Origin of the sequence: Flexithrix dorotheae DSM 6795 (assembly GCF_000379765.1) — a bacterium.
Taxonomy (GTDB): Bacteria; Bacteroidota; Bacteroidia; order Cytophagales; family Flammeovirgaceae; genus Flexithrix; species Flexithrix dorotheae.
The window spans coordinates 576,715-801,766 of record NZ_KB903431.1; the positions used below are offsets into that span (position 1 = coordinate 576,715).

Annotated in this window: 180 protein-coding genes (1 of these 180 cut by a window edge); 90 read left to right on the top strand and 90 right to left on the bottom strand. The window is 35.4% G+C overall.

All coding sequences use genetic code 11. The features are described 5' to 3' along the window. Positions 1–1,303: the 3' end of a ligand-binding sensor domain-containing protein gene (locus tag A3EM_RS0106400; RefSeq protein ID WP_083925184.1), read on the top strand. The gene continues 2,261 nt to the left of window position 1, outside the view; only the last 1,303 of its 3,564 coding nucleotides appear in the window; the start codon falls outside the window, past its left edge; it ends in the stop codon at positions 1,301–1,303. On the opposite strand, the gene A3EM_RS0106405 is transcribed toward A3EM_RS0106400, so the two are convergent. The 4 genes from A3EM_RS0106405 to A3EM_RS0106420 all read right to left on the bottom strand — a co-directional run bounded on the left by A3EM_RS0106405 (position 1,284) and on the right by A3EM_RS0106420 (position 4,536). After that, entirely contained in the window at positions 1,284–1,979 is a 696-nt protein-coding gene (locus A3EM_RS0106405) for an energy transducer TonB (protein ID WP_157637756.1), read from the bottom strand. The genes A3EM_RS0106400 and A3EM_RS0106405 overlap by 20 nt on opposite strands. Before the next feature lie 70 nt (positions 1,980–2,049). Next, positions 2,050–2,664 carry an RNA polymerase sigma factor gene (locus A3EM_RS0106410; RefSeq protein ID WP_020527354.1) on the bottom strand — a complete coding sequence of 205 codons (615 nt, stop codon included), beginning with the start codon at positions 2,662–2,664 and terminating at the stop codon, positions 2,050–2,052. Between the two features lie 170 nt (positions 2,665–2,834). Beyond that, positions 2,835–3,839 (bottom strand): beta galactosidase jelly roll domain-containing protein, encoded by a 1,005-nt coding sequence (locus tag A3EM_RS41680; protein ID WP_052323343.1) that lies wholly within the window; start codon positions 3,837–3,839, stop codon positions 2,835–2,837. Between the two features lie 205 nt (positions 3,840–4,044). Further along, positions 4,045–4,536, bottom strand: coding sequence for a retropepsin-like aspartic protease (locus tag A3EM_RS0106420; protein ID WP_157637757.1), 492 nt, complete (start codon positions 4,534–4,536; stop codon positions 4,045–4,047). A gap of 414 nt (positions 4,537–4,950) precedes the next feature. Between A3EM_RS0106420 and A3EM_RS0106430 the strand changes: the two genes are divergently transcribed. From A3EM_RS0106430 to A3EM_RS0106445, 4 genes are all read left to right on the top strand, one after another. Then, positions 4,951–6,207, top strand: a complete 1,257-nt coding sequence (locus tag A3EM_RS0106430; RefSeq protein WP_020527358.1) for a DUF819 family protein — start codon at positions 4,951–4,953, stop codon at positions 6,205–6,207. An 82-nt stretch (positions 6,208–6,289) separates the two neighbouring features. Further along, positions 6,290–6,583: an Rdx family protein gene (locus A3EM_RS0106435; protein WP_044237499.1), complete on the top strand. Its 294-nt coding sequence runs from the start codon at positions 6,290–6,292 to the stop codon at positions 6,581–6,583. A gap of 26 nt (positions 6,584–6,609) precedes the next feature. Further along, positions 6,610–7,074, top strand: a complete 465-nt coding sequence (locus A3EM_RS0106440; RefSeq protein ID WP_020527360.1) for a RidA family protein — start codon at positions 6,610–6,612, stop codon at positions 7,072–7,074. Positions 7,075–7,090: 16 nt separating this feature from the next. Next, on the top strand, positions 7,091–7,285 hold the full coding sequence (locus A3EM_RS0106445) for a hypothetical protein (RefSeq protein WP_020527361.1): 195 nt from the start codon (positions 7,091–7,093) through the stop codon (positions 7,283–7,285). Positions 7,286–7,338: 53 nt separating this feature from the next. Here the strand turns inward: A3EM_RS0106445 and A3EM_RS0106450 are convergent, their stop codons facing one another. From A3EM_RS0106450 to A3EM_RS0106460, 3 genes are all read right to left on the bottom strand, one after another. Beyond that, positions 7,339–7,944, bottom strand: a complete 606-nt coding sequence (locus A3EM_RS0106450; protein ID WP_020527362.1) for a hypothetical protein — start codon at positions 7,942–7,944, stop codon at positions 7,339–7,341. A 66-nt stretch (positions 7,945–8,010) separates the two neighbouring features. After that, on the bottom strand, positions 8,011–8,601 hold the full coding sequence (locus tag A3EM_RS0106455; protein ID WP_169513331.1) for an HdeD family acid-resistance protein: 591 nt from the start codon (positions 8,599–8,601) through the stop codon (positions 8,011–8,013). A gap of 132 nt (positions 8,602–8,733) precedes the next feature. Next, positions 8,734–10,062, bottom strand: a complete 1,329-nt coding sequence (locus tag A3EM_RS0106460) for a hypothetical protein (protein WP_020527364.1) — start codon at positions 10,060–10,062, stop codon at positions 8,734–8,736. A gap of 246 nt (positions 10,063–10,308) precedes the next feature. Between A3EM_RS0106460 and A3EM_RS0106465 the strand changes: the two genes are divergently transcribed. From A3EM_RS0106465 to pheA, 3 genes are all read left to right on the top strand, one after another. Then, complete coding sequence (locus A3EM_RS0106465; RefSeq protein ID WP_020527365.1) at positions 10,309–11,406, top strand: hypothetical protein; 1,098 nt, start codon at positions 10,309–10,311, stop codon at positions 11,404–11,406. Between the two features lie 230 nt (positions 11,407–11,636). After that, entirely contained in the window at positions 11,637–13,391 is a 1,755-nt protein-coding gene (locus A3EM_RS0106470; protein ID WP_020527366.1) for a sodium:solute symporter family protein, read from the top strand. A 350-nt stretch (positions 13,392–13,741) separates the two neighbouring features. Continuing rightward, complete coding sequence (gene pheA / locus A3EM_RS0106480; protein ID WP_020527368.1) at positions 13,742–14,806, top strand: prephenate dehydratase; 1,065 nt, start codon at positions 13,742–13,744, stop codon at positions 14,804–14,806. A 34-nt stretch (positions 14,807–14,840) separates the two neighbouring features. Here pheA and pdeM read toward each other — a convergent pair whose 3' ends face one another. Next, positions 14,841–15,527 carry a ligase-associated DNA damage response endonuclease PdeM gene (gene pdeM / locus A3EM_RS0106485; RefSeq protein WP_020527369.1) on the bottom strand — a complete coding sequence of 229 codons (687 nt, stop codon included), beginning with the start codon at positions 15,525–15,527 and terminating at the stop codon, positions 14,841–14,843. Between the two features lie 120 nt (positions 15,528–15,647). On the opposite strand from pdeM, the gene A3EM_RS0106490 reads away from it, so the two are divergent. Next, positions 15,648–17,156, top strand: a complete 1,509-nt coding sequence (locus tag A3EM_RS0106490; RefSeq protein ID WP_157637758.1) for a hypothetical protein — start codon at positions 15,648–15,650, stop codon at positions 17,154–17,156. A gap of 75 nt (positions 17,157–17,231) precedes the next feature. On the opposite strand, the gene A3EM_RS0106495 is transcribed toward A3EM_RS0106490, so the two are convergent. The 3 genes from A3EM_RS0106495 to A3EM_RS0106505 form a co-directional block, all read right to left on the bottom strand. After that, entirely contained in the window at positions 17,232–17,501 is a 270-nt protein-coding gene (locus A3EM_RS0106495) for a hypothetical protein (protein ID WP_020527371.1), read from the bottom strand. A gap of 251 nt (positions 17,502–17,752) precedes the next feature. Then, positions 17,753–20,329, bottom strand: coding sequence for a DUF2339 domain-containing protein (locus A3EM_RS0106500; protein WP_020527372.1), 2,577 nt, complete (start codon positions 20,327–20,329; stop codon positions 17,753–17,755). Positions 20,330–20,368: 39 nt separating this feature from the next. Beyond that, positions 20,369–20,791, bottom strand: coding sequence for a hypothetical protein (locus A3EM_RS0106505; RefSeq protein WP_020527373.1), 423 nt, complete (start codon positions 20,789–20,791; stop codon positions 20,369–20,371). A 181-nt stretch (positions 20,792–20,972) separates the two neighbouring features. Between A3EM_RS0106505 and argS the strand changes: the two genes are divergently transcribed. Then, positions 20,973–22,841: an arginine--tRNA ligase gene (gene argS, locus A3EM_RS0106515; protein ID WP_020527375.1), complete on the top strand. Its 1,869-nt coding sequence runs from the start codon at positions 20,973–20,975 to the stop codon at positions 22,839–22,841. A 140-nt stretch (positions 22,842–22,981) separates the two neighbouring features. After that, positions 22,982–23,569, top strand: a complete 588-nt coding sequence (locus A3EM_RS0106520; protein ID WP_020527376.1) for an HAD family hydrolase — start codon at positions 22,982–22,984, stop codon at positions 23,567–23,569. A gap of 11 nt (positions 23,570–23,580) precedes the next feature. Here the strand turns inward: A3EM_RS0106520 and A3EM_RS0106525 are convergent, their stop codons facing one another. From A3EM_RS0106525 to A3EM_RS0106540, 4 genes are all read right to left on the bottom strand, one after another. Continuing rightward, positions 23,581–26,043: a ligase-associated DNA damage response DEXH box helicase gene (locus A3EM_RS0106525; RefSeq protein ID WP_020527377.1), complete on the bottom strand. Its 2,463-nt coding sequence runs from the start codon at positions 26,041–26,043 to the stop codon at positions 23,581–23,583. Positions 26,044–26,054: 11 nt separating this feature from the next. Next, a complete protein-coding gene (locus A3EM_RS0106530; RefSeq protein ID WP_020527378.1) occupies positions 26,055–26,843 on the bottom strand; it encodes an amidohydrolase in 789 nt (262 codons plus the stop codon). After that, positions 26,831–27,979 (bottom strand): methionine aminotransferase, encoded by a 1,149-nt coding sequence (locus tag A3EM_RS0106535; protein WP_020527379.1) that lies wholly within the window; start codon positions 27,977–27,979, stop codon positions 26,831–26,833. Before A3EM_RS0106535 ends, A3EM_RS0106530 begins: the two co-directional genes overlap by 13 nt. 227 nt (positions 27,980–28,206) lie before the next feature. Beyond that, positions 28,207–28,680 (bottom strand): hypothetical protein, encoded by a 474-nt coding sequence (locus A3EM_RS0106540; protein WP_157637759.1) that lies wholly within the window; start codon positions 28,678–28,680, stop codon positions 28,207–28,209. A 331-nt stretch (positions 28,681–29,011) separates the two neighbouring features. Between A3EM_RS0106540 and ccoS the strand changes: the two genes are divergently transcribed. From ccoS to A3EM_RS0106580, 7 genes are all read left to right on the top strand, one after another. Further along, positions 29,012–29,176 (top strand): cbb3-type cytochrome oxidase assembly protein CcoS, encoded by a 165-nt coding sequence (gene ccoS, locus A3EM_RS0106545; protein WP_020527381.1) that lies wholly within the window; start codon positions 29,012–29,014, stop codon positions 29,174–29,176. Next, entirely contained in the window at positions 29,154–31,298 is a 2,145-nt protein-coding gene (ccoN, locus tag A3EM_RS0106550; RefSeq protein ID WP_020527382.1) for a cytochrome-c oxidase, cbb3-type subunit I, read from the top strand. Before ccoS ends, ccoN begins: the two co-directional genes overlap by 23 nt. A gap of 30 nt (positions 31,299–31,328) precedes the next feature. Then, positions 31,329–31,514, top strand: coding sequence for a CcoQ/FixQ family Cbb3-type cytochrome c oxidase assembly chaperone (locus A3EM_RS0106555; protein ID WP_020527383.1), 186 nt, complete (start codon positions 31,329–31,331; stop codon positions 31,512–31,514). 20 nt (positions 31,515–31,534) lie between these two features. After that, positions 31,535–32,461, top strand: a complete 927-nt coding sequence (locus A3EM_RS0106560) for a cbb3-type cytochrome c oxidase N-terminal domain-containing protein (protein WP_020527384.1) — start codon at positions 31,535–31,537, stop codon at positions 32,459–32,461. Positions 32,462–32,653: 192 nt separating this feature from the next. Further along, positions 32,654–34,084: a cytochrome c oxidase accessory protein CcoG gene (gene ccoG / locus A3EM_RS0106570; RefSeq protein WP_020527386.1), complete on the top strand. Its 1,431-nt coding sequence runs from the start codon at positions 32,654–32,656 to the stop codon at positions 34,082–34,084. Positions 34,085–34,116: 32 nt separating this feature from the next. Next, on the top strand, positions 34,117–34,563 hold the full coding sequence (locus A3EM_RS0106575; RefSeq protein WP_020527387.1) for a FixH family protein: 447 nt from the start codon (positions 34,117–34,119) through the stop codon (positions 34,561–34,563). 13 nt (positions 34,564–34,576) lie between these two features. Continuing rightward, positions 34,577–35,278: a sulfite exporter TauE/SafE family protein gene (locus tag A3EM_RS0106580; RefSeq protein ID WP_020527388.1), complete on the top strand. Its 702-nt coding sequence runs from the start codon at positions 34,577–34,579 to the stop codon at positions 35,276–35,278. 132 nt (positions 35,279–35,410) lie between these two features. Here the strand turns inward: A3EM_RS0106580 and A3EM_RS41685 are convergent, their stop codons facing one another. Together A3EM_RS41685 and A3EM_RS0106590 are read right to left on the bottom strand one after the other, a co-directional pair. Beyond that, positions 35,411–36,529, bottom strand: a complete 1,119-nt coding sequence (locus A3EM_RS41685) for a PorP/SprF family type IX secretion system membrane protein (protein ID WP_157637760.1) — start codon at positions 36,527–36,529, stop codon at positions 35,411–35,413. 238 nt (positions 36,530–36,767) lie between these two features. Beyond that, positions 36,768–40,469 (bottom strand): PKD domain-containing protein, encoded by a 3,702-nt coding sequence (locus A3EM_RS0106590; RefSeq protein WP_020527390.1) that lies wholly within the window; start codon positions 40,467–40,469, stop codon positions 36,768–36,770. A gap of 205 nt (positions 40,470–40,674) precedes the next feature. Between A3EM_RS0106590 and A3EM_RS0106600 the strand changes: the two genes are divergently transcribed. Beyond that, positions 40,675–46,881 carry a T9SS C-terminal target domain-containing protein gene (locus A3EM_RS0106600; RefSeq protein ID WP_020527392.1) on the top strand — a complete coding sequence of 2,069 codons (6,207 nt, stop codon included), beginning with the start codon at positions 40,675–40,677 and terminating at the stop codon, positions 46,879–46,881. 145 nt (positions 46,882–47,026) lie between these two features. Here A3EM_RS0106600 and A3EM_RS0106605 read toward each other — a convergent pair whose 3' ends face one another. Continuing rightward, the gene (locus tag A3EM_RS0106605) at positions 47,027–48,301 is read right to left on the bottom strand and encodes a citrate synthase (protein WP_020527393.1); all 1,275 of its coding nucleotides are present in this window, start codon (positions 48,299–48,301) and stop codon (positions 47,027–47,029) included. A gap of 827 nt (positions 48,302–49,128) precedes the next feature. Between A3EM_RS0106605 and topA the strand changes: the two genes are divergently transcribed. The 5 genes from topA (at position 49,129) to A3EM_RS45570 (ending at position 59,445) form a co-directional block, all read left to right on the top strand. Then, positions 49,129–51,513, top strand: coding sequence for a type I DNA topoisomerase (gene topA, locus A3EM_RS0106615; protein ID WP_020527395.1), 2,385 nt, complete (start codon positions 49,129–49,131; stop codon positions 51,511–51,513). Between the two features lie 474 nt (positions 51,514–51,987). Further along, positions 51,988–54,150 carry a carboxy terminal-processing peptidase gene (locus A3EM_RS0106620; protein WP_063745008.1) on the top strand — a complete coding sequence of 721 codons (2,163 nt, stop codon included), beginning with the start codon at positions 51,988–51,990 and terminating at the stop codon, positions 54,148–54,150. 199 nt (positions 54,151–54,349) lie between these two features. Next, a complete protein-coding gene (locus tag A3EM_RS0106625) occupies positions 54,350–56,638 on the top strand; it encodes a tetratricopeptide repeat protein (RefSeq protein WP_020527397.1) in 2,289 nt (762 codons plus the stop codon). A 145-nt stretch (positions 56,639–56,783) separates the two neighbouring features. Further along, positions 56,784–57,329 carry a YfiR family protein gene (locus A3EM_RS0106630; protein ID WP_157637761.1) on the top strand — a complete coding sequence of 182 codons (546 nt, stop codon included), beginning with the start codon at positions 56,784–56,786 and terminating at the stop codon, positions 57,327–57,329. After that, a complete protein-coding gene (locus tag A3EM_RS45570) occupies positions 57,319–59,445 on the top strand; it encodes a response regulator (protein WP_020527399.1) in 2,127 nt (708 codons plus the stop codon). The genes A3EM_RS0106630 and A3EM_RS45570 overlap by 11 nt, the downstream gene beginning before the upstream one ends. 25 nt (positions 59,446–59,470) lie before the next feature. Here A3EM_RS45570 and A3EM_RS0106640 read toward each other — a convergent pair whose 3' ends face one another. Continuing rightward, complete coding sequence (locus A3EM_RS0106640; RefSeq protein WP_020527400.1) at positions 59,471–61,057, bottom strand: peptide chain release factor 3; 1,587 nt, start codon at positions 61,055–61,057, stop codon at positions 59,471–59,473. A 285-nt stretch (positions 61,058–61,342) separates the two neighbouring features. Here A3EM_RS0106640 and A3EM_RS0106645 point away from each other — a divergent pair, with 285 nt between their 5' ends. From A3EM_RS0106645 to A3EM_RS41700, 3 genes are all read left to right on the top strand, one after another. Beyond that, a complete protein-coding gene (locus A3EM_RS0106645; RefSeq protein WP_020527401.1) occupies positions 61,343–62,263 on the top strand; it encodes a DUF4340 domain-containing protein in 921 nt (306 codons plus the stop codon). 183 nt (positions 62,264–62,446) lie between these two features. Next, positions 62,447–63,148 carry a C40 family peptidase gene (locus tag A3EM_RS41695; RefSeq protein ID WP_020527402.1) on the top strand — a complete coding sequence of 234 codons (702 nt, stop codon included), beginning with the start codon at positions 62,447–62,449 and terminating at the stop codon, positions 63,146–63,148. Between the two features lie 215 nt (positions 63,149–63,363). Beyond that, positions 63,364–64,413 carry an AAA family ATPase gene (locus A3EM_RS41700; RefSeq protein WP_020527403.1) on the top strand — a complete coding sequence of 350 codons (1,050 nt, stop codon included), beginning with the start codon at positions 63,364–63,366 and terminating at the stop codon, positions 64,411–64,413. Positions 64,414–64,530: 117 nt separating this feature from the next. On the opposite strand, the gene A3EM_RS0106660 is transcribed toward A3EM_RS41700, so the two are convergent. Next, complete coding sequence (locus tag A3EM_RS0106660) at positions 64,531–65,445, bottom strand: N-acetylmuramoyl-L-alanine amidase-like domain-containing protein (RefSeq protein ID WP_020527404.1); 915 nt, start codon at positions 65,443–65,445, stop codon at positions 64,531–64,533. A gap of 206 nt (positions 65,446–65,651) precedes the next feature. Between A3EM_RS0106660 and A3EM_RS0106665 the strand changes: the two genes are divergently transcribed. After that, positions 65,652–66,296, top strand: a complete 645-nt coding sequence (locus tag A3EM_RS0106665; protein WP_020527405.1) for a thymidine kinase — start codon at positions 65,652–65,654, stop codon at positions 66,294–66,296. A 49-nt stretch (positions 66,297–66,345) separates the two neighbouring features. On the opposite strand, the gene A3EM_RS0106670 is transcribed toward A3EM_RS0106665, so the two are convergent. Beyond that, on the bottom strand, positions 66,346–66,981 hold the full coding sequence (locus A3EM_RS0106670) for a peptidylprolyl isomerase (RefSeq protein ID WP_020527406.1): 636 nt from the start codon (positions 66,979–66,981) through the stop codon (positions 66,346–66,348). A gap of 158 nt (positions 66,982–67,139) precedes the next feature. Between A3EM_RS0106670 and A3EM_RS0106675 the strand changes: the two genes are divergently transcribed. Beyond that, positions 67,140–67,565 (top strand): VanZ family protein, encoded by a 426-nt coding sequence (locus A3EM_RS0106675; protein ID WP_281169805.1) that lies wholly within the window; start codon positions 67,140–67,142, stop codon positions 67,563–67,565. A 6-nt stretch (positions 67,566–67,571) separates the two neighbouring features. Here A3EM_RS0106675 and A3EM_RS0106680 read toward each other — a convergent pair whose 3' ends face one another. Both A3EM_RS0106680 and bcp read right to left on the bottom strand, forming a co-directional pair. Then, positions 67,572–68,072, bottom strand: a complete 501-nt coding sequence (locus tag A3EM_RS0106680; RefSeq protein ID WP_157637762.1) for a hypothetical protein — start codon at positions 68,070–68,072, stop codon at positions 67,572–67,574. Between the two features lie 72 nt (positions 68,073–68,144). Continuing rightward, positions 68,145–68,594, bottom strand: a complete 450-nt coding sequence (gene bcp, locus A3EM_RS0106685; RefSeq protein ID WP_020527409.1) for a thioredoxin-dependent thiol peroxidase — start codon at positions 68,592–68,594, stop codon at positions 68,145–68,147. Positions 68,595–68,831: 237 nt separating this feature from the next. Here bcp and A3EM_RS41705 point away from each other — a divergent pair, with 237 nt between their 5' ends. Continuing rightward, a complete protein-coding gene (locus tag A3EM_RS41705) occupies positions 68,832–69,323 on the top strand; it encodes an NfeD family protein (RefSeq protein ID WP_020527411.1) in 492 nt (163 codons plus the stop codon). Positions 69,324–69,387: 64 nt separating this feature from the next. On the opposite strand, the gene A3EM_RS0106700 is transcribed toward A3EM_RS41705, so the two are convergent. Then, the gene (locus tag A3EM_RS0106700; protein WP_020527412.1) at positions 69,388–70,173 is read right to left on the bottom strand and encodes an NIPSNAP family protein; all 786 of its coding nucleotides are present in this window, start codon (positions 70,171–70,173) and stop codon (positions 69,388–69,390) included. Between the two features lie 253 nt (positions 70,174–70,426). Here A3EM_RS0106700 and A3EM_RS0106705 point away from each other — a divergent pair, with 253 nt between their 5' ends. The 4 genes from A3EM_RS0106705 to A3EM_RS0106720 all read left to right on the top strand — a co-directional run bounded on the left by A3EM_RS0106705 (position 70,427) and on the right by A3EM_RS0106720 (position 73,316). After that, entirely contained in the window at positions 70,427–70,786 is a 360-nt protein-coding gene (locus tag A3EM_RS0106705; protein ID WP_020527413.1) for a CoA-binding protein, read from the top strand. Between the two features lie 176 nt (positions 70,787–70,962). Next, the gene (locus tag A3EM_RS0106710; RefSeq protein ID WP_020527414.1) at positions 70,963–71,898 is read left to right on the top strand and encodes a phosphoribosylaminoimidazolesuccinocarboxamide synthase; all 936 of its coding nucleotides are present in this window, start codon (positions 70,963–70,965) and stop codon (positions 71,896–71,898) included. A gap of 33 nt (positions 71,899–71,931) precedes the next feature. Next, positions 71,932–72,306: an STAS domain-containing protein gene (locus A3EM_RS0106715; protein ID WP_020527415.1), complete on the top strand. Its 375-nt coding sequence runs from the start codon at positions 71,932–71,934 to the stop codon at positions 72,304–72,306. Between the two features lie 95 nt (positions 72,307–72,401). Continuing rightward, the gene (locus tag A3EM_RS0106720) at positions 72,402–73,316 is read left to right on the top strand and encodes a ribonuclease Z (protein ID WP_020527416.1); all 915 of its coding nucleotides are present in this window, start codon (positions 72,402–72,404) and stop codon (positions 73,314–73,316) included. 16 nt (positions 73,317–73,332) lie between these two features. On the opposite strand, the gene A3EM_RS48300 is transcribed toward A3EM_RS0106720, so the two are convergent. Then, positions 73,333–73,467, bottom strand: coding sequence for a hypothetical protein (locus A3EM_RS48300; RefSeq protein ID WP_020527417.1), 135 nt, complete (start codon positions 73,465–73,467; stop codon positions 73,333–73,335). Between the two features lie 184 nt (positions 73,468–73,651). Beyond that, entirely contained in the window at positions 73,652–74,413 is a 762-nt protein-coding gene (locus A3EM_RS0106735; RefSeq protein WP_020527419.1) for a hypothetical protein, read from the bottom strand. A gap of 345 nt (positions 74,414–74,758) precedes the next feature. Here A3EM_RS0106735 and A3EM_RS0106740 point away from each other — a divergent pair, with 345 nt between their 5' ends. After that, positions 74,759–76,558, top strand: a complete 1,800-nt coding sequence (locus A3EM_RS0106740) for an HSP90 family protein (protein ID WP_020527420.1) — start codon at positions 74,759–74,761, stop codon at positions 76,556–76,558. 126 nt (positions 76,559–76,684) lie between these two features. Next, a complete protein-coding gene (locus A3EM_RS0106745; RefSeq protein ID WP_157637763.1) occupies positions 76,685–77,962 on the top strand; it encodes an outer membrane beta-barrel protein in 1,278 nt (425 codons plus the stop codon). On the opposite strand, the gene A3EM_RS0106750 is transcribed toward A3EM_RS0106745, so the two are convergent. Further along, on the bottom strand, positions 77,956–79,530 hold the full coding sequence (locus A3EM_RS0106750) for a Kelch repeat-containing protein (RefSeq protein ID WP_020527422.1): 1,575 nt from the start codon (positions 79,528–79,530) through the stop codon (positions 77,956–77,958). The two genes, A3EM_RS0106745 and A3EM_RS0106750, sit on opposite strands and share 7 nt — an antisense overlap. Before the next feature lie 620 nt (positions 79,531–80,150). Here A3EM_RS0106750 and A3EM_RS0106755 point away from each other — a divergent pair. Both A3EM_RS0106755 and A3EM_RS0106760 read left to right on the top strand, forming a co-directional pair. Beyond that, on the top strand, positions 80,151–82,193 hold the full coding sequence (locus tag A3EM_RS0106755; RefSeq protein WP_169513333.1) for a sensor histidine kinase: 2,043 nt from the start codon (positions 80,151–80,153) through the stop codon (positions 82,191–82,193). Positions 82,194–82,416: 223 nt separating this feature from the next. Continuing rightward, positions 82,417–83,187: a type III pantothenate kinase gene (locus A3EM_RS0106760; protein ID WP_020527424.1), complete on the top strand. Its 771-nt coding sequence runs from the start codon at positions 82,417–82,419 to the stop codon at positions 83,185–83,187. Here the strand turns inward: A3EM_RS0106760 and A3EM_RS0106765 are convergent. The 5 genes from A3EM_RS0106765 to A3EM_RS0106785 all read right to left on the bottom strand — a co-directional run bounded on the left by A3EM_RS0106765 (position 83,184) and on the right by A3EM_RS0106785 (position 88,131). Further along, entirely contained in the window at positions 83,184–83,720 is a 537-nt protein-coding gene (locus A3EM_RS0106765; RefSeq protein WP_157637764.1) for a hypothetical protein, read from the bottom strand. The two genes, A3EM_RS0106760 and A3EM_RS0106765, sit on opposite strands and share 4 nt — an antisense overlap. Positions 83,721–83,827: 107 nt before the next feature. Continuing rightward, on the bottom strand, positions 83,828–84,922 hold the full coding sequence (locus A3EM_RS0106770) for a DUF6807 domain-containing protein (protein WP_245576488.1): 1,095 nt from the start codon (positions 84,920–84,922) through the stop codon (positions 83,828–83,830). Positions 84,923–85,091: 169 nt separating this feature from the next. Then, positions 85,092–86,444: a Gfo/Idh/MocA family protein gene (locus tag A3EM_RS0106775; protein WP_020527427.1), complete on the bottom strand. Its 1,353-nt coding sequence runs from the start codon at positions 86,442–86,444 to the stop codon at positions 85,092–85,094. A gap of 125 nt (positions 86,445–86,569) precedes the next feature. Next, positions 86,570–87,319, bottom strand: coding sequence for a 3-keto-disaccharide hydrolase (locus A3EM_RS0106780; RefSeq protein ID WP_020527428.1), 750 nt, complete (start codon positions 87,317–87,319; stop codon positions 86,570–86,572). A 125-nt stretch (positions 87,320–87,444) separates the two neighbouring features. After that, positions 87,445–88,131, bottom strand: a complete 687-nt coding sequence (locus tag A3EM_RS0106785; RefSeq protein ID WP_020527429.1) for a lipid-binding SYLF domain-containing protein — start codon at positions 88,129–88,131, stop codon at positions 87,445–87,447. A 199-nt stretch (positions 88,132–88,330) separates the two neighbouring features. Here A3EM_RS0106785 and A3EM_RS0106790 point away from each other — a divergent pair, with 199 nt between their 5' ends. Both A3EM_RS0106790 and A3EM_RS0106795 read left to right on the top strand, forming a co-directional pair. Continuing rightward, on the top strand, positions 88,331–89,509 hold the full coding sequence (locus A3EM_RS0106790; protein WP_020527430.1) for an acetyl-CoA C-acyltransferase: 1,179 nt from the start codon (positions 88,331–88,333) through the stop codon (positions 89,507–89,509). Between the two features lie 288 nt (positions 89,510–89,797). Beyond that, complete coding sequence (locus A3EM_RS0106795) at positions 89,798–91,216, top strand: efflux RND transporter periplasmic adaptor subunit (protein WP_020527431.1); 1,419 nt, start codon at positions 89,798–89,800, stop codon at positions 91,214–91,216. A gap of 191 nt (positions 91,217–91,407) precedes the next feature. Here the strand turns inward: A3EM_RS0106795 and A3EM_RS0106800 are convergent, their stop codons facing one another. Beyond that, complete coding sequence (locus A3EM_RS0106800; protein WP_020527432.1) at positions 91,408–91,800, bottom strand: DUF1573 domain-containing protein; 393 nt, start codon at positions 91,798–91,800, stop codon at positions 91,408–91,410. 434 nt (positions 91,801–92,234) lie between these two features. Between A3EM_RS0106800 and A3EM_RS45575 the strand changes: the two genes are divergently transcribed. From A3EM_RS45575 to A3EM_RS0106815, 3 genes are all read left to right on the top strand, one after another. Further along, on the top strand, positions 92,235–94,361 hold the full coding sequence (locus A3EM_RS45575) for a T9SS type A sorting domain-containing protein (RefSeq protein ID WP_020527433.1): 2,127 nt from the start codon (positions 92,235–92,237) through the stop codon (positions 94,359–94,361). A 14-nt stretch (positions 94,362–94,375) separates the two neighbouring features. Continuing rightward, on the top strand, positions 94,376–94,768 hold the full coding sequence (locus A3EM_RS0106810; protein WP_020527434.1) for a hypothetical protein: 393 nt from the start codon (positions 94,376–94,378) through the stop codon (positions 94,766–94,768). Between the two features lie 280 nt (positions 94,769–95,048). Further along, positions 95,049–97,457 (top strand): alpha-ketoacid dehydrogenase subunit alpha/beta, encoded by a 2,409-nt coding sequence (locus A3EM_RS0106815; protein WP_020527435.1) that lies wholly within the window; start codon positions 95,049–95,051, stop codon positions 97,455–97,457. 102 nt (positions 97,458–97,559) lie between these two features. Here A3EM_RS0106815 and A3EM_RS0106820 read toward each other — a convergent pair whose 3' ends face one another. Next, positions 97,560–98,627, bottom strand: a complete 1,068-nt coding sequence (locus tag A3EM_RS0106820; RefSeq protein WP_020527436.1) for an aldose epimerase family protein — start codon at positions 98,625–98,627, stop codon at positions 97,560–97,562. Positions 98,628–98,756: 129 nt separating this feature from the next. Beyond that, positions 98,757–100,097 carry a PhoPQ-activated pathogenicity-related family protein gene (locus tag A3EM_RS0106825; RefSeq protein WP_020527437.1) on the bottom strand — a complete coding sequence of 447 codons (1,341 nt, stop codon included), beginning with the start codon at positions 100,095–100,097 and terminating at the stop codon, positions 98,757–98,759. A 730-nt stretch (positions 100,098–100,827) separates the two neighbouring features. Here A3EM_RS0106825 and A3EM_RS0106830 point away from each other — a divergent pair. Together A3EM_RS0106830 and A3EM_RS45580 are read left to right on the top strand one after the other, a co-directional pair. Further along, positions 100,828–101,352, top strand: coding sequence for a YfiR family protein (locus A3EM_RS0106830; protein ID WP_157637765.1), 525 nt, complete (start codon positions 100,828–100,830; stop codon positions 101,350–101,352). Positions 101,353–101,466: 114 nt separating this feature from the next. Continuing rightward, the gene (locus A3EM_RS45580) at positions 101,467–103,239 is read left to right on the top strand and encodes an ATP-binding protein (protein ID WP_083925188.1); all 1,773 of its coding nucleotides are present in this window, start codon (positions 101,467–101,469) and stop codon (positions 103,237–103,239) included. A gap of 9 nt (positions 103,240–103,248) precedes the next feature. Here A3EM_RS45580 and A3EM_RS0106840 read toward each other — a convergent pair whose 3' ends face one another. The 11 genes from A3EM_RS0106840 to A3EM_RS0106885 form a co-directional block, all read right to left on the bottom strand. After that, positions 103,249–103,491 (bottom strand): hypothetical protein, encoded by a 243-nt coding sequence (locus A3EM_RS0106840; protein ID WP_020527440.1) that lies wholly within the window; start codon positions 103,489–103,491, stop codon positions 103,249–103,251. A gap of 261 nt (positions 103,492–103,752) precedes the next feature. After that, on the bottom strand, positions 103,753–104,067 hold the full coding sequence (locus A3EM_RS47020; protein ID WP_020527441.1) for a hypothetical protein: 315 nt from the start codon (positions 104,065–104,067) through the stop codon (positions 103,753–103,755). Positions 104,068–104,076: 9 nt separating this feature from the next. Beyond that, positions 104,077–106,206, bottom strand: coding sequence for a DUF5686 and carboxypeptidase-like regulatory domain-containing protein (locus A3EM_RS41720; RefSeq protein WP_020527442.1), 2,130 nt, complete (start codon positions 106,204–106,206; stop codon positions 104,077–104,079). 354 nt (positions 106,207–106,560) lie between these two features. After that, positions 106,561–107,376 carry an aminotransferase class IV gene (locus tag A3EM_RS41725; RefSeq protein WP_020527444.1) on the bottom strand — a complete coding sequence of 272 codons (816 nt, stop codon included), beginning with the start codon at positions 107,374–107,376 and terminating at the stop codon, positions 106,561–106,563. 79 nt (positions 107,377–107,455) lie between these two features. Continuing rightward, positions 107,456–107,917 (bottom strand): SsrA-binding protein SmpB, encoded by a 462-nt coding sequence (gene smpB / locus A3EM_RS0106855; RefSeq protein WP_026210145.1) that lies wholly within the window; start codon positions 107,915–107,917, stop codon positions 107,456–107,458. A gap of 35 nt (positions 107,918–107,952) precedes the next feature. Next, positions 107,953–108,654, bottom strand: coding sequence for a 2-phosphosulfolactate phosphatase (locus tag A3EM_RS0106860; RefSeq protein WP_020527446.1), 702 nt, complete (start codon positions 108,652–108,654; stop codon positions 107,953–107,955). 4 nt (positions 108,655–108,658) lie between these two features. Further along, positions 108,659–109,174, bottom strand: a complete 516-nt coding sequence (locus tag A3EM_RS0106865; RefSeq protein ID WP_020527447.1) for a SixA phosphatase family protein — start codon at positions 109,172–109,174, stop codon at positions 108,659–108,661. Positions 109,175–109,308: 134 nt separating this feature from the next. Continuing rightward, complete coding sequence (locus tag A3EM_RS0106870) at positions 109,309–111,642, bottom strand: FdhF/YdeP family oxidoreductase (protein WP_020527448.1); 2,334 nt, start codon at positions 111,640–111,642, stop codon at positions 109,309–109,311. Positions 111,643–111,726: 84 nt separating this feature from the next. After that, the gene (gene folK, locus A3EM_RS0106875) at positions 111,727–112,209 is read right to left on the bottom strand and encodes a 2-amino-4-hydroxy-6-hydroxymethyldihydropteridine diphosphokinase (protein ID WP_020527449.1); all 483 of its coding nucleotides are present in this window, start codon (positions 112,207–112,209) and stop codon (positions 111,727–111,729) included. 2 nt (positions 112,210–112,211) lie between these two features. Then, a complete protein-coding gene (locus A3EM_RS0106880) occupies positions 112,212–113,312 on the bottom strand; it encodes an AI-2E family transporter (RefSeq protein WP_020527450.1) in 1,101 nt (366 codons plus the stop codon). Between the two features lie 190 nt (positions 113,313–113,502). Beyond that, complete coding sequence (locus A3EM_RS0106885) at positions 113,503–113,823, bottom strand: DUF3276 family protein (RefSeq protein WP_020527451.1); 321 nt, start codon at positions 113,821–113,823, stop codon at positions 113,503–113,505. A 443-nt stretch (positions 113,824–114,266) separates the two neighbouring features. Here A3EM_RS0106885 and A3EM_RS45590 point away from each other — a divergent pair, with 443 nt between their 5' ends. The 4 genes from A3EM_RS45590 (at position 114,267) to A3EM_RS0106905 (ending at position 118,608) form a co-directional block, all read left to right on the top strand. Continuing rightward, a complete protein-coding gene (locus A3EM_RS45590; protein ID WP_020527452.1) occupies positions 114,267–115,127 on the top strand; it encodes an SPOR domain-containing protein in 861 nt (286 codons plus the stop codon). A 150-nt stretch (positions 115,128–115,277) separates the two neighbouring features. Continuing rightward, positions 115,278–116,483, top strand: coding sequence for a septal ring lytic transglycosylase RlpA family protein (locus tag A3EM_RS46880; RefSeq protein ID WP_020527453.1), 1,206 nt, complete (start codon positions 115,278–115,280; stop codon positions 116,481–116,483). A gap of 263 nt (positions 116,484–116,746) precedes the next feature. Then, positions 116,747–117,583, top strand: a complete 837-nt coding sequence (locus A3EM_RS45595; RefSeq protein ID WP_157637766.1) for a septal ring lytic transglycosylase RlpA family protein — start codon at positions 116,747–116,749, stop codon at positions 117,581–117,583. Positions 117,584–117,708: 125 nt separating this feature from the next. Then, entirely contained in the window at positions 117,709–118,608 is a 900-nt protein-coding gene (locus A3EM_RS0106905; protein WP_020527455.1) for a DUF58 domain-containing protein, read from the top strand. On the opposite strand, the gene A3EM_RS0106910 is transcribed toward A3EM_RS0106905, so the two are convergent. Further along, positions 118,605–119,939, bottom strand: coding sequence for a hypothetical protein (locus A3EM_RS0106910; RefSeq protein WP_020527456.1), 1,335 nt, complete (start codon positions 119,937–119,939; stop codon positions 118,605–118,607). The two genes, A3EM_RS0106905 and A3EM_RS0106910, sit on opposite strands and share 4 nt — an antisense overlap. 233 nt (positions 119,940–120,172) lie before the next feature. Here A3EM_RS0106910 and A3EM_RS0106915 point away from each other — a divergent pair, with 233 nt between their 5' ends. The 5 genes from A3EM_RS0106915 (at position 120,173) to A3EM_RS0106940 (ending at position 124,767) form a co-directional block, all read left to right on the top strand. Further along, positions 120,173–121,186, top strand: coding sequence for an isoaspartyl peptidase/L-asparaginase family protein (locus A3EM_RS0106915; protein ID WP_020527457.1), 1,014 nt, complete (start codon positions 120,173–120,175; stop codon positions 121,184–121,186). A gap of 143 nt (positions 121,187–121,329) precedes the next feature. Next, a complete protein-coding gene (locus A3EM_RS0106920; RefSeq protein ID WP_020527458.1) occupies positions 121,330–122,253 on the top strand; it encodes a glucosaminidase domain-containing protein in 924 nt (307 codons plus the stop codon). A 180-nt stretch (positions 122,254–122,433) separates the two neighbouring features. Beyond that, on the top strand, positions 122,434–123,075 hold the full coding sequence (locus tag A3EM_RS0106930; protein WP_020527460.1) for a YdeI/OmpD-associated family protein: 642 nt from the start codon (positions 122,434–122,436) through the stop codon (positions 123,073–123,075). A 169-nt stretch (positions 123,076–123,244) separates the two neighbouring features. Beyond that, the gene (pyrR, locus tag A3EM_RS0106935; RefSeq protein WP_020527461.1) at positions 123,245–123,790 is read left to right on the top strand and encodes a bifunctional pyr operon transcriptional regulator/uracil phosphoribosyltransferase PyrR; all 546 of its coding nucleotides are present in this window, start codon (positions 123,245–123,247) and stop codon (positions 123,788–123,790) included. A gap of 53 nt (positions 123,791–123,843) precedes the next feature. Then, positions 123,844–124,767 carry an aspartate carbamoyltransferase catalytic subunit gene (locus A3EM_RS0106940; RefSeq protein ID WP_020527462.1) on the top strand — a complete coding sequence of 308 codons (924 nt, stop codon included), beginning with the start codon at positions 123,844–123,846 and terminating at the stop codon, positions 124,765–124,767. 18 nt (positions 124,768–124,785) lie between these two features. On the opposite strand, the gene A3EM_RS0106945 is transcribed toward A3EM_RS0106940, so the two are convergent. The 8 genes from A3EM_RS0106945 to A3EM_RS0106985 all read right to left on the bottom strand — a co-directional run bounded on the left by A3EM_RS0106945 (position 124,786) and on the right by A3EM_RS0106985 (position 133,859). Beyond that, positions 124,786–125,235 (bottom strand): lipocalin family protein, encoded by a 450-nt coding sequence (locus A3EM_RS0106945; RefSeq protein WP_020527463.1) that lies wholly within the window; start codon positions 125,233–125,235, stop codon positions 124,786–124,788. Positions 125,236–125,307: 72 nt separating this feature from the next. Next, entirely contained in the window at positions 125,308–125,925 is a 618-nt protein-coding gene (locus A3EM_RS0106950; RefSeq protein WP_020527464.1) for an ABC transporter ATP-binding protein, read from the bottom strand. Positions 125,926–126,208: 283 nt separating this feature from the next. Beyond that, positions 126,209–126,985: an acyl-ACP--UDP-N-acetylglucosamine O-acyltransferase gene (lpxA, locus tag A3EM_RS0106960; protein WP_020527466.1), complete on the bottom strand. Its 777-nt coding sequence runs from the start codon at positions 126,983–126,985 to the stop codon at positions 126,209–126,211. Between the two features lie 103 nt (positions 126,986–127,088). After that, positions 127,089–128,486, bottom strand: a complete 1,398-nt coding sequence (locus A3EM_RS0106965; protein WP_020527467.1) for a bifunctional UDP-3-O-[3-hydroxymyristoyl] N-acetylglucosamine deacetylase/3-hydroxyacyl-ACP dehydratase — start codon at positions 128,484–128,486, stop codon at positions 127,089–127,091. A gap of 126 nt (positions 128,487–128,612) precedes the next feature. Further along, the gene (gene lpxD, locus A3EM_RS0106970; protein WP_020527468.1) at positions 128,613–129,647 is read right to left on the bottom strand and encodes a UDP-3-O-(3-hydroxymyristoyl)glucosamine N-acyltransferase; all 1,035 of its coding nucleotides are present in this window, start codon (positions 129,645–129,647) and stop codon (positions 128,613–128,615) included. Positions 129,648–129,709: 62 nt separating this feature from the next. Continuing rightward, on the bottom strand, positions 129,710–130,942 hold the full coding sequence (locus A3EM_RS0106975; RefSeq protein WP_020527469.1) for an HD domain-containing protein: 1,233 nt from the start codon (positions 130,940–130,942) through the stop codon (positions 129,710–129,712). A gap of 40 nt (positions 130,943–130,982) precedes the next feature. Continuing rightward, positions 130,983–132,560 (bottom strand): hypothetical protein, encoded by a 1,578-nt coding sequence (locus A3EM_RS0106980; protein WP_020527470.1) that lies wholly within the window; start codon positions 132,558–132,560, stop codon positions 130,983–130,985. Positions 132,561–132,782: 222 nt separating this feature from the next. Then, positions 132,783–133,859, bottom strand: coding sequence for a hypothetical protein (locus A3EM_RS0106985; RefSeq protein ID WP_020527471.1), 1,077 nt, complete (start codon positions 133,857–133,859; stop codon positions 132,783–132,785). A 228-nt stretch (positions 133,860–134,087) separates the two neighbouring features. Between A3EM_RS0106985 and proS the strand changes: the two genes are divergently transcribed. Then, complete coding sequence (proS, locus tag A3EM_RS0106990) at positions 134,088–135,563, top strand: proline--tRNA ligase (protein WP_020527472.1); 1,476 nt, start codon at positions 134,088–134,090, stop codon at positions 135,561–135,563. Between the two features lie 59 nt (positions 135,564–135,622). Here the strand turns inward: proS and A3EM_RS0106995 are convergent, their stop codons facing one another. Beyond that, a complete protein-coding gene (locus A3EM_RS0106995; protein WP_020527473.1) occupies positions 135,623–136,342 on the bottom strand; it encodes a 16S rRNA (uracil(1498)-N(3))-methyltransferase in 720 nt (239 codons plus the stop codon). A 271-nt stretch (positions 136,343–136,613) separates the two neighbouring features. Between A3EM_RS0106995 and A3EM_RS0107000 the strand changes: the two genes are divergently transcribed. Next, complete coding sequence (locus tag A3EM_RS0107000) at positions 136,614–137,171, top strand: outer membrane beta-barrel protein (protein ID WP_020527474.1); 558 nt, start codon at positions 136,614–136,616, stop codon at positions 137,169–137,171. A gap of 45 nt (positions 137,172–137,216) precedes the next feature. Here A3EM_RS0107000 and A3EM_RS0107005 read toward each other — a convergent pair whose 3' ends face one another. Further along, on the bottom strand, positions 137,217–138,431 hold the full coding sequence (locus A3EM_RS0107005) for a DUF1501 domain-containing protein (RefSeq protein ID WP_020527475.1): 1,215 nt from the start codon (positions 138,429–138,431) through the stop codon (positions 137,217–137,219). 18 nt (positions 138,432–138,449) lie between these two features. Beyond that, positions 138,450–139,835: a DUF1800 domain-containing protein gene (locus A3EM_RS0107010; RefSeq protein WP_020527476.1), complete on the bottom strand. Its 1,386-nt coding sequence runs from the start codon at positions 139,833–139,835 to the stop codon at positions 138,450–138,452. A gap of 222 nt (positions 139,836–140,057) precedes the next feature. Between A3EM_RS0107010 and A3EM_RS41750 the strand changes: the two genes are divergently transcribed. Next, on the top strand, positions 140,058–141,338 hold the full coding sequence (locus tag A3EM_RS41750; protein WP_020527477.1) for a permease: 1,281 nt from the start codon (positions 140,058–140,060) through the stop codon (positions 141,336–141,338). Between the two features lie 145 nt (positions 141,339–141,483). Further along, positions 141,484–142,254, top strand: a complete 771-nt coding sequence (locus A3EM_RS0107025; protein ID WP_020527479.1) for an outer membrane beta-barrel protein — start codon at positions 141,484–141,486, stop codon at positions 142,252–142,254. Between the two features lie 13 nt (positions 142,255–142,267). On the opposite strand, the gene A3EM_RS41755 is transcribed toward A3EM_RS0107025, so the two are convergent. Continuing rightward, a complete protein-coding gene (locus tag A3EM_RS41755) occupies positions 142,268–142,828 on the bottom strand; it encodes an RNA polymerase sigma-70 factor (protein ID WP_020527480.1) in 561 nt (186 codons plus the stop codon). Between the two features lie 392 nt (positions 142,829–143,220). Between A3EM_RS41755 and A3EM_RS0107035 the strand changes: the two genes are divergently transcribed. Together A3EM_RS0107035 and A3EM_RS0107040 are read left to right on the top strand one after the other, a co-directional pair. Beyond that, on the top strand, positions 143,221–143,682 hold the full coding sequence (locus A3EM_RS0107035) for a CYTH domain-containing protein (protein WP_020527481.1): 462 nt from the start codon (positions 143,221–143,223) through the stop codon (positions 143,680–143,682). Positions 143,683–143,858: 176 nt separating this feature from the next. Further along, positions 143,859–145,037: a trans-sulfuration enzyme family protein gene (locus A3EM_RS0107040; RefSeq protein ID WP_020527482.1), complete on the top strand. Its 1,179-nt coding sequence runs from the start codon at positions 143,859–143,861 to the stop codon at positions 145,035–145,037. A 91-nt stretch (positions 145,038–145,128) separates the two neighbouring features. Here the strand turns inward: A3EM_RS0107040 and A3EM_RS0107045 are convergent, their stop codons facing one another. Next, the gene (locus A3EM_RS0107045) at positions 145,129–145,773 is read right to left on the bottom strand and encodes an MBL fold metallo-hydrolase (RefSeq protein WP_020527483.1); all 645 of its coding nucleotides are present in this window, start codon (positions 145,771–145,773) and stop codon (positions 145,129–145,131) included. A gap of 148 nt (positions 145,774–145,921) precedes the next feature. Here A3EM_RS0107045 and A3EM_RS0107050 point away from each other — a divergent pair, with 148 nt between their 5' ends. From A3EM_RS0107050 to A3EM_RS0107060, 3 genes are all read left to right on the top strand, one after another. Continuing rightward, positions 145,922–146,989: an NAD(P)/FAD-dependent oxidoreductase gene (locus tag A3EM_RS0107050; protein ID WP_020527484.1), complete on the top strand. Its 1,068-nt coding sequence runs from the start codon at positions 145,922–145,924 to the stop codon at positions 146,987–146,989. Between the two features lie 380 nt (positions 146,990–147,369). Next, on the top strand, positions 147,370–150,891 hold the full coding sequence (locus tag A3EM_RS41760) for a hypothetical protein (protein WP_020527485.1): 3,522 nt from the start codon (positions 147,370–147,372) through the stop codon (positions 150,889–150,891). 3 nt (positions 150,892–150,894) lie between these two features. Further along, the gene (locus tag A3EM_RS0107060; RefSeq protein ID WP_020527486.1) at positions 150,895–151,545 is read left to right on the top strand and encodes an alpha/beta fold hydrolase; all 651 of its coding nucleotides are present in this window, start codon (positions 150,895–150,897) and stop codon (positions 151,543–151,545) included. Here the strand turns inward: A3EM_RS0107060 and A3EM_RS0107065 are convergent. From A3EM_RS0107065 to A3EM_RS0107075, 3 genes are all read right to left on the bottom strand, one after another. Next, the gene (locus A3EM_RS0107065; protein WP_020527487.1) at positions 151,542–152,018 is read right to left on the bottom strand and encodes a hypothetical protein; all 477 of its coding nucleotides are present in this window, start codon (positions 152,016–152,018) and stop codon (positions 151,542–151,544) included. The two genes, A3EM_RS0107060 and A3EM_RS0107065, sit on opposite strands and share 4 nt — an antisense overlap. 468 nt (positions 152,019–152,486) lie before the next feature. After that, the gene (locus A3EM_RS0107070; protein WP_020527488.1) at positions 152,487–153,224 is read right to left on the bottom strand and encodes a DUF3307 domain-containing protein; all 738 of its coding nucleotides are present in this window, start codon (positions 153,222–153,224) and stop codon (positions 152,487–152,489) included. Then, positions 153,202–153,882, bottom strand: a complete 681-nt coding sequence (locus tag A3EM_RS0107075; protein WP_020527489.1) for a SatD family protein — start codon at positions 153,880–153,882, stop codon at positions 153,202–153,204. The genes A3EM_RS0107070 and A3EM_RS0107075 overlap by 23 nt, the downstream gene beginning before the upstream one ends. A gap of 259 nt (positions 153,883–154,141) precedes the next feature. Between A3EM_RS0107075 and A3EM_RS0107080 the strand changes: the two genes are divergently transcribed. Beyond that, entirely contained in the window at positions 154,142–154,795 is a 654-nt protein-coding gene (locus A3EM_RS0107080) for a SanA/YdcF family protein (protein ID WP_020527490.1), read from the top strand. 12 nt (positions 154,796–154,807) lie between these two features. Here the strand turns inward: A3EM_RS0107080 and A3EM_RS0107085 are convergent, their stop codons facing one another. Then, positions 154,808–156,184: a LysM peptidoglycan-binding domain-containing protein gene (locus A3EM_RS0107085; protein ID WP_020527491.1), complete on the bottom strand. Its 1,377-nt coding sequence runs from the start codon at positions 156,182–156,184 to the stop codon at positions 154,808–154,810. Between the two features lie 115 nt (positions 156,185–156,299). Next, entirely contained in the window at positions 156,300–157,505 is a 1,206-nt protein-coding gene (locus A3EM_RS0107090) for a C40 family peptidase (protein WP_020527492.1), read from the bottom strand. A 254-nt stretch (positions 157,506–157,759) separates the two neighbouring features. Between A3EM_RS0107090 and A3EM_RS0107100 the strand changes: the two genes are divergently transcribed. From A3EM_RS0107100 to A3EM_RS0107115, 4 genes are all read left to right on the top strand, one after another. Next, positions 157,760–158,659 carry a prephenate dehydrogenase/arogenate dehydrogenase family protein gene (locus A3EM_RS0107100; protein ID WP_020527493.1) on the top strand — a complete coding sequence of 300 codons (900 nt, stop codon included), beginning with the start codon at positions 157,760–157,762 and terminating at the stop codon, positions 158,657–158,659. A gap of 235 nt (positions 158,660–158,894) precedes the next feature. Beyond that, complete coding sequence (locus A3EM_RS0107105) at positions 158,895–161,177, top strand: GH92 family glycosyl hydrolase (RefSeq protein ID WP_020527494.1); 2,283 nt, start codon at positions 158,895–158,897, stop codon at positions 161,175–161,177. A gap of 60 nt (positions 161,178–161,237) precedes the next feature. Then, complete coding sequence (locus A3EM_RS0107110; protein ID WP_020527495.1) at positions 161,238–161,840, top strand: YigZ family protein; 603 nt, start codon at positions 161,238–161,240, stop codon at positions 161,838–161,840. A gap of 94 nt (positions 161,841–161,934) precedes the next feature. Next, a complete protein-coding gene (locus A3EM_RS0107115) occupies positions 161,935–162,315 on the top strand; it encodes a diacylglycerol kinase family protein (RefSeq protein ID WP_020527496.1) in 381 nt (126 codons plus the stop codon). An 8-nt stretch (positions 162,316–162,323) separates the two neighbouring features. Here the strand turns inward: A3EM_RS0107115 and A3EM_RS0107120 are convergent, their stop codons facing one another. After that, positions 162,324–162,752, bottom strand: coding sequence for a DUF2141 domain-containing protein (locus A3EM_RS0107120; protein WP_020527497.1), 429 nt, complete (start codon positions 162,750–162,752; stop codon positions 162,324–162,326). A 231-nt stretch (positions 162,753–162,983) separates the two neighbouring features. Between A3EM_RS0107120 and A3EM_RS0107125 the strand changes: the two genes are divergently transcribed. Next, complete coding sequence (locus A3EM_RS0107125; RefSeq protein WP_020527498.1) at positions 162,984–166,316, top strand: cyclic nucleotide-binding domain-containing protein; 3,333 nt, start codon at positions 162,984–162,986, stop codon at positions 166,314–166,316. A 29-nt stretch (positions 166,317–166,345) separates the two neighbouring features. Here the strand turns inward: A3EM_RS0107125 and A3EM_RS0107130 are convergent, their stop codons facing one another. Continuing rightward, the gene (locus A3EM_RS0107130; RefSeq protein WP_020527499.1) at positions 166,346–166,894 is read right to left on the bottom strand and encodes a pyridoxamine 5'-phosphate oxidase family protein; all 549 of its coding nucleotides are present in this window, start codon (positions 166,892–166,894) and stop codon (positions 166,346–166,348) included. Positions 166,895–166,974: 80 nt separating this feature from the next. Beyond that, positions 166,975–169,410 carry an ABC transporter permease gene (locus A3EM_RS0107135; RefSeq protein ID WP_020527500.1) on the bottom strand — a complete coding sequence of 812 codons (2,436 nt, stop codon included), beginning with the start codon at positions 169,408–169,410 and terminating at the stop codon, positions 166,975–166,977. A gap of 590 nt (positions 169,411–170,000) precedes the next feature. Between A3EM_RS0107135 and A3EM_RS0107140 the strand changes: the two genes are divergently transcribed. The 4 genes from A3EM_RS0107140 (at position 170,001) to A3EM_RS0107155 (ending at position 174,678) form a co-directional block, all read left to right on the top strand. Continuing rightward, positions 170,001–171,857 (top strand): AAA family ATPase, encoded by a 1,857-nt coding sequence (locus A3EM_RS0107140; RefSeq protein ID WP_020527501.1) that lies wholly within the window; start codon positions 170,001–170,003, stop codon positions 171,855–171,857. A 479-nt stretch (positions 171,858–172,336) separates the two neighbouring features. Continuing rightward, positions 172,337–172,774, top strand: coding sequence for an ATP-dependent zinc protease family protein (locus tag A3EM_RS0107145; RefSeq protein WP_020527502.1), 438 nt, complete (start codon positions 172,337–172,339; stop codon positions 172,772–172,774). Next, a complete protein-coding gene (gene rimK, locus A3EM_RS0107150; protein ID WP_020527503.1) occupies positions 172,774–173,682 on the top strand; it encodes a 30S ribosomal protein S6--L-glutamate ligase in 909 nt (302 codons plus the stop codon). Before A3EM_RS0107145 ends, rimK begins: the two co-directional genes overlap by 1 nt. A gap of 3 nt (positions 173,683–173,685) precedes the next feature. Beyond that, the gene (locus A3EM_RS0107155; protein WP_020527504.1) at positions 173,686–174,678 is read left to right on the top strand and encodes a succinylglutamate desuccinylase/aspartoacylase family protein; all 993 of its coding nucleotides are present in this window, start codon (positions 173,686–173,688) and stop codon (positions 174,676–174,678) included. Between the two features lie 31 nt (positions 174,679–174,709). On the opposite strand, the gene A3EM_RS0107160 is transcribed toward A3EM_RS0107155, so the two are convergent. Together A3EM_RS0107160 and A3EM_RS41765 are read right to left on the bottom strand one after the other, a co-directional pair. Further along, positions 174,710–175,714: a DUF6588 family protein gene (locus tag A3EM_RS0107160; RefSeq protein ID WP_020527505.1), complete on the bottom strand. Its 1,005-nt coding sequence runs from the start codon at positions 175,712–175,714 to the stop codon at positions 174,710–174,712. A gap of 97 nt (positions 175,715–175,811) precedes the next feature. Beyond that, entirely contained in the window at positions 175,812–176,420 is a 609-nt protein-coding gene (locus A3EM_RS41765; RefSeq protein ID WP_044237513.1) for a hypothetical protein, read from the bottom strand. Between the two features lie 784 nt (positions 176,421–177,204). Between A3EM_RS41765 and A3EM_RS0107175 the strand changes: the two genes are divergently transcribed. Next, positions 177,205–178,218: an RluA family pseudouridine synthase gene (locus A3EM_RS0107175; protein WP_020527508.1), complete on the top strand. Its 1,014-nt coding sequence runs from the start codon at positions 177,205–177,207 to the stop codon at positions 178,216–178,218. A 41-nt stretch (positions 178,219–178,259) separates the two neighbouring features. Further along, on the top strand, positions 178,260–182,456 hold the full coding sequence (gene dnaE / locus A3EM_RS0107180) for a DNA polymerase III subunit alpha (protein WP_020527509.1): 4,197 nt from the start codon (positions 178,260–178,262) through the stop codon (positions 182,454–182,456). A gap of 4 nt (positions 182,457–182,460) precedes the next feature. On the opposite strand, the gene A3EM_RS0107185 is transcribed toward dnaE, so the two are convergent. Then, positions 182,461–183,324, bottom strand: coding sequence for an AraC family transcriptional regulator (locus A3EM_RS0107185; RefSeq protein ID WP_020527510.1), 864 nt, complete (start codon positions 183,322–183,324; stop codon positions 182,461–182,463). 184 nt (positions 183,325–183,508) lie between these two features. Between A3EM_RS0107185 and A3EM_RS0107190 the strand changes: the two genes are divergently transcribed. The 3 genes from A3EM_RS0107190 to A3EM_RS0107200 are packed head-to-tail and all read left to right on the top strand — an operon-like array spanning position 183,509 to position 186,720. Continuing rightward, the gene (locus A3EM_RS0107190; protein ID WP_020527511.1) at positions 183,509–184,423 is read left to right on the top strand and encodes a dihydrodipicolinate synthase family protein; all 915 of its coding nucleotides are present in this window, start codon (positions 183,509–183,511) and stop codon (positions 184,421–184,423) included. 4 nt (positions 184,424–184,427) lie between these two features. Continuing rightward, positions 184,428–185,429: a 4-hydroxyproline epimerase gene (locus tag A3EM_RS0107195; protein WP_020527512.1), complete on the top strand. Its 1,002-nt coding sequence runs from the start codon at positions 184,428–184,430 to the stop codon at positions 185,427–185,429. A gap of 34 nt (positions 185,430–185,463) precedes the next feature. Beyond that, positions 185,464–186,720 (top strand): NAD(P)/FAD-dependent oxidoreductase, encoded by a 1,257-nt coding sequence (locus tag A3EM_RS0107200; protein ID WP_020527513.1) that lies wholly within the window; start codon positions 185,464–185,466, stop codon positions 186,718–186,720. 4 nt (positions 186,721–186,724) lie between these two features. Here A3EM_RS0107200 and A3EM_RS0107205 read toward each other — a convergent pair whose 3' ends face one another. From A3EM_RS0107205 to A3EM_RS0107230, 5 genes are all read right to left on the bottom strand, one after another. Beyond that, positions 186,725–187,360, bottom strand: a complete 636-nt coding sequence (locus A3EM_RS0107205) for a LysE family translocator (RefSeq protein ID WP_044237517.1) — start codon at positions 187,358–187,360, stop codon at positions 186,725–186,727. A 53-nt stretch (positions 187,361–187,413) separates the two neighbouring features. Continuing rightward, positions 187,414–188,571 carry a GNAT family N-acetyltransferase gene (locus A3EM_RS0107210; protein WP_020527515.1) on the bottom strand — a complete coding sequence of 386 codons (1,158 nt, stop codon included), beginning with the start codon at positions 188,569–188,571 and terminating at the stop codon, positions 187,414–187,416. A 147-nt stretch (positions 188,572–188,718) separates the two neighbouring features. Then, entirely contained in the window at positions 188,719–189,186 is a 468-nt protein-coding gene (locus A3EM_RS0107215; RefSeq protein ID WP_020527516.1) for a hypothetical protein, read from the bottom strand. 614 nt (positions 189,187–189,800) lie between these two features. Next, positions 189,801–190,364 carry an RNA polymerase sigma factor gene (locus A3EM_RS0107225; RefSeq protein WP_020527518.1) on the bottom strand — a complete coding sequence of 188 codons (564 nt, stop codon included), beginning with the start codon at positions 190,362–190,364 and terminating at the stop codon, positions 189,801–189,803. A 174-nt stretch (positions 190,365–190,538) separates the two neighbouring features. Next, positions 190,539–191,570, bottom strand: a complete 1,032-nt coding sequence (locus tag A3EM_RS0107230) for a hypothetical protein (protein ID WP_020527519.1) — start codon at positions 191,568–191,570, stop codon at positions 190,539–190,541. 217 nt (positions 191,571–191,787) lie between these two features. On the opposite strand from A3EM_RS0107230, the gene A3EM_RS0107235 reads away from it, so the two are divergent. Further along, the gene (locus tag A3EM_RS0107235) at positions 191,788–192,237 is read left to right on the top strand and encodes a heme-binding domain-containing protein (RefSeq protein WP_020527520.1); all 450 of its coding nucleotides are present in this window, start codon (positions 191,788–191,790) and stop codon (positions 192,235–192,237) included. On the opposite strand, the gene A3EM_RS0107240 is transcribed toward A3EM_RS0107235, so the two are convergent. Continuing rightward, positions 192,230–193,618: an MATE family efflux transporter gene (locus A3EM_RS0107240; RefSeq protein WP_020527521.1), complete on the bottom strand. Its 1,389-nt coding sequence runs from the start codon at positions 193,616–193,618 to the stop codon at positions 192,230–192,232. The genes A3EM_RS0107235 and A3EM_RS0107240 overlap by 8 nt on opposite strands. 128 nt (positions 193,619–193,746) lie before the next feature. Further along, positions 193,747–193,923 carry a hypothetical protein gene (locus tag A3EM_RS47950; protein ID WP_020527522.1) on the bottom strand — a complete coding sequence of 59 codons (177 nt, stop codon included), beginning with the start codon at positions 193,921–193,923 and terminating at the stop codon, positions 193,747–193,749. Positions 193,924–194,034: 111 nt separating this feature from the next. On the opposite strand from A3EM_RS47950, the gene A3EM_RS0107250 reads away from it, so the two are divergent. Together A3EM_RS0107250 and tgt are read left to right on the top strand one after the other, a co-directional pair. After that, positions 194,035–194,373, top strand: a complete 339-nt coding sequence (locus A3EM_RS0107250) for a hypothetical protein (RefSeq protein WP_157637768.1) — start codon at positions 194,035–194,037, stop codon at positions 194,371–194,373. Between the two features lie 128 nt (positions 194,374–194,501). Next, the gene (tgt, locus tag A3EM_RS0107260) at positions 194,502–195,632 is read left to right on the top strand and encodes a tRNA guanosine(34) transglycosylase Tgt (protein ID WP_026210150.1); all 1,131 of its coding nucleotides are present in this window, start codon (positions 194,502–194,504) and stop codon (positions 195,630–195,632) included. A 2-nt stretch (positions 195,633–195,634) separates the two neighbouring features. On the opposite strand, the gene A3EM_RS0107265 is transcribed toward tgt, so the two are convergent. The 4 genes from A3EM_RS0107265 to A3EM_RS0107285 form a co-directional block, all read right to left on the bottom strand. Then, on the bottom strand, positions 195,635–196,480 hold the full coding sequence (locus tag A3EM_RS0107265; protein WP_020527527.1) for a transglutaminase-like domain-containing protein: 846 nt from the start codon (positions 196,478–196,480) through the stop codon (positions 195,635–195,637). A 66-nt stretch (positions 196,481–196,546) separates the two neighbouring features. Further along, positions 196,547–197,035: a hypothetical protein gene (locus A3EM_RS0107270; protein WP_020527528.1), complete on the bottom strand. Its 489-nt coding sequence runs from the start codon at positions 197,033–197,035 to the stop codon at positions 196,547–196,549. A gap of 39 nt (positions 197,036–197,074) precedes the next feature. After that, positions 197,075–197,446 (bottom strand): DUF1987 domain-containing protein, encoded by a 372-nt coding sequence (locus A3EM_RS0107275; protein WP_020527529.1) that lies wholly within the window; start codon positions 197,444–197,446, stop codon positions 197,075–197,077. Between the two features lie 314 nt (positions 197,447–197,760). Continuing rightward, on the bottom strand, positions 197,761–198,594 hold the full coding sequence (locus A3EM_RS0107285; RefSeq protein WP_020527531.1) for a CvfB family protein: 834 nt from the start codon (positions 198,592–198,594) through the stop codon (positions 197,761–197,763). Positions 198,595–198,670: 76 nt separating this feature from the next. Between A3EM_RS0107285 and A3EM_RS0107290 the strand changes: the two genes are divergently transcribed. Then, entirely contained in the window at positions 198,671–199,681 is a 1,011-nt protein-coding gene (locus tag A3EM_RS0107290) for a M42 family metallopeptidase (RefSeq protein WP_020527532.1), read from the top strand. 16 nt (positions 199,682–199,697) lie between these two features. On the opposite strand, the gene A3EM_RS0107295 is transcribed toward A3EM_RS0107290, so the two are convergent. Further along, positions 199,698–200,267 (bottom strand): ExbD/TolR family protein, encoded by a 570-nt coding sequence (locus tag A3EM_RS0107295; RefSeq protein ID WP_157637769.1) that lies wholly within the window; start codon positions 200,265–200,267, stop codon positions 199,698–199,700. 139 nt (positions 200,268–200,406) lie between these two features. Further along, on the bottom strand, positions 200,407–201,987 hold the full coding sequence (locus A3EM_RS0107305) for a toxin-antitoxin system YwqK family antitoxin (RefSeq protein ID WP_020527535.1): 1,581 nt from the start codon (positions 201,985–201,987) through the stop codon (positions 200,407–200,409). A 247-nt stretch (positions 201,988–202,234) separates the two neighbouring features. Between A3EM_RS0107305 and A3EM_RS0107310 the strand changes: the two genes are divergently transcribed. After that, positions 202,235–203,332, top strand: coding sequence for an AMP-binding protein (locus tag A3EM_RS0107310; RefSeq protein ID WP_020527536.1), 1,098 nt, complete (start codon positions 202,235–202,237; stop codon positions 203,330–203,332). A gap of 163 nt (positions 203,333–203,495) precedes the next feature. Continuing rightward, a complete protein-coding gene (locus tag A3EM_RS0107315; RefSeq protein WP_211211945.1) occupies positions 203,496–204,263 on the top strand; it encodes an NRDE family protein in 768 nt (255 codons plus the stop codon). On the opposite strand, the gene arsC is transcribed toward A3EM_RS0107315, so the two are convergent. Together arsC and A3EM_RS0107325 are read right to left on the bottom strand one after the other, a co-directional pair. Continuing rightward, entirely contained in the window at positions 204,255–204,593 is a 339-nt protein-coding gene (gene arsC / locus A3EM_RS0107320) for an arsenate reductase (glutaredoxin) (protein WP_020527538.1), read from the bottom strand. The two genes, A3EM_RS0107315 and arsC, sit on opposite strands and share 9 nt — an antisense overlap. Positions 204,594–204,608: 15 nt before the next feature. Then, a complete protein-coding gene (locus tag A3EM_RS0107325) occupies positions 204,609–206,771 on the bottom strand; it encodes a glutamine synthetase III family protein (RefSeq protein ID WP_020527539.1) in 2,163 nt (720 codons plus the stop codon). 490 nt (positions 206,772–207,261) lie between these two features. On the opposite strand from A3EM_RS0107325, the gene A3EM_RS0107335 reads away from it, so the two are divergent. The 4 genes from A3EM_RS0107335 to A3EM_RS0107350 all read left to right on the top strand — a co-directional run bounded on the left by A3EM_RS0107335 (position 207,262) and on the right by A3EM_RS0107350 (position 213,859). Continuing rightward, complete coding sequence (locus A3EM_RS0107335; protein WP_157637770.1) at positions 207,262–207,852, top strand: hypothetical protein; 591 nt, start codon at positions 207,262–207,264, stop codon at positions 207,850–207,852. A 60-nt stretch (positions 207,853–207,912) separates the two neighbouring features. Next, positions 207,913–212,457: an Ig-like domain-containing protein gene (locus A3EM_RS0107340; RefSeq protein ID WP_020527542.1), complete on the top strand. Its 4,545-nt coding sequence runs from the start codon at positions 207,913–207,915 to the stop codon at positions 212,455–212,457. 3 nt (positions 212,458–212,460) lie between these two features. After that, the gene (locus tag A3EM_RS0107345; RefSeq protein ID WP_020527543.1) at positions 212,461–213,186 is read left to right on the top strand and encodes a hypothetical protein; all 726 of its coding nucleotides are present in this window, start codon (positions 212,461–212,463) and stop codon (positions 213,184–213,186) included. A 190-nt stretch (positions 213,187–213,376) separates the two neighbouring features. Beyond that, complete coding sequence (locus tag A3EM_RS0107350; RefSeq protein ID WP_020527544.1) at positions 213,377–213,859, top strand: hypothetical protein; 483 nt, start codon at positions 213,377–213,379, stop codon at positions 213,857–213,859. A gap of 1 nt (position 213,860) precedes the next feature. On the opposite strand, the gene A3EM_RS0107355 is transcribed toward A3EM_RS0107350, so the two are convergent. Continuing rightward, positions 213,861–215,984 (bottom strand): L,D-transpeptidase, encoded by a 2,124-nt coding sequence (locus tag A3EM_RS0107355; protein WP_020527545.1) that lies wholly within the window; start codon positions 215,982–215,984, stop codon positions 213,861–213,863. 532 nt (positions 215,985–216,516) lie between these two features. Between A3EM_RS0107355 and A3EM_RS41775 the strand changes: the two genes are divergently transcribed. After that, positions 216,517–217,161, top strand: a complete 645-nt coding sequence (locus tag A3EM_RS41775) for a DsbA family protein (protein ID WP_020527546.1) — start codon at positions 216,517–216,519, stop codon at positions 217,159–217,161. 63 nt (positions 217,162–217,224) lie between these two features. On the opposite strand, the gene A3EM_RS0107365 is transcribed toward A3EM_RS41775, so the two are convergent. Then, positions 217,225–219,603, bottom strand: a complete 2,379-nt coding sequence (locus A3EM_RS0107365) for an ABC transporter permease (RefSeq protein WP_020527547.1) — start codon at positions 219,601–219,603, stop codon at positions 217,225–217,227. Between the two features lie 327 nt (positions 219,604–219,930). Between A3EM_RS0107365 and A3EM_RS0107375 the strand changes: the two genes are divergently transcribed. Continuing rightward, positions 219,931–222,486, top strand: coding sequence for an adenosylcobalamin-dependent ribonucleoside-diphosphate reductase (locus A3EM_RS0107375; protein ID WP_020527549.1), 2,556 nt, complete (start codon positions 219,931–219,933; stop codon positions 222,484–222,486). A gap of 60 nt (positions 222,487–222,546) precedes the next feature. Here A3EM_RS0107375 and A3EM_RS0107380 read toward each other — a convergent pair whose 3' ends face one another. Next, entirely contained in the window at positions 222,547–222,954 is a 408-nt protein-coding gene (locus tag A3EM_RS0107380) for a hypothetical protein (protein WP_020527550.1), read from the bottom strand. 267 nt (positions 222,955–223,221) lie between these two features. Then, the gene (locus A3EM_RS41780; protein ID WP_020527551.1) at positions 223,222–224,724 is read right to left on the bottom strand and encodes a sensor histidine kinase; all 1,503 of its coding nucleotides are present in this window, start codon (positions 224,722–224,724) and stop codon (positions 223,222–223,224) included. Positions 224,725–225,052 lie beyond the last annotated feature (328 nt).

A 225,052-nucleotide genomic window follows, 5' to 3' on the forward strand; every position in this document is an offset into this window, starting at 1 on the left:
TCCGGATAATAATAATTATGCTTTCAAATTAGAGAATTTTGATCAGAGCTGGCATCAGGTTAAGGGACAAAATAAGGCTTTTTATACCAATCTGGATCCCGGGATCTATGAGTTTAAAGTGAAAGGATCTAATAACGATAATGTCTGGAATGAGGAACCTGTTAGTCTAAAACTAAATATTACCACTCCATGGTGGCGCTCCAAATTGTTTTATGGATTTTTGGCTATTTTTCCCATTTTGTCCGGAGCTGTTTTTTATTTCTTAAGAGTTCGTTTTCTGAGAGACAGGAGCAGGAGACTGGATGAGATGGTAATACAAAGAACCAGAGAATTAGAACAAAAGTCGGTGGAAATTGAAAGTAAAAATCAACTTTTATTCAGTCAAAAAAATGAAATTTCGGTTCAAAATGAAAAACTCATAGCCCAACAAACTGAATTAGAAAGAAGTAATAATGAACTAAAGAAAACGCTGGAAAAACTGAAGAAAGCCCAAGCCAATCTGGTGGAATCCGAAAAGCTGGTTTCCCTGGGTATGATTTCAGCAGGGATTGCTCACGAAATTAATAATCCCATAAATTATATCAATTCTGGGATTGTCGGATTGAAAAAAGCTATTGGGAAAATTACCATTCTTTTAGCTGAATATGATAAAATAACTCCTGAAAATTGTGAAGAAAAATTGGTGGTAATCCAGAATTTGAAGAATAGTGTGAAATATAAGGAAATGATTTCCACTACCCTTAAAGTAGCCAATAATATTATTTCTGGAGCTCAAAGGACTAGCGAAATTGTAAAGAGCCTGAAGGGTTACTCCAGGCAGGATGCTGGTGATTTAAAGGATATTGATATTCATGAGGAATTAGAAGCCACTTTATTGCTTTTACAACATCAGTTAAAAGGTAAGATTGAAATCCAAAAGGAATTTCAAAAAATACCAAGAGTAAAGGGTTTTCCAGGAAGAATAAACCAGGTGTTTATGAATCTGATTTCCAATTCAATTCAGTCCATTTCTAATAAGGGAAAAGTATCAATTAAAACAGAGGCAAATTCAAAATATGTAATGGTTTCTATTAGCGATACTGGCAAAGGCATGTCTCCTGATACCATGAAAAAGATTTTTGAACCCTTTTATACCACCAAGGAGGTAGGCCAGGGGACCGGCTTAGGATTATCTATTACCCTTAATATTATTAAACAACACCATGGTAAGATAGAAGTGGAAAGTGAACCGGGCATGGGTACAACTTTTAAAATATTCTTACCACTGAACCAACTGCCTCCAGCTACCGAATTTCAAAATTGACAGTCATAATAATTCTTGATTTATAAGGCTGCCCATTTACTGTAGCGGGATTCCATCTTGGCATTACACTGATCGCCCGAATTGCCTCAGCATCCAATTTTGGTGTCAGGCCTTTAATTACTTTCATTCTTTCTGGTTTTCCAGCTTCGTTTATCCAGACTTCCACCTTTACCACATCTTTTTTAACATCTTTTAGTTCTTCTTCAGAAAATTTAATGGATTTTTCAAAATAATTGAACAGGCTTTCCCAACCACCTACTGGTCTGGCCTGTGTTTTAGTGTCTTTGATTATTTCCACTTCTTCCATGTTGGGAATCTCCTTTTGGGTAGTGGGCACCTTGTTTTCAACAGTTTTGGGTGGGATAGAAATTTTTGAAGAAATGCTGTCCTCTTCCTCTTTTATTGGTTCCTTGGGGACGGCATTTGTCTGAATCTCTTCTTTCACAGGTTCTATTTCCGTCTGTTTGAAAAAGGGAAAAATTGTAGGGTTAAAGTATCCGACAGCAATAAACACTGGAAGTAGAAAAATGATGAATGACATGATCACCTTATACTTCATCCTTTTTTGGGATAATAGTTTATTCTGCTTCATTATGATATCCTCAAAATCCCGAAATTTTTCCAGGTTTTGATCAGAAACTTTATTTTCTGAAAATGTAATATTATACTTTTTCATAATTGTGTGCACCTGAGCATGGTGTTCAGGCACATTCAGTGCTTAAATTATTTTTAAAAAGAGATAAAAATCAATCCCATAAATCTTTAATTTTTTTAATCAATCTGTGCACTCTTACCTTAGCTGCAGATTCTGAAATATTAAGGATTTGGCTGATGTCCTTAAAAGAGGCATCGGTAAAATACCTCAATTCAATAATCTGGATTTCTTTTGGTGATAGTTTTTGTAAAATATTAGAAAGCTTTTCTTTAAAATATTCGAGGTTTTCATCTGGTTTGGCTACTTTTAATTGCTGGATCAAAGTTTCATCCAATACCACTTTTCTTTGTTTTTTATTTTTCCTGTAAAACTGGTTTACTTCATTAATGGCAATCCTGAACAGCCAGGCAGAAAAAGGTAGTTTTTGATGTCTGTATTTCGATAAATTGGTCAGGGCCTTAAGAAAAACCTGTGAACTTAAATCGGAGGTAAGTTCGTATTCACCCACTCTGTTGAAAATGAACTGAAAGATTTGCTTAAAATATCTTTGATATAAAACCCTGAACTTTTTGGTGTCCTTTTTAGCCGCCTCCACCAGTAAAGCTTCCTGCGTAAGTTCGTCTTCGGATATTTCCCGATAGCCGATGCTTTTTCCAAAAGTTAAAGGTGGGGAATGGGTCATTTTAATCCATAAATTATCTTTCATATTTTGTTTACTTTAACCATAATACCCAAATACTAAATTGGTTACATTTTCTTAAAAATAATAATATCTGAGAAAAATCAGGAGAGGGGAGTTTGGGTGAAATTTTCGGTATGGTGCTGAAAATTCGAGAAAGGATTTATTCATCCCGAGGAATTCACCGTATTAAAAAATCAATAATTATTTCGCCAAAACTTATTGTAATCTTCTCGAGTGAAAATACCAACCGGGCCTTCATAAATTCCTCCATTATGTCCAATATCTTTTACCCTTACTGCAATCACATTCCACTCTTCTTCTTTGAGAAATTCGGTTTTTATGGCATAAGCCCTCAATTTTGAATATGAAGTACTTTTTCCAAAACTCCGAAAATCGTTTGTAGACCCTATGAAATTTCCGTTTACGTAAGTCTGGTCAAAATCATCAATTTTTCCTAAAACCAGAATCAGTTCCTTATCTTTTAGCCCTTTAGGCAGATAGAATTTTTTTCTATACCAGCCATACCCATCGTAATGCCTCCCTATCTGGAATTCCCAAAGCAGAGGCACCATTACATTATCCCAGTCGTGGTCATCATAAATATAATTTTTGTATTCGTGATTATCCCCTTTTTTAAAGGACCAGATGCCTTCCAGTTTTATGGAAAATTCTACCATATTGGGGTTTGTATAAATTCCAATTTTTCCACGGATAATTCCTCCATCAAGCAGCCTGTCATACACCCGAACAGCAATTACATTATTTCCTTCGAAATTGATGAATTCTTCCGGGATTCTGTATACCCTTAGGGCGTGGAAGGCGGTTTTGGAATGTGGGGGAAAAGAACCTGAAAATCCAATTAAATGGCCATTTATATAAATTTCATCGGCATCATCAATGTAGCCCATCATAAGCAGGTAATTTTCAGCTCTCTTTAAGTTGAGACCATCAAAGTGCTTGCGGTACCAGGCAAAACCATCATAGCCGTGATAGCCCTGAGATTCCCAGGAGGAAGGCACGCTTATTCCCTCCCAACTGAGATCATTATAATTTGGTTTGGACCAGTTTTCACTGTCACCAATTGAAAATTTCCATACCCCTTCAAGGGCAAGAAGTTCTTTATAATTTTGGGCTGATACCTTTCCTGCATTTGATATGAAAAGTAATAATACCATTACAAACTGAAATGGTATTATCATTTTAAACGTGTTTGCTCCTTTCCTAATCATCTACACAATTTAAGTTATACCTTTAATATTTAAGTATAAACCCGGTGTTTATTGGGTAATCATCCTTTTCAAAACTGAAAATTAAGGTTACAAACCCATTAAAACAAAAAAAGAAATGGCTTCTAAAAGAAGGCACCTCTATTTAAAAGTACGAATGTGTATAATTACCTAATCTTTATTTTTTATCTCTTTTTACCAAGGCGACTACACGACTTTCATAATCAATTTTAAATCGATAGCCAATCATTATATCTGAGCCAATGATTCCTGAAATCTTTATTCCGGTAGTTTTTTGCATGGAATAAATCACATTGGATAAATCGTAGCTCATAAATCTGGCAAAAATTCTCTGAGAACCAAGCTGGAAATCAACATCTTTAGCTAATAAAATATCAGTAGAGGTGCCACCAAATCCGGATACTCTCAGCACTTGTCGTTTCTCCACTTTGGTGTTAAATTTATACTTTTTGGCATCTTTTAAATTCAGAATGGTCATATCTGAGCCTGTGTCTAAGAGAAAGTAGGCCTTTTTCCCATTCAGTACTCCTTCAATTACGGGTTTTCTTTGTAAGTCAATAATTTTTAAAATTTCGTATTCATCGTCTGTAGAGGTTGTATTTGAACACAATAATAGTACAGTTGCGACTAAAGTAAGTATGGATTTCACGGCAGTAGATTTTTGGTTTATAATTTTTAACCAGTTAGTGAAATAATGGTAGTGGTTGCCAATGTTTTCTTTGATTGTTGTCGCAAGAAAAAGCAAGGTGATCAGTCTACAACTACTAAGGCAATGTTTTCATAACTGGTCTTAAAAGACCTTCACCTTTGCTTTATCCTATGATACAAATGTAGAGTGGAAGGTAAAGTTAATTGTCATGTTTAAGTAAAGAGTTGTCATAAATTGTCATCAAAAGTGGAATAATGCAATTTTGTAGAATTAACCAGGGGAAAGGCAGTTCTGAACCACTTATTTGTTTCTTCAACTTTAAAATTTGCCATTGGAGATGCGGTTAAAATGCGTAAATTTCACTTTCTTTGGCACTGCAACACATTTTATTAAACTAAACACTACATTTCTCCAATGGAAGAAAAAGCATTCTTTACTAATGATGCAATTGTGCTGGGAATCCTGATGATTATTCTGGCCTTTGTATTCATAACCTCTACCAGCGAAAAAAGAGGATGGCAAATTTTTTACAGGTATTTCCCACCAGTTCTGGCCTGTTACTTTTTTCCAGCTATTTTCAATTCATTTGGCATTATTTCAGGTGAAGCTTCCAACCTGTATTTTGTGTCCACCAGATATTTATTGCCTGCCTGTTTAGTCCTGCTTTGTATCAGTATTGATCTTAAAGGAATAATAAATCTTGGCCCCAAATCACTGATTATGTTTTTTGCTGCCACAGGTGGAATTGTGGTTGGCGGCCCAATAGCTATAATTATAGTTTCTACCTTTGCTCCGGATTTAGTGGGTGGGGAAGGATCTGATGCCGTTTGGAGAGGTTTAGCTACAGTGGCAGGAAGCTGGATTGGAGGAGGAGCCAATCAGGCAGCCATGAAGGAAATTTATGGTGCAAGTGAAGATTTATTTGCCTCTATGTTGTTGGTTGATATTATCGTAGGAAATATTTGGCTGGGGTTTTTGCTCTATGGAGCTACAATTTCAGGGAAAATTGACAATTGGCTTAAGGCAGATTCTTCTGCCATTGATGATTTAAAAAATAAGGTAGAAAATTACAGGGCCAGCATTTCCAAAATGCCTACTTTGAAAGATACAATGCTGGTTCTGGCTGCCGGATTTGGAGCTACAGCCCTAGCACACTGGGGATCAGACCTGATTACTCCTTTTATGGAACAATATGAAGATACTTTAAGGGAATTAAAATTAACATCACTGGCTTCCGGGTTTTTCTGGCTGGTGGTATTAGCCACTACTATTGGGCTGTTTTTCTCTTTTACTCCGGTTAAAAAACTGGAAGGAGTGGGAGCTTCCAGAATTGGAAGTGTGTTTATTTATGTATTGGTGGCTTCCATTGGAATGAAAATGAACATCTTTGAAATATTTGATAATCTTGGATTATTTGCTATTGGCATTATCTGGATGTTGATTCATGTAAGTGTTTTGTTAATTACAGCAAAACTGGTGAAAGCGCCCTTCTTTTTTGTGGCAGTGGGAAGTCAGGCCAACGTAGGTGGAGCGGCTTCGGCCCCTGTAGTGGCAGCCGCTTTTAGTCCGGCCCTTGCTCCTGTAGGTATTTTAATGGCAGTAATGGGATATGCCTTGGGAACTTATGGTGCCATTGTTTGCGCCACACTCATGCAGACTGTAGCCCCATAAATGCTTCCAATTTGTTTTTTGATAATTTTTCCCGAATTTAAATCCTTTCATTTCTATTAATCAAATCCGGATAAATCATAGCATGGAAGCTGACTCGAAACCTGTTATAAAAATTATTTATTGTACTCAGTGTCGATGGATGTTGAGAGCTACCTGGATGGCCCAGGAAATTCTAACCACTTTTGTGGAGGAAGTTGGAGAAGTGGCATTAAAACCGGGAAAGGGAGGAATTTTCGAAATCTGGGTTGATGGCAATTGTTTGTTCTCCTTTAAAGAAAAAAAGAGGTTTCCCGAAATTAAAGAGTTGAAACAATTGGTGAGGGACAAAATAGCTCCGGAAAAAAGCCTTGGTCATAGTGATAAGAAAAATAAATAAATTCAAAACTTTTAGCATAAAATTTAATGAAATCACCAGAAGAAATATTAACTGAATTAAATCTTGAGCTTCCTCCTGCTCCAAAACCACTTGGGGTTTACAGACCATTTCTTATTGATGGGAAACACGCTTATGTTTCGGGGCATGGAACTGTACAATCGGATGGGAGTTTAATCATGGGTAGAATTGGGGAAGATATGGATATGGAGGCTGGAAAACTGGCAGCCAGGCAGGTTGGTTTGGCTATTTTGGCTACTCTAAAGGAAAACCTTGGCTCTTTGGATAAGATTAAAAGAGTTATTAAAGTGCTGGGCATGGTGAACTGTACCTCCGATTTTGAAAAGCATCCTTATATCATCAATGGATGTAGTGAATTGTTTGCCGAAGTTTTTGGAAAAGAAAATGGAATTGGAGTGAGAAGTGCCGTAGGCATGGGTTCCCTGCCAGATAATATCCCCGTGGAAATTGAGGCAATGTTCGAACTTAAGTAATAACCAGGTTAGCCCATTGAAAATCTTAATCAAATTTCTATTATATTTCCTTGGAATAAGCCTGGTAGGGGCGGTAGGGCTTTTTATTTATGGCTCTATCACCAGACAGGACCCGGTAATGGAAATGGCTATTTTTATTTTTGCCCCATTTACCTTTTTGTTTGCAGCGATGCATAAAATTCAAAAGGAGAGGGAAGAAGAAGGGCAATAAAAAACGGGATTCTTTTCTATTGAAGGGAATCCCGTTTCCTTTTTTCTCTTAAATTAACTAAGGTTTTTAAATGCCTTTTTGAAGTGTTCTACGGCAAGTTTCATTTCCTTTCCAAATAAATCAAGTTTATCTTCTGCTACATGGATATTGTTATTTAACTTTCCTTTTAATTCTTGAGTTTCTTTTAAAATATCCTCTTTCCAGGATTCAAACTTTTCACCATTATCTTCCAATCTGCGTTTTTGAATGGCCATTTCCAATTCAAACCTCTGCATGGCATCCTTATATTCTTTCTCAAATTTACTTTTTGCTTTTTCAGTACCTTCACCCATTTCCTCAAAAATGCCTTCCAGTTTTTCTTTAAAGGCATCAAGTTTTTTGGGTGTTTCGTTAAATTCTGAGTAAGAGAAATCAAAATCGGCTTCCAGAAGTTCCAACAGACTATTCGCTTCTTCCTCCATTTTCTTTACTTTTTCAGAGCCTTCCTCTGCGGCCTCTTTTCCAAGGGTTTCCAGTTCTTTTACCGTTTTGCTAAATTCTTTCCTTTTTTTCTTAAATGTTTGTTTGGCATCCATTACGCCAAGGTTTAATTGGACCTCCAGATTATCCAGGTCACCTTTTAATTTCTCCAGGAGAGATTTCAGTTTTTTATTCTCCATTTTTATGATTTTTAAATGATAGTACTTAATTCGTACCTAATGATAGTTTTAAATTTATAAGTAAGATTAATTATAGATTTTATTTTCTTCTTTAATCACATCCGATCTCCTAATATTTTTAATGAGAAGAGAAAGTGCAAAAATCAATAACCCAAAGGCACAGGCAAAAAGTCCGGTTACTACGGTCAGGAACGAAATTCCTTCAAAAGGGTTACTCATGATCAATCCTCCAAACAGGCATGTGAAAACTCCACCAACCAGAAGTAACCACCAAAAGGAGAATTCCTTTTTAAGCAAAAAAGAAGTAACTACCTGCAGAATACCAATAAAAATGAACCAGAAGGATAATAAATAGGTGAAAAGCAAGACTGTGGCTATAGGAAAACTAAAAAGCACAACACCTAAAATGATATCCGCCAATCCTTCCATAGCCCATAGACTCCAGTTTTTGTTTACCGATTTCTGGGAAAAAGCTCCTGCCAATAATAAAATTCCTGCAATAATTGAAAAGGCTCCAATTACCTGGACAAATGCCAATAATGTATTTCCCGGATTAAAGATAAATAAGATACCCAGGATAAATACCAGGACTCCTTTTAAAGTTAAAAAATACCAGTTTTTGAAAATTTTTGGTGAGGTCAGGTCGGATTCTGTCATTTTTATTTTGTTTTTTAGCTGCATACAATATAAACAAAATAGAAATGAACTGCTATAATTCAGTGGTGAATTTCAATTGTTTAGAAAATCTTAAAGTTAAGGTAATCTACTTAAGGATAAGGTAGCGGACCATCAATTTAGAAAAGTATCTTCAAATATTATTTTCCCTTCAGGTTCGGTCAGTTTTACTGAGTTGATAGCCCCACAGCCTAAAAATTGATACCTGAAACCAATAATGTCTCCAGCTGATTCTTTGTATTGAAACTCATCAATTTTTTGCCCGTTGAGGTAAACCCTTACATTAAAGTTATTCACTACTAGTTTTAATTTTTGCCATTCATTTAAATTACTACTGTAAGCCGATAAATCGTGATCTTTTCCATGTTTAAAGTATTCACTAAATCTGAGATTGTTATTACTGATACAGCCCTTGGCCGAAATTGGAATATTAATTCGCCCATTTTTACACATGATCCCGATTACAGTTGACTGGCAGGTTTTTGCTCCTTCTTGTAAAGAATTTTTTATTTCAGTTTCAAATTCAAATTGATCGCTGGATATTTTCTCCAATTCTTTCACATAATAATAATTGACCCGGTAATCTTTATCTGTTTCAATCTTGTGACTGGCTAAAGTTTCTGGATTTACATACAAATATTGATTTTGTCTCACCTTATTTTTAGGAATATAGGTGGGAATGGTTTCAAAAGGTTCTTTTTCAATTAATGTTTGCCAACCATCGGTGGTGACATACACATCATGTGTTTTAATGACTGAATCATCCAGTATTAACTTGGCATTGAAATAACCCGGATAATAATATATACAGGTATGGAATTCATTTTTGGCCAATAGGGTTTGGGTAAGTCTTTTATCCCAGGATTGCTGGATTTTGGCAGTTTTGAAATCGGTTTCTGAAATATTATATTTAAAGACTACTGAATTGGGAACTTCAGTACTCATACTTTTACTTTCGAAAACCACTTTATCCAGGTTTGAAAAATCTTTTTCAAGAGGGTTTTTCCCTGTATTGGGGAAATAGCTCAAAAGATAACTTCCGATAATTATAATTGGAATAGTAATTAAAAAAACTGCTTTAAATGCGTTTCTTCTGTCTTTCTTACTGGGAATTTTATTCGGGTTTGAGTTTTTAAAAGTAGTAAAGCTTTGAATATCCTGGCCTTTAACATAATCTTTGAACACCATCCAATCTTCGAACCCTGCAAAAATGGCCAGGGCATTGAGGGTATTAACCTGAGGCACACTTTTGTATTGCTGATTCCATAATCTCTTCAAAGTAGAAAGGCTGAGGGTGGTGTGGGTTTCCTGAAATATCAATAAACTCAAATATTCAAAATCTCTTTGTTTCCAGTGTTCGCTTGGAATCCATCCCAGTTTTCCCTCAATTTTTTTAAGACAAATTTTAAGAATTTGTAAATCTTCTGATTGATGATGATCCATAGTAAAATCTTTCTGTTGTATTGTGCTCCAGGTATTGAATTCAGTTGGTTTTAAGGATTACCAACTCCAATTGGCTATTTGAATGCTATTTGAACGCAAAATGAACGTGATTCGGATAGGGATAGAAAATGATTTTCCCTCAATTTTACAATTCATAATTATTCAAAATAAAAATACCTTAAGTAATTATTCAGGTACTTGCTTCTTCAAAAGATAAACTTTTTAAACTTTAAAAAATCTAAGATCATGGTGTCAAAAAAAATATTAACGCTTGCCATTTTTTTCCTGTCTGTTTCAACCGTTTTTGCGCAGGATTATTCTTTCAATGATGCAAACTGGGAATTTTCCGGGGATTATGCAATAGAAAATTACAAAGGAAAAACCAGTTTGAATTTAACGAAGGGTTTTGCCCGATTAAAAAACACCTCCTTTGAAAATGGAATTATTGAATTCGATATAGCTGTACCCCAAAAAAGGTCATTCCCAGGAATTGGTTTTAGAGGACAGGATGATAATAATTATGAAGAATTTTATATCAGGCCTCATCAATCGGGAAACCCCGATGCTACTCAATATACACCTGTATTTAATGGCTTGGCCGGTTGGCAATTGTACCATGGTGAGGGGTATAGTGGCCAAATAGCCTTCAATTTCGATGAATGGATGCATGTAAAAATCGTAATAAACGGAGTAAAAGGGGAAGTTTATCTGGACAATATGGATGAACCTTTTCTTTTGATTCATGAATTAAAAAGGGACCAGCTGGCCGGTTGGATCGGGCTTAAAGCTCCTGCCATATTTGCTAATTTAAAAGTATCGTCAGAAGATTCGCCTAAACTAAAAGGGGATTTTAAATCTGATTCTTCCCCACAACCTGGGACTATTATGGAGTGGTCCGTTTCGAATGAATTTGATGAAAAACTTTTGGATAATGTCACTGAGATTACCCAGGGATTTTATAGTAATATGGAATGGAAGGTGCTCAATTGTGAGAATTCCGGACTGGCCAATCTGGCTAAAATTTCCCAATTGGGAGAAGGGGCAAATACGGTTTTAGTAAAGCAAAATATTACTTCATCCACCGATCAACTGAAGGCTTTAAAACTGGGTTTCAGTGATAGAATTAAAGTGTTTTGTAATGGAAAGATTTTATTTTCTGGTCAAAATGAATTCAAATCACGTGATTATAGATATTTAGGGACCATTGGGTATTTTAATACAGTTTATCTCCCACTAAAGAAAGGGGAAAATGAAATAATCATTGCTGTTTCGGAAAATTTTGGAGGATGGGGAATTAAAGCCATATTTAGTGATATGGAAGGTATAAAGCCTCTGGATAATTAATGTCTAATAAGTTGATTGAAGTGAGGGAGTCTGACTCCCTTTCTTTATTTATCAAGGAAAATTCCCAATTAAGAAGTTTTAAGTAAAATTAAATTACCTTTTACATAAAAATACTTGTAATTATTTCCCAATATTGATGATATTGGTAGGCTCAATTACTACCAGTAGAAAAAAAATTCTACCACTACCATTAAAAATTTCAACCTTATTATAAAACAACAGTTTTTTCTATGGGATATATCGATTGGGCGGTTTTGGTTTTATCCCAGTTAGTCATTATTATCTATGGTGTTTGGAAGAATAAAGGAAATGAAAACTTAAAAAGTTATTTGCTTAATAACAGAAATACTAAATGGTTTACCGTTGGTATTTCAATTATGGCTACTCAGGCAAGCGCAATCACCTTTCTTTCGGCTCCTGGTCTGGCCTATACCGAAGGCATGCAATTTATCCAATTGTACCTGGGACTTCCAATTGCTGTGGTTATTCTGTGCCTTACCATTGTGCCCATCTATCATAAACTGGGAGTTTATACTGCATATGAATTTTTAGAGAAAAGATTTAATGCCAGTATCAGAACTCTTGCCGCTTTCTTATTTCTCACCCAAAGAGGAGTTGCAGCAGGGTTAACTATTTTTGCCCCGTCTTTAATTCTGTCTTCCATATTAGGTTGGAATATCTATTTTACCACAATTGGTATAGGTATAGTAGTGATTATTTATACAGTTATTGGTGGAGCAAAGGCTGTCAACAGGACCCAGCGTATCCAATTGGGAATCATTTGGGTTGGGATACTGATTACGGGATATGTAGCCTATGACAAGGTTACTTTTGAAATGCCTTTGGACAGTGCCCTTCACGTAGCAGGGAAAATGGGAAAATTAAATGTGTTGAATTTTAATTTTGACTGGAATGAAAATTATAATATCTGGTCGGGAACAATCGGGGGGCTCTTTTTAATGCTTTCTTATTTCGGTACAGATCAGTCTCAGGTTCAACGCTATCTGATGGCCAGGTCTGTTGGGCAAAGCAGATTGGGCCTGCTATTTAATGGAATGGCTAAAATTCCCATGCAATTTATAATATTATTTATCGGGGTGTTGATTTACATCTTTTATATATTTCATTCCCCACCTTTATTTTTTAATGCTGGTAATCAACAAACGGTAATTGAAAATGGATTTGCTCAGGAATTGGAAGTCCTGGAGTCTCAATTCAATACTCAGAATGAAAACCGAAGAAAAGAGGCCCTAAACTTAGTGGATGCTTTGGATGCAGGGGATCAAAACCAGGTAGTGCTTATTCAGGATAAATTGAATCTTGCGGATAAGGAAATTACCCAAACCAGGAACTTGGCCAATGATCTGGTTAAAAAAGCAAACCCGGAATCGGACATTAATGAAAGTAATTATGTCTTTCTTTATTTCATTTTAGAGTTTTTACCAATTGGATTTATTGGTTTACTTATTTCAGTGGTAATTTCCGCCTCTATGTCCTCCACCTCTGCAGTGTTGAGTGCACTGGCTTCTACTACAGTAATTGATATATACAAAAAGCCTGTAGCCGATAAAGAAAATGACAAGCAATATTTGTTGATGTCTAAATGGTTTACAGTAATTTGGGGAGTATATGCCATTTTATTTGCCCTATTTGCTAACCGCCTGGGGACACTGGTAGAAGCAATAAATGTAATAGGGTCTCTGGTTTACGGAACAATTCTAGGAATATTTTTAGTTGCATTTTTTCTGAAAAGTGTGCAGGCCAAAGCTACCATGACCGCTGCTTTAGTGGCTGAACTGGCCGTTTTAATCTGTTATTTTCATCCTGAAATAGAGATTTCCTATTTATGGTATAATCTGATTGGCTGTATACCTGTAATCCTGATTGCTTATATTTTACAAAAGACAGTGTTTAATTCCTCCAGGGAAGTGTCTGTTGACTCAGTACCTGAAAATAAAGAAAAATTACAATCTATTGAAGATTAAACCTTGATTTTCAGGTAAATCTACCCCTGTATGTGGTATTGATATTTTTAATTTATAATGGTTAATTGCAACCTCAATTTAAATGACCATTTGCCCTTGTGAAAAGATTACGATTGATAGTACAAATGGGGTAACCCAGGAGAGAACCTTTTTTCTTTTAGGAAGAGGTTCTTTTATTTTTTATCATCCCTTTTTAAAAAATATTACTTTCCAAATCAGGGTTTCCTCCAATTTGAAATTTAGTAATAAACATCATTAATCATTAAGATGATTTCAACATTGCCTTTGTTGGTTTAAAAATTACAGCCTACCTTTGAATTTTACTTAAGGAATTTCAAATATTAAATTGGATGAAACTAGAAGATCTTCGGAATAAGATTGATAATTTAGATAATCAGATTCTTGATTTGTTAAATCAAAGAATGGAGGTGGTAAAGCAGGTTGGGGAGCTGAAAAGATCTACAAATTCCATTATTTATCGACCAGAGAGGGAAAAATCTATTATTGATCGATTGGACGGCCAAAATAATGGACTTTTGACAAACGCTGCAATCGAAGCAATATTCCTGGAGATTTTTGCCGTAAGTAGAAACCTGGAATTACCTGAAAGAATTGCCTTTTTGGGACCTGAAGGGAGCTTCACTCATCAGGCTGCTGAAAGCCGGTTTGGTGCAATGAGCGATTATATTCCATTGAATACAATTAAGTCTGTATTTGATAGTGTAGAAACAGAGAGGGCAAGGTTTGGGGTAGTTCCAATTGAAAACAATCAGGAAGGCTCTGTGCACGAAACCATTGATTTATTGGGAATCAGGGATGTGAAAATTGTAGCTGAAATTCCACTTTTTATCCATTTTTCTTTTGGTTCCAAAGAAGATAGCCTTTCTAAAATTAAAAAGGTTTATTCTAAAGATATAGCCTTTAGGCAATGCCGAAATTTTATTGAAGAATATCTTCCTAAAGATGTTACATTGGTGGAAGTAGCTTCTACCTCAAAGGCTGCAAAGCTTGCCCTTGAAAATGAAAATTCTGCAGCCATTTGTTCCCATATTGCTACAAAGTTGTACGATCTGCCTGTGTTGTTCGAAAATATTGAAGATAGCAAAAGTAACCGGACCAGATTTTTAATTATCAGTAAAAATATTGTGAACCAAAAGGGCGTAAATGACAAAACTTCCATTTTGCTAAAAACATCTGATAATCCTGGTGCGCTGGCTAATTTCCTTAAGGAATTTCAATTGGCAGGAATCAATTTGACAAAACTGGAAAGTCGTCCTGCCAGGGATGGGGAAACTTTCAAATATTGGTTTCTGATTGATTTTGATGGGCACTTTAAGGACGAAAATGTGCAAAAGATTTTCAATGCACACGAGGAAAATATTCGGTTTTTGGGAAGCTATGTAAAGCTCTGCTAAGAATCAGATAAACATCCGGAAAGCCTGTAATATTTCAGGCTTTTAATACTTTTCCTCCAGCAATCACAAAAACATCATCTTTATAAGTAGGTCTGATGGAATGTCTTCCTGTAAAGAATCCATAAGCAGGCAGAATTCCCATTCTTTCTCCAAAAAAGAAACAGGGTAAATTCACCGATTGTTTACCATTCCCCTGAAGTTTTGCAGAGGGATGAATGTGACCACAAAGGTTGTATAATCCTGCGGTTAGCTGATCTGTTTTCAGGGGAATGTGCGAAAAAATAAATTTCCCCATGACCAGGTTTTCCATGAAGATTCTAACTTTTTTAGGTATAAAATCGATTGCATAAGTATCGTGATTACCTAAAACAAGGTTAACTTCAAGAGTGGGAAATTTCTGAAGAAATGCATCGAAATAATTCCATTCATTATTCACTTCGCTATGAAATAGATCTCCCAAAATAAGGAGTTTTTTGGGTTTTAAAATTCTGATGAGCCTGGCTAGTTTTTCCAACTCCTCTAAATGAATGTAGGAGGGAATAGGTATTCCCGACTTCCTAAAATGGCCAGCCTTCCCCAGGTGCAAATCCGCCAGAATTAAAACTTTTTCCTCCACCCAAAAAATACACTTTTCGGGAAAAAGAATAAGTTGTTGATTATGAATGTTATAGCATTCGTAATTTTCAGGAAATCTATATTTTGATTCCTCGTGGTTTTTCAAATTTAAGTTGGTTTATGCAAAAGAATAATTACAGGGGGACCACGTTATAGTTGTGATTTTTTAAATATGGAAAAAAAATTAATTAAAAAAATTGATTCCAGCAATAAAATACATTTAATAATGAGGATAATATTCTTACTTTTTTTTACCGTTTCCATTCAATTTTCGGCATTTTCCCAGTCACCAAAGCAGTTGTATAAGAAATTCAAAGCGGAAGGTGAAAATTATTTTTCCCAGGGGGATTATGTTAGTGCAATTGCTTCATTTGAGCAAGCGCTTAAAAACAAAACCGGAGACAAATTTTCCACTCAAAGATTAGCGGAGTGTAATAAAATTGTAAAGGAAAAATATGCTGAATTGATTGTTGCGGCAGACAGACTTTATAAAAGCGGTGATTTGCAGGCAGCTTCAGGAAAGTATAAGGAAGCCCTAAATTTTAAACCTGAAGATAGTTATGCCAAAAATCAGGTTGATGCCTGTAGTATTGCTCCGGGAAGTACTTATTTCAAAGCTTTTGGGAACAAAAGTTATGATGAGGCGCAAACTGTGCTTGCCCTTGACGATGGAAGCATAATAATGGCTGGTAGGGCCTCTCCAAGTAGTTCTACTAATACGGATATTTCTCTGGTTAAACTGGATAGAGATGGTAACCAGGAGTGGGAAAAGAAGTTTGGAGATGATGAAACAGAGGAGGCTAATGATTTGATCAAAACAAGAGATGGTAATTTTATGGTAGTTGGCTTTTCAGACTCCTATAGTGGAAGCCCTGGCATTAAGGATATGTGGGTAATTAAATTTGATGCTGCTGGAAATGAAATCTGGAATAAGACTTATGGAACTGATGTTACTATTGACGAGGGGAATTCAATTGTTGAGGCTCATGATGATGGTTATCTAATCGTTGGGAATTCCTTTGTAAACGGTTCGCTAAATATCATGGCCATTAAAATTGCTGAAAATGGAGAGAAGGTTTGGGAGAAAATATATGGTGGCCAAAATAGTGAGGAAGGAACCAAAGTGGTGAAAACTGGTGATGGATATACAATAGTGGGTAATACTGAATCAAAAGGAAAAGGGAAATGGGATATCTGGTTATTGCACCTTGATAAAGAAGGAAATGAGCTATGGGATCAGACCTATGGTGGTGGAGATAATGAGACTGCAAATGCTATTGTAAAGACTTCTGATGGAGGCTACCTGATTGCAGGATCTACTTATTCTTTTGCCTTTGCCAGTCAGGATTTCTGGATTATAAAAACTGATGCTCAAGGCAAGGAGATATGGAATAAGGCTATAGGAAGCTATGCTGCTGAAGAAGCCTTTGGTCTAATCGAAACTAAAGATGGAAAATTCGTGGCGGTTGGTTTTCAGGAAGTTTGGGATGAGGCTGAACAGGCAGTAAGTTTGGATGGATATGATGTCTATATTGTTAAAATTGATGAAAAAGGAGAAGTTATTTGGGATAGAGCAGTAGGTGGTGAAAAAGATCAGAGAGGCTTTGACCTGGCTGAGCTGGAGGATGGCAGCTTAATGGTAGTTGGATTTACCAAAGCTGATATGAAAAAGGGTGTGGATTATCTGGTAATGAAAATGAACAAATTAGGCTTAGTTTCAAAACCAACGGAATAAGCCCAAAATAAGGCAAAATAAAAACCCATCTGAATTTAATTTGGATGGGTTTTTATTTTTGGGTTAAATTAAGAGTTACCCCTTGTAAATTTCCGTTTCACTTTCCTTTTCTGGTAACATACTCATGGCGAGATCTAATATGGTGGTGTCTTCAATATTAACAATGCCACCATGTGGGCCTGGTTGAATATGAATATCCGCAACATTACCGTGTGAATAGTCCGTAGCTCCAAAATAATTTCTAACAGTTTGTTCGTCCATCTCAAGTTCTTCCGCTATTTTGTGGATGCTGCCTGAAGGTAATTTGTGCTTAATCTCTCTAAGCTTTTCGAATGTAATATTCATAGTTTAAAAGGGTTAAGTTAAATAATTAAATTTTAACAATAGTTTAATTAGGCGAGAAATTATTATCATAATTCGAAGTGTGAAGAATAATGTGTTGAATTAATAAGCTTATGCCTAGTAATTAAGATGCTTCAATTTATAAAAAAAAACACAAATTTCAAAAGAACAAACAGGTTTTATTTTTAGGGAATTTTGGTTTTCCAAAAAGGTAAAAACCTAGTGTTTTCTTCAACCTTGTTCACTATATTATTTCATTCGCCTTCCCCTTCTTCTTGCTGTTTCTTTAAAGCCTTCATCAACTCTGCAGTTTGCTCCTGCGTGATTTGTTGATCCTTATCGAAAAGTTGCCCTACGTTTACAAGATTCCTTAATTTGGTATACATTTTTGACACTCCCAGCAAGATTAATCCAATTAAAACCGCAGAGGCGATTTGGGTGATTGGTTCCAGTTTTCGGAAATCAAATAAAAAGAATTTTACTATGGTGACCGCAATTAAAACCAGAGAAATTACCCTCAATTCTTTCAGTTTATATCTTATTCCGAAATACATCAATAATACAGAAACGACAGTCCATAATACTGATAATCCAGTAAGTCTGATTTGCTCGAGAATACTATCAATTTTGGTGTCAAAAAATGAAGCGATTACCAGTACAAAAGTATGTTCAAGCTCATAGGATAAATAAAAAATACCTACTATACATAAAAACCATAAAATGTAAGAATACATCCCGGAGGCATAACCTTCCGATTTGGCAATATCGGAAATCAATAAATAGATCAGAATTATAGAAAGTATTAAATTGATATAGTGGAATCCAAAAGGATAAAAGGGTAATTCTCCGTTAAGAAATTGCTGACGAAGGTCCAGTGTTCCCGAATGACAAAAAACAATATAGAAAAGAATGCTAAATCCAACTATTCTTCCTGCGGTTAGCATTAAAGCCCTTATATCCAGATAATGCACAATACCTCTCACCACTAAGGCGTAGGCCATTACATAGGCATCTATCATTAACCACCTTAAAGCTGATCCTCCCTCCAGATCTGGTGTATGCCATAATAATTCGAAAAAGCCAATTAGCAGACCTATTGTCATTAAAACCGTTCCCAAAATTTTAGCATAATATTCCCTTGAAAAATAAAAAATGTCAAATTTGTCTTCTTCAGTAGTTAGCAATAAAATGGAACAACTTAATGCTATTATACCAGATAATCCGGAAGCAAAACCTGAGTTAAAAACAATTTCCTGAGTTTGTGGTGACCAATAGGTATTGGTCCAGTTTTTTAACATGTAAATCAAAGAAAGTCCTAATACTAGAGAAGAGGCACCTCGAAGAATGTAACTTTTGGTCTGGTTTCCTATCCATAGCAAAATTACCGCCTGAGCTGCCCACCAGATATTTACGTAAAGTTTGTCGAAAGCCAGGTAAACCGCTACCGCAATGAATAGGATAAACCCCCACTGTAATAGCTTGTAAAGGCTGTTTTCATTTTCATTTCGTCCGTAAAGGATTAGCGAATAATAAAAGTTAAGTACCCCAAGTACAGCCAAAAGAATAGGAACATATTGCGTATCCCCAAAATAATTGAGTGCCTTAACAGATAAAACCAGAAATATTCCGGTATTTAAAATATGGAGAAATGTATCAGTCTTTTTACCCTTCCAGTGCTCCATGGTATTAAAGGCCATGATGAAAGCCAGAAATAAAATATAAAACAGAGTGGAAAAGGAAAAAAGACCAATATTTAAAAAGGTGGTCGTAAAATCTTCCTTAAAGTACCAGGCCATTAAAACAGCATAGCTTAAAACAAAGGATATTATAAATGAAAGCTGCCAATTATTGATGTAGGCAATCACCAGAACGATGATATTCAGGACCAAAAGGTAACTCAAAAGCACTATAAAATTGCCATCTCCCGTACTAACCAAAACAGGAGTTAAAAATCCTCCAAAAATTCCCAAAATGGATAATTCACTTTTCTTATAGGTGGCAGACAACCCGAGAATAATTAAAGTGACTATACTTCCTCCAACAAATGCCTGAGTTTGGGAAAGTAAAAAGTAATCTGTGAAGGATAGCTTTATGGTATAGTAGAAAACGGCAGCTCCCAACGTAACCAGGATAGAAGTAAATTTATTTGCCCGACTTACCATAAAGTGGGCTAATGTAAGAAAACCTCCGCCAAGGAGAATACCAACAATTGTCCTTACGGTTTCATTAATGTATCCTTTATTGATGCCTAATTTGAAAAGTACGGAAACTGCCACAAGTATGATCAAGATGCCCACCTGGGTAAGTAAATCCTCCCCAATATACCGCTCAATATCCTTTTTGATGATAGGAAGTTCTGATTGAATTTCTTTGAAATTTTCACCTATCTTGTTAGAAAGCTCATGAGGAACAAGGCTCTTTTTGTCCTTTTCCTTTTTCATTTGGGCAAGTTGCGCTTTTATGACTTCATCATCCTCCTGAAATTCCTTAATGTACACCTCATTGCGCAACATTTTCCATCTTGTGGGATCATTATCCGGATCTCTTACTACTGGAGGGCGCTTCTTGAAAATTTCTGAAGCATTGGGATAGAACCGTTCAATTGGGATGTCATTTTTGGTGAAATCCCCGGCATAATATATTTTTTTATAATCTATGTCATTTTCAATGCGATCATATCCAGGTGGGGAAAATCTGTGGGAATCTCGGTATTTTTCCAATTCCTCACGAAATTCATCCATTTCCTTATCGAAACCTTTGTCTTTCTCCTTTTCTTCAGGAGTATCCTTCTTTTTGTTTTCTTCTTCCTCGTTTTTTTCAGGATGATCCATTAATGTTCTTGCAAATATTCCTATAGTCAATATTACAAATTACATATTTACCGACCAAACTTCTTCTCTAGTGTGACCATCAATATTCAGAATAACCCGCAATGGGTTTGGAACAATTACCAGTTTGGTAGGTTTTTTCTGGTAAGAATCTACTTCTACATATACGCCCTGATCATGCTTGATATCGTAGATTGGACCGGTTTCATTTTCACCCACTTTTTTGTATTCATGGGCAATATAACTCAATGGGGATAGCAAATCCACATCAGGACAGATGGCTACATGCACCTTTTTGAGAATCCTTTCCAGTTCAAAACCATGTTTTTCAAGGAAATTGTCCTCTATCTCATGCAAATGGTCTTCAATTTCATCGTACTTTTGATCATGGTATACGATACCGTTCAATTGGTTTTTGATCTCGATAATTTCGATTAGTCCCTTGTCTATTTCCCTGGTTTTCATTTTAAGGCTGTTTAAGTAATTAATCCTTTGAGAACATGTAATTGTTTTGTGTCCAATAAAAAGTAAGTTTCAGGACTATGTGGTTTGTAGGTTTTGAGTTAAACCAAAAAGCACAAATGTTTATTCTAATTCAAAATATTAAAATTATTAAAGCAAAGCAACAATAAAAAAATCCTACTGAATGGCAAGTTTAAAAATTCAATTAAATTTGCGGGAAAAATTCACAAAAGCAATGAGCATAGAGGAACAAATTGAGGCAGGAATTGCAAAAGCCTTTAAAACTGTATTTGATGTAGAACTTCCACAGGAAAAAATTAGTTTACAGCCTACCAGGAAAGATTTTGAAGGTGCTTATACTTTTGTAACATTCCCTTATGGAAAACTTACCCGCAAAAAACCGGAGGAAACCGGGCAATTACTTGGTGAAGAATTGGTGAAAAGTCTGGATATAGTTTCCGACTTTAATGTGGTGAAAGGATTTTTAAATCTGGTCATTCCAAATACCGTTTGGGTCAAAACTTTAGTTGAAATTGCGGAGGAAGAAAATTTTGGGTTTGCTAAAGATAATGGGAAAAAGGTTATGGTGGAATATTCTTCTCCAAATACCAATAAACCATTGCATCTTGGGCATTTAAGAAATAATTTTCTTGGCCATTCGGTTGCCATGATTATGGAAGCAAATGGTTATAATGTATTGAAAACCAACCTGGTAAATGATCGTGGTATTCATATTTGTAAATCTATGTTGGCTTACCAAAAGTTTGGGCAGGGGGAAGAACTCGGACCAAGTTTAAAAGGAGATAAGCTTGTAGGAAATTATTATGTGAAATTCGACCAGGAATATAAAAAAGAGGTAAATCTTCTATTAGAGAAGCTAAAAGCTGTACAGCCTAATGGAAAGGATGAGGATTTAAAAAAGGAAGCAGAGCAAAATGCTCCTTTATTGGTTGAAGCTAAAGAAATGTTGCTGAAGTGGGAAAATAAGGATCCGGAAGTGACAGCACTTTGGGAAAAAATGAATGGCTGGGTTTATAATGGTTTCGACCAGACTTATAAGTTGATGGGGGTGGAGTTTGATAAAATTTATTATGAATCAGAAACTTATTTGTTGGGGAAAGATATTGTGAATGAAGGGCTTGAGAAAAATCTTTTCTTTAAAAAAGATGATGGCTCTGTTTGGGTAGATTTATCTGCAGATGGATTGGATGAAAAATTGTTGTTAAGAGGGGATGGCACTTCTGTTTATATGACACAGGATATGGGAACTGCAGATTTGAAGTATAAGGATTTCCCCATGGAAAAATCTGTATATGTGGTTGGAAATGAGCAGGATTATCACTTTAAAGTCCTTCAGTTGATTATGAAAAAACTTGGTAGAAGCTATGCAGAAGGCATTTTCCATTTATCTTATGGCATGGTGGATTTACCAAGTGGAAAAATGAAGTCGAGGGAAGGAACTGTGGTAGATGCGGATGATCTGATCAATGATATGATTGCCACTGCCAAGGAAAGAACTGAAGCATTGGGGAAAATTGACGGATTTACAGAAGAAGAAGCAAAAGTACTTTACCACAATCTGGCTTTAGGGGCTTTAAAATACTATTTATTAAAAGTAGATCCTAAAAAAAGAATGTTATTTAATCCTGAGGAATCGATTGATTTCCAGGGTGATACAGGTGTTTATATTCAGTATAATTTTGCTAAAATGAATTCAATTTTAAGAAAAGCCAAAGCGGATAATATTGAATTTAATGGCAGAGACTTTTCTGGAATTACTGATTTGGCAGCAAGCGAGCAGGATATAATCACCCTGATTTATAATTTCCCAACTAAGGTAAAAGAAGCCGGAGATACATTTTCTCCTTCGGTAATTGCCAATTACAGTTATGATTTGGCAAAAGCATATAGTAAGCTTTGGAGTGAAGTTCCCATTCTGGCCGAACAAAATGAAGAATTGAAAGCTTTCCGTGTTTTCCTGACTGCACAATTAGCAAACGTATTGAAAAAATCAATGGCATTAATTGGAGTTCAGGTTCCGGAAAGAATGTAAATTTCTTCTATTAAAATTTTATGTTTAGGAACAACTAATAATATTAAGTTGTTCCTTTTCTTTTTGTTGACAATTAATTCATTTCGAATAGAATTTTCACTGTCATTTTACAATTAAATTTGCAAAAATCAACCTAAAAAATGGATAAACTTCAGATTAGCCCAAAGGCTAAGGCGCTCATATTTGATTTGGATGGCACTTTGGCGGATACAATGCCTACTCATTATTTGTCATGGCAGAAAGTGGCTGAAAAGTACGGCTTTGAGTTTGATGAAAACTGGTTTTATGAATTAGGTGGAGTGCCCACAAAGCAAATTACAGTCCTTATAAATGAAAGGTATAACCTAACCTTGGATCCAATTAAGATTGAGGAAGAAAAAGAAGGATATTATCTTGAATTGGAAAAAGATGTGCAACCTATCTTACCGGTAGTTGGCATTTTAAATGAGTATAAAGATAAAATGCCCATTTCCTGTGGAACCGGAAATATTCGGGAAATTGCTTTGCCTACACTCGAAAATATTGGTTTGGGAGGTGTATTTAAGATTTTAGTTACAGCTGAAGATGTGAAACATCCTAAGCCTTCACCAGAAACATTCCTGAAATGTGCAGAACAAATGGGAGTAGAACCCGAATTTTGTCAGGTTTTTGAGGATGGGAACCCAGGACTTCAGGCGGCTAGAGAGGCAGGAATGATTCCAACAGATGTCCGTCCATTTTTGAAATGAGGGTGAATTGTTCAATCCAGCTCCAGGGATCGTTCCAGTTTTAATTGCATTTTTTTGATTTGAGATTCAATATTTTCAGAACTTAATTTTTCCCTTCTACGATCCACTAAAATGGGAAAACCAAAGGGAGTTATTTTGTGGGGCTTTTTGAGAATTAGTTTTTGATACTTAATTTTTTCCAATGCTTTTAACAAACGATCCTGCTCGAGTTGTACATCAATTACCTCATCAAATGCCTGTTGGATAAGCAGATTTTCATGATCGTATTCTGTAAAGACTTTAAATAATAATTCAGTAGAAGATTGCAGATGCCGGCTCGAAACGGCTTTTCCGGGATAACCCTGAAAAACTAAACCGGAAATGGCAGAAATTTCCCTAAATCTTCGTCTGGCCATTTCTGTTTTATTCAGGCTTTGTTCAATGTCAAAAACCAGGTTATTGATGGTAAATAAATCCAACTCCAGGGCATGTTTAAGTGGGATTTCAGTGTCGGCCAAAATTTCGAAACCGTAATCATTCATGGCAAATGAGAAGGTAATGGGTGTGAGTTGGGAAATGCGATAACAAACTACTGCCGCAAGGACTTCATGGACTAAACGCCCTTCAAACGGATAGAAAAACACATGATAGCCTTCTTCGCTTTTTACCTGTTCGATTAGAAATTCATCCGTTTTGGGAATATGCGATAACCTGTTTTGAAGATCGAGTATTGGCCTTATTTTTTTAATCTCAATATCTTTTGGGGCTAAATGTGTATCCAGTTTTTCCCTAATTAATTGGGCCAATTCTGAAGAGAGCGGCATTCTTGCTCCTGTCCATCTGGGAACCTGTCCCGTTTTTTTATTACTCCTCTTTACAAAGGCAGTAATGCGATCCATTTTAATAAATTCCAGATTTTTTCCTGCAAAGAAAAATACATCACCAGGATTTAGTTTTGATACAAAATACTCCTCAACCGTCCCCACATACCCTCCCGATTTAAACTTTATTTTAATCATTGGTTCGCTTACAATTGTACCCATTGAAAGTCGGTGTTGGAGGGCCACTTTTTTAGAATTCACAAAGTAAAAATCACCTTCTCTTTCTACTTTTTTATATTCATCATAGGCATGCAAACTGCTTCCTCCTGTGGTAATTAATTGTAAACACCAATTCCAGTCATCCTCGGTAATTGTTTGATAGGCATAAGTTTTCTTGATTTCCCTGAAAATTTCCTTTTCATAAAACCCATCAGATAGGGCAAGGGTCACCAGATATTGAATTAAAACATCAAGTGGCTTTATTATTGGTGTCCGGGCTTCCATATGATCCAGCACATCCTCTTCAGTGACTTCCTTTACAGCCTGTCTTAATGCTGCCGATTCCATTAATTCCAGGGAATGGGTGGGCAAAAAATAAATCTGACTCAGAGCATCCGGGCGATGTCCACTTCTTCCGGCCCTTTGCAAAAAACGCCCAACTCCTTTGGGGCCTCCAACCTGGATAACCGTTTCCACTGGCCTGAAATCGACACCAAGGTCCAAAGAGGAAGTACAAACCACTACCTTTAATTTACCCAAATGAAGATTATCCTCTACCCAGTTTCTGATTTTGGTATCCAGTGAACCATGATGCATAGCGGCCAAACCGGCAAATTGAGGAGCGATATCCATTAATTTCTGATACCAAATCTCAGTTTGAGCTCTGGTATTGGTAAAAATTAAGGTGGATTGACTTTTTTCCAGAATTGGAATTATTTTGGAAATTAGGTTAGTGCCCAGATGACCTGCCCAGGGAAACTTTTCCACTTCATCCGGTAAAATAGCTTCAACAGATATCCTTTTATTAATACCAGCACGAACTATTTCATATTTGTCACCGCATAAAACTCTTCCTGCTTCTTCCAGATTTCCAATAGTTGCAGAAATACCCCAGGTTTGCATTTTTGGTTGAATGGTTCTCAATCGGGAAAGACCCAATTCCACCTGAATTCCCCGTTTACTCCCAATCAATTCGTGCCATTCATCTACAATTACTGCTTTCAGGTTTTTGAATATTTGACCATAATTTTTCTGGGTTAATAAGATATGTAAACTTTCCGGAGTGGTAATCAGACATTCGGGCATTTTTCTTTTTTGCCTTTGCTTTTCTTTTGTGGAGGTGTCTCCAGTTCTGAAGCCCACTTCCCAGGGAATACCAATTTCCTGACAGGCTTCTTCCATTGCCCTGTGAATATCCTTGGTTAAAGCCCGCAATGGAGTTATCCACAGAATTTGTAATCCGTTTTTTTTAGCCTTCTTCCAATTTGGATTTTCCCGGATATATTCCAGCAGGCAAGCCATCCAGAGGGCATAGGTTTTCCCACTACCAGTAGGGGCATTCAACAATCCATTATTCCCCTCCAGGTATTTTTTCCAGGTTTTCTGTTGGAAGGAAAATGGCTTCCAGCCTTTTTCCTTAAACCAGGATTCAATAATTTCTTGTTGGTTATTCAATGAGGGATGAGTTACTGAATTGAAAATTGATCCTGATCTAAATGAGCGGGAAATTTTTCCCTGTAAGTGATAAGTTTTTCTTTATTTAAAGAAAACACTTCCACGGTTTCATTCGATTTTAGGTCCAAAAGTGTATGGCCCAGATAATCACAAACTTTGGAATCACCAGCATAATCGATTTCGTTTCCATCTTTTCCAATTCTATTTACACCAACTGTGTAACACAAATTCTCAATTGCCCTTGCAGGAAGAAGTCCATTCCAGGCACTTGCTCTTCTTGCTGGCCAGTTGGCGATGTAAATCAGGCAATCATAAGTGTTATCACTAGTGTTTCTGCTCCAAACCGGAAATCTTAGATCATAGCAAACCATTGGGCAAATTTTCCAACCATTCAATTCGAAAATTAGTTTTTGTGTTCCTCCTGCAAAATGATGGTGTTCATTTGCCATTCGGAATAAATGTCTTTTATCGTATTGTTCAAAGTTTCCATCAGGTCTCATTAAGACAAGTCGGTTATAATAAGCTCCATTTTCCTGCACAATATAACTTCCCATTACACTTGCTTTTTGCTGGGCCGCCATTTGCCTTAACCATCGAAATGTGGTAAAATTCATGGGCTCGGCCAATTTGGCTGTATTCATAGAAAAACCACTATTGAACATTTCAGGGAGGATAATCAGGTCACTTTTCTGTAGTTTTTTCTGGTTTTCCCAAAGTATTTCTTCAAGATGATTGAGGTTGGCCTCTATATTTTCCCAATAGAGTTCCGTTTGAATAAGTGCTATATTTAGATTTTGCATAATTTTTCAGCTGCTGTTTTTAAGGTCTCTTCATCTTTGGCGAAACAAAATCTTAGAATTTTATAGTCATTTTGCTTGCTGTAAAAAACAGAAACAGGAATGGAAGCCACTCCAATTTCTTTAGTCCACCTTTTGGCAAGGTCTTGATCAAATTCATCAGTGATTTTACCATAATAAACATTTTGAAAAAAGCTTCCGGAAGAAGGTGCAAATTCAAATCTTGAGGCTTTAATGGCTTCATTGAAAATGTCTCTTTTTCTCTGATAAAAGTCGGGAATGTGAATATAGTTTTCCGGATCTTTTAAATAATCTGCCAAAGCATATTGTACGGGAGTAATGGTGGTAAATGTCAACCATTGGTGGACTTTCCTGAATTCTTCTGTCAGTTCTTTAGGAGCAAGGCAATAACCAATTTTCCAGCCGGTTACATGGAAAGTTTTTCCAAAAGAACCTGTTACAAAAGCTCGTTCTTTTAAAGTAGGATGGAGCATCAATGATTGATGTTTCTTTCCATCAAAAATGATATGTTCATAGACTTCATCACTTAATAAAAAGATGTCTTTATCTTTTACAATTCGAGCCAGGCTTTCCAGATCTTCAGGACTCAAAACTGTTCCCGTAGGATTATGAGGTGTATTGATGATAATCAATTTGGTTTTGGAAGTGATGGTATTTTTCACCTTTTCCCAGTCAATTTGGTAAGCGGGCGGTTCAAGGGTAATAAATACAGGCTTTCCTCCATTAAGTTCCACCGTTGGGGCATAACAATCATAGGCTGGCTCAAAAATAATCACTTCATCTCCGGGACAAACCACCGCAGTAATTGCAGCATAAATAGCTTCTGTGGCTCCGGAGGTAATTGTTACTTCAGTTTCGGGATGATAATCTATCTGATAATGCCGACTTACTTTTTCCGCAAGGGAGTCCCTAAAAGCCATCACCCCGGCCATCGGAGGATACTGGTTATAACCGCTTTTGGTGTAGTGGCATACTAGTTCTTTTAGTTTTTCATCACAATCAAAGTTGGGATAGCCCTGGGAAAGATTAATGGCATTGTAATCATGAGCCATTTTTGACATTACGGTGAAAATGGTAGTTCCTACATTTGGTTGTTTACTATTTAGGACTGGTTGCATGGATTTTTATACTTCAATTAGATTTGATGAAAAAATTTGACCCATCATTAATTTATAAATGTTCAAAAAGGGTTATTGTAAAGTTAATCATTCGCTATTAAACTACACTGTTGCTTCTTCACAATATCCGATATTAGAAATAGATAGATTTTAAAAGAAGGCATAAAAAAAGCCCGAAAAATTAATTTCGGGCTCTAAAGTAAGGATAGGATATTTAAGGAAAACTTTTATCTTTTTGCAAAGGAAATATCTTCAACAGTAATGAACTGACTACCTTCCGAACCATACTTAAAAACTGGATAACTTACCGCAATTTCTTTTCCTTCCCACACAAAGGAATACATTTCACCAAGGGCCTCATTTTCGGTATGTGCATACCTGGGTTTTCCGAAAGTCTCTTCTAAAGTTGGAAAAGCATCTGCATTTTTATATTCAAAGCTTATAGAACATAGCTTTCCTTTATAAAAAGCATATCCTACCTGGGATTCCAGTTTCACTCCAAACAGTTCTTCAGCCTCTCCAATATCTACCATTCCCAGCTCTACATTTCCATAGCTAAATTCTTTTTTGAAATTTGGATGGTCTTTAATGTCTGTTCCAATAAGGTGACCAAAGATATCCTCAGGGGTTTGGGTGACTGTTTTTTGCCCAAACAGGCTTAAACTCAATAATATTAGTGTTAAGGTAAAAATTGTTTTCATTCGGTTGAATTTGTTTGTTGTTTAGTGCCTTCATAGATTCAAAGAAGTTACCAGTTTTTAGTCAACCGCATTTAAAATAGTGGCTTATCTTACATAAAAGGTTTTTGGGAATTCTAAGGAGAAAATTCAAAGAATTCCAGATAAAAACCATATTAAATTGAATGGTATTTCTGCACCACCTTAGAATTGTTCTAAATAAAATGGAATTTCCCAACCTCAATCCATTTTATATGATAAAAGTCATAAATTGGATTGATAATCCTCATTAGGAAAAATACCAGCTTGGAGTTGATTTGTACCTAATATTTTATTGACCTTCATTTTACTTTTTATGAGTGTGCTTTTTATTCTAATTGCTGTTAGCTTAGTTGTTGCCATTGGTTTTCTGATGGCATTTTTGTGGGCGACAAAAACAGGGCAGTTTGATGATGATTACACTCCGGCTATAAGAATCTTATTTGAAGAAGAAAAACATGAAAAATCCGGAACTGAGTAAACTAGACGTTGAATTCGAACAGTTTTCCTATGACAATGCCACCGTTAGGAAATTTATTATTGCAACAACAATTTTTGGTATCATCGGTATGCTGGTAGGGCTCACTGCCGCCTTTCAGCTTGTATTTCCAAGTTTAAATTTTGGTTTGGAATATACCACCTTCGGCAGGATCAGGCCGCTGCATACGAATGCTATTATTTTTGCCTTTGTGGGAAATAGTATCTATGCAGGGATTTATTATTCTCTCCAGAGGTTATGTAAAACAAGAATGTTCTCCGACCTTTTAAGTTCAATCCATTTCTGGGGTTGGCAGTCAATCATTCTTGCTGCGGCTATAACTTTACCTTTAGGTTTTACAACCGGTAAGGAATATGCAGAATTAGAATGGCCCATCGATATTGCCATTGCCTTAATTTGGGTAGTATTTGGTATCAACATGATTGGTACAATAATTAAAAGGCGGGAAAGACATTTATATGTAGCCATTTGGTTTTATATTGCCACATTTGTTACGGTTGCAGTTTTGCATATCGTGAATTCTTTTGAGTTACCAGTTAGTCTTTTTAAAAGTTACTCGGTATATGCCGGTGTCCAGGATGCTTTGGTTCAATGGTGGTACGGACATAATGCTGTTGCGTTTTTCCTGACCACACCAGTATTGGGTCTGATGTATTATTTTGTACCTAAAGCCGCCAACAGGCCTGTTTATTCTTACAGGCTTTCAATCATCCACTTTTGGGCACTAATCTTTTTGTATATATGGGCGGGTCCCCACCACCTTTTATATAATTCCCTTCCGGATTGGGCTCAATCCTTAGGAACCGTTTTCTCAGTGATGTTAATAGCTCCTTCATGGGGTGGTATGCTCAATGGTTTATTAACCTTAAGAGGGGTTTGGGATAAAGTAAGGGAAGATGCAGTACTTAAATTTATGGTGGTTGCCCTTACCTGTTATGGTATGGCAACATTTGAAGGGCCAATGCTTTCCCTGAAAAACTTTAATGCAATTACTCACTTTACCGACTGGACAATTGCTCACGTTCACGTTGGAGGATTAGGTTGGAATGGATTTATGGCATTTGGCATGATGTATTACCTCATTCCCAAGCTTTATGGAAATAAATTGTTTTCAATGAAGCTTGCAAATTTCCACTTCTGGATTGGAACACTTGGAATTATTTTCTATGCCATCCCCATGTGGTGGGCAGGTTTTACCCAAAGTTCAATGTGGAAAGAATTTACTCCAGACGGAAGATTAACTTACGGATTTTTGGAAACGGTAACCCAGTTGGAACCATTATATGCCTTAAGAGCTTTTGGAGGAGTATTGTACTTAATTGGAGTATTTGTTATGGTTTATAACCTTATCAAAACAGCCAATCAGGGTACCTTCATACCGGAAGAATCAGCTTCAGCACCAGCATTAAGTAATGACTTTCAAAAACCCAAAGGAGAGCACTGGCACAGATGGATTGAAAGAAAACCTGTTCAAATGTTGGTATGGAGTTTTATCGCCATCATTATTGGTACAATCATCGAGTTTGTTCCAACATTTGTAGTGGATTCCAACATTCCTACCATTGCAAGTGTGAGGCCATACACACCATTGGAACTTCAGGGAAGGGATATTTATATAAAAGAAGGTTGTTACAATTGCCACTCTCAAATGATCCGGCCATTCAGATCAGAAACAGAACGTTATGGAGAATATTCCAAAGCAGGAGAATTTGTTTATGATCACCCATTCCAGTGGGGATCGAAAAGAACAGGTCCGGATTTGCACAGAATAGGAGGGAAGTATCAAAATTCCTGGCATTATAACCACATGCTGGATCCTACCTCTACCTCCGCAGGTTCAATTATGCCACCATATCCATGGCTATATGAAAGGGTAATTGATTATGAATCTACACCGGCTAAAATTAGTGCTATGCGAACCCTGGGAGTTCCTTATCCTGAAGGTTATGAAGACCAGGCAATTAATGACCTGAAACTACAGGCACTGGAAGTAGTGGATAAATTGAAGGAGGAAAGTAATACGGTTACCAGTCCTGAACTGGAAATAGTTGCCCTGATCGCTTATTTGCAAAGAATGGGAACAGATATTAAGGGGACAAATTAAAAATATTCAAAAACCTGAACTTGTTTGAACATGCTAAAATTTGTAAAACATCATATGGAATCAATTCTTGGGATAGAAATTTATCCTATGATTTCATTATTAATATTCTTTATTTTTTTCGTGGTGGTGAGTATTTATGTTTTTGGGCTTACCAAAAAAGATGTGGAGGATATGGGAAATATTCCTTTAAATGATGGATTGCCTGAAAAAGAATAATCGCTTAAAATATTAAAAAAATGAAAGACTTTAATCGAAAAAAATTAACCACTACTTCAAAAAAAACAGGCTTAATATTGGGGCTTTTATTAATTTCTTCAGGAGGAGCATTTGCCCAAAGTACTTTAAGCGAGACGGCTTCCAGTGATTTTTTCTTATGGTTAATTCTTTGCCTAGAGATTTTATTAATTAGTATTGGGCTGGTTTTGATCTTTGTAGTTCTCAGGGTAAATACAATCCTATTTCAGGAAGAAACACCTGAAGGAGAACCTGTTGAAGAGAAAAGTATTTTCGAAATTTTATCGGAAAAACTTACAGGAGCTGTTCCTATTGAAAAGGAGGATGATGTATTGACTGATCATGAATATGACGGCATTCGCGAATTAGATAATAATCTTCCACCATGGTGGGTTGGGATGTTTTATGTTACTATTGTTTTCTCCTTTTTGTATGTTGGATACTATCATTTCTTTGGAGGGACATTACAAGAGGAAGCTTACGAAAATGAAATGGCGGAAGCTAAGGTAGAAGTAGAGGCTTATTTAGCTCAAATGTCTGATTTAGTGGATGAGACGAATGTGGAAACACTTACTGATGCTTCTGCTATATCTTCAGGAAAAACGATCTTTCAGGAAAAATGTATAGCCTGCCATGGAGCCGAAGGACAAGGGGGGATTGGGCCAAATCTTACGGATAATTACTGGATTCATGGTGGAGGTATAAAAGACGTATTTAAAACTGTGAAATATGGGGTGGCAGAAAAGGGGATGATTCCCTGGGAAGCGCAACTTTCACCAGCCCAAATTCAGGAAGTATCCAGTTACATACTGAGCATTGTGGGCACTAACCCTCCAAATGCAAAGGAACCACAAGGAGATTTATATCAACCCGAAGGGGAAGAATCGGCTGATGCTGCTACAGGAGATACTGGGAATTCCAGTATTTAATGTTAAAAATAAAACATCTGGTAATTGCCGCCAGATGTTTTATTATATTCTTTCGACTAACCTATGCTGATAAAAGTAGCTGGCTGGATAGAAATAACAAACTTTTTTATTTGCCACAAATAATTGATTCTTTAGGTGAAGTTGTTCAATATTAAAAAGTACTAATACTTAAACCAATAATATAAACCTATCATGGAAACACTTGAAGGCGTATATGAAGACGAATCCGAAAGTTTCCGGGACTCTATTGCCACTGTTGATAAAGATGGTAAACGGATTTGGCTTTATCCCAAAAAGCCAAAAGGGAAATTCTATAATGCCAGAACCTGGTTGAGTATTTTGTTATTGGGGATTTTATTCGGCACGCCTTTTATTAAAATTGGAGGGGAGCCCCTTTTACTCCTGGATGTGATTAACAGAAGATTTGTCATTTTTGGCCAAATTTTCTGGCCTCAGGATTCATTCCTTTTTGCACTTGGGTTAATTACAATAATCCTTTTTGTTGTGCTGTTTACCGTAGTTTATGGTCGGGTATTTTGTGGTTGGATTTGTCCACAAACCATTTTCATGGAGATGGTATTCCGAAAAATTGAATACTGGATTGAAGGAGACTGGAAGAAGCAGCAAAAATTGGATAAAATGCCCTGGAATAATGAAAAGGTTATCAAAAAGACTTCTAAGCAATTAATCTTTTTTTTGATTTCATTTTTGATTGCAAATACATTTTTGGCTTATTTCATTGGAATCGAAGAGTTAATTACCATTGTTACTGATCCTCCAAGTGAGCACCTTGCTGGTCTTTTTTCTATCATACTTTTTAGTGGAGCTTTCTATTTTGTGTTTTCAAGGTTGCGGGAACAGGTTTGTACCACCATTTGTCCTTACGGAAGACTTCAGGGAGTTTTATTAGATAAATCATCAATTGTGGTGGCTTATGATTATGTAAGAGGGGAAAAAAGAAGTAAATGGAGAAAACAAGAAGACCGGGAGGCAGAAGGAAAGGGGGACTGTATTGATTGTAAACAATGTGTTCACGTTTGTCCAACCGGGATTGATATTCGAAATGGAACTCAATTGGAATGTGTTAACTGTACGGCCTGCATTGATGCCTGTGATGATATCATGCTCAGAATTAATAAACCTACAGGGTTGATAAAATATGCATCTGAAGAGGGTATTGCCAATAATAAACCATTCAGACTTACTGCCAGAATTAAAGGATATACAGGGGTATTGGTGATTCTGGTTGGGGTTTTAGTTACGCTGCTATTGAGTAGAAGTGATGTAGAAACCTCTATTTTAAGGACACCAGGAATGTTGTACCAGGAACAGGAAGATAATAAAATAAGTAATCTTTACAATATCAAAATGATTAACAAGACGAATCGGGATATCCCGGTGGAGTTAAAGTTAATTGAAAGTAAAGGAGAAATAAAGCTGATTGGGAATAATATAACCCTTGAAAAACAGGGCAAGGCAGAACAGGCCCTTTTCCTTATATTCAACAAGGATGACATTACAAAAACCAAGACACAAGTAGAAATTGGGGTCTATTCGAATGGTGAATTAATTGAAACCGTGAGTACAAATTTTTTAGGCCCTGTTGTCATTGGAAATAATTAGTTAGGAGTTTTTACAGATTAGAACTTAAGCTTATGAAAAAATTTAATTGGGGACATGGAATCACAGTGTTTTTTATATTTTTTGTGATTTCTATTCTTTGGGCAATTTTTAGCAGCACACGTGAAAATATTCACCTGGTGTCGGAAAATTATTATGCCGAGGAATTGGTTTATGAAGAAAGGATTCAAAGAATAAAAAACACTTCTTCACTTTCTGAGCATATTGAAATCAATACAGAAAAAGGGTCTCTGGCTTTGAAGTTTCCTCCTGAATTAATACGGCAGGATCTTTCCGGTACAATTACCCTATTCCGGCCTTCAAATTCAAATTATGATAAAAACTATAGTATTGCCCTGGATAGCTCGGGTAAACAGGTTATTTCAGTTTCGAATATGGTCAAAGGCATGTATAAGGTGAAAATTGATTTTTCCACTGGAGTAAAGGCTTATTATTTTGAGGAAAAAGTCTATTTGAATTAAAAAAAAGTGTGATATGATTGAGTTCTGGACAGCATTAACTATTGGTGCATTGGGAAGCTTTCACTGCGTTGGAATGTGTGGACCCATTGCACTTGCTCTGCCCATCCAGCCTAAATCCGGTTCTTCCAGGTTTTTAGGAGGATTAACCTACAATGCTGGTAGGATTTTAACTTATGCTTTAATGGGAGGAATTTTCGGTACCATTGGAAAAGGATTTACCCTTTTTGGTACCCAACAAAATCTTTCCATAGCCTTAGGCATACTCATTTTATTATCTGTAATTATTCCTTTTGGAGTATTAAACAAGTTTAACCCTAATTCTTTTATTTCAAGAGGAATAAGCCAATTGAAGGGAGGAATGCGGAAGTTTTTATTACAACGATCTTATAAGTCTCTTTTAACTATCGGGTTACTAAACGGGCTGTTACCCTGTGGTTTGGTATATATAGGTATTGCTGGTGCGGTTGGAACTGGTAATCCGGTGAATGGAGCCATTTTTATGGCCTTATTTGGACTGGGGACTCTTCCAATAATGTTTGGAGTTACTTTATTGGGTAATTTAATTAGTATAAAAATAAGAACCTTGGTAAGGAAATCATTTCCTGTAATTGTGGCTTGTATTGGGATATTATTTATAGTTAGAGGGTTGAATTTCGGCATTCCTTATTTAAGTCCAAAGGCAGAGAATGATCAGGTAATAGAATGTTGTCATTGAAATTATATTTTTAGGGCGTGTTTAAAATTTAGGTTTTCAGCGAAACAATTAAAAATTAAACATGCTCTTAGATAAAAAAAACGGGAGAATTTCAATTTTGAAATTCTCTCGTTTTTTTTCTTTCAACAATTATCAGTGATTGACATGTTGATAATTAAGTTTTTCATATTTTTTCCATGGGTTTGGACAAATTACTCTTGGATACCCAAATCCTTTACTTCGACCTCTGGTCTTTTGTTTAAAATGATAGGTAATGGAAATTTCATGTGAACCTAATGAGTTTAGGTTATTTAGCTTAGATACAGTATAGTCGTAACTATAACCAATATTAAAATTATCCAGTTTGAAACCTACCAGAAAAGCCACAGCATCCTGGTTGATACCTGTATCCTCAAACCTTTTTACTGGAATTCCTCTATACCAAAAACCCACTACAAGCGGATCATAATTCACATATGCTCCCATACTCAACTGGTCAGATTTTCCCTGGCTGATATACATAATGGTAGGGGTAATACTTTGATCTTTAGCCACTGGATTTCCTCTTAAAAATCCTCCAAATGGTAATTTATATCCGGCATGTAAAGAGAATTTCATAGGCAAAGGATCTTTATCTCCCAAAAAAGACATATTTGGAGTATTCAAATGTTGCGCTGAAAATCCTAACCACATTTGGTTAGTGAATAGTAAAGCACCTGTTGATACGTCAAGGTAACCTATTTTATCATTACCAAAATTTTCGGCTGTTGGATTACCAGTGGGGCCTCTGTCATCGAGTTGGTCCCCAAAAATTAAGCTGTTAAAATTTAAATCCCTGAATCCATATCCTACTTGTAATCCCGCCTGTACTGCAACTTGTTTGTTTATTGGTATCAGGTAAGAATATGAGAGGTTGGCGTCTGTAGAAACCAGGGGGGCAGTTGCCCCACCTCCCTGTTCATCTCTTTTAAGTAATAAACCAAATCCACTTTTATATTTTGGAAAGAATGTATCAAATGAAGCAGCATAGGTCACAAAATTAGCTTCCAGCCCTGGCCACTGGTTTCTGTAATTGGCTACAGCCCTTGAATTTCCAGCTGATCCTGTAAAAGCTGGATTCAGGTATAATGGAGCTGCATAAAATTGAGTGAATTGAGGATCTTGTGCTTTTGAATCGAAACTCAAAAATGAAAAAGCCAATATAAAGCAGCCAAAAAGTTTTTTTGCTTTTATCAGTATATTTCCTTCATAGCTGGTTCGGACCTCTCTCATACCTCTTTTTTTAAATTCTTGGCCAAGAAATTTGATATCTGTGATCATTAATTATTTTAATATCCTTTTAAATGACTTTGCAAAGAACTATTTGGTTGAAATTTAGTAGTGAATATTTTGTGTATTTTCTCTTTGCAACTTGCATGCTAAGTCAAAAATTTCAGTTTTGTCACGCATGTATGTTTTTTTGATTTTTAAACTAATTTAGGTGATCACGAATTATTTATCTTATCATTTATTAAGGAATTTCTGCTGTTACTGTTTTAGTGTTCCCATCCTGGTCTGTAACAGTTAAACTGACTGTTACAGGTCTGCTTCCTCCAGCAATTGTAACTTCATGCGGGCCTGGCCCACTGGCACTGGCAGGATTCGATCCCGCTCCAAAATTCCACTGCCAGTCTGTGTAAGTTCCGGTAGAAGCACTTTCAAAAATATACCTCTGGTCGGCACAATCCAGTCTGGCTGGTCTGGCAATTATCCCCGCAGTAATATCCTGAGGGACTGAACAATCACCTATATTGATCTGCCTGGATACCACTGATGTACAACCGTTATTAACAACTGTTAAGGTAACCGTATATTGCCCATCAGAAGGATAGGTATGACTTACAGCAGAGCCTATTGTAGGTGAAGCTGTAGCGTCATCTCCAAAGTCCCAACTGTAATAGTTTCCAGTACCGCTTTGGGCTGAAAATGAAACGGTTAAGTCATCACAATCTGCTGTGGAATAGTTGAAATATGCATTGGGGTAGGGGAAAACTTCAAAAGTTTGTGAAGCTACTTTTGTGGAAGCATCATCCTGCCCGCTGGTGACCAGGGTAATTCTTTTGGTTCCGGGTGTGGTCCAATAAACATTTACCGGTCCGGGAACTTCCACAAATCCTTGTTCTAATGTATCACCATCAATTACGGCATCTTCTTCAAAATACCAGGTCCAACCCTGTAAGTTTTTATTATCATCATACCCTCTGGACATGTCTGTTATTGTCACGGTATTGAACACGCAAGTCTGGGTTGAGGGAATAATGGTAAAATCAGCAAAAATGGTATCTGTTCCCAAACCCATAATGTTGAGGGAATCTATAAAAGTTGAAGTACAACCATTTGGATTTGTAGCCTCAAGGGAAACTATATAGCTGCCATCATAGGCATAAGTATATGAAGGGTTTTGAACAGTAGAAGTATTTCCCGTAGTATCCAGAGGATTTCCAAAGTTCCATTCATAGTCCACACCAGCAGGGCCTGTGGTTTGGAAATCAACTACACCACCTGCTCCAATGGTGATATTAAAATCGGAAATAGGCAGTGGAGTTACCTCAAAATTCAATACATGGCTTCTTTCAACTACTCCATTTCCCACTACAAGAATGGCAGTTTTAGGACCAGGAGTAGTATAAGTAACGGAATGTGGTCCTTTTGATTCAGAAAAGGCCGGTGTGGCTCCTTCTCCAAATGACCATTTCCAACTCACCGCATTGGAATCAAGCACTTGTTCAAAAATGACAGGAGAATTGACACAAGGCGGATCTGGAGAAACTGTAAATTCCGGATCAATTGGGCCAGGTCCACCAGTCACATTTAATATTGTTGAATCTTCCACAGTACAGCCATCCTTGCTTACGGTTAATTTTACAGCATAATCACCCGCCATTAAAAATTCATGATTGGCAATATCAGTGGTATAAAAAGTATTTCCTTTAACCAAATCCTGTATTTCCCACAAGTAAGTAGCATCAGGATCTGCTGGTCCACCGGAAGACAACTCCACAGAAATCGGAGCAGGGTCAATGGCGCCATTTGCGGGGTCGGTGGTAATGTTGGCGGTTGGTGCATCTGAAACCGTGTAAGAAATTGTGGTATTATCCGTCAAATTACTTTGATTGGTTACCGTAAGGGAGATGGTTTTTTCTCCAGGAGTAGACCAGGTTACACTATGAGGACCTTTTGTAGAGGCTGTTGCAGGAGTGGCTCCAACTCCAAAATTCCATTGCCAGGAAATGATATCATCAGGAATGCTATAACTACTATCAGTAAATACAGTAGTTTCCCCAACACAATTACCACTGGCGGGATCTGCCAGGAATAAAGCTTCCACTTGAGAAAACTGTAATTTACCAAAGATTGCACTCTCATTTTCAGGAGTGGATGTACCCCATGGTGGGACATTAGCCACAGGAATATTTGTACCCAAAGCACCACCTGAACCACTGCCTGGTTGATATCCGACTACCACTACACCATTATGAATGGGAAAGGCTCCATTCAACACCGTATTCCCACCTCCACTGCCTGATCCCGGACTACTACCTGTAAGTGCGGAACTGTAAATCAGGGTTTGCATATCCGGAGTGAATACCCTGATGTTTTCTGCGGTAACAGCCCTGTATGCTCCTGCTCCGTTGGGATTCATGTGTTTTTGATAGGCATTGGCTGTTGTTAAAAAACCACTTGAAGTTGCTATGACATAAATATTTCCAAAACCGTCCGTTTGAAGCGTAATCTTTCCAATGGTGTTGGTTAAATTGGCATTTCCACCATTATGATCAGGCCAGCCATCCAGAATTGGTTCACTGCTGGAAGGAATTCCCTGATCGTTGGCAAACCCACTGAAAAAAGTACTGTTCATAAAATCACCTGAGCCTAATCCCAATCTTCCCAGCCAGCCAATTTCCCTTCCATCCCCTCCGGTATAATTGGAATGAAAAGTACCAGTTCCACTCCAAAGGTTGGCATTTGTATTACCTTTTTGTCTGGCTAAAACCAATATAGAATTTCCCTGAGCATAATCAATAGCCAGGGCATCCAGCTGAACAGCCGGTGAAGCCTGAAAAATATCTTCTGTATGCAACCTGCTCCACCATTTTTTCGAACCATTTTCTGTGTAGGCAATAACAAAAGATTCGAAAGTGGGAACTCCCACTCTGTTGACTGCATCCACAGTAGCACCTATATATATATGATATGATCTTTTATCCACAGCGATTGCTCCAACTTGATGCGAAAAATTTTCTCCCAGTGAATAATTAGTATAGCCCCCCTGCGCCATAGTGCTTTGGGGGACATTGGTATTACAGGAGGAAGCGTAAAACATATCTAATGGCCAGGCGCCTCTTTTCGTACCTCCATTTCCATCTGGGGTAAATGTTTCAAAATCAGTTTGGTTCCATGACCTTAAGGCACACCTGGTATCGCTAGTCAATAAAACTCCACTGTAAATAGGAACAATTTCCGGATTGGAAAAAGCTGGAGTCCAGGTATCCGAAACGGTGGCTCCTGTGGTGATATGATTGCCAACATGGTAGCGCCAGTCGGGAACTATATCCAATCCTGAACCGTCTGCCCTAAGCCTATAAACTGCCGAAAAACCTTTAGCATTGGGGGCTCCCATGGCAAAAACAATTTTTCCGTCTCCCCCCACATCCCAGGGCTGGCGGGATTGGTGTGCTCCTGAAGCTTCTACATTATAAGCCCAGTCAATGGCTGTGGGAATGCCATTGACAAAGTTGTTATTCAATTTGGCCAGAAAATATCCGCTTGCCGTAGTGCCGGAAATAAAAAAATCACCACTGTTACCCGATGGTGAATTACTTTTAATGTGCTTAATGTCCTGTACTGCTCCTTGTGGGAAATAAACTACATTTAATAATTCCTGCAAATCTTCACTCAGGTGAATAATCATCCCGATTTTGGAATTTCCACCAGCTCCAACATTATTTATGGTTAAGGGGTCTAACTGATTGAGGCCGGGACTGCCAACTACCCAGGATAGGTCTTCTGCACTTCCGCTGGCTATGTATGTACCATCGGGAAGTTGAATAACAGCATTTAATTGTTCAACCCTGTTATTTCCCAAATAGGTTACAATGTTTTGAGCTATAGCCTGGTTGTAAAAAATAAATGTTAAAATGTATAATATAGTAAATTTGTAGTACAGGTTCATTTACATTATAATTAATTATTTTTAAGCGAATGCTATTATAAACAATAGAGTGCAATTTCTTAAAAAAAGTTGGTGAAGAACTAAATAATAACGAATTTTTGTTTTTAGCTTTTGATGGAAATTAAACTCTTTAAGTATGAAAACGGTTCATTTTTTGAGTCGTTCCTTACATCTGAACATGTGCAAATAATATTCCTGTTTTTAAATGGAAAAAAAATATAGATTGAAACTATTTACAATTTTTACTGCGTTTATTGCCTTTACCTTACCAGCTATAGTTTTTGGGCAATCTACATTCACTATGGACCCAAACCCGGCTTCAGATTGTGGTGGGTTAAGAGTTGAGTTTGAAAATACCACAGGATGTGCATTTACAACTGAGACATGGGATTTTGGTGATGGTTCAACTCCATTAACCAGAAACGTTACAAATGCTACAACTACTCCTATTCAAAGAATATTTAATGAAGGTGTTTTTTCTGTAACCTTGACCACTTCATGTGGTGGTGTTTCTACCACTCAAACAGTTACAGTAAGTTCTTCTCCCTCAGCTGTTATCGACCCCTTCACTTTAGTTGGAAATTGTGTGCCTCAATTTGTGTCTCTTAATGGGCGAAACAGTACTCATGGTTCTGCAGGAACATCAATCGTAGATTATTTATGGACTATTGAAAATATAGAAACAGGTACAAGAAGTGCATCTTTTGATGAGGTTTTTAACTTTACTTTTACTGATCCCGGAAGATACCGAATATCACTAAGAGTGACCGATGACAGTGGTTGCGAAAACCTTGGGTTTTATGATGAAGTCATCACCCTAGGAGAAGGTTTCAACGCAGGCTTTTTACCAGACACTAGACAAGTTTCCTGTACTGCTCCTTTTGAAGTTAACTTTCAATATATTCTTGATCCGGGAAATTACACTATAATTTGGGATTTTGGGGATGGCAATACCTTGAGTACAACACTGGATGATACACAAGATCCATCTGCCATTCCCGTAACCCATACATATGATGCATTAGGAAGTTATGATGTAACCATGCAGATCACCAATGAGGCTGGTTGTACCATTGTGGATACCAAACCTGCTCTGGTGGAAATTGTAGATTTTGTTCCCGGATTTATTGTCAATAATGCTGCAGGATGTTCCCCGTTTACTGCTACATTTACCCCTGATTTTACCCAAGGCGACCAGACTTTGACCTGGAATTTTGGAGATGGTACTACATTAACAGGACTTGCTTCTGACCCCGATATTTATTCTCCTGAGCATCTTTATGAAAATGTAGGTTTATATGATGTCACATTAACAGTGTCCGATGATCCAAATGGTTGTGATGGCACTATAACCGAAAATGATTTTATAGAGGTTTATCCAAATGCTATTGCAGATTTTTCTGTAAATAATGCATCAACATTCTGTGACCCCGCTAACGCAAATGTGCAATTTCTTAATTTGAGTTCGGCTGAGACAGAGACGGTAATTTGGGATTTGGGTGATGGTAGCCCTTTGCTTACTATCAATAGAGGAGATGCTGATTTTAACCAGATAGATCACGATTATTCGGGTCCTGATAATACTTCCTATACTGTAAGTCTAACCGCTATTAGTGCAAATGGGTGTGAATCCACGGTTGAATATGAAAACCTTGTTCAGGTGCAATCTACCGTGGTTGATTTTGGGGCAAGCTCAGCAAGTGGTTGTGCAGGAGATTTTTTTGTTACTTTATTTGACAATACTTCCTCTGCTGTGATTGCCTTTAATTATGAATGGGAAATCAGAAATAGTGCTACCAATGTACTTGTAGAATCTGCCAGTGGGCCTGAGTTTTCGGAATTTTCCTTCCCTCTAACCATGTCTGGTGATTATGATGTCTCATTAACCATCACCAATTCCTGTGGGACTCAAACCCTTGAAAAAACTGAATTTTTACAGGTGGGAATAGCACCAGTTAGTGTAGATTTCACTCCAAGTGCTACACAAATTTGTAATCAGACAGAAGTTACTTTTACAAACGATTACCAGGGGGATACTACTGGAGTTACTTTTGGTTGGGATTTTCTGGGTGTGGATTCCGTTTTCAGTACTGATTTTGAAGGGACTTATATTTATGATAACCAGGATCCGGGAATTATTACAGTTGCCCTATATGTGAATAGCAATGGATGTCTGGATACTGTTTATAAGGATATAGAAATACTTGCCCCAAAAGCAGCGCTGGAATTCCATACCGATGAATGTGCTTTGGATACCATTTATTTGGTAGATCGTTCTGTTGGGGCATCTGTAGTCAACTGGACTGTAACTGTTGGAGGAAGTAATATTCCAGTTTCAGGATCACCAAAACAAGTTCCCATATTTGTTCCGGCCGGAGCTACATGGGAGGCAAGAATTGAAGCCGTAAATGCTTCATCTCTTTGTACAGATGAATTTACAATTGGCGGTACTCAACCCAATTTTGGCATACCTAATTTCGATGCCCTTACGGCTATAAAGGGTAATAACTGTTTTCCCACTGCAGTCCGATTTAATGATACAGGGGAATTGGAAGTGCCAGGTTCTACCATCACCAATTACCGTTGGGATTTTGGAAATGGGGAAATCAGCAATGAAGCAAGTCCTCAAATTGTTTATACCGAACCTGGATACTATTCTGTTTCGCTATCCATTACCACTGATTTAGGTTGTACATTCGATACCACCTATTCGGATTTTGTGCAAATTACCGGGCCACAAATAAATTTTGAAGTTTGTGATGCAGGAACCTGTAAGGACAATGAAGTAAGTTTCAGGGATTTAACCACTTCTATCAATCCCATCGCCAGTTGGGAATGGGATTTTGGAGATGGAGGAACTTCCACAGACCAAAATCCTTCTTATACCTATACCGATATTAATGCTCCACAAGATCGCTTTTACTGGGTAAAACTAACCGTAACCGATGATCAGGGCTGTTCAGCGATCGATTCGGTTAAAGTAAGACCTACTAAACCAGAAGGAGAGTTCGACATTGTACAGGAACCTGCTTGTGGAGGGGAAATGGTTTCCTTTCTTCATTTAGATTCCTTGTCTGTTGGGTTGAGACCATTAAATGCCCAATGGGATTTTGATAATGGTACTTCAGCCCAAGGTTTGGAACCTACTTTGTTTTTTGAAGGCTCTTTGGATGGTATAACCTATGAAGTAACAGCTTTAATTTTTGACCTCAATAGTTGTCTAGACACGGTAGTAAAGACATTTACAGTATATAAGGACGAAATTAATCCGGAATTTACAGCTTCTCCTTTAAATGGAGCTTGTCCTCCCTTGGAGGTGACCTTTGAAAAAACACTTCCAGCATTGGTAGGACCAAATGCTGGTCCTGGCAGGGCAAATAGTATTTATGCCTATATATGGGATTTTGGTGATGGTGTTGTTTTGGCAGATAGTGCTGCTGGTGGTCCTCAGGATATGATTACATATACCTATAGAAACCCTGGAGAGTATTACCCATCCCTTACTGTAATTGATGCAACTGGATGTGATTCCACCTATACTCTTCAACCAAATCCAATAGTTGTAGATGGACCAGAAGGAACATTCACAGCAACGGATACCATTGGTTACCCAGATTTGCTGGTAGAAACCCAGGTTGATGACCCTGTAGATGGCTTTACTTACATTTGGGATTTTGGAGAGGGAACACTTACCACAGGAATAGATACGGTAAATACTTATACAATACCTGGTTCTTATACACTGGCCATGCAAATCGATGATGGGAGTTGTCAGTTTACAGCAGATGAAAAACAAATTTTAGTCTTACCCTGCCCATTTATTCAGGATTCCACTATCAACTGGTGTACCTCTCAAGGACCTCTAACAGTTGATGTTTTTGATTCTACTCATATTTTGCAATTGGGTACAATGAATTATGAGTGGAGAGATCTTTCAGACCCGGGAGCAGGAATTATTTCAGATGGTTCTTCCATTCAGGTTACTCCTGCTAACAATTTACCCGAAACAAGAACTTATAGTGTAAGGGTTTATGTAGACGATTTAACGCATGGTTCGAATTTAAATGATGATGTCAAATGCGATCAGACTGTAACCATAACTGTAAATTTTATCCCAAGTCCGGAAGCAGATTTTACTTATACTCCTGCATGTAATTCCTCAGCAGCCCCGCCTTCATTTTTAGTTAATTTTGCAGATATTTCAAATTATCCTGGGGGAAGTCCGGTAGATAGTTTGTTGTGGGATTTTGATAATGATAGTATTTACGCAGAAAGTATTAATAACCCAGGACCAACTGGTATTGATGAGTTTGGCTCAGGAGGGATTTTCCCTGTTGGACTAATCGTTAAAAACCAGGATGGTTGTGCAGATACCATTCGAAAAAATATTTACATCCCAATGGCTGAGTTTACCTTCGAAAATGCCTGTGCCGGACAAGAAGTCGTTTTTAGTGATAGTTCAGCCTATGATCCTGCCAATCCGGGTACTACTTTTTCTTGGGTTTTTGGAGATGGGAATACAGCTGGAGGAACCGAGGCTGATTCAGTTGTAACAAATGTTTTTGATATTCCAGATGATTATAATGTACAGCTTACAGTAGAAACTTTTCTACCAGATGGAACGCCTTGTGAGGTAACTATAACTAAAACAATTACCATTTCCCCATTACCAGAACCATTATTGCAGGTAATGCCAGCTTGTACTGATCAGGCTACCATGCTTATTGGAAATGTTGATCCTTTGATTACCGAATGGCAATGGGATTTTGATAATGATGGAACGGTGGACACTACAACCACCACCAATTCAGTAACTTATAATTACCCTACAATAGGTGGACCCTTCGAATCTGCTTTAACAATAGTAACTGGGGATGGTTGTTCGGCAACAGAAGTATTTGGTCCAATCATCGTTACTTCAAGTCCTGAAGCCGCCTACGAATATGAAAATGCTTGTCTTGGGGAATCCATAAATTTTGAAAATAACTCAACAATTGCCTCTGGTAATATTGTAAGATCAGAATGGTATTTTACGAGTAACGAAGTACCTGATTTTGTTTTTGATGATACCAGAGATGTGAGTTTTGCTTATCAAGTTCCAAATGTTTACAATGTAATGCTTAAGGTTTACAGCGATGGTCTTTGTGAAGACTCTGTGGTTCAAACGGTTGTAGTTTCTGAACCTCCAATAGCCAGGTTTGTGAGTCCAGATTCGGTTTGTGGTGGACAACCGGTTTCATTTTTAGATCAATCCTCTTCACCAGGAAGTGCTATTATTAGTTATTTATGGGATTTTGACAGTGATGGCTTAATCGATGCTGAAGGAAACAATCCTTCTTATACTTTTCCAGTAACTGGTCAGTCCTTTGATGTAACGCTTAATGTGATTACGCTTGCTGGTTGTAGTGGTTCAATAACTCAACCTGTTTTTGTAAAAGACCCTCCGGTTATTGAAACTTCGGAAGATGAATATATTTGTGAAGGTGAGGAAGTTACTTTATCCGTTATAAACCCTCTTCCTGATGGTGTTTATGTGTGGGATAACAATGGTGGAGTTGGCCCAGAGGTTAAGGTAATGCCTTCTGTTTCTACATTATACACAGTCACTTACACAGATTCCCTGGGTTGTACTGCTGAGAGTTTCGTAAATATCAGTGTAGTCTCTTTTCCTGAATCGCTGCCAAATAACGATACCATAGTTTGTGATGTAGATCAATTTGTGCTAGATGCAACTATTCCTGGTGGTTTACCAGCTACCTATACCTGGTTACCAGGGGGAGAAACTTCTCCTACTATAATTGTAGAAGAATCAGGTGTTTACACCGTTACTGCAACTGTTGCCGGATTTGATGGCACGGCAAGGGAATGTACCATCACCAGAGATATTACAGTAGAATTTAATCCTGAACCAGATTTGGTCCCTGATGTTTCTGATGCCTGCTTCCAGAATGATGAGGTGGTTACCCTGGAAGTGCCTGCCTCTTACACTACTGTTGTCTGGACCTCTCCTGATTTACCAAACCCGGTGTTTGCCAGAAGTATTACGGTAGTTCAGGAAGGAATGTATTACGTTACTGCAAGTAATGAAACCTGTATTGTATCTGATTCGGTGGAAGTTCAGGAGCTATGCGAACCAAGACTTTTTGTGCCTACGGCTTTTACCCCAAATGGAGATGGTACCAATGATGTTTTCAATGTGAAAGGTAAAAACTTTGCCCGATACGAACTGACAATATTTAACAGATGGGGAGAAATAATATTTAAAACCGAAGATAAGGATCAGGGTTGGGAAGGATATTACCTTGGAGAACTAATGCCGGCAGGAGTTTACCCATGGATGGTGAGGTATGAAAGCGAATTAACTCCCGGAGATCCTATTGTGAAATACGGAAGTGTAACCTTGATAAGATAGTCCCAGATATGATAAAAATAGATAAAGCAGATAAGTAAAATTGCTGTGGTCTTTTATCAATTTCATTCAAAAGGAAATGAAATAAAAAATCCTCATCATTAATTTGATGAGGATTTTCTTAATAAAAGGAATTAATATGGAAAAATTAGATATTTAATTTTCTCTCGTTTTCTCCTACATAAACCTGTCTTGGACGACCGATAGCTTGTCCTTCTTCTCTCATTTCTTTCCACTGAGCGATCCAGCCTGGAAGCCTTCCTAAAGCAAACATTACAGTAAACATATCAGTTGGAATACCGATTGCTCTGTAGATGATTCCGGAATAGAAATCTACGTTAGGGAATAATTTTCTTGATACGAAGTAATCATCCTTAAGTGCAACTTCTTCAAGTTTCTTGGCGATTTCCAGCGTTTCATCATGGATACCTAAGCTTTCTAAAACATCATCACAAGATTTTTTGATGATTCTGGCTCTTGGATCAAAGTTTTTATAAACCCTGTGACCAAATCCCATTAATCGGAAAGGATCATTTTTATCCTTAGCTTTGGCGATGTATTTTTCTACATCTCCACCATCAGCTTTAATGTTTTCCAGCATTTCAATTACAGCCTGGTTAGCTCCTCCGTGTAATCTTCCCCAAAGTGCATTGATTCCCGCTGAAACCGAAGCGTATAAACTAGCCTGGGAAGAACCAACTACTCTTACGGTAGCTGCTGAACAGTTTTGCTCATGGTCTGCATGGAGAATAAGAAGCTTGTTCATGGCAGCTGCTACTACCGGATTGATTTCGTAATCATCAGTTCTTAAAGCGAACATCATGTGAAGGAAATTCTCCACATAGTTCAATTTGTTTTTTGGGTAATTTAAAGGATGACCCATTTCATTTTTGTACGACCATGCTGCAATTGTTGGCAGCTTAGCCAATAACCTGATGATGGTAGTATTTACACCTTCAGGAGAAGTGGTTGGGTCCAGTGATTCAGGATAAAAAGCTGTTAGTGATGTTACCAGTGAAGACAATACGCCCATAGGGTGAGCGGAAGTTGGGAAACCATCAAAGATTTTCCTCATGTCTTCATGTACAAGCGTGTGTAAAGTTATTTTTTCGGCAAAAGTTTTTGAAACTTCAGGAGTTGGATATTCTCCATAAATTAACAAATAAGCTACATCCAAAAACTGAGCTTTTTCACAAAGCTCTTCTATCGTATAGCCTCTGTGCCTCAATATTCCCTTTTCACCATCTAAAAAGGTAATTGCACTTTTTGTGGAACCTGTGTTTTTAAATCCTACATCTAGTGTAATCAATCCTGACTGGCCTCTTAACTTGGAAATATCCACCGCCTTTTCGCCTTCAGTACCTTCAACTACCGGTAATTCATATACTTTTCCTTCAAAATGTAGTTCCGCTGATTTTGCCATTTAATAAAATTATTTTAACTGTTAAATCTGTTTATGTAGCGAATATAAATATTGTCTTCGAAATAATGATTTAAATACCTGATAAAAGTTTGCCTATCGTGGTAAGAGAGGGCAAAATTTTAGTATTTATAATTATTATTTTCTTAACAAATAATTCATCACTTAGTTTTTCAAAATAAGCTATCAATTCTCTTTAAAACAAAAAAAATCAATCTTCTTTGTAACAATTCTTGTTTGGCGAAAATTCTCTGTTGGCAAAATTGTTTTTAATTTGGCATTCCGGGTTGTTATAAAGTAAAGGAACACCTGAAAAATTGGAGTTTTAGAAGATAATTCCATTGTAATAAATACTTGAGAAAGACATTCAATTCCTAATATAATTTACTTAATTTTCCATCACAAAAAGTTGGTGGAAATAGGGAAAGGGGAAATAAAAAATTGGTAGTGGATTATACTAAACAGACTGTAAAGTTTTTATATATACAATATTTTTTGTTTCAGAAATTGGAGAAATAATTTTGAGTTTAAATTTCAATTTCGGTTTTTTGATTTTTTTAAAACGGAATTTTTTAAAATACAGTTCTAATAAAATCTTTCAAATAAGTTCCGGATTGCCATATAAATATTCATCAATAGTGAAATAATTGAATGTTGATTTTTATTTATAACCCAATTACATCTTAGTTTTAAATGCTGAATTATTTTGATTTGGTTTGAAGGGATTGAACAAATTTCAGTATTTGGATGTAAAAGACAGGAAATTTCTGTCATTGATATTTATATTTTTTTACGCACTTTTGTTGCGAACCACATAATCATTGTAAGTAATGTCAAAGAATTTAGTAATTGTCGAATCCCCAGCCAAAGCCAAAACCATAGAAAAGTATTTGGGTAAGGATTACCTGGTAAAGTCCAGTTATGGACATGTCAGAGATTTATCTAAAGGAGATAAGGCAATTGATAAAGTAAATGGTTTTAAACCTGAATATATAGTTCCTTCTGATAAGAAACAGTTGGTTTCTGAACTTAAGAAATTATCGAAAGATGCGGAAGTCGTTTGGTTAGCCACTGACGATGACCGTGAAGGTGAGGCAATTTCATGGCATTTGAAAGAGGCGCTTAACTTAAAGGATGATCATACCAAAAGGATTGTATTTAGGGAAATTACCAAAAATGCAATTCTGAAGGCTATTGAAAACCCGAGAGGAATTGATATTGACCTGGTAAATGCCCAGCAGGCCAGAAGAATTCTGGATCGTCTGGTGGGATTTGAATTGTCACCAGTTCTCTGGAAGAAAATTAGAACTGGACTTTCTGCGGGTCGGGTACAGTCTGTGGCTGTAAGACTGGTAGTAGAGAGAGAGCGGGAAATTGATAGTTTCAAGGTAACTCCCAATTACAAGGTAAGTGCCATTTTCGATCTGGAAGGCGGAAAAAAACTGACTGCAGATCTTCCACAACGATATAAAACTGAGGCTGAGGCTCAGGCATTTCTTGAAAGATGTCTGACTGCGGAATTTTCTATAGAGAATTTGGTGAAAAAACCAGCCAAAAAATCTCCGACTGCCCCATTTACTACCTCTACATTACAACAGGAGGCAAGTAGAAAGCTTGGTTTTTCAGTAGTTCAAACCATGCGTGTGGCACAGAATTTATATGAAGCGGGTCATATTACATATATGAGAACGGATTCAGTAAATCTTTCCGAAGAGGCCCAAAAAGGAGCTTCTCAGGAAATTCACAATTTCTACGGGCCAGAATTTGTGCATAACCGACAGTTTAAAACTAAATCTTCAGGAGCACAGGAAGCTCACGAAGCGATTAGACCAACGAATTTTGCCCATCACGAAATAAGTGGAGACCGGAATGATAATCGGTTGTATGATTTGATTTGGAAAAGGGCTATTGCTTCTCAGATGGCGGATGCAAAACTGGAAAAAACAACTGCCACTATTGGAATTTCCACTACTTCAGAAAAACTAACCGCAAGTGGTGAAGTAGTAAAATTTGAAGGTTTTCTAAAGGTTTATATTGAATCCACTGATGATGATGATAATGGGAATGAAACACCATCAGGAATGCTTCCTCCGCTGGATATAGGACAAAAACTTGATTTGAACCATATTAAGGCTACAGAAAGATTTACCAGACCTCCAGCCAGATTTACAGAAGCCAGCCTGGTGAAAAAACTGGAAGAAAATGGTATTGGAAGACCTTCCACTTATGCGCCTACAATTTCCACAATCCAAAAGAGAGGTTATGTGATTAAGGAGCCTAGAGATGGAGTGGAAAGAAAGTACCAGGAATTAAAACTGGAAAAGGGGAAAATAACCAGCCAAACCCTGACTGAAATTACTGGTGCAGAAAAAAACAAACTGTTTCCTACTGATACAGGAATCATTGTAAATGATTTTCTGGTTAATCATTTTAATGATGTAGTGGATTATTCCTTTACCGCACAGGTGGAAGAACAATTTGATTCCATTGCCAGCGGGAAAATTGGCTGGAACAATATGATTGAGGATTTTTATGGTGATTTCCATAAAAATGTAGAAAACACTGAGGAAAATGTTGCCCGTTCCGAAATTGGAACAACCCGGAAATTAGGCGTACATCCTGAAAATGGAAAAGATGTATTTGTGAAACTGGGAAAATATGGTCCTTATGCCCAAATTGGAAATGCAGATGATGAAGAAAAACCTCTTTATGCTTCTTTGAGAAAAGGGCAATATATGGAAAAACTATCTATGGAGGAAGCTCTTGAGTTATTTAAGCTTCCAAGACAGGTGGGTACCTTTGAGGATAAAGTGGTAGTGGCAGCAATTGGAAGATTTGGACCATATATTCGACATGATGGAAAGTTTGTTTCCCTCGGCAAAGAATATGATCCGCTTACTGTGGACGAGGAAACTGCCATCGCATTAATTAAAGCCAAGAGAGAGGCTGATGCCAAAAAAATCATCAAATTATTTGATGAAAATCCCGATCTAAAAGTACTAAATGGGAGATGGGGCCCATATATCTCCTTTGAAAAGAAAAATTTTAAAATTCCTAAAGATGAAGTGGCTGAAGATTTAACTTATGAAAGGTGTATTGAAATTATTGAAACCACACCTGATAAGAAGAAGACTGCAGGTAAAAAAACGGCTAAATCAACCAAAGCCACTAAAACTACAAAAACTAAGAAATCTACAAAATCAGCAAAAAAATAATTACTTTTTCTTCCTGAGTTTTTTTAGGTTAGGTAATTGAAAAATTAAGTGGGTATCGGGTTATATTACCCTTTACCCATTTTTTTATGAAGAGGATTTTCCAGCTTTATTGAGAAAGGACCGTATTTTGTTAGTAACCTTTTCAGGTTTTCCAAATGAGTCAAAGTAATTTATAGAAGGAAAAAGGCAAGGAGGAACTTAGTAAATTACTGTCGAGTTAATTAGGAAGAGCACTTAATTCAATTTTTTTAAGACAATGTTGTCTTTTAATAGTTAAATTTTCATAAATTCAAATCATTATTTTTTATTATTCGTTTGCTAGTTAGATATTACTAAGTCTGATTTTTAGTTTTAATAGTCTGAGAAACAGATATTTTATAGCATCAGTTAAACCTAAATTATCAATTCATAAGTATGCCTGCCCATTAGCAGTTCCAGTTCATTTTACTAAAGCAGGCACCTAAACATTATCATATGAGAAAACGCGCGATATATTTTTTAATACCCGCAGTATTGGTTGGGTTATTAAGTTTTTCTGTATTTAAAAATGAAGCAAATCCTGAAAAAGAGAAAGTTCTGAAAGAATTGATTTTTAAAGGTTTAATGGATAAAGCACATTTTAACTCCATAAAAATAAATGACGATTTATCAGAGAAGGCATTTGAACAGTATCTTAAGCGCCTGGATCCTGGTAAAAGGTTTTTAACCCAAAAAGATGTAGAGGAATTAAACCAGTTTAAACTGAGTATTGATGATGATATTTCCGGTAAAGATGTCAATCTTGTTCCGGTTTCTATAAGAATTTGGAACGAAAGGCTGGCTGAGGCTAAATCTTATTGTAATGATATTCTTGAAAAGGAATTTGATTTCACTAAAAATGAAACTGCTGAATTAAATTCAGATGACTGGGATTATGTGAACAATAAATCTCAACTGAAAGAAAGATGGAGGAAATATTTAAAGTATCAGGCAATAGTGAGGTATCACAATAAACTTGAGAATCAGGAAAAGAAAGCCAAAGAAGCTAAAGAAAAAGGTGAGGAATTTAAAATAAAAACCAATAAAGAACTTCAGCAGGAAGTCAGGAAAGATGTTTTGAGGAATTTCAATAACCTTTTTGATCGATTAGAAAAGCAGGATGAAGAAGACAAATTCGCTGATTATGTAAATTCAATTTTGGCAGTTTACGGTCCTCATACGGAATATTACCTGCCTTACGATAAAGAAGAATTTGATATTCAGATGTCTGGTAGGTTGGAAGGAATTGGTGCGCAGTTAACCCAAATGGATGGAGATATTAAAGTGACCAGAATTGTGATTGGAAGTGCTTCATGGAAACAGGGTGAATTAAAAGAGGAAGATGTGATTTTAAAGGTTGCTCAGGGAGAAGAAGAGCCAGTGAGCGTAGAAGGAATGCCTCTGAAAGATGCAGTAAGTATGATTCGTGGAAAAAAGGGAACTGAAGTACGGTTAAGCATTAAGAAACCAGATGGCAGACTTATGGTCGTTCCAATTATCAGGGATGTGGTAATTCTGGAAGAGTCTTATGCTAAATCAGCGGTTATTGAGGATGAAGAAAGTGGGATGAAAGTGGGATACATTTTATTGCCAAGTTTTTATGCAGATTTCCAAAGGTCAGGTGGGCCAAGTTCTGCAAAAGACGTGAAGAAGGAATTGGAAAAGCTGAAAAAAGAAAAAGTTGATGGCATCGTGCTGGATCTTAGATCGAATGGAGGTGGATCCTTAAGAGATGCGGTTGAAATGAGTGGGTTATTTATTGAAAAAGGTCCTATTGTGCAGGTGAGAAGTAAAATTGCAGAGCCAATTGTTTATGAGGATAAAGATCCCTCAATTACCTGGGATGGCCCATTAGTGGTAATGGTAAATAAGATAAGTGCTTCAGCTTCGGAAATTTTGGCTGCAGCTATGCAGGATTACGGAAGGGCCATTATTGTGGGTAGTTCCACCACTTTTGGTAAGGGAACAGTTCAACAGTTCTTTGAAATGGATAATTATCTGCCTCAGGCCTATGCACAGGTTAAACCATTGGGATCGGTAAAATTGACTGTTCAGAAGTTTTACAGAATTACAGGAAAGTCTACACAATGGAAAGGAGTTGAGCCTGATGTAATACTTCCAGATGTTTATAATTACCTGGATATTGGGGAAAGAAGTTTGGAGTATGCGCTTCCTTGGGATGAAATTGGGGCTAAAGACTTCAATCAATGGCAATCTGAAAGTGATCTGAAATTATTAGCGAAGAACAGCCAAATCAGATTAGAGCAGAATGAAATATTCAACCTGATAGAAGAAAATGCTAAGAGAATGAAGGCTCAACAGGATAAAAAGTCACAAACCCTTAATTTTGAAGCCTTCACTATAGAACAAGAAAAACTTGACGCTGAGGCGAAGAAATTTAAAAATCTTAAAAAGGTTCATGAAAACCTGAGTGTTTATGGGGATGTACCAAAGGGAGGAAATTCTGCAGATTCAGTGAAGGTGGCCAGAATGGAAAAATGGCATAAGGAAATTAAGGAAGATGTCTATTTATATGAAGCCATTCAGGTTTTGGAGGATCATGTAAAAAATATCTCTGTGGCTTCCGGAAATAGTAAAGGAAAACACATAAAAGATTAAATATTAAAATTAATTCATAAAATAAATAAGCCTGGGTAAGTTTGTACCCGGGCTTTTTTATTTTCCAATTTTTGAAAAGAAGATTCCCAATAATTTGTATTTTTATAGATCAATAGGGAATTCTTACCGTTATTTTTTGTAGTTTAACCTGAATTTAGATTTTTTTATCTAAGGGAAATACCTTGATTAACCGGCTTTTATGTCAAATTTTTTGATCCGTTATTACCTAATTTGTATTTGTTTTTTTAGTTCATTTAGCCTTTCTGCACAAGATTCTGTATCAGATGCTGATTTACTTTTTGAAAATAATGAATTAGGAAAAGCACTCAATCTGTATACTTCTTTACTTCAGACCAATCCTGAAAATTCTTATCTAAGTTACAAGGTAGGGGTTTGTTATTTATTTTCCCAAAACCACAAAACAGAGGCTTTACCATATATCTACAAGGCGGCTGAAGCCCGGGACAATGGAGATTCCCAGATTCCTGTTGATGTTTATTATTATCTGGGAAAAGTATTGCACTATAATCGAAATTTTGAGCTGGCTTTTAATGTCGGTTTCAACAAATACCGGGAAGAAGCCATATTAAATAGGCTGGATACCCTGTCGGATGCTAAATTTATCGAGGCAACCAGGATGATTAGAGTTTGTAACAACGGGAATGATATTTTAAAAAATTACAGGCTTAAAGATGTAAAGGTGGAAACCTTTCCTTTTCCAATCAATACTTCTTATAACGATGCCTATCCAATAATTCCGGGAAATGGAAAAACGCTTTTATTAAGTTCCAATAGGCCTATTGACGAGTTTAATTTAATTATTGGTGAGGATTATGTTTTTCTTCCCGAAAAATTGGAAAACAAAACTCAATTTGCCTTCCAAAGCCAATGGAATGAATCAGAAAATGAATGGAATTTTCCTTATGTTGAATTTTCTGGGGGTAAAATTGTAAAATCCTACTCCCTTACAAATAATGGAAATGAAATTTTATTGGGGATAGGCAACAGCGAGGATGATATAAAACTATATTCTTCGGTACTCAAAAAAGGGAAATGGAGTATCCCTAAACTGCTTAGCCCAGTGATCAATATACCGGGGAGCACCATAATGGGTGGGTGTTTTGCCTCGGGGGGAAAAGAATTATTTTTTTCAAGTAATAGGCCGGGCGGCTATGGCGGGTTTGATTTGTATCACAGTGTGAAGGCAGAAAATGGGGAATGGTCCTCTCCAGTTAATCTGGGTGATGTGATTAATACTCCATTCGATGAAATTACGCCATTTTTACAACCCGGTTCAAGAGAACTGTATTTTAGTTCGGATGGGCACTATACCATGGGCTATCAGGATATTTTTGTTTCCAAACAATTTGGAAACTCCTGGGAACCGCCTAGAAACATGGGTTTTCCTATAAATAGTGCTTATGATGACATTTGTTATAACAGGTCCGGTGATGGAGAGCAGGAATATTTTTCATCGAATAGAAAAGGAATAGATGGATTGAGAACTTTTGGCGGATTTGAAATATTAAAAATTGAAAGAACCCGGGAAAAGATGCCTTTGGCCATGGTTAGTGGAAAGATTAAAATATTAAACGGGGACAAAACAATGCCTGTTAATCTTAAAGTAAGGGAAAAAGATAAAACCGGGTATCAATATTTTGTGTTCGATCCCAGAGGAAAAGAAGGGGAATATTTTATGATTTTGCCAACCAATAAAAACTATTCCCTCGATATCATTTCACCAATTTATGAAAGTGCCGGGCTCGATATCAATATTCCGAAGGATACTTATCAGTTTGAGTTTAATGTGGAAATCCGGATTGATACCATTAATATATTTGATAAACCGATAGGTGAAGAATTGGTAATTAGTGATTATAAGCATTCTTCGATTAACATAAATGACAATGCTTCCTTGGAAGAAAGAATTAAAGAAATTCGATATGATGCACTGGTGGCCATAATGAGTAAAATGACAGAGTATACCCAAAAATCTGCTCTGGAGGGTTTGGCCGGATTGGAAGAAAAAGTAGAATATGTGATAAAGGAAAAGGAAAAAGAAACTGATGATTACTACAATACACTGGTGGGCGTGTTCGATGAGGCTGTTCGTAAAAAGGAAAAGGAAGTGTATTGGGATTTAAATAAAATCATCAAAAACAGTAACCAAAGCCTTGTACAGTTATTTGAGTATGAGAACTCCCAACCTTTGGTGGAGCAGGTAATTACTTTTAAAAAGAGGGAAAGAGATATTTCAAATAGAATTGGGACTGATTTAATGCACATATGCAAAGTATTAAATAGTAATCCTGAACTAAGGTTACATCTAAGATATTTGGGAGATGGTACGAAAAAGATTGTGGAGGAAAGGAAGGAAAATATTATCAAGTTTTTGGAAGAAAATGGAGCCCTGAAAAGCAGGATTGAATATTTTGTGATTCATCAGGAAAATGACAGGGACGAAAAACTTGAAATAAAACTTTTCTGATTTAAATTAAAATTAACCGGCCTATTCTATTGGCCTAACTAAAACATGGGTATGTGGTGTCTTTGATTAATAGTGCTTTTTGGGAAATTACCATACTTTAATAAACTGATAAGAAACAATTAATCCTATTTTTTAATACGTGAAGGTGTATAGATTTTTTATTGTTATATTTTTTACAACTGTCTTTCTTGGCCAGTCAAAATCAGCAAAGGCGCAATATACTGAATATGAAATCAAAGGGGCGATGGTATATACTTTTGCTAAATTTGTGACCTGGCCCAAAAATATTTTAAACAGAAGTAAAGTTTTGGTTCTTGGAATTTTAGGGGACGATCCATTTGGGCAGCATATAGACAGAATTATTAAAAACCGAAAAGCCAACGGGCTTTATATTGAAATCAAAAGGGGGAAAACCATAAAGGACTTAAAAGGTTCACATATTTTGTTTATTTGTAATTCTGAAGAAACAGGAATTGAATCCATCATCGATGAATATAAATCTAAATATATTCTCACCATTGGGGATGGAATCGATGATTTTTGTAAGTTGGGAGGAATTTTTAATATTGAATATAATGACGGACAACCCGTCTTTTATATTAATCTTGAGGCCGCTTCAAAAGCAGGGCTTATTATCGATACCAGATTATTACAGTTAGCAGAAGGTTTTGTAATTTCAGATGCTGAATAAATTATTTAAAAAATTACCCATTAAATATAAACTGGTTTTTGTTATTCTAACAATAAGCCTGTTATCCTTTTTCGTATCATTTTCCATTTTTATCGTTTACGATTTTTATTCTTTTCATTCAAAACTGCACAAGGAAATTACCCAGTTAGGTGAGCTAATTGGAAATAACAATGCTGTTTTTGCCAATATGAGGGGAATTATCGCGAAAGAATCTGCCCAGCAAAATCTTTATAATGTACTGCCTTCTACCGCTCATATTCAATATGGGAGTATTTTTGATCAGAATAAGGAAATTCAGGCTTATTACGATAGAAATTTTCAGGATAGTTCTCTTTTGAATTCCACTCCTGATAATCGATCTAAAAATCCTCAAACGGAGAAATCTGATAATTTACTTGATTTATTGCAATTGGATGAGTTTGATGGAGAAATAGGAGGAATGTACAGTACCAAACTGGAAATGGTGCTGGATTCCAGTGATTTTAAACCTGTTTATAAAGCGGACATTCAGGAAAATAGCAAAAGAACTGGCCTTTTTTTCGATTATATCCATATGTTTTTTATTGAAGGCCATATGGATGTTTTCCATCCTATTGTGGACCCTGATGATGAAAACAGGATATTGGCTACAGTATTTTTACGGTCTGATTTGTCTCCTTCTTATGAGCGATATTCCCAATATCTCAAAATCGTTTCAATTATATTCCTAATTACATTTGCTGTAATCTATTTACTTACCTTGTTTGTGCAGAAAAGTATTTCCAAGCCAATTTCCGAACTTACAAATGTGACTTTGAAAATTGCTAAAAACAATGATTATTCTTATCGTGTGCAGGAAGAAGGTAAGGATGAAGTTGCTTTGCTGGCCAATAGTTTCAATGAAATGATTGCCAAAATTGAAACTCAAAATGTGGAGTTGGTAAAAGCAAAGGACAGGGCAGAATCTCTGGCGAATGCAAAAGCTCAGTTTTTATCCAACATGACACATGAAATAAGAACGCCTTTAAATGGTGTGATTGGCATGACGGATATTTTATTGGGTACCAAGCTGGATGAAAAGCAGCAGGAATTTTTGGGCATTGTAAAATTTTCTGCAAAAAACCTGATGGTCATTATTAATGATGTATTGGATATTTCAAAAATCAATGCAGGGAAAATGACTTTCGAACAGGAAGTGCTGGATGTAAATCATTTGCTGAAAACCATTATTGCTGGAAATAGGGGTGAAGCTGATAAAAAAGGTTTGAAGGTGACTTTAGATGTTTCGGATGAAATTCCCAAAAATCTTCTTGGTGATTCAGTGAGGTTATCTCAAATTGTACTTAACCTTTTCACAAATGCGATAAAATTTACCATACACGGAGGAATTGTTATTGGTAATAAGTTAATTGAGAAGACGGAAAAAGAAGCTTTAGTGCGGTTCTATGTAAAAGACTCGGGGGTGGGCATTGCCCGAGAAAATTTCGATCTTGTTTTTTCAGAGTTTTCTCAGGAAAGAGGTGATACTACCCGGAAATTTGGAGGAACAGGACTGGGTTTATCTATTTGTAAAAAATTGGTTGAAATGCAGGGAGGAAAAATGTTTTTGGAAAGTCAGCTGGGTAATGGGAGTACTTTCTCATTTGAACTGAAATTTAAAATTAATCAGGAAGAGGAAATAACAAGTTTAAAAACTCCTGAGGAAAGTCTTCATAATGGAATCAGTCAGGAGAATAATCAAAAAGTTGTTCTTTTAGCGGAAGATAATGAAGTAAATCAAATGGTGGTGGAAGAGCTTTTGGGCCAGTGGCAATTTAATGTGGAGATAGCAGAAAATGGACAAGAGGCAGTGGATATGTTAACCGAAAAGCATTACGATCTAATCCTGATGGATGTACATATGCCTGAGCTAGATGGTTATGGAGCCACTAAAATGATCCGCGAAGAAATGTCTTCCCCTAAAAAAGATATTCCCATAATTGCCATGACTGCTGCCGCTATGGATGGAGAATCTGATAAATGCCTGGCTGCCGGGATGAATGACTATATCTCCAAACCTTTCGATAAAAATATACTTTACGAAAAAATCGTACGGCTAATTGTAAATAATGAAAGTACAAAAAAAGCCGAAAATTGAAATTTCCGCTTTTTTTATTACTGCATCAAGAATCGAATTCTGAGGTGAAATGAAATTTGATTTCGGGGAAATTTTGCTGTTCCATTCTTAATTCATAATCCGAACTAGTTAAGAATACTTTTCTTTTTTCTTTATCTTCTGCAATCAATCGGATTTTCGGGTTTGCGAATTCTTCGAATTTATTTTTATCCTCACAGGTAAACCAGCAGGCTTTGTGAATTTGAATAGGTTCCCATCTACAAGAGGCATTGTATTCGTGTTTTAACCTGTGCTGAATTACCTCAAACTGCAGTGCCCCGACCGTTCCAATAATTTTCCTGCCATTTCTTAAGTTGGTGAAAAGTTGAGCGACTCCTTCATCCATCAACTGATCAATGCCTTTTGCCAACTGTTTGGCTTTCATTGGGTCAGTATTTTCTATATATTTAAATTGCTCCGGTGAAAAGCTTGGAATTCCTTTAAATTTGAGTGGTTCATTTTCAGATAAAGAATCACCAATTTTAAAGTTGCCGCTGTCATGCAATCCCACAATATCACCTGGAAAAGCTTCATCTACAATAGATTTTTTCTCGGCCATAAATGCAGTTGGGCTGGAAAATTTTAATTTTCTCCCTAATCTTGAATGCAGGTAGTTTTTATTTCTTTCGAATTTTCCCGAACAAACTTTTACAAAGGCCAGTCTGTTACGGTGGTTTGGGTCCATATTGGCATGGATTTTAAATACAAACCCACTGAATTCATCATCATATGGATTTATCTCTTTGGTTTCAGTTATACTGGGTTGGGGAGATGGGGCGATATCAATGAAGCAGTCCAGTAATTCCCTTACCCCAAAATTATTGATCGCACTTCCAAAAAACACCGGGGAAACCAGTCCTTCAAGGTATTCTTCATGCACAAATTCAGGGTAAACTTCTTCCAGCATTTCCACTTCTTCCCGAAGAGTTTCCGCATCTCTTTCTCCTATTCTTTTATCCAGAATTTTATCCGAAAGATCACTTATTTCTACGGTATCTTCAGTAGATTGCTTGCCGTGTGGACTAAATAATTTTAAACTTTTTTCATAACGGCTATATACTCCTTTAAAATCAGGACCCATTCCAATAGGCCAGGAAAGGGGAATAACATTCAAATTAAGTTTTTCTTCCAATTCGTCCAACAGGTCAAATGCATCCTTACCAACCCTGTCGAGTTTATTGATAAATACGATGATCGGAGTATCTCGCATCTGGCAAACCTTCACCAGTTTTTCTGTTTGGATTTCCACCCCTTTAGCCACATCAATTACCACAATTACACTATCAACAGCAGTAAGTGTTCTAAAGGTATCTTCGGCAAAGTCCTGGTGACCAGGAGTGTCAAGAATATTAATTTTCTTCCCATCATACTCAAAACCCATTACCGAGGTGGCTACGGAAATACCCCTTTGTCTTTCGATTTCCATAAAATCGGAGGTGGCAGTCTTCTTTATTTTATTTGATTTTACAGCTCCTGCTACCTGAATTGCACCACCAAATAACAATAATTTTTCTGTTAGCGTGGTCTTTCCAGCATCAGGGTGACTGATAATTGCAAAAGTTCTCCTTCTTTCTATTTCTGCCTTATTTGCCATTCTATTTATTTATATTTTGTAGATATCTTTGTCTGGATAGGAATAAAATTAATTGCCCTATTGCAAACTATTTCCGATAAGTATAATTTGCCTGCAAATATAGTATTTTGATGATTAATCGTTAGGAGATTAAGGGAATCATTAGCGGGGGAATAAGTTTAATTTTTTTTATATTATTTACTTTTTAATTTCTTTTTTCCCGGAACAAACAAGTTTCTCCGGAATTTTTTTATTAGCGTAAATGCTGCTTTAACATTAAAACACTGCAGTCCTTTATTTTTTAAAATGACTAAGAAAATCAAAATATTAATTGGAGTTAATCTGGTTTTAATCATTGCCTTATTTTTCTCCTTTCAAAGCTTTAATAGTAATTCTTCCACCATTGATGAATCCATAAGTAGTTTTGCATTACGGGATACCAGCGGAGTTGACCGGATTATGTTGGGAAATATTGAATTGGTGAAGGAATCCGAAGATGAATGGCTGATTAATGGTGAATTTGTTGCTCAGCCCGCCCGAATTAAATCCTTGTTGGCCGTTTTGAGTAGAATTGAAGTGAAACGACCTGTGGCGGAATCTTCGAAAGAAGATATAAACAACAGGCTTGAAAATAACGGGATTGAGGTGAAGGCTTTTTCAGGAGATGAATTAATAGTGAATTATCAACTTTCGGGAAAAGATGATGAGTCCTATGCTAAAATTGATGAGAATGACCCATTTATCATTTATATCCCGGGCTATTTCGTAAATATTAGTGAGTTATTTACCATAAAACCTTCTGAATGGCGGGATAACCGAATTCTAAATACATCTTTCAATTCTGTCCAATCTCTTGAACTAGAATATCCACATTCCCCGGAGAATAGTTTTGAAATTAAATATGATGGCTCTTTTAGTACAATCGAAGGGATTGATAGGTTAGACTCTGCCAAAGTTTATGCTTATTTGCAGCAATACCAGGATTTTACCGCCAAGTTTTTTGTAGAAAATGCGAAAACTCTTAAAGACAGTTTGTTAAATGCCCAACCATTTTGCAAAATTTCACTTAAGGATTTATATCAGGGAAGAAACAATAATTTAAGAATTTATATTAATCCTGAAGTGATTTACGGGATTTCCGAAAACCCGGCAGAAGTGGTTGTATTGGATCGCCAGAAACTTAGGAATTTTCTGGTTGGTAAACCAGAATTTGTTAAGCCCAAATAAGGCTTCTGCGATTATTTTTATTGTTTAGTTATTAGTTGCAATGGGTTGATTATTAGAGTTTTGTAGTAAGTGGTTTTTACCTTTCTTACAAAGGAAACCTTCAATAATAATATTTTCAGTTTTTTTATGATGTCATGTTTAGAATTTCTATTTTAGAATTTTTTAACTTATAAATTTTCTTCAATGGACGGTATTCAATTTATTACGGATAAAGAAGGCAACAAAAGACAAGTTGTGGTGGACATGGCTATGTACAGTGATTTACTTAAAAAACTGTACAAAAAACTTGACTTAGACCCCTATAGCCGCATTGAGGTTTCTCCCAGGGTTCTCCATATCTCTGATGGCGGAGGAATCGAGCCTATGGAAGTAGAACAGAAAAATGTGGATTTGATGCGTCATGAAACATTTAAAAAAAGGGAAATGGGAATTCCATCGGTGGTGGAAGAGCAGCCAGATGATATAAAAAAAGTAATGGGAATGCCTGAGTCAGAGAAAAGTCTGAAGATACAGGCCATACTGGAAACGGCTTCTTCGTATATGGGAACACCGCACTTATTGGGTGGAGAATCACATGATGGAATAGATTGCTCGGGATTGACTTGCGTGTCCTATAAATCAGCAGAAATTCAACTACCCAGGGTTTCTTATGAACAGGCTAAAGTGGGAAATCCCAAACAAATAACTGAACTTAAAGAGGGTGATTTAGTCTTCTTTGGAACTGGTCAGCCTGGAAAAATAAACCATGTAGGAGTTGTTTCCAATGCGGATGATATTAATAATATTACCTTTATTCATGCATCTTCAAGCAGAGGAGTAATGGAATCTTCCCTGAGTTCAGGTTATTGGAATGGAGTTTATATAAAGGGCAATCGAATTGTTTAGAAATTTGAAAATTAAAATAATTAGGTCCGGAGGGAAATTTCAATCCTAAAAATTTAATTCTACCTTTGTTAGCACAGGGAAATTTTATTCACTACTTATTCCACAAATTAAAATTGGAGTAAAGTATTTTTCAAACTCTCATAAATTAACACTAACTATTAGATTGGATTACCCTGGAATTTCAACCAGTATTACAACAACTTTTATCCACTAGAATGCAAGATTTAAATAACCCTAAGGATTTTTTTTGGTCGATAAATGAAGCCTATATTCACGACTACAAATTTTTTTACAAGTACTTTGGTCGCCTGCCAAATGTATGCGAAATCAGAGGATTGAAACTACAGAAAGCTATTAAATTTTTTGAAGTAGAATTTGAAAGCGAAATAAAAGATGTATTTTTCAAAAAGGCGTACAATTATAAAAAGAAAAAGCCTGACTTTGAGGAGGTTTTTTATATCCTGAAAAATGATGTCGTAGTGGCTTTTAATGATCATCATATTTGCAGGGTAATGAGTAGTAGTAGCGATAATGAAACCTTTGATGAAATCGCCCAAAAGTTAAAAAAATGCAGGTTGAAAAGTGGGAAAAAACCACACCAGATGAATTTAATTACCATGCACCACGGTAATCTGGATTTAAGTGTCATCAATATCAACAAAACTAAATTAGATATTCCCCAAAATTATAATGAAGATTTTTTGCCGGTTCATGATCTAATTGTAGATCGGCTGAATCAAAAAGACGATAAGGGGATCGTATTGCTGCACGGCTTACCTGGAACAGGTAAAACCACCTATTTACGGCATTTGATGGGGATTATTAAAAAGCGAATGACGTTTGTTCCACCAAATGTGGCGGCCAGTATGGCTAATCCTGATTTTATTAATATTCTTATTGATAATCCAAATTCAGTCCTCATCATTGAGGATGCTGAAAATATTGTGATTAACCGGAATAATGCGCCTCATTCTGCGGTTTCCACTTTACTTAACATAGCGGACGGGCTACTTTCCGACTGCCTTAATATTCAGATTATTTGTACATTCAATGTACCTATTACTTCAATAGATGATGCCTTACTAAGGAAAGGAAGGCTTATTGCCAAATATGAATTTGGAAAGCTTACCGTAGATAAAGCTCAGGAATTGTCTGATTCCCTAAACTTTAATACAAAAATTGAAAAGGAAATGACTTTGAGTGATATTTATAATCAGACTCATCCAACTTTCCATGAGAATAAGCAGAAGAAAATTGGGTTTTAAATTATCCTCTTTGTACAAAAAATGAAGTTAAGTTCTAAGGGATTTCCTTAGAACTTTTTTTTACTTTTCGTTAAGTTTTAGTTTAAAAAAAAACGCTCTTTTTAACAAACAGAGTTTTTATTTCTCTAAATGGACAGGACGAGGGCTTAATATTTCAGCTACCATTATCCCAGTCTGATATTTAGTCGGAGCTAGGTAGTCATGAAGTGGTTTTGTTGAAATCACTACTTTCTTTTGTTTGGAAGAAGCATGCAATAAATGCAGCCTTCCATTTTGGTGAATGGCAAAACCTACATGTACAATATCAAGCCCTTTAATGTTTGTAGTGATGGCAATTAAATCACCATTTTTTATTTCCTTTTCATGGTCTTTTATCACTTCCTTGGGTATATAATAATAATTCCTGGAGGTGAATGTTTTTTCCGTAGATTTCAATTCTTCATAATTTACTTCATTTCCTAATTGCACATATTTATCACGGTTATTAGTCATGAAGTTCAGGTCATTTTTAAAGGGCGTCTGGGCTATTGTTTTACTTTTTTGTTTGATCAGTCCCTTTTGTTCATTTTCATACAACCAATCCGAAAAATAGTGCAGCCTGGAATTATAATTTTCAACTTTTCCATCTCTGTACCTCACTAATTCCAGCTCCCTTACATAATCTTCAAATTCGTATTTGCCCTGTTTGATCAACCTGCTGAAAACCAACACATTTTCCAGAAAAGTTGTGCAATCCAATCCATGCAGATTGATTACTAATTCTTCACCATTTTCATTTATATCCAGTGTTTTGGCCACATATTCAGTCCCTAAAAAACTCTTTCCCACCTTTACTGCTGTTTCATTTATAGTAAGTTCATCAAACTGTTTTAAAGATTTGAAGTAAGTCAGCTTTTCCAGCACAAGGGTTTTATCCTGCGCAGTACATTGAATCTGAGCCTGATTAATTGATGAATTATAAAGGAAAAGCCAGAGAAATACTAGTGAAAAAAAACTGGTTTTGAAAGGTATATTGTATGCTAAATGGGGCATGATCATATTTTGTTTTTTTATATGTTGTTTCTTCAAATTTAAACAGGAATAGTGAGATGAAGAAAATCTGTTGAAAATAAACAAAATTTCCTGAAATAGATTTTGAGTGAAAATTTGAATTAATTTTATATAAGCTTTGGGTTCTTATTGAATCACTTTAATTTCACTATTTCAAAAAAACTACAGCAAGAAAAAATAAAATACACATGTTTTTAGAACCGCAATTGAATAGTTATCCCCACAAACCACAATCCGGTTGGATAGAAGTTGTTTGTGGATCGATGTTCTCCGGAAAAACAGAAGAATTGATCAGACGGGTAAATCGTGCGGTTATCGCCCAACAGAAAATTCAGATTTTTAAACCGGGAATTGATAACCGGTACCATGAAAGTGATGTGGTGAGTCATAATAAAAATAAAGTAGTTTCCATCCCGGTAAATTCGGCAAAGGAAGTTCTAAGCCATTGTCAGGATTGTGATGTAATAGCCATAGATGAAGCTCAGTTTTTTGATGCTGAAATAGTTTCTGTATGCATTAGGTTAGCGAATAGAGGTAAAAGAGTGATTGTGTGTGGGCTTGATATGGATTTTGAGGGAAAACCATTTGGACCAATGCCTGAATTAATGAGCATTGCGGAGTTTGTGACCAAACTGCACGCCATATGTGCCCAATGCGGAGATGTGGCTTCATATTCATACAGACTTGTAGACTCGCAGGATAAGGTGCTTTTGGGGGAAACAAGTTCATATGAAGCCAGGTGCCGAAAGTGCTTTTATGAAAAAAAGATTCAGGAAGAAAAGGACCATGAAGCTTTTATGGTACAATTGGGAAAAAGAAAAACAGAGAATTAAATATTAGCCGACTTGTGGAAGTTGTATTTAATTTCCACAAGTCTTATTTCTACCTGAATTGGTAATTATAAATTTGGGTGATTTTCTTTCTTTTTAAAGTGACTACAGAAACTTTCATCCAAATATCTTCAACTGGCACACCCTTTTTGCCTACCTCCTGATTGGCGATTTCATCCACGATATCAATCCCTTTAATCACTTCTCCGAAAATGGTGTACTTCCCATCTAAATGATGTGCTCCCTCATTGTTTTGCACAATGTAAAACTGACTGCCACTGGATTTTCTTTCCGGATTCATAAAATCTCCTTGTCTTGCAGCTGCCAGCATTCCTTTATCATGAACATATTTATCCAGAATTTCTGCATCTATTAAATAACCAGGTCCTCCTGAACCTACTTTTCCTTCATTTCCAGGCCTGGTATTGGGATCACCACCCTGAATCATAAAATCTACCAAAACCCTGTGAAATTTAGTGCTGTCATAGTATTGTTCTTTGGCCAATGAGGAAAAATTGTCCCGGTGTTTGGGTGTATCATCAAAAAGAATCAAATGAATGCTGCCATAATTCGTTGCGATTTTGGCAATCTGGCTTTTTTTGGGAGGCTTTTTCCTTTTTTGAGCCTTTACCGATCCAGAATAAAACAATACGCTAATAGTGAGTAAAAAAAATAAAATGTTCTTCATAAAATTAAAAAATGGCCGGCTAAAAAATTTACTATAAATAATTGGCAGAATAGTATTTAAGCGTTAAAGTTTTAATGCTTTGCTTTTAAAAATAGTATTTAGGAGAGCAAAGCTATTTATTTTTTTCAAAGAAAAATACTTTAGAAATAATAGTATTTATTTTTGCATTCACTTTCTTTTTATTTGGGTTATATATGAATGTTTACAAGTTTTTGATTCCTGCTATCACATGGCATTTAATTCTTTTTTATCTTTTATTGGGTAGGGTTCCCGCTCCTGAGGTGGAGGGAAATATTCCTTTTATTGATAAGCTTGCCCATTTTTGTGTATTTGCACTTCTGGTATTTTTATACAAATGGGGTTTTCAAAAGTTGAATATGCAGGCCAATAGAAATATAAATTCAGGTTTTTGGAGCATTTTTATCGGGGTAGCTTTCGGTGGAATCTCAGAAATCCTTCAAGGGATGTTTTTTGAATACCGAAGTGGAGATATAGCAGATTTTATGGCCAATGTGGTTGGATGTATGGTTGGGTTATTCTGCTATAACCTGCTTAGGAAAACCTACTTTGTGAAATATTTATAATCCTGATTAATCTCCTTTTAATGCCTCTGGCTTTGAGGCATTCATAATAAAAAAATAGATTAACCAACCTGCCAGTAGCATTCCGATTAAATAAATAGTCCAGGTAAGACTGTATGAATTATCGGAGTTTTTCCCGTAAATAATTCCCAGGAAAATAGAAAGCAACATGTTAAGAATTAAGGCAAGCCCGCGAACCCAGGATTTGTTGTTGGCGAAAAATTCCTTTCTTGTTTTAATATTGGTATACCATTTATTTTTGTTGGGAACAAATACCAGTGCCTCAGGTACATAGGGTAAACTTTTACCAAGGAAATTTAATAAAACATTTAACCCCAGCATTATAAAAAAAGCAGTATAGAAAAAAGTAGACCGATTAACCTGCATTTGGGCCTGCTCTTCCAATCCAAATGGAACTTCTATGGATAATGGGAAATAACTATAAGTTAACAAATCCACCGCCAAAAATCCCAACATCGAAAATATCCATAAAGGCTTTACAAGTACCATAAATAAAATTAAGATGATTAAAATTAATGTGCCCCCAGAAAAAAGTGAGGGCAGCATTTTCAGGCGGCAAAATTAGCCAATTATCTGATTGGTATGGTCTTTTGTTTTTACTTTTTGAATAATTTCCTCAATTATGCCTTCTTCATTGATCACAAAGGTAGTTCTGAACGTACCCATATATTTCCTGCCATACATCGACTTTTCCCCCCAGGTTCCAAATTGATTGTGAATTTCTTTTTCTGTATCCGCAATTAGAGGAAAAGGAAGTTCATGTTTTTCAATGAATTTTTTGTGAGATTTTTCATTATCCGAACTAATTCCAATCACTACATAACCCTTTTCAAGTAAAGCTTCATAGTTGTCTCTCAGGTTACAGGCTTGTGCTGTACAACCAGGAGTATTGTCTTTTGGGTAAAAATATAAGATGACTTTTTTACCTTTAAAATCTGTTAATTGAATCGCATTTCCATCCTGATCGATTCCTGAAAATTCAGGAGCTTTATCTCCAACTTTTAATTCCATAGATATTAATTGTTTCAGTTATACAAGTTTTTTAATTTTATAATAAATCCGGATTTAATAAGAATGAATTAAGTTTCTTTTCGAAATCATTCAACTTCTTTTAATATGGTAAACTTTAGACAAACCATTTTGGTTTTAATAAAACATTCAATCCTTTTTTCAACTTCAAAGTTAATTTTATAATTACACTTTTTAATTTTATTCGGCTCTTTTAAACATTTAAAAACTCCAGACATCATGGCAGAATGGGTAACCGTATTATCATTAGTTTCATTTGGGTTATTATTATTAATTCTTGAATTAATCTTCATTCCGGGAACCACTGTAGTTGGGCTTATCGGATTAATTAGTTTGGGGTTTGGAGTGTATTTTGGATACGATTATTTTGGAAGTGCTGTAGGCTCAGCCATTTTAGGAGGCAGTAGTTTGATCTTTTTTACAGGGGTATACATTAGCTTCAGGACTGGTGTATGGGGCAAGTTTGCACTCAAAAATATTTTATCAAGTAAAGTAAATGAAGATGAAGAGCCTTTGGTAATAGGTGATGTTGGTGTGGCTATTTCTGCCTTAAGGCCCTCAGGAAAAGCAGAGTTTAAAAACATTATCCGAGAGGTGAGTTCGCAGGGTAATTATATTGATGTGGGTCAGAAGATTCGGGTAATTCGTGTAGTAGGGAAAAAGGTTTTGGTGGAAATCGCTACTAAAAAAGTAGAGGCCGGAACTTATTAGAAAATAAATTAAAGAAAAAAGACTATACAATTCTGTTTAGATAATGGTATAGTCTTTTTTGTATTCATAATTGAGAGTAGGGGGCTGGTTTTAGGAAAATACTGGTCACTTTCGAAACCGACTCTGCATATTCAGGCTTGTCTTTCATTACTGCCCACTCAGGACTATCAATAAAGTCTTTCCATTCTTTTTTTCTTTCTTCCATATTTTCATAAACCAGCATATAAGTGAGGTTGGGTTTATTAATTCCGTAAATGGTTTCCCCAAAAAACACTGGTTCGAAACCTATTTTGTAGAATAGATCCAATTCTTCTTTATTGAACATTTCTACTTTCCTTTTCCCAGCATCCTCATTATAACTTTCATAAATTCTGAGCTCGAAGAGTTTATCTCCTTTTTGTTGAGGAATCTTTAATTTTGGAATGGCATCGAAGGCTTCTAATAGTGACGATTGAATTCTTTCAACCACCATATTGTCTTTTCCAATCTGATCATATTTTTTACTGTTTTTTTGATACTCACTATCTTGCTCAACTTTTTTCATTATTGAAATGGCATCCTTAAAATTCTGAAAGGGAATGAGCAGGTAAATACTTAAATTTTCAGCATCTTCCATTGGGTGAAAAACTCCAATGTTTTTCACTCCTTGTTTGTTAAGCGCTGGAATTAGGGCATTTTTTAAGTAATCATCCAAAATAGGAATGTTAGCTTTATTGGTTACCTGAAATTCCCTTAATTCATAGTACTCTTTTGAAGCGTTTGGATTTGAGCTTTTTCCTAAACTCAAACTGGGTAAACCAAGACTTAGAGAGGAGAATGAGGCATATTTAAAAAAGTTTCTTCTTTTCATTTTCTATGGAATAAATAGGTTTGTGAATCTGTTGGTTCAAAGTGAAGTAATCTTAATGTTTTAAATGAGAGTAAAATTAATCCACTTCATTAATTGTAATTTTCCCTGAATTTAATTTGGAATAAAAGGAATACCAATTTTAAGGATAATTTCTTTAATGATTCTGTAAAATCAATTCTTGAAAAGGAATTTTTTCGAATCTTTTTAAAGCAAATTAAGTTTCAACCTTTGACTATCAAATTAATTAAATATTATGAAAAAAACTCTGATACTTGGTGCCAGCGAAAACCCCAGCAGGTATGCCTATAGGGCAGCCCACATGTTAAAGAATAGCGGACATGAAATTGTGCCCATTGGAAGAAGAAATGGCCAGGTGGCCGGGGAACATATTCTAACTGAAAAAGAAGTGAAAAAGGAAATTGATACAATTACACTTTACCTCAATGCTAAAAACCAGGAGGAGTGGTACGATTATATTTTAAGCACCAAACCCAATAGAATCATTTTTAATCCTGGAACTGAAAATCCAAACTTGAAAAAACTTGCGGAGGAACACCAGATAGAAACGATAAATGCCTGTACCCTTGTAATGCTTTCCGTAGGAAACTATTAGTATTAATAGAAAGAAATTCTACTGCTTTTTAATATGTAATTAATGGAATGTTTACTTTTGGAAGATCAAATTTGTGGGAAAATTTTAACTCAAATCTTAATTATTTGCAAGCCTGCTTTTTGGGTTTTCAGGTGATTTAATTTTTCAATAACTTTACTATTTAACAAGCAGAATTAATGGCCATTAAAGAAACAAAATTTCAATTCGAGAACAGCACCGGTTACTATTGTGGAAAAGTAAGAGATGTATATTCATTTGAGGATAAACTGGCAATGGTGACCTCAGATAGAATTTCTGCTTTTGATGTGGTATTACCAAGGGCGATACCTTATAAAGGTCAGGTACTGAACCAGATAGCAAATTTGTTTTTAAAACTGACCAGCGATATCGTACCAAATTGGGTGGAATCAGTTCCTCACCCAAATGTAACTATAGGAAAAAAATGTGAGCCATTTATGGTTGAAATGGTAATCAGAGGATATCTTGCAGGACATGCTGCAAGGGAATATAAAGCAGGAAAAAGAATGCTTTGTGGGGTTGCATTGCCGGAAGGGTTAAAGGAAAATGACAAATTGCCTGAACCAATCATTACCCCAACCACCAAAGCCCATGAAGGCCATGATGAAGATATTTCAAGAGAGGATATTCTGGCTAAAGGAATAATAGATGAGGCGGATTATTTGAAGCTGGAAGATTATACCAGAAAGTTATTTCAAAGAGGAACCGAAATAGCGGCAAAGTCGGGATTGCTTTTGGTAGATACCAAATATGAATTTGGTAAACTTAATGGGGAAATCTATTTACTTGATGAAATTCATACACCGGATTCGAGTAGATATTTTTATGCAGAGGGATACCAGGAAAGGCAGAATAAAGGAGAAAAACAAAAGCAACTTTCCAAAGAATTCGTGAGGCAATGGTTAATTGAAAATGGATTTCAGGGGAAGGAAGGACAAGAAGTGCCGGAAATGTCTGATGAATTTGTAGAAAGTGTTTCTAACAGATATATTGAATTATACCAAAACATTACCGGAAAGGCTTTCGTTAAAGCAGAAAATAATGATATTCAAACAATAGAGGCGAGTATCAGAAACTTTTTCAATGTAAATTGATATATTTGAAGAAATATTATAAAGACAAGTCTAATGAAATATTCAATAGAAAAATCTGAAAAATACACCAAGCTTTTATTAAATGAAGAAAAGTTAGATACTTTAAAAGCTCCTAGTTTAAAATCGGAAATTATTACCCTTTATCAATCAGGTACAATTAACCTGATCCTGAATTTGTCGAATGTAAAATATGTTGATTCTTCAGGATTAAGTGCCGTTTTAGTAGCTAATAGGCTTTCAAAGGAAGTAGGAGGATATTTGGTGTTGGTAGGAGTTACTGATCACGTGATGAAACTGGTTAAAATTTCCAAACTGGATCATGTACTTAATATTTTACCAACTGAAGAAGAAGCTGTAGACGCTATTTTTTTGAACGAAATTGAAAAAGATTTCAACGGAGAAGAGTAATAGACAATAGCTTTATATTTTGTAATAAAGAATATCCATCAGCTGTTAAGTTGATGGATATTCTTATTTTAAGTCATTTAATAGTTGGTTAATTCGTGCATTTTGAAATAAAAATTTTAGGTTCTGGTTCTGCTACTCCTGCCTGGGGCCGCCACCTTTCCTCTCAAATACTAAATATTGAACATCAGTACCTTATGATCGATTGTGGGGAAGCCACACAATTCAGGGTAATCTATGAGAAAGTTAAAGTTAAAAAACTGAATCACATTTTTATTAGCCATTTGCATGGTGATCATTACTTTGGGATTTTTGGCCTGCTCTCTACGCTTAACTTAAATGGACGGAAAAATGATTTACATATTTACGGACCCAGAGGCCTTGATGAAGTAATTGTGACCAACTTGAGGATTTCTAACTCAGTTTTGGGATATAAGTTAATTTTCCATGAAATAAATTTGGAAAAAAATGAAAAGTCTAAAACTTTACTGGAAAATGACACTTTTAAAATAACTGCATTTCCCTTGTGCCATAGAATTACCTGTTTTGGATTTTTATTTACGGCCCAATCAAAAACCTCCAAAATAAATGCAGCAAATTTGCCCAAAAATTTCCCTTTTGAATTAATTCGGGAGTTGAAGGCCGGGAATGACGTAAGATGGGAAGGTGAAGATTTCCTTTCAAGTAAATTGACCTATACAAAAGAAGAAAAAAAGGAATATGCCTATTGTACCGATACCATTATTCAAGAGGGCATAATTCCGATTATCAAAGGGGTAGATTTGCTATACCATGAGGCTACTTTTATGGAGGATAATGTACACAGGGCCAAAACGACTTTTCACTCAACTGCCTCTCAGGCTGGAAAATTTGCAGCTCAGGCTCAGGTTAAAAAACTTATTGTAGGCCATTTTTCTTCACGATACAAGGAACTGGATTTGTTGCTTGAGGAAGCTCAGCAATACTTTGAAAATACTGAGCTGGCATTGGAGGGAAGGAATTTTACCATTTAGGCAGAAAAAAAGGCTACTATTTAGTAACCTTCTTGGGATTGTTTTTTTTATTGATTTCTGCTTTCTTTTTGTTAACAAGGTTATCAATTTTATGAAACCATTTATCAATTTCATTTCTTTCCTGCGAGGTAAGGGCCTTTAGTTTATCCATTTTTTTAGGTTTAATTGTTCAATTGTTTGTATAAGTAGATCGCATTTGTTCCCCAAAAAGATACTTGGTATTTCTAAAACTAATAGGAGTTGAAAAAATTTTATTATCAGGAAGATTTTCAAATTAACACAATGCCTTTTATGGAGTTACACTCCTTTCAGGATTTAGTAGCAATTGACAATAATTAATTAAGAAGTGCTTTTTTCTCCAGAAGTTTAATTGCCTCAATTTCGATCTTTTTAGCTTTAGGGAATAGAATCTTGTTCTCAATAAAAGAGTGAGTTTTTAAGTCATTTTCAAAGGCTTTCAATTCCTGGTAAACCACTTTTGTGAAAATTCCTGTATTTTCCGAAATGCAGTATCCTTTGGTCAGTTCTCTAATTCCCTTCATTTCATCATCTTCACACTGGTGATCTGAAAAGATCTTATCAATAGAAAAGTTATCTAAATCTTCAAATAAACTTACCGGATTAAATCCATTCTGGATAGCTGAATTCAACCTTTCTATATAACCAAAGTGATATTTTTCTTCTTCATAAATATGTCGGATAAAATCCTCCGCAAAAATTGGGAACACAAATTTTAAATCTCTTGCTTCCTCCGGATTATCGAAAAATGAAGGTTTAATATTTTGAATTAGATCTGCCATGTAAGGCAGTTTATGTCTGATAAATGATTGGTGAGCTTTTTTGAGGTATTGTATGATAATGTCAATTTCGTATTCCTGTTCCAGATCAGGGGTAAGTTTTAAATCCTGATTTTCCTGACATGACTCTAGTGTTTTTATTACAGTAAAAACATCTATGCCCTTTTTCTGACAAACAGATTCTAAAGGGTCATTGTAAAATTTGTAAAACTCAATTCCGAAAAAATGTAGTACTGAAGCAAGCACATAATTTTTTGCAACAATGTCTTTTATGAATTGTTTCTGATAACTCTGGCTCATGCTTTAGCGAAAATAAAAATAGAATTAAGATTGAAATTTAATGAAAACATCTAAATATCCTGGAGGACCAGTTTACAAATCTGATGATTATTACAAAAATAATTCGTCAAATTAAATACAAGTTTAAAATTAACCAAAAAATGTGGTTAAAATCTGATTTTATAGTTTGAAATCCAATTGAACAGGTCTGGAACCCATAAAAATCAAATATATTTTTCGTATTTCTGGTGTTAAAGTAGGTAAATTGATTTCATTGCTTTATGGTTTTGTGGATTTTTCTTTATAATTTCTACTAAAAATTGCTTTAAAGAAACATATCTCGAATTTTAGAGAACAAAAATATATATGCATAAATTTAATTTTCAGGTCAATCTTGAAGGAATAATTGATATTCTTTCTAACCATTTATATAGTGAAGAAAGAGTATTCATCAGGGAACTGTTACAAAATGCCACCGATGCGATCAGTGCAAGGAAAAGACTTGATCCGGCAGTGGAAGGGGAGATTTCTCTGGAGATTATTGAAAAAGATAATGAGAACCCTGCTCAGTTAATCGTTGAGGATAATGGAATTGGTTTAACAGAACAGGAGGTCCATGAATTTTTATCTAATATTGGTTCTAGTTCCAAAAGAGATGAACTTTCCCTTAAAAGACAGGATTTTATAGGGCAATTTGGAATTGGCCTGCTTTCCTGCTTTATGGTTACTCATGAAATTGTTATGATAACCAAATCTTATAAAGGAGGAAGGGCCATTGAATGGATTGGAAATAGTGATGGATCTTATTCTATTAAACAACTGGAAAGGGATTTTGAACCAGGAACGAAAATTTACCTAAAGGCCAAGCCTGGGAAAAATCTGTTATTTGTTCCTTCAAAAATTCAAGAAATCGTTCGCTATTACGGTGACTTGTTACCTTACCCGGTTTATCTGCTTAATCCTTATGGGAAGGAAATCATTAACGAAGGAATTGCACCATGGGAAAAATACTTTGATACTAAGAGTGAGGAAAGGGTTGAGTTTATGGATTTTGGTAAAAAGCACTTTGATCTGAATTTTATAGATTACATTCCAATAAAAACCAATTATGGAGAAGCAGAAGGGGTGGCTTATATTTTACCATATGAGACCAATCCCTCCGCCAAAAAGACTAATAAGGTTTTTCTGAAAAATATGCTTGTTTCCGAAAAGGTAGATAATATATTACCTGATTGGGCATTCTTTGTGAAATGTATAATTAATGTCCAAAACTTGCGGCCTACGGCATCAAGGGAAGGGTTTTATGAAGATGAAAATCTCTTCCAGACGAAAAATGAAATTGGGGAAATATTCAAGGCCTATTTTTTAGAGCTCGAAAAGACCAATCCTGAAAAATTAAAAAAACTTTATGTAATTCATTATCATTCAATGAATGCTCTTGCATTGCATGATGATGAATTTTTTAAAATAATCATCAATTATATTCCATTTGAAACGGCAAGTGGTCATTTAACAATTCCCGAATTCGAAAGACATTCAGGAATAATCAGACATATACCTGATGTAGATGAGTTTAAACAAATAGCCGGAGTGGCTCATGCTCAGGGCATTCCTATAATTAATTCCGGATATACCTACAAAAGAGAACTTTTGGAAAAACTGGAAAAGGTTTTTCCCGAGAAAAAAGTGAATCAGGTGTCTACTGAGCAATTCATTGAACAATTTGAAAACTTAAATGAGGACGAACTCAATCAGGTTGATGCCTTTTTTAAAATTGCTGAAGAAACCCTTTGGGAGTTTAAATGTGTGCCTATTATTAAAAAATTTGACCCTGTGAATATACCAACTCTTTATAGTAAGGATGAATTTATGGGGTTTCTGAAATCTGCTAACAAGTCGAAAGATGTTTCCAATAATTTGTGGGGTGGTATAATTAATAGTATTACAAATGAGGAATTTGCCATGGCCAATGCTTCACTTTGCTTTAACTATAACAGCCCGCTCATCAGAAAAATGGTTTCAGTAGGGGATGAGGATAAACTGGCACTGTTTATTAAAGTAATTTATGTACAGGCTTTAATGCTTGGCCACCACCCGCTTCAGGCCAATGAAATGAAAATTTTAAGTGAGGGACTGGTAGATTTAATCGATTTGAGTTTACATTGAATGTAACTTACATCAAAATTCAAAACGTTCAGAAATTAAAAGAATAATTCCTAATCTATTTTATTCTTGATTAATTTTGGCTAAAACTTTGAGCTTCAAACTTCCGAAAAAAAATTACCACAGACATTGAACTTCCCTCTTTATTATTTAAGAAATCTCCTTAGGATTCGCTTTTATTTTTTTTATGGAATAATTCTCTTTTTTTCTGTTTCGGTGGGAAATGGTCAGGAAATCAGTATTCGCGATAAAAATGAAATCCGCTACGATGCTAAATTATTTGTTAAGGAATTGGAGTTATTGATGAATACCTTGGCAAATCCCAATATTAGCCGGTATTCCAGAGATATTTTAATCAATAACAGTTATTCTCCATCTGCCAACCAGATTTTTCTAAATGAAGATGTAATTATAGAGGATGATATAGATCCCAATAATGTAGATTATTCTTCTGTTAAGGATGTGAGGGTGGAAAAATACCTGAAAGATCTGGATTTATTTTACCTTAAAAGTGATGACCAATCAATTGGATTTACAAGTCTTATTTCCGGGGAGGTGAAAATTGGTGAGTATGTTTATATCGAAGTGTATTTCGAAAGTTTGTTTAATGGCTCCCATAAGCTCTTACCCGATCCATATAAAGTCACCAAAAGAGTAGTTACCATTAAAGCAGAAAAGCAAAATGATATGTGGAAAATGCTTATTGCCAGTATAGTGTTCTACAATCCGAATAAGCATAAATTTGTTCAGGAATATCTGGATTATTTAAATAGGGAGAATACGGTGGATTCGTTGGAAGTGGTCATTGACTCTTTAAACCAAAATATACAAATTGCTCAGGAAAATGAAGTGATTCCTGTAGAATCAGTGACTAAAGATAAAAATTCAAATCTACAATATGAGTTAGGGGTAAATACAGGATTAGGATTTCCTGTTGGCAAATTTTCAGATCAGGCTAAAACCGGATTAGCCTTTGGGTTGGAAGGAATCTATTATATTAATAGTTCTGCGGCTGTTGAAGGTGCAGTTACATGGAATTCATTTAAAGGCAAAAATGAAAATTCAGGTCCCAAAAAGTGGAATAGCACTTCTTATAACATTTCAATTCTATATTTCCTGGATGTGGATAAAATCAGGCCGTTTGTAAGCCTTGGAGTTGGAGTTTATAGAGTGAAATCTGTTTTTCAGGCACCAGGAGTTCCTGAATTAAGTATTGAGCCCAGTGAGTTTAAAGAAATTACCAATAACTTTGGGTTTGTCCCTAAAATAGGAAATGTAATAGCGGTCAATGAGAATTTAAATTTTAATCCTACTTTATCAATCAATAATATATTTTACAAAGGGGAATTAACAGAGGGCATGTCATTTGTCTCATTGAATTTTTCTTTGTTATATAAATTCTATTGAGGAAAAGTGTTTGGAAAATACATGTAAAAATCATTAAGCGCATTTCCTTTTTCCCCTTTTCCTGTCAAAAGGAATCCATTTGTCTGCGTACTGATACCTACAGCTTCCTGTCTGTTTTCGCCAGGTATACTATTGAGTTGAGTCCATTCTCCTGATACAGGATCAAATTCCCAAAAATCATTTAGATTATTTCCTTCTTTATCCACCCCTGTCATTACATAACCTTTCTGCCCAATAGTAAATGCAGTTGCGCTGGATCTTTCAATTCCTGGAAATTCATTAATTTCTTCCCATTGATCATTTTCAATATCATACTCCCAAAAATCTTTGAAAAAACTCTCATTACGGCCCTCGCCCAAACCGACATATGCTTTTTTCCCAATTACAAAAGTCACGGCATTTTTTCTACTTTCTCCTTCAAAATCCTCTAGTCTTTCCCAATCGTTTTTTTCCATATTATATTCCCAAAAGTCATCCAGAAAACGGTTGTTGGCTCTTTCTCCCAAACCCAGGTAACCTTTCTTTTCATGAGCAAAACTAATGGCGGAATTCCTGTCAAAGCTGGGTAGAGGTTCTTTCCATTCCCAATAATTAAATTCATCATTATAAGCCCATACCGATCGTCTTCGGGAATTTCCATTAACTAATCCAGTTCCCATAAATCCTTTGTTTTCAATTGCAAACCCTGTGCATTCCGTTACATTTCCCATGGGCGAAAAGGCCACCTGCTCCCAAACTTCATTCTGAATATCATATTTCCAGAAATCATTTAAGGTTTGATTTTCAGAACTGTTTCCTGTGCCAATGAAAATCATATTATCCTTTAAAAATCCAACTGCACCATATCGGGCTTCGAATGGTAAATTATCCATCTTTTTCCATCCAGGAGTCATAAAGCTTATTTGGTCACCGTAAATTGTACCATATACCGTAGTGACGAAAGGACGTAAATAATAAACTGTGGCTTGTTTTAAGCCTGTCAGATTGCTTTCAAAATCCTCCTCATTGTCCAATTCCCCCTGATTTACAAGATTATCCTCAATCGTAGGGTTTTGATTCTCTGACCAGCAGTGACCATGACCAATAATGGGGTTAGCTCCCAAATCTTCAATTTTTGTTATTAGGGTAGCATTATCTTCAGAAACAGATAAAATTTCAGTTTTGGCAATTTTTGCCGGAGTCAGATCCGGAGAAGTTTCAAATTGGATAGCATCACCATAATGTACCTGAAAAGCAGTTGCAGCAAAAGGTCTCACGAAATAGGTAGTGTTAGGAAGAAGATTTTCAAGGTCAGAATAGTAGGTCTCAATGTCGTTTTTTTCGCCAATTGCAAATACACTGTCTGAAACTGTTGGAGCTTGATTGGTTGACCAGCAATGTCCGTGTTGTAAAATAGGGTTAGGTCCCAGGTTGGATATTTTTCCGGAGATTCTGGCTGAATTGCTTGAAATGGTTTCTAATTTGGCCTCAAGAAGGGTAGGGGCAGTTAAATCAAAGATATTTTCACGGCATGAAAAAAGTAAAATAAGAAGCACAAAACTTATTACAGGATTTTTTAATTTATCCATTCTAGTTTCAGTTTATAATTTAGTTGGATAGCCTTTTTTAGTAAAATAACCTCAAATATTGATCTAAAAAAGTGTGGTTTGAATTAGTTTTTACTAAAAATTAAAATTTCAGCCATACTCTAAATATTCAAGGGTTTGAACTAAATAATTATAAAATTAAAAAATAAAATTCCATTCTCTTATTTGGTTTGGGAATATTAGGATAATGAATTTTTGACCTTTCTTTCGTCAGGCTAAATAGAATGAGGATGAGAAGGAGTTTGGCACAAACTCCCTTAAACTTATCAGCAATTTAGAAATAAGTTTATGGTTGTTTTATTAATAATCATTAACCTTTATCGTTAGAAACTGCAATTGCAGAGCAGACGCAAATGTTACTTTGCCTAAAGGTTATGTGTTTTTTTTAACATTTTGTTAACCAGTTGTTTATATGAAAATGAAAGTTAGGAGTGAACTAAATATGCTTTTTTTTAGCCGAAAGCTTCAAACTAAAAAGTCCTATAAAATAAACTGCCAAAAAAAAATTACATGAGAGATTATATTAAGTGAAATAATAATCCTTTTTAATGAAGTTTAGAATTTTATTTTTTATTTTTTTTATTTACCATTTTTTTTATGGGGTGAATTCGTTTTCTCAAACAAGAAAACCGATCGCTGATAATGGTATTTTAAATTTACAAAAATGGAATTTTGAAAAGGATGGGGCGATAAAACTGGATGGGGAATGGCTATTTTATTGGAATAAATTTCTGGATTCTACAGTGGAATCAAATTCTAATAATCAGTTGCATCCATTAATAATAAAAGTCCCCTCTGCATGGAATAATGTTTCCCAAAATGGTTTTGAATTACCAGGAATGGGATATGCCACTTATCGATTAAAGGTTTTATTGCCGGATTCTACGGAAAGAATGGGGTTGAAAATACCCACTGTGGGGAGTGCCTTGGACGTTTTTATCAACGGAGAAAAAATAGCAGTATCCGGTACTGTAGGAAGCAATAAAGCGAAAATGATTCCCAGTCTTGCCTCATATGTAACCTATTTCGATCTAAAAGGAGCAAATGAAGCTGATATAATTCTGCATATCTCAAATTTCTATCATAGCAAAGGAGGAATAAGAAATTCTTTTAAGCTTGGTTTAGAAAAAGATATTCAGGGTGGATGGGAAAATGTCTTGTTTTTAGAGTTGTTTCTAATTGGTTGTATTTTTATAATAGGGCTTTATCATCAGGGACTTTTTATCCTTCGAAAAAATGATAAATCACTTTATTTTTTCGGCTTATTTTGTTTTTTGATGGCTTTGAGAATAACCACTACTGGTGAATACCTCATTAATAGTATTTTCCTAATTAATTGGGAATGGGTGGTTAAACTGGAATATCTCAGCTTTTATTTTTGTGTTCCTGCCTTTGCTGCATATGCGTACTACGTTTTTCCTCTTGATATTTCCAGGATTATCATCAGGATTTCGATGGGAGTTGCTTTAGGTTTTTCTTGTGTGGTTATTTTTACCCCTGCAGAGTTTTTTTCTCAGTTATTAGTTTGGTACCAGATTTTTTCCATTGGAATGGGAATTTATGGTATTGTGGTACTTTATATCGCTATAAATAAGAAAAGAGAAGGAGCTAATATATTTTTTATTGGTTTTAATTTGTTGTTCTTAAGTTTGGTAAACGACATTCTATATTCCAATGGAGTAATTCAAACCGGTAATTATTTTTCCCTTGGTATTTTTGTTTTTATTTTTTGCCAGTCATTTTTGTTGTCCTTAAGATTCTCCAATGCATTTAACCGGGCAGAGTCTCTTACCAGAGCCTTAAACGATGTGAATGTAAATCTGGAAAATCTAGTAGATGAGCGGACCCGATCATTGAAAAAAGCAAATACTGAGCTCACGGAAAAAAATGCCCAGATTAATGCACAACATGAGGAGATGATAAAGCTCAGCCATGAGTTAGATAAGTTTGTATACAGTACCTCACACGATCTAAGGGCCCCGATAGCATCTGCCTTAGGCCTTGTAAATCTCGCCAAAAATGAAAAAAATATTCACTTGGTGCATCAGTATCTTGAAATGAATGAAAAGTGTTTGGGAAAACTGGATGGAATTATAAGGGATATTATTAATTACAGTCAAAATTCCCGTCTGGAGGTACTAAATGAGAAAATAGATTTTGAGAAACTTACTGAAAACGTGCTTGAAAACTTTTTGCTGGAGGGGGATTTAAGTAAAATTAAGATTAACGTAAATATTTCTGGAAATCAGGATTTTTATTCTGATGAAAGTCGATTGTTTGTAATGCTTAAAAGCTTGATTTCCAATTCTATAAGATTCTCTGATTTATCTAAAGAAAATCCATATATTGCCATAAATATTAAGGCGGGGAATGATAATGCTGCCATAAATATTACTGATAACGGGAGGGGAATTGAGGAAAGCCATCAGGAAAAAATATTTGATATGTTTTTCAAGGCAAATGAAAATAATTCTGGTTCCGGATTAGGGCTTTATATTGTAAATGAGACTTTGCTGAGGCTGGGAGGGAAGAAGGTGGTTTCTTCCAAGCCTGGGATGGGTACAACTATTACCCTGCTTATTCCTAATTTTAATTCAGGTACTATTCCTGTGCATAAATTTTCAAGCACCTCCTCTTCAATTTAAATATACCAGATAAAAAAATATCATTCTATTGATTGTATCACATTTGAATTGATAAAAGCCTCATAGGCAGACTTTCCAATAAAAATTGACTTGCTTTCTACCCAAAAGGAATTTAAATTACTTTCGGTTGACAGGGTTCTAATCCTGTAGAAAAGATGAATAAAAAAATTAGCTTTGCAGGAATTTGAAGGCAGTTTAGCACAAAGAATTTAAATTGGGAAAAATGTTTTTAGGAATTGATATAGGGAATACCAATATTGTTTATGGAATTTTTTCAGGTGGGGAGTGGCTTCCTCAAATAAGGGTGGAAACTTCATTGCATAAAAATGCATCTGATTATGAGAGGCATTTGAGGTCTGAATTTTTGGAACAGGATATAAAAAAAGATCAGATTCAACAAGTAGTTATAAGCAGTGTGGTCCCGGGAATCACGAATACAATTGAAGAAATGGTTCATTTATTTTTAGGTGTTCAACCCTTTTTATTGAAGCCAAAAAATATACGCCAACTTCAATTAGGTATACAAAACCCATCAGAAATAGGAAGCGACCTGGTTGCAAATGCACTGGCAGCTGTCCATAAATTTAAACAAGCCTGTATTGTGGTAGATTTTGGAACAGCTCTTACTTTTACCGTGATAAATGATAAGCAAAAGATACTAGGGGTTTCCATTGCTCCAGGGATAAAAACAGCCATGAAGGCATTGTCCAGCAATACGGCCCAATTACCTGAAATTCCCCTGGTGCTTCCGGATTCAGCCATCGGAAAAAATACTGTACACGCTATTCAGGCAGGGATTTTAGTGGGTTATGTAGGCATGGTAGAGCACATGATTAAGGAAATAAAAAAAGAAATGCCAACCGATACAAAGATTATTGCCACTGGGGGACTTTCTTCTGTATTGAAACCTTTAGCTATTCTTTTTGATGAAATAGATCTCCATCTGACTTTAAAAGGGCTAAAGATTTATGGTGAAAATTATCCATTGTATTAATTGATTTGGTCATTGATTTCCTTTAACCATTTTACAAGTTTTTGAGCTTTTTTATGTTTATTTTCTCTTTCGAAATCTCCACTCTGGCTTAGAAATACTTGTTCATATTTATTTGAATCAGCGCTAAAATCATATCCCGAAAAAACAATGGCTCCCATATCAGCACCTATGTTTTTAGCTTCGGATATTTCCCCTTTTTTGGCCTCTTCAATCAAACTGAACATTTCCTGCAATTCCTCTTCACTAACCCTGATTTCGGTAAGCTCAGCATGGCTAAGGTTTTCTATCATTTCGGTATTACTCAAAAAGCCTTTTTCAGAGAAGTGCCAATTAGCATTATTGTCTACATTATATTTGAGTACATTTCCTTCGTGATCAATCAACCAGCCCTTGTTAATATAACCCCAGGCATGATTTACATGGGAGTATTGGAATAGTACGAATTGTTCGGTAGGAATGGGCGGGAGATTATCTTTATTTTCACATGAAAGACAAAAAAATAAAATAGAAATGGCAAGAAATTTTGAAATCATTTTCATTACAGAAAGGATTTTTAATTTCCTGCCATTACGAGTGAAAATTCCATTTCGCTTCACCAAAGATGGAATTTTTAACAGATTTTATTTTTCAGCTAATTGGTCTATTGAACCTGGGCAAATGCTGAGGCAACCTGATCAATGGCCTCTTTACCTAATTCGTCATCTGTATTAACCACAATTCTATATCTAAAAGTAGTGGATTGTCCTGGTTCAAGTTTAAAATTTAGCACTTCCTTACCTTTTGAAAAAACTTCCTGGCCTAGTGGGTTAGCAGAAAATAATCCATACTTTCTGGAATGCCAATAAGTTGGATATCCCGGGTTCTCCGGATGGTCCACGATGACTACATTTATGGTTTTCCCATTTTTCTTCCCAAATAATTTGCACCAATTCGCTCTTTTCGCCCAAACATCTCCACCAGTGGTCCCATTACTGTTTAAATAATCTCCGGAAACTCCTGTATTATCCATTTTAGCTACTTCTGTTGGATTACCTTTAGCATCTGTAAGAATTAATTCTTCGTCAGTAGGTAATTCTAGTTCTCGGGCCATTCTTATGGCAAATGCACCTTCCTTATTGTCCTTAAAGCTTACTGCTTTTTCCTGAGCCGTTAATTTTACAATTCTATCAATTATTCTTGAATTGCCATTTTCGGAAAATGTAAATCTTGTTTCTTCCTTAAGTAAAACTTCACCTTCATTGTTCAGCCAATCTGCTTTTACTTCCAGTGTTCCATTATCCCCATTGCTTGAAGATACAATATCGGTATGTTTAATTTTCCCATACTCACTTTTCTTTTCCACAGGAATGTCATAGGAATTGTTCCAGAAATCTAGTCCATTTACATCTCCATAGTTAAACCAGTTTCCTACATGGTGAGGATGGTCTACTCTTTCCCCTGGTCTGGGATCAAGTGGAAAACCCCGGGTTATGGCAATATTTCCTGGGGCATTTATTGGATATAATACAGGTTTTTCAAGATCAAGTGGATAGATGTAGGCCGTGAAAAGTTCATCTCCAAACCAGACCTCTACTTTTCTATCAGCTTCCTTATTGATTAGTTTAATATTTTCATCTTTCTCTTCCATTGATGGTTCTGAATTCGTGGTGTTTTCCTCTTTAACCTTTGAACTACACCCGATAAGTCCAAAAATTACAGAAATAATGAGGAAATTAATTATTGATTTTAACTTCATTTTCTTCAGTTTTTTTAGAGTTATATGGTTTTGAATAATTTCTTTAAAAATTTTAAACAGATCCGGAATCAATGACCAAATGAGCCAGCCGGATTGTGGGATTAAAAAAAGTGGCAGAATCAGTAATCACTGCCACTTTTCCTTAATCTATTCAAAAACTTCAAATAAATTAACTGGTCACAATTTCCTGGTTAATCTCATCAAAGGTAACTTTCTTTCCTGTGTGCAAGGCTGTAGTTGTCATTAAGTTAGCAATAGAATGATTATAACCAACTTTCACAGGGGCATTTGTATTTACGTTTCTATCCCTAACACATTCCATCCAGTTTCTCATATGGGCTGATGTCATATTATCCACACCGGTGTTTGCTCCGGTTTCTACTTTCACTAAGTCAGCCAGTTTTAAATCAGGTAATAGATTAGGTTTCATTCCCATGGCTGAAGCATGTTTTTCCTTAAGGCCACCATCTGGAGAAACTGTATTGGAATCCAGGTTTAAAGTACCGCCATTGGAATAGTAAATTTCCTTGGTCCCACCTGCACTGTTGTGCATTCTGGAAGAGTAAACTACCTGAAAACCTTTTGTTTCGTCATCTAAAGGACCGTATTCGAAAACTGCAGTCATGGTATCTGCATTTTTTCTACCGTCTTTCCAGACATACACTCCACCATTAGCCGAAACGCTTCTTGGGTGGTTCAATCCACTGAACCAATGAACTGTGTCAATTTGGTGTGACATCCATTGGCCCGGAATTCCTGATGAATAGGGCCAAAATAGTCGATACTCCAAATATTTTCTAGGGTCCCATTCCACTTTTGGTCGATTCATTAAATATCGATCCCAATCGGTGTCTTCCTTTTTAATTGTAGAAGTTAAATCGGGCCTTCTCCATCTTCCGGGTTGGTTAACATTCCATGTCATTTCCACCATGGTAATATCTCCAAACTTTCCTTCCTTTATAAAATTATGGGCAGCATGATAATTTTGCCCACTTCTTCTTTGTGAACCGATTTGAATGACCTTACCAGATGCTTCAATCGCTTTTAAAGCTACCTTATTGTCTTCCATTGATTCGGCAAAAGGCTTTTCGCAATACACATCACATCCGGCTTCTACAGCTTGTTTGGCATGAAGGGCATGTTGAAAATCTGCTGTACTAATAATTACAGCATCAATATCTCCCCGGTCATAAAGTTCTTCATTATTTCTGGAGGCTTCGATGTTACCAGCCTTCATGTCATTTTTGATATATGCCAAACATTCTTCTCTTCGCCTGTTCCAAATATCTGAAACGGCAACAAACTGAAAATTCAGTTCTTTGCTATGATTGGTAAATGCCGGGATTAATGAACTTTTAGCTCTGTTGGAAAATCCAACGATACCTACTCTAACCCTGTCATTTGAGCCAATAATCCTGGCATAACTTTCAGCTGAAAAGGTGGAGGCTACTCCCAATCCTACAGTTCCTAATGCAGTTTTTTTAATAAAACTCCTTCTGGTGTTTTCTGATCCGTTTTTCATTTTCGTATTAATTATTTGACAAAATTAAGCGGTGTCTTATTTGTTGTATTTATTTGATAATCAGTTATTTGAATATGCCTGGTTATGGTAAAGGATTAACCGATCCACAACCAGGCATAATTCATTTATTCCAAATCTCTAATCCAGATATTTCTAAAGCTTACAGGATTTCCATGATCCTGAAGAATAATTGGCATTTTTTCAGGGTGAGGCTCATAAATTGGAATTCTGTTGTATTCCGTTGGTCCCTTTAATTCAAAATTATTCTGCACCAAAACACCATTATGAAAAATGGTTACACTTGCAGGTGATTTTAAAATACCATCCTTATTGAATTTTGGAGCATTGAAAATGATGTCGTAAACTTCCCATTCTGATGGTGGTCGCATAGCATTTACCAATGGGATAGATTGCTTGTAAATACTGGCAGCCTGGCCATTCGAATAGGTTTTGCTCTCATAAGAGTCCAATACCTGAACTTCGTATTTACTCATCAGGAATATTCCACTATTTCCTCGTCCCTGGCCTTCTCCCACAATTTCCTGAGGTGATCTCCATTCAATATGTAGCTGGCAACTGCCAAATTCTTTTTTTGTTTTTATTGCTCCGGTTTTAGGAACTACTGTGAAAATTCCATCTTTCACTTCCCATTTGGCTTCCCCACCATCCTTACCGGCACTTTCCCATTCAGATAAGTCATTTCCTCCAAATAAAACAATGGCATCAGAAGGAGGAGTAGCATTATCAGATCCGGGATCTACTTTTCGGGGTACTGGTTCCCAAATTTCTGTGGCTTCAGGTGGTATTTTTCTATCCTGCCCAATAAGCAGATTTGAAATTAATAAGGTAAAAATTAAAAATACTAGTTTGTTCATTTCGCTCTGTTTTATAATAAAGACACCGATAAATGGTAAATGTTAAATAATTAATTTTCTAAATATAAACATGGCATTGTTTTCCATAAATTTATTCAGGAAAAACACTTGACCAAAAGGGATTTTTACTGTTCCAATTCCTGCAAATAGGTTTTAAGGCCATTTGAAGATGCCGGACTTTCAACACCTCCTGAAAAGATATCATCTGCAGTAATATTTACTTTGTTGTAATAAACCCAATTAGACTTTTCATTGATTTTCAGAGAAGATCCATCCAGGCTTACTCCGGCAAATAATCCACGACTTCGTGAATAAGAATAGACTTCAGCATCCATTGTGATATCAGTTCCTGCACTAACCTGTCTCCCAACAGGACCAGCAGCAACGGCTGCATCCGCCCCTAAAGTAAATTCACTTTTTTCAATATCCCTGATTTTCTGACTGCTTTTAAACACAAGGATGACATCTATAGATTGTGCGCCTGCCTGAAAACCTATACTTCCTCCGGTTAGATTAATAAATGTGGGATCTGACCAGTTGCCTCCTTTGTCTTTGATTAAAGCAATGCCCTTTCCATGTCTTCCGCCTACTATAAATCCCCCTTTTATTACATTGGGAACTATGATGATGGCCTGGGCTCTTTTTAATAATTTGGCAGGAATACCACTTTCCGGTTTGGCATTTATTTCTTTCATCACGGTGAGTGCCTTTTCTACCTTTTCTACTTCTCCCTCATTATCCTGGCTCATGGCCTTTAGGGAAAAACATGAAATTAAAATTGTGAAGTAAAATAAAAATTTCGCTTTTTTCATATTGAGAATTTTTGCTTGAAATTAAGGAATTATCTGAATTCTTAGGTTAAAAAGTAAATAAAATAAACCGTAAACGGTGTTGCCAGTTTAAGACTAAAAACAAAATGGATTATTCCGCAGATTAATTGGAAGAGACGATTCAGATCGTTTAAATTTACAACTTTAGGAATGAAAACCTTAACCACAAAATAATATTAAAATGAAAGAAGTATTTATCATTTCCGCAGTAAGGACTCCAATTGGAAGTTTTGGCGGAGTTTTGTCATCCTTATCGGCCACTCAGCTTGGGGCAACGGCCATTAAAGGTGCTTTAGAAAAAGCTCATGTAAAACCCACCGAGGTGGATGAAGTTTTTATGGGCAATGTAATAGCTGCCAATCTTGGTCAGGCTCCTGCCAAGCAAGCCGCTTTATTTGCAGGTATAGGAAATAATGTGCCATGTACCACAGTAAATAAAGTTTGTGCTTCGGGTACAAAATCAATAATGTTTGGGGCACAAAGTATTATGCTAGGTCAGGCTGATATCATTGTTGCCGGTGGCATGGAATCCATGTCAAATATTCCATTTTATTTACCAAAAGCAAGATTCGGTTATGGTTATGGCAATGGTGAGTTGGTAGATGGACTGATGAGAGACGGACTTACAGATGCCTATAATCAGAATGCCATGGGTGTTTCTGCAGATAATACAGCAACAGAATATAGTATTAGCAGAGTGCAGCAAGACGAATATGCGGTAAGATCTTATCAATTATCTGCAGTGAGTACGGAAAAGGGGTATTTTGGAAATGAAATTGTTCCTGTGGAAGTGCCGCAAAGGAAGGGGGAACCACTTTTGATAAAAGATGATGAGGAGTTTAAGAAGGTGAAGTTTGAAAAAATACCCCAGTTACGTCCGGTTTTTTCCAAAGATGGAACAGTTACAGCTGCAAATGCTTCCACCATAAATGATGGTGCATCAGCTTTAGTATTAGCCAGTGCAGAAAAGGTGAAAGAATTGGGATTAAAACCTATAGCCAAAATCGTGGCATTTGCCGATGCAGCAAGGGAGCCGGAATGGTTCACTGTAGCACCTACACTTGCAGCTCCAAAAGCGTTAAAAAATGCAAGTCTCTCTTTTTCAGATATTGATTATTTTGAAGTGAATGAAGCATTTGCAGTAGTTCCTTTAGCTTTCAATAAGGTATTAGATATTGATCCGGATAAGGTAAATGTATTCGGAGGGGCGGTTTCTATCGGACATCCTCTTGGAGCTTCAGGAGCCAGAATTGTCACTACATTATGTAATGTCCTTCAACAAAAAAATGGCAAATATGGAATGGCTGCAATTTGTAATGGTGGTGGTGGAGCCTCCGCAATGATTATTGAAAAATTATAAATTGTTTGTTTTGAAAACAAAGTCGAATCTAATGAAGATTTCTGTTAAGAAACAAAAGAAAACTTTAAGCCCTCGATTGAGGGCTTATTTTTTTTGAAATTCTTGTAATAATTTTTTAAACCGGCCTACTAACCATCTAAACAGCAAAAATCCCCTTAATGCAATTTTTATCACTTACTATTTTTTAAAAATTATATTTGCACAGGAATTATTTAGATTACTTTTTAAAGTATTCAAAACCCAAATCCTCCTTAATTTTTTATGGAGTTTTGAAGTAAAAAGCAAACCATGGCCAGGAAAAAAACAAACAAAAATCTCTACATTATCATAGGTGCCGTACTTGTATTATTAATAGCTTTCGGGTTTATAGGAAAGCAACAGGGATGGATAGGAAAATCAAAAGCCAAACAGGTATTATTTGGAAAAGCCAAAAGTGTGACCATTGTTGAAAAAGTAAATGCTTCGGGAAAAGTCCAGCCGGTAAATGAAGTGAAATTGAGCCCTCAGGTACCTGGAGAAATTCTGGATATTTTTGTAGAAGAAGGGGATTCAGTAGTGAAAGGGCAATTGCTATTAAAAATTAAACCTGATAACCTTGTTTCTGCGCTGGATCGGACCATCGCTTCTCTAAATACCCAAAAGGCCAATTATGCTCAATCCAAGGCCAGATTAGCGCAATCAAGAGCAAATTTTAAAAAAGCCGAACGGGACTTTGAACGAAATAAAGGGTTATTTGAACAAAAGGCTATTTCCCAACAAGATTATGATGCTTACCTGGCAAGTTTTGAAGCTTCTGAAGCTGAATTTAAGGCATCGGAGCAAAACGTAGAAGCTGCCAGGTATACCGTTTTAAGTGCTGAAGCAACAGTGAAAGAAGCTAGAGAAAATTTATCTTTTACTAATATTTATGCACCAATGGGAGGTACGGTAACTAAACTTTTGGTGGAAAAAGGTGAAACGGTGGTAGGAACACAACAAATGGCAGGTACGGAGATGCTTAGAATTGCCGATTTGAATTCCATGGAGGTAAGGGTAAATGTGAATGAAAATGATATCATCCGAGTAAGTGAAGGAGATACCGCTGTAATTGATGTGGACTCTTATTCCCACACCGGAATTAAATTTCAGGGTATTGTTTCGGCTATTGCCAATTCAGCTAATGAAGGTTTAACCGGTGCAAGTGACGCAGTTACTGAGTTTGAAGTTAAAATCAGGGTTTCCAATGATTCTTACAAAGAACTTTTAAAAGTTGATAAAGTCGAATCACCCATTGATCCGAGTGGAACTCCATTCAGGCCAGGGATGACAGCCAGTGTGGATATCATCACTAACAGGAAAGAAAATGTATTGGGAGTCCCATTAGCATCAGTTACTACCCGGAAGAAAAAAAATGCAGGGGAAGAAAACACAGAAAAAGGAAACGAAAATAACAACAATGACCAACAAGCTGAGGAGGAACAAAGGAAGAAAGAAATAGAAGCTCTGGAAGAGGTTGTTTTTGTGCATGAGGGTGATTCTGTAAGGAAAGTTGCCGTGGAAATTGGAATCAGTGATTTTGATAATATTCAAATTATTAAAGGTTTGGATTTGGATGACGAAATCGTGATTGGTCCTTACCTGCAGGTTTCAAAGCTGCTGAATGATGGAGATAAAGTGGAACTAATGGAGGATAAAGGTAAGAAAAATGGCTTTGCTGGTAGTAACTAAAGACGGAAGTATTAAGCTCCAGTGCTATTATTCCCGAGAAATAGAAATCTCTCTATCAGTCTTTTAGGGCAAAATAATATACGATTAATTTTGAATTACTGCTTAACTTAAGTGGTTAAACATAAAAAAGGGAGTTGGAAAATTTATTTTCCAACTCCCTTTTTTCATTAACCCTGTAAAATAACAGAAAATTAATTTGAGCCTTCTGAAGCTTCCTGTTTAATTACCTGTCCTTTAAGTTTTAAAGTTTTTACCTGTTCGGCTGCATTGGATTTAATTGTGATGGTTTTATAAACATTACCAGGTCTCCCTTTACTGTTAAATACCGCCTTTATACTTCCTGTTTCTCCTGGCATTACAGGTTCTTTAGACCACTCCGGAGTAGTACATCCACAAGAAGCTTTCACTTCGGAAATAACAATTGGGGCATTCCCTGTATTCTTAAAAGAAAAAACATGCTCGGCCAATGTTCCTTCCTTTATATCTCCAAAGTTGTATTCTTCTTCTTCAAATTGGAAAGCTCCCTGAGCAAAAGCACCCGAAATCGGAAGAATTAATAAGAAAATAAATAAATACTTTTTCATAATTGATGTATATTTTATGTAATTAAGCTGTTGTCAAAGATAAACACTTGATAATAAATAGGAAGTTTTTTTTTATTTTTAGGCCCGATTGTAATTATTATACCACTACCACGTATTTAGAATCTAATCTTTTTTAACTACTCAAACCGCTTTTTTATTAACTCAACCTAATTGGATATCGATTAGTATTAAATAGCTTATTTTTGTTTGCTTCTGATACAAAATAAAAAATATTAACTGATTTTTTTTGACTTTAATTTTTTAGTTCGAATAAGAAGATTTCAACTTGAAAAACTTTCGAATCTTCATGATCAGTTGAATAAATTGTATGGTTACGTATGAAATTAATTAGAAGTGTTTTTTCCTTATTCACTATTTTTTGCCTTTTTCAATCAATCAGCACATTTGGTCAAAAAATAAACAGATGTTCCACTATGGAATACGATCAGCACATGCGGGAAAAATATCCATCTCTCGGAAGTATGGATGGGTTTGAATCGTGGATGCAACATGAAATTAGAAGGAAGCAGCTTAAAAGGACCAGTGCTGAGGATCAGACTGTTTTTGTAATTCCTGTGATTGTACACGTGATTTATAATGATGAAAATGTAGGAGAAGGGACTAATCTTCCAGCAGATCAGATTACCTCACAATTTTTGGTGTTAAATGAAGATTTTCGAAGAAAAAACGGAGATAGACTCAATACTCCTGCTATGTTTCAGCAGGCGGCTACTGATATGAAAATTGAGTTTAGGCCTGCCTTGGTTGATCCCGATGGAAATGTGCTTGCTGAACCAGGAATTCACAGGTATAATGGAAAGAAAGACAGGTGGTCTGAAAACAGTATTGACAATGAAATTAAGTCAAAAACTTCCTGGGACCCCACAAGATATATGAATATTTGGGTAGCTGATATGGGTCCGAGTACATTGGGCTATTCCACCTGGCCCAAAAATTCAGGTAATCCCGGGGTGCCATTTGAGGGTGGTACCGATGACAAAGATGGTGTGGTGATAAACTCAAGGGTATTTGGATCTAATTATACCGAATTGGGAGAATTTGACTACATTCAGGATAACCGGTATGACAAGGGAAGAACCTGTACTCATGAGATAGGCCATTTTTTTGCAATTCTACATCCCTGGGGTGTAAATGGTGGTTGCTCGGATGACGATTATTGTGAGGATACACCTGCCACAAGTAGCAATAGAGATGATGTTGCAAGTCCTTGTGAATTTCCTGATCCTAAAAAACCAAATACCTGTATAGAAGAAGAAAATGATTTGCCTGATATGTTTCAGAATTTTATGGACTACACGGCTGATGCTTGCATGAATTTGTTTACGCATAATCAGAGGGAAAGGGCAGTGGTTGTTTTGCAGAATTCCCCAAATCGTAAAGAATTACTTGCCTCCTCCGTAATTAAGCCCCACTTTGCTCCATCTCAACTTGAGGTAACGGAGAATTTGACTGCCGGGTATGACTTAACCTGGAATGATAATTCCCTCAACGAAACAAAATTTATTGTGGAAAGATCTGCCTCAAAAAATTCAGGATATACGAAAATAGGGGAGACTTCATCCAATGTGACTACCTATCTGGATAATCCGGGCAATGGTATTTTTTATTATAGAATTGTGGCAGAAAACCCTGTGGGAAGGTCAGCGTATTCTACCATACAATCCACTCCAAACCTTCCACTGCCTACAGCCCCTGCCAACCTTTCTGCTACCACTATTTCCCAAAATGAAATTAAACTTTCATGGGATTTAGCCGATTTAAATGCAACAGGGGTTGAGGTTGAAGTTTCTGAAGGAAATAATAACAATTTCGAAAAACTATCAGTGGAAACAGTTCCTTCGGGACAGACCACATATGCGGTAGAGTCTTTAAATGATAATCAGGTTTATTATTTTAGAGTAAATGCTAAAAATGGCACTGGAAATTCACCTTATTCAAATGAAACCTCCGCGGCAACTTTTCCTTACCAGCCCGAAGGACCAGAGAATCTTCAGGTAATCTTCGATAAATTAAACAGACACTTTTATTTGACCTGGAACGATCAATCCGATAAAGAAGAAAGATTTATTATTGAACGTTCTACTGACTCATTGGAAAATTTTGAAGAAGTAGATTCGGTGATCGAAAACGAAATAGAATTTTTAGATGAAACCTTTTCTCCACCTCCGCTTTCTGTGTTTTATTATAGGGTAAGAGCACAAAACATAGGGGGAAACTCTCCTTACTCCAATATCGCCAAATTCGATGCAGTTACCGGAATTGAGGGGGCTGCAGAAATGACTGATTTCACTTTAAATGTATTTCCTAACCCGGCAAGAGGAGTAATTTATATTGAATTTAAAAACTTTGACATTCCGCAGAAAGTCAGGATCGAGTTGACAGATCTCGCAGGTAAAATTTATACAAATGAAGAAATTACCATTTCTGATTCCCAGCTTAATTTTCCTTTTGACCTCACTGGTTTTTCTAATGGCTTATATATTATTTCAGTAAGTAATGAAGATCTGAAATCTTTCAAAAAAATAATCATCCAAAATTGAATTATTTCCGGAAAATGAAATTTAAAACCACCATAATGTGCTTAGGCATATGTTGCCTGTTTTTTTTGACTTCGGTAAAATGTTCTTCTGATAAGGTCCAGGAAAAAATTCAGGATGTAGAATGGATACATATTAATGAAAAGGATGATGGTACTTTGAAATATTTTCAGAAGGAGAAAGCAGGTATGAGTCCAGGTAGAAGAGAGTCAGTTATTTTTATGGAAAATGGCAATTTTGAATGGAAAAAACCTGGTCCAAATGATAGAAGAATCATACATGAAGGAGATTGGCAATTGTTAAATAAAAATGAAATCACACTTGAATTTGATGATAATTCTTTAAAAAAAATCCCGGTTAAAATTGTATCATTTAAAGGTGATACCCTGCTCCTTCAATACGAATTCTAATTTTCTTTCTCTTAGTTTTTCATTAGATTTGCAATGAATTATTTGTACCGTTTTGAGGTAGAAACTCAAATGACTTTTTAAAATCAGTAATTTTTTTGATTTGTTTGGTACAAATGATTTGTTCCTCTTGTTATAAATATTAGAAACACTTTTGATGTATTATTATCAGGGTTGCTCTCAGGGTTATCATACGGGAAATTGTTTTTTGTTTTTTAGTCAATTTCCAAGGGTGCTGTTTTTAAATTTATAACTTGCTTTTATCTACCTAAACCAAAATGTTGTGTATCAGGATAATCTAATTGACAATAATACTTTGACAAAGGAAGAAATTCTGAACGATTACAGAATAGTCTCAGAAAGCCGTCAGGCCAGTCTAATTGGGCGAAAGGAAGTTTTCATGGGCAAAGCCAAGTTCGGAATTTTTGGAGATGGTAAGGAATTGGCGCAAATTGCCATGGCTAAGGTTTTTAAACCAGGAGATTGGCGTTCAGGGTATTATAGGGATCAGACTTTTATGTTTGCGATTGAAGGCTCTACGATACAACAGTTTTTTGCTCAATTATATGCTCATACAGATTTATCGCTGGAGCCCTTTTCTGGAGGAAGATCGATGAATGCTCACTTTGCCACCAGAAGTCTTGATGAATCCGGAAACTGGAATGATCAGATGGTGATGAAAAACACCACTTCTGATATTTCGCCCACAGCCGGTCAAATGCCAAGGTTGGTGGGACTTGCTTATGCATCCAAATTATTCAGGGAAAATAAAGAACTTGCAAGTCTTACAAAATTCTCTAAAAATGGAAATGAGGTGGCTTTTGGCACTATAGGAAATGCTTCCTGCGCTGAAGGATTATTTCTTGAGGCTATCAACGCAGCGGGGGTTTTGCAAATTCCAATGCTAACTTCGGTTTGGGATGATCATTATGGCATTTCTGTTTCTAATAAATATCAGATTACCAAGGAAAACATTTCGGAAGTACTTGAAGGTTTTCAAAGAACCGGGAATAAAAAAGGAATTGAAATTTTCAGTGTAAATGGTTGGGATTATGAAGCCTTATGCCAAACCTACAAAATGGCTGATGAAATTTGCCGTAAGGAACACGTTCCTGTATTAGTTCATGTAAAGGAAATGACACAGCCACAGGGACATTCCACTTCAGGTTCTCATGAAAGATATAAATCAAAAGAAAGGCTGAACTGGGAAAGGGAATATGATTGCAACAAGAAATTTAAAGAATGGATTCTTGAAAATGGTTTTGGAACCAAGGAAGAGTTAAAAGAAATTGAATCTAAGGCTTTGGCTACTGTAAGAAAAGCCAGACAGGCGGCCTGGGATGATTTTTTGAAAGATGTGAGAAAGGATCATAATAAGGTGGTTCAGATTTTAATAGAGACAAACAAAAAAGTTGCAGCAAATAATAAATTAAGGGAAATTAGAAAGGAATTGGAAAAAACCCTTAATCCAATTCGCTCTGATGCTGTTAAAGCCGCAAGAAAAGCACTAAGAGTTTTAAGGTATGAAAATAAAGCTTTAAAGCAGGATTTACTGGATTGGCTTGCTAATGTAGAAAAAGAAAATTATGAACGGTTTAATTCCCACCTTTACAATGAGTCTGCCAGTTCGGCTTTGAAAGTGAAAGAGATTAAACCAGAGTATGATGAAACAAGTAGTGAAATTGTAGATGGTCGGGAAGTTGTACAAGCTGCGTTTGATGCTATTTTAAAACGGGATCCGAGGGTATTTGCCATAGGGGAGGATGTAGGTAAAATTGGTGATGTAAACCAGGGATTTGCCGGCTTGCAGGAGAAGCATGGGGAACTTAGAGTTACGGATACAGGAATAAGAGAACCTTCTATTATTGGGCAGGGAGTAGGAGCAGCCCTCCGAGGGCTACGGCCAATTGTAGAAATTCAGTATTTGGACTACATTTATTATGCGTTACAAACCATAACAGATGATTTGGCCTGTTTGCAATACCGTACAAAAGGTGGGCAGGTTGCTCCTTTAATTATCCGGACCAGGGGACACAGATTAGAAGGAATCTGGCATTCAGGTTCCCCAATGAGTACTTTACTGGGAAGTATGCGTGGTATTTATATTTTAGTTCCGAGAAATATGACAAAAGCAGCCGGTTTTTATAATACCATGTTGCAATCGGATGATCCTGCACTTATTATTGAATGCCTTAACGGCTATCGTTTAAAAGAAAAGCTGCCAAGCAATATTGGAGAGTTTACTGTTCCGTTGGGAATACCTGAGGTTATTAGGTGGGGAGAGGATGTTACTGTGGTTACTTATGGCTCGATGTGCAGAGTGGTGATGGAAGCTGCAGAGCAATTATTTGAGATGGGTATTAACTGTGAAGTAATTGATGTTCAGAGCTTACTTCCATTTGATGTGAACCATAAAATATTGGAGTCAGTCAAAAAAACAAACAGGGTAGTATTTGCTGATGAAGATGTAACTGGAGGAGCAACGGGATTTATGATGCAAAAAGTGATTGACGAACAAAATGCCTACCAATGGCTCGATTCAAAGCCTGTTTGTATTTCAGGCAAGGACCACAGACCTGCTTATTCCAGTGATGGAGATTATTTTTCTAAACCAAATGTGGAAGAAGTTTTTGATAAGGTTTATGCATTGATGAATGAGGCTGACCCTGCAAGGTTTCCGGAATTGTACTAAAAGCATTTTGGAATAAAATGCTATTAAAAAAGCCCTGGACTTAAAAACCCAGGGCTTTTTTAATTTCTGCCATTTTCTACGAAATAAGGTTAAAACTACCTTTTAGTTTTCCGTTAGTGAAAATTTATAGATAGTGGTGCTTTCGTATTTTTCTCCCGGTTCCAGTAAAGTAGAAGGAAAAGAAGGCTGATTGGGAGAGTCTGGAAAATGCTGTGTTTCCAAACAAAACCCAAATCTGTCTTCATAAATTTTATGTTTCTTTCCCTTTATTCCTCCCAGAAAATTTCCAGTATAGAATTGAATGCCAGGTTCAGAAGTATATACTTCCATCAATCTCCCGGAAATGGGTTCCTCAACCTCAGCGGCAAGGCTTATTTCCTCCCCACTATTTTTTATTACAAAATTGTGATCATACCCGGTTCCCAATTTGAGTTGCTGGTGATCCTCTTCAATTCTTTCTCCTATTTTCATAGGTTCCCTAAAATCAAAGGGAGTAGATGAAACTCTTTGCAATGTTCCCAAAGGGATCATGTTTTCATTTACGGGCGTAAAATTATCCGCTTTAATGGTAATTTTATGATCGAGTATATTTCCATTTCCTGCTCCCTTCAAATTGAAATAGGCATGATTTGTTAAATTACAATGGGTGTTTTTGTCTGTTTCGGCAAAGTATTCAATTTTAAATTCATTCTCATTGTTTAGGGAATAAACCACTTCAACTTTAAGATTGCCTGGAAAACCTTCTTCCATATCTTTGCTTAAATAAGAGAGTTTGATACCTGTATAATCATTCCTCGAATCAAGCTCTTCAACTTCCCATATCACTTTATCAAATCCCTTTAAACCACCATGTAAAGTGTTTTTCCCATTGTTTTTAGGAAAATTGTAATCAATACCATTAATCTGAAACTTTCCATTGGCTATTCTGTTACCAAACCTTCCAATAATAGCCCCCATATAAGGGTCATTATTTTCTATATATTGGTCCAGTTTATCAAAACCAAGTGTAATATCTTCGGCAGTACCGTTTTTATCGGGTACAAACAGACTAACTACTATCCCACCATAATTGGTAATACTCACACTTAATCCATTATCATTTTTTAGCGTATAAAGATTTATATTTTCTCCATTGGGATGTTTCCCAAAAGCCTCTTTTTGTAGTTGCATATTTTTCTGGTTTTTAAGAAAAAGTTTCAGTTGAAACGTGGCGCAAAGTTATCAATAATTTTTTGTTGAAGTTTCACTTTCCACGATTCCTTTTACCAAAAGAAATATCCTAATATTGGTTTTTGGGCCTTATTGTAAGTTTGATTTATCGGAAACATACATTTGGGTAGTTTGGGAATAAGTGCCACCCAATGGACTTTTAAAAATTAATTCCACATAAAATGCTTTATAACCATTTTCAGGGAAATCAATACTTGCTTTTATATCCTTTTTGCTATCCAAATCCAGACTTTGAGCTACAAATTTTTCATCTCTAAAATCCCTGTCACCCTCAGAGTTGGCTACCCACAAATTGGCTTTTTCAAATGGCCGGTCTGCCCGAATAGAAATGGAAATTTTTTCTCCTTCATCATGTGCTTTCCATTTCACAACCGGGTGTTTTGTAGAAGAAATAGTTTCTTTATAGAATGCGGCAAGGGCTTCAAGAGCTAATTTCCCATCACCAAGGTCATGACCGGCATTGGGAACATACAAAAGATGGTTTTCTCCGGGAATTTCATTTAGATAATGTTTTATTGCATCTGCAGGCCAGTATGGGTCATTTGTTCCATTAAATATAAGTTTAGGCATTTTCAGTTTTTTCCTGTAGGTATATGGGTCTACCAGGCCTAATAATTTTTTGCCTTCATCTGATGCCGCCTGTTGTGGAATTCCTAGGTCTACATAATCCTGTATTTCCGGACTATAATCTCCCCATGCTTCTTTCTGGTATTCCATTTGAACACTCATATTCAATACATCAATAACCATGGGAGCTATAGCCGTAACTCTTTCATCATTAGCTCCGGTGAGCCAGGTGGTCCAGCCTCTTTTTGATGCTCCAGTTACCACAAATTTGTCGATATCGATTTTCAGTTCCTTTTTTCCAAATTCCTGAATAGCATCCATTGCTTTCACCGCACTTTTTACCATTGGGAAAAGCAAAGGCCATGAATCATCGTTTGTTTCCTGATACTTATGGAATGTGTAGCTGATAATTTCATCTTCCACTCGTCCTCCAAAAATAGGTTGATTCGGTACCTGTTTTAAAAGTGCCATGGGCGATTGGGTTGCCACTGACATTTTTCCCAATCCATATCGATCCTCTTTATTAGAATCAGTCCATTTGGGCTGTCCATTTTCTATTTTTCCTCCAGAAATAAAAAGAAGGGAGTGATTATTATTATCTATTTTTTCGGGAATGAATAGGGAAAGTTGATGTACCCAAATCATATCTTTCCATTTTTGAGAAGTTAATTTCAGAACATAAATCGTATAATTTTCTTTTTCAATTTTTTCGTGAACCGACCACTTATACTCTGGTTCAGGTTTATTGAGGTGTTTTTCTATAGCCGTTTGGCTGAAAGATGGAACACAATAAAATGATAAAAAAAAGGAAAGGGTTAAGGCCGCTTTAAAAAATAGTTTCATGAAATAAATAAGTTAATAGTTTATGTGACAAAATCTTTCTGGTAAACCTTTGGGAAGATGCTTTCCCTTGGACAATTGCCAATTTGCATCATTCCAAACCTGGCATCTATCTTCATTTTCAAATAAAAAATTATTGATAAAAGAAGATTTTTTTGGATTAACAAAATACCTTATTAATATTACGACTAACTTTATTCGTAATTAACAGATAGGTATTCTATCAGTTTTATTACTTTAATTCTGATAAAAGTTACTATTTGAACTAAATAATTTTTCCATTTTATTTTTATCTTAATTGAAGTAAAAGGATTTGGGAAAATGGCAAATGAACTGAATTTTGGAGGTTAGGAAATCTGATATTAAATGGTGTACTGTCTGAGGTTTGGGCATATATTCTGTGGGGATTTGATTTTCAAAAGCTTAACCATTTCAAATTGTTCTTAGCTCAATTTTAAGGAAGTTAGATTTGGAGTTGAAAGTAAAACAACCTCTAGAATAAAAAGAATTATTAATTATGAATTAATGTTTAGGTGAAATTTTTGATTGTAATTTAGGTAAAACTTTAGTTTTAATTAATTAAAGTGATATATTAAACGTATAAAGTACGACTTTTATAATTGTTTTGGAAATTTTAAATATTTGAAATAACAAGGAGAAGCTTATTTTGTAAGGTATTGATTATCAGTAAGTAAGTCTGGGCCAATTTAGGGTAATTATGTTTGGAACATTAATGAGGATATATATTTGTGCAACTGCAATTATTATAGCAGGGTTCCTCGTGCATTCCAACCTTATGGCTCAGGATGTAAAATATTCTGAGAGAAAAGCCGACTTGATGAAATATTTTACAGAATTTATCACCTGGCCACATGAAGAAAATATTGATGTATTTAAAATAAAGGTATTTGGTGATCAGTACTTTTATAAGTATTTAAAATACCTTTATGCAGATATAAAAATTAAGGGAAAAGTTACGGAAATTGAATATGTTGATTCTCCTGAGGGAGTTTTGGATTGTGAGGTTTTATTTATAGCCTCAGTCCATGAAGAACTGGTAGAGGAGATTTTTGGTGTCGTAAAAGGCAAACCAATTTTAACAGTGGGTGATAGTGCCGGATATGCCCAAAAAGGAGCGTTATTCAATTTTTATCATCAAAACCAAAAGGTTTTGTTTGAAATGAATTACAATGTATATAAAGAATCTCCATTGAAGATAAATTCCAGGCTACTTGATGTAGCCAAAATAATTAACTAACCACCACTACTATTTTTTGAAATACCCATAAAGGGAATGAAAAAGATCGGACTGTGTTTTCCAAAGGTTCTTTCTAAGTAAACTTTCAGTCTTTTTATCTAAGCCACTTTAATAATGAATTTTTTGAAGAGTATGTCCATTAAAAACAAGTTAATTTCGGTAATCCTATCCGTTACCCTGTTAGCACTGTTTGTGGGTTTTGGAGCCGTATTTTTTAGCTTGAGAAGTCATTTAATGGAAGATCTTCAGAAAACAATGGTAAACACGGCCAAAATTGTTTCTGATTACAGTATTACCCCTTTACGTTTTGAGGCGAAGGAAAGAGCTATTGAAATTTTGGAAAAGCTTGACAATGACCCGCAAATAGAATGTGTACATATAAGAGATCACAACGGGGTAATTTTCGCTTACTACAATCACGAATGTGAATTCCCTGAAGAATTAGCCCTGGCAGGAGAAATGCTTAAAAGGAATTCTTTCTTTGAAGGCAATTACCTGCATGTTACTCAACCTATAGAATTTCAAAATAAAGTTTTGGGACATATCTATTTGAAATCTACATTGAGTGAAGTTCAAAATGCTATTAATAAATTACTGCTTAACATGCTCCTCATTTTTGCGGTGGTGATTTTATTGGCATTTTTAGTAGCTATTTACCTTCAGAAAGTTATTTCAGGGCCAATTACCGAACTTACAGATGCTACACAGAAAATCTCTTCTGAAACTGATTATAAGTTAAGAGTAAAACCCAAAAGTAATGATGAAATTGGGGTGCTTTACAATGGTTTTAACCATATGTTGGAACAAATCCAGCTGAGGCAGGAAGCTGAAGCCAGGAGCAAGAAGGCGCTTGAGTTAAGTGAGGAAAAATACCGAAATATTTACCAAAACTCCATGATTGGAATTTTCAGGTTAAATATTGAAAATTCGGGAATTATTGAAGCCAATAACCGCACATGGGATATCATTGGAGCAGAATATGAATCCGGAGATCCTGTGGTTGGTAAATTGCTCAATCCCCGGGATGCTATCCGGTTAAAAAACGCGATTCACGAAAATGGTTTTGTGGAGAGCTTTGAGTTGAATATTAATAAAGAAGAAAAAAATCTGTGGGTTTCAATCTCTGGAAGGTATTTAAATGAAGCAGGTTTTTTTGAAGGGGTAGTCAAGGATATCACCTATGAGAAAGAAAGTTTCCTTGAACTTAAAAAGGTCAACTTTGAACTGGACAATTTTGTCTACCACACCTCCCATGACTTAAGGTCACCGCTACTTTCTATTTTAGGCTTAATTACCATTTCCAAAAATGAAAAGTCTTTAGATAGTATTTTAGGTTATTTCGACCTCATTGAACGAAGTGTAAAAAGGCTGGATGCTTTAGTGATAAATCTGCTAACACTTTCCAGAAATAATAGGGTTGATGACAAAAAGCAACTGATAGATTTTAATAAACTGATTGAAGAATCAGTTGAAATTCTGAATCTGAACAAACCTGAAAATCTGGAAGTTACTATGGAGATTGAGCAGGAAGGAGAATTCCTTTCAGATCCCACCAGGATCAATATCATTTTGAACAACCTGATTTCCAATGCATTTAAATACAGAAATCCTTCGGAAGATAATCCTTTTGTGAAAATTGAAGGAAAGATAAACCATCAAGAGGCGGTTATCACTATTAATGACAATGGAATGGGAATTCAGGCAGAAAGTCAGTCCAAAATATTCAATATGTTTTACAGGGCGACCGACCAATCACAGGGATCCGGATTGGGATTGTATATTGTGAAAAATGTAGTGGATAAACTGAAAGGAAAAATTTCCTTTTCATCTGTAGTGAGGAAAGGAACAAGTTTTACAGTTACCATCCCAAATGCACTAAATCAATAAGAATAAGGCTTAGGAATCTGAATCATCATACAGAAAATCTACAGTGTCATCATCTTCATCAGATTTGTAACCAAGTCTGTCCTTTAATTTTTTGTCCACTACTTTACGGTTGAGAAACTTATTGATCTCTTCCAGGGGAAGGGTACTTTTTATTTCCCCAAATTCATTGATTTTAATATCAAACCCTTTCAGATCTTTATGAACTTTAGGTAATTGATTAGGGTCGATTTTTTTTCTTTTTTTCTTTTTCATTTGTCTTTTGGTTTGCTTGTTACAGCATGGTTTAAATATTAATTGTTTTTTTTAAAACAAGATAAGGCAGCTAAGGATATCAGGTAGTCCTAATTAAAGTTAATTAAAAAAAGGTTGAATAAGAATATTTCCCATCATCTCTTATTATTAGGTACGGGAGGAAATTGAAATCCGTTTCCAAAAAGATAATCAATCTTTAGGTTCACATAGGAAACCAGTTTTAAATTCCTATTTCTGTGTGCTATAAAATAACTAAAAATATTATAGCCTAAACTGAAAGGAAATTTTTACAGCAAAGTCCTTGGTATCCTCCGACAGATAATTGAGTCTATGGATAAAGTCTACTCGAATAAACCTGAAAATATTTTCAATCCCATAACCTACTTCTGCATAAGGTTCACTTCCCAATGCCTGAAAACTGGGGATGGGATTTCCCTGTTCATCGGTTGGGGGGATCAGGTCTATATTACTTTGTTTTACGCTACCATAAAGTACTTTACCATAGCCAAATGTTCTCCATTTAAGTTTACTGATAAGGGGAACTCTGTTGAGTAATAAACCATCAAATCGGTGCATTACCGAAAGCTAAGCGTATTGGTCGCTCACAAACTCAAAGAAATCCATCATGTTATAGGAATTTTCGTTGAGGAATACAGTTTCATTTCCCAGGTGTGTTTCAAGCAAAGGGTAGGGGATCGTAGATGGAATGTATCCTCCGGACAAACGGTAAGAAGTACGGCCAAAAGCGCCAAGTCTAAAGCTCTGGTCTATAAAGGCGTCAAACCTCTGGTAACCAAAATCACTATTCCAAAAGTCTTTTAAACCGTAGGTATATCTAAGTGTAAAAACAGGTTTATTGCCATTCCCCATGCTTATCCGGCTATTATCATTGATGATGAACTTTTCCCCAATGGCAATCCTGGCCTCAAATATTAATTCATTTACGGTAATGGTTTCACCTAAAACCTGGTCTGTCCCTTCACCTGATTTTATGTATCTAAAAGGAAAAAGAGGATCAAGTGTTCTATTTCTGAACGTTACCTGATGGGTAATTCCCGGATAAACTTCTGAATTGACCCAAACTTTATTAATGGTATGAGAATAAGGCCTTCTCAGCGTACCAAAGGTTGAAAATGAATTAAAAAGAGAATTGTTAGAAATGTTATCATTAAAAATACCCACCTGATCGAGATCAACTTTTCTGGATAGTCCAACCACTGTCCATGGTTTTCGTTTGGGAATATAATTGGCCTCCAGTTTATATTTAAATTCCTGATCTTTTAATCCATATGCCCCATACCCGGATAGCACAAACTTTTTACTAAAATCAATATTGGTTTTCCCTCCCAGTCTAAATCTATTGCCTTCTACATTATTATTTGCATAAGTATAAATAAAAGGGCCCAGGTCAAACTTGCCAATTTTCTTATACCCGTTAAATGCAATATTAACAATCTCAACATAGCTTTTGATTACAGGAATTTTTTTCAGCGTATCAATCATCTGATACACGTTTTGTTCTGTTTCTGAAAGCGGATCATGTCGGTTTTTTATCCAAAAATCTTCATTTTTTTCCAGAGCAAATTCACTGAGTTCAACTTCCTGATCAAAAAATGACACAGGCTTGGGCTGATTAATTTTGAAGTTCTTGTGGGAAACATAAAATTTAGCTAACATACCAGCCCAGTCGTCTCTTATTTCCCCAATGTCGATAATTACCCTGGTTTTATTAGGAAGCCAGGGCCCTCCGGGTTCAGCCTGCTGATATTTTTGTTGAATTTTTACTTTCTCTATAAAATTGAGGTTTGCATTTTTTCCAATATTTACATCAATTTGTTTAAGAGCAAAATTATTTAAAGAGTCTGCAATCCACATAGTACCTGTAAAAGCCAGATCCTCAGGGTTTTTGGGTTTAAATTCGATTTTGTAGCAAGTTACACTATCTACAATTTCTTCCCAGGATTTTAATTCGTAATCGTAAAAGGCACGCCAGCTGTCTGAAATCGGGGAAACAAAATCTTTTTCCACAATTTCCATCCAGTTTTTGTAAAAATTATATTCCTGAAAAGAAGCCCCTGTAATTTGTGAAACAGTACTTCCATCGGTAATTCCCAAGCCGGTGATTTTGGTTTTTTGGATTACCTCTTTTTTTCTTTCAGGAGATTTCAGGTAATAAAAATCTGAAATGGATTCTGAAATGAACATTGGGAGAATTGGTTTCCCATCATCCCCTGCAATTCGCTCAATACTATCCAGCACACTTGTGATTTTTTTTACTACCTTTTTTTCCTTGAACTTATCCGAAATATTATCTACATCAATTTCTATTTTTGTGTAAGCTTCATATTCATAAGCATCCAAAGACCTTTTGTCATTTTTTTCTTTATTTTTCACCACATTTCTGAGCACTTCCCAGGCGGGGTTTTCATAATCTCCAACCCTTATTTCTACCGTTTCCAGTGTTTTTGTGTCGGGAATAAGCTGGAAATTTATAACCTGGGTGGTGTTTTTTATAACTGGTTTCTTTTTTTGAAGATAACCTACGTAGGAAGCTACAATTGAATCGGTAGGATTATCCGAACTAATGGTAAAATTTCCTTCGAAGTCTGTAGTACTGCCCTTGGTGGTCCCATTAAAAAAAACGTTTACAAAGGGCATACCTTCGCCTGTCTCACTGTCAGTAATTTTTCCCTTTACCACAGTAGATTGCGCCATAGTTTTCACGTTGATTGCGATTATGAAAACCGTCAGGAATAATAATGAGAGGTTTGGTTTTAACAAGCTTGCTGGTGTTTATTTTATTGAAAAATTAAAAGCCTGGTTATTTCATTTACAGGCCATTTTGTTAGTCATTCAGAGAACTATTCTTTTAAAATTTAGTTCCTTTTTTTCGCTTATTAAAGTTAAAATATAACGTTTGTTTTGCTATTGGTAATCAATTGATTGGTAGTTTTTACAGAAAATAAGTGAAGTTGTTAGTTTTTAAATCGTAAAATTCAAATGGATTGTTTCACGACATCCTTATTGTTTTTAAGCCTTCCGTCTTGAAATACTTTGCTTGTAATAAATTTAATAAATATTCAGGTGTTTTTGGATAGGGTGGTCAGTATTAAATTTTTTATCATCAACCCGGCTTACAATTTTTAACCCTGAAACATTAGATGTAAAAATAAATTCTGCATCCAATATTTCCGTTTTATTTGCAATAACTTTTTTTACTAAAATCCCCCGGTTAGTTAATTTCTTAATAATATTTTTTCTTGCAATTCCAGCCACACATCCCGTTTTCACTTTTGGGGTAAAAACGGTATTATTTTTCACCCAGAAAATATTACTTGAAATACATTCGGCAATTTTGTTTTTAAGATTTAGCAGGATTAAATCATCAAGGTTTCTTTTGGAACACTCCTGACCTGCAATAATATAGGGCAGTGAATTGTTGGATTTAAATGCTGAAAATCCTGAAAAGTGAACTTTTGAATTTTTTGAAAATGAGATATGAATAGGCAGATTATTTTTCTTAGTTTTAATCTGGTTGGTGCTGATCAGGATATTAAATTGATTGTTTTCGGGAAAATACAATCCGTTGCCCTTTCTCCAAATATTTATTTTAATTCTAGCCTCCGAGTTGGTTAAATTATTTTTCTTCAGTAACTGACCAATCTGATGATTTAATAAATCCTTTTTCAGCCCATTTACACCCACAAAACCAAGCGATTTCATTCCTTCCTTCAGGCGTTTGATATGATCGGAAAAGAAACGAATTTCACTTCCATTATAGATAAGCGTTTCAAATAAGCCGTCACCATAACGAAAGGCCCTGTCATCTAGACTGACATGGAAATCTTTAACCAGAATTTGCTGATGATTAAAACTTACAATCATAAAGGATAATTACAATTTGAGGACAATATAAAGAGGTTAGGATTTTCTAAAAAACTTTGGATGAATGTTTTTTTCTGGTTTATCTTATTCTGTCCATTTCTCTTTTTAAATCTTTCTCTTTTAAATCTTGTCGCTTGTCATATAATTTTTTTCCTTTGGCAAGTGCAATTTCCATTTTTGCCAGGCCTCTGTCATTAATAAACAAACGGGTTGGAACTATGGTCAGCCCAACATCCTTTAATTTTTCTTCCAGCTTCTTTAGTTCCTTTTTGGTTAAGAGTAACTTGCGGTCGGCTTTTGCCGAATGATTGGCATACCCACCCATTAAGTAAGGTGAAATATCCATATTTCTTACCCAAAGTTCATTGTTAAAAAAAGTACAGAATGAATCTCTAAGATTTACTTTTCCCATTCGTATAGATTTTATCTCTGATCCTTTGAGCATTATGCCAGCCAGAAATTTATCAATAAAATGGTATTCATGTGAGGCTTGCTTATTTTTTATATTTACTGTCTTTTGTATGTCTGGTTTTTTTGCCATTAGTTTATGCTTTATTTTCTATTTCCTTTTACTTTCTACACGCTAAGGAAATTATCGTTCAGGATAGGAACAACATTAAATTTGTTTTGTTCCATACAAAATTCAATATCTTTTTTCACATCCAGCTTACCTAATCTTTTGGCATGGTTGGATTGCATCACAAAATTTAATAAATCCTTTTCATGTGATTTAAAAAGCGTAATGGCTCCAATGGCTGCATCGCAGGCAATATTTGCATTTTCTTTAAGGCTATCAGCCAGCGCTCCGGCAAACAAAGTATCTTCCATGCTAAATCGGCCTTTCCATCCTGCACAAAAAATCACAATGTCTTCAGAAACTTCTTTCAGAAATGCTGAAGTAGCATTTAGATTTAAAAAACTACCTATAATGACTTGTTTGGCTGCTTTTGATTTATTAATTGCCCTGGTACCATTTGTAGTGGTCATGGCTATGGACTTACCTATATTTTCAGGTAGCATAAAATCAAAAGGAGAGTTCCCAAAATTAAAATGAGGAACTTTGATCCCGTTTCTTTCCCCTGCAGTAAGGAACCCTTGTTTTCCATATTCATCACATTCAGCTACTTCCATTACCGGAACAATAGATTTTACACCACTACCTAAACCGGCTACCATGCTTGAGGTTGCTCTTAGGATATCTGTAACTACCACAATTTTTCCTTCCAATTCGTACAGATGAATTAGTTCTGGTGAATAACAAACCTCAATATTTATCATTTAGTCATGTTTTAGTTGATTCGGAAACCAAATGCCTTTTGGGATAATCGAAAAATGACTGTTCTCCTGCTTTTAATTTTATTTCATTCCAGGTATCTATGGATAATTTGATACAGGAAATTCCCGAAGTAGGAATATTTACAATTTCATAATCCGACAGATAATTGGAAAGACTTGTCAATTCCGGATTATGTCCTACCAGCATAAGGGAATTTATTTTATCATCCTGATTTCTGATCACCTCCAAAAGTTCATTTCTCCCTGCTTCATAAATTTTTTTTGCAAACTTAATTTTACCTTCAGGATATCCCATTTCCCGGGCAAAAATTTTTGCGGTTTTTTTTGCCCTTTTTGCCGGGGAAGCTAAAATAAGGTGTGGTTTTATTCCCTGTTTTTTTAATCGTTTGCCCATAAATGGGGCATCCCTTTTTCCCCTTTTATTAAGTGGTCTGTCAAAGTCGTCAAGACTAATGTCTTTCCAACTGGATTTGGCGTGCCTTACAAGATATAAAGTTTTCATGGCTACTTTTATTAAAGACAAATCATCCCTGCTTTTTAAGTCATTACTTGGATAAAAGACGAATTAATAATACTGATAAAAATGATAAAATTTTAATACTTCCCAAAAGGATTAAACCTATTATTTTAAAAGCATCATCCGGATTGTTTCCTGATTTTAATAATAATGGATTTGGAGGCGGGAGTCATGCTTTTCTCTGCATAATGGTTGATTGGCACCAGAACATTGGTTTCGGGGAAATAAGTAGCGGTACATTTTTCCGGAATATCATAAGGAACCACTATAAAATTTTTGGCTATTCTTATTTCTCCTTCAAAATGACTTGTGATATCTACAACTTCTTCCCTGGTTAAATTTAGGTTTTTCATATCCGAGACGTTCATTAAAATCACCCTCCTTTCATTGTAAATCCCTCTGTACCGGTCGTGCAGTCCATAAATGGTTGTATTAAACTGATCATGACTCCTTATGGTCATCATCATCAATTCGTCCTCCTCAGGCTGGTAAGCAGTGAGTGGATTAATTGAAAACCTGGCCTTTCCTCCCAAAGGTTTAAAACTGCGATCTCTTGCACAATTTGGTAGCTCAAAACCGTCCTCTTTTCTTATTCTAAAATTATAGTCCTCAAAGCCTGGAATTACCTTCTCGATTAACTCCCTTATGTGATCGTAGTCTTCAATGAGTTCCATCCAATCTATGGAATGATCCTGTTTAAAAGTTTGGTGAGCCAAATTGGCTATTATGGCACATTCACTCAAAAGGGTAGGAGCTACCGGGTTTAAATGCCCTTGAGATTTGTGTACTACTCCCATGGAATTTTCTACAGAAACAAATTGCCACCCTTCTTTTTGCATATCTTTTTCAGTTCTGCCAAGGCAGGGAAGAATTAGGGCATTTTTTCCATGGATTAAATGGCTTCTGTTTAGTTTAGTAGAAATATGAACCGTAAGTTGGCATTTTTTTAAGGCTTCAGCTGTGTATTCTGTATCCGGAGTTGCCGAAAGAAAATTTCCACCCAATGCAAAAAACACTTTTACTTTTTCTTCCTGCATTGCTTTTATGGTTTCTACCGTATTAAAGCCGTGTTTTTGAGGTGGCTGGAAATCAAAAGTGTTTTTTAAATTGTCCAGTAAACTTTGAGGTGGAGCTTCCCAAATTCCCATTGTTCTGTCTCCCTGTACATTGCTGTGTCCTCTTACCGGACAGGTTCCGGCACCTGGTTTACCAATTGATCCTTTTAACAATAAAAGATTAACGACTTCTTTTATATTAGCCACGCCATTTTTATGTTGAGTAAGGCCCATAGCCCAACAAACAATTATTTTCTTTTTACGTGCTAGAATTTTGGCAACTTCCCTGATTTTTTTCATTGGAATTCCTGCCTGAACAGACAAGTCTTCCATATTATAGCTCTTTAAATCCCCGATTAATTGTTCATAATCCTGAGTGTGGTTTTTAATAAAATCATGGTCGAATACTTTTCCCGGTTGATTTTCCTCTTCTTGTAGTAACAGTATCATTAAACATTTCAAAAGGGCCTGATCACCGTTAATTTTCACCTGTAAAAAATGATCGCATAAATTAGTTCCACCCTTTAAAATCTCCAATGGTTGCTTTGGATCTGTGAAATTAACCAGTCCGGTTTCCCTGAGTGGATTTATGGAAATAATAATGCTTCCTTTTTTCTTGGCTTTCTCTAATGCTGAAAGCATCCTTGGGTGGTTGGTTCCTGGATTTTGACCCATAACCAAAATGACCTCAGCCTGATTGAAATCATTAAGGGTTACACTCCCTTTTCCAATTCCTAAAGTCTGGGAAAGACCTGTTCCGCTGGATTCGTGGCACATATTGGAACAATCCGGAAGGTTATTGGTCCCAAATTTTCTTACGAATAGCTGATACAGAAAAGCGGCTTCATTACTAGTTCGGCCCGAAGTATAAAACGCAGCCTGATCGGGGCTTTCCAGGTTATTCAATTCATTGGCAATGAACTCAAATGCCTGATCCCAGGAAATTTTCTTATATCGGTTACTGTCTGCAGTTAGAATTACCGGGTGTGTGATTCTTCCTTGTTTGCCCAGCCAATAATCTGATTGCTGGCCTAATTCATCAATTGAATAGTGATCGAAGAAATCTGGAGTTACTTTTTTTAAAGTGGCTTCTTCTGCAATGGCCTTAGCGCCATTTTCACAAAATTCGCCAATTACAGATCTGTTTTTCGGGTCCGGCCAGGCACATCCCGGACAATCAAATCCAAATTTTTGATTAGCCTTTAGCAGGGTAGTGGTTCCTCTTCCCAAATCCATTTCCTCCAAGATATGTTTTGCTGCTGAAAGAATGGCTGTCACTCCACCAGAGGTTTTGGATGGTGTTCTCAATTTTAAACCTGTAAATTTTTCCGGAGGCTGAGCCAGAGATTTAGAAGGTTTTGCATTCAATGGTTTTTCAGTAATGTTAGATTGAGACATTTAAGAATATTTTTATCCCAATGATGGGAATTGGAAAGAATAAGATAATGGAGAACGGTAATATTGGATTGACCCAAAAATGATTTACTTCACCTTTGTAACTTCTAATTTGTCCTCACACAAATTTAAAAGCTCCTTGTTTGTTTTCAAATAACCAGGATGGATATAATCTGGAGCAATTTCTACCAGCGGGATTAATGTGAATTTCCTGTTTTGAATTTCTTTGTGTGGAATGGTTAAATCAGGACTTTCCAGAAGGTTTTGATCGTAATACAGGATATCAATATCAATGAGTCGGGTAAACCATTTTTTTATTCTGATTCTACCCATTTTTACTTCTATTTCCAGCAATTTTTGCAATAATACCTCAGGAGGCAAATTAGTGTTTACTTTAAGTACTTGATTATAAAATGCCGGCTGTTCTTCTATTCCCCAGGCTGCAGTTTCATATACAGATGATTTTTGTAACACCTGACCAATAGTTTCTTTAATCTTAAGCATGGCCTGGTCAAGATTCTCCTCTCTATTACCAAGGTTTGTACCTAGAAGGATATAAACAGTTGCCATCTTTAGTTTCTGAAAATTTGATATTGTTGATATCCTTTATAAAATTCAACCATTGAAACTTTTAAAATGGTATAGCTGGGAATAGCGGCAATCATTCCTACCGGGCCGGAAAGCGTAGCGCCAACGAAGACAATAAGAAATATTTCAAGTGGATGGGCTTTAACTGATTTTGAAAAGATAATGGGTTGTAAAAAAATATTATCAGTTACCTGAACGACACCGAAGACCGCCAAAATTTTAGAAATCAGAAATACATAGTCCTGGGAAGTAACTAAATCTGGCGAAGTTGAAAACCCTACAATCAAACCAAATGAAGCGCCTAATATAGGCCCTAAGTAAGGAATAAGATTGGCTACTGCGGCAAATACTGCAATGGTTAAAGCATATTCGATTCCCACAATTAATAAACCAAATGAGGCTATGGAAAATATGGAAACCATTTGCAGCAGTAAACCCAAAAGGTAATTGGAAAGTAATTTTTCAATTTTACTTAAGGCAGAGATTGATACCTCAAAATATCTATTTGGAATCAGGGAAATTAAATGCCTTCTGAAAAGTCCTTTTTCATATAAAATAAAAAAGGTAATAAAAAAAACAGCCATTGCCCCGACAAGAAAACTACTGGTTACGGATAAAATACTGTTTAAAATTTGTGTAAATTGAAATTGCTCAACTAGTATGCGGATATTATTTTTAAGGGTTTCAATTAAAAAACCTTTCTTTTCATCCACAATATCATTTTTGATTAGAAAATCTTCTACACTTTCCACTGGAACCATGATGTATCCAGTCCATTTTTCCAGATCCAGAGAAGATAAAACCTGAACCTGAGTAGTGACAAGAGGGACAAAAAGGTAAACGAAAAGTGTAATTAAACCGATGAGCAGGCAAAATGCTATAATGGTAGCGATTAATTGGGGAACCTTTAAACCATAAAACTGAAATTGTGAAATGTAATTTGTAGGTGTTCTTAAAATGGCAGATAAAACCAGTGCAATTACAATGTAAACCACAATTTCAGAGAATATCCAGGCCAATAATCCTAAGGAAAAGATTAAAAGCGCAAGATTAACCGCTGTTTTATTGATGGTAAATTTTGCCATTGATTCAGGTTAAAAAACAGGGGCTTATTTCTCTAAAAAGGAACCATTTAGAGCGTTATATCCCAAACTACAATTTTACTGATTTTCCTCAAAAAACCTCAGTAAAAGTCATTTAAAGAAAATATGGGGGAATAGAAAAAGCTCTTGTTCAGTACAAGAGCTTTACAATTACTTAGCGATATCTATGTGATTAATCCCAAGTGAGATCAGTATCTTCGTCCTCTTTTTTGTCGTACTGTGAAAAATCAAAGTCCGGCATAAGTTCCTCTTTTACATGGTCTATACATTCAGTGAGCGCATCAGAAAATTTTGAGAAATCCTCCTTGTACAAGAAAATTTTATGTTTTTCATAGAAGAATCCATCATCCTTGTACCGCTTCTTACTTTCTGTAATTGTCAAATAATAATCATTTGACCTGGTTGCTTTCACATCAAAGAAGTAAGTCCTCTTACCAGCTTTAACTCTTTTGGAATAAATTTCTTCTTTTCCAGTGCCTTTGTTATCGTCCACGTCCCTAAATAGTTAAATTTAAATTTGAAGTAAAATTATAACTTTTATTAATTATTAAAAATAATTTAGATAAATTGAATTATTCACAAATCTAGAATTTCAATTGGAAAACCAATACAATATTCCATTAATTAATTAAAAAAAATAATGGATAAAGCGTATTTAAACTTATATAAATCCAATTTTGCCTTTAATTAAGCGAATAAAAATGGTTATCGCAAAAATTATTAGGAAAAAAAGAATTCCTAAAAATTGATTTTATCAGAAAAAAAATTCCTTCAATCAATTTTCCGAAACTTTATAGTTTGTTTTTTTGATTTTTATATTGATAATAGTTTGTTGATATTCAACTGGTTATGCAGGAGACTGAGTCCGGTGAAAATTGAATTAACCAAAAGGGAAAAAGATAAATGTTATTATTGAATTAATTTTTAAAGATTTTTATGGGAAATAAGTACTTAATATATAAATACATTTTCTGCATTATTCTGATTTGTGCTGCTCAATTATCGAAATGTTTTAGTCAGACCATCAAAAGAATAGGATTTTCCCAAACCGGTATGGCTTCCTATTATCCCGATAATAGAAATCACAAGATGACATGGAATGGAGAAGTTTATGATGCTAATGATTATACAGCGGCCCATGCTACAATCCAATTAAATAGTCTGGTAAAAATAACCAATCTGGAAAACAACAAATCCATTATCGTCCGAATTACCGATAAACCTTATACCAAAACCAGAATTGCAGACTTAACTTATTTATCTGCAAAAAAGCTTAATATGGTGGGAAAAACCCTTACAAGAGTCCGGATAGAATTATTGGCTTTGGATGTTTCCAGAGAATTGTTTTACACCATTTTACCAATTTTTGAAACTACAGGTGAAGTTTCCCCTGAAGTAATTGAAGCAAAAAGGTTCCGGTTATTAAACCCGGTTGATCCTGGAAGCTTTACCGTAGAGCTAAAGGAGGAGGATCTGACAGCTACATTTTTACCCGTAAATACTTATTTAAAAAGTGGAAAAAAAATATTTCCCAAAGGATTTGGGGTTCAGGTAGGTTCATTTGCTGAAATAACTAAAGCAATGGAATTAGCTCAGAAGTTAGAAAATCTGAATTTCATTAATATTTATATCCAGGCTGGCTGGCAAAATTCACAAAAAAATTTCCGAGTGCTAGTTGGTGATTATGGAGAAAAAGAAGAAGCAAAAGAAGTTGCAGAAACGCTAAAAAGTTATCGGTTTGGTGCATTTGTGAAATCCCATTTTCAGGCTTCATCTGTTATGAAGGCCAATCGATAATTCAAAATAGTATTATTCTAATTTTGATAAATTTTACTTTCTCAAGCAAGATTTCCCTTAATTTTTTATATTCGCTTAAATAAATCACTAATATTCATCAAAAAACGGTGATTTAAATCGGATTTTGAAGGAATATTTTTTTAAACTACTATGAAGAATTTTTTTGTCTTATTTTTATTTTACTCAATTCTCAATACGCCACTTTTTTCCCAGGATATAGGGTTTAAAGAAAAAGGGGAAGCCTCTTATTATAATGACAAACTCCAGGGAAGGCCAACCGCCAGTGGAGAACCTTATGATAAAGCTGCTTTTACCCTGGCTCACAGAACGCTACCATTTGGTACGGTGGTGAAAATTACCAATCTGGAAACAAGTCAGGCTACTCAGGCCCGTGTAAATGACAGAGGGCCTCATAAAGAAGGACGAATAGTAGACCTTTCAAGGGCTGCTGCTGCGCAAATTGGCTTGGTAAAGGCCGGGGTAGCCCAGGTTGAAATTGAAGTGTTGGGTTTAGACCCGGGTGCAGCTGCCATGGCGCCTGCAGTGGAAAACCCTCAAGTTGTTCAGGAAACTGAAACTCCAGCGGTTTCTACCGCTTTGCCCACCACTCAGCCATTAACTGAAGCACAACAAAATGCATTATTAAGTACGGCTGTTGTGCCAGTGACTGAACCGGCAACTGTTCAGGCACTTGAACCCAATGCACAGGCAAATTATTATGACGAGTCAAAAAACGGAGAAATTACCGTAACCGGGGAAACGCATAATATGTATGCCTTAACAGCTTCCCATAATAGTTTTCCTTTAAATAGTCTGGTAAAAGTGATAAATGTAGCCAATGGGAAAGAGGTTTTGGTGAGGGTAAATGATCGGCCCAAACAGAAACCAGAAAGTGGTGAGGATATCATTACATTATCCTATGCTGCAGCCAACCAGTTGGGAATCATAGGGATGGGGCAAACTCCTGTAAATCTGGAGGTAGTTTTTTCCGGAGATCAACAATTAGGCAAAGGCGCAGCTGTAGCGGGTGTGGCATTGTCTAAGGAAGAACAACTTTTAAAAATGTTTGCCCCTGTAAAAACTTATCTTTCAGATGGAACAGTAATGGAGCCTACAGGATATGGCATTCAGGTTGGGGCATACGGTTCTCCAATGAAGGCGCAGGAAATAGCCCTCAGATTTGAAAAATTCCAGTTTAAATATGTTTTTATCCAAGCCGGGTGGAGACAAAGCCAGAAAGAGTTTAGGGTAATTATAGGGCAATTTCCTACACAGGAGGATGGCAGTGATTTATTAGAAATATTAAAAGGTCACGGATTTGATGCCTTTATTAAAAAACATATGGAAGGAGAATAAACCTAATTTCTCCTTCTTGTGGCTTTGTTGAATTATTACAATTTTGATTTTTTTAAAATTAACTTTGATATTAAAGCTATTATTTGTAATTTTTTTAGATATTATTCCTTATTATACTGCAATCCCCTATTAAATTGCATTTTTTAAATTCAAATGCATACCTTAAAATTCCAACTTTGCATTTGATTAAATTAGGAAAATCTAAATTATTTATATTGATGAAGGAATTAATTTCATTTCAATTTTCATTAAAAACTGGGAAAATGGTTATAAGAGCAATTTTTTTATTTCTATTTTGTGTGCCGCAATTCCTTTTGGCTCAACAATTTGATAAGGGTTATAAAGAAAGAGGAAAAGCGTCTTTTTATGGAGAAGATCTTGATGGAAAGCAAACCGCCAATGGAGAAAAATATGATATGTATAGTATGACGGCAGCTCATGCTTCCATTCCATTTAATAGCATTATTAAGGTCACAAATCTCGATTCCCCTGATAAATGGGTTACGCTTAGGATTAATGACAGACCACTTACCCCAACCAGAGTTTTAGATATTTCCAAGAGAGCGGCATTGAAACTTGGTATGTTAAAAACAGGTGAACTTACTGTGGAACTGGAGATTCTTAAGGTTGGTGATAATCAGGTGGTAACCACTAATTCGGATTCACTGAAGAATAAGGCTGAAGCGGATAAAAAAATCGCTGCTACTCCTTCAGAAAAACCAAAAGAAACTCAGAAAACTCAAAAAAATACTCCAACTAAAAAAGGGGAAGTGGCTGCAGGTGCAGCAGCAGTTTCTACTTTACCTTTGGAAGAAAGATTTCTGCAACCCGGTACTTATAATGTTTGGGGTACCAAAATTACGCCTTCAGGATTTGGCTTACAAATTGGCTATTTCACTGATATTAATAAGGCAATTGAAGTAGGAAGGGAAGCGATTGATCTTGGGTTGAAGGAATTATACATTCAATCGGATAATAGTGGTGGTAATGTGACTTATAGAATTATTTATGGTTCTAAAAAAGATGAAGAATCGGCCAAGGAACAATTACCAATCGCCAAAATGAAAGGCTTTCCCGAAGCCTTTGTAAAGAAATTTTAAGGCCAGACTAAATTGTTTTAAAAAGCATGGGAAACCATGCTTTATTTTTTGAAGGATTCCTTAAATTAGCCAAACCTACACGGGCAAATTTTTTAAGATTTTAGGGCTTAACACAAAACCAGATTATGGATTTAAAGAAAATAAAAGAGTATGGAAACCTGGAACTTCTGGCCAAGCAAATGGTAGAAGGATTTATTACCGGATTACATAAATCTCCTTATCATGGTTTTAGTGTAGAATTTGCCGAACATAATTTATATAACACGGGTGAAAGTACCCGATACATAGACTGGAAAGTTTATGCCAGAACCGACAGGTTGTATACCAAAAGGTTTGAAGAGGAAACAAACCTGAGATGCATGATTTTGATTGATAAATCCTCTTCAATGTATTATCCGCTTGAAAATCATGGGAAAATCAGTTTTAGTATTTTTTCAGCGGCTTGTCTTGCCTATATACTGCAAAAACAACGAGATGGAGTTGGGCTTTGTGGTTTTTCGGAAGAAGTTGATTTATTCACTCAGGTAAAATCTACCAACACTCATGTTCATAATTTGTTTCTTTTATTAAAACAAATGCTGGAAGAAAGGCCAACGAATAAAAAAACCTCTGTTGCGGATGTTATTCATCAGGTAGCCAACCGTATTCACCGAAGGTCGCTAATTATTTTATTTAGTGACATGATGGAAAACATTGATAACCACGATGAAATTTTTTCAGCACTTCAGCACTTAAAGCACAACAACCATGAAGTTTTAATTTTTCATGTTTATGATCAAAAAACTGAGTTGGATTTCGATTTCCCAGACCGGCCCATGGTGTTTATTGATGTTGAGACAGGACAAAAAGAAAAAGCACAACCTGCTCAGGTTAAAAAACTATATAAAGATCAGATTAACAAGCGATTCCAGGAAATAAAAATTAAATGTGGCCAGTATAAAATTGATTTTATTGAAGCGGATTGTGCCAAAAAAGTGGATCAGGTGTTATTGCCCTATCTAATAAAGAGAAAAAGAATGGGTTAAATTTTCCATTTTTCTTTTTTTAATAGCTTAGTTGCCCATTGTGGTATTGGACTTACAGAAAGTAAAATGGCTACTAAAAACGGTTTGAAACCAGTTTGGTATCTTACAAGATTCCCTATATTGGGTGAAGCAAGGCTTAAAAATATGAGCATTATTCCGATATAAAATATGCTTGCCAATAGCAGTAAATTATTTTCCCCTTTTTTATTCCAAATCGATTTATCTGCCAGGTAATATGTGTTGATTAAAATTAAAATTAGTAGAAATGAACTTTCTATTGAACTGAGTTTTTTTTGCAAATTTCCCTTTTCCCAAATATATGGCCGAAATAATCCTTCAATTACTGCTTTTGGAGTATTAAAAACTATGCTTTGAATATTGGGATTCAGTTGTGTGAATTGAATCAGGTTTTCCTTTTTTTCGGTTTGTTCGGCCATCAATTCATTATTTTTTACCAATGCATTTAAGAATTTTTCCAGATTCAGATTGGGGTGGGCCAGTGTTGCTGCTAAAATTATTCCGGAGAATAGGATGACAAATTTTAGTTTGTTAGAAATCTGGTTAAATGTATTAAACCTCTCGAAGCAAATAGTGAGGGTATAAGCCAAAAGGCATGGAGACAATACAGCGAAATAATAATATTTAAGTTTCCAAATCACCAGAAGGCAAAGAAGAATGATAAAAATACTCAATCCTTTTTCATAAATAGCCTTTTTTCTTCCGGGATGTAAGAAATTTAAAGTCAGGCTAATTAATAAACAAATACTTCCTATGGAGATACTTTCTTTTAAAATCCCTGAGGTCCAGAATAAAACGGAGGGAAAGTAGAAGAAAGCCATGGCTATTTCTAAATGATGTTTTTTAAAAAGCCTCTCCAATGTATTGGCACATTTCCAAATTCCGAAAAAAGAAAAAAAGGAACAATACCAGGTGGTTAGCCAGTAATTTTGAAGGGTGAGCAAATTGGGAATACTAAGTATTTTAGCCATAAACACTGCTCTTGCATTGTGGTTTTCCAGGGAGGATTCAATGGAAATTGGACCGTTTGAAAATAATAAGTTTAGATATTCTCCAAAATTCTGGAAAGCTACACTGGAAAACCTGACACTATCTCTAAAAAGTGAAAAAGTGTCTCCGGAAGTGTAATAAAATTTATAAACCAGTCCAAGCGCGATTCCTGCAAAAATTTTTAAAGAAAAGGCAAACCAAAAATGTTGTTTGAGTGAGGTTTCAGGACTTCTTTTAAAAAGTTGATCACCCAAAAACAAAATAAATAAAACATTTCCAAGAATGACGAGAAGTTTATCAAGAGGAAAAGCTGCGATTGACAATTATTGAGAAAATTTGAAATAGATTTATTAGCAAAACTCAAACAAATATAAGCGCAATTTTAGGAACACCATGCTGCTCAACTAAAATTAATTCTAATTGTTGGCCAGACCCGTAATAGATTTTGCCTGTTCAAATTGAAATATTTTGAATTTGACTAACTAACTTTATTGGCAGAACTTATTGCCTTTCCACACTAACAGAATCTACAACAACAATTTAATAAACTACAAAAATGAAGAACAAGACCATTTTTTTAATTTTAGTATTACTATTGAGCTGGCTTTCTCTTTTTTCACAGGAAAAGAAAGATAAAATTACACTGGTAATTCACGGTGGAGCCGGTACCATTTTGAAAAAAAACATGACTCCTGAGAAAGAAAAGGCATATCGGGAAAAGCTGGATGAAGCTTTAGAAACAGGATATAAAATATTAAATGAAGGAGGTACAAGTTTGGAAGCTATTGTGGCAACAATTAAAGTAATGGAAGATTCTCCTTTATTCAATGCTGGAAAAGGGGCAGTATTTGCCAACAATGGTAAAAATGAGATGGATGCTTCTATAATGGATGGTAATACCTTAAATGCCGGAGCAGTTGCCGGGGTTACTATTATTAAAAATCCAATTACTGCTGCCTTGGAAGTAATGGAAAATTCAGAACATGTTTTACTGACCAGAGAAGGAGCTGAAGCCTTTGCTACAAAACAAAACCTGGAAATTGTAGAACCTTCATATTTTTATACCGAAAGGAGGAAAAAAAGCCTGGATCGGATAAAGGAGGCGGAAGACGGTAGGGGAAGTATTCAATTTTCAGATTATGCCAACAGAAAACATGGAACTGTGGGAGCTGTTGCTTTGGATCAATATGGAAACCTGGCTGCCGGAACATCTACTGGTGGGATGACTAATAAGAAATTTGCAAGAGTTGGCGATTCACCAATAATTGGGGCTGGAACTTATGCTAATAATAAAACCTGTGCTGTATCATCCACCGGTCATGGTGAATATTTCATCAGAGGAGTGGTGGCATATGATATTTCTGCCATGATGGAATATAGAGGCAATTCCCTGGAGGAATCAGCTAACAAAGTAATAATGGAAAAGCTTACAGCACTTGGAGGAACCGGAGGGGTCATTTCCCTTGATCAGGAAGGAAATGTGGCCATGCCATTTAATACCGCAGGAATGTACAGAGGTTTTATCAAGGCCGGTGGGAAAAAGGCAGTTTTTATTTATAAGGATGAATAATCATCATAACCATTTAAGTGGATATACGTTAGAAGAATTTTAAATTCCTTTTGTCTGGTTATTAGGACTTTTTAAATTTGAAATTGGAATTTTGGCAGTTCTCTTGCTGTATTTATTTTTTTCCACTTAAAAATTAGACCAAATTGAAAACAATCCTATTTACCTTAAGTTTATTGCTTTTGAACTTCCAGCTCCTTTTTGCACAAAAGGATGGAAACTTTTCTCCACACGAATATATCAGCTCCTATAAAAATGCTGCTATTGAGAATATGCACAAAAAAGGTGTACCTGCAAGTATTACACTTGCACAGGGTATGCTGGAGTCTGGTAATGGCAATAGCCAGCTTGCCAGAAAGGCAAATAATCATTTTGGAATCAAATGTCATGACTGGCGGGGAAAGTCAGTCAGAATGGACGATGATCGAAAAAATGAATGTTTCCGAAAGTACAATTCTGTATTGGATTCTTATGCCGATCATGCTGATTTCCTAAGTTCTCGTTCAAGATATGAATTTTTATTTAGCCTTTCCCTTACAGATTATAAGGGTTGGGCAAAAGGATTAAAAAAAGCAGGTTATGCCACCAGTCCGACCTATTCTAAAAAATTGATTGATATTATTGAAAAATATAATTTAAATCAGTTTGATAAAGCCGGGCCTGTAAAATATAAAGGAAAAGTTGCTGCCGGAGCAGGTTTAATCTCAGTTTCAAGGGTTTCAGATATCCAAATCTTTAATAAAAGAAAAACAATTATTGTTGCCGAAAATGAAACTAAAAATGATTTAGCACTTTCACTTGGAATTAAAGTAAAACAAATTGAAAAATATAATGAAATTGGTCCCGGAGATGAGATAAGAGGAGGCCAGCTAATCTATCTGCAGAAAAAAAGAACAAAAGCAGCTAAAGGAATGGACTATCATTATGTAGAACAGGGAGAGTCCTTATATCAGATTTCTCAAAAATACGGTATTCAATTAGAGGCTCTTTATAAGAAAAATAATATGTGGTATGGATCGGTGATTCAACCAGGTGATAAGATTTATCTCCGAAAAAATAAACCATTATAATTTTCTAAACTTATTGAACCAAAAGCCTGTCGAATGACAGGCTTTTTTATTAATTTCAGTTTACCGTTTAGTTGAAAAGCCGCTTTTAAAAGGGCAAATGGTTTTTTTTTCAAAATACTTTAAATATTCGTCCTTAAGTAAAATGGTGGATTTCCATCTTTAAGCTTAATCCTAATTTTTATGAATAAAACAGTCGATAATTATTTGATAGAGGGCTGTGGGCGATGTGCTCTGGGGGGAACTCCTGATTGTAAAGTTCAACGCTGGATTCCTGAATTGGAATTCCTTAGAAAATTAGTGCTTGATTGTGGACTAATAGAAGAATGCAAGTGGGGCGTACCATGTTATACTTTCCAGAAAACCAATGTATTGATAATAAGTGCCTTTAAGGAATATTGCTCCCTGAGTTTTTTCAAAGGAGCTTTATTGAATAATTCAAATAAAATTTTAGAAAAACCTGGTGAAAATTCTCAGGCGGCCCGTTTGATAAAGTTTAAAAGTTTGGAGGAAATCTTAAGGAATGAGCCTGAAATAAAGGCCTGTATTTTTGAAGCCATTGAAGTAGAAAAATCAGGCTTGAAAATTTCATTTAAAAAGAATCCTGAGCCTGTTCCATATGAATTGGAGGAGAAGTTTAATAACGATCCCATATTAAAAACTGCCTTTGAAAGCCTTACGTCAGGGCGGCAAAGAGGTTATATTATTTATTTTTCTGCGCCCAAACAGTCAAAAACCAGGAATTCAAGAATTGAAAAAAGTATAGAAAAGATCTTAAATGGAGAAGGACTCCATGATAAGTATAGTGGCCAAAAAAGAGGTTAGGCCGATGGATAAAAAAGATGTTTGGATTCATAAATATTTAGAGATTTATCTTTTCTGGCTTATCTAATATTTATCAGGATAGAAAGAATTTTAGCCTTTTAGAAATTAATTGCGATAGAAAATTTTTTCCTCTGTTTATTCTACTCAATTGAATTATTATATTTGCCCCATGGCAAAACTCCGACTTCTTAATGGAAAATTAATCGATATTATCATAAGTAGATTAAGTAAACAGTTAATCGAAAATCATGGTGAATTTTCCGATTCAGTTATTCTTGGATTACAACCCAAAGGAATTTTTTTAGCAGAAAGGATTAAATCCAGGCTTTTGGAATTATCCGGGGTAGAATTGCCGATTGGCTATATTGATACCACTTTTTACAGGGATGATTTCAGACGAAGAGATTCTCCTCTTACGCCCAATTCTACCAATGTACCTTTTATTATTGAGGAAAAAAAGGTGATTTTAATTGATGATGTGCTTTACACCGGACGGTCAGTAAGGGCAGCCATAAGTGCCATGCTTGCTTTTGGGAGACCAAGCAAAGTGGAACTGCTAACCCTTATAGACAGGAAGTATAGCAGAGATTTACCCATAGAAGCTAATTATGTTGGAAAAACAGTAAATACGATACAATCCCAACGGGTAATTGTAGAATTAGTTGAACAGGGTTTTGAAGAAGATAATATCTGGTTGGTAAATCAGGTGAAGTAAAAAAAAGCTTTTTGGTTTAAGGAAAATTATTTTAGAATTTAGTAAACACATTGATGGCGGATTTAAGCGTAAAGCATCTCCTCGGGATCAAAAATTTAACCGAACAAGATTTACAAACAATTTTTGAAACAGCAGATCAATTTAAAGCTGTAATTAATAGATCAATTAAAAAGGTCCCTTCTCTGCGAGATATTACCATTGCCAATGTTTTTTTTGAAAATTCCACTCGAACTAGGCTCTCTTTTGAATTGGCTGAGAAGCGGCTTTCTGCAGATGTAATCAATTTCTCTTCGGCATCAAGTTCGGTGAAAAAAGGAGAGACCCTCCTCGATACTGTCAAAAACATTCTGTCCATGAAAGTGGATATGGTAGTCATGAGGCATTCCAGTCCGGGCGCACCCCATTTTTTAGCCAAACATATAGATGCCAATATTGTAAATGCTGGTGACGGAACTCATGAGCATCCAACTCAGGCTCTATTGGATACTTACTCCATAAGAGAAAAACACGGTGAAGTAGGAGGGAAGAAGGTTGTTATTATTGGAGATATTTCCCATTCCAGAGTAGCTCTTTCAAATATTTTTGCTTTACAAAAGCTTGGTGCAGAAGTCATGATTTGTGGTCCGGTTACACTCCTGCCTAAATACATTTCAGACTTGGGTGTAAAAGTAGAATTGGACGTAAGGAAGGCATTAGAATGGTGTGATGTGGCGAATATTCTGAGGATTCAGTTGGAACGCCAAAAGACTAAAAACTTTCCATCCTTAAGAGAGTATTCCCTTTATTATGGAGTAAACAAGAAAATGTTGAATGCTCTGGATAAAGAAATTACCATAATGCATCCCGGCCCAATAAACCGGGGAATAGAAATTACTTCCGATGTGGCCGACTCTGAGCATTCCATTATTCTTGATCAGGTGGAAAATGGTGTGGCTATTAGAATGGCAGTCCTTTTTCTATTGGCTCAAAAAAGATAAAAGAATAAAACAACTATGTTATTTCGGGGATAAAGTGTATTCGTAGGTGGGAATAGTTTTATCAAGCTCCTCCGGTACAGTAAATGAAATGATCAGGATATTTTCAGACAATTCTAAAATAGTATTGGAAGCCGCTTCATTGCTTGTTTCATTATAAACGATGGCCGTTGTAGTCAATTTCCAGGTACCATCAGTTCCCTGAAAAGGAGCATCGGGCCTTGGAACAGAACCTTGCACTATTGAATAAGTGGAGGCTTTTCCTTCACTGTCTGAATTAAATGTGATTGAAAAATCAGAACCGCTAAAATTAGGGTCTTCAAACCCGTTGATCTTCACTGATTGGATTCCCCACCTTTTGGAAATTTTCTGCGCATCAGTAAGATTTGGATTGGGGTCTTCTTTGCAGGAAAATAGCGATACAGCAATCTGTATAAATAGAATTAAATTATACCTTTTCAATAGATTCATAAATGTAGTTGATTAAAAGTGAGGTAAAACCTAAAAAACTGCCTATGAAAGATACGTAATTTCCCCGGTGTTTTACCTGTTTTTAAAATCCATAATATTTAAAACCTGATCACAAAAATCATATTCAATTTTCTGGTTTGAACAAATGATAATTGTCTTTTCAGGGTAGTTCTTTTTAATAATGTCCAGGTACCAATTGGTATTTATCTGGTCAAAATTTGATGTGGGTTCATCCAGCAAAACAAGGTTGTTTTGGGTAAAAATCGCTAAACCAAGTTTCAATTTTTGTTTCATTCCAGATGAAAAATTTTTCACGATTTTATCCTCAAAACCCTGGAAACCAGTTTTGGTTATAAACTCATTTTTTCCAATTTCCAAAGGTTTAAATTTTAGATAAAAATCTAAAAGCTCCGAAAGGCTAAATTCTTCTACTAACTCAGTATAAGGGCCTGCATACGATAGCAGCTTATAAATATGATCCCCAGATACATTTTTACCATTTACAGAATAGGTGATATTTCCGGATGACGGATGGTCTATTCCGGCAATAATTCTCAAAAGGGTTGTTTTCCCACTTCCATTATTTCCTGTAATAGCGTATTTCTTTCCTTGATTAAATTTAAAGTCAAGATTATTGAATATCCAGTCTCTTGCAAATTTTTTGTTTAAAGAAGCTAATTGAATATCCATTTACATAAAAATATTAGGAATGATACTAGTGCGATTAGCGCGAAATCCACCTGTAAATTAATGGCTTTAATCATCTGATTTCCGGAACTAATTCACCATATGAATTTAGCTGCTGTGGCACTAGTGTCAAGTCAACCTTAAACTTACGGTAATCCGAGAGTATTTTGCGGAATCTCTTCGTTGCAAAAAGACTCGCATAGCTATGGCTATCCTCGTTTTTTACGCCTCGACCTACCACAAAATCCTTACTCGCCTTACTCATAATGTAAGGCTTGACATGACACTAGTGGTAACCTTTAATGATACCTCTTTCGGAACTAGTGATGAAGTCAAGTATTATATTTTTTTCATCCGATTCGGGAAGTTCCTCTTTTATGGTTTTTAAAGCATTCGCCTTATTATTGCCTTTTAGAAAAAACTGTCGGTAGATCTCCTGAATTTCCCCTATTTTATCCTGAGAGAACCCACTTCTTTGTAATCCAATAGAATTAATTCCACTATAAATCAGGGGCTCCCTTGCAGCCGTTATATATGGCGGAACATCTTTCCTTACCAATGATCCTCCTCCAATCATAGTGTGTGGGCCAATTTTCACAAATTGATGCACTGCAGTAGTTCCACCCAAGCGTGCATGATCCTGAATTTCTACATGACCGGCTACCTGAACTGAATTAGCAAGAATACAATAATCGCCTAAAATACAATCGTGGGCAATATGCACATAAGCCATTAAAAGGCAATGAGAACCAATTTGTGTTTTATTCTTATCGGAAGTTCCTTTATTAATGGTTACACATTCCCTGATAACGGTGTTGTCTCCAATAAAGGTCTGGGTTTTTTCTCCCTTATATTTAAGGTCTTGAGGTTTGCCAGAAATTACTGCTCCAGGATGAATTTCACAATTTTTTCCAATCCGGCTGCCCTCCATTATTGAAACATTTGGCCCGATCCAGGTTCCTTCCCCAATCTCCACATCTTTTTCAATCGTTGTAAAAGCGCCAACTACTACATTTTCCCCAATTTTTGCCTCCGGATGAATATTTGTATAGGAATGAATCATTATCTTTTTATCTTGAAAGCAGTAATTTTTTTAGAGTAAGTCATCTTTAGATTCGTTTATAAACATATAAAAAATGCCATTAAACCTTATCCAAATTTATTAATTATATATCTTTCTTCACTAAACAGGCAGAAACGTTTGCTTCACAAGCCAGTTTTCCTGCTACGTAGGCCTGTCCTTTCATTTTGGCAATCCCTCTTCTAATTGGTGCCAGCAATTCACATCTTATAATAAGAGAATCTCCAGGAACTACCATCTTTTTAAATCTACAACCATCGATTCCTACGAAATATGTCCAGTATTGTTCAGGATTATCTACAGTATTTAATAGCAGGACTCCTCCGGTTTGGGCCATAGCTTCTATTTGTAACACACCCGGCATTACAGGGTTTCCAGGAAAATGGCCCTGAAAAAATTGCTCATTAATTGTTACATTTTTCACCCCGGTCACAGAATGTTCATCCAGTTGAATAATTTTATCTATTAGCCTAAAAGGATAACCATGAGGAAGTACCTGAGAGATTTGGTTAATATCCAGAACCGAAGGCATTTTAGGATCATATTCAGGAATATTCTCCGATTTGGAATTCTTTTGCATCATCCTTTTTATCTTTTTAGCAAAAGCAACATTAGCCGCATGACCAGGTCTGGCTGCTAATATCTGTCCTTTAATGGGTCGTCCTGCCAAAGCTAAATCACCAACCAAATCCAGTAATTTATGTCTGGCTGGTTCATTATTATGTCTTAATTCTACATTATTCAGAATACCTTCCTCTTTAACCTCCACCTTAGGCAAATTGAAAAGATGCGCCAGTTCATCCAATTCTCCATCACTTACTACTCTGTCCACCACTACAATTGCGTTATGGAAATTTCCACCTTTAATCAGGTTGTTTTTCCTCAACATTTCCAGTTCATGTAAAAAACAAAACGTTCTTGAAGAAGCAATCTCTTTCGGAAACTGGCTGATATCATTCATAGAAGCATGCTGGCTTCCCAAAACAGGGGAATTGTAATCGACCATTACCGTAACTCTGTAATCGTTTAATGGCAGGGCAGCAATTTCCACCTGTCTATCACTTTCCTTATAAAAAACACTCTCCGGTATTTCAAAGAAATTCCTCATCACATTCTGCTCTTCTAAACCTACTGACTCAATTGCCTCAATAAATTTAATTGAACTTCCGTCCATGATTGGAGGTTCCGGACCATCTATCTCGATTAATACATTGTCAATTTCCATCCCAACCAACGCAGCCAGGGTATGTTCCACGGTATTAATTCTTGCCCCAGATTCTTCAATTGTTGTACCTCTTGAGAGATCAACCACATTATCCACATCTGCATTTACAATCGGTTCTCCTTCCAGGTCTATCCTTTTGAATTTTATTCCATGATTTGGCTTAGCAGGAACAAAAGTCATATTTGCAGGAACTCCAGTATGTAACCCTACTCCCGAAACTGTTACACTCTTTTTTAAAGTATGTTGCTTTGTCTTCATTTCTAATTTGCTATTCACTTTTCACAAAAACCCAAAAAGTAGGATGATGCAATTTTTTAATATCTGAAAAAAATTAAAGTATCTGTTCAAAGGTGACAGAAAAAAATATTTATAACCTGAATAATCTTATTGATTATTTAAAAATTCTTTTTCCAATTTTTGAATCTTCCTTAATAATTCGGGAAGTTTTTTGTAGACCACAAAAATTCTTTTGAAATCTCTAATATCAATTGCCGGAGATCCCATTATAGTTTTTCCTTCTTCGGTGAAATTTCCTCTTACCCCTGAATTTCCGGCAATTTGAGTTTTATTTGGTATTTTACCATGTCCGGAAATTGCGACTTGTCCTCCAATCATACAGTTTTCCCCAATTTCAGTAGATCCAGCCACTCCGGTCATAGCAGCCATCACTGTATTTTTGCCAATCTTAACATTATGGGCAATTTGAATGAGGTTATCCAGTTTTACACCCGCTTCAATAATAGTTGATCCGGTTGTTGCACAATCAATAGTGGTATTTGCTCCGATATTTACATGATCTTGTAACACTACATTTCCCACTTGGGGAATATCTTTGTAAGTTCCATCGGCCTGTGGCGCAAAACCAAAACCAGGACTTCCGATAACCGCTCCGGAATTGATCGTACAATAATTTCCAACTACTGAATTTTGAAGTATTTTCACCCCCGGATATAAAATTACATTATCCCCAATTTTAACATTATCTCCAATAAAAACCTGTGGGTAAATAATACAATTTTTACCTATGGAAACATTTTCGGAGATATAGGCAAAAGCCCCCACATATATATCTTCTCCAATAGTTGTATTTCCATGAATAAAGGAGGGTTGTTCAATTCCCTTTTTGTTAAATGAGGTTAGTCTCTGGTATTCTTCAAGTAAGGTACTAAAAGCAGAATATGGATCTTCTACTACAATGAGAGTAGTTTTCAATTCTTTTTTAGGAACAAAAGATTTATTGACTAAAACCGCTGTTGCCTGGGTGTCATAAATGTATTTTTCGTATTGAGGATTGGCTAGAAATGAAATAGCTCCTGCTTCTCCCTCCTGTATTTTGGATACTTTATTAATTTTATCTTCCTTAGAACCCTGTATTTCCCCTCCCAGTAATACGGCTATTTGCTTTACGGTAAATTCCATTTATGATTGCCTCTCTGTTTTCCCTGAATTTTGTGCAAATTAACAAAAGGTTAACCTTTTATTTAAGAGCACAAAGATAAAACTTTAGGGTAGCATAGGTAAAATTTTTTAACAATTTTACTCAAAGCTTCGATATTTGGTAAATCTGAGGCTTTAGCTACGTCCAGAATTTCTCCTTTTTTTGTTTTAATTAAAATATTTTGATCATAAGGGATATACCCCGAGTTTGTAATTTTTCCGGAGGATGACATGAATTTTGATTCCGATGGGGTTAATCCGTATTCATGCTGAACTTTTTTTCTAATACTTTTAAGTCTTTCCTTTTTAATTTTTTCATTCGAAAGCTCTACTTTAAAAAGCTTGCGGTCCAGTAGCATTTTACTGAGTAAACTAAGCACTTTATCTTCATGCGCAACCCAAAACTTTATTCCTCCCCAAATGTCATAATCATCTAAAGAGGCAAAGGCAGATAAATAGTTATAATTATTCTCAAAATCGGGAAAAGTGATATCTTTTTCAAAAAACAATTTTAAATTAGGAGAACAAGGTAAATCTATTCCTTTTCTCACCAGGTATCTGGCTCTTTTTATCAATTGAATGAGCATCTGTTCTGTACTGACGGTGGTTTTGTGTAAATACACCTGCCAATACATTAATCTTCTTGCGTTAAGGAAATTTTCAATGCTGTATATCCCTTTTTCTTCCACCACGATTCTGTCCTCATCAATATCCAGCATCCTGATAATTCTGTCAAAAGCTACTTTTCCTTCAATTACTCCTGTAAAGAAACAATCTCTCTGTAAGTAATCCAGCCGGTCCATATCCAGCTGACTGGATACCAATTGATGAAAGAATTTTCTATAATATGTATCATTGAAAATGCTAATGGCAAGTGTCAATCTTCCATCAAACTCCTTGTTGAGGTGATCCATCAACAATAGAGACATTTTTTCATGGTGCACACCATTTAATATACTGGATTCCAGGGCGTGGGAAAAAGGCCCGTGGCCGATATCATGAAGTAAAATTGCAATGGTGGCAGCCTCATATTCCTCATTGGATATTTCATTGCCTTTTACGCGTAATACATCAAGACTTACTGTCATCAGGTGCATTGCCCCCAAAGCATGGTGAAACCTTGTATGCAATGCGCCTGGGTAAACAAAATCAGTCAATCCCAATTGTTTTATTCGCCTTAATCTTTGGAAAAAGGGATGTTGAATGATGTCAAAAATTAATTCTGTTTTTAGAGATAAAAATCCATAAACTGGATCGTTTATTATTTTTTTTTTCATTTACTGAATTGCGGTGTGGATATTCTTCGAACGGCTATCATTAATAGAAGAAACCTAAACTAAAAAGTGCTCTGATTTTATTATGACTTGTCTCCACTATGGGTTGCTGACCATTATCAAGTACATAAGGTGTGGTGGTGGTTTCGAATAATTCGGAAACAAGACCAAAATCAAAAAACATATTTTTCTTCCTCAGACCATAACCTAGCGTAACGGATTGTTTACTTCCAATCGGGCCATCCCCAGAGGAATAAGGATCGCCATAATTTGCATAGCCAGCCCTTATGCGATTTGAATTTAGCCGTATTTCACCACCAATTCTTATATTCATTGTGCCTTTATATAAATTGGAAATTGTACGGTTGTCTCCGGAAAAATCAAATCCTGCATCGGTGCCATCATCAGCATATCTTGGATTTTTTAAGGAAGCATTTTGATAACCTACGTATTCCACATCAGCAGAAACAAATCCTTTTTTGCCAAAAAAATACGAAACTCCGGCATTATACCTAGATGGTATTTTTAAGGAGTAAATAAGGTCTGCATAAAGTGCATCTTTTTTCTCGTCTGTCAAAATCTTTTCAATCGGAGTTCCATCAGGGTTATACCCATCAATAATCCTGATACTATTATGTTGAGAGATCATTTCTTCGGAAAAAGATTCTGTTATTCTGATTGAAGTAGCTGTTACCCCACTTAAACCTACCCTAATTCTATCTGTTACCCTATAAATAAATCCTCCCTTAAAGTTTACACCTATTCCATTTTGAGAAAGCCTGTCAATATATACCAATTCGGCAAAGTTTGGAGCCCCTTCCTTTGTTTCTGTATATTCTCCTGTACTTTCATAGTTTACGGTTTGCAGTCCCAGGCCAACCCCATAATATAGTTTGTCTGCATAGTTTCCCCCATAAGAAAAATCCCATTCAAATTGAGCTCCCCTTGTAGTAATGGTTCCCTTTTGGATGGAGGGATATTGTGCCGGATCATCTACATAAGTAATATAGGTATTATTTGTGCCCGGGTCTTCAAAAATATCTGGATTAATTAAATAGGTGAAGTAAGCCAAGCCCAGGGTATTAAAAGCACCATCTATACCTTGATTGTCAAATACTTGCCAGTTAGTACCAGTAGCCTGTTCAAGAAAAAAATCCACTATTTGATTGCTATTATTTACGCCTTCATAAGAGACCGTATTATTAAAATCCTGAACCCGGTTTACGGTAAAACTGAATGATCCCCCATAATTTTGGCTATCTCCATTTCTGGCTTTGGAAATTACAATTCCCAGATTGTTTAGGTTTAAGGTAAATCTTGAATCTTTGGTGGTTTGTCCCAGGTATTCTGAAGAGGTATTATTAAAACCCATTGCGGGAGTAAAGCTAACTTCAGATTTTCTATAAAATCCTAGTCCGGCAGGATTTTGTACGGAATTCGTAATATCACCACCAATAGCAGTTCCAGCTCCTGCCATTCCCTGAAACCTTGCACTACCCATAAATGTGGTACGGGAAAATCTTAAAGCATCTTTATAGTAACCAAAAGCATCAGGATCAATTTGAGAAAATGCAGAAGTATTTATGAAAACTAATAAGATAAAGAAAACATTTTTTTTCATAATTATAATTAGTGTTAGCTGGAACTTTTTTGCGGCAAATAAGGATCGAATTCAGTAAAATAATTTAATCTAAATGCGAATTTAAAAAATCTGGATACACTGTAAAATATTGCTACAAAATCTTTGATAAACAGAGTGGTCTGAATTTTATCTCCTTTCTACTAATAAAAAAGACGAATTGAATTCAATCAATTCGTCTTTAAAAATTTACTCTTTAAAATTTTAATGTCCTCCTCTTACACCTCTGCTTGGTGCTGATCTTACTGGAGAGGATGATCCGCCACTAAATGATGATCTTGATGGAGAGCTATATCCACTACTTCTTGTAGGAGACGAATAACCTGAATTACTACTTCTTGTAGGTCTGGTAAAACTGTTGTCCCAGGAATTAGAGTTTCCAGAACCTGATCTGTTAGAATAATTATATCTGTTAGAATTAGAGTACCTTCCATTGTTCGAATAATTGCTTCGATTTTCAGCACCTGCAATTCTTGATGAATACATTCTTCTTTGAGCAAGTTGGTTAACTGCAGTTTGTGAAGTAGGAGTGTAATTTGTTCCTGTTCTTGTCATCCCACCTCTTGGAGCCCTGGTTTTTGCAACCGTATTATTTGCCCTTTCAATTACCCTTGCTCCTCCATAATAATTATTATAACCTCTGTTATATCTGTTTCCGAAGTAGGAACCCAAACCTACACCCATAGATAATCCAAATGGACTGTATGGGTTTCCAAAACTGGTTCCGTAACCCAATCCAAAACTACTTCCATAAGTTCCATATCCCATTCCCATGTTCCATCCAGGTGAATACCCGTAGGGAGAATATCCAAATGGAGAATAACCATAAGGAGACATCATCATTGCTGAATATGGGTTGTAAGGACTGTATCCCATCATGTTATTATAGAAGGGATCATTCATAAAACTATTTGAATACGCATAGGGAGAATTATAATAGGATGCATTTCGGGCATTCCAATATCTCGAATTATTCCAATTGTTCATTGAATTCGACCCAAATACATAGTTTTCATCTACCAGATTAAAATCCTCTGAAAAATAATTGTATGCAGTAGGATTTTGGGTAGTGGTTTCTCCTTTGAAATCAGGATTTGCAAACTTCGATTTTGGCTCGTTACTAATTTCTGCCGGTTTTACATTTTCAGTGAAAATTGGTCTCTTATTGATTTGTTCTCTATCAGCCATTGTAAAGTACAAATCATCTTCTTCTACCTGAGAAAAGGCATTAAACCCAATTAAGCAGCTTGAAAAAAATAGTAGAAAGAATTTGTTTTTCATATTACTTGATTTATTAAAGAGTAAAGTTTCTATTGGAACAGCTTAATAAAAATAATAATTCACTTAAGACTGTTTAAAAACCTTTTATATTTGCCATTCATTTTTACTAAGACGCCATTTTCACTTAATTAGTTGGAAAACTCTGTGTCTTTTGAACAAATATAAGAATTTTTATAAGATTCTTTAAAATATAACTAATTTTTAAGTTAAACTCAAAATATAAAAAATATGGGAAAAGGAATTCCTAAAAGAAGTGAGGACTATTCCTTATGGTACAATGAGTTGGTGAAAAGAGCCGATTTGGCTGAAAACTCTGCAGTGAGAGGTTGTATGGTGATCAAACCACATGGTTTTTCAATTTGGGAGAAAATGCAGGCCAGCCTGGATAAAATGTTTAAAGATACAGGACATACCAATGCTTATTTCCCATTATTTATTCCAAAGTCGTTTTTAAGTAAGGAAGCGGATCATGTGGAAGGGTTTGCGAAGGAATGTGCAGTGGTAACTCACTACCGACTAAAAAATTCGGAAGATAATAAAGGAGTTGTGGTTGATCCCGAAGCCAAATTGGAGGAGGAACTGATTGTAAGGCCTACTTCTGAAACTGTAATTTGGAGTACATATAAGAACTGGATTCAGTCTTACAGAGATTTACCATTGCTAATTAACCAATGGGCTAATGTGGTGCGGTGGGAAATGCGGACCCGTGTATTTTTAAGAACTGCAGAATTTTTATGGCAGGAAGGACACACCGCTCATACTACTGAAGGGGAAGCTATAGCGGAAACTAAACAAATGCTGGAAGTATATGCAGAATTTGCCGAAAAATATATGGCCTTACCTGTAATAAAAGGGGTAAAAACAGAATCGGAAAGATTTGCCGGAGCTGTAGATACTTATTGTATAGAAGCTTTGATGCAGGATGGAAAGGCGCTTCAGGCTGGTACATCTCATTTCCTTGGACAAAACTTTGCCAAAGCCTTTGATGTGAAGTTCCTCAATAAGGAAAATAAACAGGAATTGGTTTGGGGAACATCATGGGGAGTAAGTACCCGATTAATGGGCGCTTTAATTATGGCACATTCCGATGATGATGGCTTAGTAATTCCTCCAAAATTAGCTCCTATCCATGTAGTGATTGTTCCCATTTATAAAAATGAAGAGCAACTGGCTCAAATTGGAGAAAAAGCTAAAGAAATTAAAGATAGTCTGGATAAGTATAATTACTCGGTGAAATTTGATGGAAGAGATACTTACAAGCCAGGTTATAAATTTAATGAGTGGGAATTAAAAGGCGTGCCCGTAAGGATTGCCATTGGTCCGAGAGACCTGGAAAATGGGACTGTAGAAGTGGCCAGAAGGGATACGAAGGAGAAAATCAGTTTGAAGTTTGAAGAATTGGAGAGGGAAATTCCAATCTTAATGGAAAATATTCAGCAGAATATCTACAGTAGAGCCTTAAAATTCAGAGAGGAAAATACTACTCATGTAGAAACCTATGATGAATTTAAAAAAGTGTTGAAGGATAAGGGAGGGTTTATTATGGCACATTGGGATGGCACACCTGAAACCGAGGAAAGGATTAAAAATGAAACAAAGGCTACCATTAGATGTATTCCTCTGGATAGTCCTGAAGAAGAGGGTAAATGTATCTTTTCTGGAAATCCTTCAAAAAGAAAAGTAATGTTTGCTGTGGCTTATTAAACTTTTAAGAAATACTAATTAGCGTATAGAAAAGGCTCCAGATTTATCTGGAGCCTTTTCTATATTAAATTCATTTTGGCCAAAGCAATTGAAACAGCTGAAACACAAGCAGTTTCACTTCTTAAAACCCTGTTGCCCATACTTGCCAGGGTAAATTTATGGGCTCTAAAAAATTGCCTTTCCTTATCTGACCAACCTCTTTCAGACCCTATGGCCAGCATAGTGGTTTTTTTGGGAAATTTGCTTTGGGAAAGCTGCCCGGTGGCTTCATAGTTGTCCAATGCTATTTTATTCATCCCTTCGAGATTGGTTTTGAGGCAATCCTCCAGGTTTTTATAAAAGAAAACATTGGTAAGCCTGGTACTAAATGCCTGTTCTGCTCCTTCAATTAAATATTTTTTTAGATTTTCAGGTGCATACATTTTACTTTGTGCATAAGATTTCTCTCCCTTTTCTGTGCCAACAAAATTGATGTCTGATACTCCTAAGGTCGCAAGGTCTTTCACCACCCGCTGTACATTAACCGGACGGATAAACCCAAGGATAACTTTTATCGGATGAAGCCTGACATCTTCTTTATAAAAGCGAAAACTGAAATGGATAAAATCATTTTCAATCCTTTCAATCAGAGCTTTACCTTTATCCTTGTTAATAATTCCAATATCCACTTCATCTCCTTCCCCGGCTTTTAAAATTTTTAAGATATGCTTACTTCGGTGGTCCTTTACAGAAATTTTGTTTTGCTCAATTTCAAGCTGATCAAATAAAATGAGATTCATGATTTTTTTTTATGGTGCTCAATCCAGATGCAATCTTAACAATTGTAAATCGCTTTATCTTACAAAAACCATTTTTTTAAACCTCCGTAAAATCTCCTGTGAACAATTTTTTTGAAAGTCTGTTTACCTATTTTTTTCAACCAGTATTAAGCTTAAAAACAGGTTTGAAGAACTACTAACTAACCATTTTTTATACTTCTTCTTTTCTCCCTGTTTTCACTAACAATTTCGATAAACAATCGGAAGCTTTTTCTAACTAATCAAAACTATTATGAAAATCAAATTAGCTTTTCTGGTTTCTCTTTTTTTGTCAGTTCAATTTGCAAATGCTCAGCAAATTGAAGGTGCTATTACCGCAGCCCCTACAATTGGATTTGGATTTGAGAATGAAAGTCTGTTAATAGGAGCTCATGGGCAATATTTTTTTAAAGATAATTTAGCCGGACATTTCGGTATCAATTATTTCTTTCCAAAGTCATCCACTTATACAAAAAGCTCTTTGTGGACAATGAATTTTAATGTAAACTATTATTTCGATACCGGAGATTCTAAAGTAAAACCCTATGCCCTTGGAGGTATTAATTTAGCATTTTGGAAGTATAAGTATGATAATCCACAGTTCGGTGGAGTAGTGATTGACGGTATAGAGTTTGATATTCCGGAAACCGAAGCAAAATCTTCAGGAACAGAATTCGGACTTAACCTGGGTGGTGGAGCCGACTTTGATATCGGTAAATCTTTTGTCCCTTTTGGCCAGCTAAAATATGTAATTGGGGATTATGATCAGTTTGTAATAATGGGTGGAGTAAGGTTTTATGTAGGAGGGTAATAATTAAAAAAAAGGAGTTTGTTTTCAGCAAACTCCTTTTTTCCTTTAGATGAAATTCAAATTTGAGAATCCTTTCCCCAATATTTTTTTTGAATCATTTTCCAGCCATTTATCCAATAAGGTAGCATAAATATTCCTGAAGTCAGTATTGAAAATTAAATCTCCCTTATCAAGATGATTTAGATCGGGTAAAGAATTGAATAACCCTGGTTTTTTCAGGTTTTCTCCAACTACAAAAACATTATTGGCTGTTCCATGGTCTGTTCCGCTACTTGCATTTTCTTTTACTCTTCTGCCAAATTCAGAAAAAGTCAGAATTAAAGTGTCTTTAAAATTACCATTAAATTTTAAATCTTCTACAAAAGCTAACAAAGCATCTCCGTAAACTTTCAAAAGTTTTTCCTGAGTTCCTTTTTGCCTTACATGAGTATCAAAACCCGGAAGGGATACATAAAAAATTTCGGTTTCAATTCCTGAGTGAATAAGTTCGGATATCTTCTTTAGTTGCCGGGCAAACTGGGTATTAGGATATGTTTTTTTGGATTTATGAATTCTGGAATGTTCAAATAAATATTCTGCTGAAGAACAGGTTTCGGCCAGGGTTTTATAAAGGAAATCCTTATTCTCATTTACAAAATGATAATGATTCTTTTTATAATAATCATTTAATTTCCTGATCGCAGGACCTTTGGTGCTTTTATAAAGAAGATTAATATCTTTTATAGCCATTCCTTTGATATTTTCTCCTTTCAATGCCAGACTGAGTTGTTCATCGAATTCAATAGCCAAATGAGCTTTACAATTTGCAGTACATTTCGAATCTAAATACCTGCCCAACCATCCTGTCTGGAGATAATCATTGGCATCACTTGCAGAATGCCAAATGTCCATTGATCTGAAATGTGACCTGTCTGGGTTAGGATAACCTACACCATTGACAATACTCAAATAACCCTGATCATAGAGTTTCCTCAAACCGCCTAATCCCGGGTTTAACCCCAATTCGTCATTAAGGTTTAGTAAATCAGTCTTACCAATTCCAAGGGTAGGCCTCAATTGATAATACCTATCATTTCTAAAAGGCACCACCGTGTTTAATCCATCATTTCCTCCAGCTAATTGTATGATCACTAATTTTTTCCCTGAGGTAATGGATGAAAGATCAGCTGCGTTCAATGTGTTGATAAATTGTGGAACTAAATAAGTTCCCGAAACACTTACCAGAGAGGTTTTTATGAATTTTCTTCTTGATTTTTTCATTTTGAATTGAATCAAAAGTTAGCAGAGTTGAAAATCTGGTAACTGAGTTAATAAAAATGCAGATGCCTTGAAAGTTTTATTTCTATCTCCTGAGTATTCCGGCAAAAAACCTTTAGGTAAAGCATTTGGAATCAGGTATTCAGAAATCTCATTTTGTAAATCTTTATCCTTTACTTCTTCAAATTCCTGAAGGAATGCATCCCAATCCACCTGGGCTGCCAGTTTTTTGAATTTTCCTTTCGGCTTCATTCCCTGAGGAAATTTAAATTCCTCCTCCTTTAATTCCCCTGAACTTAAAATCACTTCAGGAATTCTTAATCTCAACATAAGTGTTGAACTATCAATCCAGGTTTTTCCTCCGGGCCAACCAGCCACATTTGGAGGATAGAGCAGGGTTTGACCAAGCATCTTTTGAAGAATTAAATAGGATTCCTCACTGTCAAATTCTACATGATAAGTCTTCATGAATTGCACCAAAAAATCAATAGGAGATTTGATCAGGTTACCCTTATTCCTTTCTTCATAAAACCACTCACTTTTCAAGATTTTTTCCATTAATAAAGCAATATCGTAATGGCTTTCATAGAAATAATCTGATAATTCCTTTAAATGATTTTCATCCACATGTTCAGAGACAAAGTGCTGATAAACTTTTCGACTAATAAAGTTGGCCGTTTCTTTTTGTTTGAGAATAATTTCTAAAATATCATCCCCATTAAAATTTCCTTTTTGACCCAGGAAATTCTTTTGAGATTCGTCATGTTGTTTCTTCCTGATTACAAACTCGCCATTTTTATTAAAGCCCCAGCCGGTGAAAGCTCTAGCTGCATTTTTTATATCCTCTTCTGAATAATTCCCCCTTCCCAAGGTGAATAATTCCATGACTTCACGGGCAAAGTTTTCATTTGGAGATTGCTTCTTATTTTGCTGATTATTAAGGAATTTAAGCATGGCAGGTTCCTTTGAAACTTCAAATAATAAATCCTTAAAGTTTCCAAGTGCGTGTTTTCTAATTGTATTCAGGTATTTTTGGGCGAGATATGGATTCCTTTCCCTGCATGCAAAATGCCCATGCCAGAAAACTGCCATTTTTTCCCGGAAAAGGTTTGGGAAACTCTTCTCCGAAATCATGTACTTCACCCAATGTACATTTAATTTCTGCAGCTTATCCATTGCCATTTCATTTAGCATTTTCTTTTCCACCTCACTAAGCATTTTTATTTCCTGTGGAGAAATTTCTGGTGTAGGAATAATATTAAAGTATGCATTAAAATGATCTTCTTTAATTAGTTTTTTAATTACCTCTCCTGTTGAATTACCCTCCATAGTTTTTAAGTCACCAAAGGGAATACCATAGGAGGTTCGGTTAAACAAATGCAGTAATTGGTTTTTATTAAGTTTCATATTCGCCAATATTCAGAATAAGATAAACAGGGTTTAATTTACATGCCATGGATGATTTAAACCGGAATTTTTAGACTCCGCCAGAATCCGTGATTTTACATTAAATTTAATGAATCTTTTCCGACCTTTACACACAAGAATTGTGTTTTACGGATTAAGAAGAAAAGTTGTTGAGAGAAGTAAAAAAAAGTAGAACCAAAATCATTTAGAAAGAAAATAATAATGGAATATATATATATATTTATTGAAGAGCTTATTGATATCACCAATGAAATGTCTCCATACCTTTTATTGGGTTTTTTATTTGCAGGACTTCTCCATGTTTATTTCCCAAAAGATAAAATCAATAAATATTTGGGGAAAAGAAAATGGACTTCTGTGGTGAATGCAGCTATTTTGGGTGTACCCTTACCGCTTTGTTCCTGTGGAGTAATCCCAACCGGAATATCCTTCTACAAAAATGGGGCATCTAAAGGCTCTACCGTTTCATTCCTTATTTCTACTCCACAAACCGGAGTAGATTCCATTTTAGCTACCTATTCTTTAATGGGACTTCCCTTTGCAATCATTCGTCCTTTTATAGCACTTTTCACCGGGATTTTAGGTGGTTTTTTTACCAATAAATTTGATGGGGCTACTTTGGAGAATGAAGCTGTCATTAATGGTAATCATCAAAAATTAATTGAAAGCAAGGACCACTCCTTCAAAAGAATGTTTAATTATGCATTCGTGGAATTTCTTCAGGATATTACCAAATGGCTCGTTATCGGGCTTTTAATTGCAACTTTAATTTCAGTTGTTATTCCTGAGGATTTTTTTATCGATTATTTGGGAAATGAATATTTGGGAATGTTGCTGTTACTTGCTGCATCCATCCCGATGTATGTCTGTGCAACTGGTTCCATTCCTATTGCTACTGTTTTGTTAATGAAAGGGTTATCTCCGGGAGCCGCACTTGTATTTCTAATGGCAGGGCCTGCTACTAATGCCGCTACCATTACAGTGATAGGGAAAACTATGGGTAGAAAATCCCTGGTTATTTATTTATTCACTATAGTTGTTTCAGCTATTGGTTTCGGAATATTTATCAATGAATTTTTGCCAAAGGAATGGTTTTTAATAATGGATCATGGAATGATGCAAGACCACAATTCCCAAAGTCTTTCCTGGCAGCTATTCCAGTCTTTATGTAGCATCGCCCTTGTGCTTTTAATGATTAATGGCTATCTTAAAGGGCATAATTATTTTCAACAAAAGAAAGCGACTGTATCTCCTTCAGAGATTAAAACTATGGAAAATGTAACCATTAAAGTAAAAGGAATGACCTGCAATCATTGTAAAATGAATGTAGAAAAAAATCTATCCCAACTTGAAGGAATTGAAAATTCAGAAGTTGATTTATCTAGTTCCAGTGTTGCAATTTCAGGAAATAATCTTGATATTAATAAAATTAAAACCAAAGTAGAGGAGATTGGTTATGAATACGTTGGAGAAGCCAACTAATCTCTTTTTACTACCAAAACCAGCTAAATAATATTTGAAATTTGTCCTTCTGTTGAAGTAACTGCAGTGTTTCCAATCATACTGAGTCTGTTTTCTCCTACCTTTTTAAACATCTAAAATTTTTTTAAACCAAAACACATTTTTTATGAAAAAGATTTATATCTTATTTTTAGGGGTATTTTTATATTTAGGGGTCACCAGCGGCATATGCCAGGAAGAAAAATGGAGTTTGAATGGAGGGTTTGGAATTGCTGGATATGCCGGGGATTTAGATAAGACCGGAATTAGTTCGTTACGTCCGGCATTAAATTTTGAAACGTGGTATCGTCTCCACGAAAATTTTCATCTCAGAGGAGGGTTCAGTTTGTTCCAGTTGATGGCAGACGACCATGTCTCCTCCAGAAATCGAAGTTTTAGGGCAAATATGTGGGATGCCTATGTCGCTCCTAGTTTAACCTTTTCTTTCGATAGATTCCAGCCATTAGCTTATATAGGCGTAGGACTAACCAAAATTGATCCTGAGGGTAGAAGAAGAGAAGGCTTTTCCAATTTGCCAAAACACGAAGTTGAAGCTCAAAAAGTAAATAAACATGCACTTATTGTGCCCTTTGGATTAGGGTTTAGGTATTTAGTCACTCCGGAGTTTGCCATTGTAGTGGATGGAGGACTGAGGTATGTGGATTCTGATGAAGTAGATGGTGTCAGTCGGGAAAGCATTCCTGTGGATGACTTGGGAGGTGAAGCCATTAGCTACCATAATTCGGTAAGAAACCCAAATCAAAAACTGGTTCCCGGTAGTTCAGATACTCCTCAATTTATTGCGGGAGGAAACCCTGCTATGAAAGATTTATATGGTATGTTTCTCATCAAATTCCAATATATCTTCAATCAGAGGGAAGGTTTTGGGCCAAATTAAAAGTTCTAAGGAATTAGGATAAAAACACAGATAGGCTTTCTCTTAATTTTTTAAGGGCAATGCCTATTTGGTTTTCCACAGTTTTTTTAGAAACACTCATCTTATCCGCAATTTGTTGGTAGGTGAGTCCTGAATTCCGGCTTAACTTAAAAATTTGCTTACATTTTTCAGGAAGTTTTTCAATTGACTTGAGGACCTGTTTTTCCAGTTCTAAATATTCAATTAACAATTCACTCTCATTTCCCGAAGTAAGTCTTTCTTCTGGATAGTTATCATCAAAAATGGGTTTCTTGGAGGCATTTCTGTAATAATAAATGGCTTGATACCTCACTGCAGTGTGCAGGTAAGCCTTGAGAGATGAATGGATTTGAATGGTTTCCCTTTTTTCCCACAGGTAAATGAATACATCCTGAACAATTTCCTCAGCGATCTCTGGAAATCGAATGTATTTAAGCGCAAATTGACAAAGAGCTTCATAGTATAAATTGAATAAATATTTATAAACCTCTTCATTGCTATTAGCAAGACCTTCCAATATCTCTTCTTCTGTATATTCAGACTCAGGTTTATTCATTAATAATATTATTCTTCCGGCTATTCATTGAATTTACAACATTACACATGGCAAAATTAATTTATTTTTTACCATTCAGTGCTTGTTTAAAATTTAAATTTACCAGGTTTCGGTCCATGCAAAATTGTTCAGTTTAAGGTTTTTAGGAAAGGGTTTAAATTTTTAATAGGTGTCGGTTGGAAAAATATTAAATGCCGCATAAAAATTCCAGGACATAATCAAGTGCCATTGCAGACTATTTTATCCTTTAATCAAAGCATTACATTTTAGTCAATTCATTGATATTCTCAAAATTCATTTAATTAATAACAAATTTGAAGATCCTAATTTTAAACCAATTAGTTTTACCTCCAGTAATTTTGCTATAAAACTAGTTAGTTTCTGGAAAGTTTATGGAAATTGAAAGGAAATTTTTGTTAAAAAAACTTCCTCCAAATTTGGAAAAGTTTGAGTCATACGAAATTAAACAATGGTACATTTCAAAAATTCCGGTAATAAGGGTGAGGAAATCAGGAGAAGATTATTACCTTACAGTCAAGTCTCAGGGACATGTTTCAAGAATAGAACATGAACTTAAGCTTGATAAAACCGAATTTGAAAATTTGGTAAAAATATCGGCTACCCACCCAATTGAAAAGAGGAGGTATTTAATTCCTATTCATAATGATTTGACTGCCGAATTAGATGTTTTCCACTCTGAACCTTATAAAAACCTTAAAATGGTGGAAGTAGAATTTAAAAGTGAGGAAGAGGCCAAAGAATTTTATCCACCGGAATGGTTTGGAAGCGAGGTCTCTTTTGATCCCCAATATAAAAATGCAGTTATGGCTTTAGATAAAAAGGATTCAAATTAGGGATAGTTAGTATAAATCATAATTGAATCTTAACTTTGCACCCTAATCAATCCAAATAAAAAACCAACTTAAGATTTGGTGCTATAATCACGAAGGTGTAAGAAAGCAATTTAGAAAATATTAGTTCCCTCCCAATTGGTAGCAGGCATTTGTAATCTCAAAAACAGAAAAGGTATATGGCAAACTTCGATAAATTTGAAACAAGGGCGATTAGAAAACAGACAGAACGGTCACAACAAAAGGAGCATTCCGTTCCAATTTTTGCCACTTCCAGTTTTGTTTTTGACAGTGCAGAAGAAGCCAGGGCAATGTTTGCCGAAGAAATACCTGGAAATATTTATTCCAGGTATTCGAATCCAAGTAATGATGAATTTATTGAAAAAATGTGTCTGTTGGAAGGAACTGAAGATGGAATGCCTACCGCTTCAGGAATGGCCTCTATGTTTATCAGCATTGCACCCTTTGTAAAATCAGGGGACCATATTCTTGCAGCAAGGTCACTATTTGGATCCACTCACCAAATCCTGACCACAATTCTACCGAAATGGGGCGTTTCGCATTCTTATGTAGATCTTAATGATCTGGAGGAATTTGAAAGACAGATTAAGCCAAATACCAAAATGATTTTTGTAGAGACACCATCCAATCCGGCATTGGACCTGGTGGACCTGGAGTATTTAGGGAAGCTTGCGGCAGCCCATGATATTATCCTTAATGTGGATAATTGTTTTGCCACTCCATATTTGCAAAATCCGGCCAAATACGGAGCTGGGTTGGTGACGCACTCCGCCACTAAATTTATTGACGGACAGGGGAGAGTACTTGGAGGAACTGTCTTAGGAAAAAAGGAATTGATAGAAGAAGTACGTTTTTTTGCCAGACATACAGGTCCATCAATGTCCCCATTCCACGGTTGGATTCTTTCTAAGAGTTTAGAAACCCTTGCAGTAAGAATGGAAAAACATTGTGAAAATGCATTAAATTTAGCTGAGGAACTGGAAGGGCATTCGGATGTAGACTGGGTGAAATATCCCCATTTAAAGTCTCATCCACAATATGAGTTGGCCATAAAACAAATGCGACACGGAGGAGGTCTGGTTACTTTTGAACTGAAAGGAGGATTAGAAAGAGGCAGAAAGTTTTTAGATGCGCTGGAAATGATTTCCTTAACTCCAAACCTTGGAGACACCAGGTCAATTGCTACTCATCCAGCTTCTACCACACATTCTAAATTAACCGAAGAAGAAAGGTTAGCTGTAGGAATTTCCCCAGGATTAATTCGGGTTTCGGTTGGCCTTGAGCATATTGATGACATTAAAGAAGATTTATTTAGAGCCATTGAAGTATCGAAATAAAATTGTTTATTTCGATACTTCAAATGGTTTGTTCATATTAAGGCTCAGGTAAAATAACAGGATTGTTTTAGGTTGCAGAAAAAAGCTTTTTTTACATTACTTTACACCAGGGATTGTATCTTTTTTCGTGCCCAATAGAAGTTTCAGGCCCATGTCCGCAATACACAATTGTTTCCTCTGGTAAGGCAAACATTACTTCATGAATACTTTCGATTAATTGTTCATGGTTACCGCCCGGAAGGTCTGTTCTTCCAATACTTTCCCTAAAAAGCACATCTCCATTGATACAAAAATGTTGACTTGCAGAATAGAAGACCAGGTGTCCCGGAGAATGCCCCGGTACATATAAGATATCTAATTCGGAATTTCCAAATAATAATTTCCCTTCATTTTTTAGAAAAAAATCTGGCTCCTGGTGCTGATATTTAGGAAATCCATAATTTGGAGCATATACCTGAACCGCCTTGTGAACCTCTTTTTCGTTTACTGGAATGTAAACGGGAACATCAAAAGTTTTTTTACAATAAAAATTTCCCAGCACATGATCAATATGGCAATGGGTATTCACTACCTTTTCTACCTTGAGTTTATGTTCATTGATATAATCTGATAATCGAATTTCCTCCTCTGGCTGGTAACAGCCCGGATCTATAATGATGCATTTTTTTGAATCATCGGAAAGGATATAGGTGTTTTCTCCAAAACCCGCATTTGTGAAAGATTGAATTTTTATCATAATAGAAAGATCTTTTATAACTTGTTTTTGTATTTCTTTTTGAGAATGTAAAAATAGGATATTGAAAATATAAGCTTTAATCTTAATTAAAATAAATATAGAACAGATAGCTTTGGAGTATCAGAATTAAAAGAGAATTTGATTTTTTATGGAATTGGATTATTTGATTATAGGGCAGGGGATAGCTGGTACTATTTTGTCCCATACCTTTATACAGAATGGGAAAAAAGTGATGGTGGTGGATAATGGAAAAAAACACATTTCCAGCCGAATTGCAGCGGGAATATTTAATCCTATCACGGGTAGAAAAATGGTGAAAACCTGGTATGGAGACCATTTATTTCCCTTCTTTCATCAGTTTTACCCAGAATTTGAAAACTTTCTGGATTGCAGTTTTTTTCATCAATTGAAAGTTTACCATCCCTTCGATACCCAGGAAAAACAAAATGACTGGCTAGCGGCCATGGGAGAGCCAAAATTTCAGGATTATGTGGGTGGTTTTGAAGATGGAAAAGAATACCAGGGAATCGTAAAGGGTGATTTTGGTGGAATGAAAGTACACCAGGCTGGTTATGTGGATATTTCTTTAATGTTGGATGAATACCGCAAATGGTTAGATAAAAATAATTTTCTAATTGCTGAGGAATTTTCTGAGAGAGAAATGTCTTTTGAAGAAGATTTTATTCAATGGAAAGATTTTAGTGCTAAAAAGGTAATATTTTGTGATGGTACCGGAAGTACTAAATCCAGTTTTTTTCACTGGTTGCCATTTCGCCCGGTAAAGGGAGAATTATTAGTAGTGAAACTAGCATCTGAGCCTATCTGTGAAATTATTTCCCGAGGCTGTTGGGTTCTTCCTGTAGGCAATGGCTTGTATAAGGTGGGCGCAACTTACGACCACAGCGAATTGAACTTTTCACCATCCGAAAAAGGCCGTATGATTTTAGAAGAAAGACTTCAGGCTCTTTTGAAAATTCCTTATGAAATTGTGGATCAAAAAGCTGGTGTAAGACCAGCAACTTATGACAGAAGACCATTTATTGGTATTCATCCTGAAAACCCAAAAATTGGAATTTTCAATGGTTTGGGAGCAAAGGGAATTTCATTGGCTCCATATTTTGCCAATATGTTTTACAACCATTTAGAAAAAAATGACTCTTTAATTATGGAGGTTGATATCAAACGTGTGCTGAAAAAATATTTTTACCATAAATAAGCTTATTTTAAACCAAATACACTATTATCTTGTTTGAAATTCAATATTTTAGTGTACCATAATTAACCAATTCAATTAATAAACTTACATAAGGAAAGAAAATAATAAATTGGGAAAATTTGATTTTTTTGAAATCTTAATATTAAATTCCGGTTTTAGAAATATAATTTTTTCAATATTTGTATTTAGGTATTTTTATCCTGGTGCCGCAAACATTAAATAAGTAATAAATATAAATTTGGTATAGCTCATCGGTTCGTTAACCCACTGATGTTTTTCACTTATTTGGTGCTAGTTGCATTAGCCTTATTTTTTTCCTTATCCTGAAATATTTTCAATTAAACTTTTTAGGATTGAATAATTTTTTACTCTGGTCTATAATGAATGGCAATTTTCCAATAACCCAACTTAATATTTTGAAGGGAAAATATCCCGGCTTTATTATCCTTATATTATCTGTTGTTTCCTTTCTGTGGGCCACAAATAGTCATGCTCAATTTCGGGATAATCAATTTGGTAAAAACAGAGTGCAATATAAAAAGATGGATTGGCGCTACATTTCCACACCAAATTTTGATGTCTATTTTTACGATGGCGGATATGATGTGGCGAAATTAGCGGCTAAATATGCTGAAGATGATTTTGACAGGATCACTGATATGGTTGGTTTTTCTCCTTATAATAAAACTAAAATTCTGATTTATAATTCCATAATCGATCTTCAGCAAAGTAACATTGGAGTTTATCATCAGGGCTTTGATGAAGGAGGACAAACAAATTTTGTCAGATCAGAGATTGAATTGGCTTTTACCGGAAATAAAGCCCAGTTTAAGGAAGAATTGGCCCTTGGTATTTCGGATATCCTGATTTTTGAAATGATGTATGGAGGGAGTCTGAAAGAGATTTTTCAGAGTTCATATTTGTTGAACCTTCCCGAATGGTTTATGGCCGGTGCAGCCAGATATATCGCCCATGGCTGGGATGTGGAAATGGATGATTATATGCGTGATATAATGGCCAGAGGGAAAGTAAAGAAAATTACCAATATTGAGGGTGAAGATGCCAAACTGGTTGGCCAGGCCGTTTGGAACTACATTGCGGAGGAATATGGTAAATCCAATATTGCTAATGTTTTGAATCTTACCCGAATTGTAAGAAACGAAGAACAAAGTATTCAGCAAACTTTAGGAATTTCATTTAAATCTTTTCTAAAAGGCTGGAAGGCTTATTATGAAAAGCAATATGATGCGATAGCCGAAACTCATACCGTTCCTAAAGAAGAACAATTGTTTAAAAAGAACAAAAAAAATTACATTTATAATCAGGTAAAAATTAGTCCTAATGGAAAGTATCTCGCTTATACCCAAAACAACAAGGGAAAGTATAAAGTGAAAATTTTTGATCTGGTAAAGGAAAAAGAAAAAACAGTATTAAAAGGCGGATATAAATTAATTAACCAGAGAGTTGATGAAGAAATGCCTTTGATTGCCTGGAGAGATAAAGCCGAATTAGGGATATTTGGAGAAAGAAATGGAAAAATTTATTTGTGGTTTTATGAGATAAATAAAAGAGGAAATAAAAGAAGAGAAAAACGGCACTTTAGAAGCTTTAGTAATATTAAAAACTTTGATATAGCCTCTAATGGGAATAATATAGCTATGGTGGCTGAATGGAGGGGGAAAAATAATTTATATTATTACGATTACAGACAGAGAAAACTTACTCAACTTACCAATGATCCTTTTGATTATTTAACTCCAAAATTTTTACCTGGTCGGGACAACTCAATTGTTTTCAGTTCAAACAGACCTAATGATATCATAGAGGTAATTAAAGAGCAGCCAGAAGCTGATGAGGTGTCTGATAATTTCAATGTATTTATCTATAATTTTAAAACACCAAATCAACTACAAAGGGTTAGCAATACGCTAAGTAAAGATTTAAACCCTACGCCCATTAATAGTAGTTCAATTTTGTACCTAAGTGACCAGAGAGGTATTTCACATTTGTATAAATATGATTTAAAAGATAGCATCTCCACTCAGCTTACCAATTTCACTACTTCTATAAAAGAATATGATTTTAAGAAGAAAGACCTCTTCACCATAATGCTAAAAAATGGTGATGAACATATAGTGAGAGTCAATGATTTTAATACCAGCAAAACTACATTTACTGGTAAAACCTATCGGCAGCAGGTACTTGACTTGAGAAATCTTCAGGCCATGAAGAAAAAACGTCAGCAAGAAGAAAGAGCAAAGCAATTAGCAGAAGAAAAAGAACGCAAGAGAAAAGAGCAGGAAGCTCGATTGGAAGAAATCCGTAAATCTGCTCAGGTGATAGCCGATAGTGTCAACTCAGTGGTCGATTCACTTTTTTCTGGTCAGGCTGTTCCCGATTCTTTGATTGAAAAAAATAATATGGAACCTGAGACTATTGGAGATTCTACCAATATTTCCACTCCCGTTGAAGAGGTAGCTCAGGATTCCACTAAAAAAGAAGAATTGAACACTGACGATTATCAGTTTGATACCTTTACCAAAAAGAAGGAAAATGAAACTGTTGCAGATACCACAAAGAAAAGTATTATCGATACAGACAATTATCAGTTTGACACTTTTTCACAAGGAAAACGGAAAAGTTTTCTGGATAAATACCGCTCCAAACTTGCTGTAAAACAAGAAGAAAATACCCAGTTGAAAATTTCCAAATCCAGGCCGTATGAGAAAATGTTTGCGGCTGATAATTTCCTGACTTCTATCAGAATAGATCCTCAGAGGGGATGGGGGCTTTTGTTTGAGGTTGCCATGACCGATGTATTAGAAAACCATAAAATAAACGCAGGTATTTTCTTCGTAACCAATTTGAATAATAGTAACTTATTTGCGGAATATGAATTTCTGAAAACTAGGCTGGATTACCGGGCCAGATTTGAAAGAAGGAACCTGGAAATTCCCAGTGAAACTTTTACCCAAAAGTACCACTTGAATATGTTTGAAGGTTCAGTTTCCTATCCTTTTAACATTACTACCAGAGTGAGTTTTGAGCCTTTCTTTGCTACTACCCGATACACCAATACTGACATCCTGAACTTATCAGTTCCTGATGAAGTGATCAATTACACTGGTTTTAATGCCGAGTTTATTTATGATAACAGTGTGATTACAGGTGTAAATATGATTCAGGGAACCAGAATGAAAGCCAGGTATGAAAAGTATTTTGGACTTGGAAAAACGGGTATAAACAAAGGCTTTGGACAATTTGTTGTTGACTTCAGGAATTACCAAAAAATTCATAAATCTATCATTTTTGCCACAAGGTTGAGTTTTGGTCAGTTTATGGGAAAAGCCAAGAAAAATTATCTGCTTGGCGGTATGGATAACTGGCTTTTCAACAAATATGATGAAGAAACTCAAAGAGCTTCCAACAATCCTTTAAACACTAATCCCGGGGCAAATAATAGTGATCTTTTATTTGTTGAATTTGTGACAAGTATGAGGGGCTTTCAGTACAATAAGCTTTTTGGTAACAATTTTATGTTGTTTAATGGAGAATTAAGATTGCCATTAATCAAGTACTTTTATAAAGGTACTATTTCTTCCAAATTCTTTAGAAATCTTCAATTTGTTGGTTTTACCGATATTGGATCTGCCTGGACAGGTGTTAGTCCATTCAATAGGGAAAATGCCTTGAATACTGAAATCATTGATGGTAGAGATCCTGAAGGGTTTAGTTTTGTAGCCAGGGTGAAAAACTTTAAGAACCCCTTCTTACTTGGTTATGGAGTGGGGGTAAGGTCTACACTTTTGGGATATTACACTAAATTTGATGTAGCATGGGGGCTTGAGGACAACCGCCAGCTTGATCCTTTATTCTATCTTACTTTAGGCCACGATTTTTAAGTTTTGGATAAAGTTTATTTTATCAGTGGGCTTGGTGCTGATAAACGGATTTTCCAAAAACTTGAGCTTTCTGCTGAATTTCAGGCCGTTTACCTTGATTGGGTAAATGTATTACCTGGAGATTCTCTGGAGACTTATGTGAAAAGGCTGGGTATGCAAATTTCAGAAAGTTCCCCAATGATTTTAGTGGGTGTATCTTTTGGGGGGATTGTGGCACTTGAACTGGCTAAAATCTTTAGGACAAAAAAAGTTATTATTATTTCCAGCCTTCAGCAATACACTGATTTGCCTTTTCTGTATAAACTGGCAGAAGTTTTAAATATTCATAAAATTATTCCCTCAGTTTTCTTTACCTGGCCTAGTTTGTTGTCATTTTATCTTTTCGGAGCAAGTATGCCGGAAACCAGAGTATTACTGAAGACAATTCTACAGGATACTGATCCCTGTTTTTTAAAATGGGCTATTCACCAGATTTTAAGCAGGCGGGTATATGAAATTCCCAATCATTTTTACCACATTCATGGTACAGCAGATATGATTTTACCTAAAGTGCCCAGTAAGGCAATCCGTATTAAAGGAGGAGGGCATTTGATGGTATTTGAAAATGCAGCAGAAGTTAGTAGCGTTTTAAATAAAGTTCTCCTTTCAGATTAGATTCTACCCATTACCTCATCCTGTTCCGATTTGGTGAGTTTTATATCATTTATGATTCTTGTATTTGAGGGAAATTGCAATAAGAATATAATAATTAAAAACACGAATAAAATGATTGGACTGTATTCCTTGGTGAGTAAATAAACAATCAGGTTAAAGATATTTGCCCCTTCAATTACAGCCCCGCTTATGATGCTCCCTATTTTGTATTTCTCGACTTTTGCTCCAAGATTTCCCTGTCTGGAAGCCTCCTTGTTAAAATTTTCTTTAAAAAAATAAGAAGCAAATAACGCACTTACCGATGATACCATCGAAATATATTTGAGTGGGTCAAGACCAGGTTTTGTCCAAACTAAATGGTTGGATACTAAAATATATGCCACAGCCAGAAATATCAATTGACCTGCCAATAAGGCAATGTAAATTGTTTTGATTTGGATAAAACTTTTTCTTGCAGATACAGGATGATTCATTTTGCGATTTAAAGTAATTTTAGTTGGTGAACTGGTAGTCGGTTAGGTTGTGGTGATTCTAAAATAGTGGTCGTTTAACCAATTGCTGGTTTAGTAAAAGCCTAACTATTGTAGGAATGAAGTACTTTGATCGTATTTTGTCCTTTTTGGAAGTCTGGTTAGGTATATTATTTTTAATCTAACAATTATTGCCAATCTTTTAGAAAAATCCTTCTTTGTTAATTTAATAATTGTTAAAGTTCAGTTGAAATTATAATATATTTATTGAGGATGCTCACGATTACTTTACGACTGCAGGTTGAATTTGATCCTATTAATCGATGATTTGTGAATGCTTAAACATCTCACCTAATACTTATTTACTAAGAAATATAGTAAAAATTCATTGATTTCCCATATGTTCACTTTTACTTTTATGCTGCCAATTTATCTTTTTTGGTCTTCAATTGTTTGAAAACACTGTGCTTTCTAAGTAATTAAAAACTTGATAAAAAGACCGAATAAAACAGAGATGGTGAAGCTATAAAGCGTTCCTATGATTATATATTCTGTTTCTTTTCTTGCCTTGTCTTCTTTTATTTCATTAAATCGGAATACCGATTTTGCGGCAATTAAAAAACCTATTGCCTGATACTGATTAAATAATATGAAAGTGAGTATGAGCATTCTTTCCAGTTGTCCGATTATTTTTCCTGCATTTTTCAATCCTTTTTTCTCTATTTCCTCACTCCAGTCCTTGGTAAGAAAACCGATAAGGTATCCAACAGGATAAATTATGGTTAAATATCCCAATATCACTATCCAGACTTTTTCATTATCCAAATATTTGGATAATTGGTCCAATAAAACAGTGCTATTTGCTTGCCCGGTGTAAAAGAAGAATATGATTATGATGACTAAAACGTGTAGGAACTGGTCTATCAGGAAGGTAATGATATTTTTCGGTACATATGTTTTCATCAGGTCAATGACGTAATGGGTAAGCATTATACCTATAGGAATATAGAAGTTTGTCCATAGACCAGCAAAAATATAGGCTGTTAAACCAGTCACTGCTATATGTAAATATAATTTACCTGACTTTAACTTATTTTTTTCCCTGTCTTTTACCCAATTTGTGGGTTGAATGATGAAATCTGAAACCAGGTGGGCGACTAATAACTTTATTAAAAGTGTATAATTTTCAACCATTTCCAGGTGTTCCATTTGTATTGAGTTTGTTTGTTATTAATTCCTGATACCTTCTTATAAATAATTCTACTGCATGCCAATTGGCCGATTGTAAGCTTTTGCTCACTGCAGGTTGGGAAATGTCTAAACTTTTGGCAATTTCCTGTTGTTTTAAGCCATTCAATGCTTTTTCTACCATCCTTGCCTGTGCTGGTTTCCATCTGTCTATTACTGTATCCAAAAATACGCAAGCCAGGTTCAATTCCTGATTAATTTCCTGCCAGGGTGTGGTTATTTTGGTACGCTCATGGGTTTCCATTTTGTCCAAAGCCAATCCCGAATTTCTGAAAACTTCTCCATCAGAAGTTAAAGTATTTTGAGAAAAATAGTCTATTTGTCCAAGACCAATGGAAATTCTCGTATCCCAAATAAACTCACTTTCTTTCGGAGTTATACTTCTTAATATGGCTCTTATTTTTATTCCATGAATTATAGCTTTTTCAGGCTCGAATATAATACCCTGAAAGGAATCTCCCCTGAAAATTTTAAACCCTTCCTTGTTTTTATTTTTTTCTTTCGGAATGGAATCAAAAGTTGAGTTTAGTGTTTTTAATAATACTTCCCTTTCCTTGCCTTTTATCATCCTTGAGTTGATGATGTCTCCTGTGAGCACTGCATAAACTTTATCCTTCATAATTCAATAAAATAACCATTTAAAGTTATATTTTACTATTATAACCTATAAAAGTTATAAATGCAATTTATAATTAAAAATTAATAAATAAATGGACAGTCACCGACCAGATAGGGACAAGGGAAGTAAAACAGTTGGAAAGCCAAAAGATTTTATTTTATATTTATAAAGAAAAAGGCCACAAGTAAAATTAGATATGTGACATATTTGAAACAGAATGGCCGGAATTAACCAAAGCCAGCTATTAGGAAGAATTTAAATGAAACGAATTTTTTCAATAAAAATCATATTCAGGTTATTCCTGACAGGCATCATATTAACTGCTATTCTAATTATAGTTTGTCATTGGCAAATAGAATCCTTTTCTCAGCCACATGTGTATGAAAACCTGGATGAAATCCCCAAAAACAAGGTAGGACTACTTTTGGGGACAAGCAAACACCTGATTCAGGGAGGACAAAATCCATATTTTAAGTATAGAATAGATGCAGCGGAAAGATTGTTCAATTCTGGAAAAATTGAATTTATTCTGGTAAGTGGGGACAATCAAACCAGGAGCTATAACGAACCAGTGGACATGCAAAAAGCCTTAATGAAAAGGAATATTCCGGAAGAAAAAATCATTCTGGATTATGCAGGCTTTCGTACTCTTGATTCGGTAATCAGATGTAAAAAAGTATTTGGCCAAAATGAAGTCACTATTATTTCACAGGAATTTCACAATAAAAGGGCAATTTACATCTCAAGGAAATCGGGATTGAAAGCGATTGGTTATAACGCAAGAGATGTGACATTGAGCAGGGGATTAAAAGTGCAAACTAGAGAAGCCCTGGCCAGGGTTAAGCTTTTTATTGATTTATACATCACCAATCAGGGACCAAAATTTCTTGGCGATAAGATTGAAATAAAATAGAGAATAATAGATCTAATAAGCAATTAAAATCCTGTCTTCTTCTCCATAGATTTCCGGATTTTGATCTCTGGAGTGAAGTCTTCTGGCCCAGTAAGTTACATTTTCTTCCAGATAGGTTTCCATTTCCCCTACAGTAACTTTTTTATCTTCATTCAGATCAGCATCTCCCTGTAACCCTTTCATAAAATAATAGGAAAAAAGAGAGTGACTTTTTTCCGGATACCATGAAGAAACCTGTTCCGGGCCGGCAGAGGTGAAAACAGCAGCTTTTTCATCATTTAAAACCCGGGTCTCAGCTTTAATAAAAACCGGAGAAACATTTTGAAGCAGCGCGCCACCTTCAGAAGCTCCACTAAAACAGGCATCTATAATCACAGTAAGTGATTTGTATTCCAATTGAGATAGGTTTTCATAAAAAGTATTAGTCGCATACCCATTAAAAGCTACCTGATTTGGATCGCAATTTACCGGAATGAAAAAAGCTGTTTTAGTTTCGGGATCCGGACCTCCATGTCCGCTATAGTAAATAAAAACATCAGATTGCCCTGGCTTAATGTAGTTGTATAATTTACCTTTATGATTACCTTTAATCCCGAAAATGGCATTAAAGGTAGCCTGGTCAGCATTCTCCACATAAATAATATTTCCTTCCTGATAACCCAGGGACTTTACAAGATACTGCTTCATGGTGGCTGCATCATTCAACGCAAAATCCACATCAGGTACATCTTTCCCCGAATATTCCTGATTGCCAATAATGACGGCAATAGCATCCTTATTCACCAGGTTCGTAGTAGGGATGTTTACAGCAATATCAGCAACAGACTCTTCTGGTTTTAAAATACTTTCAGTAGGAGAATTATTTTCCAAAGGAGGGTTTTCACTTATAGAGATATCCTGAGTTTTAGAAGGGTTTTCTGATGGTTCCTCAATTTCAAATTCAATATTTTCGGCAGAAGTATTACCCGATGGCGGATTTTGGATATAAATAAAATTTCCCTGTTTAATCTCTTTATTTTTCAGATGATGATTCCATCTTTTCAACTGCTCTACAGTAACGCCATATTTCCTGGCAATTATTTGGGGTGTATCGCCAGCCTGAACCATATAAACTCCCTTGGCTTTGGCAATGACTTTTGCCTTAGCCACACTAACTTTTCTAATAATCAGTTTTTTTCCAGGCCTCAAATAGGAAGTTCTTCTACCTAGTTTATTCTGAAGCTTAAGTGTATTGACAGGAACATTATAAGCCTTGGCGATAGATGCTAAACTTTCCCCTCTTTTCACTACATGATACTGAGTAATCATCCTTTCCTGACTAAAGGAAATATGTTGGATGAAAAGAAAAATAAAAAGAGAAATTTTAAAAATAAAACGCTTGAAATCCATAAATGAACTTTGATAAATTAGAGATAGTTGAAGTTATTGAACTTATAGAATATCTGTAATCAGAATTACATCAATCCAGACAGAAAAGTCATCAACATCCATTTTGTACTCAAAATCAGGAAGACATTTTTAAATCTTTAGCGAGTTTCAGCTTATTTTCATCAGGATTATTCAAAATTCTTTTGGCACGAATGAATCTGTTAAGCTCATATTCATTGAAATTATCGGCATTTTTATCGAAGCTATTGATTCGCACTCTGCCTGAAGAATGGATAAATTCATTATTACCAATCCACATACCTACGTGAATAATTCTTTCTTTGGATTCAGGAGTGGCCTTCCTTCCGAAAAAGAGTAAATCCCCGGGTTTCAAATCATCAAACCCATTGGAAGTATCTATTAATTTCCCACTAAAAACCTGCTGAGAAGCATCTCTGGGTAGAATATAACCATTTAAGAAATAGACTGACTTGGTAAACCCACTGCAATCTACACCTTTAAAAGAAGTGCCCCCCCATAAATAAGGAACCCCCATAAATAACTTTGAAGTTTCCACCAGACTATTTTCAGTAGCATGAAGTGAGGACAGCCAGGTATCAAAAAGCTCAGTTTTATTTTTTTCTACGAAAGCAGTTCTGCCATCGGGAAAAGTAACTTCATAAAAATCACCAGATTCTCCCTCCAATTTGAGGATATTGCCCAGCACCAAATCAGAAACGGTTTGAGAATTTGGATTGGTTTCTGAATAAGCCTCTCCGTATTTTGTAAGGAAAATGATTTTTTTCGCAGCAATCCAGGCATCTTGTTGCGCTTTATTGGTAAGCAAAATTCCTCCTGCATCCACCCAGGAAATATAATGATCGGGTGTTTGCACAAGATACCAGCTTCCTTCTTTCTTCAGAACTTTTAAAGGAGTACCTAAAATGGCCTGAGTGGCCAATTCAGCAGAATGTTTGGGTTTGGAACGAATATTAGCCACAGAAATATTGACAATGGCAAAGGTATTTTCCCCAAGTTCTTCCTCAGGAAGTAGCTGAACATTATTTTCAATGGTAAGGCCTTGTTCTTCCAGTTTCCCGGTAAGTTTTTTCAAAGCTTCGGGAAGATTGGTTTCGCCACTAAGCAAAAACCTGCCGTTCTCAAATGAGCTGGTAATGTCAAAAAGTGCTACTCTTTTATCAGGTGCAAACTCATCCTTAATTTCAGAGATTATCTGCTCGGAAATACTGGCAGAGTTATCTTCCTTTTTACAGGAAGAAAATGCGATTGAAAACAGTAAAAATATTACGGAAACTCTCGAAAAGCCAAAAAGTGAAAACATGTGTTATTGATATCTGTAGTTAAATAATGATTATAATATCAGGCAGAAACATTAACTTAAGAAAAGAAACTATAGCCTGTTTTAATTTTTGTTCAGACAAATATATGTTAAACCTGAATTTTGAAGTAAAATTAGGTCAGATTAGTTTTTTCTTAACTTTAAATCTTCGAAAATTTGAAAAATAGAAAACCTTTAGGAGTTTTGAGCAGAGAAAATTATCAAAAAAAATTAAAATACTGTAAAAACAAGTCTTCATGAAATACAAAGATCTTAAAGTAGGCGTAGTGGGAGGTTCCAGAGGATTGGGAACCTGGTTGGTGAAGTTTTTTAGCACGCATGGGTTTAAGACTTATTCAACTTCCAGAACAGGGAAAACAGATTTTGACACTAACAGGGAAATGGTGGAGTACTGTGATATCATCATCATAAGTGTTCCAATTTCGGCTATGGCAAGTGTATTGGAGGAAGTATACCCCTACATGCATGGGAAAATATTGTTGGAAGTCTGTAGTGTAAAAAAATTTGTGATTGACAAGTATGAGGCTTTAAAAGAAGATTATCCAGAAGTAGCTTGTGAATTTCATTCCATTCATCCGATGTTCAGTCAGAGAATAAAAAAACTCCGGGGCCAGGTAGTTTTATTTAATTATTCCGATGGATCGAACTTTTTTATTCCACACCTTTCTAAATTACTATTGAAGGAGGGCGCTGTATTATACGACCTGGATTATATCAAACACGATAAAATAATGGGTGTAGTGCAGGGCTTAAATCACTTTAATGTATTTGTTAGTGCCAGAGCCTTGAAAAATGTGGGCAGCTCACTTGGGAGAATAAAATACTTTTCCTCCCCGCCATATAGAATTTTCCTCATATTTTTTGCCAGATATGTATTACAGGATCCACGCCTTTACGCAGATATTCAGATGTATAATGAATTTGTGCTGGAGGTGCTAAAGATATTTAAAGAAGAAGTAAATAACTTGTTTAGCATAATCGAAAGAAAAGACAGGGATGGATTTATCAATTATGTGGAAGAAACAAGGAGCTATTTTGAGGAAAACCAGGAAGATACCGGAATATCCAACCATTTAATTGAGCAGCTTGGCATTTTCATTAGTAAACAACAGGCTGAAAAAGATATAAAATCCTAAAAGAATTGAATTGTTAAGGAATTTAAATGGGAATAATGTAAATAGGCAAAATTATTTATAGAGGGTTATATTGCATGAATAATATATTATCTTTTTAATAATAGGGCAGGTTAATTCTGAATGATTTAGTTTTGCCCCCGAAAATATTTTTCGGCCAAAAAAGGATGTTTCTGAAATTTAACAATACCATCCATAAATTTTTTAGTCTGTCTTAAATTATAGGTTGGTTACTACCATGCGATATTTAGTTGTTTTAATCCTATTTGTCTGCTGTAATTATAGTTGTACTTCACCTCCTGTAGATGTAGAAGAAATCCGTGAGGAAGTGGTGGAAGTGGAACGCTATACATCATTTGTAGATCAATTTGCCGGTACCACAGGTGCCCTGGCTTTCCCCGGTGCAACATTACCTTTTGGGATGGTACAGGTTAGTCCTGAGACGGGTATTAACCGGAGAAATAGAAACTCAGGTTATCAGTTAAACGATTCTACAATTTTCGGTTTTACACACACTCATCTCAACCGAAAACCGGTAACCGATTTAGGTAATTTGCTCATGATGGCCGGAAACAGTAAAAAAGGGAAAGTAAAGCATTCTGCAAAAGCATATTCTTCTTTTACCCATATTAATGAAAAGGCCGAACCAGGATATTATGCTATCAGGTTAAATGACTACGAAATAAAGGCTGAAGTCACGGCCACCAAGCGGGTAGGTTTGCACAAATATATTTTTCCGGCAGACAGTAATTCTTTTATTTCATTCGATTTAGGGTTTGCAAACAATCAGGTGAAACCCAAATCAACAGCTTTTATCATGACCGGGGATTCGTTAATTACGGGTTATAGAGAATTAACAGGACTGGTCACAAATTACAAGATATATTTTGCCATTCAGGTTTCCAAACCATGGAAAAGCTACAAAATGTACAGAAATGGTTTTGCAGTGGGAAAACCAAAAGTTACCAAGGGAAAGGATACCAAGCTGGTATTAAATTACGCAACTGAAAAAGGAGAGAAGCTATTGGTGAAAATAGGATTTTCCTACGTAAATATTAAAGGAGCAATTCATAATATACAGCAGGAAATTCCTCACTGGGATTTTGATTTAATCAGAAAAGCAGCACTTGGGGTGTGGGAGGAAGAATTGAGCAAGATGAAAGTTACTTCCCAAGATTCCATTTCTAAGAAACTTTTTTATACAGGAATATATCAAAATCTGCTGGCCCCAGTGGTTTGTAGCGATTTTGATGGAAGTTATAACAATTACCAGAAAAGCAGTGTCAATCCCGTAAAGTGGGAAAATGATCAGTATTGTACTTTTCCATTAACTCAGATATCCAAATCTGGATTTACCCTTTTGTCTATTCTAAACCCGAAAAAGGCCAATGAAATTTCCACTTCTATTCTAGACTACTATGTGATGAATGGGAAATTGCCTGAAAATACTTTGTTTGGACGAGAACTGAACAGAAAAGGGAAAAACTTCAGTGCAGTAGCGATTCTATCCGAAACCTTTTTAAAAGGGATTGGTGATTTTGATATTGAAAAAGCCTACCAGATTATAAAAAATGAAGGCGAAAAATATGCCTATCAGAATCGATTGAAAGCGGAAAACATGACTCTGGTGGGAATTGGGAGAAGTGCTGGTGTTCCTCCGAATCATATTGATGATTCATACCTGAACTGGTGTGTGGCGGCATTTGCAGGCGGCTTAAACCGGGAAAAGGATTATTTAAGTTATCTCGATCAGTCAACCAGGTATATTTCCAGGTATGATTCTGCCTCAGGGTTTATTTTAAATGAAGAAATAAAAGAAACTGAAAACCAACAGGAAATAGCTAATGCCTTTTCTCTTTCCAATGTTAATAATTGGGAGCGGACTTTTGGTGTAAAACATGATTTTACCGGCCTGGTGGAAATTGTGGGTGGGGCAGAAAATTTCAATATGAAGCTGGATTCTTTTTTTTATGTACAACCTGCAACTACGGAAGATTCATTAATTAGCAGTTTTCCTGGTTTATATAACCATCTCAATCCAAATGTACAGCATATGCCATACCTGTATGATTATGCCGGATCTCCGTGGAAAACACAGGAACTGGTGAGAAAAATTATGACTACATTTTATCCGGTCAGTTTTGCCTTAAAAAAAAATGAAAGTGATTATGGCCAATTGATGTCATGGTATGTGTTTGGAGCACTTGGTTTTTATCCGGTGAATCCTACTGATGGATTATACTTTTTCGGTTCTCCGATTTTCGAAAAGATAATTATTGATATTAATGATACAAGAAAATTGGAGATTGTGGCCAATAATGTGAGCACCGATAATAAATATATTCAGGCTATTTTCCTAAATGGTAAAAGGTATCGTAAGCCTTTTATAGCACATAAAGATTTGATTTTAGGAGGAAAATTGGAATTTGTAATGGGGAACCAGCCCAATAAAAACTGGGATTTGGAATTGGAAGCCATTCCTCCATCCCCAAGTCTTGAGGTAGCCAGCCTTACCAAATAAAAAATAAATATAAATTGATCTAATCCTGCTTGAATTTCAGTTTTCAAAAAACCGGACCATATGGAAGAGGATTCATATTTTACCATTAAGGCAGTTGCTGAAGGAATTTACAAAGAAAAAGGAAGTAAGTTTTATGCTTTTGCCTATCCGGTTTCTAATGAAGATGAAATAAAATCCTGTCTTCAAGAATTGAAAAAGCAATACTACGATGCCAGGCATCATTGCTATGCTTATATCTTGGGAAAAGATAAATTGAATTACAGATCGAATGATGATGGAGAACCGGGGAATTCTGCGGGTCCTCCAATTTTAGGACAGATTCGCTCAAAAGAGCTCACAGATGTTTTGGTGGTGGTGGTGCGCTACTTTGGAGGAACTAAACTGGGAGTAGGGGGATTGATCACGGCATATAAAACTTCCACTCAGGAAGCGCTTGAAAATGCAGAAATCATTACTAAATATCTGGAAAAGGAATTTAAAATAACCTTTGAATATCCCCAAATGAACGATGTCATGAAACTGGTAAAGGATTTTGACTTAAAAATATTGGACCAGTATTTTGAACAAGACTGTGTGATGAGGCTTATTGTGCGGGAAAAATATGCAAACGAGCTTGAACTTAAGTTAAAGAAAATTGATGGGCTAAGACTTAAGGTTTATTAATTTCGATTTTGCTTATTTTAATGGAAATTTATTCCCCGGACTACTGTTATTTTTGCATGTAATTTCCAGCTTACAAACTAAAGCCTGACAAACAATGATTAGATATTTAATTAAAGAGCTAAAAAGTTTTAAACATGCTTTTGCAGGCATAAAATTACTGAGTAGTGATCATAATTTTTATTTCCACTTTCCGGTTGGAATGTTTGTTTTATTACTGGCATTTTTATTCCAACTAAATACCATGGAGTGGCTTTGGGTAATTCTTGCAATCGGTTTGGTCTGGATTACAGAGGCATTTAATACCTCTATAGAAAAATTAGTAGATTTGGTGAGCCCAGAGTATAATGTTCTGGCAGGAAAGGTAAAAGATATTGCTGCTGCTACAGTTTTTCTTGCTGTTATTTTCTCCGGATGTATAGGCTTAATTATTTTCGTTCCACACTTTATTGAATTTTTCAATTCATTTACTTCATGAAATTTAGCTTACCTAAGCTCAATTACTACAGGTTCCTGACCTGACCCAACTTTCACTTTGGCGTTGGCAAAACTTGGTGGTCCGAACTTCCCTAAAACATTGTTGCTAAACCCGAAGGGTTCTTTAGGGATGCCTATGAAGTTTTTGTCCAGCTCATCATTATCATTCACATCATGAAAGATACTAATGGCATAATAACCTGCAGGCAATTCTGAAATGTTAATTTTTAATATATTGGAATCTACGGGTACAGAAATGGCCTTGTACATAATATCAAGGTAGGTATCTTCTTCATTGTAAACAGCAATCATTATTTTTCCTGATTGTTGCTTAATTTCTTTAATTACCAATTGTAATTCATGTTCACCCGGATTAATTTGGACGGGTGAAAAGCCAGAAGACACCAAAAATAAAATACCAAAAATTAAACTCTTCATTTTTCCATATAATGTTTCTATAACCAGAACACGGCAAGTCAGGGCATTGTTTAAAAAAAATCAAATTTTGATTGATTCTATCTTCTGAATTGTAGGATTAACCAATAACCCATATATTTAAAAGATTTATTTGGTGATGGACTTTAATCAGCATAATGACCAGTTAAGTTCATAAAATTGGGGGATTATTGAGAGGATTAGGAAAAATTCAGGAGGTTATTTTAAGGTAAAATGAATAGCGTTTTTATTAAGGCATTTAAAATCAAAAAGGAAAATGGATGGTTTATCAATTCCCTATTCTTCCATCAATTTTTTATTGGAGCCGGACTTGCTTTATTTTTTCTAGCTTCAAATGCATTGTTTCTTTCCGAAGTTTCAGCCGAGAACCTTCCTTTTGTTTACCTGTTTACAGCCATTATTTATATTGTAACCGGACGCCTTTATAATATTCTGATTCAGGTAGTTAAAAAGGAAAAGTTATTCCAAATTGTAATCCTTGGAATGTTCCTTTTAATTTTTTTCATGTACTTTGGGACAATAAGTATTCATAAAGTCTGGTATTTATTTTTCCTGATGGTGATGTACAGGATCGTGTATCTCATGTTCCATTTGGAATCATTTGGGCTATCCTCATTATTATTCGATTTAAAGCATAGTAGCAGCCTGTTGGGGTGGACTGCTTCCGGAGATTTGCCCGGTCGATTCATTGGTTATTTATCGATTACTTCTCTGTTAATAGTTTTTGATCTTCCCACCATTATTTTGGTTTCAGCATGCTTTATCCTAATTTCCTTTTTCTTTTTAAACAGAATTCTAAAAAAGCCGGAATTTTCCACCACAGAGAGTACGCCTACTATGGAAAAGGTTCAATTAGAGCCTGAAATCAATGTTTTTAAATTTTATTTCGGTGATAAATACCTTAGGATTCTATCCCTCTTATCTGCTGTAATTGCCTTAACAGCTATTCTTATTGACTTTTCATTCATCAATGATTTACAACTTAAAATCAGGACAAGTAAAGGAATAGCTGAGTATCTGGGGTACTTTTTCAGTATAATTTGTCTGGCTACTTTTATTATCAAGTTTGTATTTTCCAAAAAAGTAGTGGGGAAAATTGGAATCAGAACTGCTCTTTATGTACTGCCGGTAATGCTGACCATAGTTTCCGTTTTGATTTTTTATTTTAACGGTCTTGCTGAAAGGGAGGGGGGGCATTCTCTTTTGCATTTTGGTGCCCTTGCGCTTATTTTCATGGTGTTTAAATATTCTCTAAATGAGCCAGTATTTATTTCCCTATTTGAGCCTCTAATAAAGCTTTACAGATTACCGAATTTTATAATTTTAAAAACAGTCATTGAACCTGTTGGAATATTAATGGCTGCTCTGCTTTTAATTTTTACTCAATTCAATGCAAGTCTCAATTTTTATGAACTGCAATATTTTTTGTTGGCCTCAATAGGTATCTGGTTATTAATACTCATTATTAATCATCAAAATTTCATTAAAATTTTTGAAAGTGCACTGGAAGTTAGGTCATTAGAAGGCCCCGAATTGGCCATAAAAGACAAGGACATTCTTCAGATTTTGGAAAGTAAACTTGAAGCTAATCATTCAGAAGCAGTAATTTATTCCATAGAACTTTTACATAGGTTTGACCCTAGCCATATTGATGGCCGTTTAACACTTTTGCTTTCCCACCCTTCAGAGGAAGTTCAAATTCATGTAATAGAAAAAATAAAAGCACTAAAACTAGAAACCCAGCTAGATAATGTACTGGATATTATAAGAAAAAACGGGGATGTAAGTCCTAAGGTAAAAGCAGCAGCCATTAAAACTTTTTCTATTCTGAAAAAAGAAGCCATAGAGGAAATAAACCTTTATCTGGAAGATTCGGAACCCCCGATTCAAAGAGCAGCAATACTAAGCCTGCTCCAATTTGGGACCGAGGATCAGCAAATAAAAGCCAAAGAAAAATTATCAAACCTGATCAGTTCATTTACCCCGGAGGATCAGATTCTTTCGCTTGAGATTATTGAAGAATTAAATGATTGCGAATACTGTGATGTAGTACTTGGTTTTTTGGAAAACAAAAATGAAAGGGTGGTAAGGAAGGCGGTGCTTGTTTGTGGGAAATTACATGATAGTATTTTTATTCCCTTTTTGATTTCCATGATTAAAGGCAGTGGTTATTATAATGAAGCCATCATTTCTCTGGTGCAATACAAGGAAAATGCCCTACCGCTAATAAAGGAAGAATTTGGCATGTATAAGCATACTAAAGAGCGATTTATGCTTCGCTTATGTAAAGTGTGTGGCCAGATTGGGGGAGATAAAGCTTCTGAAATACTCTGGTGGGTGGTAAAATTCCCCTGGCTTGATTTAAAAATAGAGGCGCTGAATGCCTTAAAAATAGCAGGTTTTGAAGCGAAATTAAAGGAAGATTATTATCAGGTTACCGACCAACTGGAAAAGTTGTTTCGGCAAATTTTCTGGTTGCACAATGCCATTATGCTTTTAAATAAAAAAAGGGGATTTGGTTTATTACTCGATGCGCTTCAAAAAGAACTGGAAGAAGAAAAAAAGAAAATTAAAACCCTATTGTCTTTTCTATTTGTCTCGCGGCCTGACGAGTACAAGGAAATTTTACATTTACTGGGATCAATTGAGAAGGAAGACAGACTTAAAGTTATTGAAACACTTTCTCAAATGTTGCCTGCATCTACCGTGGAAAAACTCATTGTAGTGTTGAACGGGAATACAAAACAGATTCGGAAAACCAGGCTTTCCCGGTATTATTCAGATCAATTGTTGGATGAAATAACCGTGGTCTTTATTATCCTTCAAGGCGAAGAAAGAGAAAGTAAGTTCAGCAGATGGACGCAGGCTACAGCTTTATATTCATTAGCGGGTTCCTTTTACCCAAGTCTGCTCAAGGCTTTTATTCCTTATCTGGAAAGCAACGATTTGTTATTTTCACAAGCCGCAGGTCACACCATTATAGAGTTTTGTAAAGATCGATTCTTTAAGATCGGTGAATTTTTAGAAGATGTAGTAGAAGACTCCATGCAAATGAAAAAACTAATTAAGAAGATGGAAAATCAACAAAGTAAATTACTGGAAATTGAAAAGGTAATTATTTTAAAAAGTACTTCAATATTTTCGGAAACTCCAGAGAATGTTTTGATTGATATTGCCACCATCATTACTGAAGAAAGGGTTTCTGAAGGTACTGAGATATTTAAAAAAGGGGATAGAGGTGATTGTATGTATATCATTTATGAAGGTCAGGTGAAAATTCATATAGACAATTACCCACTCAATACTTTGGTTAACAGGGATTTCTTTGGGGAATTAGGCTTGCTGGATGAAAACCCCCGCTCGGCAAGCGCCATGGCTGAAAAGAACACGCTATTGCTCCGCCTTGACCAGGTTGATTTCTATGAGCTAATGGCCCAAAGACCAGAAGTAGCCAAAGGGATTTTACAGGTGCTATGTAACAGGATCAGAGCTCAGGATGCCATGATAACCGATTTACAAAAAAACAGAAAACTGGAAAGAATTTAACTCACGATTCTTTGCTTTACGGTCATGGTTTAAGAATAAGAAGTAATACCGTTTGACTTATCATCTATGGTTTTGAGATTGTTTTTATTTTGATAATCCAAAAGGCCTGGCTCTCCCTTTTGGGTTGCCCAGTTTTCCAATTCTCTTCTTTCATCGTTGTAATCAAAGAATGGCACTGCCATGCCACAACTATTCTGAACACTTTCGATTTTCAATTTGATAATTTGTCTTACCCCATCAATAGGATTAAATTTTGAAAAATAGTCTTCCCATTCAGCATCCTTTTTAAGGATGACTTCCCCTTTTCCATACATTCTCAGAATATTGGGTTTTCCCTCAAAAGCGCACATCATTATGGTTAACCGCTTGTTTTCCAGAATATGGCTGGCCGATTCATTGCCACTGCCTGTAAGATCAAGGTAAGCCACTTCATTTTCGTTTATTACCCTAAAGCTGTTCATTCCTTTTGGAGAAACATTTATTCTTCCTTCAAATGGTGCAGTGGCGGTAAAAAATATGTGTTGGCTGGCAATAAAATCAATGTCTTTTTTTGTCAGAGTATTTGAAAATTTTCCCATTAGGATTATTAATTTAAGTCAGTAAAAAAACAACTCTCTTCACCTGGTTAATGGTTAAGAGTATATTGGGTTTTATAGAATTAATCCTGTCGAATTGCATCCACTGGATTTGCTAAAGAGGCTTTCAGGGATTCATACCCAACTGTAACAATAGTTAAAATAAATACAAATAAAATGGCCAATCCAAAAATCAACCAATCCAAACCTACATTGTAAGCAAAGTTTTGCATCCAGTTACTCATTAAGAAATAGGAGGATGGAATAGCAATCAGTGCTGAAATAAATATTAAAAAACTAAAAGTACTGAATAATAATAGAAGCATTTGAAAAACAGTGGCCCCCATTACTTTTCTTATCCCTATTTCTTTTGTCCTTCTTTCAGCAAGGTAGCTTGCTAAGCCAAATAAGCCAAGACAACCAATGGAAATCGCCAGGATTGCAAAGTTCTTGGACAAATTTGCCATGCGTCTTTCTGTCTGATACATTTTCCCAAACTCCTCACTTAAAAACCAATGATCGAAACCAATTCCCGGAAGTACATTTTTCCAGGTTGCTTCAATAAATTCCAATTTTTCCTGAAATTTTCCTTTAGGCAATTTTACATAAACAATTTTATCCATTGGGTGCGGCCTGGCACTAATCACTAAAGGCCCGATATTCTGATGGATACTTCGGTATGGAAAATCTTTGACTACACCAATTACACTTCCTGTAAGCTGCCCTTTTTTGGTTTTTACTGTGGTATTCAGAATTTCCTCCGTACTGATTCCTAAATGTTTAACAGCGACTTCATTCAGGATAAAAGCATTAGAATCTGTTTCAATATCTTTTGAAAAATCACGTCCATTTACAAATTCAAGGTTGTAAGTCTTTGGAAAGTCAAAATCTACACTTAGCTGGCTCCAGTGGACTTCTTCCTCTTTAATTTCTGGAAACTGAAAATTTGAATGGATTCCGCCAAAATAGTTTTGCCTGGGTAAATGGTTTCCAATGGTTACATGCTCAAGACTGGCATCTTGTAATAATTGATTTTTTAACGACTCATACTTTTCTGCCGGGGCTGTACCTCCATATCGAATAGAAACAATTTGTTCCCCATTTTCATTGAGTTTTGAATTTTGGATAAAGCTCATTTGTTTCATGATCAATCCGGTACAAATTATTAGAATAAGAGTAATGGAAAACTGAACAATAACTAATCCTTTTCGAAACATCTCTGCAGGTTTCCCCGCCACAAACTTTGATTTTAAAACCTCTACCGGCTTAAAGGATGATAAATAAATGGCTGGGTAACTTCCTGAAACAATAGCCACAAATAGAATTATTCCTATGAGAGAATAAATTATGAGGGGATTGAAAAGAGATGTGAAGGAGAAACTCTTTTCAGCCATTTCATTGAAATGTGGCATAAATACCAGCACCAGAAAAAGGCTCAAAATCAGGGCAAAAATGGTAGTGATCAATGATTCATTAAAAAATTGAAGCATTAACTGGTTTTTTGTACTTCCAAATGCCTTTCTTAGTCCCACTTCCTTAGCTCTTTTTGCCGATCTGGCAGTGGCTAAATTCATATAATTGATACAGGCAATTATTAAAATGAGCAGGGCAATTGTTCCGAAAATAAGTACATAATCAAAATCCCCTGATCCTTCCAGGGACCACATAATTTCATTGTCGAAATGAATATCAGTTAATTTTCGAAAAATAAGTGAAACATTTGCAGATTCTTCATTTAAATTAGATTGTAAAATTTGGTTGAAGGTCGCTTTCACCTGATTGATTGGGGTGCCTTCTTTTAAGACAAAATAAGCCTCAAGATATCCATCATTCCAGTTTGTTTCAAAATAATTGTCATAATCTTCACCAAGGATTGGTCTTAAAGATTCCAGATTAACCAGGTATTTCGGTTTAATATGAGAATTGGATGGATAATCATCCATAATCCCGGTTATTTTCACACTAAGGGGTTGTCCATCAGTGATCCTTGGATGTTTTAAATTAATCATTTTTCCTATAGGGTTTTCATCCCCAAATAGTTTTTGAGCTTCTGTTTTGTTTATTACCACTGAATTGGGATGTTCAAATACAAATTCGGAGTTACCCCTCAAAATTGGAAAGTGTAAAACTTTTGGGAAAGTTTTGTCTGTCCAGAATAATTCCTCTGTGAGTATAATTTTTTCTTTTTCGCTATTTTCGATTGAAACTGGGTAGCCTACCCAAAGTGTTCTGGCAAATTCCAATACTTCTGGAATCTGATTTTTCATTTCTTTTGGCCACACTCCGGGCACTCCGGGACTGTCATATTCATCTCCGTCCTCGGTTTTCAGGTGATAACCCATTCGGTAAGTATCCTGCGAAAAAGGATGAATTGAGTCATAACTAAGTTCATCAATTACATAAAGAAATATAAAGATGGAACTTGCCAAACCAATAGCCAGCCCACAAATATTGATTAGCGCAAACCCCTTTTGTTTTGAAAAGGTTCTTAACGCTATAGTAATGTAATTTTTAATCATGACATCTGATATTAAGTAGTAATTCCAAATTAATTGTGTATTATTTTGCCATAAAAGACTGCTAGAGAAATTACTGTTTCTCAGAAATAATAGCACGGGTGCTTATTTTGGACTTAAGGAAGCTGTCTAAACTAAGACTTTTCGACTACGATGCACAGGTTTTGTACAAAGATTTTCCGGTTTTCCCTTAAATACACTCCATTATTCACCTAAAAAAATGAACTACCAAAATCTAATTATTTCCGGCTTGAAAACCGGAATTTCGATAAATTCAAAAAATAAAATTAATAAGAAAGTGTAAACTTAAATTTTATTTTAAGACACGCCAACCGGATAAGTAGCAGGTAAAGACAAAAAAATGTTAGTGCCTCATGGTCAAATTGGATTATTCGGAGTTTTAGAGAATTTTTTCTTCCCCGTAGAGTTAAAAAATAAAGAAGGATGGAATAGACTGTGACTTTACCAAAGTATTGACGAATACTTTTACAATATACCTTCTAAACTTGCTATATTGAAACTATCTTTTGAAGTCATTTCTATTAGTTTTTAGCAATATTCTATAACTATAGTTTAAAATACCCACTAAAAAAATGCCCATAGATTTTCTAAAACAATACTTATCGCGAGAGGATTGGGAAGAATTAGAATTATTTAAAATCAGAACTGAGCGTGAGCAAAATTTGCCTATTCACCAATTTTATGGCAGTCATTATTTAAATAATATTCCTCCCAAACAAAAATTTTTGTTTTTAGGAAGAAAGGAAGAAGTAAACCAGGCCCTTAGTCGGTTGGTGAATAAAACACCCATTCAGTTTTATGGAAAGCCGGGCTGTGGAAAAACTGCTTTGTCCAATAAAATTTACGAATTATTAAAAGAACTCAATTCTGATATTCATCCCTTTGTTTTTAATGAAAGTACGGTTTCCTTTCAATGTATTCAAAGGACACTTGAAGCATTTTTGTTGGAAAGAAAGGAGAATTATGATGTGCTTGAAAAGCTAAAAACCTTTAAAAAGGGAAAGGAAAAGGTTAAATTTCTATTGGAAGAAATAAAAAAAGATACAGAACCTGTTATCTTTTTTGAAAATATAGATTTTCTGTTTGCTGGGAAGGGGCAATCTGTTCATCCTCAATATGTTGATGTTTTTGATTGCATAAATTTATTTATGGAAAGCAATCTTTTTGTAATAATAAATGGGCAACGAAAAATTGAAAAACATTTTGAAAATTTACATTCAATTTCCTGTGAAGAAATTTTGTTTGTAGATTTTATAAAAATTCTTTTCACTCAGAGTTTCCCTGAGTCATTTTGGGAAATAATAGAAAAAGAAACAGAAAAACATCATTCTAACTTTCCTCTTGAGTTTCTTTTTACCAGTCTTAATAAAAATTTAAAATTGTTGAATTTGTTAAGGGTGATTGGCAACCAAACTCCAAATGACTTAACAGCCACATTAAATTCCATACTTGGAATTGCAGACAGAGGAAAGCTGGAAAATTTAGAGAATGAAAAACACCATATTCTTGTCGAAAAAATAATCACCGGACAAATCATACAACACCTTGATCAACAAGAGAAAATACTCCTTAAGGCCATCGTCATTTTCAAAATTCCTGTCAAGGAATTAGGACTGAAATTACAAATCCAAGACAGTTCTGGATTTGAAGGGCATTCTCCTGAGGAAAGTTTACAGAAACTCCAGGAAAAGGAAATCATTAATACAAAATCGGATGTTTTTTCCGGAGATTTATATTATGAGGTGGACAGTTTTATCAAAAAAGAATTGAATTTTATGGATCTTTCCAGTGATCTGTTTGAAAATTCTTTAGAAAAGGCTGGCAAGTATTTATTGTCTGATGCTGAAAACCTGATTTTCGGAATTGCTAATTTAAAAGAAGCTTTTGAAGTATATTATAAGTTAAAAGATAAGCCCAGACTAAGCTTAATTTCCATGCATCTGATAGGTTATCATTTTAAATTGGGATATTTTGCTACCGCATATTATTATGGCATCAAAACTTTTCAATTATTTGGAGAAGATACAGATAAGGAAGTTTTATTTTTATTAGGAAGGATTTTTAAGATTTTTAAAAAAGCTGAAGATGCTAATTTTTTTCTTGAAAAAGCTTTGACCAAATTTAGAAAGGCTGGTTTAAAACCACAAGAAGGAAAAGTGTTGCAACACCTTTCTATGCTGGCCAGTTTAAAGAAAAATATTCCCAAGTATCTGGAATATGCACTTGCTGCTTATAAGATTGCCCTTGATTTAAAAGATGTAAAAAGTACTTATCAAATAGGGAAAATTCTCGGACGGTTTTTATATACTACCGGAGAAAAAAATGGAGGTATAAAAATATTGAAACAAAGTTACCAGATTGGTATTCAAAGAGGATTTGTGGATGTGGGAGAAGTGGAAATGTTTTTGCGAGAAAAAGGAGAAATGTAATTTACATAAAAATCTGAAAATCAATATCTTATTTGGAATAAATAAAATCCTTGTTTAATAAATCTAATTGCTTTAAAAGCTATCTTTATTTCCTATTCAAACAAGTATTCAGTGCTTGTTCACCTTAAAAAACCTTTAAGTTTTACTGATTAAAACCTATCCTCTTATTAAGTTGTAAAAGGCTTATGTGCTTTTACAATTTCCTGACTTGCCCGAGTTTTTCCTATAAAATATTCTTTGCATTTTATTTAGTAATTTTTTTAATAGCTAAACAATTTTGGTTAAAATTGGGCTTAGGAAATTACAATAAGCAAAGTACCTGTTTCCCATTTTAAAATTAATGTGACTTTCCTGGTTTGTGGCGTACCAAACATCAGAGTTGTTTGATTTGAAGAAAACAACAAGGTTCCATCACTGGATTGAGAGGGAAATTTTCTTTCTCATATTCCAAGGTTTAATAATTTGAAGTTTTTATAATAATGAAGAAAACGGTAATAGGAAGGATTGATAAAATAAATTTACCCGAACTTAAATTATTTGAAATTGATGCAAAAATTGATACAGGAGCTTATACAAGTGCTATTCATTGCCATCATATTTCTGTAGTAAAAATGGATGGAAAAAATGTTTTGCATTTTAAACTATTAGACCCCTTTCATCCGGACTATAATGACAAGGATTTCTATTTTGAAAGGTTTACCACCCGAAATATAAAAAACACTTCCGGTATTCCTGAGGAAAGATTTACCATTAAAACGGTTTTGGAGATTTTTGATGAAAAGATTGAAACAGAATTTTCTTTGACAGACAGGGAAAAAATGAAGTATCCAATTTTATTAGGAAGAAGATTTCTTTCTGGAAAATTTATTGTTGATGTAGAAAAAAAAGACTTATCATTTAAGCAAAAAAAGAAATAATGAAAATAGCAGTTTTGTCCCGAAATAAAAACTTATACTCAACCAGGAGATTACTGGAAGCTATAGAACAAAAAGGCCATACAGGAGTAGTAATCGATCACCTAAAGTGCGATATTATTATGGATGAAAAAGGGCCAAATATTTTTTTTAATGGAAGTACCCTTGATGATGTAGATGCGGTAATTCCAAGGATAGGGGCCTCAGTTACATTTTACGGAACTGCCGTAGTAAGGCAGTTTGAAATGAAAAAAATTTTTAGTGCTGTTGATTCTTTGGCAATTACAAGGTCGAGGGATAAATTAAGAAGCTTACAAATACTTTCCAGAGCGGGTGTAGGTATGCCTAAAACCGCTTTTACCAATAATTCTAAAGAAGAAAATAAGGTTATAAAGCACATTGGAAAAGCTCCAGTGGTAATTAAATTACTGGAAGGAACTCAGGGGCTGGGAGTGGTTCTTGCTGAAACTGATAAAGCAGCAAAATCAGTAGTAGAAGCTTTTGACAGCCTGAAAACAAGAATTATAATGCAGGAATTTATTGAGGAAGCCGGTGGTGCAGATATCAGAGCCTTTATTGTGGATGGTGAAGTTGTTGGGGCAATGAAAAGACAAGGGAAGGAAGGGGAATTCAGGTCAAATTTGCATAGAGGAGGCTCAGCGAATGTAGTAAAGTTAACAAGAGCACAAAAGTCGAGTGCTTTAAAAGCGGCAAAAGCCATGGGTTTAGCCATTGCCGGTGTGGATATGATTGAATCCAAAAGAGGTCCCCTGGTTTTAGAAGTAAATTCATCACCTGGGTTGGAGGGGATTGAAACGGCCACCGGAGTTGATATTGCGGGAAAAATTGTAGAATATATTGAAAGAAATATTTCCAAAAAAAGAAAACCAAAAGATAAGGTTAAAGCCTGACAAATGTCTAAGAAAAAAATTATTATCGGAGAAACTTTAGTTGCTCCCGGAGAGGAAGTTCAAATAAATGCTCCAATTGCGCGGCTGCCTTCTCATACTGTAATTGATATACCTGTTGTAGTTTATAATGCGATGGAAGATGGGCCTGTCCTGTTATTAATGGGAGGGCTTCATGGTGATGAGATTAATGGTATTGAGGTAGTTAGGAGAATTATTGAGAATGGATTTCATAGGGTGAAAAAGGGAGCTGTAATTTGTATTCCGATACTTAATATTTTTGGTTTTATTAATTTTTCCAGAGAGGTTCCGGATGGTAAGGATGTAAATCGTTCATTTCCAGGAAATAAAAATGGTTCGCTGGCCAGTAGAATTGCATTTCATCTAATGAAAGAAATCATTCCTCAAATTGATTATGGAATAGACTTTCATACGGGTGGGGCTGATCGAACTAATTACCCTCAAATCAGGGCTGTCTTTAAGGATCCCAAGAATGTAGAATTGGCAAGCGCATTTTGTGCCCCCTTTTCAATTGATTCTGTTTATAGACCTAAATCCTTGAGACAGGCGGCCGGGAAAAAAGGAAAAAAAATTCTGGTTTATGAAGGGGGAGAATCTGCCAGGTTTGACCAATATGCAATCGAGGAAGGAATTGCTGGCACAAGGAGATTAATGAAACATTTAGAAATGGTAGATGAAGCTCCTGAGCCTAGCAAACCCAATATTATTATCAAACATTCCACCTGGGTAAGAGCAAAATTTTCAGGATTATTCCATAGTTTTTTTAAATACGGTCAAAAGGTAAAAAAGAATGAGGTGATTGGAACCGTAACCGACCCATTTGGGGAATTTAAAATTCCGCTTAAATCACCAGCTTCTGGTTATATAGTTGGGCTTAATAATAACCCAATAGTTCATCAGGGAGATGCAATTGTTCATATTGGAATTGCAAATAGCAAAAGTGTAAACGCTAAAAATAAAAAAGGAGAATCAATTTGATTCTCCTTTTTTATTGAATAACAATTTTAAATTATCTTACTGCAAATCCAACTCCTAGGGTAACATTATTATACTCATTGAATGAATAATCTCCCATAATCAATAATGGTCCGGCATGAATATTCATTCCAAAAGTGGCTCGTGGACTTCCATGTTTATAATTTAAAGTTACCGGATCTTTAAATGTGGCTTTATCAGTTTCAAAATCCCCAAGAAGATTTACATTAGAGTTGACTGTATTGTAACCTAATCCTCCATAAAAGGTGAAAATAGCCAGTTTTTTAGAGGCAATTGCCTGAAAAGAAATTCCTGTAACATCATAAGTTAATTGCTGAGTTTTAGCATCGTTTAAATATGAATTCGAACTCATTTTGGTAAACCCTCCGAAAACTGACAATTCCATAGGTAATTCCTTCATTCCCGGAATCCATTGTTTGATATCATGCATCACTCCAATTCCCAATAACTTGACATCAGTATCACCAAAAACCGAGTGAGGGAAAAATCTAAATTTCACATCAGTTCCTTTGGTAATTCCTAATCCCAACTGAACCATTGGAGCTGGAACAGCATTGTATCCTATATCTTCTTTCAGACCTAAGCCAGGCATTGAACTCACTCTTACTACTTCTTCTCCATCTTCCATAATAATTAGTTCTGGTCCGGCTTCGTATTCCCCAAAAAGAGTTGGAAGCTCCCTGTTTGAAGGATCACTCAACCTGATATTGGCATATTCATGATCATTGAAAGTAAAGGTTACATCCTTATTTGGAACCAATGCCGCATGTCCCATGACAGTTAGATCAAAACCTAATGTTTTATGAGGTTTGGCAGTATTAAACCAGCCTGCATTGATGTCATATCCAAATCCTTTTACAGCTGGTTTTAAATAATGACCAAGCAGGGTTTCGGCATCTTCAACTCCCGATTCTAAAATTAAATCAAACTGATCGCTTTGGGCAAAATTAAAAGTTGGGTGAAACAGGATTAAGGTAAGTGCAAAATAGAACCCTTTGATTTTGTATGTTAGCTTCATGTTATTAAAAAGATTAATTTTCTAATATAAAATAAGGGCATATAAATTTTGGTAATCCTTAATTTATATGCCTTTGATGATTATGTTTAAATGAAATTTATAGTTCCTGCTCAGTTTTAGCAGTTACATCTAGATATACTTTTACACTTATTGATGCTGGACCAGTTGTTTTTGCTTTAGCGCTAAAGGCTACGTAAAAAGGTTGTTCAGTATTTAATAATTCGGTTAAAGCTGATTTGATATTAGCTGGAAGAACTAATTCGTGCTTACCTGGAGTTAATTTAATTATTTCATCTAGAGTCATAATTCTAACTACCTTAGATTCCTCTATTGCAATTGGCTCACCATCCCTTATTTCAATGTTTGAAGAAGGAGTATAATGAATTTCAGCATTTGCATATTCAATATTGTCTTGTCCGGTAATTCCGGTAATCTGATATTCTAGCTTGTTGAGAGTAAATTCTTTAATGCTTTCTTTATTATCCTGAAAATCCTGTTCTTCCTGAGGATCAACTTCTCTAACTTCAGTTTCTGAGCCTTCAAATTCATCTGTGAGGCTAATGGTATATTCATATTCCATTGTTTTGGAGATGTTTATTGGAAGAGCGCTGTCTTCGCAAAAACCAGCAAAACATACACAAACGGTTAGAATGGCTAAGGCATTTAAAATCCTTTTTTTAAGAATGGATAATGTAGAGTTATTCATAAATTTATTTGTTTAGGTTACTTATATATTTCTATTTATAACTGCCGATTGGCAAATTCATTACCGAAATCATCTTTGGTTCATGCAAAAGAGTCAAATTCCCAATCCATGTAAGAAAATATGCTTTCTGAATGATTTTTAATTAAAATGAAAAACCCCGGTTTTGCCGGGGTTTTAGTTTGTTTGTTTAGTTTATCTGCCTCATAAGGCATTCAAGTGGAAAGGAACTCAACGAAACTCTATTAAGTATTAATCCTTTCATAAATTATTAGTTATGTTTTGAATAAATAACTTGGTAGGGATTTACAAATCTCAGACCCAATAGGGCTAATTCTATTGTTAAATGTGCTTTTTGATAGGGCAGGTAAGTTTTTATGAATGGAGTGCCATAATTTTTAAGCCAACCTTAGGAGAATAATCTCCAAATAAGAAAAGGTTTACCTTGGAGACTTCTGGGTTTAAACACTGGTTATCAGTTGGTTAAGATTATTTGTTTAGAATACCCAAATTAATCATAAGTTTTTGGCATGCCTTTCTTCGAAGCAAATTATTACAAAAAATGATTAATTTTTATGTAACACCTCTTTCCTTTTTGGTAAAGAATTGCCACAAAAATTAGAATTTATATTTTTTATAATTTTTATAAAATAAAAGTTGAGAAGGGCATCTGACCAATATAATAGAAAATAATGGCTGATATTAAAAGTTAAATTCGCTTTAATTTTTTAAAATTTACCACGTATTCATCCTTAGATTTGATGCGATTTACCTGTATCTTTGTAAAATGATTGAAGAAAATGATGAAGAATTATTTGAGCATTTTAGAATAGAAGCTGACCCTAAACAATCTCTATTGAGGATTGATAAATTTTTAATAGACAGGTTGCCGCACACGTCCAGAAATAGGATTCAGGATGCAATAAAACAGAATTATATTAAAGTAAATGGGGATGACGTTAAATCAAACTATAAAATAAGACCTAAAGATGTAGTAACAATTTTTCTCCCCAAACCCAAAGTTGATTTTGAGATTATTCCTCAGGATATTCCATTAAACATTGTTTTTGAAGATGATCATCTCATGATTATCAATAAAGAGCCGGGCATGGTGGTACATCCTGGCCACAACAATTGGGATGGAACTTTAGTAAATGCCCTGGCCTTTAAATTCAAAAATTTGCCTACGCATAAAAATGGTGAACAAAAGCCAGGGTTGGTTCACCGGATAGATAAGGATACTTCAGGGCTTTTAGTTATTGCCAAAACCGACCAGGCGATGACCAATTTAGCAAAACAGTTTTTTGATCATTCAATTGAGCGAACTTATTATGCCCTGGTTTGGGGAGAAGTGAAAGAGGATAATGGCACCATTGAAGGACACATCGGCAGGAGCTTTTCAGATAGAAGAATGAGCACTGTATTTCCTGATGGCGAATATGGTAAAGAGGCCATTACTCATTATCAGGTTTTAAAAAGGTTGAGGTATGTATCCTTGGTAAAATGCAATTTGGAAACAGGAAGAACTCATCAAATCAGGGCACATATGAAATATTTAGGGCATACTTTGTTTAATGATGCTTTATATGGTGGTGATAAAATTTTAAAAGGAGAGCGGTTTTCAAAATACAAAAGTTTTGTCGAAAATTGTTTTTCCTTAATGCCCAGACAAGCACTCCATGCTAAAACATTAGGATTTATTCATCCTGTTTCAAATGAATTTATCCAATTTGATTCCGAAATTCCTGAAGATTTTCAATCTGTTATTGACAGATGGGAACATTATGTTCAATATACGTAATTGAGTTTTTTAGCAATTTGAACCTGAGATTTTTTTAAGCTATGTACCTGATTTTTGATACTGAAACTACCGGACTACCAAACAACTGGAAAGCCCCACATACTGATCTGGAGAATTGGCCCAGACTTGTTCAGTTGGCCTACCAACTTCACGATAATAAAGGTAATTTAATAAAAGCCAGAAATGTTATCGTGACACCAGATGGCTTTACCATCCCTTTTAATGCTGAAAAAATTCATGGTATTTCCACGAAAAGAGCACAGGAAGAGGGTATTCCATTAGAAGAGGTTATACAGGAGTTTGCGGAGGATATCAAACAAACTAAAGTATTAATCGGACACAATATTTTGGGATATGATATCCCATTAATGGGGGCTGAATTCATCAGGGCAGGAGTAGATGAGAGCTTATTCATGGAATTGGATACGTTCGATACCATGAAAAACACCACCGAATTTACCGCTCTCCAAGGTGGTAGAGGAGGCAGGTTCAAACCTCCGAAACTTGAGGAACTTCATGAAAAACTATTTGGCTATAAATTTCAGGATGCACACGATGCCGCTTATGATGTTGCCGCAAACTCAAAATGTTACTTTGAACTTTTAAAAGTAGGAGTAGCCAAACCCTGGGATGATACACCTGTAAAGGCAATTATTTATGAGCCGCCAAAACTCGATGATGCCAACTTTAAGAAAGCGCAGGAAGAAAAGAAAAAACAGGAAGCTGAGCTAAAAGCAAGACAGGGGAAAAAACTTGATAAGGTCATTCCCTTTTCCCATCTCCATGTACATTCTGAGTTTTCTATTCTTCAGAGTACTGCAAAGGTTAAAAAGATATTGGAAAAGGCCCGGGAGTTGAAAATGGAGGCAGTAGCCATTACAGATATGGGAAACCTTCATGGTGCATTTAATGCAGTTGCCGGTCAGGGAGACGATCTTAAAGTGATTATCGGATGCGAGTTTTATGTAGCTGTAGAAAGGAAGAAAACCCAGTTTACCAAAGACAACCCAGATAAAAGGTTTACCCAATTACTTTTGGCAAAACATCAGGAAGGATATAAAAACCTCTCAAAATTAAGCTCTATTGGTTACATGGAAGGTTTTTATTCCGGAGTACCACGAATTGATAAAGCTCTAATTGAAAAGTATAAAGACGGTCTAATTGCCACTACGGGAAATTTAAATGGAGAGATTCCTAATCTCATTCTAAATATAGGCGAACATCAGGCCGAAGAGGCTTTTCAATGGTGGTTGGAATTATTCAAAGATGATTTCTATGTAGAATTAATGAGGCATGGACTTCCTGAGGAAGAAAGGGTAAATGAAGTGCTTTTATCCTTTGCCAAGAAATATAAGGTGAAAATTATTGCGTCCAACGATGTCTATTATATCAATCAGAAAGATGCTCCGGCTCATGACGTACTTTGGTGTGTAAAGGAAGGTAAGACCATGAGTATGGAAGTGGGGAATGGCAGAAGGTTCAGGTATGCATTGCCAAATGACAAATATTATTTTAAGAGTCAGGAGGAAATGAATCAGTTGTTCTTTGATCTACCCGAAGCCCTGGAAAATGTACAGGAAATTGTAGATAAATGTTCTCCTCTGAAACTTAAAAGAGATATCTTACTTCCGGAATTTCCCATGCCACCGGAATTTACCACCCAGGATGATTATTTAAAATACCTGACTTTTGAAGGGGCTAAAAAAAGATATGGTGACCCATTAGAAGAAAGTGTAAAGGAACGCTTGGAGTATGAACTGGATATCATCAAAACAATGGGGTTTCCTGGCTACTTTCTGATTGTGCAGGATTTTATCCAGGCTGCAAGAGATATGGGAGTAGCGGTAGGGCCGGGACGGGGCTCAGCAGCAGGCTCAGCCGTGGCTTTCTGTATTGGAATTACCAATATTGATCCTATCAAATACAACCTGCTTTTTGAACGATTCCTGAATCCGGAAAGGGTTTCCATGCCTGATATTGATATTGATTTTGATGATAGAGGAAGACAGGATGTAATTGACTGGGTAGTAAAGAAATATGGAAAAAACCAGGTCGCACAGATTATTACTTATGGTACCATGGCTGCTAAAATGTCTATAAAAGATGTGGCCAGAGCAGAAGAACTACCGCTTGCAGAAGCAAACGCACTTGCCAAATTAGTTCCGGATGCCCCCGGTACTTCCCTTAATAAAGCTTTTGAAGAGGTATCTTCTTTAAGGGAAATTAAAGAAAAAGACCAGGGTTTGCAGGGAAAAGTATTAAATCTTGCGCATACTGTTGAAGGATCTGTAAGAGGAACGGGAATACATGCAGCCGGGGTGATCATTGCCCCTGACGATTTATTGGAATACATTCCAGTTTGTACTTCCAAGGATGCGGACTTATTGGTTACCCAGTTTGATGGCAGGGTGGTAGAATCTGCCGGGATGCTAAAAATGGACTTTTTAGGGCTTAAAACCCTAACCATCATTAAAGATGCGCTTCGGCTAATTAAAAAGAATCATGGGGTAGATATTGATATTGATGAAATTCCACTGGATGATCCCAAAACTTTTGAACTTTATCAGGCTGGAAAAACGGTTGGTACATTCCAGTTTGAATCTCCGGGAATGCAGAAATATTTGAAGGAACTGAAACCCACAAATATTGAAGATTTAATTGCCATGAACGCCCTGTACCGACCAGGGCCAATGCAGTTTATCCCTAATTTCATTAACAGGAAACACGGAAAGGAAGAAATAGAATACCCTCACGAATTACTCGAACCCATCCTGAATTACAGCAACGGGATTATGGTTTACCAGGAACAGATTATGCAGACTGCTCAAATCCTGGCAGGTTACTCTCTTGGTGGTGCGGATATTCTGAGAAGGGCAATGGGAAAAAAGAAGATTGAAGAAATGGATAAGCAAAGAGTAATCTTTGTGGAAGGAGCGAAGGAGAAAAACAATATTCCCAAACAAACCGCAGAGGAAATTTTCAAAGTAATGGAAAAGTTTGCCTCTTATGGTTTTAACCGTTCTCACTCTGCGGCCTATTCGGTGGTAGCCTACCAAACTGGTTACCTGAAAGCCAATTACCCTGCGGAATACATGGCAGCGGTAATGAGTAATTCCATGGGAACCATTGATAAAATAAGCTTTTTCATGGAAGAATGTAAAAGCTCGGGAATTAAGGTCCTTGGTCCAGATGTGAATGAAAGTTCCAGAGATTTTGATGTGAATGATGAGGGTGCTATTCGATTTGGAATGGGCGCTATTAAAGGTTCTGGTGATGCAGCTGTGGATGCCATTATTGATGAAAGGAATAAAAATGGTCAGTTTAAAGATGTCTGGGAATTTGTAGAGCGAATGGACCTCAGAAAAGTTAATAAGAAGACTTTTGAAAGCCTGGCATATGCAGGAGCTTTCGATAGTCTGGGGGAAATGCACCGGGCACAGTATTTTTACATAGAGAGTGGGGAGCAAAATTCCGGAATTGAGAAACTGCTTAAACATGGAAATGCCATACAGGCTGAAAAAATGTCGGCTCAAGCCTCCTTATTTGGTGCGGGTAGCGGAATGGAAATGCCCCGACCCAGATTGGCCAGTTGTGAGCCCTGGTCTGATCTGGTAAAATTACGCCACGAAAAAGAAGTAGTTGGGTTTTATATTACCGGGCATCCACTGGATATGTTTAAAATGGAAATGGAAAACTTTTGTGTACCATTAGCCAGAATTGAAAATCACAGAAACCAGGAAATTGCTGTAGGTGGATCGATCACCTCGGTAAATATCAGAGAAGGACGAAGGGGAAATCAGTTTGCCCTTTTTACGGTGGAAGATTACGAAACATCAGTTAATCTGGCCTTGTTTGGCCAGGCTTTTTTGGAGAATAGAAATATGCTCAATGTAGGGCAATTTGTATATATAAAGGGAAAAGTTCAGGAACGATATAACCAGCCCGGACAATGGGAATTGTCCCCAAAATCAATTTCTCTGCTTTCTGATGTAAAAGATAAATTGTGTAAGCAAATTAAATTAAGAATTGATATAGCCAAACTTGATATGAGGTTAGCTACTGAATTGGAGGAATTAGCTATAAACCATACAGGGAAATGTGACATGAAAGTGGAAGTTTATTCCAGGGAAGATAATATTAAACTGGATTTGCTTTCCAGAAAATACAAGGTTGATCCTTCTACTAACCTGATTAATGATATCAGGCAATTGGATATTGATGAATGTTCGGTGAGTTAATTCCTCATACCCGATGCACCTTTGTATAGCTAGAAGGATTCATTCCCATAAACCGCTTAAACTTTCGGTTAAAATTTGATACATTGTTAAAACCAGAGAGAAAGCAAATTTCGGTAATGCTGTATTTCTTTTGTAACAAAAGTTTGCAGGCATTACTGATTCTTATTTCCGTTAAAAAATCAAGATAGGTTTTTCTGGTTCGCTGTTTAAAAAAACGGCAAAATGAAGAGGGTGTCATGTGTACAATTCCTGCTGCCTCCTTAAGGGAAATTTCCCGGTGATATTCATTAAATGTAAACTGGAAAATATCATTCAGCCGCTTCCCTTCATTTTCATTTACTTCCTTATCCATATTTTCATAAGAAAGTATTTCAAGCTCATTTGATTGGCTTAAAGATTCTAAAATTTGAAATAACACTAGTATTTTCTTAAATCCTTTTTCATTAGGAATCTTGTGAAATAAGGGAATTAAAATATCTTTTGTTTTTCCATTTACTTTCAGGCACCTTCTGGTTAACTGAAAGAAATGTTGAACATCCTTAAATTCCGGAAGTTCCAAAAATGTATTTCCCAAAACCTGTGGATCAAAAAATATATGGATGGAATGTGCCTTTAAATCTTTATGTTCATAGTATTCCTGATCATTCTTAAATAAATGGGGAACATTGGAACCAATAATAAACATATCCCCGTCATTAAAATCACCTACATATTCACCGATGAACAAGGTTCCCGAGCTTTTTACTAAAAGTGTCAATTGCAATTCCTGATGATTATGCAAAAAATCATATAAATGAGTTCCCTTTTCCACCTGAATATCAAAAGAAGCTCCTGAGTTTTTTGGAATTTTAAATGGATGTATTTTCATAGGTGATTTGTTTATCTTCAGTGGAAAATTTATTAGGAATCAAATATAAGTACGATTTAGTTATAAATATTATGTTTAATAGTAAATACAAGACAATATCGTACAGGTTTTGGGCAAAATCTGTAAAACAAAGCTGAAAAAATGCCTCTAGCTTTGCCATGGTTATTAATTACAGTATATAGTTATGAAGGTGGACTGGAAAGGAATTTACCCCGCAATTACAACAAAGTTTACAGACGATGATAAGCTTGATTTACCTGCTTTTGAAAAGAACATTACAGTTCAATTAGAAGCTGGAATTAATGGGGTAATCCTGGGTGGAACTTTAGGTGAAGCCAGTTCACTTTCTGAAGAAGAGAAAAGCGAGTTGGTTAAAGCCACAGTGGAAATGGTAGATGGGAAAATTCCCGTAATCCTGAATATTGCCGAGCAAACCACAAAAGGAGCAATTGAACAGGCAAAATTAGCCAAAGAAAATGGAGCCAGTGGATTAATGATGCTTCCTCCAATGCGCTATAAAGCTACGGATAAAGAAACGGTTACTTACTTTAAGGAAATTGCCCGGTCAACTGATTTGCCGATCATGATTTATAACAATCCGGTAGATTATAAAATAATGGTCTCTTTGGACATGTTCGAAGAATTGGCTGAAGAAGCCAATATTAAGGCAGTGAAAGATTCTACCAGAGAAGTTACAACAGTTACAAAAATGATCAATCGATTTGGGGACCGGTTTAAAATTCTGGGAGGTATAGATACACTGGCTTTGGAATATATGATGATGGGCGCAGTAGGATGGGTTGGAGGCTTGGTTTGCGCTTTCCCCCGAGAAACAGTGGCCATTTACAAATTAGTTCAGGCAAAAAGATATGAAGAAGCTATTGAAATTTACAGATGGTTTATGCCACTTTTAGAATTGGATTTAAGTCCACAATTGGTGCAGAATATTAAATTGGCTGAACTTAAAACAGGTTTGGGAACTGAAAATGTGAGAGCGCCAAGATTACCATTGTCTGGTAGAGAAAGAGAAAGGGTTTTAAAAATTATTCAAGAAGGACTTGATAATCGTCCTGAGTTACCAGATTATTTGAATTTGTAGTAAGATGGGGAGGAAATCATTTTATTGCATAGATGGGCATACTTGTGGAAACCCTGTGAGATTAGTAGCAGGAGGGGTTCCAATGCTTAAAGGCAATAATATGATGGAAAAAAGACTTCATTTCCTTTCGGAGTTTGACTGGATTAGGAAAGGGTTAATGTTTGAACCAAGGGGACATGATATGATGTCAGGAAGTATGTTGTTTCCACCATCTGATCCCCAAAATGATGCGGGTGTATTATTTATAGAAACAAGTGGCTGTCTTCCAATGTGTGGACATGGGACCATAGGTACAGTTACCATGGCAATTGAGGAAGGAACAATTGCCCCCAAAACTCCCGGGAAATTAAATTTGGAAACCCCGGCAGGCCTGGTAAAAGTTGAATACAAACAAAAATGCAAAAAAGTAGAATCAGTAAAACTGACAAATGTTCCTGCTTTTTTAGCCGCTGAAAATATTGAAGTAGAATGCCCTGAACTGGGCAAATTAAATGTGGATGTTGCATATGGAGGAAATTTTTACGCCATTATCGACCCACAGGAAAACTTTAAAGGAATTCAGGATTATACCGCTGATGCCCTGATCCGTTGGAGCAGGACCATCAGAACCTTAATTAATAAACACCAACAATTTATCCATCCGGATAAAACCACAATTAGCGGGCTTAGTCATATCCTCTGGAGTGGGCAAACCATTTCAGAGGAGGCTACAGCCAGAAATGCTGTTTTTTATGGAGATAAGGCAATTGATCGCTCTCCATGTGGAACAGGGACCTCTGCCAGGATGGCCCAATGGCATGCTAAAGGCAAATTGAATACTGGAGAAAAGTTTATTCATGAAAGTTATATTGGTTCCCAGTTTACTGGTGTGGTGGAAGCTGAAACAACAGTGGGAGGGAAGGCTGCCATTATTCCCAGCGTAGAAGGTTGGGCAATGGTTACAGGCTACAACCACATCATTATTGATGATGATGATCCTTATGCACATGGCTTTCAGGTAATTTAACTTTTCCATTTCCCATATTTTTATAATTTCTTTAATGAAAAAATCAAAGGAAATAATCATTATTGGAGGTGGTATTGTAGGTTTATGCACTGCGTATTTTTTAAATAAATCAGGACATCAAGTTTCTATTATTGATAAGAGTGATTTTACCGATAATTGTTCCTATGGTAATGCAGGGATGATAGTTCCCAGTCATTTTATTCCCCTAGCTGCTCCCGGGGTGATTACCCAAGGGTTAAAATGGATGTTTAATCCCGAAAGCCCATTCCAGATAAACCCTCAGTTAAATGCTAATTTCTTTAAATGGATTTGGGAGTTTTATAAAGCCTCAAACACAAAAAGGGTCAATAAAGCAATTCCTGTTTTAAAGGAATTAAACACTGCCAGTCTGGCCTTATATAAATCTTTATCTGAAAGTGAGGAATTTAATTTTCAACTAAATGAAAAAGGGTTGTTGATGTATTTCAAAACGGACAAAGCCTTTGAGAATGAAAAGCATGTAGCTGAAAAAGCCATCACATTGGGTTTAAAAACCGACATTATATCCGGAACCGAAGTAGGGAAGTTTGAGACCGAAATTGATTTATCGGTAATAGGCGCTATTCACTTTAAATCAGATGCCTGCTTTACTCCACAATATTTTATGAAGGAAATAATAAATGTCCTAAAAACAAGAGGAATTAAATTTATTGAAAATACTGCAATCGAAAAATTTGACTTTAAGGGAAATGTTTTAAAATCGGTAAGGTCTAATAACAATACGTTTGAGGCGGATGAATTTGTTTTGGCAACAGGTTCATGGACAGGAAGATTAGCCAAAGAATTAAACATTCAAATTCCAATGCTTCCAGGAAAAGGCTACAGTTTTGAAATCGAAACTCAAAAGGTAAAGCCAAAAATTTGTGCCATCCTCACTGAAGCAAAAGTGGCGGTGACACCAATGGAAAATGGGTTACGTTTTGCCGGAACAATGGAATTGGGTGCATTTAACTCAAAAATTAATCAGAAAAAAATTGATGGAATTTTAAAATCTATTCCAAAGTATTTCCCCCAATTAAGTAAGAATGATTTTGAAAACATTAAAATCTGGTCAGGTTTGAGGCCATGTTCTCCTGATGGCTTACCATTTATAGGAAAATCAAAAGGATTCAATAATTTAACAATTGCTGCAGGCCATGCCATGATGGGAATGAGTTTAGGCCCGATTTCTGGGAAATTAGTAACTGAAATAATTAATGAAGAAAAGCCTGGAATTGATTTAAGTTTACTGGCAGTTGACCGGTTTTCCTGAAAAATCAGACTGCGTTTTCCACCCAAAGGGTATAGGCAAAATAAAACAACCGAATGCTTACAATAAAGAAGACAATCCCTAAAACCCGGTTTATTCTACGGATAAGTTTTTCATTCAGGATTTGCCCTAATTTATTGGCCAGATAAGCTTTAAGAATATCAAAAATAAAAATAAACAAAGCCAGGCTGGAAAAAAACATGATGTAATCATTGCCCTCAAAGTTTTTTTCCATACTTATGGTTCCTAAAATGGCTATCCACAATAGGCCAGTAAATGGATTTATAAGGTTAATTGCAAATCCTTTTATGGTGTAAATAAAATCGGGAGCAGTTTCTTTTTTTACTTTCACCAAACTTGGTTTTTTTGCGGATTTATTTAAGTATCTGTATCCTAACACAAAGATGGTAATTCCCGCAAGCAGACTGAAAATTTCCTGGAATAGCAGGTTTTCAAATAAAAAACTTAAGCCATTATATATAATTACAATTAAAAGTAAATCGCTTAAAATTATCCCCAATGCAAATGAAACACCTTTTTTAAAACCGTGTTCTATCCCCACACTTATTAGATAAAAAAAGGAAGGCCCTACAAAAAACATTAGAAACCCTGCTAATAAAAATCCCTCAACAATAGGATGCATTTCACTAATTTTTAGTTTTCAGATAAACCCATGCCTCTGAAAATTATTTTATTTTAGGCTTTATAGTGTAATAAACCAGGTTTAATTATCTTTTCTGAGGCATAATCAAATACTTTCCAAAACCATCTTCTCCAAACGGGAAGATGATCAAAATAAACCATATTATATTCAAAGGATGAAGTTCCGCCTCTTTGTTTTTTAAATGTATCCGCCCCTGAACTCATATTTAATATAAAGTTTTTTTCTCTGGCCTGGTTGATAAGCTGAAGATTAAGAAACCGATAAAGGCCTGCTTCTTTTGGAAAGGATTGGTCGTAGCCGATAAAAGGGGTGGTCATTACCTTACCATTGGAGGCAATGGCCTGAACACCACAAACTTCTTCTTTAAATTTTAATAAATGAATATCTAGAAAGCCACTTTTTAGGGCAAGAGACAGAAAGTCCTGGTCGTATTTTGGATTCCAGGGCGAATGTTTTTCAATATATAAATCAAAATACATCTTTAGCGCTTTTCCAAGATGATCTCTTTCAAAAATACTTTGGCCATTCACCCAGGTAAATCCATCACTTTTATCCCACAGTTTTTGATCAATTACATTGGCCCTTTTTTTCCAGTTCTTTTTTATGGCAGGATCAAAAAGAAAAATATGGCGGCTTACAATGGAGGAGAATCCCTGATTTTGAAGTTGTGACTTTAATTCATCATCTATCCGATCACATACCGATCGAAAAACAATCGCTTTTCCAGGGAAAAATCTGATGAGTTCTGTTTTTATTTCATTTAAAGTGTCTTGGGAAAAATCAGGATATAAATTAGTGGAAACCAACCAGTTGTTGATAAAAACCACATCATCTGCTTTAAAGGCCCTGAAAACAGACTTACATAATTGAAACCCTGCCCTTAGGACAGCTTTTTTGAAATAATTTAACTTTGGGCTGGATAGTAATTCTTCCTTCGCATAATCCAGATACTGAGAGATTATGGAACTAATGTAAGTGCTTTTTTGGTGAACAGAATTAGTGGATACCGACAAAATAGGAAGAAGTATTTCATCGATGGCTAACAGGTGGAATTCACCATGTACATTTTTTACAAGTAGGTGGGGTTCCTTGGTAACAAGGGCTTCCAAAAAGCACTTCAATTTATTGCCTTCATTAATCCTTTCCCAATCCAATAAATGTATATCCTGCTTTGAATAAATCTTTACCATCAGTCCTAAAATTACTTGCGTAAATGTAGGAAGGTAAGTTTACCCTCAAAAAAACATAGATTTAAGAAATGGTTAAGCATTTCAATAAAAAAGCCATTTATGGCAATCCACAAATGGCGTTTTTAAAACTTTCAGGTTATAGAATTACTAATTTCCCTTTGATTCCTCCACTTCTTCGTCACCACCTTCAGCCTGAACTTCTGCAAGGATTTCATCATATTGACTTTTTAATTCCTCATCCGATTTTAATTCTTTTTTAATTCTGTTGTAAAGTTTAACACTCCCGATATATTCTTTCACCATAGTAGAAAGGGTTGACTTTATTTCAGCAGTCATTTCATCCCTGGTTGTAATGATGGAATTCACAAAAGCAATTTCCTCCTCGGTGGCTTCTATTTCTTTAAGTTTTTCTTCGTCATTTATAGCTTTTGTTACTTCATTATACCTTTTAGTGGTAATGTTTTCATTAGATTTAATCATATCACCCATTACTGTTTTAATATTATCCTTCATGGCATCAATGGAATCCATGGTAACAGCATATTTTTTTAAATCCTCTTCGGTGATTGGTTCTTCTTCCTGGGCAAATAGATTTAATGATCCCAGTGTTAACATTGTAAATAGAGTACAGAATACTAGTTTGAACGTTCTTGTAGATTGCATTATAGACGAGTTTGGTTTTATGATTTTACGATTTTACATATTTTCCTAGGTTTAATGATATAAAAAAATGGTAAAATCCTAAAAAAAAATCGGGGAAAAATGAAAATTTTGGGACAAACAAAGAAAATTTATTGACGAATAGAATTGATCGTAAGTGATTTATCGCCTTTTTTGATAGGAGGACAAAAATACATTTAAGAAAAATAACCCCCAGAATACCATTAGAAATCCTAAAAGATTTAAAAAAGTTGTAAAGGAAATCATAAATTTCCAATGCAGAATATGAAAAGGAACAATGTTATTTTCGAAAACAGAATTTGGGTTCAAAAAATATATGAATTGAATTGATCCAATGAAAATTAGGAAACCAATTGAAGAAACTCCCAAAACAGATAATATGCTCACACGCTTTGATTGGGATAATAAAGCCGTGTCAACTCTTTGCAATAATTTTTCAGTAAAATTATCAGGGATTTTTATTTTATAATTTCTTTGCAAAAAGTTTATTAATAGTCGGTCTTTTTTATCTTCTCCTGTTGATTTCAAATCAAAATTTTTCTTAATCACTAAATAAGTTCGAACATTTCTTTATCCAAAAGAGAGGAAAGATTATTATACAGGATTTTTCTAATTCGGAAAATTTTCACTTTTATATTTCCTTTGGTTAAACCCGTAATTTGTGCAATTTCTTCCAGAGATTGTTCTTCAATATAATAAAAGTTTATGAGGGCTTTGTCATCGGGAGGAAGTTTGCTTAAAGCTTTTTCAAGGAACTTTCGTTGGTCCTCCAACCTGATATATTTTAGGGTTAATTCAAACTCTTCTACCGGAAGGTTGAATTCATTAATTTCATAAATAGGATGATATTGAAGTTGCCTTTTCCTGGTTTTACTAATGGCAGAATTATAGGTAATTCGATAAAGCCAGGTAGAAAATTTAGCATTCCCATTAAAAGAAGCTAAACTTTTAAAAGCTTTTAAAAAACTATCTTGGGCAACTTCCTCCGCATCCTCCTTGTTATTTAGAATTCTAAAAGCCAGACTGTAAACCTGATTTTTATACTTTTCAATAATTGCCCTGCAGGCCTGTTTATCTCCTTTTTGAATTTTTAATAAAATATTTTCTTCCATTTCACTATTTCTGACGCATAGAAACTAAAACTGGTTACCTAAAGCAGCCTCTATTTGATGATTGGAAGTATATTATTTTGAAAGGTATATGAACCTTTTGAAGGTAGAATAAAAAGTACCTGAAAGAATTGTTTTTATAGATTGAAAAGGTTTATCATTTCCGCACCGTTGAATTTACTCTTCTACTTCACAATAAGCCTTCATCCATGTTTCCACCTCTTTTGGATTATCCATAAAATCATAAAATTCCATTACATAAGAGATAATTTCCTCTTTACCTTTTTTATTTAAATAAGCAAAATCATTATACAGCTTTAAGAAGCTCGGTTTCAATTTTCTAAAGTTGTTAAAAACCATATTTAATTCATCCTCCTTCATACAGTAACCTCTAAAGGACCTGGTTTTTAAATCAATGTCTAATAATCCCCCTTGTATTCGGTTTTTGTATGCCGGATCTACAAATCCACACCAATCGAAATCGTATGGAATGAAAAGTTTCTCTTTTGAATCGTTCAATTTAATCGTCTTCATATTATGACTGGAAGAAAACAGGAAATCACTATTTCCTACCATAAAATGAAACATAAATAGGTTATTATAAAAATCAGTTTTTTGTGGTTTTACCTGATCCTTTTCTGTTTCAAATTCTTTTGCATTGCATCTCCTGGCAACTTCATCAATGTCTTCAATTAGAAAAGCATAACCAGAAACATTTTTTTGATTTTTACCCGAATTTTTGAATTTCACCTTCAAAAGCCTGACCCTGAAACTATAATCAGTAATTAAGTTATAGCTTTTGTAGACCAAAAATTCCTTTAATAAAAATTCCTTTTCAGTGCAGGTAGTTACCATTTTCATTTTTTTTTGTCCCACAAACAAATGGCCTTTCTTTCCGGAATTTGAAAAGTTTACCTGAATTGGTGGAAAATCACAATTTTTTTTCCGGAAGTTTCCCCGTAATTTGAGGGTTACGGGTAGTGTAACCCATTTTCCATCTTTATTTTTATATTGGAATTCAGCTTTCTGTTTTTTGCTGTCTTCATTTTTACCCTTTAACAGCTCATCGAGGTTGGTAAATATTCTTACCTCTAATGGATCTTCATCTCCAAATAAAATGGAATTTTGAGCAAAGGATTGGAAAGGAATTAGAATTATTAGAATTAGGAAAAAGGAAAACGCTGAAAATTGGCTAAAGATAAATTTCATGAAACTGTGGAATTTAATGCAAGCATGTAGTTTTATGCCAAAAATCTTTTATTTCTAAAACCCCAGACTAGCTTATAACCCATTTAATTTTTAGCTTTATCAAACACTTTAAAAGAACAAGGTTTAGCAGGAGTAACTTGGTGAATTTATGCCAGGATTTACTGTATCTAAATTTAGCAAAATTATATAACAATTTCTTCCTAGAGAGTCTAACATCATGAATAAAAGGAAAGTTATTTTATTTTTAATATTGACTGTTTTAATTTTAATGCAGTTTGTAAAAATTGACAAAAATAATCCGGAAAGTAAGCCGGAAAATGATTTTTTAGTAGCGAATAATGCCCCTCGGGAAGTGGAGGGAATAATAAAGAAAGCATGTTACGATTGTCATTCTAATCATACTATTTATCCATGGTATACCAATATTGCCCCAGTTTCGTGGTGGATTAAAGGCCATATTGATGAAGGACGAGAACATTTGAATTTTTCAGATTGGATGGGTTATACGGCAAAAAAGAAAGCGCACAAACTGGAAGAGACCATGGAAGCAGTAGGAGAGGCTTGGATGCCCCTGGATAGCTATACCTGGGCTCATGCCGAGGCAGATTTGTCACAAGAGGAGAGAGATATCCTGATGGTCTGGTTAAAAAACATCAAAATCAACTAAGGTCTTTTTCATTTGGAATTTCTGGTCTGGGGATTTTATCCGGATTAGAAATCAGGTTTTTTCTTATTTCCCTATCCAGATATAATACAGTGACTATCGCTGCTAAAAAATCGGCAATGGGAAATGAATACCAAATACCATTTGTATCATAAAAAGGAGGGAGAATAAGGACCAATGGCACCAGAAAAAAGCCTTGTTTGGTAAGGGTAAGTAAAAGAGCTGGAAAAGCCTTCCCAATAGCCTGAAAGTAAGCTGCTCCAATCATTTGTAAGGGAACGATTGGGGAAGCTAAAAACACGAGTATCAAAGCTTTGGGGGTTTCTTGAAGTAAATATTCGTCCTGCGTGAAAATTTCCACAATTGATTCTGAAAAAAGAATTAGCAAGGCCAGTAATATACTTGAAACCAGAAAGCCATATTTTATTGAAGTTTTAATAGTCTGTTTTACGCGATCCACAGCACCAGCCCCATAGTTGAAACCTGCAATTGGCATGAAGCCCTGTGTTAACCCTATAATAGGAAACATTAGAAGCATCATTAACCTGTTGATAATACCATATACAGCCACTCCAAGTTCTCCTCCATAAGCAAACAAAGAATGATTGAGTACAACGGTCAAAAGACTTATAGATCCTTGTCTGGCCATACTGATAAATCCAATTGAAAAAATTTCCTTAACCAGTTCTTTATTCAGGCTCAGCCCTTTTCTGGTTATTTTCATTTCACTTTTAGAAGAAATAAAAAACCATAGGGTGTATCCCGCACTACACACATAGGAAATTGTTGTAGCCCATGCAGCTCCGGCCAGACCTAAATCAAAACCAAAAATAAAAATCGGATCGAGAATGATATTGATAATTGCCGGAACAATTAATGTAAACATGGCCACCTTAGGTTTGCCCACTGATCTGATTACATTATTGGCCATCATGGCCCATGCTAAAAATGGTACCCCATACAAAATGATTCGGAAATAAACCTGGGCATGTTCTAGTATTCCTCCTTTTCCACCGAAGAGAAGTAAAATTGGTTCTTCCAGGATAAAACCAAGAATTACGAATGAAATGGAAGAAAATAAGGTGAGGGAAATTTGGTTTCCAAATGTAAGCTTGGCTTTCTCTATATCTTTTTTTCCTAAAGCACGGGAAATAATGGATGCTCCACCGACACCAATGGCAATTCCTATTGAGGAAATCAGAAAGCTAATTGGCATAACAACAGTAATGGCGGCAATCGCGAGAGAGCCTACATATCGTCCCACATAAATGGTATCTACAATAGAATAAATAGATAAAATTAAAAAACCTATTGAAGCGGGTATGGCTTGTTTTAAAATTAACTTCCCTATTTTTTCCGTGCCTAATGACTTTGAACTTTCCATTTACAATTCCCCCAGTATAGCAGTGTTCCTTCCTAATAATTTATATGATAAATTCACCAAACCCAAAATAAAACTCCTGTAATGGGATTTTACAGGAGTTTTACAAAAAATGAAATAACCGTGACTGATTAACCTGAACAACCTATACAATCAATTTTAGAATCTACCGGTTTTACACCTTTTACCTTCATTTCAAGGTTATGAATTTTATCCCTGATTTCCATGTCTTTAAACATATCACCAGTTAATTGAGCTTTTAATTCCTCAATTTCCTTTTGAATATCATTTAATGTGGTTTCTGACATATTTTTTTAATAAAATTTAGAAAAAAAATTTACTACGTAAATAGATTACGGACTTCCCCTTCTTATTTGTAAAGTATCAAATATAAAGTTATCCACCTAAATATAAATAAGATGAAAAAAATATTTTCCGTTCCATTCATTTGTTTTTTATTAATGGCATCAGTTTTTATCAACATTCATATTGATGAAGCTACTTTTATAGGGCCTTCATCTCAATCTTCAATTGTATTATTAAGTTACTTATCAACCTTAATTTTTATTTTATTACTATTGGTAAAAATGACTTTTGGAAATAAACCCAAAGTGGAAATTGAGGAGGAAAAGAAAGAAGAAAAAATTAATCTGCAAGACTACATTCAACTTGATGCAAAGGGAAAAGCCAAATTTTTAGGGAAAGTATTAAAGGATAAAAATCAGGATAGTTCAATGTTAGTGCTTCATAAATTGTAATTTCCTAAGTTTTGAAAAAATAAATTACCCAATAAATCACCAATATTGTAGTTTTGCCTCCTTCTTTGAAGGTTAAATAATTGGAGTGATACCAAAAATCACCCATTCATTCATAAAAGCAGGTAAAATTGAAATTCAAAATACAATCCACCGATTCCCTATCCAAAGCCCGAGCTGGAGAAATTACCACCGACCACGGATCCATCCAAACGCCCATTTTTATGCCTGTTGGTACAGCTGGGACAGTAAAAGCAGTTCATCAACGGGAAATAAAAGAAGATATTAAAGCCGAAATAATTCTTGGCAATACCTACCATCTATACCTTCGACCTGGCCTTGAAGTACTCGAAAAGGCAGGAGGCCTCCATAAGTTTAATGGTTGGGACAAACCAATTCTTACGGATAGTGGAGGATATCAGGTTTATTCCCTCGCAGAGAATAGAAAAATAAATGAGGATGGTGTCACTTTCCGCTCACACATTTCAGGAGAAAAAATGTTTTTCAGTCCGGAAATCGCCATGGACATTCAACGAAGTATAGGAGCTGATATAATAATGGCTTTTGATGAATGTACACCTTATCCATGCGAGTATGATTACGCTAAAAATAGCATGGAATTAACTCACAGATGGCTGAAAAGATGTTGCAATCACTTTGATCAAACCACGGGACTTTATGGTTACAGCCAAACCCTTTTTCCCATTGTTCAAGGAAGTGTTTATAAGGATTTGAGGAAGCAGTCAGCAGAAACTATTGCCAGCTTTGAAAGGGAAGGAAATGCTATTGGTGGGCTATCGGTAGGAGAACCACATGAGGATATGTACGAAATGACTGAACTCGTGTGTGGTATTTTGCCTTCAGAAAAACCCAGATACCTGATGGGTGTTGGAACTCCTGAAAATATTCTTGAATGTATCGCTTTAGGAATAGATATGTTCGATTGTGTAATGCCTACCAGAAATGCCAGAAATGGAATGTTATTCACTACTCAGGGTATTATAAATATAAAAAATGCAAAATGGCAGGACGATTTTTCTCCTATTGACGAAGAACTTGGTGGATATGTAAGCACATTTTATTCTAAGGCTTATTTGAGACATCTAATGCACAGTAAAGAATATTTGGCTCCAATGATAGCCAGTGTGCACAATTTAACTTTTTATCTCTGGCTGGTTAAGGAAGCCCGAAATCATATCGTGGAAGGTGATTTTAACAGCTGGAAAAACAAAATGGTAAAACAATTGATGCAAAGGCTATAGCCTTACTTTTTGTGGTCTTCAATAATATTGAGAAGAAATTTAATGTCTTCCATTTCTTCCTTTTTTCCTTTTTTTTCAAATGAGATCATAAGTCCCTGTGTCAGCCTTCGGATAATATCATAGTTAGTACAAGGCTCAAAATAATGAGGTTGTACTTCCATTTTTAATTGAGAAATGTAATTTTTTATATCTGATTTTGAAAAGATTAGCCCTTTATTAAAAGCATTAATATAAAACTGGATATTATCATTTTTGTAGGTAAGAATAAATAGATTGGGCAAATTCACACCATAAATTGGTAATTTTAATTTATTGGCAATGAGCATATAAACAGCACAAAGCGTAGTTGGATTTCCTTTTTTCCGTGATAAAACCTGATTAATCATAGAATTATCAATAGAATGGAAATCTTTGGTTTCAGCCCTGAACTTTAACTTGTTGAATATTACCCCATTCAATACTTTTACCTGGTCGAATGGTTGCATGTCATATTTAAATTCCAGCCAGCATTCGTAATAGAGTTGCTCAATTTCGCTTTTCAGGGATTGATAACTCAAATCAGGATATTGGTAATTGGAAATTATCCACATGGCCTTAAGCAGGTTTTCCTGATCAGAATCCAGCCATTTTTTTAATCTTTTTACAATAGATTCAAACTGCATTTCCTGAATTAGACTTTGTAGCCTTTCCTGAACTTTAGGACTATCATTATTTTCCCATTCCTCTTCCAGGAAAGGGATCACAGATTGACCTAATGAAGATAGTTTTTTATGAACATGAACGATTACCTCCTGATCCTCATCATCCAATAAGGAAACCAAAGCCTTTAATTCCTTCTGATCAAGCATATTGAACCTTTTTGATTTTAATAATTGTAAAGATGTCTTGTTTATCCTAAAAACAAAAAAGAAATACTATTTTGTTTTAGTAGCTTTTTTGAGAAGAATTTTTTCAACCACCATTTCCAATGGTTTTAAAAGGAGGGCAATAATTGCTTTTAACAGTAAACCAACAGCTACATTATCCACATATCCTTCTATAATGGGCTCGATAAATCCTTCAGATAGAAGGAAAAGAATCACAGCAATTAAAAGTACAATTGTAGCTGCCTTTCTACTAATTTTTGCCCGGGTAAGCAAATCGACAGTTTCCTGTAACTCCTGGTTTTGAAGAATGATTTTTTCGTTTGCCTTATTGAGTTTATTTTGAAGTCTGTCACTTACCGATGTGATTAGTTTAATCTCATCAAGTAATCTGCCATAGTTTTTGGTAAGACTGGAATATTCATCATAGATCTCGGGAGACTGACTTTCAAAAGTATGTTTCATCACATTTTGTGAATGTGTGAAAACCTTTTGTTCTTTGTCAAAAATTAAATCATTTCTCCTGGATTTGCTTCTCATAGCTGACTTCTTATCAAAATTTCAACTTTTTGTAAAAAATTAAAGCAGTGACATATAAATAGGTAAATTTATAATTGATTTAAAATCTTCTCCCGACTCTTGCATATCTTCATCATCTTCTTCATAAAACCAATTAATGAAAACATTATTTTTTTTATTGAGAGTTTCAAGTTTTCTAAAAACCTCAACCAGGCACTTTGACGAGCTGGTATTAAAATATTCAAGTTTTACATCCAGAATGGTATTCATACTGGGATCTTTCAAATATTCATCAAGCCAATCATATAATGGCTGATAGAATTCAATTGAATTTTCCGGAATTGATCTGCCTTCGATTAGAAATCGACCTGATTCATTGTCCATTTCTAACCTTGGCGTTTTAGTAGTCCCTTCTTTAAAATATTTTTTCATAGCGGTTACGCTGTTTAAGCAGAAGTAGTTTTGAGCAATAAGCCTAATTGGTAAGAAAATTTGCATTTCCCTTTTAGATAAACCACGTATTCACATAATTATTTTTGAATAAGCCTAAAGTTCATGCCCGATATGGATATCTTACTAATTATGTGTAAGAAAAGAAGTGATTTGCAATATAAATCTTGCTTATGGGCAGTTTTTCCACAGAATATATTACCTCTGTAAAACTAAAATTTCACCAATATAAAATTCAAAATATTGACTCAAACTATTTGGAAGGATGAACCAAAACGCAACAATTTGTTCAAATATTACATCTGGATGATTCCGCTTTCGCCAATCTCAATTTTCTTGTTTTTATAGAGATTACCAATTACCTTTTTGAAATACTTTTTGCTCATTTGAAATTCTTTCTTAATAACTTCCGCATCTGTTTTATCATTATACGGCAAAAAGCCTCCAACTTCTGCTAATTTTTCGAGAATGATTTTCCCATCGTCCTCAATATTATTTTCATGATAACCACTCTTTCTAAGTGTCAGGTCAATTTTTCCATCTTCCCTTATTTTTCCAATAAATCCTGTAAAAGAATCTCCAATGCCTATTTTTCTAAATACTTCATTACGATATAAAACGCCCTGGTGTGAATTATTAATCAAGCAGGAATAACCAAGTGTGGTAATGTCATAAACCATCAAATTTACTTCCTGACCTTCCTCAAGTCCATCTGGTGATTTCTTCAAAAAAGGTTTTAATTTTGACATTCCAATTAACCTGTTTGTCCTCCTGTCTAATCCAATTCTTACCACGTAGGTTTTTCCAATAGACATTCTTTTATATTGTTCGCTAAACGGAACCATCAGGTCTTTTAGTAATCCCCAATCCAGAAAAGCCCCAAATTTATTGGTGTCCTTTACTTTTAAGGCTACAAAATCCCCCACAACGCCTTTTGGTAAAATTTCCGAAGCAATAATTCTGTCCTCAGAATCTGTATAAATAAATACTTCCAGTTTTTCTCCAACCTGATGCTTAGATTTTGAGGAATTTGTGGGTAATAAAATTTCCTGTTCACCTGATTTTAAATAATAACCAAAATCTACTACCTTACAGACTTCCAAAAGGTTAATTTCTCCTATTTTTGCCATTCAATTATTGTTAAACTTTTTATTGTTGATTGCAAAGTTAAGTTTTAATTGTCCTCTACATAAAATTTAAATCATAATGTCTGAATATAATTACCAAAGTCTTAAAAATCTAATTGAAATAGATTCTCCTTCAGGATATACCAGAAATGCGGCAAACTTTATCATGGATAAACTAAAATCATATGGTTATGCTCCATTTCTTACCAATAAGGGTGCTGTAAAATGTCATATAGGAGAAAACCCCAGGTTGGCCATTGCAGGGCATATTGATACATTAGGAGCCATTATTTCTAAAATTAATCCAAATGGAACGTTGTCTTTTTCTTTAATAGGAGGATTATCATTAAATAGTGCAGAAGGAGAATACGTAAATATTTATACTTTATCAGGAAAAAGATATACTGGAACTATTCTGCTGAATGATCCTGCTGCACATGCCAATAAAAATCTAAATTCTACAGAAAGGGCCATTTCCAAAATGCACATTCGCCTTGATGAAGTAGTGAAAAATGGAGAAGAGGTTCAGGCTTTAGGGATTAATGTAGGCGATTTTGCCTGTTTGGATACAAATTATCAGGAAACAACGGCAGGTTTTATTAAGTCAAGATTTCTGGATAATAAAGCAGGTTGTTTTGTGATGTTAGAAATGGCCAGAATACTTGCCGGTAAGCCAGTAAAAACTCCTGTTGAATTGTTTTTTTCCAACTATGAAGAAGTTGGACATGGCGCTGCAGGAGGTTTTGATAATGGAATTGAAGAATTGTTGGTAATTGATATGGGTGTAGTAGGGGATGCTTGTGAAGGAAAAGAAACCCATTGTTCAATTTGTGCCAAAGATTCCAGCGGACCTTATGATTATGAAATGAGAAAGAAACTTGTTGAATTGGCAGAAGCATCAAATATCCCTTATAAAATCGATGTCTATCCCTTTTATGGTTCAGATGGTTCTGCAGCGCTAAGAGCCGGAAATAATTTCAGGGTCGGATTAATAGGCCCGGGGGTAGCTGCTTCCCATGGAAATGAAAGAACACATAAGCAAGGCATAGAAGCTACTATTGACTTGTGCCTTGCTTATATCAATCAATAAAAATTCTGATTGTTTTTTAATTTGATTCTGGACTATCCAGGGGTTCCGCTTCGGAAATCAACATAGGGAAATTGGCTTTTCCTTTTTGGATTAATTCGTTTTCAAAGGGATTTTTTTTGTCCAAAGCCATGTATTGATCCTTATCCAGGCCAAGGGATTCAGCACGAAGTTGGTAATAACTCTTTTTTACCTCATCCAGCACTTTAATGTAGGTGGCGTAAGAAGTTCCCCTATGGCTTTGTATAGAAACAATTGCCTTTGATGGATTTTCAGAGAGTAAGGGATCTTTCCCATTGTTGGAAATAAAGGCTTTAGTTTTTTGATTTAAATCACCAATTGAAATCCTTTCCTCTTCAACCAATAATTCATCATTTCCATTAATTAGGATTTTAAACAAATTTTTGTTTTTGATATCTACTATTTCTGGATTGTCAATTTTTGGGGGTAAAAGCATCATGATACCTTTTTCAGATGCAATTGTAGTAGTAACCAAGAAGAAAATAAGCAGAAGAAAAGCAATGTCTGCCATTGAACCAGAATTGATTTCTACCTTTTTATTGCTTCTTTTTTTTAGCGTATTAATCATAACCATGGGGTTTAAGTGGAAAAAAAGTCCTGATAAAGGATTAACTAAAAGAATACAGCATACCAGGAGGATCGATATGCTGTACTTTCCACTTATAATGGTTATTTTAATAAAAGATACAGCTCTTTAGCATTAAAGCTTATTTCTTTTCTTCTTCTGGAATTTCTGTTTTTAATAACTCTCCTCTGTTATATTGCTCCTTCTTGAGCAATGTACCGGACTCATCAAAATACTGCCAAATATCTAACTTCTTATCCATGTATTGTCTTCCCATGCTTTCCACCTGGCCGTTTTCATAATAATTTTTGACCTCACCATAAATCAGGCCTTTGGCATTATAATTTACTTCTTGCTTCAATTTTTCAGGGTTGTCAAAATATGATTTTACTGTACCATTTAGTTTTCCATTGGTAAAAGGTTCCTCCTTTTTAAGGTTACCACTTTCATAATAAGAATTTCTGATACCCGATAACACCCCATTCTCATAACTTTCAATTATGGAAGGCTTTCCGTTTGTATGGAAAAACTCCCATTTTCCAACCGGCTTATTTCCTTTTATTTCTATTTTGGATTTTACCACTCCATTCGGATGAAAGGTCTCGGTTTTGGCATCTAATTCTTTGTTTTTGAAAATGGTTTTTTCCATTAATTCCCCACTTTCATAATACTTTAGGTTTTCCCCTTCCTTTTTACCATAAGCGTAATTAAATTCATGTTTTAACTTTCCACTGGAATAATAACCCTTATTTTCTCCATTCACCACTCCTCTAAGCATATTGCCCTCAAGAATTAAGATGCCTTTTTCATTGTAGGTTCGGAAAACGCCTGTTTTTTGACCATCCTCTGTTTCCATTACTGTTTTTTCCTGGCCATTTTCGAAATAGGTAGTGAAATTCCCATTCATTTTCCCATTTATGAAATTAGCTTTCGTCATTAAATTTCCATTTGGGAAATATGTTTTCACTAAACCATGTTCTTTTCCATTTCGGTAATTTATTTCTTCCTTTAGCGTACCATCTTCATAATATTTAGTGGTCAATCCATCTAATTCTCCTTCTTTAAAATGACTAATAGTTTCGGGAGTTTCATCTGGGTAACGCGTGAGAAATGTATCCTCCAATACATCCAAAGCATATTTGCCTTCTTGTAACACTTTTCCTTCTTTGGAATAAACCAGCACTTTTCCTTCTTTTTTATCTGCTTTGTAATTGTATTCTGCCATCAATTCTCCAGTTTCAAAATACTGAAGCATTTTTCCCTCTCTCATTCCATTTTTAAACTCTACAGTTGCCTCTATTTTTTGGCTTGGGAAATACCTGGTCATTGTACCTTCAATTTTTCCCTCTACATAGTTGCATTTAACCATCGGGATTCCATGCTCATTATATTTTACATAAGGGCCCACTATTTTTCCATTGTTATATTTATACTGAGCTTTTGGTTTCCCATTTTCATAAAACTCAAGATAGGGGCCATCCATTTTGCCTTCCTTATATGTTGTAGTCATTTCAAGACTATTCGAGCTGGCGTAAAACCTTTTAAATTCGCCTTCTATTTTATTGCTGTCATTGGGATCAATGTAGTATTCAGCTTTCAAAATGGTTTTAGCAGGATCATGATAATCTCGTACCAACTGGTATTGCTGTCCAATTAAAACATTCGAAATAATTAAATTAAATATAGTAAATAGGAATGTTCCTGATTTCCTGTAATTTTTCATAAGTAAATAAAATTGCAAGGTTTTAATATCGATCAAATCAAAATTTGTAAAATCCGGAATACCGTTTTATCCATTTGCCAAAGGAGGGCTAAAACATGAATCCCTTAATTTCTGGTAAAATTTGATCTATAGGCTTTTATTTGTTGGAATAATATAAAAAAAATAGGAATAAAATATTGAATCAGGTCTTGAAAAATTATCAATTTTTATGCCTTTAATAATTATAAAAATAATCATTTAACTATTTATGAGCACTTTAAGTTTAGAAGGCGAAAAAATAAGGTTTAGTTTACTTAAAAATAATAACCCTTTTAAACCTGATACCTATGCCTATAAAACTGTGGAATTCTGTCAAAATTGGATGAAAGGAACAGATTCTTTTGAATTGATGACAAGTGGCTCAACAGGTCAACCCAAAAAAATCAAATTATTTAGAAAACAGTTGGAGAGTAGTGCCCGGTTAACAATTAAAACGCTTCAATTGTCAGAAAAGGATCATGCCTTTATTTGTTTAAATACTGCATACATAGCCGGGATTATGATGCTAATTCGCAGTATGGAGGCCAACATGAAAATGACTGTGATCGAACCTACTTCAAGGCCTTTTCAATACGGTGAATTTAATGAAGAATTTACCTTTACAGCCCTGGTTCCCATGCAGGTGAAATTATCTATCAATAGCACAAAATCGGAGAGGAGAACCCTAAATAAATTTAAAACCATAATTATTGGAGGAGCTCCGGTGGATAGTTTTTTAAAAAATGAATTAATTGAATTGAAACCAGCTATTTATGGAACTTATGGGATGACTGAAACAGTTTCTCACATTGCCCTCAAGAAACTTAATGGGCCTGATAAAGAAGATTGTTTCCATACGCTAAATGAGGTGAAAATTAGTACAGACAAAAGAGGTTGTCTGATCATAAACGGTCCAATGACTTTAGGTAAAGACGTTATTACCAATGATTTGGTTGAAATAATTGAGAATGATAAATTTAATTGGATTGGAAGATACGATAATGTGATAAACAGTGGAGGAATAAAAATTCAGGCTGAAGAACTTGAAGAAAAAATTCAGGCGATTTTAATTAAAATGGGGGAGGAGTGCAGGGTAATTGTTTTAGGTGTTCCCGATAGTTTACTTGGAGAAAAAGTTTGTCTGTTTTTAGAAAAAAACGATACTTATGGAGAATTTCGAAAAGTGTTTAAATCAATATTAAGGGCATCTTTAGGAAAATTTGAAATTCCTAAAATAATCCGGTTTATAGATAAATTTCCTGAAACTCCTACCGGAAAGGTGGATAAAAAACAATTGCTACATTCAGCAATTAATTCATTTAGGTGATGATGCTTATTAATTGTTTGAAATAAAACTTTCATCCATTTCCAGAAAGAAGTTAAAGCTGCAAATTTTAAAAGAAACTGAAACAATTTTTCATTAAATTTGAAACGAATCCATCCTGATTTCAGGAATAAACTGACGTAGTATTTAAAATTTAAATATGTGCTTGATAACCTTTGCATGGGACACTGATCCAGATTATAAATTAATACTGGCTGCCAACCGTGATGAGTTTTATAACAGACCTTCTACAAAAGCAGGTTTTTGGGAAGATGCTCCCGGCATACTTGCGGGAAGGGACTTAAAAGCTGGAGGAACCTGGCTGGGTTTAACCAAAACCGGAAAATTTTCTGCGATTACCAATTATAGAAATCCCTTTAAAGTAAAAGAAAACGCACCTACCAGAGGATTGTTACCGCTTTCATATTTAAAAGGAACAACCGGACCTTTGGGTTATTTAAAGGCTCTCAAAGATGAAAGCTGGCAATACAATGGTTTTAATTTATTGGTTGGAACTATAGATGCCATGTATCATTATTCAAATGTAGAGGATAAAATTAATCCATTAAAACCAGGTATTTATGGTCTAAGCAATGCACTTTTAAATACCAAATGGCCAAAGGTAGAAAAGGCCAAAGAGAGGTTAAAACAAACCATTGAGGCAGATTGGGATAGCCAGGTAATACTGGATATGATGTATGACCTGGAAAAGGCTAAAGATAGCGATTTACCAAAAACCGGAGTTACCCTGAAGTGGGAAAGGGAATTATCTCCTATGTTTATAAAAACACCTCATTATGGTACCTGTAATACTTCAGTGTTGTTGTTGAAAAGAAATGGACATATGAAGTTTGTAGAAAGAAGTTATTCTCCTCTTTCCGGTATAATTAAAGAACAAAAGTATGAGTTTGATGTACTAGGGCATTTAAATTAGCCCTAGCACATTTTCTGGAGGTCGGCCTAAAACCGCCTTTTCTCCCTTAATTACAATCGGCCGCTCAATTAATTTGGGATTTTCTACCATGGCCTTAATCCATTCCTCATCTGTGAGCGTTTTCCCCTTAAATTTTTCTTTAAAAATAGCTTCTCCTTTTCGAAGAATTTCCTCAGGCTTTTTACCCAGCTTTTTGAGAATGACTTTTAAATCCTCCGCTGAGGGAGTATCTTTTAAGTACTCAATAATTTCTACATCCTGGTGATTGTCCTTTAAAATTTGAAGTGTTTCCCTGCTTTTGCTACACCTTGGATTATGATATATTTTCATCTCTACTATTCTATCTTATCTTAAAAATAACATTTCCCTGTATTTCGGAAGTGGCCACTCTTCACTGTCTACATAAAGTTCCAGTTTATCCACTGAATACCGGATTTTATCAAAATATTTTTCTTTAATATCGTCACAATAGCCAATAGCTTTTTTCCTAGGATCATCAATTTTATTTACCCTTTTTCTTTCCTCAATCATTTCGTACACGCCATTTTTTACAATTTCAATATGTCTTGAAATTTCTTTAATGGTTTTGATCACCGCATCATTATCAATCCCAAGACCTTTAAGTCCATTGGCATTAGCGATTAATTTATTCTGATAATTTACAGCTGTTGGAATCACATGATTGAGCGCCAAATCTCCCATTACCCTGGCCTCTATCTGAATTTTCATGATATAATTGGCCAATAGAATTTCATGGCGGGCTTCAAGTTCCCTTTCAGTACAGATTTTATTCCTTTTAAATAAAGCCTTGTTTTTAGTAGTGAGGTAAGCATCTAAAGCCCTTGGGGTATCTTTTATATTGGGCAATTTTCTACGCTTGGCTTCTTTTATCCATTCGTCTGAATAACCATCTCCTTCAAACCGAATATTTTTCGAACTCTTGATATATTCTCTTAAAATGGTAATAATTGCTATTCGCTTATCGACCCCCTTTTCTAATTCTTTATCAAGGGTTTCAGCGAACTTATGTAACTGGTCGGCCACTGCTGCATTTAGAACTGTCATTGGAGCAGCTACATTTATATCAGAGCCTACCGCTCTAAATTCAAACTTATTACCTGTGAAGGCAAAAGGAGAAGTTCTGTTTCTATCTGTATTATCAAGGATTATTTCAGGGATTTTATCAATTCCTAATTTCATATACAAATTGTCCCCTTTTTTCACTTTGATATTTCCATTATGCTCCAGTTCATCCAAAACTGCCGTAAGTTGCTTTCCAATGAACACTGAAATAATAGCAGGTGGAGCTTCATTCGATCCTAATCGATAATCATTTCCTGCTGAGGCAATACTTGCCCTCAGTAAATCTGCGTGTTCATGTACTGCCTTAATGGTGGTGACAAAAAAAGTAAGAAATTGTAAGTTTTCCCTTGCACTAGAGCTGGGCTGATATAAGTTTTCCCCAAAGCTATTGATCAAGGACCAGTTATTATGTTTTCCACTTCCATTCAGTCCTGCAAATGGTTTCTCATGAAAAAGGACTTTCAGGTTATGTTTTTCAGCTACTTTATTCATTGCATCCATTAGCAACTGGTTATGGTCAGTAGCCACATTGATATCCTCATAAGTAGGAGCCACTTCAAACTGACTTGGAGCTACTTCATTATGACGAGTACTTACGGGAATTCCCAATTTCAAACATTCAATTTCAAAATCCCGCATATAATCATAAATCCTGGGAGGAATGGACCCAAAATAATGATCATCCAATTGCTGACCTCTTGCCGGATTATGTCCAAAAACAGTTCTTCCTGCCATCACCAAATCGGGTCTGGCTGCATAAAGAGCTTTGTCAACCACAAAATATTCCTGTTCGCAGCCCAGTGTGGCATGCACATAAGCTACATTTCTGTCAAAAAACCTGCATACTCTGGTAGCAGCTCTGTTTAAAGCTTCATGGGCCTTCAATAATGGAGCTTTATAATCCAGGGCTTCACCCGTATAAGACACAAAAATTGTAGGAATACACAAAGTATGCCCCAAAATAAACATCGGAGAACTCGGGTCCCAGGCAGTATATCCTCTGGCCTCAAAAGTGCTTCGAATCCCTCCACTTGGAAATGAAGAAGCGTCAGGTTCCTGCTGGGCTAATGTTCCACCCTTAAAGTTTTCAATTTCAGAGGAATAATCATAAAAAGAATCGTGCTTTTCTGCCGTGGTTCCAGTAAGTGGCTGAAACCAGTGTGTATAATGGGTAACCCCCTTATTTAAAGCCCAGGTCTTCACGGAAGAGGCTATGGCCTCAGCCGTATCAATATCAATTTTTTTACCTTTTCTGATGGCATATTTAACTTTTTCATAAAAATTAGGAGAAAGGGTTAACCTCATTTGTTTTAAACCAAAAGCATTTTCTCCGAAATAATCTGATATCTGGTTGGAAGGTGGATTGACTTCGACTTTTTGCCTTTTCTGCACTAATTCCAGGGCACTAAATCTTAATTTGGCCATATTTTATAATTAAACTTTATTGTTATTGCATAGAATTTTCCCCCTAACTTAATTAATTTTTATCATCTCTAAAATTTGTCTTGTCTTATTTTTATTTTTAGCTTTACATAACTATCCAGTCTTCTTAAGCAAATCCAACTTACTTACAAATGTATTTTTTGTTTACCTGAAATATTCTTATTTTCATATGGTATTTTTATGGAAAATAATGTTTTACCAGTCTTTAAAAGTAGAAAATTATTTTGATTTGTCGCTTTCTTACTATCCAGACTATTTTCAGAAGGGAAATTAACCAGGTTTAGAATAAATTCTTTGCATTTATCATGTTCGTAGAAATTTGTTTGGTATTCCCTGCACTTATTTAACAATTAAAATTTCAAGTCCTAATCCTTCTTATTTCCAGGCAGTTAGTGTGTATTGTCTGGTTTTAATGCTTTTTAAATTTTTGTATTTTTTTAACCAAATTATTTTTGATCTGAATAAAAAAAGGATGAATCGAATTTTTCTAATGATTATTTTTTCAATTGCCCTGATTGGAAAAGTTGAGGCACAGGATGATAAATATTATCCGGATGTGGAAGATTATTTTAAAACCCAGGACAAGGAACACTGGCATGGCTACGGTACCAAAGGCCTTGAAATTGGAGGTGGAATAGCTGACCAGACTCAGTTTGTTTCCTTTTATGGAAGTTCTTATCTGGGTATGAAAACTTATTTGAAGGTAGGTGGAATGTATGAATTTGGTAACATTAAGGATGTTGATTATTCTGCAATTTATCTTGATGCCTCCTTTAATATTCAGGTTTTCAGGTTGTGGAGAGTACTTTATGTAAACCTCACGGCAGGTGCCTCAGGTGTTTATGACGAAATTAAACCTGACCTGCAAGAACAACTCGACCATGATTTCAGCAGCTTTAACGGTTGGAATTATGGTGTTTTTGGTGGAGGAGAGGCTGACGTATTTCTTGGAAAGAGAATAGCGGCACTAGCGTTTGCGAACCAACGATTTTATTTTAAAGATGGATTTGGTACAGAACGATTTTTCGTTGGGGTAGGGCTAAAATACACTTTTAAAGAATGATCGCATATAACGCTCCAATAAAGATTTAACAACCCGAAAACTAAAATTAACTGAAACTAAATGAAAATAATAAACCCAAAGATTTTTAGCCTCTCTGGCCTGCTCTTCCTTGGTTTAATTTTTAATCTTTCTGCTCAGGAACGATTTACATTAATAGGTGAAATTAACGGGCAGGATATAGATGGAAAGACAGAAGCAAGAGTGATTGTCTGCGACAATTTCAATTCAATTAACCTTTTAAATCATGTTGCTTACGGTAGTGAGAAAACAATTACTTACAAAACGGAAACCAATGGCCTAAGTGGTCATATATTTTATCCATCTCTTGCAGGTGAGGGAAATCACCTGATAACAATTATTTATGCAGGGCAACAAACTGTAAGTTTAACCTTTGAAATCCCCCAAATTTCAGCTGGAGGATTTCTTGGAGTTTGTAGGACAAAAAAAAATCAAAAACTTTATACAGAGGATGTTTATCCCAAATTGGATGGCAAAGGGAAATGGAGTTTTTTAAACGAAAACAGAAAGGATGATAGTCAATACGACAAGTATATAAACCAAACAACAGGAGAACTTGATGTTTCTCAAATCCCATATGGTTTCTATACACTGAAGTATGAATATGGTAGCTGCTATGATACGCGGGGAATTGAGATTGGGGGAGTGAATGTTTTTGCCGGAGGTAATATTATTGTATGTAAAAATCCTCCAGACTCTAAATTGGTAGTGGATTTATTTACCCAAGAGGGGGTAGCAGTACCAGAAATAGATGGTGACCCAATAGGGCCAAATACACCATATGAATGGTATTGGGAAAGCAAAGAATTGTCCAATTATATTAATGGTTCAAGTCTTAACCTTACCAATGTAACCGCAGGAACATATGAAATTGATTTGGTTGTTGGTTATTATGGTGAAACTACAGATTGTATAGAAAGGGATACAAGGACAATTATTATTGAAGGTATTCCTGAAAAGCCAAAAGTTCAGGGTGATGAACGATGTGGTCCGGGTGAAGTTGTTATGAAAGTGCTTGAACCTCTGGAAGGTTTAGTTTACGAATGGTATTATGAAAATGACAATGAAGTTGGTAAATATACGGATTTTTCGGGAGTGGAATATAAAACGGAAATCAAGGAGTATACCAGTTTTTATGTTATTGCCGTATCCAAAGGAGGCTGTGAAAGTGAACCAGCTGAGGTTTCTGGCATTGTAAATTATCCGCCCCCCACACCTGAAATTAGCCTTTTTCCAGAAAGTATTTGTGTTGGGGAATCCATAACTTTTAATGCGGGTTATTTCGAAGGACCGGCTGCACCAGCTGAGATCGAGTTTGTGTATAATTGGTACTGGGATGCTGAAAAACAAAACCCAATAAAAGAGGCCTCTGGCCCTGAATATACCCATACTTTTTCCACAACTGATCAAAATGTAATTTATGTAGAGGTTATTGATCCTGAAACTAAGTGTGTTAGTGGACTTGGAAAGGCAGGGTTTTCTGTCAATCCCATCCCAAATAAACCTGAAGTAGATGATGTTTCTATTTGTGAACCTGGAGAGGTTTTGCTCAAAGTGAATAACCCACAGGATGATGTTCTTTATTATTGGTATGCAAATTATGATCCTAAAGGTGAAAATGATCCTATTACGGAACCATCTACAAAACCAGAATTGGCAATTAAAGTTGAAACTTCTGGTAAATATTATGTCTTAGTAAAATCAAGAGCTGGATGTAAAAGTAGTGTAGAGGAAATTCAGGTAAATGTTACGGGAAAACCGGAAAAACCTATTGTACAGGGAGATGAAAGGTGCGGACCAGGGGAAGTTCTTCTGAAAATATCAGAATTAAGTGATGGGTTTACTTATAACTGGTATGAAGGTGAAGTCGGAGAAACAAGTGTACATACAGGTACGGAGTTTAAGGTTTCCCTGACAACTACCACTAAATATTTTGTCACTGCAAATTTAAATGGAAAATGTGTAAGTGATCCTGCTGAAGTTTTTGGAATAATTAATTTTCCTCCATTAACCCCTGAAATATTATTATCCAAAGAAAGTATCTGTGAAGGAGAATCAATTACTTTTAATGTAGGATTTATTGAGAATACTTCAGCACCAAGCATAGAAGGTTATACCTATAACTGGTACTGGGATGCTGAAAAACAAAACCCAATAAAAGAGGTTTCCGGGTCTGAATATACCCATACTTTTTCCACAACTGATCAAAATGTAATTTATGTAGAGGCTGTGGATCCTGAGACCAATTGTGTGAGCGGTTTAGCAGAAGCAGATTTTAATGTAAACCCTATTCCTGCTAAACCAGAAGTGGACAATGTATCCATTTGTGTAGCAGGAAAGGTGGAACTTTCCGTAAAGAATCCCGAAAAGGAAGTATCCTATTATTGGTATAAGACCTATAATAAGGAGGGTGAAAATGAGCCAATTGGAGACCCCTCTCCAAATATTCTGGTAGATGTTGAATCTACTTCTAAATATTATGTGGTTGGTATTTTGGACGAATCCTGTGAAAGTGAAGTGGAGGAAGTAGAGGTTATAATTACTGATAAACCAGACGCTCCACAAATTGAGGATCAATCGATTTGCGGACCGGGAAAAATCTTATTAATGCCGTTAGTTTCACAAGAAGAATCCAAGCCTGTTTTCAGGTTTTATCCCAGAGAAAACACAGACCATATTCACGAAGGAGACTTTTATGAGCCTGAAATTAAGGAAACTACCAGTTATTGGGTTACCAGAATTATTGATGGAGCTTGCGAAAGTGAGCCCACCAAAGTTACAATTACCATTCTTGACGAAGTACAAACTCCTCTTGTGGATGGTTTTGTGAATTGTGGTCCGCTGAGCAGTTATAAACTTGAGGTGAAAAATCCGGTGGATGGGCTTCAATATTTATGGTACCAGAATGAAAAAGATCCTAAAGAAAAATCAATAGGGCAGGGTACCTCATTTTTGCTTGAGGGAATTGATGCCACCAGGGTAGTTTGGGTTGAAGCATCGAATAACAATGATTGTGTTGGAGAAAGAGTTCCCGTTGAGGTTACTATTCTTGAAAAACCAGGCATTCCAGAAATTGCAGATGGGGTTTCCTGTGGTCCAGGTCAGGTTAAGCTTTCTATTAAAAACCCTGATGAAAACTTAACTTATAACTGGTATAAAGCTCCTGAGGATAATGAACCAGTTTCTACTGGTAATTCTTACACAACTGATGAATTATCAACCAATACCAAATTTTATGTGGTTGCCCAATCTTTTTATGGGGAAGGGGAAATTGAATGCACAAGTGATGCCGCGGAAGTAGAAGTAAAAATATTGGAATCCGGAGACATTGGAATTGGGGATGATATCCAATTATGTTTTGATGCACCTGGTTATGATCTTTTCCAGGATTTAAATATTGAGGGTGGAATATTTTCCGGGCCAGGAGTAGAAGATGGATCTCTGTTTAATCCAAAAACAGCTGGGTTTGGAAAACATGAAATTACTTTTAAATATGCTTCCACAGACGGGTGTTCGTTTACAGGAACCCGAATTATTGAAGTGATTTATCCATTAAATGCTTCTGAAGATTTACTTACACAAACCGAGCTGGTTATTTGTTCAAACGAGGAATTTATTGATCTGACTACTTTGGAAAAGAAACCTGGTGGAGAATGGAGTGGCGATGGAGTGGAGTTGGGAAAATTTTATCCTGAAAAAGTTGAAGGAGAGTCCGTTTCAGCAGAGTACTTCATAAAAGAAAATGGCTGTGAATATAGGGTAAAAGTTAGTATCAGGGTGATTAATATTAATCTCGAATCACCAGAGCTTTCGGTAAACAAACCAGAATTCTGCGAAGGTGATATGGTCAAAATTTCCGTAACCAATCTGGATGAATCCTTAAGGTATGTTTGGTACAATGAAAATTCTGATTCTGTGGGAACTGGTGCAAGTTTTGAATTTATGGCTTCCAAGACAGCTGTCATTACCTGTGAGGCTAAAAATTCATTGGACTGTGGTTCAGATCAGTCCTCAATTACAGTAAATGTGTTTGCTTTTCCTGAAGAAATTATAGTAAGCTCCAATGCAATTAATCAGCATGAGTTTGTGCAGTTTTCTTTGGACAGCACTGCAAATACTACCTACTTGTGGGATTTTAAAACAACTGAAACATCCACTCAAAGAAGTCCGGGTTATTATTTTCATGAAGGTGGGGAATTTAATGTAGTGGTCTATATGGAAAATACCATGTTGGGCTGCAAGGACTCCCTGACTACCCTCATCAAGGTTGATTTAGATCAAGAGGATTTTGTGACAGGATTGGATGAGGAATTAATACCATCAGAAAAAATTGAAGGTATTTCTATTTCCAGTTATCCGCAACCATTCAATAATTTCATAAGACTTTTCTTAAAATCCGAAAGGTATGCAAATGCAGAAATTGCGGTAATTAATACCGAAGGGAAAATCATAGAAAATAGGAAACTGGAAATTCTGAGAGGAGAACAGGATTTTAATTTGGAGACCGAAAAGTATCCATCTGGTCTTTACCTGATTAAAATTAATTTACCTGATTATCAAAAAGTTATAAAAGCCCTAAAGCAATAAATCATGAAAATATATTTAATTTTAATTTTTATTATTGCCCTGTTATCTTCCTGTGATAACAGATGGCAGTTTTTGGAGGGAAATGTTCCACCAAACCTTACTTTTAAATTTGCAAATGGTCAATTTCAGGATGAGGAAGGGAATTATATTGTAAGTTTAACCGATACTTTCAAGTTGAATAATAAATCCGGGGAAGATAGTTTTGAGTTTTCGGTTAAATATATCGATGAAAACCTCCAGGAATTATCTTATAAATTTGAAACAGGAGAGGGACAAATCATTCAAAAGAATGCCATAAGTACTGAGGAAGGAGTTTTGGATATTAGCCAGGATGAATTAGAGTTGATGTTTGTGCCTTTTGGATTAGGGGATTACATCATTACATTTTCTGCAACTGATATTTATGGGGAAAAATCAGATATCATTACCCTAAATCTTCATTTCTTCGACAATATTCAACCAGTTAGTAGTCTGGAAGTAAAATACATTGGAAAAACCAATCAAAATCAATACCTGCTCGATGCCCATACCAGTCACGATCCAGACAGCAAATATGGAGGTGCGCTAGTTCAATACAGGTATACTATTGGGGAATACAAAGTCACTACCACTTCACAACAAATTGATTATATTTTCCAAAATTCGGGAAAATATAAAGTCGGTCTGCAGGTAATGGATAATGATGAAGTTTGGTCGGAATTAACCGAAGTAGAGGTTGAAGTGGAATAAATTTTTCATTCATTTAGAAAAAAGCCTTATTCTTTTTTTAGAGTAAGGCTTTTTTCTAGGAATTTTAATAAAAAATAGCCACATTGTACCATAAATAAAAAATTCAAAGCACTAATTATCTTTAATAATGGATTTTTATTTTGAATAATCCATTATTAAATTTAAAAACTGAAACGCTTAATCGTATTTAATGGAGTATTCATTGTCGCCCAGGGAACACTATATTAGATTAAAGATTGTTTACTATGCCTTATTATTTACCCAGATTTCCTTTTCGGTAATCGCCTTTTTTTATTTTACTCAGAAAAGTCCGTTAGTCGGAGAAGACTTGGATTACTTAAAATACCTGGCTATTGTGGTTTCAATCCTTGGGTTATTTTCCTCCCATTTTATTAAAGAAAGGTTTTGTGGGGAGGCTTCCAGACAAGGTAATTTAGATGCTAAAATAGGAAAGTACAAAACGGCAAGTATATTGAACTCAGGGATAATTGAGCTAACCAATTTTTTCAATATTTTTGTTTTTATCCAAACCGGAGAATTTATTCCCCTTATCTTATTTGGTTGTCTTGTTATTATATTTCTGCTCCAATTCCCTACTCCAAACCGGATTTCCAATGAAATAAAACTTACCAGTTCAGAAGAAATGAAAATTTTCACCAAAACAGCAAAATAAATTACCAGGAAGACAAAAGCACCGGATTTTCTTCAGCCAATAAATGTTTGATCACCAATATATTACTTTCTGATTTTCTCCGACTGAAAAATTCTTCTGAAACTTTAATTATGCCTAAAATTCGTTGATTATTCTGCTTAAGTTCCCCATTTAATGCCCTCGCATTCAATTTTGTGTCCACTCCTCTGGTGTATTTAAAGAGTTGTTTTCTGCCAAAATAATCTAATTTATTGTGATATTCTATTTCATCTTTTTTGTAAAGATGATAGAATTCGGGATCATCAATATCAAGAATTTTTCCTTCATATAGAGCATGTTTCTTTAAGGCAATTTCCCCTATCGCATAAATATAAGCCTGAGCCAGTAAAGCATCATTATAGGTAACAATGTCTTCAAAAGTTTTTCCTCCAACACTTCTGGTAAATATTTGTACGGGATTATCTATATATGAATTTATCCAACCTAATTCTTCATTTTCAATAAACAAATCAGGTGCAACCTTGGCCAGGGAATCTAAAAACTCCATATTCTGTAGGACAGCCCTTCTGCTATCACAAATATCAAATCCAATGTCGGCTTTATTTCCATAGTTACCTACAAATTCTACTGGTTTAACTTCAAAAATTAACTTTTCCTTTACCTCTTTATAATCAATTTCAAATTTTTCCAATTCAGTTTTAACTCTTTCCTCTATATATTTTTTTGTAAAATCAAGTCTGTGTTTGATGAGTTTAGCAGCTAATTCAGAATTCACACTTTGCCTTACAATTGGATCGACAGAGTTTTTGGAAGTCCGGTGATGACCGTCCAAATCGAAATTATACCAATATTTTTTTGTGGCAAACTTACTGACAGAATCTTTGAATAATAGCCAATCCCGCATGGCCGATTCTGGTAATGGCAGGACAGAAGACATTTGGATTTTAATAGAGTTTTGGGCTCCATTTTTAAAACTGTGTACTATTTTATCAATGATCTGATCTTCAACTTTTTCCTTTATATTATTATATCGACTAAACTTTGTTTGCGCCATTGCTCCATAAGATTCCTCCATGGTTTCATGGGATTCCAAATCATTCATAAGATCCTCAATATTATGGAATATTTCATCAGCTCCTTCTCTGAATTTAATGTAATCTATAAATACAGGGATTTCCTTTTGATCTTTATAAATATTTTGAAGAACATAGCTAAATATGTTGGAAATTCTAATGCACCCGCCTGATAAATTGTGGCCCAATTGGTCATTTCTATTGGTTCCGTGCACATATAAATGCCTTATAGCCGAATTGCTATTATCTATAAACCTTTGAGTGGTATCTCCTTTATAAAAATCTCTAACTGCAGTAAGGGGAATTTCTTCATCACCATAATTTTGACCCTTCAGTGCAAATTGATTACTATTGATATAGGCTTTTTCCTTTTTGGTGGAAACCCTGTGTAACCACTTGGAAATCCCCATCCAACTTTGATATTTCAATTTTTTAAATATATCCGGAATATCTCCAAGTATCGTTCTGTTTTCTCTATAATTAAACTGGGTGGAACTTAACCTGAAAAAACCCAATGGAGTCTGGTCGGAATCTTCATTATACCCAATTCCCCTCCAGGCGGAAGAGCAATAGACTTCCAGAATCATCCCATTCCTCAGGTTTATTAAAAAGGCTCTTTGTCCCCCTTTTCCTTTTGATGCGGTATTGATGAACAGTCCATAACCTTCTCTAAAACCTTGTACATTTCTCACATATTCTATTTGATCTTTGAACTTCTCATGCACCACATTAAACCGTGCCGGATTATGTTTTTTTGATAACACTTTCCCCGTAAATACAGCCTCCCGGGCTAATAGTAATTTTTGATGATCTGTTAATTCTTCATAGCGATCGGTTAATTCTGACAAAAAATTCATAGAGGCTTTTTTCATGTCAGAAGGCATCTTTTCAGTTTCCAGGAACAGGTTTTTGATGGCATTGGATGGGTTTTTTAAACCTTCCCATTTGAGTTTGAGGGAATCTAAGTTAGGATCGGAGGAGTATGAAAAATGGGAAATACAAATAAATATCCAAACATTGAATAAAAAGTATTTCAGGAAGAAGGCACTTTTAATTCTTTTTAGAGTATTCATAAGGACGTCTGGTTCAAGCTTTATCCAAAGGGAACGAACTAATAATAGGCCTAACCAATATCATCCGGGGTTACATTATGTAAGGTAATTTTTAATTTAAATCTCAACTTTTTATTTAGGAATATTAAGAAAATAAATTATATGATTTTTTTAATAAAAAATATAACTTTTTCAGTTTAGCAAAAAAAACAACAACAGCTGGACCGGGTTTTAAACTGGTATTTGAAATAAGTTGATTAATTGGAAAAACCTTACAAATGAGTCTTTTGTATTTTTTTTAACGCTGAATTTGTTAATAAAAAAAATCAGGCTAGTATTTAAACCTAATTGGAGATCAGATTATTTGGGAAAGCATTAAAAAATAGGATCATATTAAGAAAACAAATGTTAATATCAACTTTGGAAGGACAAGTAGATTAATATAAGGTTATGTTTATTTTGTAAAAAAATTAAGTCCAAAAATAGAATTTAGTGAAAATTGAACCCATGTATGTTATGTTTTGTTCACCAGAAAATCAGAAATTGAGCGAATATGTTGAAGAATAAAAACGAAATTATTTACGTAGGAGATCCTATGTGTTCCTGGTGCTATGGTATTGCCAATGAACTTGATAAACTAGTTGGTGAATATCAAAATAGAGCCAAGTTTAGAATTGTAATGGGGGGGCTTCGTCCACACACTCAGGAACCAATGGATGGTGAAACTAAAAAAATGATCAGACATCACTGGGAAGAAGTAAATAAAAGAAGTGGTCAGCCTTTTAAGTATGATCTGCTTGCGGAGGATACTTCTTTTATTTATGATACAGAAAAGCCCTGCAGAGCTGTTGTAGTAGTCCGAAATTTAAAACCAGAATCCGCCTTTTCATTTTATAAGGATGTCCAATCCGCTTTTTATGCGGAGAATATGGATACTAATATTCCGGGAAATTATGTTTCAATAGCTGAAAAACACGGAATTTCATCTGATGAATTTTTGAAAGGTTTCTCCACTGAAGAAATTAGAAAAGAAACTTACGAAGATTTCGTATGGGCTAAGCAGGTAGGGGTAACCGGATTTCCTACTGTTATTTATAAATATGAAGATACCTTATATGCTGTGGCATTAGGCTATAATTCATTTGAAAATATGAAGAAAACAATTTTTAATATTGAAAATGGGATTGTTACAGTATAACAATTTAGAAATACCTAAAACGGAAAAGAAAAGCGAAGGTTTTCTCCTAAACCTTCGCTTTTTTTATTCAGACCTTAATGACCTGACAGGATTCACAATTGCTGCCTGGAAAGTTTTTATACCTACAGTTAATATTGTAATAAGGAAAACCAGTAAGGCAGAAAACAGAAAAGTAGCTACTTTCAATTCTGTTTTATAGGCAAAAATATTAAGCCAATCATTCATGAAATAATAAGCAATAGGGAATGAAATTAAAGTAGCAATTATTACCAGGAGGATAAAATCCATTGAAATTAAAAAAACTATTTGCGAAATTCCCGCTCCAATAACTTTTCTGATACCAATTTCTTTGGTTCTTTGTTGGGTGGTAAAGGAAACCAGTCCTAGCAATCCCAAACAAGCAATAAAAATAGTAAGTGCTGAAAATACCGTAAATATTTGTCCGCGAATTTGATCAGCCTCGTAAGCCGATTGAAAATCCTGATCAAGAAAATTGTATTCAAAAGGGGTTCCGGAGAAAGTCTTTTTCCATTCTTCTTCGATAAAAGCAAGGGAAGAAGGAATTTCCTCCCCCTGTATTTTCACATGAAGAATCCGATTATTTGGCCTGTACAATATAATTAAAGGTTCAATTTTACTGTAAAGAGATTGTTGATGGAAATCTCTTAAAACTCCTATAACTTCCGCATAATTGGGTTCCTCACCTTCATTTGGCCTACCTATTTGAACTTTTTTACCCAGCGGTTCCTCCCAGTTCATTTTCCTGGCAGTTTCTTCATTTATTAAAACTCCATTAAGCGTATCAGCTGGAATATCCACTGAAAAATCTCTTCCTTGTGTAATTTTCATACCCATAGTGGAAACATAATTGTGATCAATCCCTAAGGGCTTAAACCCTTTTTCCTGCATCCCATTTTCTGTCTCCACATTAAAAATATTTCTGCTACTGATATTACTAGTTCTGGAAGAAGCGGTAGCCACATTCAATATTTTGGGATTACTTAAAAGGGTATTTCTAATTGTAGGAAATTGCCGACCGCCACCATCAGGAAACCCCACAGTTAAAACATGTGCTTTATCATAACCCAAATCTTTATTTTGCATAAAATTTAACTGATCGAAAACGATCCAGGTACAGATCACCATTACCAGAGAAATACTAAACTGCAGCACTACCAGAATTTTCCTGAAAAGGGCATTACTGGATCCCGTTGTCAATTTCCCTTTTAAAACAAGCACAGGCTTGAAGTTTGATAAAACCAAAGCTGGATACCCCCCCCCTAAAATTCCTATAAAAACTATAATTCCAATCAAGGCAATCACAATTTCTGTTTGAAATAAATAAGAAAATGGAATTTCCTTCCCTGAAACATAATTAAAAAATGGAAGCAACACAGCTATCGTCACCATACTTAAAATCAGGGAAATTACAGTTAGAATTATGGATTCGGAAAGAAACTGACTAACCAATTGAATTTTATTGGATCCCAAAACTTTTCTCATACCAACTTCTTTTGCCCTGCTTGAGGAACGGGCTGTGGCCAGATTCATATAATTTATACTTGCGATTAAAAGCATGAATATAGCTACAGCAGAAAAAGTATATATATAGGCCATATCCCCTCCACTTTCCCCTTCCATTTTAGAATGAAGGTGAATACTTGGGAGAGGTTGTAAATCGTATTGAATAGCAATACCCATCCTGCCAAAAATATTCTCCATATATTTTGAATACATTTCCGGAAGAATCGCTTTCAGACTATTCACTTTTTGTAGATCGGGAACCATCACATAAGTGGTGACATAAAAACCTCCCCAATTCTGGTTTTGTCTCATTTCTTGAGTAACCGAGGTTAAGGCATTAAAAGTGAAGTGAGAATTCTTAGGAACATTTTCAAGGACAGCGGTTATCTTATATGATTCGTCATTTTCATCCTGTATTATTTTTCCTACTGCACTTTCATTTCCAAAATACTTTATGGCTAAATCTTTAGTGAGCACTAAAGAGAAGGGTGCATCAAGTGCAGTTTGGGGATCTCCTTCTAAAATATTGTAACTAAATATATCAAAAACTGTAGAGTCGGCTGCATATACATCCTCCTCATAAAATTGTTTTTCTCCCAATTTTAGAAGTACCCTGTTCATAGGAAAAAAACGAACATAATTTTCCACAGCCGGGTACTCTTCTTTTAAAGCAGGACCGGCAGGTGCCTGAGTAACACCCCAACTAAATGATTTATCTGGTTCCTGAATATGGGAAACTACCCGATAAATTTTATCCGCATTTTTATGGTATTTGTCAAAACTTAATTCATCTAGAATATAGAGTAAAAGAAATATACTACATGTAATTCCAATTGTTAATCCAACAATATTTATTAGACTGTAGGAACTTTGTTTGGTAATATTCCTTAGTGCGATGAGAAGCAGATTTTTTAGCATTGTAAATGATTCTAAGTTAAAACCAACCCTAATTACGACAAGAATCGTATTGTGTCAAATAAAATATTGATGAGTGGTCTATATTTTTTTTAAAATTTAAGGATTTGAGAATCTGTACTTTAGAAATCCCTGTTTCAAATGCTGAAAAATTACTTGATTTCTGTCATGTTTAATTCGAAAAAATCTTTCATTTTTGCCCTATCCCAAAAGAAATCGCTGTTTTTGATGAATAATAATTTCCTCAATTATTTTGGAAAAGAAATGATTATATTTAAGTTGATAGCATTTCAGATAAACTCAATTTTTTACCCATAATATTATTAGATTGTGAATACGCCAACTATATTTTCGAACAAACAAACCAGCTATTCTTTTCAGGAAGTGCTTGGAGAATCTTTAGCCTATTTTAATGGAGATGAATTAGCTGCAACTACCTGGATGAATAAGTATGCAGTAAAAAATGAGAAGGGTGAATACCTGGAAAAATCTCCTGAGGATATGCATAAAAGGATGGCTGCTGAGTTTGCCAGAATTGAAAAAAATTATGAAAAAATTGAAATAAAGCAAAAGGAAAAGCTTTCGGCCTATGGAAAGGAAAGAACCCATCTTTCTTATGAAAAAATATTTAAGCTTTTCAAAAATTTCAAATATGTAATTCCCCAGGGAAGTGTAATGGCAGCCTTGGGAAATAATGAAATACTGGCTTCTTTATCAAACTGTGTGGTGCTTCCTTCACCCTATGATTCTTATGGGGGAATTTGTTACACTGATCAACAACTGACTCAACTATTTAAGAGAAGGTGCGGGGTTGGAATCGACATTTCCAAGTTAAGGCCAAAAGGTAAAAGTGTGGACAATTCTGCGGGTACAACCACTGGAGCAGTTTCCTTTATGGAAAGATTTTCGAATACCACACGGGAAGTAGCACAAAATGGCAGGAGAGGAGCATTAATGATTACTATTGATGTGGCTCATCCGGATGTGGAAGATTTTATTACCATTAAGCAGGATTTATCCAAAGTAACCGGAGCAAATATATCGGTAAAGCTTTCCGATGAGTTTATGGAGGCCGTTGATAAAAAAGAAAATTTTACCTTAAAATGGCCAATTGAAAGTGAAAACCCTGAGGTTAAATTAGAGGTTGATGCGGTAAAATTATGGGATTCAATCGTGAAATCTGCTCATAATACCGCTGAACCAGGACTTATTTTTTGGGATAAACAACATAAATATTCTACTTCTTCAGTATATCCAGGCTTTGAAAATGTGTCAACCAACCCTTGTTCTGAAATTGCTATGCAGGGTGGAGATAGTTGTAGATTAATTGCAATTAATTTATTCAGTCTGGTAAAAAATCCATTCACTGAGAATGCTACTTTTGATTTTAAAAAGTTCTATGAAATTACTTATGAATCTCAACGATTAATGGATGATTTGGTCGATCTTGAATTAGAAGCTATTGAGAAGATCTTAGCTAAAATTGAAAGAGATCCCGAACCTAATGAAATAAAGCAAATCGAATTATCCACCTGGAAATTGTTATACGAAACAGGAAAACGAGGAAGAAGGACAGGGTTAGGCTTTACCGCACTTGCGGATGCCATGGCTGCATTAAACCTTAAAATCGATTCTGACAAAGCATTAGAAGTGATTGAAAAAATAATGCAGGAAAAATGCAAAGCGGAATTTGACAGCTCCGTTGATATGGCTATTGAAAGGGGACCTTTCCACGGTTTTGATCCGGAAACTGAATTAAAATCAGACTTTGTACTTATGATGGAAAAGGAATTTCCGGAACTATTTGAAAGAATGATGCAACATGGAAGAAGAAATATTTCCATTAGTACCGTAGCCCCAACCGGGACCCTGAGTATGTTGGCTCAAACCTCTTCTGGTATTGAACCTGTTTTCATGTTATCTTATAAAAGGAGAAGAAAGGTAAATAAAGAGAATGAAAATGCTAAGGTAACTTTTGTGGACGATTTAGGAGATGCCTGGGAAGAATTTGATGTGTATCATCCAAAAGTAAAAAAATGGATGGAGATTACAGGAGAAACTGATATTTCAAAAAGCCCATATTTTGGTTCTACCGCCAATGAAATAGATTGGTTAAAAAGGGTTCAGGTTCAGTCAATTGTACAAAAGTATGTAACCCATTCCATCAGCTCAACCATTAACCTTCCTCATGATGTTTCCATTGAAAAAGTGGGCGAAATTTACATGGAATCCTGGAAGAAAGGATTAAAGGGAATAACCGTTTATCGGGATGGGTCACGAAGTGGAGTATTAGTTTCTAATGATTCAAAGGAAAAGGAAATTGAAGAGGTAAGTGAAACCCAGGCGCCTGCCAGGCCAGATAAGTTAGAGGCTAAGATTATCCGGTTTTCTAACAATGATGAGAAATGGATTGCAGTAGTAGGAGTTCTAAATAGCCGACCATATGAAATATTTACAGGTAGAGCTGAAGACGCATTTGCTTTACCCTCATATGTAACTAAAGGTTGTATTCTTAAAGATAAGGATGAAGAAGGCAAAAGCAGGTATGATTTCCGGTATATCGATAAACAAGGATATAGGGTGACTATAGAAGGGTTGTCGAGGTCATTTAATAAAGAATTTTGGAATTATGCAAAACTTATTTCAGGGGTATTAAGACATGGTATGCCCTTACCATATGTAGTCGATCTCGTTTCCAATTTACATCTGGATAGTGACTTTATCAATACCTGGAAAAATGGGGTTGCCCGTGCGCTCAAAACATTTATTCCTGATGGCACTAGTGCTGTTGATCGAAAATGTCCATCTTGTGAAGATCCTGATGGGTTAATTTATGAAGAAGGATGCCTGAAATGTAAAAGTTGTAACTATTCAAAATGCGGGTAATAAAAAAAGGAGGATTTTCAACAAATCCTCCTTTTTTTATTGTTAATTTTTTTTTACAACTTATACCTGTTTATAGGTATAAATTGGCATAGGGTTACCATCTTTTTTATGTCCTATATAAAGGTTCCCATTTATTATTTTATAATAGGTATCACCTTTTTTTTCACGGATCACTAATGCATTTCCCTTCATAAACATAACCATTCCATATTTTTGGGCTTTTGTGATAGATTGGAATAGAATTGAGGGATCTTCATCGTCAATAAGAAATATTTCCTTTTTTCCATTTTCACTGACAGAGTATTCCATGTGAATTCCCTGAGTTTCTAACCATGCTTTTACTTTTACTGAGTCCAGGATAATGGTTTCACCCTCAACTAATTCAGGTTCTGTAGTTAAAGCATTTACATTAAGGCTGAAAAGGGTAGCGACAAAGAAGAAAAATAATTTTGTAACAGGAGCTTTCATATTTTTGATATTTTAATTGAATTATTTTCTAAACGATTTGTTTCTCTTTTAATGCAAATTGTTACATGAGTTTAAGCAACGTTAAACCATGTTTACAATTGTTTAAATTTTGGTTTTTGATATTCCAGGTTAAAAAAAATTGAATTGGTAAAAAAAAAAGGCGTTTTGGCTTTCCAGATTTTGTAAAATCTAACCCCAAATACTTGAATTTATTACAGAGGGATTTCACTTATACTATTTTTTTTCTCAAAAAAACATTAATATAATTCAGTTTTCTTGCTCTATGGGTAGGGAAATCAAAAATTCAGCACCCTTTCCCAATTCAGAAAAAACTTTAATTTCTCCACCATGGTCTTTAATTATGCCATAGGAAATTGACAGCCCCAAACCTGTTCCCTTTCCAATTTCTTTTGTTGTAAAAAAAGGATCAAAAATTTTGGATTGTAATTTGGATGAGATACCTAATCCAGTATCTCTAATTGAAATAAGTACTCTTTCATCATCTAATTGGGTAGTTATATAAATATCACCATTATCGGTAATGGCCTGAATGGCATTGTTTAAAAGGTTCATAAAAACCTGATTTAATTTACTTGGAAAACAGGAAACTAGTGGCAGTTCCCCAAAATCTTTATGAATCGTTATCCTGTTTTTTATTTTGTTATTTAACAGGGTAAGAGTAGAGTTAATCCCTTCGTGTATATTTACCTTTTTCTTTTTTACTTCATCTATTCTGGAAAAATTTCTTAAGCCTGCCACAATTTCTTTTGTCCTGTTAGCTCCTTCTTCTATACCATTTATCAGAGCTTCAATTTCTTCCTCCACAAAAGTTAGATCCGCACTTTGAATGATTTTATCAAATTCCATTTTTTGATGCGTTTCAAGCTTTTGAGAAAAATTCTGCATTTCAATAAACAAAGCCTTAATATCCTTAAAATCTCTTACCAGGGGACTGATATTTCCGGAAACAAAATTTATCGGGTTGTTGATCTCATGGGCAATACCAGCAGTTAATTGGCCCAAAGAGGCCATTTTTTCCGCATTAACCAATTGGTTTTGCATATTCTTCAATTTTTCTAAAGCCTTACTAAGCTCTTCATTTAATTCATTTAAAACCTTATTCTTCTTATTTAAATCTTCAGCCTGCCCATAAATTTCTTCCTTTTGAGAGGTTAATAAGTTATTCTGGGAAATAAGTACTTGTTCAAATTTTCTGTTTAAATTTTTAAATAATTTGATTGTGGAAAAACAAATAATGAAAAAGACAAGGATCACTGAAAGGAATGAAGACGATTTCACTACCATTTCATCAAACTCAAAAAGAGGAGGATTAAAAGTTTGATAAAAAAAGGTGAAAATAAAACTTGCAAGAGCCAGAGTGTAATAGAAATAAATTAATTTATTTGAATTAAAAATTAATATCGGAAGTACGATAAGGATAATATAATTTGCCTGAGGAAATGCGCTATAATCAAAAGCAATATTAATAAAGGTGATTACTGCCAACCCAAACCACATCAGAAAATGCTTGGAAAAAAAGAAATATTTTTTGTAATTCAAAAAAAGGATTAAAAGAAATATACAAATATTAAATAACTCTAAAACCAGCATATTGAACTGACCGGTTATAAAGTCAAGCAAAGAAGAGAAAATAAATACCCATACAGCTATAAAACTCAACCTGTTCACCAAACCAATAGCTTTGGCTTCGCTTGGAGGCATTTTTTCATCTATGCCGAGATTGGCTATTTTTCTCCACAATTCAATCATAATTTTTTTATTTCCTTTGCCTCTAATCTAAAGAACTTTTACCCAGAAGTTGTCTAAAGTAAAAAATGCTCAAACTGAGTAACTTAGGAAATTCTGACAATCTTAAGTTGAGCATCAATAATGAGCATTTTATCCAAAGATATAATAAAAAACAAGATATTACCCTATTTAACGCAAGGTAGTAAGGGACCTAAACTAACTGAAGATAAGCTGGTTAGCATTGTGGGATTGATACTATATCGATTGAAGACTGGATGTCAATGGCGAGAATTACCCTTACGTCAATATATGGAAGAACCTTACAGTTGGCAAAGTGTCTTCCATCATT

What these genes read in the sequence shown, in the direction of transcription:
- A3EM_RS45575 (WP_020527433.1), top strand. Translation starts at nt 92,235, where the DNA reads ATGGAATACGATCAGCACATGCGGGAAAAATATCCATCTCTCGGAAGT.
- A3EM_RS0106790 (WP_020527430.1), top strand. Translation starts at nt 88,331, where the DNA reads ATGAAAGAAGTATTTATCATTTCCGCAGTAAGGACTCCAATTGGAAGT.
- A3EM_RS0106500 (WP_020527372.1), bottom strand. Translation starts at nt 20,329, where the DNA reads ATGGATCATCCTGAAAAAAACGAGGAAGAAGAAAACAAAAAGAAGGAT.
- A3EM_RS0107195 (WP_020527512.1), top strand. Translation starts at nt 184,428, where the DNA reads ATGGGGAGGAAATCATTTTATTGCATAGATGGGCATACTTGTGGAAAC.
- dnaE (WP_020527509.1), top strand. Translation starts at nt 178,260, where the DNA reads ATGTACCTGATTTTTGATACTGAAACTACCGGACTACCAAACAACTGG.
- A3EM_RS0106930 (WP_020527460.1), top strand. Translation starts at nt 122,434, where the DNA reads ATGAATAAAACAGTCGATAATTATTTGATAGAGGGCTGTGGGCGATGT.
- rimK (WP_020527503.1), top strand. Translation starts at nt 172,774, where the DNA reads ATGAAAATAGCAGTTTTGTCCCGAAATAAAAACTTATACTCAACCAGG.
- A3EM_RS41765 (WP_044237513.1), bottom strand. Translation starts at nt 176,420, where the DNA reads ATGAATAACTCTACATTATCCATTCTTAAAAAAAGGATTTTAAATGCC.
- A3EM_RS0107100 (WP_020527493.1), top strand. Translation starts at nt 157,760, where the DNA reads ATGAAATACAAAGATCTTAAAGTAGGCGTAGTGGGAGGTTCCAGAGGA.
- A3EM_RS0106750 (WP_020527422.1), bottom strand. Translation starts at nt 79,530, where the DNA reads ATGGATAAATTAAAAAATCCTGTAATAAGTTTTGTGCTTCTTATTTTA.
- A3EM_RS0106770 (WP_245576488.1), bottom strand. Translation starts at nt 84,922, where the DNA reads ATGAAGTTAAAATCAATAATTAATTTCCTCATTATTTCTGTAATTTTT.
- A3EM_RS0107215 (WP_020527516.1), bottom strand. Translation starts at nt 189,186, where the DNA reads ATGTTAACACTGGGATCATTAAATCTATTTGCCCAGGAAGAAGAACCA.
- A3EM_RS0107270 (WP_020527528.1), bottom strand. Translation starts at nt 197,035, where the DNA reads ATGAGAAGCAAATCCAGGAGAAATGATTTAATTTTTGACAAAGAACAA.
- A3EM_RS0106505 (WP_020527373.1), bottom strand. Translation starts at nt 20,791, where the DNA reads ATGAAAACCAGGGAAATAGACAAGGGACTAATCGAAATTATCGAGATC.
- A3EM_RS45595 (WP_157637766.1), top strand. Translation starts at nt 116,747, where the DNA reads ATGGTTATAAGAGCAATTTTTTTATTTCTATTTTGTGTGCCGCAATTC.
- A3EM_RS0106600 (WP_020527392.1), top strand. Translation starts at nt 40,675, where the DNA reads ATGGAAAAAAAATATAGATTGAAACTATTTACAATTTTTACTGCGTTT.
- A3EM_RS41695 (WP_020527402.1), top strand. Translation starts at nt 62,447, where the DNA reads ATGGACGGTATTCAATTTATTACGGATAAAGAAGGCAACAAAAGACAA.
- A3EM_RS41685 (WP_157637760.1), bottom strand. Translation starts at nt 36,529, where the DNA reads ATGAGAGAGGTCCGAACCAGCTATGAAGGAAATATACTGATAAAAGCA.
- A3EM_RS0106540 (WP_157637759.1), bottom strand. Translation starts at nt 28,680, where the DNA reads ATGAAAACAATTTTTACCTTAACACTAATATTATTGAGTTTAAGCCTG.
- A3EM_RS0106795 (WP_020527431.1), top strand. Translation starts at nt 89,798, where the DNA reads ATGGCCAGGAAAAAAACAAACAAAAATCTCTACATTATCATAGGTGCC.
- A3EM_RS0106660 (WP_020527404.1), bottom strand. Translation starts at nt 65,445, where the DNA reads ATGCCCCATTTAGCATACAATATACCTTTCAAAACCAGTTTTTTTTCA.
- A3EM_RS0106530 (WP_020527378.1), bottom strand. Translation starts at nt 26,843, where the DNA reads ATGCAAAATCTAAATATAGCACTTATTCAAACGGAACTCTATTGGGAA.
- A3EM_RS0106465 (WP_020527365.1), top strand. Translation starts at nt 10,309, where the DNA reads ATGGTGTCAAAAAAAATATTAACGCTTGCCATTTTTTTCCTGTCTGTT.
- A3EM_RS45570 (WP_020527399.1), top strand. Translation starts at nt 57,319, where the DNA reads ATGCTGAATAAATTATTTAAAAAATTACCCATTAAATATAAACTGGTT.
- A3EM_RS0106535 (WP_020527379.1), bottom strand. Translation starts at nt 27,979, where the DNA reads ATGCAACCAGTCCTAAATAGTAAACAACCAAATGTAGGAACTACCATT.
- A3EM_RS0106785 (WP_020527429.1), bottom strand. Translation starts at nt 88,131, where the DNA reads ATGAAAAAAGCGAAATTTTTATTTTACTTCACAATTTTAATTTCATGT.
- pyrR (WP_020527461.1), top strand. Translation starts at nt 123,245, where the DNA reads ATGGCAAAACTCCGACTTCTTAATGGAAAATTAATCGATATTATCATA.
- A3EM_RS0107380 (WP_020527550.1), bottom strand. Translation starts at nt 222,954, where the DNA reads ATGAAAGCTCCTGTTACAAAATTATTTTTCTTCTTTGTCGCTACCCTT.
- A3EM_RS0106940 (WP_020527462.1), top strand. Translation starts at nt 123,844, where the DNA reads ATGGCGGATTTAAGCGTAAAGCATCTCCTCGGGATCAAAAATTTAACC.
- A3EM_RS0106440 (WP_020527360.1), top strand. Translation starts at nt 6,610, where the DNA reads ATGAAATCACCAGAAGAAATATTAACTGAATTAAATCTTGAGCTTCCT.
- A3EM_RS0106810 (WP_020527434.1), top strand. Translation starts at nt 94,376, where the DNA reads ATGAAATTTAAAACCACCATAATGTGCTTAGGCATATGTTGCCTGTTT.
- A3EM_RS0107335 (WP_157637770.1), top strand. Translation starts at nt 207,262, where the DNA reads ATGAATCGAATTTTTCTAATGATTATTTTTTCAATTGCCCTGATTGGA.
- A3EM_RS0107175 (WP_020527508.1), top strand. Translation starts at nt 177,205, where the DNA reads ATGATTGAAGAAAATGATGAAGAATTATTTGAGCATTTTAGAATAGAA.
- A3EM_RS0107290 (WP_020527532.1), top strand. Translation starts at nt 198,671, where the DNA reads ATGTCTGAATATAATTACCAAAGTCTTAAAAATCTAATTGAAATAGAT.
- A3EM_RS0107295 (WP_157637769.1), bottom strand. Translation starts at nt 200,267, where the DNA reads ATGATTAATACGCTAAAAAAAAGAAGCAATAAAAAGGTAGAAATCAAT.
- A3EM_RS0107010 (WP_020527476.1), bottom strand. Translation starts at nt 139,835, where the DNA reads ATGAAACTTAATAAAAACCAATTACTGCATTTGTTTAACCGAACCTCC.
- A3EM_RS0107075 (WP_020527489.1), bottom strand. Translation starts at nt 153,882, where the DNA reads ATGAAGGATAAAGTTTATGCAGTGCTCACAGGAGACATCATCAACTCA.
- A3EM_RS0106435 (WP_044237499.1), top strand. Translation starts at nt 6,290, where the DNA reads ATGGAAGCTGACTCGAAACCTGTTATAAAAATTATTTATTGTACTCAG.
- topA (WP_020527395.1), top strand. Translation starts at nt 49,129, where the DNA reads ATGTCAAAGAATTTAGTAATTGTCGAATCCCCAGCCAAAGCCAAAACC.
- A3EM_RS0107000 (WP_020527474.1), top strand. Translation starts at nt 136,614, where the DNA reads ATGAAAATCAAATTAGCTTTTCTGGTTTCTCTTTTTTTGTCAGTTCAA.
- lpxA (WP_020527466.1), bottom strand. Translation starts at nt 126,985, where the DNA reads ATGATTCATTCCTATACAAATATTCATCCGGAGGCAAAAATTGGGGAA.
- A3EM_RS0106645 (WP_020527401.1), top strand. Translation starts at nt 61,343, where the DNA reads ATGACTAAGAAAATCAAAATATTAATTGGAGTTAATCTGGTTTTAATC.
- A3EM_RS0106870 (WP_020527448.1), bottom strand. Translation starts at nt 111,642, where the DNA reads ATGTCTCAATCTAACATTACTGAAAAACCATTGAATGCAAAACCTTCT.
- A3EM_RS0106880 (WP_020527450.1), bottom strand. Translation starts at nt 113,312, where the DNA reads ATGGCAAAATTTACCATCAATAAAACAGCGGTTAATCTTGCGCTTTTA.
- A3EM_RS0106580 (WP_020527388.1), top strand. Translation starts at nt 34,577, where the DNA reads ATGATTGAGTTCTGGACAGCATTAACTATTGGTGCATTGGGAAGCTTT.
- A3EM_RS0107285 (WP_020527531.1), bottom strand. Translation starts at nt 198,594, where the DNA reads ATGGCAAAAATAGGAGAAATTAACCTTTTGGAAGTCTGTAAGGTAGTA.
- A3EM_RS0106640 (WP_020527400.1), bottom strand. Translation starts at nt 61,057, where the DNA reads ATGGCAAATAAGGCAGAAATAGAAAGAAGGAGAACTTTTGCAATTATC.
- A3EM_RS0106775 (WP_020527427.1), bottom strand. Translation starts at nt 86,444, where the DNA reads ATGAAAAACGGATCAGAAAACACCAGAAGGAGTTTTATTAAAAAAACT.
- A3EM_RS0106905 (WP_020527455.1), top strand. Translation starts at nt 117,709, where the DNA reads ATGGATTTAAAGAAAATAAAAGAGTATGGAAACCTGGAACTTCTGGCC.
- A3EM_RS0106780 (WP_020527428.1), bottom strand. Translation starts at nt 87,319, where the DNA reads ATGAACAAACTAGTATTTTTAATTTTTACCTTATTAATTTCAAATCTG.
- A3EM_RS0106765 (WP_157637764.1), bottom strand. Translation starts at nt 83,720, where the DNA reads ATGATTTCAAAATTTCTTGCCATTTCTATTTTATTTTTTTGTCTTTCA.
- A3EM_RS0106800 (WP_020527432.1), bottom strand. Translation starts at nt 91,800, where the DNA reads ATGAAAAAGTATTTATTTATTTTCTTATTAATTCTTCCGATTTCGGGT.
- A3EM_RS0107345 (WP_020527543.1), top strand. Translation starts at nt 212,461, where the DNA reads ATGAAAATATATTTAATTTTAATTTTTATTATTGCCCTGTTATCTTCC.
- A3EM_RS0106710 (WP_020527414.1), top strand. Translation starts at nt 70,963, where the DNA reads ATGGCCATTAAAGAAACAAAATTTCAATTCGAGAACAGCACCGGTTAC.
- A3EM_RS0106560 (WP_020527384.1), top strand. Translation starts at nt 31,535, where the DNA reads ATGAAAGACTTTAATCGAAAAAAATTAACCACTACTTCAAAAAAAACA.
- A3EM_RS0106945 (WP_020527463.1), bottom strand. Translation starts at nt 125,235, where the DNA reads ATGAATCTATTGAAAAGGTATAATTTAATTCTATTTATACAGATTGCT.
- A3EM_RS0107250 (WP_157637768.1), top strand. Translation starts at nt 194,035, where the DNA reads ATGAAAAAAATATTTTCCGTTCCATTCATTTGTTTTTTATTAATGGCA.
- smpB (WP_026210145.1), bottom strand. Translation starts at nt 107,917, where the DNA reads ATGGCAAAAAAACCAGACATACAAAAGACAGTAAATATAAAAAATAAG.
- A3EM_RS0107235 (WP_020527520.1), top strand. Translation starts at nt 191,788, where the DNA reads ATGAATAAAAGGAAAGTTATTTTATTTTTAATATTGACTGTTTTAATT.
- A3EM_RS0106495 (WP_020527371.1), bottom strand. Translation starts at nt 17,501, where the DNA reads ATGAATATTACATTCGAAAAGCTTAGAGAGATTAAGCACAAATTACCT.
- argS (WP_020527375.1), top strand. Translation starts at nt 20,973, where the DNA reads ATGGCAAGTTTAAAAATTCAATTAAATTTGCGGGAAAAATTCACAAAA.
- A3EM_RS0107115 (WP_020527496.1), top strand. Translation starts at nt 161,935, where the DNA reads ATGATTAGATATTTAATTAAAGAGCTAAAAAGTTTTAAACATGCTTTT.
- A3EM_RS0107160 (WP_020527505.1), bottom strand. Translation starts at nt 175,714, where the DNA reads ATGAAGCTAACATACAAAATCAAAGGGTTCTATTTTGCACTTACCTTA.
- A3EM_RS0106670 (WP_020527406.1), bottom strand. Translation starts at nt 66,981, where the DNA reads ATGAAGAACATTTTATTTTTTTTACTCACTATTAGCGTATTGTTTTAT.
- bcp (WP_020527409.1), bottom strand. Translation starts at nt 68,594, where the DNA reads ATGGAATTAAAAGTTGGAGATAAAGCTCCTGAATTTTCAGGAATCGAT.
- A3EM_RS41775 (WP_020527546.1), top strand. Translation starts at nt 216,517, where the DNA reads ATGTTGAAGAATAAAAACGAAATTATTTACGTAGGAGATCCTATGTGT.
- A3EM_RS0106575 (WP_020527387.1), top strand. Translation starts at nt 34,117, where the DNA reads ATGAAAAAATTTAATTGGGGACATGGAATCACAGTGTTTTTTATATTT.
- A3EM_RS0106820 (WP_020527436.1), bottom strand. Translation starts at nt 98,627, where the DNA reads ATGCAACTACAAAAAGAGGCTTTTGGGAAACATCCCAATGGAGAAAAT.
- A3EM_RS0107340 (WP_020527542.1), top strand. Translation starts at nt 207,913, where the DNA reads ATGAAAATAATAAACCCAAAGATTTTTAGCCTCTCTGGCCTGCTCTTC.
- A3EM_RS0107035 (WP_020527481.1), top strand. Translation starts at nt 143,221, where the DNA reads ATGGAAATTGAAAGGAAATTTTTGTTAAAAAAACTTCCTCCAAATTTG.
- A3EM_RS0107040 (WP_020527482.1), top strand. Translation starts at nt 143,859, where the DNA reads ATGGCAAACTTCGATAAATTTGAAACAAGGGCGATTAGAAAACAGACA.
- A3EM_RS0106705 (WP_020527413.1), top strand. Translation starts at nt 70,427, where the DNA reads ATGAAAAAAACTCTGATACTTGGTGCCAGCGAAAACCCCAGCAGGTAT.
- A3EM_RS46880 (WP_020527453.1), top strand. Translation starts at nt 115,278, where the DNA reads ATGAAGAATTTTTTTGTCTTATTTTTATTTTACTCAATTCTCAATACG.
- proS (WP_020527472.1), top strand. Translation starts at nt 134,088, where the DNA reads ATGGGAAAAGGAATTCCTAAAAGAAGTGAGGACTATTCCTTATGGTAC.
- A3EM_RS41755 (WP_020527480.1), bottom strand. Translation starts at nt 142,828, where the DNA reads ATGAATAAACCTGAGTCTGAATATACAGAAGAAGAGATATTGGAAGGT.
- A3EM_RS0106740 (WP_020527420.1), top strand. Translation starts at nt 74,759, where the DNA reads ATGCATAAATTTAATTTTCAGGTCAATCTTGAAGGAATAATTGATATT.
- A3EM_RS47020 (WP_020527441.1), bottom strand. Translation starts at nt 104,067, where the DNA reads ATGCACCGATTTGATGGTTTATTACTCAACAGAGTTCCCCTTATCAGT.
- A3EM_RS0107200 (WP_020527513.1), top strand. Translation starts at nt 185,464, where the DNA reads ATGAAAAAATCAAAGGAAATAATCATTATTGGAGGTGGTATTGTAGGT.
- A3EM_RS0106460 (WP_020527364.1), bottom strand. Translation starts at nt 10,062, where the DNA reads ATGGATCATCATCAATCAGAAGATTTACAAATTCTTAAAATTTGTCTT.
- A3EM_RS0107365 (WP_020527547.1), bottom strand. Translation starts at nt 219,603, where the DNA reads ATGCTAAAAAATCTGCTTCTCATCGCACTAAGGAATATTACCAAACAA.
- A3EM_RS0106715 (WP_020527415.1), top strand. Translation starts at nt 71,932, where the DNA reads ATGAAATATTCAATAGAAAAATCTGAAAAATACACCAAGCTTTTATTA.
- A3EM_RS0107065 (WP_020527487.1), bottom strand. Translation starts at nt 152,018, where the DNA reads ATGAATCATCCTGTATCTGCAAGAAAAAGTTTTATCCAAATCAAAACA.
- A3EM_RS0107025 (WP_020527479.1), top strand. Translation starts at nt 141,484, where the DNA reads ATGAAAAAGATTTATATCTTATTTTTAGGGGTATTTTTATATTTAGGG.
- A3EM_RS0106410 (WP_020527354.1), bottom strand. Translation starts at nt 2,664, where the DNA reads ATGAAAGATAATTTATGGATTAAAATGACCCATTCCCCACCTTTAACT.
- A3EM_RS0107355 (WP_020527545.1), bottom strand. Translation starts at nt 215,984, where the DNA reads ATGAATACTCTAAAAAGAATTAAAAGTGCCTTCTTCCTGAAATACTTT.
- A3EM_RS41700 (WP_020527403.1), top strand. Translation starts at nt 63,364, where the DNA reads ATGCAAGATTTAAATAACCCTAAGGATTTTTTTTGGTCGATAAATGAA.
- A3EM_RS0107305 (WP_020527535.1), bottom strand. Translation starts at nt 201,987, where the DNA reads ATGAAAAATTACAGGAAATCAGGAACATTCCTATTTACTATATTTAAT.
- A3EM_RS0107210 (WP_020527515.1), bottom strand. Translation starts at nt 188,571, where the DNA reads ATGGTAAAGATTTATTCAAAGCAGGATATACATTTATTGGATTGGGAA.
- A3EM_RS0106490 (WP_157637758.1), top strand. Translation starts at nt 15,648, where the DNA reads ATGAGGATAATATTCTTACTTTTTTTTACCGTTTCCATTCAATTTTCG.
- A3EM_RS0107140 (WP_020527501.1), top strand. Translation starts at nt 170,001, where the DNA reads ATGCCCATAGATTTTCTAAAACAATACTTATCGCGAGAGGATTGGGAA.
- A3EM_RS0107350 (WP_020527544.1), top strand. Translation starts at nt 213,377, where the DNA reads ATGGAGTATTCATTGTCGCCCAGGGAACACTATATTAGATTAAAGATT.
- A3EM_RS0107155 (WP_020527504.1), top strand. Translation starts at nt 173,686, where the DNA reads ATGTCTAAGAAAAAAATTATTATCGGAGAAACTTTAGTTGCTCCCGGA.
- A3EM_RS0107205 (WP_044237517.1), bottom strand. Translation starts at nt 187,360, where the DNA reads ATGCATCCTATTGTTGAGGGATTTTTATTAGCAGGGTTTCTAATGTTT.
- A3EM_RS41680 (WP_052323343.1), bottom strand. Translation starts at nt 3,839, where the DNA reads ATGATAATACCATTTCAGTTTGTAATGGTATTATTACTTTTCATATCA.
- A3EM_RS0107225 (WP_020527518.1), bottom strand. Translation starts at nt 190,364, where the DNA reads ATGGAAGAAAATATTTTATTAAAAATTCAAAAAGGAGATAAACAGGCC.
- A3EM_RS0107325 (WP_020527539.1), bottom strand. Translation starts at nt 206,771, where the DNA reads ATGGCCAAATTAAGATTTAGTGCCCTGGAATTAGTGCAGAAAAGGCAA.
- A3EM_RS0106980 (WP_020527470.1), bottom strand. Translation starts at nt 132,560, where the DNA reads ATGAAAAAAAATGTTTTCTTTATCTTATTAGTTTTCATAAATACTTCT.
- A3EM_RS0107080 (WP_020527490.1), top strand. Translation starts at nt 154,142, where the DNA reads ATGAAACGAATTTTTTCAATAAAAATCATATTCAGGTTATTCCTGACA.
- A3EM_RS0106915 (WP_020527457.1), top strand. Translation starts at nt 120,173, where the DNA reads ATGAAGAACAAGACCATTTTTTTAATTTTAGTATTACTATTGAGCTGG.
- A3EM_RS0106995 (WP_020527473.1), bottom strand. Translation starts at nt 136,342, where the DNA reads ATGAATCTCATTTTATTTGATCAGCTTGAAATTGAGCAAAACAAAATT.
- A3EM_RS0107135 (WP_020527500.1), bottom strand. Translation starts at nt 169,410, where the DNA reads ATGATTAAAAATTACATTACTATAGCGTTAAGAACCTTTTCAAAACAA.
- A3EM_RS0106625 (WP_020527397.1), top strand. Translation starts at nt 54,350, where the DNA reads ATGTCAAATTTTTTGATCCGTTATTACCTAATTTGTATTTGTTTTTTT.
- A3EM_RS0107185 (WP_020527510.1), bottom strand. Translation starts at nt 183,324, where the DNA reads ATGAAAATACATCCATTTAAAATTCCAAAAAACTCAGGAGCTTCTTTT.
- A3EM_RS0106680 (WP_157637762.1), bottom strand. Translation starts at nt 68,072, where the DNA reads ATGGTACTTGTAAAGCCTTTATGGATATTTTCGATGTTGGGATTTTTG.
- A3EM_RS0106965 (WP_020527467.1), bottom strand. Translation starts at nt 128,486, where the DNA reads ATGAAGACAAAGCAACATACTTTAAAAAAGAGTGTAACAGTTTCGGGA.
- pheA (WP_020527368.1), top strand. Translation starts at nt 13,742, where the DNA reads ATGAAACTAGAAGATCTTCGGAATAAGATTGATAATTTAGATAATCAG.
- A3EM_RS0106830 (WP_157637765.1), top strand. Translation starts at nt 100,828, where the DNA reads ATGAGGATATATATTTGTGCAACTGCAATTATTATAGCAGGGTTCCTC.
- A3EM_RS0106700 (WP_020527412.1), bottom strand. Translation starts at nt 70,173, where the DNA reads ATGAAAAGAAGAAACTTTTTTAAATATGCCTCATTCTCCTCTCTAAGT.
- A3EM_RS0107005 (WP_020527475.1), bottom strand. Translation starts at nt 138,431, where the DNA reads ATGAAAAAATCAAGAAGAAAATTCATAAAAACCTCTCTGGTAAGTGTT.
- A3EM_RS41780 (WP_020527551.1), bottom strand. Translation starts at nt 224,724, where the DNA reads ATGATTGAATTGTGGAGAAAAATAGCCAATCTCGGCATAGATGAAAAA.
- A3EM_RS0106405 (WP_157637756.1), bottom strand. Translation starts at nt 1,979, where the DNA reads ATGAAAAAGTATAATATTACATTTTCAGAAAATAAAGTTTCTGATCAA.
- A3EM_RS0107230 (WP_020527519.1), bottom strand. Translation starts at nt 191,570, where the DNA reads ATGAAATTTATCTTTAGCCAATTTTCAGCGTTTTCCTTTTTCCTAATT.
- A3EM_RS0107125 (WP_020527498.1), top strand. Translation starts at nt 162,984, where the DNA reads ATGAATAGCGTTTTTATTAAGGCATTTAAAATCAAAAAGGAAAATGGA.
- A3EM_RS41760 (WP_020527485.1), top strand. Translation starts at nt 147,370, where the DNA reads ATGAATGGCAATTTTCCAATAACCCAACTTAATATTTTGAAGGGAAAA.
- ccoG (WP_020527386.1), top strand. Translation starts at nt 32,654, where the DNA reads ATGGAAACACTTGAAGGCGTATATGAAGACGAATCCGAAAGTTTCCGG.
- A3EM_RS0107265 (WP_020527527.1), bottom strand. Translation starts at nt 196,480, where the DNA reads ATGCTTGATCAGAAGGAATTAAAGGCTTTGGTTTCCTTATTGGATGAT.
- A3EM_RS0107190 (WP_020527511.1), top strand. Translation starts at nt 183,509, where the DNA reads ATGAAGGTGGACTGGAAAGGAATTTACCCCGCAATTACAACAAAGTTT.
- A3EM_RS0107105 (WP_020527494.1), top strand. Translation starts at nt 158,895, where the DNA reads ATGCGATATTTAGTTGTTTTAATCCTATTTGTCTGCTGTAATTATAGT.
- A3EM_RS0107110 (WP_020527495.1), top strand. Translation starts at nt 161,238, where the DNA reads ATGGAAGAGGATTCATATTTTACCATTAAGGCAGTTGCTGAAGGAATT.
- A3EM_RS0107090 (WP_020527492.1), bottom strand. Translation starts at nt 157,505, where the DNA reads ATGTTTTCACTTTTTGGCTTTTCGAGAGTTTCCGTAATATTTTTACTG.
- folK (WP_020527449.1), bottom strand. Translation starts at nt 112,209, where the DNA reads ATGGCAACTGTTTATATCCTTCTAGGTACAAACCTTGGTAATAGAGAG.
- A3EM_RS0106665 (WP_020527405.1), top strand. Translation starts at nt 65,652, where the DNA reads ATGTTTTTAGAACCGCAATTGAATAGTTATCCCCACAAACCACAATCC.
- A3EM_RS0106430 (WP_020527358.1), top strand. Translation starts at nt 4,951, where the DNA reads ATGGAAGAAAAAGCATTCTTTACTAATGATGCAATTGTGCTGGGAATC.
- A3EM_RS48300 (WP_020527417.1), bottom strand. Translation starts at nt 73,467, where the DNA reads ATGGATAAACTAAAGGCCCTTACCTCGCAGGAAAGAAATGAAATTGAT.
- A3EM_RS0107070 (WP_020527488.1), bottom strand. Translation starts at nt 153,224, where the DNA reads ATGGAACACCTGGAAATGGTTGAAAATTATACACTTTTAATAAAGTTA.
- lpxD (WP_020527468.1), bottom strand. Translation starts at nt 129,647, where the DNA reads ATGGAATTTACCGTAAAGCAAATAGCCGTATTACTGGGAGGGGAAATA.
- A3EM_RS0106620 (WP_063745008.1), top strand. Translation starts at nt 51,988, where the DNA reads ATGAGAAAACGCGCGATATATTTTTTAATACCCGCAGTATTGGTTGGG.
- A3EM_RS0106455 (WP_169513331.1), bottom strand. Translation starts at nt 8,601, where the DNA reads ATGACAGAATCCGACCTGACCTCACCAAAAATTTTCAAAAACTGGTAT.
- A3EM_RS0106520 (WP_020527376.1), top strand. Translation starts at nt 22,982, where the DNA reads ATGGATAAACTTCAGATTAGCCCAAAGGCTAAGGCGCTCATATTTGAT.
- arsC (WP_020527538.1), bottom strand. Translation starts at nt 204,593, where the DNA reads ATGAAAATATATCATAATCCAAGGTGTAGCAAAAGCAGGGAAACACTT.
- A3EM_RS0106985 (WP_020527471.1), bottom strand. Translation starts at nt 133,859, where the DNA reads ATGAAAAACAAATTCTTTCTACTATTTTTTTCAAGCTGCTTAATTGGG.
- A3EM_RS0106470 (WP_020527366.1), top strand. Translation starts at nt 11,637, where the DNA reads ATGGGATATATCGATTGGGCGGTTTTGGTTTTATCCCAGTTAGTCATT.
- A3EM_RS41725 (WP_020527444.1), bottom strand. Translation starts at nt 107,376, where the DNA reads ATGATTGTAAGTTTTAATCATCAGCAAATTCTGGTTAAAGATTTCCAT.
- A3EM_RS0106735 (WP_020527419.1), bottom strand. Translation starts at nt 74,413, where the DNA reads ATGAGCCAGAGTTATCAGAAACAATTCATAAAAGACATTGTTGCAAAA.
- A3EM_RS0107145 (WP_020527502.1), top strand. Translation starts at nt 172,337, where the DNA reads ATGAAGAAAACGGTAATAGGAAGGATTGATAAAATAAATTTACCCGAA.
- A3EM_RS41720 (WP_020527442.1), bottom strand. Translation starts at nt 106,206, where the DNA reads ATGGCGCAATCTACTGTGGTAAAGGGAAAAATTACTGACAGTGAGACA.
- A3EM_RS41705 (WP_020527411.1), top strand. Translation starts at nt 68,832, where the DNA reads ATGGCAGAATGGGTAACCGTATTATCATTAGTTTCATTTGGGTTATTA.
- A3EM_RS0106590 (WP_020527390.1), bottom strand. Translation starts at nt 40,469, where the DNA reads ATGAACCTGTACTACAAATTTACTATATTATACATTTTAACATTTATT.
- A3EM_RS0106555 (WP_020527383.1), top strand. Translation starts at nt 31,329, where the DNA reads ATGCTAAAATTTGTAAAACATCATATGGAATCAATTCTTGGGATAGAA.
- A3EM_RS45590 (WP_020527452.1), top strand. Translation starts at nt 114,267, where the DNA reads ATGGGAAATAAGTACTTAATATATAAATACATTTTCTGCATTATTCTG.
- A3EM_RS41750 (WP_020527477.1), top strand. Translation starts at nt 140,058, where the DNA reads ATGGAATATATATATATATTTATTGAAGAGCTTATTGATATCACCAAT.
- A3EM_RS0106860 (WP_020527446.1), bottom strand. Translation starts at nt 108,654, where the DNA reads ATGATAAATATTGAGGTTTGTTATTCACCAGAACTAATTCATCTGTAC.
- A3EM_RS0106760 (WP_020527424.1), top strand. Translation starts at nt 82,417, where the DNA reads ATGTTTTTAGGAATTGATATAGGGAATACCAATATTGTTTATGGAATT.
- A3EM_RS0107050 (WP_020527484.1), top strand. Translation starts at nt 145,922, where the DNA reads ATGGAATTGGATTATTTGATTATAGGGCAGGGGATAGCTGGTACTATT.
- A3EM_RS0106865 (WP_020527447.1), bottom strand. Translation starts at nt 109,174, where the DNA reads ATGAAAACTTTATATCTTGTAAGGCACGCCAAATCCAGTTGGAAAGAC.
- A3EM_RS0107240 (WP_020527521.1), bottom strand. Translation starts at nt 193,618, where the DNA reads ATGGAAAGTTCAAAGTCATTAGGCACGGAAAAAATAGGGAAGTTAATT.
- A3EM_RS0107085 (WP_020527491.1), bottom strand. Translation starts at nt 156,184, where the DNA reads ATGGATTTCAAGCGTTTTATTTTTAAAATTTCTCTTTTTATTTTTCTT.
- A3EM_RS0107310 (WP_020527536.1), top strand. Translation starts at nt 202,235, where the DNA reads ATGAGCACTTTAAGTTTAGAAGGCGAAAAAATAAGGTTTAGTTTACTT.
- A3EM_RS0106825 (WP_020527437.1), bottom strand. Translation starts at nt 100,097, where the DNA reads ATGAAACTATTTTTTAAAGCGGCCTTAACCCTTTCCTTTTTTTTATCA.
- A3EM_RS0107130 (WP_020527499.1), bottom strand. Translation starts at nt 166,894, where the DNA reads ATGGGAAAATTTTCAAATACTCTGACAAAAAAAGACATTGATTTTATT.
- A3EM_RS0106975 (WP_020527469.1), bottom strand. Translation starts at nt 130,942, where the DNA reads ATGAAAAAAAAAATAATAAACGATCCAGTTTATGGATTTTTATCTCTA.
- ccoN (WP_020527382.1), top strand. Translation starts at nt 29,154, where the DNA reads ATGAAAAATCCGGAACTGAGTAAACTAGACGTTGAATTCGAACAGTTT.
- A3EM_RS0106840 (WP_020527440.1), bottom strand. Translation starts at nt 103,491, where the DNA reads ATGAAAAAGAAAAAAAGAAAAAAAATCGACCCTAATCAATTACCTAAA.
- A3EM_RS45580 (WP_083925188.1), top strand. Translation starts at nt 101,467, where the DNA reads ATGAATTTTTTGAAGAGTATGTCCATTAAAAACAAGTTAATTTCGGTA.
- ccoS (WP_020527381.1), top strand. Translation starts at nt 29,012, where the DNA reads ATGAGTGTGCTTTTTATTCTAATTGCTGTTAGCTTAGTTGTTGCCATT.
- A3EM_RS0107120 (WP_020527497.1), bottom strand. Translation starts at nt 162,752, where the DNA reads ATGAAGAGTTTAATTTTTGGTATTTTATTTTTGGTGTCTTCTGGCTTT.
- A3EM_RS47950 (WP_020527522.1), bottom strand. Translation starts at nt 193,923, where the DNA reads ATGTCAGAAACCACATTAAATGATATTCAAAAGGAAATTGAGGAATTA.
- A3EM_RS0107275 (WP_020527529.1), bottom strand. Translation starts at nt 197,446, where the DNA reads ATGAAAAAATATTTTAAAGAAGGGACTACTAAAACGCCAAGGTTAGAA.
- A3EM_RS0106950 (WP_020527464.1), bottom strand. Translation starts at nt 125,925, where the DNA reads ATGGATATTCAATTAGCTTCTTTAAACAAAAAATTTGCAAGAGACTGG.
- A3EM_RS0107045 (WP_020527483.1), bottom strand. Translation starts at nt 145,773, where the DNA reads ATGATAAAAATTCAATCTTTCACAAATGCGGGTTTTGGAGAAAACACC.
- A3EM_RS0106450 (WP_020527362.1), bottom strand. Translation starts at nt 7,944, where the DNA reads ATGGAGAATAAAAAACTGAAATCTCTCCTGGAGAAATTAAAAGGTGAC.
- A3EM_RS0106605 (WP_020527393.1), bottom strand. Translation starts at nt 48,301, where the DNA reads ATGGCAAAATCAGCGGAACTACATTTTGAAGGAAAAGTATATGAATTA.